This is a genomic window from Spartobacteria bacterium UBA695 (genome assembly GCA_002298145.1).
In the GTDB taxonomy this organism is placed as follows: Bacteria; Verrucomicrobiota; Verrucomicrobiia; order Chthoniobacterales; family Chthoniobacteraceae; genus UBA695.
The window spans coordinates 55,480-286,165 of the sequence record DBMP01000013.1; the positions used below are offsets into that span (position 1 = coordinate 55,480).

The 230,686-nt window shown below is 60.6% G+C and carries 193 protein-coding genes, 5 tRNA genes, 2 pseudogenes and 1 riboswitch (2 of these 201 running past the window's edge); of the genes and pseudogenes, 119 read left to right on the plus strand and 81 right to left on the minus strand.

All coding sequences use genetic code 11. The features are described 5' to 3' along the window. From B2828_RS06475 to B2828_RS06525, 11 genes are all read right to left on the minus strand, one after another. Positions 1-523, minus strand: the 5' portion of a protein-coding gene (locus B2828_RS06475) for an inositol monophosphatase family protein (protein ID WP_479632885.1). It extends 227 nt beyond the left edge of the window; the window shows 523 of its 750 coding nt (coding positions 1-523); it begins with the start codon at positions 521-523; its stop codon lies off the left edge, out of view. 127 nt (positions 524-650) lie between these two features. Beyond that, positions 651-1,496: a signal recognition particle-docking protein FtsY gene (gene ftsY / locus B2828_RS06480; RefSeq protein WP_479632886.1), complete on the minus strand. Its 846-nt coding sequence runs from the start codon at positions 1,494-1,496 to the stop codon at positions 651-653. A 19-nt stretch (positions 1,497-1,515) separates the two neighbouring features. Then, positions 1,516-1,947, minus strand: coding sequence for a transcription antitermination factor NusB (nusB, locus tag B2828_RS06485; RefSeq protein ID WP_479632887.1), 432 nt, complete (start codon positions 1,945-1,947; stop codon positions 1,516-1,518). A 1-nt stretch (position 1,948) separates the two neighbouring features. Further along, complete coding sequence (gene ribH, locus B2828_RS06490) at positions 1,949-2,428, minus strand: 6,7-dimethyl-8-ribityllumazine synthase (RefSeq protein ID WP_479632888.1); 480 nt, start codon at positions 2,426-2,428, stop codon at positions 1,949-1,951. Between the two features lie 56 nt (positions 2,429-2,484). Further along, positions 2,485-3,684 carry a bifunctional 3,4-dihydroxy-2-butanone-4-phosphate synthase/GTP cyclohydrolase II gene (locus B2828_RS06495; RefSeq protein ID WP_479632889.1) on the minus strand — a complete coding sequence of 400 codons (1,200 nt, stop codon included), beginning with the start codon at positions 3,682-3,684 and terminating at the stop codon, positions 2,485-2,487. A 174-nt stretch (positions 3,685-3,858) separates the two neighbouring features. Then, a complete protein-coding gene (locus B2828_RS06500) occupies positions 3,859-4,992 on the minus strand; it encodes an alkaline phosphatase family protein (RefSeq protein WP_479632890.1) in 1,134 nt (377 codons plus the stop codon). Positions 4,993-5,046: 54 nt separating this feature from the next. Next, on the minus strand, positions 5,047-6,453 hold the full coding sequence (gltA, locus tag B2828_RS06505) for an NADPH-dependent glutamate synthase (RefSeq protein WP_479632891.1): 1,407 nt from the start codon (positions 6,451-6,453) through the stop codon (positions 5,047-5,049). 28 nt (positions 6,454-6,481) lie between these two features. After that, a complete protein-coding gene (locus B2828_RS06510) occupies positions 6,482-7,318 on the minus strand; it encodes a sulfide/dihydroorotate dehydrogenase-like FAD/NAD-binding protein (RefSeq protein WP_479632892.1) in 837 nt (278 codons plus the stop codon). Positions 7,319-7,715: 397 nt separating this feature from the next. Next, positions 7,716-9,170 (minus strand): oxidoreductase, encoded by a 1,455-nt coding sequence (locus B2828_RS06515; protein WP_479632893.1) that lies wholly within the window; start codon positions 9,168-9,170, stop codon positions 7,716-7,718. Positions 9,171-9,194: 24 nt separating this feature from the next. After that, the gene (locus B2828_RS06520) at positions 9,195-10,568 is read right to left on the minus strand and encodes a glycosyl hydrolase (protein ID WP_479632894.1); all 1,374 of its coding nucleotides are present in this window, start codon (positions 10,566-10,568) and stop codon (positions 9,195-9,197) included. Between the two features lie 42 nt (positions 10,569-10,610). Further along, positions 10,611-11,390, minus strand: a complete 780-nt coding sequence (locus B2828_RS06525; RefSeq protein ID WP_479632895.1) for a 3-ketoacyl-ACP reductase — start codon at positions 11,388-11,390, stop codon at positions 10,611-10,613. Positions 11,391-11,941: 551 nt separating this feature from the next. On the opposite strand from B2828_RS06525, the gene B2828_RS06530 reads away from it, so the two are divergent. Next, positions 11,942-12,316, plus strand: coding sequence for a hypothetical protein (locus B2828_RS06530; RefSeq protein ID WP_479632896.1), 375 nt, complete (start codon positions 11,942-11,944; stop codon positions 12,314-12,316). On the opposite strand, the gene tadA is transcribed toward B2828_RS06530, so the two are convergent. Further along, entirely contained in the window at positions 12,297-12,806 is a 510-nt protein-coding gene (gene tadA / locus B2828_RS06535) for a tRNA adenosine(34) deaminase TadA (protein ID WP_479632897.1), read from the minus strand. The genes B2828_RS06530 and tadA overlap by 20 nt on opposite strands. A 117-nt stretch (positions 12,807-12,923) precedes the next feature. Here tadA and rplS point away from each other — a divergent pair, with 117 nt between their 5' ends. The 3 genes from rplS to B2828_RS06550 are packed head-to-tail and all read left to right on the plus strand — an operon-like array spanning position 12,924 to position 14,333. Further along, complete coding sequence (gene rplS, locus B2828_RS06540) at positions 12,924-13,277, plus strand: 50S ribosomal protein L19 (protein WP_479632898.1); 354 nt, start codon at positions 12,924-12,926, stop codon at positions 13,275-13,277. A gap of 56 nt (positions 13,278-13,333) precedes the next feature. Beyond that, positions 13,334-13,957 (plus strand): ribonuclease HII, encoded by a 624-nt coding sequence (locus B2828_RS06545; protein ID WP_479632899.1) that lies wholly within the window; start codon positions 13,334-13,336, stop codon positions 13,955-13,957. Further along, a complete protein-coding gene (locus B2828_RS06550; protein ID WP_479632900.1) occupies positions 13,890-14,333 on the plus strand; it encodes a YraN family protein in 444 nt (147 codons plus the stop codon). The genes B2828_RS06545 and B2828_RS06550 overlap by 68 nt, the downstream gene beginning before the upstream one ends. Positions 14,334-14,423: 90 nt before the next feature. Here B2828_RS06550 and B2828_RS06555 read toward each other — a convergent pair whose 3' ends face one another. Beyond that, positions 14,424-15,122: a hypothetical protein gene (locus tag B2828_RS06555; RefSeq protein ID WP_479632901.1), complete on the minus strand. Its 699-nt coding sequence runs from the start codon at positions 15,120-15,122 to the stop codon at positions 14,424-14,426. A gap of 162 nt (positions 15,123-15,284) precedes the next feature. Here B2828_RS06555 and B2828_RS06560 point away from each other — a divergent pair, with 162 nt between their 5' ends. The 3 genes from B2828_RS06560 to B2828_RS06570 are packed head-to-tail and all read left to right on the plus strand — an operon-like array spanning position 15,285 to position 17,858. Further along, positions 15,285-15,521: an FmdB family zinc ribbon protein gene (locus B2828_RS06560; RefSeq protein WP_479632902.1), complete on the plus strand. Its 237-nt coding sequence runs from the start codon at positions 15,285-15,287 to the stop codon at positions 15,519-15,521. A gap of 31 nt (positions 15,522-15,552) precedes the next feature. Next, the gene (locus B2828_RS06565) at positions 15,553-16,374 is read left to right on the plus strand and encodes an MBL fold metallo-hydrolase (RefSeq protein WP_479632903.1); all 822 of its coding nucleotides are present in this window, start codon (positions 15,553-15,555) and stop codon (positions 16,372-16,374) included. Between the two features lie 32 nt (positions 16,375-16,406). Next, positions 16,407-17,858 (plus strand): DUF4139 domain-containing protein, encoded by a 1,452-nt coding sequence (locus tag B2828_RS06570; RefSeq protein WP_479632904.1) that lies wholly within the window; start codon positions 16,407-16,409, stop codon positions 17,856-17,858. A 51-nt stretch (positions 17,859-17,909) separates the two neighbouring features. On the opposite strand, the gene B2828_RS06575 is transcribed toward B2828_RS06570, so the two are convergent. The 5 genes from B2828_RS06575 to cysS all read right to left on the minus strand — a co-directional run bounded on the left by B2828_RS06575 (position 17,910) and on the right by cysS (position 24,660). Next, positions 17,910-19,958, minus strand: coding sequence for a M48 family metallopeptidase (locus tag B2828_RS06575; RefSeq protein ID WP_479632905.1), 2,049 nt, complete (start codon positions 19,956-19,958; stop codon positions 17,910-17,912). A gap of 151 nt (positions 19,959-20,109) precedes the next feature. After that, positions 20,110-21,753: a glycine--tRNA ligase gene (locus tag B2828_RS06580; protein WP_479632906.1), complete on the minus strand. Its 1,644-nt coding sequence runs from the start codon at positions 21,751-21,753 to the stop codon at positions 20,110-20,112. Positions 21,754-21,865: 112 nt separating this feature from the next. Then, positions 21,866-22,471 carry a tetratricopeptide repeat protein gene (locus B2828_RS06585; RefSeq protein ID WP_479632907.1) on the minus strand — a complete coding sequence of 202 codons (606 nt, stop codon included), beginning with the start codon at positions 22,469-22,471 and terminating at the stop codon, positions 21,866-21,868. 81 nt (positions 22,472-22,552) lie between these two features. Further along, the gene (locus tag B2828_RS06590) at positions 22,553-23,236 is read right to left on the minus strand and encodes an acyltransferase (protein ID WP_479632908.1); all 684 of its coding nucleotides are present in this window, start codon (positions 23,234-23,236) and stop codon (positions 22,553-22,555) included. 17 nt (positions 23,237-23,253) lie between these two features. Next, positions 23,254-24,660 (minus strand): cysteine--tRNA ligase, encoded by a 1,407-nt coding sequence (gene cysS, locus B2828_RS06595; protein WP_479632909.1) that lies wholly within the window; start codon positions 24,658-24,660, stop codon positions 23,254-23,256. A 228-nt stretch (positions 24,661-24,888) separates the two neighbouring features. Between cysS and B2828_RS06600 the strand changes: the two genes are divergently transcribed. After that, positions 24,889-25,395: a ferritin gene (locus B2828_RS06600; RefSeq protein WP_479632910.1), complete on the plus strand. Its 507-nt coding sequence runs from the start codon at positions 24,889-24,891 to the stop codon at positions 25,393-25,395. 117 nt (positions 25,396-25,512) lie between these two features. Continuing rightward, a complete protein-coding gene (locus B2828_RS06605) occupies positions 25,513-26,853 on the plus strand; it encodes a hypothetical protein (RefSeq protein WP_479632911.1) in 1,341 nt (446 codons plus the stop codon). Positions 26,854-26,919: 66 nt separating this feature from the next. Here B2828_RS06605 and B2828_RS06610 read toward each other — a convergent pair whose 3' ends face one another. After that, positions 26,920-30,063 (minus strand): autotransporter outer membrane beta-barrel domain-containing protein, encoded by a 3,144-nt coding sequence (locus tag B2828_RS06610; protein ID WP_479632912.1) that lies wholly within the window; start codon positions 30,061-30,063, stop codon positions 26,920-26,922. Positions 30,064-30,317: 254 nt separating this feature from the next. Here B2828_RS06610 and B2828_RS06615 point away from each other — a divergent pair, with 254 nt between their 5' ends. From B2828_RS06615 to B2828_RS06630, 4 genes are all read left to right on the plus strand, one after another. Continuing rightward, positions 30,318-30,941, plus strand: a complete 624-nt coding sequence (locus tag B2828_RS06615; protein ID WP_479632913.1) for a TetR/AcrR family transcriptional regulator — start codon at positions 30,318-30,320, stop codon at positions 30,939-30,941. 12 nt (positions 30,942-30,953) lie between these two features. After that, positions 30,954-32,018, plus strand: a complete 1,065-nt coding sequence (locus B2828_RS06620) for an efflux RND transporter periplasmic adaptor subunit (RefSeq protein WP_479632914.1) — start codon at positions 30,954-30,956, stop codon at positions 32,016-32,018. A gap of 13 nt (positions 32,019-32,031) precedes the next feature. Continuing rightward, positions 32,032-35,067, plus strand: a complete 3,036-nt coding sequence (locus B2828_RS06625) for an efflux RND transporter permease subunit (RefSeq protein ID WP_479632915.1) — start codon at positions 32,032-32,034, stop codon at positions 35,065-35,067. Positions 35,068-35,364: 297 nt separating this feature from the next. Next, positions 35,365-35,892 (plus strand): hypothetical protein, encoded by a 528-nt coding sequence (locus B2828_RS06630; protein WP_479632916.1) that lies wholly within the window; start codon positions 35,365-35,367, stop codon positions 35,890-35,892. Positions 35,893-36,170: 278 nt separating this feature from the next. Here the strand turns inward: B2828_RS06630 and B2828_RS06635 are convergent. Further along, positions 36,171-36,244, minus strand: a tRNA-Pro gene (locus B2828_RS06635). A gap of 204 nt (positions 36,245-36,448) precedes the next feature. Between B2828_RS06635 and B2828_RS06640 the strand changes: the two genes are divergently transcribed. After that, complete coding sequence (locus tag B2828_RS06640; RefSeq protein ID WP_479633367.1) at positions 36,449-37,066, plus strand: bifunctional 4-hydroxy-2-oxoglutarate aldolase/2-dehydro-3-deoxy-phosphogluconate aldolase; 618 nt, start codon at positions 36,449-36,451, stop codon at positions 37,064-37,066. Between the two features lie 120 nt (positions 37,067-37,186). Beyond that, the gene (locus B2828_RS06645; RefSeq protein WP_479632917.1) at positions 37,187-37,789 is read left to right on the plus strand and encodes a hypothetical protein; all 603 of its coding nucleotides are present in this window, start codon (positions 37,187-37,189) and stop codon (positions 37,787-37,789) included. Positions 37,790-38,017: 228 nt separating this feature from the next. On the opposite strand, the gene B2828_RS06650 is transcribed toward B2828_RS06645, so the two are convergent. Both B2828_RS06650 and rpoN read right to left on the minus strand, forming a co-directional pair. Further along, positions 38,018-38,413 carry a hypothetical protein gene (locus tag B2828_RS06650; protein ID WP_479632918.1) on the minus strand — a complete coding sequence of 132 codons (396 nt, stop codon included), beginning with the start codon at positions 38,411-38,413 and terminating at the stop codon, positions 38,018-38,020. 41 nt (positions 38,414-38,454) lie between these two features. Continuing rightward, positions 38,455-39,846, minus strand: a complete 1,392-nt coding sequence (gene rpoN, locus B2828_RS06655; protein WP_479632919.1) for an RNA polymerase factor sigma-54 — start codon at positions 39,844-39,846, stop codon at positions 38,455-38,457. 162 nt (positions 39,847-40,008) lie between these two features. On the opposite strand from rpoN, the gene B2828_RS06660 reads away from it, so the two are divergent. The 6 genes from B2828_RS06660 to leuB all read left to right on the plus strand — a co-directional run bounded on the left by B2828_RS06660 (position 40,009) and on the right by leuB (position 44,841). Next, positions 40,009-40,284: a hypothetical protein gene (locus B2828_RS06660; RefSeq protein WP_479632920.1), complete on the plus strand. Its 276-nt coding sequence runs from the start codon at positions 40,009-40,011 to the stop codon at positions 40,282-40,284. A gap of 4 nt (positions 40,285-40,288) precedes the next feature. Continuing rightward, the gene (locus B2828_RS06665) at positions 40,289-40,531 is read left to right on the plus strand and encodes a hypothetical protein (RefSeq protein WP_479632921.1); all 243 of its coding nucleotides are present in this window, start codon (positions 40,289-40,291) and stop codon (positions 40,529-40,531) included. 96 nt (positions 40,532-40,627) lie between these two features. Further along, entirely contained in the window at positions 40,628-41,089 is a 462-nt protein-coding gene (locus B2828_RS06670; RefSeq protein WP_479632922.1) for a phage holin family protein, read from the plus strand. Further along, entirely contained in the window at positions 41,070-41,732 is a 663-nt protein-coding gene (locus B2828_RS06675) for a phosphoribosylanthranilate isomerase (RefSeq protein ID WP_479632923.1), read from the plus strand. Before B2828_RS06670 ends, B2828_RS06675 begins: the two co-directional genes overlap by 20 nt. Before the next feature lie 156 nt (positions 41,733-41,888). After that, complete coding sequence (locus tag B2828_RS06680; RefSeq protein ID WP_479632924.1) at positions 41,889-43,727, plus strand: type IV pilus secretin PilQ; 1,839 nt, start codon at positions 41,889-41,891, stop codon at positions 43,725-43,727. Positions 43,728-43,746: 19 nt separating this feature from the next. Continuing rightward, positions 43,747-44,841 (plus strand): 3-isopropylmalate dehydrogenase, encoded by a 1,095-nt coding sequence (gene leuB, locus B2828_RS06685; protein WP_479632925.1) that lies wholly within the window; start codon positions 43,747-43,749, stop codon positions 44,839-44,841. Positions 44,842-44,878: 37 nt separating this feature from the next. Here leuB and B2828_RS06690 read toward each other — a convergent pair whose 3' ends face one another. The 4 genes from B2828_RS06690 to B2828_RS06705 all read right to left on the minus strand — a co-directional run bounded on the left by B2828_RS06690 (position 44,879) and on the right by B2828_RS06705 (position 49,198). Next, the gene (locus B2828_RS06690) at positions 44,879-45,475 is read right to left on the minus strand and encodes an LOG family protein (protein WP_479632926.1); all 597 of its coding nucleotides are present in this window, start codon (positions 45,473-45,475) and stop codon (positions 44,879-44,881) included. A gap of 22 nt (positions 45,476-45,497) precedes the next feature. Continuing rightward, complete coding sequence (locus tag B2828_RS06695) at positions 45,498-46,397, minus strand: ABC transporter permease (RefSeq protein WP_479632927.1); 900 nt, start codon at positions 46,395-46,397, stop codon at positions 45,498-45,500. Further along, entirely contained in the window at positions 46,394-47,311 is a 918-nt protein-coding gene (locus B2828_RS06700; protein WP_479632928.1) for an ABC transporter permease, read from the minus strand. Before B2828_RS06700 ends, B2828_RS06695 begins: the two co-directional genes overlap by 4 nt. A gap of 183 nt (positions 47,312-47,494) precedes the next feature. After that, on the minus strand, positions 47,495-49,198 hold the full coding sequence (locus B2828_RS06705) for a cation:proton antiporter (RefSeq protein WP_479632929.1): 1,704 nt from the start codon (positions 49,196-49,198) through the stop codon (positions 47,495-47,497). 380 nt (positions 49,199-49,578) lie between these two features. Between B2828_RS06705 and B2828_RS06710 the strand changes: the two genes are divergently transcribed. From B2828_RS06710 to B2828_RS06745, 8 genes are all read left to right on the plus strand, one after another. After that, the gene (locus B2828_RS06710; protein WP_479632930.1) at positions 49,579-50,625 is read left to right on the plus strand and encodes a rod shape-determining protein; all 1,047 of its coding nucleotides are present in this window, start codon (positions 49,579-49,581) and stop codon (positions 50,623-50,625) included. A 61-nt stretch (positions 50,626-50,686) separates the two neighbouring features. Beyond that, a complete protein-coding gene (mreC, locus tag B2828_RS06715; RefSeq protein WP_479632931.1) occupies positions 50,687-51,490 on the plus strand; it encodes a rod shape-determining protein MreC in 804 nt (267 codons plus the stop codon). Beyond that, a complete protein-coding gene (locus B2828_RS06720) occupies positions 51,487-52,101 on the plus strand; it encodes a hypothetical protein (RefSeq protein WP_479632932.1) in 615 nt (204 codons plus the stop codon). Before mreC ends, B2828_RS06720 begins: the two co-directional genes overlap by 4 nt. A 2-nt stretch (positions 52,102-52,103) precedes the next feature. After that, positions 52,104-54,422 carry a penicillin-binding protein 2 gene (gene mrdA, locus B2828_RS06725; protein ID WP_479632933.1) on the plus strand — a complete coding sequence of 773 codons (2,319 nt, stop codon included), beginning with the start codon at positions 52,104-52,106 and terminating at the stop codon, positions 54,420-54,422. Positions 54,423-54,542: 120 nt separating this feature from the next. Then, positions 54,543-56,111 (plus strand): Rne/Rng family ribonuclease, encoded by a 1,569-nt coding sequence (locus B2828_RS06730; protein WP_479632934.1) that lies wholly within the window; start codon positions 54,543-54,545, stop codon positions 56,109-56,111. Between the two features lie 4 nt (positions 56,112-56,115). Next, positions 56,116-56,913: a hypothetical protein gene (locus B2828_RS06735; protein ID WP_479632935.1), complete on the plus strand. Its 798-nt coding sequence runs from the start codon at positions 56,116-56,118 to the stop codon at positions 56,911-56,913. A gap of 162 nt (positions 56,914-57,075) precedes the next feature. Then, entirely contained in the window at positions 57,076-57,759 is a 684-nt protein-coding gene (locus B2828_RS06740; RefSeq protein ID WP_479632936.1) for a response regulator, read from the plus strand. Between the two features lie 26 nt (positions 57,760-57,785). After that, positions 57,786-59,060, plus strand: coding sequence for a sensor histidine kinase (locus B2828_RS06745; protein WP_479632937.1), 1,275 nt, complete (start codon positions 57,786-57,788; stop codon positions 59,058-59,060). Positions 59,061-59,133: 73 nt separating this feature from the next. On the opposite strand, the gene B2828_RS06750 is transcribed toward B2828_RS06745, so the two are convergent. Together B2828_RS06750 and B2828_RS06755 are read right to left on the minus strand one after the other, a co-directional pair. Beyond that, positions 59,134-59,739: an IS1595 family transposase gene (locus tag B2828_RS06750; protein ID WP_479632938.1), complete on the minus strand. Its 606-nt coding sequence runs from the start codon at positions 59,737-59,739 to the stop codon at positions 59,134-59,136. 74 nt (positions 59,740-59,813) lie between these two features. After that, positions 59,814-60,056 carry a hypothetical protein gene (locus B2828_RS06755; protein ID WP_479632939.1) on the minus strand — a complete coding sequence of 81 codons (243 nt, stop codon included), beginning with the start codon at positions 60,054-60,056 and terminating at the stop codon, positions 59,814-59,816. A gap of 563 nt (positions 60,057-60,619) precedes the next feature. On the opposite strand from B2828_RS06755, the gene argC reads away from it, so the two are divergent. The 6 genes from argC to tmk all read left to right on the plus strand — a co-directional run bounded on the left by argC (position 60,620) and on the right by tmk (position 66,896). After that, a complete protein-coding gene (gene argC, locus B2828_RS06760) occupies positions 60,620-61,657 on the plus strand; it encodes an N-acetyl-gamma-glutamyl-phosphate reductase (protein WP_479632940.1) in 1,038 nt (345 codons plus the stop codon). A 45-nt stretch (positions 61,658-61,702) separates the two neighbouring features. Continuing rightward, a complete protein-coding gene (gene argJ, locus B2828_RS06765) occupies positions 61,703-62,920 on the plus strand; it encodes a bifunctional glutamate N-acetyltransferase/amino-acid acetyltransferase ArgJ (RefSeq protein WP_479632941.1) in 1,218 nt (405 codons plus the stop codon). A gap of 70 nt (positions 62,921-62,990) precedes the next feature. After that, a complete protein-coding gene (gene argB / locus B2828_RS06770; protein WP_479632942.1) occupies positions 62,991-63,869 on the plus strand; it encodes an acetylglutamate kinase in 879 nt (292 codons plus the stop codon). Positions 63,870-63,914: 45 nt separating this feature from the next. Further along, positions 63,915-65,210 carry an aspartate aminotransferase family protein gene (locus B2828_RS06775; RefSeq protein WP_479632943.1) on the plus strand — a complete coding sequence of 432 codons (1,296 nt, stop codon included), beginning with the start codon at positions 63,915-63,917 and terminating at the stop codon, positions 65,208-65,210. Positions 65,211-65,232: 22 nt separating this feature from the next. After that, positions 65,233-66,129, plus strand: coding sequence for an ornithine carbamoyltransferase (argF, locus tag B2828_RS06780; RefSeq protein WP_479632944.1), 897 nt, complete (start codon positions 65,233-65,235; stop codon positions 66,127-66,129). Between the two features lie 95 nt (positions 66,130-66,224). Next, on the plus strand, positions 66,225-66,896 hold the full coding sequence (gene tmk / locus B2828_RS06785) for a dTMP kinase (protein ID WP_479632945.1): 672 nt from the start codon (positions 66,225-66,227) through the stop codon (positions 66,894-66,896). A gap of 297 nt (positions 66,897-67,193) precedes the next feature. Here tmk and B2828_RS06790 read toward each other — a convergent pair whose 3' ends face one another. Then, complete coding sequence (locus B2828_RS06790) at positions 67,194-67,349, minus strand: small basic protein (RefSeq protein WP_479632946.1); 156 nt, start codon at positions 67,347-67,349, stop codon at positions 67,194-67,196. A 321-nt stretch (positions 67,350-67,670) separates the two neighbouring features. Between B2828_RS06790 and B2828_RS06795 the strand changes: the two genes are divergently transcribed. The 7 genes from B2828_RS06795 (at position 67,671) to B2828_RS06825 (ending at position 73,944) form a co-directional block, all read left to right on the plus strand. Next, positions 67,671-68,285 carry a MotA/TolQ/ExbB proton channel family protein gene (locus B2828_RS06795; RefSeq protein WP_479632947.1) on the plus strand — a complete coding sequence of 205 codons (615 nt, stop codon included), beginning with the start codon at positions 67,671-67,673 and terminating at the stop codon, positions 68,283-68,285. Next, positions 68,282-68,737 carry an ExbD/TolR family protein gene (locus B2828_RS06800; RefSeq protein ID WP_479632948.1) on the plus strand — a complete coding sequence of 152 codons (456 nt, stop codon included), beginning with the start codon at positions 68,282-68,284 and terminating at the stop codon, positions 68,735-68,737. The genes B2828_RS06795 and B2828_RS06800 overlap by 4 nt, the downstream gene beginning before the upstream one ends. Continuing rightward, entirely contained in the window at positions 68,737-69,465 is a 729-nt protein-coding gene (locus tag B2828_RS06805; RefSeq protein WP_479632949.1) for an energy transducer TonB, read from the plus strand. The genes B2828_RS06800 and B2828_RS06805 overlap by 1 nt, the downstream gene beginning before the upstream one ends. Before the next feature lie 112 nt (positions 69,466-69,577). Next, entirely contained in the window at positions 69,578-71,611 is a 2,034-nt protein-coding gene (gene ftsH, locus B2828_RS06810) for an ATP-dependent zinc metalloprotease FtsH (RefSeq protein ID WP_479632950.1), read from the plus strand. 118 nt (positions 71,612-71,729) lie between these two features. Beyond that, entirely contained in the window at positions 71,730-72,806 is a 1,077-nt protein-coding gene (locus B2828_RS06815) for a sensor histidine kinase (protein WP_479632951.1), read from the plus strand. Positions 72,807-72,858: 52 nt separating this feature from the next. Then, positions 72,859-73,743: a polyprenyl synthetase family protein gene (locus tag B2828_RS06820; RefSeq protein WP_479632952.1), complete on the plus strand. Its 885-nt coding sequence runs from the start codon at positions 72,859-72,861 to the stop codon at positions 73,741-73,743. Between the two features lie 39 nt (positions 73,744-73,782). Then, on the plus strand, positions 73,783-73,944 hold the full coding sequence (locus B2828_RS06825; protein ID WP_479632953.1) for a hypothetical protein: 162 nt from the start codon (positions 73,783-73,785) through the stop codon (positions 73,942-73,944). 24 nt (positions 73,945-73,968) lie between these two features. Here the strand turns inward: B2828_RS06825 and B2828_RS06830 are convergent, their stop codons facing one another. The 3 genes from B2828_RS06830 to B2828_RS06840 all read right to left on the minus strand — a co-directional run bounded on the left by B2828_RS06830 (position 73,969) and on the right by B2828_RS06840 (position 77,438). Further along, positions 73,969-74,340 carry a hypothetical protein gene (locus B2828_RS06830; RefSeq protein ID WP_479632954.1) on the minus strand — a complete coding sequence of 124 codons (372 nt, stop codon included), beginning with the start codon at positions 74,338-74,340 and terminating at the stop codon, positions 73,969-73,971. 70 nt (positions 74,341-74,410) lie between these two features. Beyond that, positions 74,411-76,762 carry a Tex family protein gene (locus tag B2828_RS06835; protein WP_479632955.1) on the minus strand — a complete coding sequence of 784 codons (2,352 nt, stop codon included), beginning with the start codon at positions 76,760-76,762 and terminating at the stop codon, positions 74,411-74,413. Between the two features lie 142 nt (positions 76,763-76,904). Then, positions 76,905-77,438 carry an REP-associated tyrosine transposase gene (locus B2828_RS06840; RefSeq protein ID WP_479632956.1) on the minus strand — a complete coding sequence of 178 codons (534 nt, stop codon included), beginning with the start codon at positions 77,436-77,438 and terminating at the stop codon, positions 76,905-76,907. 144 nt (positions 77,439-77,582) lie between these two features. Here B2828_RS06840 and B2828_RS06845 point away from each other — a divergent pair, with 144 nt between their 5' ends. From B2828_RS06845 to eutC, 35 genes and pseudogenes are all read left to right on the plus strand, one after another. Beyond that, positions 77,583-78,050 (plus strand): hypothetical protein, encoded by a 468-nt coding sequence (locus B2828_RS06845; protein ID WP_479632957.1) that lies wholly within the window; start codon positions 77,583-77,585, stop codon positions 78,048-78,050. Beyond that, positions 78,047-78,952, plus strand: a complete 906-nt coding sequence (locus tag B2828_RS06850) for a gluzincin family metallopeptidase (protein ID WP_479632958.1) — start codon at positions 78,047-78,049, stop codon at positions 78,950-78,952. Before B2828_RS06845 ends, B2828_RS06850 begins: the two co-directional genes overlap by 4 nt. A 37-nt stretch (positions 78,953-78,989) precedes the next feature. Then, entirely contained in the window at positions 78,990-79,796 is an 807-nt protein-coding gene (locus tag B2828_RS06855) for a type III pantothenate kinase (RefSeq protein ID WP_479632959.1), read from the plus strand. Positions 79,797-79,963: 167 nt separating this feature from the next. Further along, complete coding sequence (gene pduL / locus B2828_RS06860) at positions 79,964-80,644, plus strand: phosphate propanoyltransferase (RefSeq protein ID WP_479632960.1); 681 nt, start codon at positions 79,964-79,966, stop codon at positions 80,642-80,644. A 32-nt stretch (positions 80,645-80,676) separates the two neighbouring features. Further along, positions 80,677-80,946, plus strand: coding sequence for a BMC domain-containing protein (locus B2828_RS06865; protein WP_479632961.1), 270 nt, complete (start codon positions 80,677-80,679; stop codon positions 80,944-80,946). 31 nt (positions 80,947-80,977) lie between these two features. Continuing rightward, a complete protein-coding gene (locus tag B2828_RS06870) occupies positions 80,978-81,280 on the plus strand; it encodes a BMC domain-containing protein (protein ID WP_479632962.1) in 303 nt (100 codons plus the stop codon). A 34-nt stretch (positions 81,281-81,314) separates the two neighbouring features. Then, the gene (locus B2828_RS06875) at positions 81,315-82,502 is read left to right on the plus strand and encodes an acetate/propionate family kinase (protein ID WP_479632963.1); all 1,188 of its coding nucleotides are present in this window, start codon (positions 81,315-81,317) and stop codon (positions 82,500-82,502) included. Between the two features lie 34 nt (positions 82,503-82,536). Further along, positions 82,537-82,818 (plus strand): BMC domain-containing protein, encoded by a 282-nt coding sequence (locus B2828_RS06880; protein ID WP_479632964.1) that lies wholly within the window; start codon positions 82,537-82,539, stop codon positions 82,816-82,818. Further along, positions 82,818-83,126 (plus strand): EutN/CcmL family microcompartment protein, encoded by a 309-nt coding sequence (locus B2828_RS06885; RefSeq protein WP_479632965.1) that lies wholly within the window; start codon positions 82,818-82,820, stop codon positions 83,124-83,126. The genes B2828_RS06880 and B2828_RS06885 overlap by 1 nt, the downstream gene beginning before the upstream one ends. Before the next feature lie 50 nt (positions 83,127-83,176). Then, positions 83,177-84,613 carry an aldehyde dehydrogenase family protein gene (locus tag B2828_RS06890; RefSeq protein WP_479632966.1) on the plus strand — a complete coding sequence of 479 codons (1,437 nt, stop codon included), beginning with the start codon at positions 83,177-83,179 and terminating at the stop codon, positions 84,611-84,613. 37 nt (positions 84,614-84,650) lie between these two features. Continuing rightward, a complete protein-coding gene (locus B2828_RS06895) occupies positions 84,651-84,920 on the plus strand; it encodes a EutN/CcmL family microcompartment protein (RefSeq protein WP_479632967.1) in 270 nt (89 codons plus the stop codon). Next, positions 84,917-85,201 carry a EutN/CcmL family microcompartment protein gene (locus tag B2828_RS06900; protein WP_479632968.1) on the plus strand — a complete coding sequence of 95 codons (285 nt, stop codon included), beginning with the start codon at positions 84,917-84,919 and terminating at the stop codon, positions 85,199-85,201. Before B2828_RS06895 ends, B2828_RS06900 begins: the two co-directional genes overlap by 4 nt. Further along, positions 85,198-86,280 carry a class II aldolase/adducin family protein gene (locus B2828_RS06905; RefSeq protein WP_479632969.1) on the plus strand — a complete coding sequence of 361 codons (1,083 nt, stop codon included), beginning with the start codon at positions 85,198-85,200 and terminating at the stop codon, positions 86,278-86,280. Before B2828_RS06900 ends, B2828_RS06905 begins: the two co-directional genes overlap by 4 nt. Before the next feature lie 7 nt (positions 86,281-86,287). Then, positions 86,288-87,211, plus strand: coding sequence for a lactate/malate dehydrogenase family protein (locus B2828_RS06910; RefSeq protein ID WP_479632970.1), 924 nt, complete (start codon positions 86,288-86,290; stop codon positions 87,209-87,211). 243 nt (positions 87,212-87,454) lie between these two features. Then, positions 87,455-88,951 carry a HAMP domain-containing methyl-accepting chemotaxis protein gene (locus tag B2828_RS06915; RefSeq protein WP_479632971.1) on the plus strand — a complete coding sequence of 499 codons (1,497 nt, stop codon included), beginning with the start codon at positions 87,455-87,457 and terminating at the stop codon, positions 88,949-88,951. A gap of 34 nt (positions 88,952-88,985) precedes the next feature. Beyond that, positions 88,986-89,447 (plus strand): chemotaxis protein CheW, encoded by a 462-nt coding sequence (locus B2828_RS06920; RefSeq protein WP_479632972.1) that lies wholly within the window; start codon positions 88,986-88,988, stop codon positions 89,445-89,447. 6 nt (positions 89,448-89,453) lie between these two features. Continuing rightward, the gene (locus B2828_RS06925; protein WP_479632973.1) at positions 89,454-90,743 is read left to right on the plus strand and encodes a CheR family methyltransferase; all 1,290 of its coding nucleotides are present in this window, start codon (positions 89,454-89,456) and stop codon (positions 90,741-90,743) included. After that, a complete protein-coding gene (locus tag B2828_RS06930) occupies positions 90,743-91,468 on the plus strand; it encodes a chemotaxis protein CheW (RefSeq protein WP_479632974.1) in 726 nt (241 codons plus the stop codon). Before B2828_RS06925 ends, B2828_RS06930 begins: the two co-directional genes overlap by 1 nt. Positions 91,469-91,509: 41 nt before the next feature. Next, positions 91,510-93,834 carry a hybrid sensor histidine kinase/response regulator gene (locus tag B2828_RS06935; protein WP_479632975.1) on the plus strand — a complete coding sequence of 775 codons (2,325 nt, stop codon included), beginning with the start codon at positions 91,510-91,512 and terminating at the stop codon, positions 93,832-93,834. Positions 93,835-93,888: 54 nt separating this feature from the next. After that, on the plus strand, positions 93,889-94,932 hold the full coding sequence (gene cheB, locus B2828_RS06940) for a chemotaxis-specific protein-glutamate methyltransferase CheB (protein ID WP_479632976.1): 1,044 nt from the start codon (positions 93,889-93,891) through the stop codon (positions 94,930-94,932). Continuing rightward, a pseudogene (locus tag B2828_RS06945) lies at positions 94,929-95,432 on the plus strand (response regulator); the annotation flags it as partial. The gene cheB and the pseudogene B2828_RS06945, both read left to right, overlap by 4 nt. A 190-nt stretch (positions 95,433-95,622) precedes the next feature. Then, positions 95,623-96,123 (plus strand): annotated as a pseudogene (locus B2828_RS06950) (response regulator); the annotation flags it as partial. Then, entirely contained in the window at positions 96,103-97,272 is a 1,170-nt protein-coding gene (locus tag B2828_RS06955; protein ID WP_479633368.1) for a hybrid sensor histidine kinase/response regulator, read from the plus strand. The pseudogene B2828_RS06950 and the gene B2828_RS06955, both read left to right, overlap by 21 nt. Positions 97,273-97,317: 45 nt before the next feature. Continuing rightward, the gene (locus tag B2828_RS06960) at positions 97,318-98,244 is read left to right on the plus strand and encodes a substrate-binding domain-containing protein (RefSeq protein ID WP_479632977.1); all 927 of its coding nucleotides are present in this window, start codon (positions 97,318-97,320) and stop codon (positions 98,242-98,244) included. Between the two features lie 65 nt (positions 98,245-98,309). Then, positions 98,310-98,768: a DUF4864 domain-containing protein gene (locus tag B2828_RS06965; RefSeq protein WP_479632978.1), complete on the plus strand. Its 459-nt coding sequence runs from the start codon at positions 98,310-98,312 to the stop codon at positions 98,766-98,768. 29 nt (positions 98,769-98,797) lie between these two features. Further along, a complete protein-coding gene (locus B2828_RS06970) occupies positions 98,798-99,628 on the plus strand; it encodes a 50S ribosomal protein L11 methyltransferase (RefSeq protein WP_479632979.1) in 831 nt (276 codons plus the stop codon). 68 nt (positions 99,629-99,696) lie between these two features. Continuing rightward, the gene (locus B2828_RS06975; protein ID WP_479632980.1) at positions 99,697-101,067 is read left to right on the plus strand and encodes a ClpP family protease; all 1,371 of its coding nucleotides are present in this window, start codon (positions 99,697-99,699) and stop codon (positions 101,065-101,067) included. 265 nt (positions 101,068-101,332) lie between these two features. After that, positions 101,333-102,502, plus strand: a complete 1,170-nt coding sequence (locus B2828_RS06980; protein WP_479632981.1) for a nucleoside-diphosphate kinase — start codon at positions 101,333-101,335, stop codon at positions 102,500-102,502. 25 nt (positions 102,503-102,527) lie between these two features. Continuing rightward, positions 102,528-103,691, plus strand: a complete 1,164-nt coding sequence (locus B2828_RS06985) for a pyridoxal phosphate-dependent aminotransferase (RefSeq protein WP_479632982.1) — start codon at positions 102,528-102,530, stop codon at positions 103,689-103,691. Positions 103,692-103,806: 115 nt separating this feature from the next. Next, positions 103,807-104,241, plus strand: a complete 435-nt coding sequence (locus B2828_RS06990; RefSeq protein ID WP_479632983.1) for a thioredoxin family protein — start codon at positions 103,807-103,809, stop codon at positions 104,239-104,241. 157 nt (positions 104,242-104,398) lie between these two features. Continuing rightward, positions 104,399-104,998, plus strand: coding sequence for an adenylate kinase family protein (locus tag B2828_RS06995; RefSeq protein ID WP_479632984.1), 600 nt, complete (start codon positions 104,399-104,401; stop codon positions 104,996-104,998). A gap of 24 nt (positions 104,999-105,022) precedes the next feature. Then, complete coding sequence (gene fmt / locus B2828_RS07000) at positions 105,023-105,964, plus strand: methionyl-tRNA formyltransferase (protein WP_479632986.1); 942 nt, start codon at positions 105,023-105,025, stop codon at positions 105,962-105,964. 247 nt (positions 105,965-106,211) lie between these two features. Further along, positions 106,212-107,726: an amino acid permease gene (locus B2828_RS07005; RefSeq protein WP_479632987.1), complete on the plus strand. Its 1,515-nt coding sequence runs from the start codon at positions 106,212-106,214 to the stop codon at positions 107,724-107,726. Between the two features lie 13 nt (positions 107,727-107,739). Then, positions 107,740-109,131: an ethanolamine ammonia-lyase subunit EutB gene (locus B2828_RS07010; protein ID WP_479632988.1), complete on the plus strand. Its 1,392-nt coding sequence runs from the start codon at positions 107,740-107,742 to the stop codon at positions 109,129-109,131. Positions 109,132-109,139: 8 nt separating this feature from the next. Continuing rightward, positions 109,140-109,922: an ethanolamine ammonia-lyase subunit EutC gene (gene eutC / locus B2828_RS07015; protein ID WP_479632989.1), complete on the plus strand. Its 783-nt coding sequence runs from the start codon at positions 109,140-109,142 to the stop codon at positions 109,920-109,922. A 188-nt stretch (positions 109,923-110,110) separates the two neighbouring features. Here the strand turns inward: eutC and recJ are convergent, their stop codons facing one another. The 6 genes from recJ to B2828_RS07045 form a co-directional block, all read right to left on the minus strand. Continuing rightward, a complete protein-coding gene (gene recJ, locus B2828_RS07020) occupies positions 110,111-111,811 on the minus strand; it encodes a single-stranded-DNA-specific exonuclease RecJ (RefSeq protein ID WP_479632990.1) in 1,701 nt (566 codons plus the stop codon). Positions 111,812-111,908: 97 nt separating this feature from the next. Then, the gene (gene smpB, locus B2828_RS07025; protein ID WP_479632992.1) at positions 111,909-112,370 is read right to left on the minus strand and encodes an SsrA-binding protein SmpB; all 462 of its coding nucleotides are present in this window, start codon (positions 112,368-112,370) and stop codon (positions 111,909-111,911) included. Between the two features lie 75 nt (positions 112,371-112,445). After that, entirely contained in the window at positions 112,446-112,673 is a 228-nt protein-coding gene (locus B2828_RS07030) for a DNA-directed RNA polymerase subunit omega (protein WP_479632993.1), read from the minus strand. A 124-nt stretch (positions 112,674-112,797) separates the two neighbouring features. Further along, complete coding sequence (locus B2828_RS07035) at positions 112,798-113,352, minus strand: UbiX family flavin prenyltransferase (RefSeq protein ID WP_479632994.1); 555 nt, start codon at positions 113,350-113,352, stop codon at positions 112,798-112,800. A gap of 26 nt (positions 113,353-113,378) precedes the next feature. After that, the gene (thrS, locus tag B2828_RS07040) at positions 113,379-115,214 is read right to left on the minus strand and encodes a threonine--tRNA ligase (RefSeq protein WP_479632995.1); all 1,836 of its coding nucleotides are present in this window, start codon (positions 115,212-115,214) and stop codon (positions 113,379-113,381) included. Between the two features lie 90 nt (positions 115,215-115,304). Continuing rightward, a complete protein-coding gene (locus B2828_RS07045) occupies positions 115,305-115,991 on the minus strand; it encodes a DedA family protein (RefSeq protein WP_479632996.1) in 687 nt (228 codons plus the stop codon). 190 nt (positions 115,992-116,181) lie between these two features. Between B2828_RS07045 and B2828_RS07050 the strand changes: the two genes are divergently transcribed. Then, positions 116,182-116,256: transfer RNA gene (locus tag B2828_RS07050), tRNA-Gly, on the plus strand. A gap of 294 nt (positions 116,257-116,550) precedes the next feature. Here the strand turns inward: B2828_RS07050 and B2828_RS07055 are convergent. Next, the gene (locus B2828_RS07055; RefSeq protein ID WP_479632997.1) at positions 116,551-117,477 is read right to left on the minus strand and encodes an AraC family transcriptional regulator; all 927 of its coding nucleotides are present in this window, start codon (positions 117,475-117,477) and stop codon (positions 116,551-116,553) included. A 100-nt stretch (positions 117,478-117,577) separates the two neighbouring features. Here B2828_RS07055 and B2828_RS07060 point away from each other — a divergent pair, with 100 nt between their 5' ends. Continuing rightward, positions 117,578-118,990 (plus strand): FAD-dependent oxidoreductase, encoded by a 1,413-nt coding sequence (locus B2828_RS07060; RefSeq protein WP_479632998.1) that lies wholly within the window; start codon positions 117,578-117,580, stop codon positions 118,988-118,990. A gap of 22 nt (positions 118,991-119,012) precedes the next feature. Here B2828_RS07060 and B2828_RS07065 read toward each other — a convergent pair whose 3' ends face one another. Genes B2828_RS07065 through B2828_RS07075 form a run of 3 tightly spaced genes read right to left on the minus strand, consistent with a single transcriptional unit; the run spans position 119,013 to position 126,313 of the window. Next, a complete protein-coding gene (locus B2828_RS07065; protein ID WP_479632999.1) occupies positions 119,013-121,856 on the minus strand; it encodes an NAD(P)-dependent oxidoreductase in 2,844 nt (947 codons plus the stop codon). Between the two features lie 28 nt (positions 121,857-121,884). Continuing rightward, positions 121,885-122,196, minus strand: a complete 312-nt coding sequence (gene rhaM / locus B2828_RS07070; protein WP_479633000.1) for an L-rhamnose mutarotase — start codon at positions 122,194-122,196, stop codon at positions 121,885-121,887. 10 nt (positions 122,197-122,206) lie between these two features. Then, the gene (locus B2828_RS07075; protein WP_479633001.1) at positions 122,207-126,313 is read right to left on the minus strand and encodes a beta strand repeat-containing protein; all 4,107 of its coding nucleotides are present in this window, start codon (positions 126,311-126,313) and stop codon (positions 122,207-122,209) included. Positions 126,314-126,488: 175 nt separating this feature from the next. Between B2828_RS07075 and B2828_RS07080 the strand changes: the two genes are divergently transcribed. The 3 genes from B2828_RS07080 to B2828_RS07090 are packed head-to-tail and all read left to right on the plus strand — an operon-like array spanning position 126,489 to position 131,746. Beyond that, a complete protein-coding gene (locus tag B2828_RS07080; RefSeq protein ID WP_479633002.1) occupies positions 126,489-127,961 on the plus strand; it encodes an MFS transporter in 1,473 nt (490 codons plus the stop codon). A 34-nt stretch (positions 127,962-127,995) separates the two neighbouring features. Next, positions 127,996-131,094, plus strand: a complete 3,099-nt coding sequence (locus tag B2828_RS07085) for a hypothetical protein (RefSeq protein WP_479633003.1) — start codon at positions 127,996-127,998, stop codon at positions 131,092-131,094. After that, complete coding sequence (locus B2828_RS07090) at positions 131,030-131,746, plus strand: hypothetical protein (protein WP_479633004.1); 717 nt, start codon at positions 131,030-131,032, stop codon at positions 131,744-131,746. The genes B2828_RS07085 and B2828_RS07090 overlap by 65 nt, the downstream gene beginning before the upstream one ends. A gap of 46 nt (positions 131,747-131,792) precedes the next feature. Here B2828_RS07090 and B2828_RS07095 read toward each other — a convergent pair whose 3' ends face one another. The 8 genes from B2828_RS07095 to B2828_RS07130 form a co-directional block, all read right to left on the minus strand. Next, positions 131,793-134,462 (minus strand): hypothetical protein, encoded by a 2,670-nt coding sequence (locus B2828_RS07095; protein WP_479633005.1) that lies wholly within the window; start codon positions 134,460-134,462, stop codon positions 131,793-131,795. Positions 134,463-134,531: 69 nt separating this feature from the next. Continuing rightward, a complete protein-coding gene (locus tag B2828_RS07100; protein WP_479633006.1) occupies positions 134,532-136,577 on the minus strand; it encodes a sialate O-acetylesterase in 2,046 nt (681 codons plus the stop codon). Positions 136,578-136,631: 54 nt separating this feature from the next. Then, a complete protein-coding gene (locus B2828_RS07105) occupies positions 136,632-137,318 on the minus strand; it encodes a hypothetical protein (protein WP_479633007.1) in 687 nt (228 codons plus the stop codon). 3 nt (positions 137,319-137,321) lie between these two features. After that, entirely contained in the window at positions 137,322-139,754 is a 2,433-nt protein-coding gene (locus tag B2828_RS07110; protein ID WP_479633008.1) for a hypothetical protein, read from the minus strand. 124 nt (positions 139,755-139,878) lie between these two features. Next, on the minus strand, positions 139,879-140,892 hold the full coding sequence (locus B2828_RS07115; protein ID WP_479633009.1) for a LacI family DNA-binding transcriptional regulator: 1,014 nt from the start codon (positions 140,890-140,892) through the stop codon (positions 139,879-139,881). Positions 140,893-140,965: 73 nt separating this feature from the next. Further along, on the minus strand, positions 140,966-141,754 hold the full coding sequence (locus B2828_RS07120) for a prepilin-type N-terminal cleavage/methylation domain-containing protein (RefSeq protein ID WP_479633010.1): 789 nt from the start codon (positions 141,752-141,754) through the stop codon (positions 140,966-140,968). Beyond that, positions 141,751-142,233 carry a type IV pilus modification PilV family protein gene (locus tag B2828_RS07125; RefSeq protein WP_479633011.1) on the minus strand — a complete coding sequence of 161 codons (483 nt, stop codon included), beginning with the start codon at positions 142,231-142,233 and terminating at the stop codon, positions 141,751-141,753. Before B2828_RS07125 ends, B2828_RS07120 begins: the two co-directional genes overlap by 4 nt. Positions 142,234-142,239: 6 nt before the next feature. Further along, positions 142,240-142,887 (minus strand): prepilin-type N-terminal cleavage/methylation domain-containing protein, encoded by a 648-nt coding sequence (locus tag B2828_RS07130; protein ID WP_479633013.1) that lies wholly within the window; start codon positions 142,885-142,887, stop codon positions 142,240-142,242. 176 nt (positions 142,888-143,063) lie between these two features. Here B2828_RS07130 and B2828_RS07135 point away from each other — a divergent pair, with 176 nt between their 5' ends. The 4 genes from B2828_RS07135 (at position 143,064) to B2828_RS07150 (ending at position 150,856) form a co-directional block, all read left to right on the plus strand. Then, the gene (locus tag B2828_RS07135; protein WP_479633014.1) at positions 143,064-144,125 is read left to right on the plus strand and encodes a LacI family DNA-binding transcriptional regulator; all 1,062 of its coding nucleotides are present in this window, start codon (positions 143,064-143,066) and stop codon (positions 144,123-144,125) included. A 100-nt stretch (positions 144,126-144,225) separates the two neighbouring features. Beyond that, positions 144,226-146,643 (plus strand): alpha-L-rhamnosidase-related protein, encoded by a 2,418-nt coding sequence (locus tag B2828_RS07140; RefSeq protein WP_479633015.1) that lies wholly within the window; start codon positions 144,226-144,228, stop codon positions 146,641-146,643. Between the two features lie 860 nt (positions 146,644-147,503). Then, the gene (locus B2828_RS07145) at positions 147,504-150,227 is read left to right on the plus strand and encodes an ATP-binding protein (protein WP_479633016.1); all 2,724 of its coding nucleotides are present in this window, start codon (positions 147,504-147,506) and stop codon (positions 150,225-150,227) included. Next, positions 150,224-150,856, plus strand: a complete 633-nt coding sequence (locus B2828_RS07150; RefSeq protein ID WP_479633017.1) for a response regulator — start codon at positions 150,224-150,226, stop codon at positions 150,854-150,856. Before B2828_RS07145 ends, B2828_RS07150 begins: the two co-directional genes overlap by 4 nt. A 115-nt stretch (positions 150,857-150,971) precedes the next feature. On the opposite strand, the gene B2828_RS07155 is transcribed toward B2828_RS07150, so the two are convergent. Beyond that, a complete protein-coding gene (locus tag B2828_RS07155) occupies positions 150,972-152,966 on the minus strand; it encodes a hypothetical protein (RefSeq protein WP_479633018.1) in 1,995 nt (664 codons plus the stop codon). Positions 152,967-153,022: 56 nt separating this feature from the next. After that, on the minus strand, positions 153,023-153,874 hold the full coding sequence (locus B2828_RS07160; RefSeq protein ID WP_479633019.1) for a DNA-3-methyladenine glycosylase family protein: 852 nt from the start codon (positions 153,872-153,874) through the stop codon (positions 153,023-153,025). Between the two features lie 45 nt (positions 153,875-153,919). Here B2828_RS07160 and rlmN point away from each other — a divergent pair, with 45 nt between their 5' ends. The 4 genes from rlmN (at position 153,920) to B2828_RS07180 (ending at position 158,679) form a co-directional block, all read left to right on the plus strand. Continuing rightward, the gene (gene rlmN, locus B2828_RS07165) at positions 153,920-154,996 is read left to right on the plus strand and encodes a 23S rRNA (adenine(2503)-C(2))-methyltransferase RlmN (protein WP_479633020.1); all 1,077 of its coding nucleotides are present in this window, start codon (positions 153,920-153,922) and stop codon (positions 154,994-154,996) included. Positions 154,997-155,083: 87 nt separating this feature from the next. Beyond that, positions 155,084-157,660: an ATP-dependent chaperone ClpB gene (gene clpB, locus B2828_RS07170; RefSeq protein ID WP_479633021.1), complete on the plus strand. Its 2,577-nt coding sequence runs from the start codon at positions 155,084-155,086 to the stop codon at positions 157,658-157,660. A gap of 159 nt (positions 157,661-157,819) precedes the next feature. Further along, on the plus strand, positions 157,820-157,999 hold the full coding sequence (locus tag B2828_RS07175; protein WP_479633022.1) for a hypothetical protein: 180 nt from the start codon (positions 157,820-157,822) through the stop codon (positions 157,997-157,999). A gap of 233 nt (positions 158,000-158,232) precedes the next feature. After that, a complete protein-coding gene (locus B2828_RS07180; RefSeq protein WP_479633023.1) occupies positions 158,233-158,679 on the plus strand; it encodes a hypothetical protein in 447 nt (148 codons plus the stop codon). A gap of 10 nt (positions 158,680-158,689) precedes the next feature. Here the strand turns inward: B2828_RS07180 and trhA are convergent, their stop codons facing one another. Next, entirely contained in the window at positions 158,690-159,346 is a 657-nt protein-coding gene (gene trhA / locus B2828_RS07185) for a PAQR family membrane homeostasis protein TrhA (protein WP_479633024.1), read from the minus strand. Between the two features lie 134 nt (positions 159,347-159,480). Between trhA and secG the strand changes: the two genes are divergently transcribed. The 4 genes from secG to B2828_RS07205 all read left to right on the plus strand — a co-directional run bounded on the left by secG (position 159,481) and on the right by B2828_RS07205 (position 164,256). Further along, complete coding sequence (secG, locus tag B2828_RS07190) at positions 159,481-159,876, plus strand: preprotein translocase subunit SecG (RefSeq protein WP_479633025.1); 396 nt, start codon at positions 159,481-159,483, stop codon at positions 159,874-159,876. A 43-nt stretch (positions 159,877-159,919) separates the two neighbouring features. After that, complete coding sequence (locus tag B2828_RS07195; protein WP_479633026.1) at positions 159,920-161,500, plus strand: peptide ABC transporter substrate-binding protein; 1,581 nt, start codon at positions 159,920-159,922, stop codon at positions 161,498-161,500. Between the two features lie 186 nt (positions 161,501-161,686). After that, the gene (locus B2828_RS07200) at positions 161,687-162,586 is read left to right on the plus strand and encodes a PhoH family protein (protein WP_479633027.1); all 900 of its coding nucleotides are present in this window, start codon (positions 161,687-161,689) and stop codon (positions 162,584-162,586) included. Between the two features lie 35 nt (positions 162,587-162,621). Next, a complete protein-coding gene (locus B2828_RS07205) occupies positions 162,622-164,256 on the plus strand; it encodes an HD family phosphohydrolase (RefSeq protein ID WP_479633028.1) in 1,635 nt (544 codons plus the stop codon). 138 nt (positions 164,257-164,394) lie between these two features. Here the strand turns inward: B2828_RS07205 and B2828_RS07210 are convergent. After that, positions 164,395-164,466 (minus strand) — tRNA-Cys (locus tag B2828_RS07210). 169 nt (positions 164,467-164,635) lie between these two features. Between B2828_RS07210 and B2828_RS07215 the strand changes: the two genes are divergently transcribed. Continuing rightward, positions 164,636-165,088, plus strand: coding sequence for a L,D-transpeptidase (locus B2828_RS07215; RefSeq protein ID WP_479633029.1), 453 nt, complete (start codon positions 164,636-164,638; stop codon positions 165,086-165,088). Positions 165,089-165,092: 4 nt separating this feature from the next. On the opposite strand, the gene B2828_RS07220 is transcribed toward B2828_RS07215, so the two are convergent. After that, positions 165,093-166,433 carry a class I SAM-dependent methyltransferase gene (locus B2828_RS07220; RefSeq protein WP_479633030.1) on the minus strand — a complete coding sequence of 447 codons (1,341 nt, stop codon included), beginning with the start codon at positions 166,431-166,433 and terminating at the stop codon, positions 165,093-165,095. A 139-nt stretch (positions 166,434-166,572) separates the two neighbouring features. Beyond that, positions 166,573-167,532, minus strand: a complete 960-nt coding sequence (mbfA, locus tag B2828_RS07225; protein WP_479633032.1) for an iron exporter MbfA — start codon at positions 167,530-167,532, stop codon at positions 166,573-166,575. 129 nt (positions 167,533-167,661) lie between these two features. Between mbfA and B2828_RS07230 the strand changes: the two genes are divergently transcribed. Continuing rightward, positions 167,662-168,966, plus strand: a complete 1,305-nt coding sequence (locus B2828_RS07230; protein WP_479633033.1) for a hypothetical protein — start codon at positions 167,662-167,664, stop codon at positions 168,964-168,966. Here B2828_RS07230 and B2828_RS07235 read toward each other — a convergent pair. The 5 genes from B2828_RS07235 to B2828_RS07255 form a co-directional block, all read right to left on the minus strand. Then, the gene (locus tag B2828_RS07235; RefSeq protein WP_479633034.1) at positions 168,857-169,663 is read right to left on the minus strand and encodes an ABC transporter ATP-binding protein; all 807 of its coding nucleotides are present in this window, start codon (positions 169,661-169,663) and stop codon (positions 168,857-168,859) included. The genes B2828_RS07230 and B2828_RS07235 overlap by 110 nt on opposite strands. A 1-nt stretch (position 169,664) precedes the next feature. After that, entirely contained in the window at positions 169,665-170,660 is a 996-nt protein-coding gene (locus B2828_RS07240) for a FecCD family ABC transporter permease (RefSeq protein ID WP_479633035.1), read from the minus strand. Continuing rightward, complete coding sequence (locus B2828_RS07245) at positions 170,657-171,535, minus strand: ABC transporter substrate-binding protein (RefSeq protein ID WP_479633036.1); 879 nt, start codon at positions 171,533-171,535, stop codon at positions 170,657-170,659. Before B2828_RS07245 ends, B2828_RS07240 begins: the two co-directional genes overlap by 4 nt. Before the next feature lie 132 nt (positions 171,536-171,667). Beyond that, on the minus strand, positions 171,668-173,608 hold the full coding sequence (locus B2828_RS07250) for a TonB-dependent receptor plug domain-containing protein (protein WP_479633037.1): 1,941 nt from the start codon (positions 173,606-173,608) through the stop codon (positions 171,668-171,670). Between the two features lie 234 nt (positions 173,609-173,842). Next, positions 173,843-174,052, minus strand: a riboswitch (cobalamin riboswitch). 191 nt (positions 174,053-174,243) lie between these two features. Beyond that, the gene (locus B2828_RS07255) at positions 174,244-175,248 is read right to left on the minus strand and encodes an aspartate-semialdehyde dehydrogenase (RefSeq protein ID WP_479633038.1); all 1,005 of its coding nucleotides are present in this window, start codon (positions 175,246-175,248) and stop codon (positions 174,244-174,246) included. A gap of 59 nt (positions 175,249-175,307) precedes the next feature. On the opposite strand from B2828_RS07255, the gene B2828_RS07260 reads away from it, so the two are divergent. Next, complete coding sequence (locus tag B2828_RS07260; RefSeq protein WP_479633039.1) at positions 175,308-175,790, plus strand: L,D-transpeptidase family protein; 483 nt, start codon at positions 175,308-175,310, stop codon at positions 175,788-175,790. A gap of 126 nt (positions 175,791-175,916) precedes the next feature. Here B2828_RS07260 and B2828_RS07265 read toward each other — a convergent pair whose 3' ends face one another. Further along, on the minus strand, positions 175,917-176,561 hold the full coding sequence (locus B2828_RS07265; RefSeq protein ID WP_479633040.1) for a flavodoxin family protein: 645 nt from the start codon (positions 176,559-176,561) through the stop codon (positions 175,917-175,919). Continuing rightward, positions 176,558-176,854 carry a hypothetical protein gene (locus B2828_RS07270; RefSeq protein ID WP_479633041.1) on the minus strand — a complete coding sequence of 99 codons (297 nt, stop codon included), beginning with the start codon at positions 176,852-176,854 and terminating at the stop codon, positions 176,558-176,560. Before B2828_RS07270 ends, B2828_RS07265 begins: the two co-directional genes overlap by 4 nt. 61 nt (positions 176,855-176,915) lie before the next feature. Between B2828_RS07270 and B2828_RS07275 the strand changes: the two genes are divergently transcribed. The 4 genes from B2828_RS07275 (at position 176,916) to B2828_RS07290 (ending at position 179,712) form a co-directional block, all read left to right on the plus strand. Next, a complete protein-coding gene (locus B2828_RS07275; RefSeq protein ID WP_479633042.1) occupies positions 176,916-178,160 on the plus strand; it encodes a phospholipase D-like domain-containing protein in 1,245 nt (414 codons plus the stop codon). A 71-nt stretch (positions 178,161-178,231) separates the two neighbouring features. Further along, positions 178,232-178,450, plus strand: coding sequence for a translation initiation factor IF-1 (gene infA / locus B2828_RS07280; RefSeq protein WP_479633043.1), 219 nt, complete (start codon positions 178,232-178,234; stop codon positions 178,448-178,450). A 2-nt stretch (positions 178,451-178,452) separates the two neighbouring features. Beyond that, entirely contained in the window at positions 178,453-178,917 is a 465-nt protein-coding gene (locus tag B2828_RS07285; RefSeq protein ID WP_479633045.1) for a NanQ anomerase/TabA/YiaL family protein, read from the plus strand. A gap of 81 nt (positions 178,918-178,998) precedes the next feature. Then, the gene (locus B2828_RS07290; protein WP_479633046.1) at positions 178,999-179,712 is read left to right on the plus strand and encodes a methyltransferase domain-containing protein; all 714 of its coding nucleotides are present in this window, start codon (positions 178,999-179,001) and stop codon (positions 179,710-179,712) included. Positions 179,713-179,852: 140 nt separating this feature from the next. Here the strand turns inward: B2828_RS07290 and B2828_RS07295 are convergent, their stop codons facing one another. The 4 genes from B2828_RS07295 to B2828_RS07310 all read right to left on the minus strand — a co-directional run bounded on the left by B2828_RS07295 (position 179,853) and on the right by B2828_RS07310 (position 187,089). After that, positions 179,853-181,364, minus strand: a complete 1,512-nt coding sequence (locus B2828_RS07295; RefSeq protein ID WP_479633047.1) for a tannase/feruloyl esterase family alpha/beta hydrolase — start codon at positions 181,362-181,364, stop codon at positions 179,853-179,855. Positions 181,365-181,378: 14 nt separating this feature from the next. Next, complete coding sequence (locus B2828_RS07300) at positions 181,379-182,050, minus strand: LolA family protein (RefSeq protein ID WP_479633049.1); 672 nt, start codon at positions 182,048-182,050, stop codon at positions 181,379-181,381. 7 nt (positions 182,051-182,057) lie between these two features. Continuing rightward, positions 182,058-184,529 (minus strand): MMPL family transporter, encoded by a 2,472-nt coding sequence (locus B2828_RS07305; RefSeq protein ID WP_479633050.1) that lies wholly within the window; start codon positions 184,527-184,529, stop codon positions 182,058-182,060. Between the two features lie 85 nt (positions 184,530-184,614). Beyond that, on the minus strand, positions 184,615-187,089 hold the full coding sequence (locus tag B2828_RS07310; protein ID WP_479633051.1) for a hypothetical protein: 2,475 nt from the start codon (positions 187,087-187,089) through the stop codon (positions 184,615-184,617). A gap of 193 nt (positions 187,090-187,282) precedes the next feature. On the opposite strand from B2828_RS07310, the gene fabF reads away from it, so the two are divergent. From fabF to B2828_RS07330, 4 genes are all read left to right on the plus strand, one after another. Next, entirely contained in the window at positions 187,283-188,536 is a 1,254-nt protein-coding gene (gene fabF, locus B2828_RS07315; protein WP_479633052.1) for a beta-ketoacyl-ACP synthase II, read from the plus strand. A 13-nt stretch (positions 188,537-188,549) separates the two neighbouring features. Further along, complete coding sequence (locus tag B2828_RS07320) at positions 188,550-189,305, plus strand: C40 family peptidase (protein WP_479633053.1); 756 nt, start codon at positions 188,550-188,552, stop codon at positions 189,303-189,305. Between the two features lie 256 nt (positions 189,306-189,561). Continuing rightward, entirely contained in the window at positions 189,562-189,984 is a 423-nt protein-coding gene (locus B2828_RS07325; protein ID WP_479633054.1) for a Minf_1886 family protein, read from the plus strand. Between the two features lie 36 nt (positions 189,985-190,020). Beyond that, positions 190,021-192,543, plus strand: coding sequence for a M16 family metallopeptidase (locus tag B2828_RS07330; RefSeq protein ID WP_479633055.1), 2,523 nt, complete (start codon positions 190,021-190,023; stop codon positions 192,541-192,543). A gap of 221 nt (positions 192,544-192,764) precedes the next feature. On the opposite strand, the gene B2828_RS07335 is transcribed toward B2828_RS07330, so the two are convergent. Next, positions 192,765-193,619: a helix-turn-helix transcriptional regulator gene (locus B2828_RS07335; RefSeq protein ID WP_479633057.1), complete on the minus strand. Its 855-nt coding sequence runs from the start codon at positions 193,617-193,619 to the stop codon at positions 192,765-192,767. 103 nt (positions 193,620-193,722) lie between these two features. Here B2828_RS07335 and B2828_RS07340 point away from each other — a divergent pair, with 103 nt between their 5' ends. From B2828_RS07340 to B2828_RS07350, 3 genes are read left to right on the plus strand one after another with little or no spacing between them, the layout of a single operon-like run. Further along, entirely contained in the window at positions 193,723-195,879 is a 2,157-nt protein-coding gene (locus B2828_RS07340; protein WP_479633058.1) for an alpha-amylase family protein, read from the plus strand. A 25-nt stretch (positions 195,880-195,904) separates the two neighbouring features. Then, positions 195,905-197,119 (plus strand): hypothetical protein, encoded by a 1,215-nt coding sequence (locus B2828_RS07345; protein ID WP_479633059.1) that lies wholly within the window; start codon positions 195,905-195,907, stop codon positions 197,117-197,119. Positions 197,120-197,124: 5 nt separating this feature from the next. Further along, entirely contained in the window at positions 197,125-198,267 is a 1,143-nt protein-coding gene (locus B2828_RS07350) for a hypothetical protein (RefSeq protein ID WP_479633060.1), read from the plus strand. Between the two features lie 29 nt (positions 198,268-198,296). Here the strand turns inward: B2828_RS07350 and B2828_RS07355 are convergent, their stop codons facing one another. Further along, positions 198,297-199,709 carry an MFS transporter gene (locus B2828_RS07355; protein WP_479633061.1) on the minus strand — a complete coding sequence of 471 codons (1,413 nt, stop codon included), beginning with the start codon at positions 199,707-199,709 and terminating at the stop codon, positions 198,297-198,299. Between the two features lie 338 nt (positions 199,710-200,047). Here B2828_RS07355 and B2828_RS07360 point away from each other — a divergent pair, with 338 nt between their 5' ends. Together B2828_RS07360 and B2828_RS07365 are read left to right on the plus strand one after the other, a co-directional pair. After that, positions 200,048-204,055: a type 1 glutamine amidotransferase family protein gene (locus tag B2828_RS07360; RefSeq protein WP_479633062.1), complete on the plus strand. Its 4,008-nt coding sequence runs from the start codon at positions 200,048-200,050 to the stop codon at positions 204,053-204,055. A 120-nt stretch (positions 204,056-204,175) separates the two neighbouring features. Next, positions 204,176-206,443: a glycosyl hydrolase family 28-related protein gene (locus B2828_RS07365; RefSeq protein ID WP_479633063.1), complete on the plus strand. Its 2,268-nt coding sequence runs from the start codon at positions 204,176-204,178 to the stop codon at positions 206,441-206,443. A 152-nt stretch (positions 206,444-206,595) separates the two neighbouring features. On the opposite strand, the gene B2828_RS07370 is transcribed toward B2828_RS07365, so the two are convergent. The 7 genes from B2828_RS07370 to B2828_RS07400 form a co-directional block, all read right to left on the minus strand. Next, the gene (locus B2828_RS07370; protein WP_479633064.1) at positions 206,596-207,630 is read right to left on the minus strand and encodes a Gfo/Idh/MocA family protein; all 1,035 of its coding nucleotides are present in this window, start codon (positions 207,628-207,630) and stop codon (positions 206,596-206,598) included. A 99-nt stretch (positions 207,631-207,729) separates the two neighbouring features. Next, on the minus strand, positions 207,730-211,572 hold the full coding sequence (gene vccA / locus B2828_RS07375; protein ID WP_479633065.1) for a Verru_Chthon cassette protein A: 3,843 nt from the start codon (positions 211,570-211,572) through the stop codon (positions 207,730-207,732). After that, positions 211,572-212,207, minus strand: coding sequence for a Verru_Chthon cassette protein D (gene vccD / locus B2828_RS07380; RefSeq protein WP_479633066.1), 636 nt, complete (start codon positions 212,205-212,207; stop codon positions 211,572-211,574). Before vccD ends, vccA begins: the two co-directional genes overlap by 1 nt. Position 212,208: 1 nt before the next feature. Further along, positions 212,209-213,240: a Verru_Chthon cassette protein C gene (gene vccC, locus B2828_RS07385; protein WP_479633067.1), complete on the minus strand. Its 1,032-nt coding sequence runs from the start codon at positions 213,238-213,240 to the stop codon at positions 212,209-212,211. Positions 213,241-213,320: 80 nt separating this feature from the next. Further along, complete coding sequence (locus B2828_RS07390) at positions 213,321-213,809, minus strand: hypothetical protein (protein WP_479633068.1); 489 nt, start codon at positions 213,807-213,809, stop codon at positions 213,321-213,323. A 90-nt stretch (positions 213,810-213,899) separates the two neighbouring features. Beyond that, positions 213,900-216,065, minus strand: a complete 2,166-nt coding sequence (locus tag B2828_RS07395; protein WP_479633069.1) for a hypothetical protein — start codon at positions 216,063-216,065, stop codon at positions 213,900-213,902. 37 nt (positions 216,066-216,102) lie between these two features. Next, complete coding sequence (locus B2828_RS07400; RefSeq protein WP_479633070.1) at positions 216,103-220,359, minus strand: beta strand repeat-containing protein; 4,257 nt, start codon at positions 220,357-220,359, stop codon at positions 216,103-216,105. Here B2828_RS07400 and B2828_RS07405 point away from each other — a divergent pair. Further along, complete coding sequence (locus B2828_RS07405) at positions 220,358-220,621, plus strand: hypothetical protein (RefSeq protein ID WP_479633071.1); 264 nt, start codon at positions 220,358-220,360, stop codon at positions 220,619-220,621. The two genes, B2828_RS07400 and B2828_RS07405, sit on opposite strands and share 2 nt — an antisense overlap. A 106-nt stretch (positions 220,622-220,727) precedes the next feature. On the opposite strand, the gene B2828_RS07410 is transcribed toward B2828_RS07405, so the two are convergent. After that, positions 220,728-222,437 carry an amylo-alpha-1,6-glucosidase gene (locus tag B2828_RS07410; protein WP_479633072.1) on the minus strand — a complete coding sequence of 570 codons (1,710 nt, stop codon included), beginning with the start codon at positions 222,435-222,437 and terminating at the stop codon, positions 220,728-220,730. A gap of 302 nt (positions 222,438-222,739) precedes the next feature. Beyond that, positions 222,740-223,831 (minus strand): GntR family transcriptional regulator, encoded by a 1,092-nt coding sequence (locus B2828_RS07415; RefSeq protein WP_479633073.1) that lies wholly within the window; start codon positions 223,829-223,831, stop codon positions 222,740-222,742. A gap of 457 nt (positions 223,832-224,288) precedes the next feature. On the opposite strand from B2828_RS07415, the gene B2828_RS07420 reads away from it, so the two are divergent. After that, a tRNA-Leu gene (locus B2828_RS07420) sits at positions 224,289-224,370 on the plus strand. A gap of 163 nt (positions 224,371-224,533) precedes the next feature. Here B2828_RS07420 and B2828_RS07425 read toward each other — a convergent pair. Continuing rightward, a tRNA-Lys gene (locus B2828_RS07425) sits at positions 224,534-224,609 on the minus strand. A 144-nt stretch (positions 224,610-224,753) separates the two neighbouring features. Here B2828_RS07425 and B2828_RS07430 point away from each other — a divergent pair. From B2828_RS07430 to B2828_RS07455, 6 genes are all read left to right on the plus strand, one after another. Continuing rightward, entirely contained in the window at positions 224,754-225,689 is a 936-nt protein-coding gene (locus B2828_RS07430) for an alkaline phosphatase family protein (RefSeq protein ID WP_479633074.1), read from the plus strand. Between the two features lie 82 nt (positions 225,690-225,771). After that, the gene (locus tag B2828_RS07435) at positions 225,772-226,227 is read left to right on the plus strand and encodes a Spy/CpxP family protein refolding chaperone (RefSeq protein ID WP_479633075.1); all 456 of its coding nucleotides are present in this window, start codon (positions 225,772-225,774) and stop codon (positions 226,225-226,227) included. 31 nt (positions 226,228-226,258) lie between these two features. Beyond that, entirely contained in the window at positions 226,259-226,846 is a 588-nt protein-coding gene (locus tag B2828_RS07440; RefSeq protein ID WP_479633076.1) for an RNA polymerase sigma factor, read from the plus strand. Beyond that, positions 226,827-227,135, plus strand: coding sequence for a hypothetical protein (locus tag B2828_RS07445; RefSeq protein WP_479633077.1), 309 nt, complete (start codon positions 226,827-226,829; stop codon positions 227,133-227,135). Before B2828_RS07440 ends, B2828_RS07445 begins: the two co-directional genes overlap by 20 nt. After that, positions 227,135-227,608, plus strand: coding sequence for a hypothetical protein (locus B2828_RS07450; RefSeq protein ID WP_479633078.1), 474 nt, complete (start codon positions 227,135-227,137; stop codon positions 227,606-227,608). Before B2828_RS07445 ends, B2828_RS07450 begins: the two co-directional genes overlap by 1 nt. A gap of 47 nt (positions 227,609-227,655) precedes the next feature. Next, positions 227,656-228,105: a hypothetical protein gene (locus B2828_RS07455; protein WP_479633079.1), complete on the plus strand. Its 450-nt coding sequence runs from the start codon at positions 227,656-227,658 to the stop codon at positions 228,103-228,105. A gap of 18 nt (positions 228,106-228,123) precedes the next feature. Here B2828_RS07455 and mnmA read toward each other — a convergent pair whose 3' ends face one another. Then, positions 228,124-229,230, minus strand: coding sequence for a tRNA 2-thiouridine(34) synthase MnmA (gene mnmA, locus B2828_RS07460; protein WP_479633080.1), 1,107 nt, complete (start codon positions 229,228-229,230; stop codon positions 228,124-228,126). Between the two features lie 98 nt (positions 229,231-229,328). Between mnmA and B2828_RS07465 the strand changes: the two genes are divergently transcribed. Beyond that, a complete protein-coding gene (locus B2828_RS07465; RefSeq protein ID WP_479633081.1) occupies positions 229,329-230,507 on the plus strand; it encodes a cysteine desulfurase family protein in 1,179 nt (392 codons plus the stop codon). Here B2828_RS07465 and B2828_RS07470 read toward each other — a convergent pair. Further along, on the minus strand, positions 230,504-230,686 hold the final stretch of the coding sequence (locus B2828_RS07470; RefSeq protein ID WP_479633082.1) for an acetylxylan esterase. 1,170 nt of this gene lie beyond the right edge of the window; 183 of the gene's 1,353 nt are visible here — the last part of the coding sequence; its start codon lies beyond the right edge, outside the window — the gene reads right to left on this strand; the stop codon is at positions 230,504-230,506. The two genes, B2828_RS07465 and B2828_RS07470, sit on opposite strands and share 4 nt — an antisense overlap.

The window sequence follows — 230,686 nt, forward strand, 5'->3', positions numbered from 1 at the left end:
CCCGAACGACCATTTTTTCGAAAACCGGAAGGCCGGTGTTGATGGAGGCCTTGCTCTTGGCGAATCCGACGGAGAGGACGGCGTCCGAGAGCTGGGCGCGCTTGCTGACTTCGATGGGCTGGCCGTTGAGGAGGGCGGGGCCGCCTTCGGAGACCTGCCAAAGCTCGTTGCGCATCGGGTCCAGAATAACGCCGAGGATCATTTTCCCCTCGTGGCGCAGGGCGATGGAGATGCAAAAATGAGGAATTCCGTAAAAATAGTTCACCGTTCCGTCGATGGGATCGACGATCCACTGGTAGGGGCTCTCCTGGTTGCCCGCGATGCCCTCTTCGCCGTAGATGGCGTGGTCCGGAAAGGCTTCGAGAAGGATGCCGGTGATGAGCTGCTGGGAGCGCACGTCGAGGTCGAGCTTGATGTCGTGCGCGTGAAACTCGTTGACGTCCTTGGCCTTGCCGAAGTTGTCTCTAAGGAGAACGCCGGCGGCCCGGGCTGCTTCGATGGCGATTTTGAGGAAAGAAACCATGGGACTAGCGGGTTGATGTCTGAACGCGGCAAAAAAGGGTCGTTTGCGTTGATGAAGGGTGGAAGAGAATGACATTTTTTACAATCAGATAAATGGCTCTGCTTGTAAGCATGTCTTATACCATCCGCTAAACCATCTGTTCCAGGAACTCCCGGCCGTTAAAGGGTTCCAGGGCTTCGAGCTTCTCGCCGGAGCCGATGAAGCGGGTGGGGAGGCCTAGTTCGTTCTGGATGGCGATGACGGCGCCGCCTTTGCCGCTGCCGTCGAGTTTGGTGACGATGACGCCGGTGAGGCCGATGGATTGATGGAATTCCCGTGCCTGCTGGAGGGCGTTGCTGCCGGTGGTGGCGTCGACGACGATCCAGACTTCGTGCGGGGCCTCGGGGTCGTGCTTGGCGAGGGTCGTCTTGATCTTGGTCAGCTCGGCCATGAGGTTGGACTTGGTGTGGAGGCGGCCCGCGGTGTCGCAGATGAGGAACTCGATCTGCTGGCGGTCGGCGGCGCTGTAGGCGTCGTAACAGAGGGCGGCCGGGTCGGCGTTGTACTGGCCTTTGATCATCCCGACGCCGATGCGCTCGGACCAGACGCCGAGCTGCTCGATGGCGGCGGCGCGGAAGGTGTCGGCGGCGGCCAGGAGCACGCTGTGGCGGCGGCTCTTGAGGAAGTAGGCGAGCTTGGCCGTGGTGGTGGTCTTGCCGGTGCCGTTGACGCCGACCATGAGGATGACCTTCGGCTTGGAGGGGAGGGGGCGCAGCGGCGGGTTATCGAAGGGAAGGACTTTGGCGATCTCTGCCCGGGTGACTTCGACGATGTCGTTGGTTGTGACGTTTTCCCGCAGCTGGAGGGCGGCGAGGATTTTCATGGACATCGGCACGCCCAGGTCGGCCCGGATGAGGGTCTCCTCCAGCTCGTCCCAATCGACGGGTTTGCCGGTGAACTTCTGGACGAGGGTCTTAAAAAATCCGATGGCCATGGTGGAAGGAGTTTTTTTCCTATTCCGGCTTGGCCGCGCGGGCCGGGCGGGGGAGTTCGCCCCGGATGCGGTCCAGCACGCCGTTGACGAAGCGGCCTGATTCGTCGGAGCCGAAGCGTTTGGCGATTTCGATGGCTTCGTTGATGGAAACCACCGGCGGGACGTCTGGACAGTAGAGCATCTCGTAGACGGCGATGCGCAGGATGTTCCGGTCCACGGCGGCGATGCGGTGGAGGTCGTAGTTGGCGGCGGCGGCGCGGATGCGCTCGTCGATTTCCTCCTGGTGCTCCATGACGCCCTGGGCGATGGCCAGGCCGAAGTCGCGCACTTTTTTGACGGCGGGGCGCAGGTCCCAGAATTCCTGGAGCGTTTCGGCGCTGACTCCGGCGTTGAGGTCGCGTTGATACAAAAATTGGACGGCGGTTTCCCGGCCTTCTCGACGCGCTCCCATACTACTTGATCTTGATTTCGTCCATGACGGTGGCCACCTGGAGGGCGGCGCGGGCGGCTTCGACGCCGCGGTTGTGGGATTCGCCCAGGGTGCGGGAGCGGGCTTGGGCCTCGTTGTCGACTAAGAGGACTTCGTGGATTACCGGCACGCGGAAGCGCAGGGCGATGGTTTGTAGGGACTGGGTGATGGCGTTGCCGATGAGGTCGGCGTGGGCTGTCTGGCCGCGAATGATGACGCCGAGGGCGATGATGCCGTCGAGGTCTCCCTTGGCGGCGACTTCCTGGACGACGACGGGGATTTCAAACGCTCCGGGGACTTCGTACTGGGTGATGGTGCATTTCGGCGCGAGTGCCTCGAGCTCTTTGCGGGTGGAATCGACGAGGCCCCGCACGTAATCCGGGTTGTATTGGCTGGCGACGATGGCAAAAGCGCGCCGGGCGGCAAAGGTGTGGCGAGGGCGTTGTGGAGCGAGGTTGGACATAGAAAGGTAGGGGCGACTGTAGGCAATCGCCCGCTAAATAGCAAGGAGGGCTGGAATTAGAGCAGGTGCCCCATGCGGAGGCGCTTGGTTTCCAGGTAGCGGGCGTTGTGCGGGTTGGCCGGGATGCGGATCGGCACGATTTTCACGATTTTCAGGCCGTAGGCTTCCAGGCCGATGACTTTTTTCGGGTTGTTGGTCAGGAGGCGCATCTTGTGTACGCCCAGGTCGGCGAGGATTTGCGCGCCGATGCCGTATTCGCGAAGTTCGCCCGGGAAGCCGAGTTTTTCGTTGGCCTCGACGGTGTCGAAGCCCTGTTCCTGGAGTTTGTAGGCGTGGATTTTGGCGGGCAAGCCGATGCCCCGGCCTTCCTGGCGCATGTAGATGACGACGCCTGCGCCTTCGGCCTCGATCTGCTTCATGGCGGTCTGGAGCTGTGGGCCGCAGTCGCACCGCTTGGAGCCAAAGACATCGCCGGTGAGGCATTCGCTGTGGATGCGCACGAGGGTGTCGGCGGTTGGGTCGATGTCGCCTTTGACGAGTGCGAGGTGGTGGGCGTTGTCGACGAGGGAGCGGTACATGTGGAGCTGAAAGTCGCCGTACTCGGTGGGGAGGTTGATGACTTGCTCTTTTTCGATGAGGCGCTCGTTGCGGCGGCGGTAGGAGATGAGGTCCTCGACGGTGGCGATTTTGAGGCCGTGCTTTTGGGCGAATTTCTGGAGGTCGTCCTGGCGGGCCATGGTGCCGTCGTCGTTGATGATTTCGCAGCAGACTCCGGCGGGCTGGAGCCCGGCGAGGCGGGCGAGGTCGACGGTGGCCTCGGTGTGGCCTGAGCGCTGGAGAACGCCGCCGGGCTTGGCCTGGAGGGGGAAGATGTGGCCGGGCTGGACGAGGTCGTCCGGTGTGGCGTTGGGATCGACCAGGACGTGGACGGTGGCGGCGCGGTCGGCGGCGCTGATGCCGGTGGTGACGCCGTGGGCGGCGTCGACGGAGACGGTGAAGGCGGTTTTCTGGCTTTCGCGGTTTTCCAACACCATGCGCTGGAGGCCGAGCTGCTGGGCGCGTTCGTGGGTGATGGGGGCGCAGACGAGCCCACGGGCGTGGGTGATCATGAAGTTGATGTCGGGGGCGGTCACCTTTTCGGCGGCCATGATGAGGTCTCCCTCGTTTTCACGCCCCGGGTCATCGGTGATGATGACCATTTTGCCAGCGCGTACATCGGCCAGCACTTCTTCAATGGTGTTGAACTGCGTCTTCATCGGAACCCTCATTCATACCCCGGCCTGGGGGAAAATGCGAGAAAAGACCAGAGGATTACCTGGGGAATGCCCCAGAGGCGGCGGGGCGCACAGAGAGTACGGAGGGAAAGGCGGGCGGTTTTTTTGGGGCTTTTTTTGGGCGCGCGCCTGCTCTTGGGGCCCGTTACGAGGGGGTTAGCTGCCCCAGGGGCCGCCAAAACCTTTGGGGCGCTGAAAGGTGATGAGCGGTGAGCCGCTGGTGCCTTTGGAGGAGGGGTCCGGGATGCCAAAAAAGGCGGCAAGGGTGGCGGCGACGTCGCGGAAGGTCTCGCGCACGCCGAGCGGGAGGGTGCGGCCGCCGTAGCGCAGGAGCACGGGGACTTCTTCGCGCGGGGCGGTGGGGGCGAGGGCGTCGGCGCGGTTGGTGCCCACGAGGATGAGGAGGCTGTCGGTGTCGACTTCCTCCAGGAAGCCCTGGACCCAGCCGTCGATCTCCTCCAGCTCTGCCGCGCGCTCGGGCGGGGTCGGCGCGGCGAAGGGGGTGAGCTGGGCAAAAAGGAGGCCGTTTTGCGGGATGCGCCAGAGGCGTTCAACGGTTTTGAGGCACTCGGCGGTGGTGGCCGCCGGGAAGGCGCGGGTGATGCCGCTGCGGGCAAAGGCGTCGTTGATCGGGCCGACGGCTTCGACGGCCAGGCCCCGGTCGGCGACGGCGTTGAGCAGGGTTTGCGGCGGTACGGAGGGCAGGACGAGGGTGGGGCTCTCTGGGGGTTCGGACGGGTAGCGGCCTTCGACCCGGGCGATGTGCCACCAGTTGGCCACGCGGCGCACGGCGCGGCAAAGGTAGGAGAGCTGGGTGGCGGAAAAGGCGGCCGGATCGGCCCAGACGCGCAGGGTGGAGGCCGGGCCGGGGCTCAGAATGGGGTGGCCGGTTTCGCGCTGCTGTGCGAAAAGCGCCTCGGGCACGGTTTCGTCCGGGGAGTAGAGGAATTCCGCGCGGCATTCGCGGGAGAGCACGGCCACGGCGTCGGGCGGCAGCGCGCGGGGATCGCCGAAGGGGACGGGGAGGGTCACGCCAGCCAGTTCCCAAAGGCCGCTCAGGGCATCGGCTCCGGCGGAACGCTGGATCATGCGGCCGTAGCTGGCGATGCACTTGCGCGCGGGCGGGTCGAAGACGCGGCCTTTCAAGATTTCGCCCAGGCCGAGGGCGTAAAGGTTGGGCAGCTCCAGTTCGGGGACGTCGTGGAGCAGCTGCGCGAGGGTGTTCGGGCAGGGGTGGTCTAGAAGACGCCCGACACCGAGGGATTCGACGGCTATAAGAAGCGCGCGCATTTGAGCCCCACCGTAATGCGGGGGGCTGGAAAGAGCAAGGGATTGCCCCCTGCTCTACTGATTCAAATACCCGTTGATGGCTGCCGCGGCCCGCTTGCCGTCGCCCATGGCGAGGATGACGGTGGCCGCGCCGCGCACGATGTCGCCGCCTGCGAAGACGCCCGGTAGGCTCGTCATGCCGTTCTCGTCGATCTCGATGTTGCCCCATTTGTTGAGCTTCAGCTCGGGGCAGGTCGCGGTGAGCAGCGGGTTGGCCTTGGTGCCGATGGCCACGACTACGGTGTCGCATTCGAGTACGAATTCCGAGCCGGGGACGACCTGCGGACGGCGGCGGCCGGAGGCGTCGGGCTCGCCGAGCTCCATCCGGTTGCACTTGAGGCCGGTGACCCAGCGTTTTTCGTCGCCGATGACCTCCAGCGGGGCCACGAGGAGCTGAAAATCAACCCCTTCGGCGGCGGCGTGGTGGACTTCCTCGACGCGCGCGGGCATTTCTTCCTTCGTGCGGCGGTAGACGATCATGGCTTGCTCGGCACCGAGGCGCTTGGCGGTGCGCACGGCGTCCATGGCGACATTGCCGCCACCGACGACGGCCACTTTCTTGCCGATCAAGACGGGCGTGGAGCCCTCTTCTTTGCGGTAGGCTTCCATGAGGTTCACGCGGGTAAGGTACTCGTTGGCCGCGTAGACGCCTTTGAAGTTCTCGCCGGGGACGTTCATGAACTGCGGAAGGCCCGCGCCGTTGGCGATGAAGATGGCGTCGAACTGCTCTTGAAGCTCGGGGATGGTGTAGGTGCGCCCGATGACGACGTTGCACTCGATTTTGACGCCCGCCTGGGTGAGGCGCTCGACTTCTGCCGCGACGATGGCTTTCGGCAGGCGGAATTCCGGGATGCCGTAAACGAGCACGCCGCCCGGTTTGTGGAGGGCTTCGTAAAGGGTGACGTCGTGGCCTTTCTTGGCCAGCTCTCCGGCGGCGGTCAGGCCTGCGGGACCCGCGCCCACGATGGCGACTTTCTTGCCGGTTGGAGCAGGGGCTTCATCGGCGGCGACGGCTCCGCAGTTGCGGGCCCAGTCGGCGACGAAGCGTTCCAGGTAGCCGATGGCCACCGGCTGGCCTTTAAGCCCCCGGATGCACGAGCCTTCGCACTGTTCCTCCTGCGGGCAGACACGGCCCGAGATGCAGGGGAGCGCGTTGTCGCCCAGGAGGCTCTTGGCCGCGCCCGCGAAATCCCCTTGAGCCACGAGGCCCACGAATTTCGGAATATCGGTCATGACCGGGCAGCCCTGGATGCACTTGGCCTGTTTACACTGGAGACAGCGCTGGGCTTCGAGCAGCGCGAGCTGTTCGCTGAAGCCGAGGTTGACCTCTTTAAAGTTGCCGCTGCGAACGGTGGCGTCCTGTTCCGGCATGGTTTGCCGGGAAATTTGCATCCGTTCTTTGGGAGAAAGTTGGGTGGCCATAGAGGGAGAAAATTTGGGGGTTGGAGGTTTACTTTCGGATGCGGCAGTCGCCATCGGCGCAGGCGCTGGCGGCGCGTTGTTCGAATTCGCGGTAGGTGCCGAGGCGGTCCCACAGCAGCTCGAAATCGACGAGGTGGCCGTCGAACTCGGGGCCGTCCACGCAGGCAAATTTCGTTTCCCCGCCCACGTCCACGCGGCAGCCGCCGCACATCCCCGTGCCGTCGACCATCACTGGGTTGAGCGAAACGATGGTGTGCACGCCGAAGGGGCGCGTGAGGTTGGCGACGGCGCGCATCATCGGCACCGGGCCCACGGCGTAGACGATATCCACGCCGCCTTTTTCCAGCACTTCCTTGGCCGCGTCGGTCACGAAACCCTTGCGCCCATGGCTGCCGTCGTCGGTGCAGACGATGACTTCGCCGCACTTTTGGAGTTCTTCTTCGAAAATGACCCACTCCTTGGAGCGGCCGCCGATGACGCTGACGACCTGCACGCCGTGCGCGGCCAGAGCCTTGGCGATGGGGTGAACGACGGCTGTGCCAACGCCGCCGCCGATACAGAGCGCTTTGCCCTTTTCGATCAGCTCGGTCGGGTGGCCCAGCGGGCCGGAAACGTCGCGAATTGCTTCGCCGACTTCCAGGGCCACCAGCTCCTTGGTTGATTTGCCGACGGCCTGGATGACCAACGAAATCGTGCCTGCCTGCGGATCGGCGTCGGCGATGGTGAGGGGGATGCGTTCGGCTCCCTCGGCGGCCCGGACAATGACGAACTGCCCCGGTTTCTTGATTTCGGCGATGCGCGTTGCCTGTACGTCGAGGCGGGTGACGTTGGGGCTGAGCTGTTTTTTGGCCAGGATCGGATGCATAGAAGGGTAGGTGAAGGTAGCCTCATCGGGAGAGCGAGGCAATCCAAACGTGCAAACGTGCCGTTTGATCCATTTTCCTCGTTCCCAATCTCCCGATTGGGAACGTCTTCTGTCTGCGAATCTTTGATTCGTTGCGTGAGGTGATGGAATCAGAGATTCCCAGACAAGGGCGTTACGAATCTGGAGATTCGTAACCAGGAGGCTAATGAAAGCCGCAGAAATGGAAAGCGCGCACGGGTCGAGGCGGCGGGCGTAAGCCGACGCTATCGCGCGGTAGCGCGTAATGGGTCCAGCCTCAGGCTGGGGAAACCGGGAGAAGAGGCATATCCCCCGCCTCTTCCCCCGGTCCAACTGACTGAATTGGCTCTAAATGGATTGGCTAAAAGAATTGTCGGCCTTACCGCTTCTTAATCTCCTTGAGCGAAGGGGCTTCCTTCGAGCACTTGTAAAATTGATCCAGCGGGTAGCAGCCGCTTGGCAGGCCGTTGCGCGGAGCCGTCGTGCAGTCGCTGAACGTGCGGCAGACCATGCGCGTTTCGCACGGCTTGCCTTCCACCGCGTCAGCCAACATGCGCGGATAAGAGAGCACCGCTCGGCCAATGCCCACGCTGTCCACATACCCGTGGCGCAGGTAGTACTGAGCCACATGTGGCATGTATTCCTGCAAATAGCTGTAGCCGGTGCCGACCAGGATCAGGTCCGGGAACTTCGCCTTCAGCTCCTTAACGACATTGAGCTGACGGGCCACGCCGACGAGCGGGTCTTCCAGAAGCTGGTAGCCGTCCGAGGGCGGGTAGCCCGCCGGACGCCCGATGTGCGGATTGTAGTACGGGCTGGCCGCCGAGAGATTGACGAGCCGGATGTCCAACTGGCGCAGTAGATCCAGGAACTGGAGCGGTTCGGTGAGATCGTATTCCAGCGGGTTCTCCTGATTGACCCCAAACGCGTAGCGGTACGGCAGACAGTGAGAGAAATCCTCGGGAATGCCGGGGCCGAGCTTGCCGGGTTCGGCCGCCTCGGGGTTCGGCTTGTAGGGGACCACGTCAAACGCGCTCAGGCGCACGCCGATGCCGAGCTTCGGAGCCACCGCGCGGATGGCGGCGACGATCTCGCGCAACGGGCGGGTGCGGTTCTCGAACGAGCCGCCGTATTTGCCGGGGCGTGTGTGGGCGGAGAGGAATTCGTGGAGCAGGTAGCCGTGGCAATGCTTTACATCCACGAAATCCGCGCCGACTTCCCAGGCGATCTTGGCCGCGCGGGCGTAATCCTCCACGAGGCGCTCCACCTCGTCGTCCGTCATGATCTGCGCGTCGCTGGTGACGTTGAATTTTTTGTCGAGGATCGGGTGGCGGTAGGCCACGCGGCTTTCGAGCTTCTTCTTATCGTTCGGGCGGCAGAAGCGGCCGGAGTGGGTGAGCTGGAAGCCGATGATGAGGTCGTCGGTGTTGCCAAAGCCTTTCTGATGGGCCTCCACAGCCGCTTCGCGCAGCTTGGCGATGCCCGCTTTATTTTCCTCGTTGATGATGATCTGGTTCGGATTGGCGCGGCCCTCGGGCTTCACGGCCATGGCCTCGCCACCCCAGATGAGCTTTGCGCCGCTTTCGCCGAAACGTTCCCAGCGGCGGACCATCGGCTCGGTGATGCCGCCGGTCGTCGTGCCGTCCCAGCCTTCCATCGGGTGGATCGTCCAGCTATTGCCGATGGTGCGGCCGTTCCAGGGAATCGGCTTCGCCAGCGGGGAGTCACTTCCCACGGCGATGCTGTCTTCGATCTGGAGGTCGATGCCCAGTTCCGCGACGTATTGGCGGAATTGCTCGACCGTGCGGAGGAGGGGAATGCGGGTGATTTTCATAGAAGGAGAGGAGGTGGGGGAGGCTTAGGCGAAGAAGGTCAGGTAAGGTTCGTTGCTGGCGGCGCGCTGAATGTAGAGGGCCAGTTCGCGCAGGTGGTAATCGCCCCACATGCTCGACTCGCCGTTGGGCACTTTCTGGCCGTCGGGGATGTAGTCCCAGCCGTTCGGGCGGTGATAGACGGAGTGGAGGAGCAGGCCTTGGTGGTTCGGGTCGCGGCTGAGGTAGGGTTCGCCAAAGAGCGTCTCGGCGGTGGTGAGCCCCGCCTGCCAGTAGCGTTCGCCCCGGGCGTCGCCCTTCGCGGTGAGGTAATGGCCCAGGCGCAGGAGGCCTTGCGCGCTGATCGCGGCGGCGGTGCTGTCCACGGGCTCGTAGTCGTTGTACGGCTCGGCCGGGCGGTCGAGGTAGTTGCCCAGTTTATAAAGCAGCGGCGCGCCGGTGTCCCAGTACGGGATGCCGTCGGTGGGCGTTTCGTCGAGGTAGAAATCGGCGGTGGCGAGCGCGGGGCGCAGGAACTCGGCCTCGATCTTGGCGCGGCCTCCGAAGGGCTCCAGCTCGGCGTCGGAGAGCGTGGCCAGGAATTCCAGCTGCTCGGGGTAGCCCAGGAGAATCCAGGAAAGCCCGCGCGTCCAGGTGGTAAAGGGCGAGTAGCCCTGCTGCGAATTCGGGCAACGGAAATTGCCGTCATTCATATTGAAAATGCTCTCGTGCGCCGTGCGGCCCCGCACATCGTAGGCATCGCGCCCCTCGCCGTAGAACACGGCGTATGCGGCCGTGGTCCGGGCGTGGAAGATGAGGCGTTCGAGAAGCGAGATTTTCGCATCGCGTTCGCCCATCAGCACGTGGCCGAGTTTGTGGGAGACCGCCAGCGCACGGAGTGAACGGATGGTGTCTGCAAAGAGGGATTGCGGGCCGTTGAAGGAGTAAATGTAGCCCTCGCCGTTGGCGATTTTGCTCCAGCGCGAGGCCTGCACCGCCCCGCTGCACTTGAGCGCCAATTCGTAGAGCTGCTTTTCGCGTCCCTCGGCGGCGATTTTCCCCTCGTTGACGAGCCTGAGCAGGTTGCCGTAGGTGCTGACGTTGTTGAACCCGTGATCGTGGACGCCCGTGTGGGTGATGTGGTGGGCCATCCTGGTCAGCGTTTTTTCGCGCCCGAGCTCCAGGAACGCCTCGTCCCCCGTGGCGTCGAACTGATAGAGCGCCGAGCCGTAGACGAACCCTTGCGTCCACTCCGTCCAGCCGCGTGCGGTGTACTTGCCCTTCACCGTGAAGACCGGCGTGGCGGCTCCCGGCACGTCGTCCTTATCGATGGAGAGGATCTTGGGAGCCGAGGCTTCCCAGAGGGTCTGGATCTTGCCGCAGAGATCGGCGGGCCGGAGCTGGTTCTTAATTTCGATCATGGGATATTATTTTTTTTGGGGGGAGAAAAAACCTGGAGGTGCCTAGAGCCGCTGAATGTGGAAGCCGCCGTCGACCTTGAACACCTGCCCCGTGGAGTAGGGGAAGAGGCCGCTGGCGATGGCGACGACCGCCTTGCCGATGTCGGCGGGCAGCCCCCAGCGGTTGATCGGCGTAATGCCTTCTGCGAAAAGCCGGTCGTATTTTTCCTTCACCGTCCCGGTCATGTCCGTGGCGATGATGCCGGGCTGGATTTCGTAGACGTTAATGCCGAACTCGGCCAGGCGCGCGGCGTAAAGCTTGGTCATCATCGAGAGCCCGGCTTTCGTAATACAGTAGTCGCCCCGGTTCACCGAAGCCACGAAGCTCGACATGCTGGAAACCGTCACGACGGACTTCAGCGCGCCCTCCAGCGGGGCCGATTCGCGCATGAGCTTGGACGCTAGCTGGGTGAGGAAGTATGGGCCCTTTAAATTAATGGAAACCAGCCGGTCAAAGCTTTCCTCGGAGGCTTCAAGCAAGTCCTCGCGCACCTTCGGGGCAACGCCCGCGTTATTGACGAGCACATCGAGCCGCCCGAAATTGGAGCTCACGAAATCGACGAGCGCCGCGCGGTCCTCGGTCTTGGAAATATCCCCCTGGGCGATTTCCACCCGGATCTGCCCCTTCGCGGCCTCCAAACAGAGCTGCTGGCATTCCTGGGCCGCCGCCTCATTGCCCGCGTAATTGACCACGATATCGTGGGAGCCAGCTTTGGCGAGTTCCAGGGCGATTCCCCGGCCAATGCCGCGAGAGGAACCGGTAATGAGGGAAACGGGTTTCATGATGCCATTAGCTTACGACCTTGGACGAAACCGTGCTAGCACCAGCGGGGATTTTATTAGCACAAAATCACCCAAAGTGGGGGTCGGGGAAGATTTCACCACAAATTCCCATGCCCCGCAGGGGGGGGCCACGCGGCATGAAAAAAGAGGGGGAATATTGATACTCACGCAAAGGCGCAAAGGCGCAAAGAAAGGCAGGACTCTTTGCGCCTTTGCGTCTTTGCGTGAGTCCTCTGCCTTTTTTATAGGACACCTATTTTCGAGTCAGAGGACACAGAGAGCGCGGAGGGAAAGACAGAGGGGGTTGGGAGGAGGAGCTCACGAGAGGGAAAAAGATTGACCCTGTTTTGCCCCTCTGCGACCCTGTCGCCTTACATTTTAACTGCGAAAGCAGGGGCGGACCGCGAAAACCTCAGAAATTTAAGAAGGCCGCACATGCATAGTCGCACCGAAAGATCGGTGCGGCTCCGATGTGTCGTATCCTTCAAGGCCTTCTGAGGGCCCTCGCGAGTACGGCGCGGAAGGGCCGCACCCTATTTTCGGTTGCCACTATGAAACCACGGAAGAATACCTGCACCATCCCTCAGAATCCCCAGAAGCCATTTGCCGTTCACCACAACGACTACGGCATTTTTTCAGAGCTGCGAATTACCAATGTGGGTGGGGAAGCGGTGATCGCCGGGTTAACGATCAATGATGAGTTCCACCCAGCCGTTGAAGTTGGCGGCAAAGAGTGGTTTCGCCCGCTTGAGCTACCGCGAAAACTCTCTTTCGGAGATTCGCTGGCAGTGATGCTCCTCGGCCCTTCCGGTTACGTTCGGCTATCGGACTGCTACGGAGCTAATCCGAAAAAAGTCGAGGTGATTTTGGCCGATGGAACGGCGGTTCTCTTCGAGTGTTGGGAGATCATTCGATGCAAGGCGTAATGCCCCGCCGTTTCGCCGCGAAGAACCCCTTCAGCAAATCCCGGCACTCTTCCAGCCGCACGCCTTGGGTGATTTCGCACCGGTGGTTCAAATTCGGGCTCTGGACGATATTAAAATGCCCACCCGCGCCGCCGCCTTTGGGGTCCGGGCAGCCGAAAATGATCCGCGAGAACCGTACGTGTACGATCGCCCCCGCGCACATCGGGCATGGCTCCTTGGTCACGTAGAGCTCGCATTCGTTGAGCCGCCAGTTGCCCATCACGCTCTCGGCCTGGGTGATGGCCAGCATCTCCGCATGCGCCGTCGCATCGTTGAGGCTCTCCACTTGGTTGAATGCCCGCGCGATGACCCTCCCCTGGTGCGTTACCACGGCCCCGATGGGCACCTCGTCCGCCGCCGCCGCACGGTGCGCCTGCCGCAGCGCCTCGCCCATGAAGTAGGCGTCGCTGTGGAGGTCGATGATCGGTTCGGAGTCGGGAAAAGGTTCCATCCCCCGTATTTAGCATGAATTTTCGCCCTGGGGAGCGATTTATGTTTGCCAAACCCCCAGAATGCGGTAAATAACCCGGCTCTTTTCCGAATTTTTTACGTTAGAGACGCCACGACCATGAGCAACATCATCCAGACCATTGAGAAAGAACAACTGAAACCCGAAGTAACCTCCTTCAAGGTCGGCGACAGCGTCCGCGTTCACACCCGCGTCGTTGAAGGCGACAAGGAACGCATCCAGGTTTTCACCGGCATCGTTATCGCCCGCAAGGGATTCGATCTCAACGCCTCCTTCACCGTCCGCCGCATTTCCTACGGCGAAGGTGTCGAGCGCGTTTTCCCGGTTCACTCGCCCCGTATCGCCAAGATCGAGGTCGAGAAAGCTGGTATCGCTCGCCGCGCCAAGCTCAACTACCTCCGCGACCGCAAGGGCAAGCAAGCCATGGCCGTCCGCGAGAAGTCGGTGAACTAGCCGGTTCTTGTAGGTAATTTGTAGGTTTTTAGGGGATTACTCCCTTTCCAATCGCCATGCGGTGCTCTCTACGCCATGAGCGCCTCCTTCGTAAAGAAGGCATCGAGATCATCGCTGGCATTGACGAAGCAGGCCGCGGTCCGCTGGCTGGTCCAGTGGTCGCGGCCGCTGTCGTTTTACCCGAGGGCTTTAAGCACAAGGTCCTTACCGACTCCAAAAAGCTCAGCCCCGCCGTTCGCGAGGAGCTTTTTGCCGAGTTGACCGCCCCCGGGGCCGTCATCGCCTGGGCGGTTTCGGTGGTCGATCACGAGGAGATCGACAAAATCAACATTCTGCGCGCCACCCACCAGGGGATGCGCCGCGCCGTGACCGCGCTTTCCGTGGTCCCGCAGCACGCGTTGATCGACGGCCTGCCGGTGCGCCCGTTTCCCGTCCCGCAGACGGCGCTGGTCAAAGGTGATGCGCTGAGCTTTTCCATCGCCGCGGCGAGCATCATCGCCAAGGTCACGCGGGACCATATCATGCTGGAGATGGACGCGTGTTACCCCGAGTACCATTTTGCCCAACACAAAGGCTATGGAACTGAGGATCATCTTGCTATGCTTAAAGCCCATGGGCCTTGTCCAATCCATCGCCGCACTTTTCTTCCGGTCAAGCAAGCGCAGCTCGACCTCTTCTGACCCGCGCCACCGGCTGGGCCGCGAGGGGGAGCGGATTGCCGAGCGTTACTTGAAGCGCGCGGGCTACAAGATCCTCTATCGCAACTTCCGCGCGCCGCATGGCGGGGAGGTGGACCTGGTTTGCCGCGAGGGCGATACGCTGGTGTTTGCGGAGGTCAAGACGCGCACCTCCGAGGCCTTTGGCTCTCCGGCTGAAGCGGTGACGCGGGAAAAGGAGCGCCTCATCGCACGCGGCGCTCTGGAGTGGCTGCGCCTGCTGCACCACCCGGACATTTATTACCGCTTCGACATCGTGGAAGTGCGCATGGTCGCAGCCGAGGCAGAGGTGACGTTGATCCGCAACGCCTTCACGCTGCCGGAACCCTATATTGGGTAAAAAAGAAGCCTTGCCGGATCGAAATCGCGGCAAGGCTTGGATAGCTTTTTGATAGCTTAACTAAATCTTAATACTTAAGCGCTCAAGTGCTTAAGCGGCGGCTTCCAGCTTGTACTGAGCCGGGCCGACTTTCTTGATTCCGGAAATCTTCTTTCCGGTGGTCACGAACCAAACATAGAGGTTCTTGTAGTTGGCGTTAATTTTATCGGCGAGATCTTTAATGGAGATTCCTTCCGCGCCTGCTTGCGTCAATTCCTTAAGGATTTGGTCTTTGAGCGCGCCGCGAGCGACTTTGCGTTTGCGGGTCTTAACCGCTTTGACGGGCTTGGCTGCTTTGGCTGCTGTCTTTTGTTTTCCCTTGGCTTTCACGGCAGCCTTGGGGGCGGTTTCCACATTGCCTAAAAGCGCATAGCGAGCTTCGCCAACTTTCTTTAGGGCGTTAATCTTTTTAATATTAGCGCTGAACCAGGAATGAATATTGGCCGTTTTGACGCCGATGCGTTCTGCCAGCTCCTTGACGCTGACGCCCGCGCGGCCAGAGGCCTGGAGCACTTCGAGGATATCGCCGGCGAGTTCGCCGCGGCCTTTGCGTCCGCGCTTAGGCAATTTCTGCAAGGCTTTGCGTTCTTCCTTTACAGCGGCCCGGCGGGCAGCGGCCCCGTATAGTTCATTTTGAATTGTCGAAAGCCGTTGATTGATAGTGGCAATATGGCTTTGCAATGCGGCACGTTTCTCCTCAAGGGCGATTACTTCCTTAAGGCGTGCAATACGGGTGTTCTTAGACTTCATATTGGTTATGATTTTGCAAACTAGTTGATAGCTAGCAAGTTTATTTTTTTCAAATGATGAAAATAAACGTTGTGTTTTTGTTTAAATGTTTAGGAAAGCTAGTTTGCGTGAAGCCTGTTTGCGAGGCTTGATTGGGGCGGTTTGTTGTTCAATAATAGGCGTATGCCTACTTACATTTATGAAACGGTTGATGAGCCGCGCGAGCGGTTTGAAATCAAACAGAGCATGAAAGATAATGCGCTGACGCTTCATCCGGAAACGGGGAAACCGGTGCGCCGGGTTATATCAGGCGGCTATGGAATGATCGTTAAAACGGCCACGGTTATGGCCCCTTGCGGGGAGCCCGCGCCGCGTGGCGGTTGCTGCGGTGGCGGCTGCGCCTGCGGCCACGCTCACTAGCGGATTCGAAGAGATACTAACGGAGGCACCCATGCAACAACCGATGGAAGACAATTTTGCCGATGTCGTGTCGAAGGCACAACGCGGGTTGGGGCTGTCGGATTCCGAACTGGCGACACGCGCCGGAATTTCGCGCGAACAGTTGGCCGATATTAAAGCCGAGGTTTTCGATGCCGGGATTCTCCGCATGGTCGCCCCGGTGTTGCATCTCGACGCGGGGGTGTTGGCGGCGCTACCGGAGTACCGGCCCGCGCCGATCTCCGTTCCCGGGCTGGAGGCTTTTACCACGCGCTACGGCGGGATGCGCGTGAATGCCTATGTGGTATATGACCAGACGAGCGGCAAGGCGGCGGCGTTCGATACCGGCGCGGATGCCACGCCGATCCTTGAGTTTCTGCGCGCGCGGTCGCTGTCGCTCTTTGGCGTGTTTTTGACTCACACCCACGGGGATCATGTGGGCGATGTGGAAAACTTGACGCGCTCCACGGGGGCCACGGCGTGGGTCTCGGACCGGGAGCCGATGCATGGCGCGCGAGGGTTCGAGGACGGGCGGGGGTTCGAATGCGGGCCGCTGCGTATCGAGACGCTCTTAACCTGCGGCCATACGCGCGGCGGTACGAGCTACGCGGTTTACGGTTTGGATCGGCCGGTGGTGGTGGTGGGCGATGCACTTTTTGCCGGGTCCATGGGCGGCGCGATGGTTTCCTACGCCGATGCGCTGCGCACCAACCGGGAGAATCTCTTGACACTGCCCGCAAAGACGGTCATTTGTCCGGGGCACGGCCCGCTGACGACCGTGGCCGAGGAACGGGCGCACAATCCGTTTTTCGCCATGGGGAATGGGCCGGAATAAATTCGGGACTATACAAGTAAGGACTCTCCCCCATGAAAAAGCTCTCCCTTGTCTGCGCCATGGCGTTGGCTGCGGCGAACGGTGCCGTCGCGGAACCGGCGCTTTCGCTCACGATTTATAACCAGAACTTTGCCGTGGTGCGCGACACCGTGCCGCTCGATCTCAAGGCCGGGCTCAACCATGCCCAGTTCGCGGATACCACGGCGCAGGTGGAAACCGATTCGGTAATCCTGCGCGATCCCTCCGGAAAAGTGCCGCTGCAAATCCTGGAGCAAAGCTACCGCAACGACCCCGTTTCGCAGGGGATGCTCCTTTCGCTCAACGAGGGTAAGACCATCGAATTTCAATCCGACACCGGGAATGGCCAAAAGAAAACCGTGCAGGGGAAGGTCATCCGCAGCGGCTACCAGGGCCAGGGCGGCGCGGCGGGCCAGCCGATCATCGAAGTGGACGGCAAGCTGCAATTCAGCCTGCCGGGCGAGCCGGTATTCCCCGCGCTGGCTGACGACACCGTGCTCAAGCCAACGCTCGCCTGGGCAATCAACGTCCCGCAGGCTGCCAAGCTCGACGCCGAGCTGGCGTACATCACCGGCGGGCTGACGTGGAAGGCGGATTACAATATTCTCGGAGCGGAAAAGGGCGACATCGTGGATATTACTGGGTGGGTAACGTTCGAGAACCAGAGCGGCAAGACCTTCAATGATACGCGCGTTCGGCTGATGGCTGGGGATGTCAGTAAAATTCAGCGTCGCGATCGAGCACCCTTGATACTCGGGAAAGCCGAAGTGATGGGCGCGTCGGCGGAGTCTCCGGCGGTTACGGGAAAAGCCTTCGACGAATATCACCTCTACACGCTCGAAAATCGCGTCACGCTGCGCGACCGCGAGACCAAGCAAGTCGAGTTCATTCGCGCGCCGGGCGTGCAGGCCAAAAAGGTCTACATTTACGATGGGCTGGCGCTTTACGGCTTGGCCGTCATGCCGATGGAAAATCGCCGCAACAACGAGGGCCTCGGCACCCAATCCGACACCAAGGTGGCCGTGATGCGTGAGATTAAAAACTCGGAAGCCAATCACCTCGGCCTGCCGTTGCCGAAAGGCCGCGTGCGCTTTTACAAACAGGACGCCGACGGCACGCCGGAGTTCACGGGCGAGAACGAGATCGACCACACGCCCAAGGACGAAACGCTGCGCATCTTTACTGGCAACGCGTTTGACCTGACGGGTGAGCGCCGCCGCACCAATTTTGTGCGCAACGACCGCGAGCATTTTGTGGATGAAACGGTTGAGATCACGCTGCGCAACCACAAGAAAGAGCCGGTGGAAATCAAGGTGATCGAGCACCTCTTCCGCTGGACCACGTGGGAGATCGTGAAGCCGTCGGAGCCGTTCACTAAAACGGCGGCGCAGGTAATCGAGTTCCGCGTACAGGTCAAGCCCGACGAGGAGAAGAAGCTCAGCTACACCGCGCACTATACTTGGTAATATCTGTGGCGGTGCGGAGTTTGGAGACGAGGGCTGTTGTGAAGCTGCCGATTACCGCCGCACGTTTTTGGGGGCGAGTTGGCGCGTCAGATAAGACGCAACGGTTTGAATGATCGCCAGGGAGTCGCCCTCCAAGCGCGAAAGACGAAAGGTGACGGTTTTGCGCGGGATCGGCAGCGAGTATTTCCAGATGGGCTGCTGCGCTTTTTTGAGCCCTAACACCATGATCAGTCCCTGGGCTGCTCTTACGGCGGAGATGGATTCTACGTCCTCAAAAGCGAGGGCTCGTACCCAGGCGGTGTACCGGAGCCCCTGGCTGTCGAGAATCAAAGCGGCGTTTTTGTGATGCTTCCAAACGCTGGCCCCTTTAAGAAGAAAAACAGCTCCCAGGGGCCCGGCGATGTAGATGAAGGGGTTGAAATGCCATTCGATGACTAAATCCCCGAAAGCCCCTGCCAGCGCCAGACCGCCGAGGACCAGCCAGACGACGGCTTCAATCGGATATTTTGCATTCCAGCGCGTTTCGGGAAAATGGGCTTCGAGCAGGGTTCTGCCGGATTCCGTGCGCGCGTCGGCCTTTACGACTTCCGTTTGATGCTGCATTTGACGGACGGCGGCCTGCGCGCTGTTGCTGACTTCGGCGAAAAGCCCATCCGCTTGCCCGAGCCACTGCTCGAATGCGCTTGGCTCGTCGATCAAGGCGATGGACTTGGCCTGTTCAGCGGAGACTTTTTGGTTCAAGGCATCCAGGCGGGCTTGCAGGGAGGGATGGGAATCCAGCGGGTGGGCTTGCCGGGCCTGGAAGAGATTTTTCCAGAAGGCCTTCTCGGGAATCAGCCGGTTTGCCACCACGGCCCGCAGCGGCGCTTCCAGCGGCGAGCATCCCTGGTTGCGAACGGCCTCCTCCAGCGCTATTTCGAAAGCGGCCGAGAATACATCCACCCGGATGAGGGCTCGCGCGACGGTCTCCGCGGAGGTTAATGCCGCGGAGTGCTGATCGGCCAGAAACTCGCGCCGCCGCGAAGCCGCTTGTTCCGTTTCGGCAAAGCAGATCGTAAAGAAACGCAGCAGTTGCAGGCTTGTCCAGCCCGTCCAGCCCGCGCCGTGCAGCGTGGCCATGGTGGCGTTCGCTTTGAACTTCATGGGGTGAAATTCCCGTCCGATGCGGGTGTCCTCGCCGATGAAGTGGCCGAGTTCGTGCCCCACGACCGAGAGCGTTTCGGTTTCGGAAAGGTATTTGATGAGCGGATGCGAGAGGAAGAGCGTGCGCCCGCGCATTTCGCCGCTGGCAAGCTTGACGTTCATTTCCGTCACGTAAAAGTTGAGCTGCATGCCGATGATGATGTGGTCCGGCGGTGCGGTTTGCAGGCGCTGCGCGGCCTCGCGAACGGCGGCCCAAAGCGCGGGGGCTTCGGCGGGAGTGACTTCGCGGGCGAGCGTTTCCTCGAACTCCAGGGGTACGTGTTTGAGGAGGATTTTGATGCTGAACCAGAGGGCATAGCCCCCGGCGGAAATGAGGATAATGAGCAGCTTTACAAAGAACTGCTCCATTAGCAAAACGGAGAATTCAAAGAGCGCGTAGCTCAGGAGGGGCACCAATAGGAGAAGTTCCAAAAGGGCCGTTCCCATGCTGAGACGCCAGCCGAGGCGGAACGAGGAAATCAGGCGGCCGGGGTTTTGCCGGGCACGGCGGTTGAGCCAAAGGACGCTGCCGAGCGAGGCCACCAGGGCGACCAGCAGCGCGCCGGAACCATAGAGCCCCCAGCGCAACCGCCGGAAATTTCCAGCGGTGCCGGAGCGCTCGAACATTTCTTCGAGCCCCGTGTACTGTTGTGGCTTTTCCAGGCAAATCCGGTTGAAATCGAGCTTGGAAAAGAGGGCGATTTGCCGCGCTTGCGCCTGGGGGGTGAGATCCCGGGCTTCCCGAAGATCGTGGGCGATTTCCTGCCGGATTTTCGCGTTCAGCCAATGCGGTGCCACGAGGAAAAAGACCAGGACGCAAACTGGAATCGCGAGGCTGAAAAGGAGAGCCAGCCACCAGGCTTTTCTGATGCTTGGGGTTTGCTGCGTTCCCTGTGCCGTCACTGAATCTTTTTCCATATGATTTTTCATGAGCAGGATAGATGCCAGTGGGCGAGGGGGACAAGGTGAAACCGGCGAGCCATGAAATCGTGACATGCCTGGCAAAAAAAGAACCCTCGTTCCCGAAACTCGGAAACGAGGGTTACTGAATGGGTTTGGCCCCTGGTCGTTATTGAACCTGTGGGAGCAAAAGCGAGAGCAGGTCGCTGATCTTCACGCGCTCTTGCTTCATCGAGTCGCGGTGACGCAGCGTGACGGTGCCTTCCAGCGCGGAGCCGTTCTCGCCGATGGTGTCGAAGTCGATCGTGACGCCAAAGGGTGTCCCGGCTTCGTCCTGACGGCGGTAGCGGCGGCCAATGGCCCCGCCGTCGTCGTAGAAGACGTTCATGTGCGGGCGCAGCAGGTCGCGCACTTCCAGCGCTTTCTCCACTAGCGCCGGTTTGTTGCGCAGCAGCGGGAAGACGCCGACTTTGATCGGGGCGACGCGCGGGTGGAAGCGCATGACCGTGCGCACTTCTGTCTTGCCCTTTTCGTCGGTAACTTCCTCTTCGTCGTAGGCGTTGCAGATGAGCGCCAGCAGCAGGCGGTCGACCCCGGCGGAGGGCTCGATGACGTGCGGGATGTACTTGGCGTTGGCTTCCTGGTCGAAGTATTCCATCGACTTGCCGGAGTGCGTGTGGTGCTGGGTCAGGTCGAAGTTGCCACGGGCGGCGATGCCTTCGAGTTCCTGGGTGCCGAAGGGGAATTTGTAGAGAATATCGACGCAGGCCCGCGCGTAGTGGGCGAGCTCGTCTTTCTTCTGCCAGTATTGCTCCAGGGTGTCGCGGCCCAGGCCGATCGACTCATACCAGCGCATCCGGGCTTCCACCCAGTATTTGTGCCATACTTCCCAGCCCCAGTTGGCCTGGGGCGGGTCGGTCGGCTCGCCCTCGGCGGGCAGGGAGGCGACTGTGCCGCACTGTTTCTCGACGACTTCGTCGGGCTTGATGAAGAATTCCAGCTCCATTTGCTCGAACTCGCGGGAGCGGAAGGTGTAGTTGCGCGGGTTGATTTCGTTGCGGAACGCTTTGCCGATCTGCGCGATGCCGAAGGGGACCTTCTGGCGCGAGGTTTCGAGCACGTTCTTGAACTGGACGAAGATGGCCTGGGCGGTTTCCGGGCGGAGGTAGACGGCGTTTTCCTCGCTCTCCACGGGGCCCGCGTGGCTCTTGAACATCAGGTTGAACATGCGCGGTTCGGTGAGCTGCGCGCCGTTCTCGGGGTTGTATTTGACGGAGTTCTCGACTTTCTCGGTCTGCTCGCCCTGGAGGGCGGGGTTTTCCAGGCCGCGCTGGGCGTAGAACTGGGTGGCGACTTTGCGGGCGCTTTCGGCCGGTTTGCCAGCGGCCAGGAGGACGGAGAAGGGCTCGTTACATACTTTGCCGCTCGTTTCGTCCTTTGCGCCGGAATAGAAGAAGACGATGCCGCTCTGGGGCTCGATCTGGTCGGCCCGGAAGCGCTTTTTGGTCAGCAGGCAGTCGACCATCGGGTCGGCGAAGGTGTCGCAGTGGCCGGAGGCTTTCCAGATGGCCGGGTGCATGATGATGCTGGCGTCCAGGCCGACGACGTCGTCGCGCAGCTTGGTCATGCTCTTCCACCAGAGGTCCTTTACGTTGCGCTTGAGGTCGGCTCCGAGTGGACCGTAGTCCCAGAAGCCGTTGATGCCGCCGTAGATTTCGCTGGATTGAAAGATGAAGCCGCGGCGTTTGCACAGCGACACGATTTTCTCCATCCTGTCGGACGGTTTTGCGGATTGCGGGGCGGGCTGACTCATAAAGTCCTTAAACCCACCATCCCGGCCGACGATTGGCAAGATGGAAATCGACGAAAAAGGCGCAAAGAGAGGTTTCCCTTTGCGCCTTTGAGGAAAGAGAGGGGGCCGGTGGTTACTTCTGGATGAAGTGCAGGGCGCGCATGGCTTCCTGGGCGTAGAGGGTCTGGCCGAAGCGGGCGGTGACGTCGGTGTAGATCCGGCGGGCTTCGTCTTTGTTGCCTTTCTCCAGGTTGAGCCGGGCCTGGGCCATCATGGCCAGCGGGGTGGTGTAGGCGTCGGGGTACTTGGTAATGCCGTCGGCATAGGCGGCGAGGGCTTGGTCGATGTTGCCCTGTTTCTCATAGGTTACGCCCAGGCTGGTCCAGCCGCCCGCGGCGAGGGGGTGCTTGGGGTATTTTTCGACAAACTGGCGCAGCGCGGCGATGGATTCGTCGTATTTGCCCTCGGCGCGGAGTTTTTCGCCCAGGCGCAGCGAGGCGTTGCCCCCGGCGGGGGTTCCGGCGTAGTTTTCGGCGATGGCCCGGAAGTCGGCCACGGTTTCGGCCTTGGCGTAGAGGGCCTCGGAGTTGGCCAGGCGGGTGTAGGAGCGGATCTGCGCGCCCACGATGACGAAGATGAGGGCGAGGATAATGCCGCCGTAGAGGAGAATTTTGGTCTTGTACATGAACCAAATCTCCAAGGGGCTCAAATGGACGGTCTCTGCTGGGTCGGTGGGCATAGCGTGGTTGATGGAAAGAGGGGTTTAACTTTTCAGAGGCGGCTTAAAAACTCAAGTGGTTTGACTCGGACGGGGTAAAGCTTAGCCTCGCCGGGAGACGATTTCAAAAGATTGCCGCGCTTTGACGATGCTTTCGGCGGGAGCGCACCCCCGCCACTGGCTGCCGGGGTAGAGGACGGTGTCGCGCCCGATGATGGAGCCGGGGCTCAGGACGGAGTTGCAGCCGATTTCGGCGCGGTCGCCCAGGATGGCCCCGAATTTCCGCAGGCCGGTGGAGATGACGAGGCCCTCGGGGGTGGTGACGGTGACTTCGCCGTGGTCGAGCTTGACGTTGGAGAGGATGACGCCCGCGCCGAGGTGGGCATGGTGGCCGAGGATGGAGTCGCCGACGTAGTTGAAGTGGGGTACCTGGACGTCGTCGAAGAGGATGGAGTTCTTGAATTCACACGAGTTGCCCAGTACGCAGCCGTTGCCGACGATGACGTTTTCGCGGATGTAAGCGCCGTTGCGGATCTCGCAGTTGGCCCCGATCCAGGCCGGGCCTTTGATCATGGCTCCCTGCTCGATGACGGTGCCGGGCCCGATGTAGACGGCCGTGCTGACAAACGGCTTGCCGATCAGGCGCCCGTGGATGCCGGGCTTGAGGCGGAATTGCAGGTAGGTGGGGATTTGCCTCAGGGCGTCCCAAACGTTGGCAATGTTATCGAAAAGCGGCCGGTGATCGGTGCGCGTCAGGTCCAGGTATTCGGCGGGGGTGAAGGTCATGCGTTACAAAAAAAGTGCTATTTGCGGGTCACGGTTTGCCCATCTTTGGAGTCTTTGACGAACCAACCGGCGGCGTCGATCTTGGCGCGTAGTTCGTCGGAAAGGGCCCAGTTCTTTGCGGCGCGGGCGGCGGCGCGGGCGTCGACGAGCGCCTGGACGTCCTGGGGGACGGCGGCGGCTTCGTCTTTCTGGAACTGAAGGACGGTGTTGATTTTCTCCCACGCGGCCAGGATCGCCTTGGCGTCCGCCGGGGTCAGCTCGCCTTTGTCGAAGGTGCGGTTGGTCTCGCGGATGGTCTCGAAGAGGACGCCGAGGGCGCCGGAAATGTTGAGGTCGTCGTCGAGCGCTTCGGCGAAGCGGCTGGCGGCCTCGCCCAGCGGGTGGGCGGAGGCTTGCGGGGCTCCGGCGGATTCTTTGGCGAGGCGCTCGACCCACGCGTCGATGCGCCCCAGGGCGCTGCGGGCGGCGGCCAGGCTCTCGAAGGTGAAGTTGAGCGGCAGGCGGTAGTTGACGCTGAAGAGGACGTAGCGGATTTCGCGGCCGGTCCAGCCTTTGTCGAGCAGGTCGCGCAGGGTGAAGAAGTTGCCCGCGCTCTTGGACATTTTCTGCCCCTCGACCATCAGGTGGGCGCAGTGGAGCCAGGTGCGCACGAATTTATGGCCCGTGCAGCATTCGGCCTGGGCGATTTCTGCTTCGTGGTGCGGGAAAATGTTGTCGACGCCGCCGCAGTGGATGTCGATCTCATCGCCGAGAAGGGCGGTGGACATGGCGCTGCACTCGATGTGCCAGCCGGGGCGGCCTTGGCCCCAGGGGCTGGGCCATTTGACGTCGCCGTCGGCTTCGTCCCAGGCTTTCCAGAGGGCGAAGTCGCCAACGCTCTCTTTTTCGTACTCGTCGTTGGCGATGCGGCCGGTGGGGCGGAGTTCCTCCAGGTTGAGGTGGGCCAGTTTGCCGTAATCGGCGAATTTATTGAGGCGGAAGTAGATCGATTTGTCCTCGGCCTGGTAGGCGTAGCCGTTGTCGATCAGCTGGGTGATCATGGCGATCATCCGGGCGATGTAGACCGGGTCGGTGGCGGAGGGATAGGTCGTGGCGGGCTTGATCCGCAGGGCTTTAAGGTCCTCGAAGAAGGCGTCTTTGAACTTCTGGGTAAACTGGGTGAGGGGAATTCCAGCCGCCCGGCACCCGCGGATGGTCTTGTCGTCCACGTCGGTGAGGTTCATCACGCGGTTGACCTCGTAGCCACGGGCTTCGAGGTGACGCTGGAGCAGGTCTTCGAAGAGGTAGGCGCGGAAGTTGCCGATATGGGCGTAGTTATAGACCGTGGGGCCGCAGGTGTAGATTTTTACCTGTTTGCCGGCTGCATCCAGGGGCTGGAACTCTTCCAGTGCGCGGGTGTAGGTGTTGAGGAATCGAATGGCCATGACGAGAGCGGGCAACATTAGCTTTTTTTCTTCAAGAGAAAAGAAGGAATTCGCGTGCCGGGTGTCCGATGGGTCTTTACTTTGCGCCCGTAAATCGACTATCTAGGCTCAGCAACAAGGCAGGGATCTCGGTGAATTTCCTCAAATTCGTCTCAAACCACGGGGTCCGGCAACGATGCACCTTTGATCAGGACCGACCAATAACCTTCTTTATAATTCTGTACGCATATGCCGAAGATCGCCATTAAACCCGCTACTCTCGCCGCGTTGAAAGCCCAGTACATCAGCGAACTGAGCAACGTGAACTACTACCTGGCCCTCGCTCTCTGGAGTGAAAAGCAGAACCTCAACGGTTTTGCCGGATGGTTTAAGAAGCAGTCCGGCGAGGAGAGCCTGCACGCTGCGAAGATCGCCGAGCACTTGATCGACCGCGGGGAACTCCCCGAAGTCGGCGCGATTCCGGCGGCCAAGATCGATTTCAACAGCCTCATCGAGGTGGCCAAGTACACCCAGACCATCGAGGGGGGCACGACGGAGAAGATCCACGCGGCCTACCAGACGGCGGTTTCCGAGGGCGACCTTCCCGCGCAGCTTTTCCTCCAATGGTACATCACCGAGCAGGTTGAGGAAGAAGCCTGGACGGACGAACTGGTGGAGCGCGTATCCGGAGCCACCTGCGCTGGCGGCCTTGGCGAACTCGACCGCCATATTGAGCGTTACCTCGGTGGGGAATAGTTCTACACTTTACGTTTACGGCGGAGCTGGGCCAACCCCCGGTTCCGCCCAAAAACGAGGGGGAAAAATGTTCCCGCTCCGCCTCTCTCACGGCGGAAAAGGGACGGTTCTTTGTTTATGGTTCTCGACGTGCGGCGCAGTGGCCTCATTCCGCGCATGGCCCTGGCTTGGCTGATTTTGTCGGCTCTCGTGCTGGCCGCGTGGCCCATTTATCGCTCCGGGCTGAAGGCGGCGATCGATCCCAACGAAGGCTGGAACGCCTATCTGGCCGATGCCGCGCTGGGCAGCGCTCCGCTTTATCCGCCTCCGGATCAGCTGATTACCAACAATTACCCGCCGCTGTCCTTCTACACGGTGGGGCTCGCAGGGAGGCTCCTGGGCGACAATGTGCTGGCCGGGCGCTGGTTTTCGCTCTTGGCCGTGGCGGGGATCGCTTTTGCTGTGGCGCGAATGGTCCTGGCTCTGGGCGGCAACCGCGCAGGGGCGCTGATCGGGGCGGTCTGGTTTGCCGGGACTCTGTGCCGTTATTTCACCGATTACGTCGGCATGGATGATCCGCAACTGCTGGCCCAGGCGTTGATGGCGCTGGCGTTTGCCGGTTTTCTACGCACGGCATGGCGGGGAGGGGATGGGACGGGGTATGTCCTGGCGATGGTCGCGGCCGGGTTTTTCAAGCACAACATTATTGCCATGCCCGCGGCGGCGATGGCCTGGCTGTTGCTCCACCGGTTCGGGCACTTCTGGAAGTGCGCGATCTGGGCGGGGGGAGCCATGTTGATCGGCTTTGTCGTCTGCTATGGCTTGTACGGCGAGGCGTTTATTTTCAATTTTTTCATGACACCCCGCAGCTACAATTGGATCAAAGCGCTTTGCGCGCTCGCGCATCTGCGTTGGGTGGTGGCGGGCCTTCTGGCATGGGTGGCGTTCGGCCGGTTCGGGGGGCGGGAGCGGGGGATTTGCCACCTCTGGGCGGGCATCGCGCTGGCGGTGTTCTTCGTCCAGAAACTCGGCGCGGGTGTGGATGTGAATGCCGAGTTTGACTGGCTGATCGCGCTTTCGGTGATCGTTGGCCTGGCGTTAAGCCGCCTCTTCCAGGTGTTCCCGGGCGAGGGGATGGAACTCGCGCTGGTGAGGAGCGCCGCAGTGCTGTTCCTCTGGGTGGGATGGTGGATGACGCCGAACCTGAAGATTTCCCGGTTGGCGTTTGACCCCTCCTTCCGCGAGGGCATCGCCAAGAGCGAGCGCGAGATGGAGGCGGCCATCGCCCGGGCGCGCGCGGCCTCGGGCAATGTGCGCGCCGAACCGCTGGTCTGCTACCGGGCGGGGAAGCCGCTCGCCGTGGATGAATTTAACGTCCAGGAACGCATTCGCGCAGGGAAACTCCCGGCCGATACCCTCGATCTTCTGCTGAGGAGCCGTAAATTGATCCAGATCGAGCCGCCCGTGGGACTGCCCTGAGCGCAATAAAAAAAGCGCCACGGGTTTTGGGGCCCATGACGCTTTCGGGGTTAATTGCAGGCCGCGCTAGAACTTGAAGCGGGCTTCGAAGACCACGTTGTGGCTCGTGTAGTTTTGCTGGATTTCCGCATCGTACTTCAGCGTGACGCTTACGCCCTGGGTGGCGATGACGCTGAGCGCGGTGCCGAGGCCGAGGCCGTTTTCGCCGAGCTTGATGCCGGGCGTTGTGAAGCTGCCGCCGCCCGCCGCTACGAACTGCGAGGTGAGGTCGTAGGCGGTGTTGCCAAACTCATGGAACCAGAAGGCGTGCAGGTCGGGCTGCATCAGCCAGCCGTTGGGTGTCGCAACCGTGGTGGCGATTTTTGCCCCGAGGCCGGAGCGCAGCGAATTGAGCGTCTGGCTCTCCACGCGGAGATCGGCTCCCGGCGCGCCGTGTTCCTTGTAGGAGTCTTGGTTGAGCTGGTTGTAGGCGAGCGAGGCGATCGGGGTGAGCGTGAAGCGTTGGAAGTCGATCGGGTAGCCTCCGAGGAGCTTGAAGCCGACTTGCTCCGCGCTGAAGCTGCCCCGGGCCGTTTCGCGCACGTTGCCGATATTTACATAGCGCGTGCTATCATACTGATGCACACCGCCCACGACTGCGCCGTCGATGTACCACGGGTTGCCGTCGTAGGTGGCGTAGAGGCTGCCGATGTAGGAATCGACGTCCTGGCCGCTGCCCGCGCGGGTGCCCCGGTCGTTGACGTTGGTGGAGGCATAGGCGAACGATGCGCCGACGCGGGTGGAGTCGGTGGCCTGGGTGTCGGCGCCGATGGCGAGCCCGGCGGTGTTGGCGATAAAGCCGTCCACGCCGCTGACCTCCCCCTGGGCCGCGTTGGTGTAGAACGTCTGCCCCCAGAGGTCGAGCCCGTGCGTTTTGCCCTCGGCCACGGGCGGGAGGCCGCCGTTGGCTCGGATGAAGTCATTGCGCAGGGTGATGGTTTGCAGCGCTTGCGAGACGGATGTGAGCGCCGCGGCCTGGGTGCCGCCGTTGGCCTCGGGCCGTAGCTGTGCGCCCGCTTTGTTGATGGCCGAGGCTGTGGTGAGCGACTGGACGGCCAGGCTCAGGTTGCCCAGGGCGGCGTCGGAGCCGGTGTAGTTCTGCACCGAGAGGGAGGCGTTGTTGGTGGGTACCGGAGTGTAGCCCCGTGTGGCGCTCAGTGGGATGCTCGTGAGGAGGAGCGACCCGGCGCTGTAGCTCTGGTCCTGGCTGTCGAGGCCGCTGCCGCCAGCCTCCACGACGCGGTAGAGGCGGTAGCCGGAAACGACGGTTTCGCCGACGGGAACGGTGCCGGTGTAGTTCTTTACCAGCACGAGGGTCTGGTTGGGCTTGACCTCGCTGCCGGAGTTGATCGAGAGGGTGATTTTGCTCAGGTCGCTGGAAGCGGCGGAGTTAACCAGGTAGCCGTGGTCGCTGCTGCCGATGGTCAGTGCGAGGGTGCCGGTGCCGCTGACGCTGCCCGCGACGGTGAGGACGTTGGTTTGCAGGTTGAGCAGAGCATTGTCCGTCAGCGCGCCGGAGAGGGAGGCCGCGCTGGCCAGGACGACGGAGCCGCCGCTGACGGTTACGTTGCCGCCGAAGCTGCCGCCGCTCAAGGTCCACGTGCCGGTGTCGGTTTTCTCCAGTGTGCCAAAGCCCTGGTACTGGGCCGAGGCGCCCGTGGAGTTGAGGTCAAACGCGCCGGAGCCTGTGCCGGTTAGTTCGAGGGTCCCGTTGGTTCCGCCGTTGATGACGTACCCGGTAATACGGGAGCTTTCTGTCAAAATCAGCCGGTTGCTGCCGGAGCCCAGGGCGATGGCCACCGCGTTGGAGCCCGTGGCCGAAAGGGTGCCGGAGTTGTAGATCAGTGTGTTGCCGTTGCCGGTCAGGACGCCGAGGGTGCCGGTGGTGGTGATGAGGCCGGTGTTGACGATGAGGTTCGAGGTGGCGTCGGCGTAGACGGCGAGGCCAGTGGTGGAGATGGTCCCGGTGTTGCCGATGCCGATGGTACCGGTCGTGGTGGTTTTGTTCGTGGTCCCGTCCACGGTGAGATCGGTGGCGGTGGTGGAGACGAATGAGAGCGAGCCGCCGCCGCTGTAGGCCTCGATGCCGTAGAGCCCGCTGATGGTGCCGTAGTTGAGGATGATCACGTTGCCCTCGGGCGTCATGGCATGGATGCCCGCGCCGTTTACCGCGCTGATCTGCCCCGTGGCGGTGTTGGTGATGGTGATGCTGCCGGAAACGTCAGCGTAGGCCTGGATGCCGTCCCAGCCCATGCCGCTGTTGATCGACGCGTCGGTCTTGCTGCTCGTGGCGAACCCGCTGTTGGTAACGGTGGCGTTGCCGATTTCCGTGCCGACCTCGATCGCGCTGCGGTTGGTGGAAATGGCGGTGCCGGAGTTCGTGACGGAGGCGTCGCCCAAGTTGGACCAGGCGATGAGCGCGTATTTCTGAGTGGAAAAAACGTAGCCCGAGTTGGAGACGGTCGCCAGGCCGTAGTAGTTGATGGCGCGAGCGCCTTCGAGCAGGGCCGTAACGTAGCCGGAATTGGTGATGCTAACCGTTACCGGGGTCCCCAGCGTGGGAAGAGGATTGTAATAGGCAAGGTAGTTGCCGTCGGCGTAGAGGCCACGGTAGTTGGCCGATGAAACGGTGCCGCTGTTGATGACCGTGGCGCTGCCGAGGTTGGTCACCGCGGTGACGCCTTCATTGCCCGAGCCGCTGACGGAGATCGTGGCGGCGGAATCGGCGTACACATTGCCACCGTTGTCGCTCCGCAGCCAGATGCCGCCGAAGCCGCCGGTCGTTGTGATGCGAACGTCAGCTCCCGCGTAGAGCGAGACATTGTTATTGGCATTGTTGGACTGCAAGAAAGCGCCGCTGTAAGTCGAGCTGATCACGGTCGAGCCCGTCAGCGTGATCGTCTGGTTGAAAGTCCCCGTCGTATTCGTATCGGGCTGGAGCCACACGCCGTTGCCGTTGATGGTGTAGTTGTCCAGCGTTATCGAAGAGGCTCCCGTCCCGGAGACGCCGTAAACCTTGGAGTCCGTCGCGGTGAAGCTCAGAATATTGCCTGAGAAAGTGGCCGTGCCCGCAATCGCCTGTGCCGAGAAAAGAAACGGAGCGAAAATCAAAGTGGAAAGGATGGCTGAGCGCCGAAACCGGCCCAGGTGGGATTGTGTGCTGATTGTCATATTCTTATGAGAGTGAAGCGTACTGACGCTTACTTCCTTATACAGTAAAAGCTGTTATGGCAATGAAGGAATCCATTAGAGTTACGAATATGTGCATTGGGGGAAAATGGGGCGCGGGTTGCGCTACCAGGCGGAGGGGATTTCGAGGATTCTGAGCCTGCGCGCAAAGTTCGTTTTTCTTGCGGCGGGCTAGGGTTCGATTTTCGATATGGGATATCACTTGACATTTGGATATTGTGTGAAATCTTAAAGGCATGCCAAGACTCTCCCGCGAAGAAAGCCAGCAGCTGACTCGTCAGAAATTGATCGAGGCGGCGGAGGCGGAAATTCTTCGCTCCGGTATCTACGAAGCGTCGATCCGGCGCATCTGCGACAGCGCGGGGTTTACCCTCGGCGCGTTTTATTCCAACTTCGCCGACAAGGACGAACTCCTGTTGGAAGTCGTCGAAGTGCAGACTCGGCGGGAATTAGAGCATTTGAAATCCCTGGCATCGGCGTCGGTCTCGCTCGACCGGGAATCGGTGCTCAATGAAATCGCCCGATGGCTCAAGGAGCTGCAAAAGAACGAAATTCATTCGAGCTTGTTGCTGGAGTTCGAGGTCTATGGCAGCCACAACCCCGGATTCAAAAAACGCTACGACCAAAATAAAGTGCAGTGGCACTCGATGGTGGCGAATGTGGTGGAGATGCTTTTCAAAGGCCAGAACCTGCAACCCCAGATCCCTCCCATACAAATGGCCGTGGGGCTCTCCGCCTTGTGGAGCGGTTTCGTCATCGAGGGAAAAGTCTCCCCCGGTGGAACGGCCGACAAGCTGATCATGGTCTTCCTTGGTGCGCTGCTCAAGAGCGCGAGCCCGACGCGGAAATCCAAAAACTGACGTGTACTTCGTATGAAAATCTCTCCCACATTTCTCCTCCTCCCGGCGCTTGCCATCGCGTGGACGGGCTGCAAGAAGCCCGCGCCGATCACCGACGCCCGGCCCGTTCGAACCGCCGTGATCGAGGAACGGCCCAACGAAGATCCGGTCACGATGACCGGCCAGCTCGGGGCGCACCAATATTTCAGCGCCTCCTTCCGCATCAGCGGGAAAATGATCGAGCGCCTGGTGACGGTGGGCAGCGTAGTGAAAGCCGGGCAGCCGATCGCGCGGCTCGACCCCACCATCGAGCGGGACACGCTTACCACCGCGGAAGCCGACCTCGCCTCTGCCCGGGCGCTGCTGGAGCAGACGCAACTGACGGAAAAGCGCTTCGCCGCGCTGCTCAAAACCCAGGCCGTTTCGCAAAGCAACTACGACGACGCCCTGCGGCAGATGCGCGGTGCCCTGGCCCAGGTCCAGTCGGCCGAGGCCAAGCTGCACTCCGCCCGGGAACAGCTCGATTTCACCACGATCAAAGCCGAGAGCGATGGCGTGGTAACGGAGAAAAGCGCCGAGCCGGGTGACGTCGTCGCCGCCGGGCAGACCATCGTTAAAATCGCCGCGAACCAGCCCATGGACGCCCTCTTCGACGCCCCCGAGGCGCTCATTCGCAACGGCATCATGCCCGGTAGGAAGATCGAGGTGTGCCTGAACTCTGATTCCCGCGTGCGGGCCGAGGGCGTGGTCTACGAGATCGCCCCGCAGTCGGACTCCGCCACGCGCACCTACCAGGTCAAGGCCGCCATGGAGCGCTACCCCGCGCAGATGCTCCTCGGCGCGACCGTCCTGGGGCATATGAGATTATCCGATAAGACTTCGATCCGGGTCCACGCCGCCTCGCTGACCACCTCTGGCGGTCAGCCGGCGGTGTGGCGGGTCGAGCCAAAATCGCAGACCGTGCAGCTCATCCCCGTGCGGATCGAGTCCTACACCACCGACGCTGCCGTCATCGGCGACGGTCTGCGCCCGGGCGACATCGTCGTGACCGCCGGAGCCCAGGCGCTTCACGAGAACCAGAAGGTCAAGCTGCAATAGTCCCCCCCCAGCCATGAGCAAAGCGAACCTTTCAGAGTGGGCCATCGGGCATCGCCAGTTGGTGGTCTTTTTCATGATCCTGGTGGCGCTGGCCGGTGTGTACGCGTACTTCCACCTCGGTCGCAATGAAGACCCTGCCTTTACCATCAAGACCATGGTCGTGCAGGCCTACCTGCCCGGCGCGACCATTGACGAGACGCTCCACCAGCTTACCGACCGCATCGAAAAGAAGCTCCAGGAAACGCCCTCGCTCGACTATATTAAGAGCTACACCACCGCGGGCCGCACGACGGTGTTCGTCAATCTGCTCGGCAGCGCCGACAAGGCCGCCGTGCCAGACATCTGGTACCAGGTGCGCAAGAAAATCGGCGACATCAAAAGCGAATTCCCCGAGGGCACCTACGGGCCTTATTTCGACGACGAATTTGGCGACACCTACGGTATCATCTACGCCTTTACCGCCGACGGCTTCACCCACCGTGAGCTGAAGGACTACGTCGAATCCGTGCGCGACACCCTGCTGCACGTACCCGACGTGGCCAAGATTGAGACCCTCGGCGTGCAGGACGAGCGCATGTACGTCGAGTTCTCCTCGCCTCAGCTGGCCAAGCTCGGCGTGGACCGCTCCGCGCTGGTCGCCGCGCTGCAATACCAGAACGCCATCACTCCCTCGGGCACCATCGACACCGGCAAAGAAAAAGTGCTGGTCGAGACCACGGGCAAATTCGGCACCGAGGAGGACCTGCGAAACGTCACTTTCTACGTCGGCCATAAAAAGATACGACTCGGTGATATCGCCACCGTCACCCACGGCTACGCCGATCCGCCCCAGCCGCTGTTCCGTTTCAACGGCAAAGACGCCGTCGGCCTGGCCGTCTCGATGCGCACAGGTGGCGACATCCTGGCGCTGGAAACGAACATCCAAAAGCAGATGGACGAACTGCGCCGCGACCTGCCCATCGGCATCGAGCCCCACCTCGTGGCCAACCAGCCCAAGGTAGTCCACGAAGCCGTCAACGACTTCATGGAAGCGTTGATCGAGGCCGTCGCCATCGTGCTCGGCATCAGTTTTCTGAGCCTCGGGATGAGAGCCGGGGCCGTCGTCGCCTTTTCCATTCCGCTCGTGCTCGCCGTGGTTTTCGTCGGGATGCAGCTCTGGGGGATCGACCTCCAGCGCGTCTCCCTGGGTGCGCTGATCATCTCCCTGGGCTTGCTGGTGGACGACGCCATGATTACCGTCGAAAGCATGGTCACCAAGCTGGAGGAAGGCTGGGACGCCGTGCGCTCGGCCACCTTTGCCTACACCTCCACCGCCTTCCCGATGCTCACCGGCACGCTGGTAACCATCATCGGCTTCGTGCCCATCGGGTTTGCCAAAAGCCAGGCGGGCGAATACACCTTTTCACTCTTTGCCGTGGTGGCGCTGGCGCTCTTGATTTCGTGGTTCGTCGCGGTGATCTTCGCGCCCCTGATCGGCGTTGCCGTCCTCAAAACGAAACCCGGCCATGCGGAGAAACCCAAGGGCCGCGTGGCAACGGCCTTCCACGCCTTGCTGCTCTATACCATGCGCCATGCCAAGGTGACCGTGCTAGCCACCGTGGGCATTTTCGTGCTGGCGCTAGTGGCATTGCCGCTGGTGCCCAATCAGTTTTTCCCGTCGTCGGACCGCCCCGAGCTGCTGGTCAACCTGAGCCTCGTGCAAGGCGCCTCCATTACCGCCACCGACGCCGTTTCCAAAAAACTCGACGCCGTGCTCAAGGCCGACCCCGACGTCGAGCGCTGGAGTTCCTACATCGGTCGGGGCGCGATCCGCTTTTATCTGCCGCTTGACGAACAGCTCCAGAACGACTTTTTCAGCCAGTTCGTCGTTGTCGCCAAGAGCGCCGAGGCGCGGGAGCGTGTGCATCGGCGGCTCCAGAAAACCCTCGAAGACAATTTTCCCGAAGTCGTCGTCGGCCTCTTCGCGCTGGAGCTTGGGCCCCCCGTGGGCTGGCCCGTGCAGTACCGCGTGAGCGGCGCCGACCCCGCCAAGGTGCGGCAGATTTCGCAAAAGGTCGCGGAGATCATGGCCACGAGCCACGACCTCGATAAGATCAACTTTGACTGGGGCGAACCGGCCCGCAAATTGCGCATCAAAGTGAAGCAGGAGGAAGCGCGCCAGCTCGGGCTCAACTCGGCCTCCATCGCGCAGACGATCCAGGCCGCCTATTCTGGCGCGACCGCCACGCAGATTCGCGATAGCATTTACCTCGTCGACGTCGTGCTGCGGGCGAAGCAGGAGGAGCGCCTTTCGCTGGAGAGCTTGCAGAACCTCGGCGTCCCGTTGTCGAACGGCTCGTCCGTACCGCTGGGCGTCGTGGCTAGTGTGGAATACGCGCAGGATTTCCCGCTCGTATGGCGGCGCGACCGCACCCCCACGCTTACCGTCCAGGCCAACGTCAAGGAGGGCGCGCTGCCCGCCAACGTCGTCCTCGCCTTGGAGAAGAAAATCAGCGGCCTCCAGCGGGAACTGCCCGCCGGGTATAAAATCAGCGTCGGCGGCAGCCAGGAGGAGAGCGACAAATCGCAAAAATCCGTGGCCGTCATCATGCCGCTGATGCTGCTGCTCATGACCGCGGTGCTGATGGTGCAGCTCCAGAATTTCAAACACCTCGCGCTCGTTTTAAGCGCCGCGCCGCTGGGTTTGATCGGCGTGGTATTTGCACTGCTGCTCACGCGCCAGCCGCTCGGGTTCGTGGCGCTGCTGGGGATCATCGCGCTCATCGGGATGATCGTGCGCAATTCCGTCATCCTGGTTCACCAGATTGAGGTCGAACGCGATCGCGGCCTTGCCGACTGGGACGCCGTCGTCGAGGCGGCCACACTCCGCTTCCGGCCCATCATGCTGACGGCCGTGGCAGCCATCCTCGGCATGGTGCCCATCGCGCCGACGGTCTTCTGGGGCCCAATGGCCACCGCCATCATGGGCGGCCTCGCCGTGGCCACCGTACTGACGCTCATCTTCCTGCCCTCGCTCTACGTCTGCTGGTACCGCGTCCACACGAAGTAGCGCTTCCATCCCGTCGTTGAGCCCCCCTCCGAAAAACAAGGATCAGCTCTCTTCGACCCATCCGCGTCGAAAAGCTGCGCCATGAGCTTCTGTGCCAGGGTTTCTGGTAAAAGGTGAGAATTTCACGGTACATTTTGCCGATTACAATTCTAGAAATGCCCCCTGGAATCGCCCCTCATCAATGGGAGCGACCACAAAACTTGACCTTCCTAGAACTGGAGTCTGGGCCAAAATCAACGAACCGATTGTGCAACAATACCTCTGACAAATGGGCACATGGGGGTGTATACTTTGGGTATGAAATCCTACGCTTGGACAAGCCAGGTAAAGCCGCTGTACGATAAGGCACTCTCTCGTTATCAGGCAGGGCATCGCGATCCACAAACCCTCTTCGATCCCGAAGAAGTGGAAATTTTGAAGGAAATCGGAGCTTCATCGATGGAATTGTACGATTTCGCTGAAGACGCCGATTCCTTGGACTGGGAAACTGCGCTCCTGATCCTTTCCGCAAGGCGGGATTACTTCCTGGTCATGCAAAAAGGGGTTCCCTCGGCGCGCCGTCTGACCATGACCGATTTTCCCGCTAAAACCGCAGAACTGGACGGGATTCCGTGGCTTCCCCGCATTATCCAAAAGGCCGAAGGCAGATTGCGTGGCGAACTCCCCTTTGACCTGATGTATTGCTGCGGTGGCGATCGGACGTTTTTACGTCAGTATGACCTCCATCCTGCTGATTTCCTTCGCGAAGTCTGGGCCGCTGCCGGAGACGAACAAAAGGTGCTGGCCTATGTCAAAAGGAGTGGGAAGCTCGCCGGAATCCACTAATCTGCCCGGCATTCCTAAAATGCCCTAAAACGCCCGTTTTTTAGCCGCCCGCATCTGGGATATGGTCTGGCGGGGGGCAGATTTTGTGGAGAATGAGGCTGTTTGAGAAAAAAGCCGATATTACCGCAGGACCGGCCCAGCAGTGGGCCTGATCCGATTTCGGAGAGGGGCGTAACCCGCTGGTTTTATTGGGCGGTATTCGGGCAGTGGCCACTGCCTTTGCCCGTACGAGATTGTGCAGACGTATAAATTACTCGCTGTGAGCAACTTTAAGAAAATCGGGCCGACTGGATTCGAACCAGCGACCTCTTGAACCCCATTCAAGCGCACTACCAAGCTGTGCTACGGCCCGATTTACATTCTCCACGGAGACTTCCGCGAAGGGGCGATGAGTCTTCAACGGGAGGCCCTAATTGGCAAGCGCAAAATACCATTTTTCTTAAAACCCACCCGTCATTCCAGTTCCACTCAGGGAAAAAATAAAAAATCTTCCCGAGGCCCGCCCCCTTTTGCATCATGGCTGGTAACTATGAGCAAAGCTGCCATTATCGATCGTATCGTCAACCCCGGCATTATTGCCGTCATTCGCGCCAATTCCTCCGAACAACTCCTCGACGTTTCCCAGGCCCTTTTTGAAGGCGGCGTCATCGGGCTGGAAGTGACGATGACCACCCCCAACGCTCTTCAGGTGATCCACGACGTCTCCGCCCGCTTCGGCGATAAGGTGCTCGTCGGTGTTGGAACCGTGCTGGACGCTGAAACCGCCCGCGCTTCCATCCTTGCCGGGGCCGAGTTCGTCGTCTCCCCCATCACCCGCCCGGAGATCATCCAAGTCGGCAACCGCTACGGCAAGCCGGTCGTCTGCGGCGCTTACACCCCCACCGAAGCCGTTACCGCCCAGGAGAACGGCGCGGATTTCGTCAAAATTTTCCCAGCCGACCAGCTCGGGCCGCAATACATCAAGAACCTGCTCGCCCCGCTGCCGCAGCTCCAGATCATCCCCACCGGCGGCGTCAACCTCCAGACCATTGATGCCTTCATCAAGGCCGGATGCGTTGCCGTGGGTGCCGGTTCGAGCCTCGTGAGCAAGGAAGTCCTCAAAAACAAAGACTGGAAGAAGCTCACCGAGACCGCCGCAGCCTTTGTCGAGGCGATCAAGAAGGCCCGCGCCTAAGCTCGCCCAAGGGCGCTTGAACGCGTTTGAATTCCGCTCCGGCGAGTTTGCGAAAAATCGCCGGAGCGGCTTTCGGTTTGCCGTTTGACTTTCCCCGGCTCCCGCCGCTACATAGGAAGCATGAAAACCCCGTGTCTATGGCTGGCTGCCGCGCTCTTCGCGGCGAGCGCTGCCGTTATCCAGGCGGATGCTCCTGGTAAACTGAAGATCAGCCTGGACCCGGTGACGACGGCCACGCCGACTCCAGCGGAGGCCACGCCCACGCCGAAGCCCCCTGCGCCGCCCGTGGTGGCGTTTGAAAAGCTGATTACTTTTTTGCCCAAGACTCCCGAGGGGTGGAGCTCCGAGAAGCCCAGCGGCTCGGTGACCGATATCGAGGTCTTTAACCTCAGCACCGCGACGCAGACCTACCAAAAGGGCGAGGATGAAGACGCCAAGGTGGCTACGGTAACGATCATCGATGCGGGCGGCCACAATGGTTACTTGAAGGCCATCACCAGCCAGTGGAAATCGGCCTCCTCGGTCGAGGGTACCGACAAACAGGTGCAGATTGGCGATATGCCGGGCTTCGAGCACGTTAGCATGCTGCCGAAGGCCGTCTCGCTCGCCGTCATCGTGGGCAACCGCTTTTTTGTGCAGGTTGACCTGACCAACATGGAGCCCAAGGACGCCCGCGAGTGGCTCCAGAAGATGGACCTCAAGGGGTTGGCGGAGCTGAAGTAGGGGTTCTAATTCGTTCACTTTCGCGCCTACCCTCCAGCTAAAAAAGTCTTTTTAGACAGATTCCCATGCCTCGCAGACGGGGCGCCACGCGGCGTGGAAAAGGGAAAATTCTATTCTCACGCAAAGGCGCAAAGGCGCAAAAAAGATAAAGACAAGAGTTTCCCCCCTTTGCGGCTTTGCGGCTTTGCGTGAGCCCTCTGCCTTTTTTTATAAGGCACCTATTTTCGGCTAAGAAAGCCGTTGCTGTTTGCTCCTAAGTTTTCGTTCCCGTGTTGCGTTGAGCACGGCATCGAAGCGATCTTTCAGTTCACCTTGCAGCGGTAGCTTTTTGAGTCGCCTCATTAGCATGGTGCCAATGTACTGCGATCGGAAAAAATACGGGTGCAATTCCAGGTAGAGAATCGCTATTTCGGCCTTGGCTGTATCGCCTGCACCCAGAGATTCCAAGGCATGGCTCAATCCTCCGGGAAACGCCAGAGCGTCAAAGCGATGATGAAATTCGTCGCAGGCTTTTACCCAGTTATCAAAGGCTTCCTTGCTTTCCGAACGATGGATGACGGCGTTATCAATGGCCTCTTTGAGGCGCTGAATCTCGGCGGCATTGTGTTCAATGATCCCTTTCATGAGACCTCCCAGCCTCATCCTTTCCTCAAGTTCCTGATGACCTAATAACTCTTGCGCATGTTGCTGGGGAGGATTCCCGCTTCGGCGCGGTATTTGGCCACGGTGCGCCGCGCGATGGGGATGCCCCGCTCGGTGAGGATGTCCACGATTTCCTTGTCGGAAAGCGGGTGGCGCGTGTCCTCGCCCTTGACCAGTTCCGTGATCGCGTTCTTCACGCTGGTATTACTGAGGGTTTCGCCTCCGGTGGTCTGGTAGCCCGGGGTGAAGAAATATTTCAGCTCAAAAACGCCCCACGGCGTGGCCATGTATTTGCCCGAGATGGCGCGGCTGACCGTGGTTTCATGCACGCCCACGACGTCGGCCACTTGCACCATCGTCAGGGGTTTAAGCGCCGTCGGGCCTTTTTCGAAAAATTCCCTCTGCCGCTCCAGGATCTCGCTGGCGATGTTCGAGATCGTCTGCTGGCGCTGGTGGATGCTCTTAATCAGGAACTTGCCGCTGCGGATTTTCTCCCGGATGTAGTCGCGCACGTCGTTGGCGTTGCCATCGCGCGACATCAGGTCTTTGTAAGTGTTGGAGATGCGTAAATGCGGGATCTGTTCGCCGTTGAGGCTGATCTGCCAGTCGCCGCTGATCTTTTCCACCGTTACGTCCGGGAGGACGTAGTTGGTCATATCCGGTGTGAAAAGCTGGCCCGGCTTCGGGTCAAGCGTGGCGATGAAATCGGCGCACTTTTGCACCTGCTCCGGCGTGGTGTTGAGCCGCCGGGCGATCTCGGGGAACCGGTGCTTGCCCAGGTCTTCGAGGTGTTTGTCGACGATCCGGTACTCCATGCCGTCGCCTTTGCCAAGCCGCCGGAGCTGCACGAGCAGGCACTCGCGGAGGTCCCGGGTGCCGACGCCCACGGGGTGAAAGGTCTGGATGACTTCGAGCACTTCGCGCAGTTCCGTCAAGGCCACGCCCGAGTTCTGGCTCATGTCCTCCACGGCGACCGTCAGAAACCCGAGGTCGTCGATGTTGCCGATGATCAGCTCGGCCACCTTGCGTTGTTCGGGCGAGAGGTCGCTGGTCTGCAGCTGCTCCATCAAGTGCTGCTGGAGGGTCTCGTTGGTGGCGATGGAATCGAAAAAGAACTGGCGGCGTTCCTCGTCCTCCTGGGAGCGGCCTGAGTAGGAGCTGTTTTGCGACATGTAATCGCGCCATTCCTCGTCGAGCTTGGCCAGGTGCTCGAACTCCTCCTGGAATTCGTCGCGTTCGCTCTGGCGGTCCTCCAGGGTCGGTTCGGTCCGTTCCTCCTCCAGCACGGGGTTGATGGCCATCTCCTCCTGGATTAGATTGCGCAGCTCCAGGATGGGAGCCTGCAATATCTGCAGGCTCTGCTGGAGCTGAGGCGCCAGCATTTGCTGCATGGAGAGGTTTTGGACTTGTTGCATACCGGCCATGACGGGAAGGTAGGCTGGAAGCCGGGATGGGCAAGCAGAAATCGCGCCACACCCTGAAAATTTGCATTTCCGGGGCACATTTTAGGGGGGCGGCAACTCTTTTCGCCGATTGCGGTCGAGTTTCGCACGGAATATGCATACACAGGGTCTCGCATGAAAACGCACTCCTTTTACCTCCTGGCCGGTGCGGTGGGGTTGCTCGCGCTCTCGGGACCCATTTCGGGGCAAAACGCCGCCGTGCGCCCCGTGGTCGCGATTGAGGCCGCTCCCCAGGCATCCCCTCAGGTGCTGGCTCTTATCGACCAGCTCTCGGAACAAAACAAACAGCTCACGGCCAACCAGGCCAAGATCGACGAGCAGATCGACGAGCTGACCGAAACGCTCCGGCAGGTGCGCATCTACGCGGGCCGCGCAGGAGGGAGGAAATAACGCCATGAATCGCTCTCTTTGCTCATGGGCCGTGGCTCTGGCCATCGGCGCCGCCTGGATCGGCTCTTCGGGGCTGCTTTGCTCACAGGAGGTCATCACCCCGGCCCCCGTCACGGCAGAGGAACGCCTCGCCGCCCTCAAGGCCGCTAACGCCGCCTTGATCGAGCGGCAGGAGAAAACCCTCAAGAAGCTCGACGACCTCAAGGAACAGGCGCGGATTATTCGCCTTGCAATCAGCCGGGCCTAAAGACGAGACGGGGAGACGCGGGGACACGGAGGCGGGGCAGAGCGGGCTCCGTCTTTGGCTTTTCAGAAGCGCTTTCCGCGGTTATGGTGGTGGATTATGAAACCCTTCCTTTTCCGATGGGCCTCCACGACGTTCGCCGTCCTGGTCGCTGCGGCCTTCGTGCCGGGGATCAGCGCGGACAGCACCGGGGCGCTGATCTGGGCGGGGCTTTTGCTCGGGATCCTTAACGCCGTCATCCGGCCCGTGCTCCTTTTCTTTGCGCTGCCCTTGGTCGTGCTGACTCTGGGCCTCTTCGTGCCGGTGATCAATGCCGTGCTGCTCCACTTCGTCGGCAGCGGCTGGGTTGACGGGTTTCACGTGGCCGGGTTCGGCTCCGCCTTCCTGGGGGCGATCGTGGTGAGCATCGCCTCGTGGATGGTGAACGGTTTTTTCAACGGACCCCGAGCCGTGCGCTTCGAGGTCCATACCCCCCGGCGCTTCGACGAATCCGCCCCCCGGCCTGGCGAAATGAAGCGCGTTGAAGGCCGCGTCATCGACCATGAATCCGACCCCCGATAATCCCCCCCGCCCTTGTTACCCCAGAGTTCGCGTCAAAATTTGCGGCATCACCAACCCCGCCGATGCCGAGGCAGCCATCGAAGCCGGAGCCGATGCCCTTGGCTTCAACGGCTTCCCCGGCTCCAAGCGCTACCTTGACCTCAAGGCCGCCACGCCCTGGATGCTCGGCCTGCCTGCGTTCGTCACCCGCGTAGCCGTCGTCGTCAACCCGGCGAAGCCCGAGGCCGCCGAGATCGTAGCCCTGCCGTCCATTGACCGCATCCAGTTCCACGGCGACGAATCGCCCTCGTTTTGTGCCCGCTTCCCCGGGTTCATCAAAGCGCTGGCCGCGCGGGACCGGGAGGCGCTCACGCGGGCGCGGGAGTACGCCACGCACTCGATCCTGCTCGACGCCTTCGTCCCCGGGGCCTACGGCGGCACCGGCAAGCTCATCGACCTGGAGCTTGCCGCCGCCTTTGTCCGGGATCATCCGGAGATTCGCGTCATCCTTTCGGGCGGGCTTACCCCGGAGAACGTCGGCGAGGCCGTCCGGGTCGTCCGGCCCTTCGCGGTTGACGTGGCCAGCGGGGTGGAGTCTCAGTTTTGCAAAAAAGACCCCGCTAGAATGCGGGACTTTATCTCGGCAGTGAGGGAATCGGAGTAAATCTCTGCAAATTATTGGCATAGCAGATAAAAAGATCGAGCCGCTCGACCTTTTGGTTCACTTTTTGCTAGTCTTTTCCCTTAGGTGGAAAAACACTCCCTGCCCCTTAGGGAGCTTTAGAGCCACCTAACCCTCAACAACCTAAAAACACGAATTATGCGGAAACTGGCACTCCTCTGCTCGGTCATCTCGGTATCAACCGCGGTCCAGGCCCAGAATCCAACCCCTGCCCCCGTTGCCCCTCCTGTTGCTACCGCCGAGGTCTCGCCGATCCCCGGAATCCCACCCGCCGAGGAACCCGCCGCGCAGCCACCCTCAGCGACCACCCCCAGCGTTCCCGCCGTGGCCCCCGCCGCCTCTGTGGCGCCCGTGGTTGCCGTCGCTCCCGCCGCCGCGCCTGAGAGCATCGCCAACCCGACGGCCCGCACCATCCGCGACTTCCAGAACGAAGATATTTCCATGGTGCTGCGGCTCCTCGCCCGCCAGGCGGGGATCAGCGTCGTCGTGAGCGACGCGATTGCCGGAACGATTAACATGCGGGTTGAAAACGTGACCCCCATGGAAGCCATCCGGGTCATCGCCGAAGCCAAGGGGCTCGACCTGACCCAGAGCAACAACGTCTATTTCCTCAAAACGGCCGCCGAAAAAGCCAAGGAGCCGACCGAATCCGGCTGCTACACCTTCAGCTACGCCAAGGTCTCGGAAGTCAAGGACCTCATTGCGACGCAAATCCAGAGCAAGATCGCCCCACAGGTTGACGAGCGTACCAACACCGTCTTTTTCCGCGACTACCGCTCCAACCTAGTCAACCTGCAACTCTTCTTTGAAACCATCGACCGTCCCACCCGGCAGGTCATGATCGAGGCGCGCATGGTCGAGGTCAACGCCAACCCGAAACAGTCCTACGGCATCAACTGGGGTGGGGTGTTTGGCAGTTCCTCAAGTGGGAAGACGATCCGCTACGGCGGCAGCACGCTGGCGAGTTACACCGTCAAAGATGGTGTGCCAGTGCTGTCGAGTCTCCCGGGTGTCAGTGTTTCAGGAACGAACAATAGCTTTGTTTTCAGTGGGCAAGGAAGTAACATTTTCAGCCAACTCGGTAGCCAGATAGCCATCCTGAGTGTGCCGGAGATGAGCCTGACCATGCGGTTGCTCAACGAAGATTCCGACGCCGAGTTCCTGGCCAACCCCCGCGTGGTGACCTCCAGCGCCCGCAAGGCGACCATCAAGATTACCCGCAACCAGCCCGTTCCCAAGCTGAAATACAACGAGCAGACCGCCTCCACAGAGTTTGATAGCTTTGAGGACAAAACCTTTGGCAACACGCTCGAAGTGACCCCCACCATCAATAAGGACGACTTCATTTCCATGCAGGTGAAGCCGGAGATCAGCAACAAAGTCTCCGATGCCACCTTTACCATCTCGAGCACGACCGTTACGAGCCCCATCATCGACACGCGCACGCTCGATTCCAACGTCGTCATCCGCAGCGGTGATACCCTGGCCATCGGCGGTCTGCTCCAGGACGAGGGCACCAAGGCCCGCAGCAAAGTGCCCGTGCTGGGCGACATCCCCGTGCTCGGCTACGCCTTCCAGGAACGCCTCAACGCCCGGACCAAGCGCAACCTGCTCGTCTTTATTACCCCGACGATTATCAAGCAGGGCTACGGCACGGGGCTGGAAGACCAGGTCTCCGGCCTAAAGAACACCGGCGAGGAATACGCCGACCCGAATGGCTGGCGCAACAACGCCCGTGGCAGCGTTCGCCTGGTGCCCACCTCCAACCGCCCGGCGGCCGCCGATTATCCCAAGCCTGGTACCGCCCCGGCCCCCGTCAAAGTTCGCCCCGCCTCCAAGTCGGTTTCCAGCGAAGCCGCCCCCGAGCCGACCGCGAAACCGAAGGCCAAGACGACCTCAAAAACCGTTCCGCAGACCGTCGCGCAGAAGAACAGCGACCCGGAATTCAAAATTACGGTGCCCCAACGCGAAGAGTAGTGTATGCAGTAGGGGACACATGAAGCAGTACAAAGTAGCGGTCCTCCCCGGCGACGGGATCGGGCCGGAAGTGATGGTCCAGGCGCTCCGCGTGCTGGAAAGCGTTGGCAAGAAATTCGGGTTCGAGATCGCGACCACCGAGCGTTACGTCGGCGGCGCGGCCATCGACCACGAAGGCAAAGCCCTCCCCGCCTCCACCATCGAGACGTGCGAAGCCTCCGACGCCATTTTGTTTGGCTCCGTCGGCGGCCCGAAGTGGGAGAAACTCCCGCCCAACGAACAGCCCGAACGCGGCGCGCTGCTCCCGCTGCGCAAGCACTTCGGCCTCTACGCCAACCTGCGCCCGGCCCTCTGTTTCCCGGCGCTCACCCACGCCTCACCCGTTAAAGAAGAGCTCGTGCGGGGCGGCTTCAACGTCCTCTGCGTGCGCGAACTCACCGGCGGCCTCTACTTCGGCCAGCCCAAGTTCCACAAGGAAGAAAACGGCGAACCGATGGCCGTCGACACCATGGTCTACCACAAGAGCGAGATCGTGCGGATCGCGCACGTCGCCTTCAAGGCCGCCATGGGCCGCCGCAAGCAGCTCACCTCCGTCGACAAAGCCAACGTCCTGGAAAACGGCGTCCTCTGGCGCGCGACCGTCAACGAGGTCGCCAAGGAATACCCGGAAGTCACCCTAAACCACCTTTACGTCGACAACGCCGCCATGCAGTTGATCCGCAACCCGCGCGGCTTCGACGTCGTGCTGGCCGAGAACCTCTTTGGCGACATCCTTACCGACGAAATGGCCATGATCGCGGGCTCCCTGGGCATGCTCCCGAGCGCCAGCCTGGGCATCAAGCAGACCGCCTACGGCCAGTTCGGCCTCTTCGAACCGAGCGGCGGCAGCGCCCCCGACATCGCGGGCAAGGGGATCGCCAACCCGATCGCGCAGATCCTTTCCTCGGCCATGCTGCTGCGCTACTCGCTGGGCGAGGCAGCCGCCGCCGACGCCATCGACGAAGCCGTGCGCAAAGTCATCGACCAAGGCTACCGGACCGGCGACATCTACTCCGAGGGGACCAAGAAAGTCGGCACCGCCGAAATGGGCGACGCCATCCTGGCCGCTCTGTAAATCAGCCGGATCGTTTTACGCAAAGGCGCAAAGAGGGTTACTTCTTTGCGCCTTTGGTGTTTTTAAACTCGGGAGCCTTGGAAACCAGAGCGGGCCGGGCGGCGAGCATCTGTTCCAGAAGCGCCTCCGGTTCGCAGCCGACCGTCAGCATGTCGCGGTGCGTGCTGGAGAGGAAGGCCTCGGTGGTCATGTGATCCAGTAGGCGCAGGAGATTGTCGTAAAAGCCGCCGAGGTTGAGCACGCCTACTGGCTTGGCATGCAGCCCCAGTTGCAGCCATGTGAACGCCTCGCAAACCTCCTCCAGCGTGCCGATCCCGCCCGGCAGCGCCACGAAGGCGTCGCCAAGGTGGGCCATGGTCTGCTTGCGCTCGTGCATCGACTCCACCACGATCAGCTTCGAGAGCCCCGCGTGATGCCAGCCCCGCTCCACCATTGCGCGGGGAATCACGCCCGTCACCTCGCCGCCCGCCGCCAGCGCCGCGTCGGCCACCGCGCCCATCAGGCCCACGCCGCCGCCACCGTAGACAATCCCCAGCCCCCGCCGGGCGCAGGCGGTCCCCAGCGCCATGGCGGTTTCCACATAATCCGGAGAGGCTCCAAAGCTGGAACCGGCGTAGATGCAAAGGCAAGTCATGGGAAAAGGGGAGGAGGATTTGTTAGCGTTCCCCGCGCGGGTCGAGCACGTCGCGCAGGGCATCGCCCAGGAAGTTCAAGGCCAGCAGCGTCGCGCTCATCGTCGCTGCCGGGAAGACCAGCAGCCACCAGTAGCTCTTAATCGGGTTGATCGCCTGGGCGCCATCAGCCAGCAGCGAGCCCCAGCTCGCCTGCGGCGCCTGGATGCCCAGGCCCAGGAAGCTTAGGAACGACTCGTCCAGGATCACCGCCGGAACCGTCAAGGTCAGGTAGACAATCACCACCCCCACCAAGTTCGGCAGCAGGTGGCGCGTTAGGATCTTCCAGTGGCTCTGCCCCAGGCTGCGGGCGGCCAGCACGAACGTCTGTGCCTTGAGCGCCAGCACCTGCCCCCGGACGATCCGCGCCATGGTGAGCCATTCGATCAACCCCAGCGAGAGGATCAAGATCACAATGCGCGAATAAGCCACCAGCGCGGGCGCGCCGAACTCCGCGAGCCCCGTCTTGATGCGCGAATCGAACGCATTCACGGCGATCAGCAAAATGATCAGGCGCGGCACCGCGTAGAGAATCTCGACAATGCGCATCATCACCCCGTCCGTGCGGCCCCCGGCGTAGCCCGAGACGAGGCCGTAGGCCGTCCCGATGAAAAATGCGATCAGCGCCCCGGCGATCCCGACCGTCAGCGACACCCGCGCCCCGGAGAGCACGCGGAAAAGCAGGTCCTGCCCGTGCAGATCGGTCCCGAACGGGTGCTCCCACGAGGGCGGGGCGAACTGTGCGGCACTCACCTCGCGGGCCGACTCGGGCATCAGCGCGGGCCCGAAAACCGCCGCCAGCGTCACAATCACCAGGACGATCAACGAAACGCGCACCGCGCCGCCGCGGGCCAGGAGCTTTTGCCATGGAGAGTGCGTTCTCATTTCAGTTTGATGCGGCGGTCGAGCCACGGGTAGGCGAGATCGGCCAGGAGGTTGAGGAAGACGAGCAGCGCGCAGTAGACGATCACGACCCCTTCCAGCAGGAAGCCGTCGCGGTTCTGGATCGAGTTGACAAAAAAGCCGCCCGCGCCGGGAATGTTGAAAATCGTTTCGACCACGATCGAGCCGGTGAGCAAATTCGCCGCCAGCGGTCCCAGGAACGAGACCACAGGCAGGAGCGCCACGCGCGCCACGTGCTTGGAGACCACGCGCCATTCCGCCAGGCCCTTAGCTCGCGCCGTCCGGACGAAATCCTGCCCCAGCACCTCCAGCATGCTCGTGCGCGTGAGCCGCGCGATGTAGGCCACGTAAGGCCCCGCCAGCGTAATAGCTGGTAAGATCAAGTACTCCAGGCCGCCCCAGCCGCCCACCGGCAGCCAACCCAGCCAGAGCGCGAAAACCAGGATCAAGAGCGGGCCCGTCACGAAGGTCGGGATCGAGATCGCCAATAGCGAGGCCAGCATCGCGCCGGTTTCCGCCGCCGTGCCGCGCCGCGTCGCCGCCCAGCCGCCGAGCGTAACGCCCCCCACCGTCGCCAGCGCGAAAGCCACCCCTCCGAGCGTCGCCGAGACCGGGAGCGTCTGCGCGAGGAGTTCATTTACCGTCCGGTTGCGGTAGCGGGTCGAGGGGCCGAGGTCGCCGTGCACCAGCCGCCCGAGGTAGGCCGTGTATTGCTGCCAGGCCGTGCCGTCGTAGTGGAACTTGGTTTCCAGCGCCGCCTTTACCGAAGGGAGCAGCTCCCGCTCGCGGTCAAACGGCCCACCCGGAGCCCCGCGCATGAGAAAAAACGTGATCGAGACGGCGCAAAAAAGCACCAACCCCATCGAAACAAACCGGCGTAAAACGAAGGTGAGCATTTTAGGCTATCAGGCTCCTCCCTTGCTCCTCGTTACGCATCTGGAGATTCGTAACGAGAACGGTTCTTGGTGCCTGTCTGGAGATAGAGCGCGAAAAGTTTTATGGATCATTCCCATACGGCAGGCGGCCAAAATAGCCTAATTTTCGCGGAAAGAAAGGCTCATCCGGCCAAGCCGTTTAGCCTAAAGAGGCGGCCGGGCTTGGATTTCGTTCAGCAGCGCCTGGGTCAGAGCGTCGGCCACCTCGGTTTCCTCGAAGCGGATCTCCTCCACGCCCGCCTGCGCGTAGAGATCCCCTTCATCCACGTAGCGGGCCCGGGCGAAAATCCGCAGCCCCGGGTTAAGCCGCCGCGCCGTATGCACCGTGGCCAGCACCGCCTCGGTCGTGGGCAGCGTCACCACCAGGTAGAGCGCCTTTTCAACCCCCGCCGCCGTCAGAATCTCCGGGTGCGACCCATCGCCAAAGAGCGCGCGGGTGCCCTCTTCGTGCAGCTCCAGCACCGTCTCGATATTGGTCTCCACAACCACAAACCGGATGCCCGCCTTCTTAAGCGCCTCCGCCACATGGCGGCCCACCGGCCCCTGGCCGATCACAATCGCCTGGTAGGGCTTGCGTTTCTGCCGCGACTCCTCCTCCTCCGCTGCCTGCCGGAGGTTGAACGCGTTCCCCCGGCGTTCCTGGGCCCCTTCCAGCCAGCGTTGCAGCGCCGGGAGCCGCCCCAAGCGCGGCTCCAGCTCCTGGAGGCGGTTGAAGATCCACGGATTCAGGCTGATCGACCCGATCGCCGCCGCCACCAGCACATCGGCCCCGGTCTGCGAGATCAGCCCCAGGCCCTTGCCGGTCTCCGCCAGAATGAAGGAAAACTCGCCGATCTGCGCCAGCCCGCCCGCCACCGTTAGCGCCGTTGCCAGCGAGTACCCCCGGGCGATCACAATCACCAGCGCCGCCACCGGCTTGACGACCAGGATCACAATAAACACCCCCAGCGTCAGCCACGGGGCGTCGAGGATCGTGCGAAAATCAAAGAGCATCCCCACCGAAACGAAAAACAGCACCGCGAAGGCATCCCGCAACGGCAGCGCATCGGCCGCCGCCTGCTCGCTCACCTTCGTCTGCCCCACCACCATCCCCGCCAGGAACGCCCCGAGCGCCATCGACGCCCCGAAAACCAGGTACGAGACCGTCGCCACCGAAATCGAGAAAACCAGCACCGTCAGCGTAAAAAGCTCCCGGGAGCGGAACGCCGCCACCCGGACCATCAGCGCCGGAATCAGCCGGATCCCCGCCACGGCAAAAATCCCTCCCAGCGCCGCCAGCTTGAGGAGCGCGATTCCCGCCGTCGCCAGCACATCCGTCCAGCTGTCCCCCTTGGCCGCCATTGAGGGCAGCAGCACCAGGACCAGCACCGTAATCAAGTCCTCCACGATCAGCCAGCCCACCGCCACGTGCCCCTGGGGCGTATCCACCAGCCCCCGGTCCATCAGCACCCGCAGCAGCACCACCGTGCTCGCCACCGAGGTCGCGATGCCCAGCACCAGTCCGTTCTGCCACGTCCAGCCTGCCGCCAGCGCCAGGGCCAGACTACAGAGCGTCGCCATCAAGCTCTGCCCCAGGGCCCCCGGGATCGCGATCGCCCGCACCGAGAGCAGGTCTTTCAAGTGAAAATGCAGGCCCACGCCGAACATCAGCAGAATCACGCCGATTTCTGCCAACTCCCCGGCCAGCTTCGAGTCTCCCACGAAACCGGGCGTATGGGGCCCGATCGCAATTCCCGCCACCAGGTAGCCGACAATGGGCGAAAGCCGCAGCTTCGCCGCGATGAGGCCAAAGACCCAGGCCGCGCTCAGGCCAAAGGCAATCGTGGTCAGTAAATTGAGTTGGTGCATGGGAAGGACTTCCGTTCGGGCCGCACTTTACGGGTAGCGGCCCCCCTGCGTCGAGCCTCCCTCAAGTAGGAGATGATAAATGCGTGAGGATGAGTTATTTTTGTTTGCAAACACGCCCAGCAATGGAATGTATGCTCCCACATATGATTCAACTTTCGTTTAACAGACCGGTAACACTGTGCTGGGTGTCTCCCCCGTGCGGAATGCGAATGCGCTCTTCGATTCCGGGTTTGCCTTGACGCTGGCAGTCTCCTTTCCCTAGAAACACAATAGCTTAAGAGCAGACGGGAAAAGTGCCATGTGCTTGCGGGCGACTTTTGACGGCGATTTCCCTCTATCCAAACCATTTTTTCACAACCACATTTACAGAGGATTTTTTCATGATCAGCGGGCTTTTTGGGTTATTCTCGAATGACATCGGGATCGACCTCGGTACGGCAAACACCCTCGTTTACGTTCGCGACCACGGCATCGTTCTACGCGAGCCGTCGGTGGTGGCCGTACAGTCGGGCACCAATAAAGTGCTTTCCGTCGGCGACGAGGCCAAACGAATGCTGGGGCGCACCCCGGCCAACATCGTGGCGGTGCGGCCCCTCAAGGACGGCGTTATCGCCGACTTTGAAGTGACCGAGGCCATGCTCCGGCACTTCATCCGCAAGGCCCACGGGCGGCGGATGCTCTTCCGGCCGCATCCGCGCGTCGTCATCGCAGTCCCCTCGGGCATCACCGAGGTGGAGAAACGCGCCGTCAAGGAGTCCGCACAGCGCGCGGGCGCTCGCGAGGTCCATCTTATCGAAGAACCGATGGCAGCGGCCATCGGCTGCGGCCTTCCCGTCCAGGAAGCCGCGGGCAACATGATCGTCGACATCGGCGGCGGCACCACCGAGGTGGCCTTGATTTCGCTCGCTGGCATCGTCTTTAGCCGCAGCGTGCGCGTCGCGGGCGACGAACTCGACGAAGCCATCATGCAATACATGAAGCGGGCGTATAACCTCATGATTGGGGAGCGCACCGCCGAGGAGATCAAAATTAAAATCGGCTCGGCCTACCCGATCGAAAAAGAGACCACCATGGAAGTCAAAGGGCGCGACCTCGTCGCAGGCCTGCCCAAGACCCTGACCATCACCTCCCAGGAAGTGCGCGAAGCCTTGCTGGAGCCGGTCTCGACCATCGTGGAAAGCGTCCGGGTGACCCTGGAGCGCTGTCCTCCCGAGCTTTCCGCCGACCTGGTGGACCGGGGCATCGTGCTCGCCGGTGGCGGCGCGCTGCTGCGGGGCTTGGATAAATTGCTTTCGGAAGAAACCGGTCTGCCTGTTCACGTCGCCGAGGATCCCCTCAGCGCCGTGGCGGAAGGAACCGGCCGCGCCCTCCAGGAAATTAAATTCCTGCGTCAGGTGGCGACCGCCGACCGCACTTACCGCGCTTAAAAAAGAGCGGAAGCACCCCCTTTTTCGATACTTCGATTAGGGACTCCCACTTTTTCAAACCATGAGGCGGTTTTCCATATTTGCGCTGATCCTGTTCGTTCTGGCCGTGGGCGGTCTCTTCGCCCTCGGCCCGTCCGGCACCCAGCGCGCCCAAACATCCTTCCTCGGGATCATCTCCCCGTTTCTAACAACGGGGTCGAATCTCGATCGGAAAATCAGCGCCGTTCGCCAAGGTCTCAAAACGCTCCAGGAACTGGAGCTGGAGAACCAGCAACTGGCGGTCAGCAACAAAGAGCTCAAGGCGGTCAACCAAACCTTGCGCGACCTGGAGACCGAGAACAACCGCTTGCGGATGGCCCTCCAGTACCGCGAGCGGGCGGCCTTCCAGCTCGTCCCGGCGCGGGTCATCGCCCGCGACGCCTCCTCCTGGTGGAACACGATCAAAATCGACCGTGGCACCGCCGACGGCCTGGAGAGCGACATGCCGGTATTGACCGAAAGCGGCCTGGTGGGCAAGACCACCTCCGTCGCCGAGCACGCCGCCACGGTGCTCCTGATTTCCGATGAAAACTGTCGCGTCGCCTCCTCCATCGAGGGGACCCGCGAGCAAGGAATTATAAGTGGGGAACGCGGATCGGGCACCAGCCAGCCGGTGCTCTGTATGCGCTTCCTATCCAAAACAGCCAATTTGAAACCCGACCAGAAGGTGTACAGCTCGGGCGTCGGCGGCGTCTACCCCGCCGGAATCTTTATTGGCGCCATCAAAGAGTTCCGCGTGCGTGAACTCGACGGCTTCGCTACCCTTCAGCCTGCCGTGGACCTGACAACACTGGAAGACGTGTTTGTCGTTCTAGGCAAGAAATGATCCGCTTTTTCCTGATCCTTTTGGCCTCGGCGTTTGGAGCGCTGATCCTCCAGCATTTCATCCCGCCGCTTTCGTTCATGGCGGGGGCGCGAGTGATCCTCCTGCCGCTGGTATTCTTCTACGGCGCGCTGGCCTTGCCCTTCCCGGGCATGCTGGCCCTGGCCTTCGCCTGCGGCTTCATGTGGGACGCGCTCACCGTCCAGATCATCGAGGTCGGCACGGGCCCGCTGAACGCCTTTGGCCTCGGCACCGGCAACGCCGAGGTGGTCGAGATCGCCCTCGGCTGGTCGATCGTCCTCTTCGCCGTCCTCGGTTCGCTCATGAGCGGCTTTCGGCCCCTCTTCCAGGCCGGACGCTGGGAGGTCCACTGCTTGATGAGTGGCGTCTGCACCTCCGCCATGGTCCTGGCCGAGTTCCTCATGATCTCCGTGCGGCGGGCGGCGCTCTACAACGTCCCCTTTGAGTTTAACCGCGAGATCTGGTGGCGCATCGGCGGCCCCGGCCTTGTGGCCTTGGTCCTCGCGCCGATCGTCTTTATCTTTTTGAAGTCGCTGGCCGCCTTGGTTGGCTACAACTCCGTGCCCGACGCCCAAGAAGAGGAGGAGGACTAGCTATGGCCCGTATTTCCCGTTCCGACTGGCGGCTCTTCTTCCTGGCCGTGCTGATGTTCGCGGCCCTCGGCACCATCGTCGCCCGGCTCTGGACCTTGCAGGTCATGCGGGGCGATTACTACGCCAGCAAGATCGGCGGCAAATCGCAGGTCACCGTCCGCATCCCCTCCGTGCGCGGCGAAATCCGCGACCGCAACGGCGTGCCGCTCGTCCAGAACCGCGCCAGCTACAACGTCGACTTTTATCTCCAGGACATGGTCGCCGGGTACCGCCGCCGCAACGGCTCCATCCCCACCATGCTCGAACGGCGCACCCAGCGGGATATGCCCAAGGACATCCCCACGCCCGACATCCTGAAAATCGTCAACGCAGGCGTCATCCCGCGCCTCCAGGAGCTCGACCTTGCGCACGATTACAACTCCAAGCACCTCAAAAACCACTACGCCCACGACACCCTGGTGCCGTTTCCGTACATCGAGGATGCCAATTTCGACACCATCGCCAAGTTCTCCGAACACGACGTCGGCCTGCCCGGCGTCGACATCAGCCAGAAGCCCGTGCGCCAGTACCTCTATGGCGCTTTTGCCGCGCACATCCTCGGCTACGTCGGCATGCCCCGGCAGATCGACCAGCTCCCCGACGTTCGCAACTTCACCTACTACCAGCCCGACGTGGAGGGCAAGTCGCAGATCGAGCTCTCCATGGACCAGTATTTGCGCGGCAAGCCCGGCGTGCGCGTCATCCAGAAAGACGCCAAGGGCCGCATGGAGAGCGAGGTTCGCACCGACCAGCCCAAGCCCGGCGCGAACGTCTACCTCACCATCGACGCCCGCATCCAGTACATCGTCGAGCAGGCCCTGCGCCACCCGACCCTCGGCCGCGCCGCCGCCGTCGTCCTCGACCCCAACAACGGCGACATCCTGGCCATCTGCTCCGTCCCCTCCTTCGACCCGAACGTCTTCATCCCCAAAGTCTCCACCAAGGACTGGGACGGCCTCCTCAAAGACCGCGCCGTGCCCTTGGTCAACCGGGCCGTCTCCGGCTTCCCTCCCGGGTCCACCTTCAAGATCGTGACCTCCCTCGCGGGCCTTAGCAAAGGCCTCGCCAACAAAACCTTCAACTGCTCCGGCTCCGTGGAATACGGCGGCCGCTCCTTCCACTGCTGGATCGCCGAAAAAGGCGGCTCGCATGGCACCCTGCGGCTGCCCGACGCCATCAAGGTCTCGTGCAACTCCTTCTTCTACCAATACGGCAACGCGGCGGGCGGCGACACGCTGGAGCGCGTCGGCGGCATCCTCGGCATGGGGCGGCGCTACGAGCTGGGCCTCTCCGACGAAAAAGAAGGCTGCATGCCCGGGCCGAGATGGATGGCCGGGCGCAACACCGGCGAAAAATGGACCCAGGCCCAGACCGCCAACACCTCCATCGGCCAGGGCTACGTGCTGGCGAGCCCCCTGCAAATGGCCGTCGCCTACGCGGCCGTGGCCAACGGCGGCGTCGCCTACGAGCCGCGCCTCGTCAAGAAAGTCCTCGAAACCGACGGCAAACCAGCCCTCAACGACGAAGGCAAAGTCGCCGTGCCTGACGAGCCGAAAGTCCGCGAAGACTTCAGAACCGAAGGCATCCTGCCCGAGCACGTCGAAACCGTTCGCAAAGGCCTCTGGAACGTCGTCAACGAAACGGGCGGCCCCGGCGGCGGCGGCACCGGCCGCTCCGGCCAGGTCAAAGGAACCGTCGTCGCGGGCAAGACCGGCACCGCACAGGCCACCGACCGCGGCCAGAAAGAGCACATCGCCTGGTTCTGCTGCTTCGCCCCCTACGATCATCCCAAGTATGTCGTCGTCGTCATGGTCCAGGGCGGCGAACACGGCGGCAGCGTCTCGGCCCCCATCGCCGCGCATATTTTAGAGCAGATCCTCGCCGTCGACTCCGGCAAGCTCACCGTCAATCTCCAGCCGCTCGCCCCAGCGCATAACTCGCATCCTTTTGAAATGATCAACTCGCTCTCGTCCTACAGCGGCTCCGTTGGCATCGTCGCGGCATCGTCTGACGACGAGGACGACAACGACCACGACGCCCCGGCGCAGAACGTTCAAATGTCCCACAGCGCGGCCAGCCCCGACATCAAGTCCGATGCGGATGACCAGGGCCGGGTTCCCAAAAAACCCGTCCGCAAAGCCAGCCCCACGCCTTCAGGCTCGGAGCGTCCGAGTCAAACCCCGAAAACCACCCTCCGCCGCACCCGGCAAGCTCCCCAGGAGCAGTCGACCGACGCGGAACAACCCCGTAGAAACCTCTTCCAGAGACTCTTCAGCCATTAAAACAACCTCAGGGATTGCCATCGATTTCGCTGACGACTCCCCAACCCAACGACCCGCAGCCTCCCAGGCGGGCCATAAACCTCCGTGTCAGTAAAAAACCTTCTCCAAATAACCAGATTCATGATCGAAAAAATCAAGAAGATGCTCGGTCTCCGGCGTGAGACCGGAAACAAACTCATTATCAATTGCGAACGGCTGGAACGCCGCGTGGCCCTGCTCGAAAACGGGCAACTCGAAGAATACTCCATCGAGCGAACCACCGAACGCAATATCGTGGGCAGCATCTTCAAAGGCCGCGTGAAAAACATCGAGCACGGCCTCAAGGCCATGTTCGTCGATATCGGCTTCGAAAAAAACGCCTTCCTCCACTTCTGGGACGCCATTCCCGCCGCCCTGGATAGCGGCATCGAAGAGGTCGAACGCAAGAGCGGCCGCAAGCAACAGAAAAAGATCACCTCCGCGGACATCCCCAAGATCTACCCCGTCGGCAGCGAAGTGCTCGTGCAAGTGACCAAGGGCCCCATCTCCAACAAAGGCCCCCGCATCACCACCAACATCTCGCTCGCGGGCCGCTACTTGGTACTCATGCCCTTTAGCGACCAGTGCGGCATCTCCCGTAAGATCGAAGACCCCAAGGAGCGCGAGCGCCTGCGTAAGATCCTCAAGAAGCTCGAAATCCCCGAAAACATGGGCGTCATCGTCCGGACCGTCGGCGAGGGCCAGCGCGAGCGCTACTTCATCCGCGACTTAAGCTTGCTGGTCGACCAGTGGGCCAAGATCGAGGAAGGCGTCAAATCCAAGGGCGCGCCCAACTGCGTCTTCCAGGAGCCGGACTTGATCGAGCGCACCGTGCGCGACTTCCTCACCGACGAAATCGACGAAGTCGTCTGCGACAGCGAAGAAGCCGTCCAGCGCATGGGCGACCTGGTCGGGCAGATCTCCCGCCGCTCCAAGAACCGCGTCCAGCTCTACACCGAGCCGACGCCGATCTTCGACAAATTCGGCATCCAGAAGCAGATCGACGACGCCTTCCACCGCCAGGTGTGGCTGCCGTGCGGCGGCTACATCGTCATTGACGAAACCGAGGCCCTCATCGCCATCGACGTCAACACCGGCCGTAACAAAGGGGCCAAGGACGTCGAAAAGACCATCCTCCAGACCAACCTCGAAGCGGCCGACGAAATCGCCCGCCAGCTCCGGCTGCGCAACATCGGCGGCCTGGTCATCGGCGACTTCATCGACATGAAGAGCCGCAAAGACCAGCAGGCCGTCTTTAACCGGATGAAAGACCGGCTCCGGCGCGACAAGGCCAAAACCCACGTCCTGCCGCTCTCCAACCTGGGCCTCATGGAAATGACCCGCCAGCGCGCGGCCGAGAGCCTCAGCGGCTCCATCTACGAGAACTGCCCGTACTGCCACGGACGCGGCACGGTCAAGAGCTCCATGACCATGAGCGTCGAGCTCCAGCGCTCCCTGCACCAGGTACTGCGCAAACACAGCGACCTTCACGAATTCAAGGTCACCGTGAGCCCGCACCTCCTGGCCCGCCTGCGGAGCGACGACGAGGAGCTCCTCGTCGAAATCGAGCGCCGCTACGCCTGCCGCCTCTCCTTCCGCGCCGACCCGGCGATGCACCACGAGCAATTCGTGATCGTCGACGTGGCCAGCGGCTCGGAAATGAAGCCGTAGGCATTTGGGAAATCTCACTTCAAGGCGCAAAGGAAGCCATTCCTTTGCGCCTTTTGTTGTGGATATTCGCAGAAGGCGAAACTACAATTTAGAAGGCGAAACTACAATTTGTGCGCACCCGCCTGGTATGAGAATCGCAACCTTCATCGCTACGTTTTCTGTTCTGCTTTTGGGAGTGGCGCTGGGAAGCAATTCTAAAAAACGGGAGGAAGCCAGCTCCACTCCTCCTCTGCGCCTTATCGAGAGAACGGTTGATCATCTCATTGCGAGGCTTCGTCCCGAGGATCGGAAGCAAATTTGCGCGATGAAAGGCGAGGACGAAATGATGATGTTCGATAGCGGCTACTATACCCTGAACGATCTTCGTTCCAGGGAGTTGTGGAATAACCCAAAGCTGGACCCTGCATTCAAAAAAATAGGGATCTGGCATCCCGAGGACAGGGGTGCCATTCTGGGAACGTGCATCTGGCGGCGGTTGCACCGCCAGGACCTGAACATCCCGCAGCAAGTCGCCTTCTACCTGGCCTATTGGAAGGAAAACAAGGAGTTGATCAACGAACCGTGCCCCCTATGCGCAAAGGTGCTTCATTGGAGGATGTCCTTTCCGCTGATTTACGTTTCAAAACCGGAAATGGCGGAAGCGCCGCCGTCACAGAATCCAAAGGAAATTCAAAAAATGATCCACTGGTATCGCTGCCCGGAGGGGCACGAATTCATTTGGACGAGCGCCACCGGATTGCGCACGCCGGATGCCGCTCAAATCGAAGCTCGCCCAAAGGTAAACTCCCGTTTGCGGCTTTAGTTTCAGGGCCGACTACTGGACCAGAGGGGTGGGTTGTCTGCGAATTGCAGATGTCTCCAACTTCGTTTCCGGGCCGGAAATGCAAAAAAGCCTGTAATTCAACCAATTTCCGCGCTTCCTAAATGCCCCCGGGGGCGGTAGGATTTTCCCCATTCCGCCTTTATGAAACCCAAGATCCTTGTCGCCGATGACGAGCCCGATGTCCTGCACCTCGTGGCGGCAAACTTCCGCGCCGCCGGGTGGGAAGTCCTTACCGCCGAGGATGGCCCCGGCGCTCTGGCCGAAATGCGCGAAAAGGGAGCCGATCTCATCGTCCTCGACCTGATGCTGCCCGGCCTCTCCGGCCTGGAGGTCTGCCGCATGTTAAAGGGAGACCCTGCCACCGCCGCGATCCCGATTGTCATGCTCACCGCCAAGGCCGAAGAAGTGGATCGCATCGTCGGGCTGGAGCTGGGCGCGGACGATTACCTGACCAAACCGTTCAGTCCGCGCGAACTCGTCTTGCGGGTCAAGAACGTCCTGCGGCGCGCCTCGAAACCGGAGCCCACCGTGACCGCGGTGCTGACGCTGGGCCCCATCGTCCTCGACCGGGAGCGTTTCCACGTCACCGTCGGCGGCAAGCCGGTCGAATTCACCGCCACGGAACTCAAACTGCTCACCCTCCTGATGGAACGCCGGGGCCGGGTGCAATCCCGCGAAGTGCTCCTCAACGACGTCTGGGGCTACGAAAGCGTCATCGACACCCGCACCGTCGATACCCACGTGCGCCGCCTGCGCGAAAAGCTCGGGGAAGCCGCTGACTACCTGGAGACCGTCCGGGGATTCGGCTACCGGTTCTCAGACTAGGATCCAGCGTTTGTTCCTCCCGAGAGATGCTTAATTTCCTCCTCGCTGTCGGTTTCCTTGCGATCGCCGTCTTTTACCTCAAACATCGCCACCGCACGCGGCGCCACTGGCGGCAGATCCGCGACATGATCGGCGCCATCGCCGACGGCCACCGCCCCCCCTCCTTCATCCAGCACGATGAGCGCGAGTGGCAGCAGATCGCCCTCGGCCTGGAAAAGCTGGCCCTCCAGCGTGAACGGCTTGAAAGCCAGATTTCGCGCGAGGGCTTCAATCTCCAGGCGATCCTCTCCAGCATGAGCGAAGGCGTCATGGTCGTGGACGTCGACCGCGTCATCCGGCTGGCCAACCGCTCGTTGCTGGAGCTTTTCAACCTGAAAACCGCGCCCGTCAACCGCGGCGCGCTCCACACGCTGCGCAACGCCGAGATCGACGCCGTGCTGCGCGAGGCCATCGCCCGGGGCGAACCGCAATCGCGGGAGATCGACCTTGCCGCCCCATCGCGCCGCCTCGCCATCAACGCCGCGCCCGTGCGCGACAGCGGCGGGGCCATTCTCGGCGTCGCGGCCACCTTCCACGACATGACGCGCATCCAGCAGCTCGAACAAGTGCGCCAGGACTTCGTGGCCAACGTCTCCCACGAACTGCGCACCCCGCTTTCCATCTTCCAGGGCTACGTCGAGATGCTGCGCGATTACCCCGACCAGCCCAAGGAAGAGATCGCCGCCGCCCTCGACGTCCTTTTCAAACACTCCAAGCGCCTCAACCTCCTGGTGGAGGACCTGCTCACGCTCGCCCGACTGGAATCCCACGAGCACGAGCAGAAAGTCGAGCCGATCGCGCCTGCCGCGTTCCTCGAAAGCGTCAAGCGGGATTGGACGCTCAAATTCCAGGCCGCCGGGATTCATTTCGGCCTCGAAGTGGGCGAGCAGCTTCCCGGCATTTGTGGCGACGGCTTCCAGCTCGAACAGGTGTTCAATAACCTGCTCGAAAACGCGCTCAAATACACGCCCACCGGCGGGCACGTCACCATCCAGGCCGAGCGCGCCTTGATGTCCGACGGCGGCGTTGAGCTGGAAATCCGCGTCGCCGATACCGGCAGCGGCATTCCCTCGGCCGATCTGCCACACATCTTCGAGCGCTTTTACCGCGCCGACAAAGCCCGCAGCCGTGCGCTCGGCGGCACCGGCCTGGGGCTCTCCATCGTCAAGCACATCATCCACAGCCACAACGGCACCGTCCGGGCCGAGAGCCGCCTGGGCGCGGGCTCAACGTTCATTCTGCGGCTGCCGGAGGTAGCGTAGGCTGAAATTAAAGGACCTCGTTTCCAGATCTGGAAATTCGTAACGAGGGGCGAGGAAAACCAGCATCAACCGTTCACGGCATCCGCAGAGTCGAGTCGGTGAAGATGTCGTGGTAGGGCTGGAAATCCTTCCCAAATTCGCGGATGACCTGCGTATAGAGGGAGATGATTCCCTCCGCATAAAAGGCATCGATCGTTGAGAGGCAGAAAGGGCCAATGATTTCATTATTGGCATTCACATAACCGCTCTTGACCAAGCCAGCATAAGCGCTCCATGTGTCGGTGTAGACGTCGCTTTGAGAAAGGACTCGCCCCTCTACAACCGGCATCAATTCTCGCATGGAGCAGTTTTTGACGATGCTGACATAGACCCGATCTCCTCGCTTGTGGAGCCCCAAAACGGGGACCTTTGCCGTGCCGCGCCCGAATCTGCCTTGAGCGCGCCTCGGGGCAAAATAACTCTCGTCGATTTCGACTTCACCGGCAAAGGGTCTGAATTCCTCGATGCTCAGAACCAGCAAACGCTGGCGCAAAAGGCCGTAGATGCGGCTCACGCTCTGGCGGCGAATCCCCAGCAAGGCCGACGCTTTGATTACGCAAATGTCGTGAGCGAAATGATGCAAAATCGCCCTAAATTTCCTCTCGGAAATGTGCGCATGCTCGATATATCTGTTTTTCATTGTCCGCTAGCACTTTACGTATATGGATTTGTGCTAAAGCGGACATTACCCTCAGAGATTCCCAGACAAGGGCGTTACGAATCTTGAGATTCGTACCGAGGAGGCACGGGGGTGCTAGGAGGCACGGGGATGGAGATGTCCTTGTCCTGAGCATCCCGGAGTTGCTGCGTGCTGGCCGCCGCAACCTCTTGGATTGGTTCCTGCCTCTGCCGCCGTTTGCTGCGGTATTCCTGCCACATCGCTTTCCACTTCTTGATGCGAAACAACGACGGCAAGAGCAGGACGAGGAGAAAAAGGCCGCAGTCGGTGTGTGGCATATCTTGCTTTGGAGTGGATCACAGAGAAGCAGAAAAGCCCGATAGTGACCACACAAAGTCAACGTTTCGGCGAAGTAGGGTTCAGGTAACAATTTTTGACAGGCAAGAGAGACAAGACGTCTAACCCCATTGCCGCGCGGTTTGAATCGTGTTTGACGAAACCACTTTTTGGATTTCCAATGCGACCGAGGAATATTTGAACCTAGTGAAAACCGGTGATCGGATAGGGCAATTCTTGTTCGGATGCATCCTGATATCTTTGGGATATGCAGGACTGCATAGTGGCAGAATCGAGCAACTCCGGCACGGTGGACCTCCGCTGGAGGGGCCCGAGGCGATAGTTGGTTCTCTGATATTGTTAGGTTTCGGCCTATTTCTTGCCTTCGTTGCCATTATCAGAAAGAACAAAAAGTTGAACTGACAAGGGAGGGCAAGAATAGGGGAGGGGGCATTTTCCTCCATTTCCCCGGCATCCTAGCCTCTGATTCCCCCGCCACGGACCCCTGGCGCATTTTCCTATTTTCAAAGGGGGCAGGGGAGGCGTATCCTCGACCCCTTTCCTCATGAATTTAGTCAAAGTAGCCGTAGTTGGAGCGTCGGGATATTCCGGCCAGGAGTTGATCCGCATTCTGATGGGGCACCCGGGGGTTGACCTCGTGTGCGTCACCTCGCGTCAACTCGCCGGGAAATCCATCGGCGAGGTCTACCCTCGCTTCCAGCACCAGCGGTTCGCCGACGTCAAATTCACCGCCTCAGACGCCGCTGCCGTCGTCGCGTCCGGCGCGAAAGTGGCCTTCCTCGCCCTGCCCCACGGCCTCGCGCACGAATACGCCAAGCCCCTCATCGAAGGCGGCCTCAAAGTCATCGACCTGAGCGCCGACTTCCGTTTGAAGAGCGCCGCCGTCTTCGAAGAATTCTACGGCACCCCGCACCCCGCGCCTGACCTCCTGCCACAGAGCGTCTACGGCCTGCCCGAGATCTACCGCGACCAGATCCGCGCCTCGAATTTGATCGCCTCCGCCGGATGCTACCCCACCAGCATCCTCCTGCCGCTCATCCCGCTCTTGAAAGCCGGTCTCCTGGACCCCGCCTCCATCACCGTCTCCAGTATGAGCGGCGTCAGCGGCGCGGGAAAAAAAGTGGCGCTCGATTACCTCTACTGCGAGTGCAACGAAAGCGCCCGCGCCTACGGCGTGCCCAAGCACCGGCACCTTTCCGAGATCGAGCAGGAGCTTTCCAACGCCGCCGGAACCCCGGTCGTCATCAGCTTCACCCCGCACTTGATCCCCGTAAACCGCGGCATCGTCTCGACCACCTACGCCAGCCTTAAGCCCGGCGTTGGCATTGAGGCCGTTACCGCAGCGCTCAAAGCCGCCTACCAGAGCGAACCCTTCGTCCGGCTCCAGGGCCCCACCGGCGGCGCGGACATCAAGAACGTCGTATTCACCAACTTCATCGACATCGCCTGGCGGCACGATCCGCGTACGGGCCGGGTGGTGCTCATGAGTGCCGAAGACAACCTCGTCAAAGGGGCCTCCGGCCAGGCCGTCCAGAGCTTCAACCTTCTCTGCGGCTGGCCCGAAACCGAAGGGTTGCTATAGAAGAAACAGAAGAACGCAGTTCGCATTCGCCCATTGATTTAGATTATGTCAGGAGATCGTTTTACTGAAATTTCCGGCGGCGTCACCGCGCCCCGTTCCTTCGCAGCAGGCAGTATTTTTGCTGGAATCAAAGCCACCAACACCAGCAAACCGGATATCGCGTTCGTCGTTTCCGAGGCCCCCGCCGTCTCCGGCGGCACCTTTACGACCAACAAAGTCAAAGCCGCCCCCGTGCGCGTCTCCCAGGCCCACGTGCGCGGTGCCGAAACGCGCGCCATCGTCGCCAACAGCGGCAACGCCAACGCCTGCACCGGCGTCATCGGCATCGAGCACGCCAAGCGCATGGCCAAAGCCCTGGCCCGGGCCCTCAAGCTCAAGGAACGCCAGGTTCTCGTCTGCTCCACCGGCCGCATCGGCGTGCCGCTGCCCATCGAGACCATGGAAGCCGCCATCGCCAAGGCCCCGCAGGTCCTGAGCGCCGACGGCAGCCTCGCCGCCGCCCAGGCCATCATGACCAGCGACACCAAGGTCAAGGAAATCGCCGTCGAATTCCAGCTCGGGGATAAAACCGTGCGCATCGGCGGCATCGCCAAAGGCGCGGGCATGATCGACCCGAACATGGCCACCATGCTTTCCTTCGTCACCACCGACGCCGCCATTAGCAAAAAGCTTCTCCAACAGGCCATCTCCGACGCCGTTGAGCAGTCCTTTAACCGCATCACCGTCGACGGCGACATGAGCACCAACGACACCGTGCTCGTCCTGGCCAACGGCACCGCAGGCAACGAACCGCTCTCCGACGGCACCGCCGATTTCGACCTCTTCCAGAACGCCCTGAACCACGTCTGCTGCGCCCTGGCGCGCATGATCGTCGAGGACGGCGAGGGGGTCAGCAAATTCGTCACCGTACAGGTGCGTGGGGGCAAGAGCCGCCAGGACGCCCGCAAAGCCGCCGAAGCCGTCGCCAACTCCACCCTGACCAAGTGCTGCTGGTTCGGCGGCGACCCCAACTGGGGCCGCGTCATGGACGCCATCGGGTACTCCGGCGCGAAAATTCGCGAAGAAACCGTCGATATTTACTACGACGGCCTCATCGCCGTGCAGAACGGCATGGCCGCCAGCACGCCGTTTTCGAAATTGAAGGAAGTCGTGGCAAACAAGCGTTTTACAATCACCGTCGATCTGCACGTCGGCGAGGCCGATTACACCGTGTTTACCACCGACCTCACCACGGCCTACGTCGAGTTCAACATGGGGGAATGATTTTTGGATTGCGAAAACGGCCTTTGGGCATTCCAATCGCCGCTTTTCGCGAACTCCAATTTATAGCAAGATGCCCAATGTTTCTTACCTAGCCCGGACGGAAGCGCTCATCGAAGCCCTCCCGTTCATCCAGAAGTACCGTGGCCAGCTTTTCGTCATCAAATATGGCGGCAGCGCCATGGAAGATGAGCACACCGTCGAGCGCCTCCTGCGCGACGTCGTGTTCCTGGAGGCCGTGGGCATCAACCCCGTCCTCATCCACGGTGGCGGCAAAGCCATCACCTCCCGGATGCGCGAGGCGGGCATCAAGGCCCGGTTTGTCAACGGCCTGCGCCAGACCAGCAAAGAAGCCATCGCCATCGTCGAGGAAGTCTTAAGCGGTACGCTCAACCCCAAGATCGTCGAGACCATCAACGAATTTGGCGGCAAAGCCGTCGGCATTCCTGGCAAAAACGTCTTTGAAGTCACCAAGCTCCCGCTCCAGGACGACGAAGAGGGCAAGCCCGTCGATCTCGGGTACGTCGGCGAAGTCACCGGCGTGGACCTCCCGGCCATCCAGCGGGCCGTCGAGAACGAAGTTGTCCCGGTCATCTCGCCCATCGGGCGCGACGCCGAGGGGGCCATCTACAACATCAACGCCGACACCGCCGCCGGAGCCGCGGCCGCCGCCCTGGGGGCCGCCAAGATGATCTACCTGAGCGACGTCCCCGGCATCATGCGCGACCCCAAAGAAGCCGATTCGCTCATCTCCACCCTCTCGATCAAGGACGTCCACAGCCTCATCGACGAAGGCATCATCGCGGGCGGCATGATCCCCAAGGTCGTCTCCGCCATGAGCGCCATCGAGCAGGGCGTCAAGAAAGTCCATTTCATCGATGGCCGCATCCAGCATTCGCTTTTGCTGGAAGTGTTCACCAACACGGGCGTCGGCACGGAAATCGTCGCCTAAGAGCCCGTTTTTTTAAGCCCGGCAGATTTTTTTCAGGAGAAAATAATGGAAAGCACACAAGAGTTGTTTGAAGCGAACGTCGTTCCGTCGTATGCCCGGTTCCCGCTCGCTTTGGAGCGCGGCGAAGGCACGCGCATCTGGGACGAAGCGGGCAAGGAATACCTCGATTTCGGAGCCGGCATCGCCGTCTGCTCCGTCGGGCATTGCCACCCGCGCGTGGCCGACACCATCGCCCGCCAGGCCCGCACGCTCATCCATACCTCCAACCTCTACTACACCCGCCCGCAGGGCGAGCTAGCCGCGCGCTTGAACCGCTACGTCGGCCACCCCGGCAAAGTCTTTTTCTGCAACTCCGGCGCGGAAGCCAACGAAGGCCTCTACAAACTCGCCCGCAAGTTCGGCAACGAAGCCCGCTCCCCCCACTCGCGCCACGCCGCCGGGGAGGAGCTGGAATACTCGCCCAACCGGTTCGAAGTCCTCACCTTCGACGGCTCCTTCCACGGCCGCACGCTGGCGGGCATCGCCGCCACCGGCCAGGAGAAAGTGCGCAAGGGCTTTGACCCGATCACGCCCGGCTTCCGCCACGTCCCCTTCAACGACGCGCCGGAGCTTTCGCGCGCCATCGGCCCCGACACCATCGCCGTTTTGATGGAGCCCATCCAGGGCGAAATCGGCGTCCTGCCCGCCACGCTCTCCTTCCTCAAGGCCGTTCGCAAGATTTGCGACGACCACGGCCTGCTCCTCATGTTCGACGAAATCCAGTGCGGCCTCGGGCGCACCGGCGACTGGTGTGCCTGGCAGACCCTCACCCAGGGCGAAGTCGTCCCCGACGCCATCAGCTGGGCCAAAGGCATCGCCGACGGCTACCCGATGGGGGCCTTCTGGATTCGCGACCGCAAAATCACCCTCAAAGACGGCAAAGAAAGCAGCCTCGCCGACCTCCTCGGAGCCGGATCGCACGGCACCACCTTCGGCGGCACCCCCATGGGCTGCACCGTTGCCAACGAAGTCCTCTCCATCGTCGAAGAAGAGAACCTGCTGGCCAACGCCCGCGAGCTGGGCAACTACGCCAAGGAAGCCATCCTCGGCCTCAAGAGCCCGCTCATCAAAGACGTGCGCGGCGTGGGCCTCATGATCGCCTTCCAACTTGTGCCCGACTTTTCCCAGCGCATCGGCGACGACCGGGCCGCGAGCCTCGCCCTCATCTCCCGCCTGCACGCGGGTGGCCTCCTGTGCGTCCCCTCCGGCGTGCAGAGCATCCGCTGGCTGCCGCCGCTTAACGTCACCAAGGCCGAGATCGACCAAGCCGTCCAGATCCTCGGCGCGGCCCTCAATTCGTAAAAATTCACCTCTCCTTAGCTTTATGAAGCACCTGCTTTCCCTCGAAGCGCTCCCCGCGAGCGACATGGTTGAAATTTTGGCGATGACCCAAAAAATCAAAGCCGAGCGCGGCCACCACGCCGAGCTGCCCCTCAAGGGCCAGTGTTGGGGGCTCATATTCAGCAAATCCTCCACGCGTACCCGCGTCAGCTTCGAAGTCGGCATCCGCGAACTCGGCGGCGACGCCCTCTTCCTCTCCGCCCACGACATCCAGCTCGGGCGCGGCGAGCCGATCAAAGACACCGCCCGCGTCATGGGCCGCATGATCCACGGCGCGGTCATCCGCACCTTTGCCCAGCAGGACGTCGAGGACTTTGCCGCCTACGGCAACATCCCCACCATCAACGCCCTCACCGACGCCGAGCACCCGTGCCAGATCCTGGCCGACCTCTTCACCATCCAGGAAAAGCTCGGCACCTACGAAGGCAAAACCGTCACCTTCATCGGCGACGGCGCGTGCAACGTCCCCGTCTCGTGGATCTGGGCCGCCTCCAAGCTTAATTTCAAGCTGCGCATCGCCGCCCCCGTGCCCTTCCAGCCCTCCAAGGAAATCCTCGCCAAAGCGGGCCCCAACATCACCGTCACCGACGACATCGCCGCCGCAGCCGACGGAGCCGACGTCCTCTACACCGACGTCTGGGTTAGCATGGGCATGGAGAAAGAGACCGAGTACCGCCTTGCGCAGCTCGCGGGCTACCAGATCAACACCGAGCTCCTCAAAAAAGCCGCCCCCGGCGCGCTCGCCATGCACTGCCTGCCCGCCTACCGCGGCAAGGAGATTACCGACGAAGTCCTGGAAGCCCACGCGGAGACCATCTTCACCGAAGCCGAAAACCGCCTCCACGCGCAAAAGGCAATCCTTGCCTGGCTGGTGAAATAGAGATTTTACAAAGAGGACACGGAGGAAAAGACCGGGGGCACTATTTTTCAGCTTCCGTTCGACGTCTCCTCCGTATTCTCTGTGGTGAGATGCTTATGAAAACACCCATCCCTGGCGGATTACTGGTGGCCATCGAAGGCATCGACGGGACGGGGAAATCGACCGTCGCCGCCACGCTGGCCCAATGGTGTGGCGAACGGGGCTTGGGCTGCGTCTTTTCCCGCGAACCGACCAACCTCGGCCCCGGTTACAAACTGCGCCAGTCCATGGAGACCGGGCGGCTTTCCATGAAAGAGGAACTGGAACTCTTCCGCCTGGACCGCAAAGAGCACGTCGAGCGGAGCGTCGGCCCGGCGCTCAAGGAGAACCAGATCGTTATCCTCGACCGCTACTACTGGAGCAACGCCGCCTACCAGGGGGCTCGTGGAGCCGATGTCGCAAAGATCATCGCCTCCAACGAAGCTATCGCCCCCGTGCCCGACCTGATTTTGTTCATGGACATCGACGTGAGCGAAAGCCTGGCGCGCATTCATGGCCGTGGCGACATCCCCAACGGCTTCGAAGAGCGCGACTCGCTGGAAAAAACCCGCGCCATCTTCACCCAGCTCCACGAGAAAGGCGACCGCCCATCGGTCCGGGTTGACGCGAGCCGCGATTTGCGAACCGTCACCGCCGACGCCCTGCGGATCTTCAAAGAAACCGCCCTGCGCAAAATCATCAGCGCCGCGCCGGTCATGCCGCGCGAGTCCGACGGCTGGTTCGCATAGAGCTGGCGCGAGATCGCCGCTCCTCGTTCGCTGTGCTCCCAAGCCGAAAATAGGGGTCCTATAATAAAACAGAGGCCTCACGCAAAGCCGCAAAAAAGGCAAAGACAAGAGTTTCCCCTCTTTGCGCCTTTGCGTGAGAATAGAATTCTCCCTTTTTCCTGGCGCGCAGGGCCCCGCACCGCGGGGTATTGGGATTGGGGGCGTTTGTTTTGAAAAGAACCGCTGCTTCCGCGCACACAAAAAAGGCCCTCCCTTGCAGGAGAGCCTTCTTTGAAAAATGAACAGGAAGCCTGGGGCTTATTCCTCGGGCTTGGTTTTCGGGAGGCCGATCACGCGTTGATCGTCTTTCCAGACGCCGCGTTTCTTGAGGAGTTCAACGCGTTCGAAGCGCTTGAGAACGTTGCGTTTCACCGTGATGGTGCTGGCACCTTTGAGACTGCGATGTTGTGACATGGAATGGAAAAGGTTAAAAATTTCCCCGGTGGAACGGGAGCGAAAAAACTAGTCGCCCAGAAGCCGGAAGGCAATGGAAATATGCGCCTAGGACCAAAAAAATCCTCGCCAACCCCCTGGGGCGGGCCGAAAAATACCCATCCATTTGGAACCGGCGATTAAATATCCAAGGGCCATCTGCGGGCGATTTTTGCGTCTGTCGTTACCTCTCGCAACGTCAAGATCTTTACAGATATTGACGCTGCTCCCGGCGTCGACAACCATCAAAACTTGCCTCGCATCTGCCCTCATGGCTATTTATTCGGCGATTCCTTTCCGCTCATGATCCAGATTTTTCTCAAGGGAGGCCCGGTGATGTGGCCGCTCCTCGTCACCTCGCTCCTCGCGCTCACCGTCGTTTTCGAACGGCTCTTCTTCACCGTGCGCGAGGCGCTCCGGCGCGATCCCGAGGCCGTCGCCGGGATCTTCGCCCAGGTCCAGCAGGGGCACCCCGAAGAAGCCCGCGCCATCGGCAAACGCTCCCGGGATTACGTCGCCCGCGTCCTTACCTACGCCCTGGAGCACAGCGAGGTCTCCTTCAGCAACGCGCTCCTACAATCGGCCAATCAGGAATTGCAGCGCTTCAACCGGGGCATCTCCATCCTCGATACCATCGTCACCCTGGCCCCGCTCTTGGGCCTTTTTGGCACGGTCACGGGGATGATCCACGCCTTTGGGCTCCTGGGAGCGGCGGAACTCGGCGCGCCCACCGCCATCACCGGCGGCATCGCCGAGGCCCTCATCGCCACCGCGTTTGGCCTCTTGATCGCCATGGTCTCACTGCTCCCCTTCAACTTCCTTAACACCCAACTGGAGCGGGCCCGGGCGGAGATCGAGACCTCCGCCGCCAAGCTCGAGCTTCTCCTTCTGCGCTCCGGGGTGGATTCGAAGCCATGACGACCATCCCTTCCCCTCGCAGCAAGCGCCGGGCGCGTATCGAGATCATCCCCCTGATTGACATCGTTTTTTTCCTCCTGGCGACCTTCGTCATGGTGTCGCTCTCGATGATCAAGAACCAGGGCATCTCGCTCAACCTGCCCACGGCCTCCACCGCAGCGCCCCAGGCCCAGGAGGAGGAAGCCAGCGCCATCTCGATCCAGGCCGACGGCCAGATTTACTTCGACAAAACGCCGCTGCCCCTCGGGGAACTGGACGCGCGGCTGGCGACGCTCAAAGCCCAGCGGGCCGATCCGCGCGTGGTGATCCACGGTGACGTAAAGAGCGAATTCGGGGCCGCCATTGCCGTCCTCGACGCCGTGCGCAAAGCGGGCATCGCCAAAGTAGCCATCCAGACCCAGCCCGCGCCTCAGACTCCCCAAGCCCCCTCAGCCCCGGCCCCCAAACCCTGATGAAACGCGTGCTGACACTGAGCTTCCTGGGAGCGGCGGGGTGCCACGCGCTGCTGCTTTTCGGCTTTCAGGCGAGCGGCCCAGTGCTGCACCCGATAGGGGACACGGGAACGACGGATGTGGCGCTGATCGGCGAAGAAGAGGGGGCTCCCGAGGCCTGGGGAAGCCCCGAAAGCGCAACGCCCCCGCCCGAACAGCCTCAACCGGAACCGTCCCCAGTAGCCGATCCCACCCCGGCTCCCGAACCCGAGCCTTCCGTGCCCCCCGTTTCCGAAGCCAAGCCCGCCCCGCAGATCCAGCCCGAGCCCCTTCACAAGCCGCAGCCCGCCGCCCGGCCCAAGGCCCCGGTCCATCACGGCAACCCGGCTTCGGCGGTGTCCACGAAACCCGGCGCAGGCACGGGAAGCGGCAGCGGCCTCTCCGGAGCGGGCAGCGCCGCCACGGGTGCTGGCGGTGGCGGCCAGCCGCGCTACCGCAGCCATCCCCTGCCCGAATACCCGCCCCAGGCCCGCCGGGAGCGACAGGAAGGCGTCCCATTCGTCAAAATCCAGGTCCTACCGGACGGAAAGCCCGGCGAAGTCACCCTTGCGCGCTCCTGCGGCTACCCCCTGCTGGACGAAGCGGCAGTCAAAGGCGTCCGGCGCTGGACCTTCGACCCGGCCACCGCCGCCGGGGTCCCCGTATCCTCTCAGGTGGAGGTGCCCGTGCGCTTTAACCTCGTTCGCTAAACGCCTCCTTCTACAATCTCCCCTTAAGCGGTTCTTGACCATTGCGGGAGTTCGCCTAAGTTTGCCCCACGCACCTTGCGGGGCAATGGCGTTCCGACACGGTGGGACCTATATGGCTCAGTTTGACTCAAGAAATCCTAAAGAGCGGCCTCCGCGCGACCCCAACGGCAATAACTCCGAACCCAGTTTCAACTGGAAGGGCTTGCTCCTCATCATTGCGGCCATCGCCATGGTCGGCTTCGTCGTCCTCGGGCGGACCCCCGGCGGCGCGCCCGATACCATCACCTGGGACAAGTTCGAGGCCCTCAAGACCGAGAACCAGGTCAAGAAATCGACCGCGCTCCAGATCCTGGACGAAGGCGACAAGCCCACCCAGTGGCTCATCGGCGAGTATGCCGACCCGGCCAAGCACAAGGGCGTGTCCCAGTTCCGCACCGAAATTTCCGCCAAGTTCCAGTCCAACCTGATGCAGGACCTCAACGACGCCGGCTACAAAGTCGACATCAAGGGCGGCAACAGCTTCATGAGCTCGCCCGTGGCGGCCTTCCTGCCCGTGCTCCTCATCATGGTCGTGCTCTACTTCCTCTTCCGCCAGCAGATCCGCATGGCGGGCAAGGGGGCCATGAGCTTCGGCAAGAGCAAGGCCCGGATGCTTTCGCGCGACAAGAACCGCATCACCTTTAAAGACGTCGCCGGGGTCGAGGAAGCCAAGGACGAAGTCGAGGAACTCGTCGAATTCCTCAAAGACCCGAAGAAATTCCAGAAACTCGGCGGCCGCATTCCCAAGGGCGTCCTGCTGGTGGGCCCTCCCGGCACCGGTAAAACGCTGCTGGCGCGCGCCATTGCAGGCGAGGCCGACGTCCCCTTCTTCTCGATCTCCGGTTCAGACTTCGTCGAAATGTTCGTCGGCGTCGGCGCCAGCCGCGTGCGCGACATGTTCGAGCAGGGCAAGAAAAACGCCCCCTGCATCATCTTCATCGACGAAATCGACGCCGTGGGCCGCCATCGTGGCACCGGCCTGGGCGGCGGTCACGACGAGCGCGAGCAGACCTTGAACGCCTTGCTCGTCGAAATGGACGGCTTCGACACCCAGGAGGGCGTCATCATCATCGCCGCCACCAACCGGCCCGACGTGCTCGACCCCGCGCTGCTGCGCCCGGGCCGTTTCGACCGGCAGATCACCGTCAACCTCCCCGACGTCAAAGGTCGCGAGCAGATCCTCAAGGTCCACGCCAAGCGGGTTAAAATCGCCGACGGCGTTGATCTCGGAGTCGTCGCCCGCGGCACGCCCGGCTACTCTGGTGCGGAACTGGCCAACGTCATCAACGAAGCGGCGCTGATGGCCGCCCGCCGGGGGCTCAAAGCGATCACACTCAGCGAACTGGAAGAAGCGCGCGACAAAGTGCGCTGGGGCCGCGAACGCCGCAGCCTCGCCATGAGTGCCAAGGAGAAGGAAAACACCGCCTTCCACGAAGCGGGCCATGCGCTGCTCTGCGAGCTGGTCGACAACATGGACCCGCTCCACAAAGTCACCATCATCCCGCGCGGCCCGGCCCTCGGCCTTACCATGTACCTGCCCGAGGCCGACCAGTACACCAACCGCAAAAAAGAACTGCTCGACCGCCTGGTAGTCATCATGGGTGGCCGCGTGGCGGAGGAGCTCGTCTTCGGTGACGTCACCAACGGCGCCAGCAACGACATCAAGCACGCCACCAACATCGCCCGCAAGATGGTCTGCGAATGGGGCATGAGCGAGCGCATGGGCATGGTCGAGTACGGCGGCCACGAGGAGCACGTCTTCCTCGGCCGGGACATCGGCAAAGGCCGCGACTACTCCGAGTCCACCGCCCAGGAGATCGACCGCGAAGTGCGCCACCTCTGCGACAGCGCTTACGAGCGCGCCCGCGACCTGCTCTCCTCCCACCGCGATAAACTCGACGCCATCGCCAAGGCGCTTCTGGAATTCGAAACCCTTGGCGGCGAACAGATCCGCGACATTATCCAATACGGTGAAATGAAGAACCCGCCGCCGCCTCCGGGCGTCGTCGAGAAGCCCCGCACGGAGCCGCCGCCCCACCCGCAGGAGGGAACGACCCTCTCGCCGGACTACCCGGGCGGCATTTCCGCGGCAACCGCGCCTCAATAGCCTGAGAGGAACCCTCCGGCGTTCGTGAAAGCGACGGCACCGGAAGGGGCCGTGAAATTTGGGGGATTCCCCTACGTTCGCGGTCTTTCGGGTTCCAGGCTTTGAGCGATATTTGCCCATGGAGGAGCAGCACACTAGAGCGGAGAAACCGAAACGGCGGAATCAAAACCTTTCCGTATTGAGAGGCATTCCGGATCCGGTCTTTGTGTGTGGCAGGAGGGGAAAATTCAAGCTCGCCAACCCCGCATTCGCTGCGCTCGCGGGCAAGGCCGGTGAGGACCTTGACGGGGCCCCTGCAGCGCTCCTGGAACTGCCCGAACTGGCCGCCGCCGTGCTGGAGCAAAACGAGGACATCCTGACGGACGGCGAGCCCCGGAAGTTCGAATTCGTCCTGCCCTCGCCCCAAGGCGTGCGCTTTTTCAGCGTGACCAAGGGCCTCTGCCAGGGAGGCAAACGTTCCGGCGATGCCGTCTTTGGCATCGTGCGCGAGCTGACCCGCGCCCGCGACGAGGAGCGGGAAATCATTGACACCAGCGACCACGAAAAAGAGCGCCTGGGCCACGAGCTGCGGGAGAATTTCTGCCAGCACCTCGTAGGCATCTCGCTCCTAGGCAACGTCCTTTACGAAGAACTGGCCAAGGCGGGGCTGGAACAGGCCCGGTTTGCCAAGCAGATTACGCGCCTGGTCAAAGAGGTCGTCAGCGAAGTTCGGACCCTGGAGAAAAGCCTTTCCGTTGCCCATCTGGAGCAGGGCGCGGGGCTCGTCGAGGCCTTGCGCGACCTGGCCGAGCTCGTCGGGCTTCAGCGCAAGGTTTCCTGCGCCGTGCAAGCTCCTCCCGACCGGCTGGAAGTCCCCGCGCGGACGGCCATGTACCTTTTCCGCATCGTCCAGGAGGCCGTCCACAGTGCCGTGCGGCGCGTCGGGGTCCGGCGGCTGCTGATCCGCATCGCCGCGCTGCCCGAGGGCGTGGCGCTTTGCGTTCGGGATGATGGCGAGGCGTTTCCCGCGCACGTAAACCTGGAGGAGTGGGCCCGGGGGGAATTCCCCGTGATGCACCACCGCAGCCGGGTGATCGGAGCCGGGCTGGAGTTCCGGCGGCTGGAGGCCGGCGGCATCGAAATGATTTGCAAAGCCCCCTGTTACCGGGGGCGGAGGGAGCTTCCCGTGCGGAAAAAACGCCGGAAGTTGAAGTGACCCCGGAGTTCCTTGTTGCCAAGCGGCCCGGGGTTCTTTCAAATGAAGCCCCATGATCGAATTGAAGGAATACCTCGCCGGGCGGAGCGCCGTTGTGGACCGGGCGCTTGACCGGTTTCTCCCCAAAGCCAACGTCAAACCGGCCACGATTCACAAGGCCATGCGCTACTCCCTCTTTGCTGGGGGCAAGCGGCTGCGGCCCGTGCTCTGCCTCGCGGCGGCTGAAGCCTGCGGCGGCGAACTGGAGGCGGCCCTGCCCGCGGCGTGCGCCGTGGAGTGTCTGCACACCTATTCGCTGATCCACGACGACCTCCCCTGCATGGACAACGACGATTTCCGCCGGGGCCGCCCGACGAGCCACAAGGTGTACGGCGAGGGGATCGCCGTGCTGGCGGGCGACGCGCTCTTGACGCAGGCCTTTGAAGTGCTGACCGCCTCGGCGGGCTCCGCGCGCTACCCCACCGCCGCCCTCGTGCGCGAACTGGCCGAGGCCGCCGGGAGCCGCCAGCTCATCGCGGGCCAGGTGGCCGACCTCGAAGGCGAGGGGAAGAAAGCCACGCTGCGCGACCTGAAATTTATCCACGAAGCCAAGACCGCCGCGCTGCTCACGGCCTCCATCCGCCTCGGCGGCATGAGCGCCAATGCCACGCCCAAGAAGCTGGAGGCCCTCACCGGGTTTGGCAAAAACTTGGGCCTAGCCTTCCAGGTGATCGACGACATCCTGGACGTCACCCAGACGAGCGAGAAGCTCGGCAAAAGCGCGGGCAAGGACGTTGCCGCGCAGAAAACCACCTACCCGGCGCTCCTCGGCCTGGAAAAATCCCGCAAGGAAGCCCGCCGCCTCACGGACGCCTCGCTCTCCGCGCTCAAGCCGCTGGGCAAAACGGCGGACACGCTCCGGGCCATCGGCGCTTACCTGCTGGAGCGGGAGTACTGATCGGCTTTTCGCGCCGCATCCCCCTAAATCGCGCCCCCCATGCCTAGGTTTCACGTCTTTATCGCCCTGAATGTGGGCGGAGGTGTCGGCTGGTGGGCAGGGGATTACGTGGGCATCTGGACGGCGCTCTTCGGCAGCGCCGCCGGGGCGCTCCTGTGTATCTGGCTTGTGTGGCGCTTCCGGGAATACCTGGGCGGATAAGCTAATCCGCAGGCCGCCGCCCGCTTACCGCATCACTTCCTGCACCCACATCGCGTAGCTGAGGTTCACCCACAGCTCCGCGCTTCCCGGGACCGGCATGAGGGCCCCTTGCGGGCTGCGCGCGATGGGCCGCACGCGGTACCAGTTCTGATCCGCCGCGCCGAGCACCTTATAGAGCGCCACGCCTTTGGTTGCGGGAGTGTTCGGATTCTGGGCGGATGCGCCGTTGCCATTGCCCGAGGGACCGCCGCCACCGTTACCATTTCCGTTGTCGGGAAAGGCGATGGCGTAATTCCAGCCCGGCTTGAGTTGCAGCCCCTGGGCCTGCCCCGCCGCCACGAGCCCAAGCCAAAGCCCGGCCCCCAGCGCACTTGCGAGAAATACGTTCTGTTGCATAGCCTCTCCTCCTCTGTCCGTTCAGAACAGGGATCGGAGGCAGGTCATGCCGCGAGTGGGATGAAAATGCCTAGTGCTTTGTGCCCTTCGAGACCGCCGCGCTAAACCAGTCGAATCCGCCGCCGCCACCGCCGGAGTTGCGTCCCTGCGGAGGCCGCGAACCGGGGCGCTGTCCGCCGCCGTTGCCGCGCTGTCCGCCGGAGCCGCCGTTGCCCCCGGAGGAGCGTCCGCCTGTGAGGTCGGGCTTGCTCTTCATGGAAAGGGCGATGCGCTTGCGTTCGAGATCCACCTCCACCACCGTCACGGTGACGCGCTGCTGCACTTTCACCACATCCGCTGGGTCTTTTACAAAGTTATCCGAAAGCTGGCTGACGTGGACGAGCCCATCCTGGTGCACGCCGACGTCCACGAAAGCCCCGAACGCCGCCACGTTGGTGACGATGCCCGGCAGCTTCATGCCCGGCTTGAGGTCGGTGATTTTCTCCACGCCTTCGGTGAACGAAAATGCCTCGAACTTCTGGCGCGGGTCGCGGCCCGGCTTGGCCAGTTCGCCCAGGATGTCGTTCAAGGTCGGCAGACCGACTTTGTCCGTCACGTAGTTCTTGAGCGCGATTTTTTTGCGGAAAAGCTCGTTCTTGATCAGGTCGCGCACCGAGCAGCCGAGGTCGCGCGCCATGGCATCCACGATGGGGTAGCTCTCCGGGTGCACCGCGCTTTCGTCGAGCGGATTCTCGGCATTGCGAATGCGGAGGAAGCCCGCCGCTTGCTCGAACGCCTTGGGCCCCAGGCGGGGCACCTTGAGCAGCTCCTGGCGGGATTTGAAGGCCCCGTTGGCGTTGCGGAAGGCGACGATGGCCTCCGCCGTCGAAGGCCCGATGCCGGAGACGTAGGCCAGCAGTTGCTTGGAGGCTGTGTTGAGTTCCACGCCCACCTTGTTCACGCTGCTTTCCACCACGTCATCGAGGCTTTTCTTGAGCGCGGTTTGATCGACATCGTGCTGATATTGACCGACGCCGATGGACTTTGGATCGATTTTGACCAATTCCGCCAGCGGGTCCATGAGGCGGCGGCCAATGGAGACCGCGCCGCGCACGGTGATGTCCTGGTCGGGGAATTCCTCGCGGGCCACATCGCTGGCGGAGTAGATGGAAGCGCCGCTTTCGTTGACCATCAAAATGGGGATGGAGGGCGGCAGGCCGAGCTTGCGCAGGAAGCCTTCCGTTTCGCGGCCCGCCGTGCCGTTGCCGATGGCCACCGCTTCGAGTTTGAAATGCTTGATGAAAGCGAGCAGCTTCTCGCCTGCGTCCGCCGCCGCGCGCGCCCCCTGCTCGGGGAAAACCACGTCGTGGTGGAGCAGCTTGCCCTGGGCGTCGAGGACGACCACCTTGCAGCCGGTGCGGAAGCCGGGGTCGATGGCGAGTACGCTTTTTTGGCCGAGCGGCGAGGCGAGCAGCAGTTCGCGCAGGTTATCGGCGAAAACGCGGATCGCCTCTTCGTCGGCGGCGCGCTTGAGTTCCATGCGGATTTCCGTCTCCATCGCGGGCCCGAGCAGGCGCTTGTAGCTCTCCTGAACGGCCAGGCGCACCTGGTCGCCCGCCGGGTTGCGCGCTTTGACAAAAAGCGGCTCCAGCGTGCCGACCGCCGAGGGTTCCGGCGGGTAAATGCGCATCATCAGGAACCCCTCCTTCTCGCCGCGTCGGATGGCCAGGATGCGGTGCGAGGGGGCCTTCTGGGCCGGTTCGTTCCAGTCAAAGTAGTCTTTGAACTTCGCCCCCTCGGTCTCCTTGCCGGGGAAGACCTTGGAGTAAAGTGTCGATTCGCTCTGGTAGACGGCGCGGAGCTTGGCGCGGGCGTCCTTGTCGTCGTTGATGCGCTCGGCCAGGATGTCGCGGGCTCCGGCCAGGACGGCGTCCACGGTGGCGAGCGGCGGTTCGGCGGTCTTGGCTTTTTCCAGGAAGGGCTCGGCGGCGGCGCGGGGATCGGTGGCGGCTTCCTGGGCGAAGAGGAGATCGGCCAGCGGTTCCAGGCCCTGCTCCTTGGCGATGGTGCCGCGCGTGCGCTTCTTCGGGCGGAAGGGGAGGTAGATATCCTCCAGGGCGGTGATGGTCTCGGCCTTGTCGATGGAGGCTTTCAGCTCGGTGGTGAGGAGCTTGCGCTCGTCGAGGGATTTCAGGATCGCCTCGCGCCGGGAGTCGAGTTCCGAGAGCTTCTCCATGCGGTCGCGAATGGCCGCGATGGCCACTTCGTCGAGCGTGCCGGTGAGTTCCTTGCGGTAGCGGGCGATGAAGGGAACCGTTGCGCCCTCTTTAAGGAGCAGCGCAGTGGCCATGACCTGGCGCGGTTGCAGGGAGAGCTCGCGGGTGATGGTTTCGAGATGCCGGGGAGGGATCGGGGAGGTCGGTGCGGAAGAGATAGGGTCCATGAAGTGGTTTGCGAGAGCCCGAAAGTGTTACATGATCGCGGGCGGCGGTTCAAGCGGGAGGTTTGTTTTACGAGGAAGCTTTCTTCTCGTGCCCAAACTCCATTTGGGCACCCCCTTGCCGTGGCAACTCCATTGCCACTTTTTATCTCCACGGATCGCAACGCATCACGGGAACCGCCCCGGTAGCCCACTCGTGGGCCGAGGAATACCGCCAGGACTCCGGAGCCGAGACCATGCCTCGTTTCACGGGGTTGTTATGGAGATATTCCAGTTTCTGGAGCATCATCTCATCGGAGAGAATAGCCTCTGGGTGGGCTCCCTCCTGCCAGACTTGATGGACGCTGTGGTCTTTATATTTGGCCCGGTAGAAGGCCAGTTGGTTCAGGAGCCAGTCCCGTCCTTCGTCGCGGATTTTGTCGATCAGGCTTCGCGAGGTGAACCGTTTGAGATCCCGAAGAGTCTCCGCAAGGCGTGGCCCGGACAAGATTGCGTGAAAGTGGCTGTCCAGGATGACCCAACCGTGAATTTGAAGGCGCTTTTGGTCACGGCAGAATTCGAACGACTGAACGAGTAGATCGCAGCAGGCGGATGAGGTGAAAATGGGCAGCCATTCAACAACGGTGCCGGTTACAAAGTGGGCGTGGTCCAATTCCTGGATGCGATACCTCGAACGCATAAGCCTCGGAGATTGCCGCAATGGAGTTGCGGGTTCAAGTGTGTTCCCAAATGGAGTTTGGGAACAAGAAAGATTGAAGCGGCGGCGGTCCCCGCGGGGTATTTCGCTTGCCGGAAAATCGGGACGAGGCGAAACTGGCCCGCGATGTCCAACCTCTTGAGTGAACGCGAAGAAGTCGAGGCGCTCCTCTCCTACCATCCCGGGCCGACCGGCATGGCCGGGGCGCTGAACGTGCTGGCCAATCAGTTCAACGTCCTCCAGGGGCGTTCCCAGCTTCTGCTGAGCCTTTCCACCTTGGTGCTGACGATCACCGGCTTCTCGGGCCCGAAGATCGCCGCGACCAATGCGCTCGCCCGCTGGATGCTGGCCGGGGGGATTTTCATCGTGCTGCTCTCGACCGCCTTTACGCTCATCCAGACGCTTTCGGTTCGCTGGACCACGCAATTCAAGGGAGCCACGGACGCCGATACGCTGGAAGGGATCGTTCGCAACCGCAATCGCAAGACGCGCTTTTTTGCCCTTTCGATTTGCCTGCTGGTCATCGGCCTGGCGTGCTACGTCGGTAGCATCATCGTCTTTCTGCTCTGCTACCAGGAGGGCGTCTCCCGGTGATCTCCCGGAGGGCCATCGCGGCCATGCTGGGAGTGGTGCTGGCTTTGGCCGGGTGCGGCGCCCGGGCCGAGGAGTTTGCCCCCGTGCCATTCGAGCAGCTCTCGGATAAGAACATCACCGTTGACGGCCGCCGCGCGTTGGAGATCCGGCCCGGTGAATGGCGGCATTACGAGACGCCCCATTTCGTGCTGCATTTTTTTAATACGTTTATCGCCGCTCCGGTTTCGGTAGAGGCGGAGTTCTATTTCCGCTTCATCCTTTCGGACCTGGGGGTGGACGAACAGAGCGTGGGCACGGCGACAGGCAAGGGGAAGGTCCATGTTTATCTGTTCGAGAATCAGGAGGATTGGAGCCAGTTTCGGCAGAACGCCTATCTCGAACCGTGGACGGGGGCGGTGCACATCGACGGGGCGCTCTTCGTGCCGCGCTACCCGGAATACAAGTGGAAGGGCAACGCGCTGGGGCACGAAATCGCCCACCTGCTGGTGTTCCGCTATGTGGGGACGCGGCTGCCGCTCTGGATCAACGAGGGGTACGCCGAAGAGGTCTCCAACCGGGGCTACGCCACCTTTTACCGTGCGCGGGGCTACGTGGCTCCCCTGCGGGTTCCGCTGCCCGCCTCCTGGCTGCCGCTGGACCGCCTGACGACGTTGACGGCTTACCCGCCCGAAGCGGAGGTGACGTCCTTTTACCAAGAGTCCCATGCATTGTGCGCCTTTTTCCGCCGCGAGGGCGGGCGAGAGCCGTTTGTGAAGCTGCTGACCGAAATGGCGCGAGGCATGCCGTTTTCTTCGGCTCTAAGCACGGCCTTTGGCTCCCGGTGGAGTTCACCTGACGCGTTGGAGACGGCCTTCAAAAGGCATATCGAGAGCGCGGCGCGGACTTCGGCCCCGCAGGGATAAGATTGACGCCCCCCGCCCCCCAAGGCATACCCAAGCGATGCCCTCCTCTGTGTTCGACTATCTCTTAATCGACATCAGCAACTCGTTTACCAAACTGGCCGTCTCCTCCCGCGACGCCCTGAGCGGTGAACCGGCCCGCATCCCCACCGCCAAGCTGACCGCTGCCGCCCTGCGCCATGCGCTTGGCAAACGCGAGGTGCTCAAAGGCGTCGTGCTCTCCAGCGTGGTGCCCGATGCCGAGGCGGCCGTCGTCGAGTTCTTTGAGGAAATCCGCGCGCTCGCCTGGACGCGGCGGCTCATCAAACCGCGCTTGATCAAGATCAGTCATAAAACCAAGCTCGGCGTGGCCGTGGACTACCCCAAGCCCGCCAGCATCGGCGCGGACCGCCTGGCCAACGCCGCGGGGGCTGCCGCACTCTACGGCGCTCCGGCCATTGTGATCGACTTCGGCACCGCCGTCACCTTCGACATCATCTCCGCGCCCAAGCGTGTGCCGACCTATGTTGGTGGCGTCATCGCCCCAGGGCTGGAGTCGATGACCGACTACCTCTACCAGCGCACCGCCCTCCTGCCGCGCATCGACCTGACCGAGCCCGTGCGGGCCATCGGGCGCTCCACCGTCGAGGCCATGCTTGCCGGGGCTGTCTACGGCTATCGCGGCCTGGTGCGGCAAATCCTGGAGGAGATCCGGCGCGAAATGAAGATCGGCCGTCTGCTCCATGTCATTGCCACTGGGGGATACGCCGACCTGATCGCCGAACGGCTGCCCGAAGTCCAGCAGGTCCACCCGTCATTGACCTTGGAAGGCCTGCGCATCATCGGGAACCTGAACCTAAAAGACTAATCAGGGCCGACTTACGGGCTTTTCCCTTCGCGCGAACGCTCCATTAATGCGCGAGCCCGATCAAAAAACTCGAAAAATGCGTTGACGAAAAACGCGATTTTGATATGACTGAACTCAATCATATAACGCGTTCGCATTTCCCCCTCCGCAACTTTAACCGCTAGAACATGACAGCAGAATCTCCCTCAGCCCCCTGTCGCGCTTCCATTGAAGCCCTTGTGCGCGAGGCCCTCTCCAGCCAGCTCGGCAGCCGCGCCCCCAAGGGTCCTGCTCCCGTGCTCGTGGTGAACAGCTCGGCCCGCCATATGCACATTTCCCCGGAGAATCTCGAAACTCTCTTTGGAAAAGGAGCCCAGCTCACCGTGCATAAGTGGCTCTACCAGGAGGGCCAGTTCGCCTCGCAGCAGACCGTCACCTTGATCGGGCCGCGCAAGCGCATCATCCCGAATCTCCGCATCCTTGGCCCCTGCCGCAACCTCACGCAGGTTGAACTTTCGCTGACGGATTCCATTTCGCTGGGCATCGACATCCCGGTCCGCGCCTCCGGCGACATCAAAGACACCCCCGGCTGCTACATCATGGGCCCCAAGGGGATGATTGAAATGAAAAACGGCGTCATCCGCGCCTGGCGCCACGCGCACATGTCCCCGGCCGATGCCGCCTTCTACGGCGTCAAGCACCTGGACAAAATCACGCTGAAAGTCACCGCCAGGGACTGCACCACCCGCTTCGACGACGTGCTCGTGCGCGTTGACCCGAGCTTCAAGCTCGAAGTCCACATCGACACCGACGAAGCCAATGCCTGTAACCTCGACCGGGCCGACAAAGTCGAACTCTTTAAGAACTGATTTTTTAACTCCAACCCAAACGCAATAACAACATGAGCGAAGCAATCGGACTAATTGAAACTCGCGGCTACGTGGGCCTGGTGGAAGCCAGTGACGCCATGGTCAAAGCGGCGAACGTCGAACTCGTCAAATCCATCCAAATCGGCGGCGGTCTCATCACCACCATCGTGAAGGGTGATGTCGGCAGCGTCAAAGCCGCCGTGGACGCCGGAAAACAAGCCGCCACCCGCGCGGGCAACCTCGTGGCCGCCCACGTCATCGCGCGCCCCGCGCCCGAACTCCTCGGGTTCTTCACCGCCTAAACCGAAACGTTTTTTAACCCTTCATTTTACTATGGCTGGACAAGCACTCGGAACCATCGAAACCAAAGGCCTCGTCGCGCAGTTCGAAGCAACTGACGCCGCGCTCAAGGCCGCCAATGTTGAACTCGTCGGCTGGGAAAAAGTCGGCTCGGGCCACGTCAGCGTCTTCTTCCGTGGCGACGTCGCCGCCGTCAAGGCCGCCGTCGAAGCCGGAGCCCTCGCGGCCGCCTCGCTCGGCGAAGTGATCGCCGTTCACGTCATCCCCCGTCCGCACGACGACCTCTACAAGCTCGGCAAATTCATCGCCGGGAAAGCCGCTCCCGCGGGCAAATAGTTACCACCTACCGCCGAACCTTCTTAACATCCCCGTGAGCGCCAACCAGATTCTCGTAGCCAACATCGGAAGCACCTCGTTTAAGTTTCGCTTAATCGAGATGCCCTCCGAGCGCGTCCTCGCCGTGGGCGGCATGGACCGCATCGGCAGCACGGAATCGACCTTCAAATACCGGCTGGGCAGCGAGCCGGAGCAGAAAGGCACCGCAGCGTTCCCGGATTATTCGGCGGCCATTGCGTTTGTGGAAAAAATCCTCGGCGGGTTCGGGCAACTCGCCGCGGTCGGCTTCAAGCCGGTGATGGCGCGCGGCATCTCGGGCACCCAGGTGCTCGATGAGACGGTGCTGCGCGCCATGGAAGAGGTCAATACCTTGCTTCCCGCGCACAACCCGCCCTACATCGCCGCCGTTCGGAGCTTCCACGCCTGCCACCCGGAGCTCCCTTGCGTCGGCACTTTTGAGACGGCCTTCTACGACCATCTCCCGGCCCACAACCGCCGCTACCCCATCCCGCTGGAATGGGAGGAAAAGTACGGCGTTCGCCGCTACGGCTTCCATGGCGCCAGCCACCGCTACGTCACCCAGCGCGCGGCGGAACTGCGCGGCTCCACCGGCCGGTTTATCTCCTGCCACCTCGGCGGCAGCTCGTCGATCGCCTGCGTTCGCGACGGCGTGGCCATCAATTCCAGCTGGGGTATGACCCCGCAAAGCGGCCTGCCGCAAAACAACCGGGTCGGCGACATCGACGTTTTCGCGTTGATCTACCTGGCCCGCGACCTCGGCCTCGGCATTGACGCGGTCGAAAAAGTCCTCACCAAAGAATCGGGCCTGAAAGGGCTCTCCGGCTTGGATTCAGGCGACATCCGCGACATCGTAGCCGCCGCCAACGCGGGCAACGAAAACGCCGCCATCGCCCTCGACGTCCTGGCCGCCAGCGTTCGCAAATACATCGGCTCCTTCCTCGTCGAAATGAACGGCGCGGACTGCCTGATCTTCACCGCAGGCATCGGCGAAAACGAAACCCCGCTGCGCGAGAAAATCTGCGCCGACCTGAGCTTCTGCGGCCTGGAACTCGACCTGGAGGCCAACCGCGCCACGTTCCACGGCAAGGAAGCCGTCATCTCCACGCCCGGCTCGAAGATCGAAGTGCGGGTCATCCCCACCAATGAAGAAATCATCATCGCCCGCAACGCCTGGCAAAAACTCTCCAAAACCCAAGCTTAACGCTCAAAACGCTCAACCTACATTACCCAGTATTATGGCACAACAAGCAGTCGGAATGATTGAAACCCGCGGATTGACCGCCCTCGTCGAAGCGACGGACGCGATGCTCAAATCCGCCAACGTTGAACTCGTCGGCCCCATGGTCCAGGTCGGCAACGCCCTCGTGACCGTGGCCGTCACCGGCGACGTCGCCGCCGTCAAGGCTGCCGTCGAATCCGGCAAAGCCGCCGCCCAGTCCCTCGGCGAAATCGTCAGCGCCAACGTCATCGCCCGTCCTCACAGCGACCTCGTGGCGATCCTTCCCAAGGCTAAATAATGATCCTAGCCCGCGTAGAAGGCAGCCTGGTTGCCACCAAGAAGAATGAAAAGATGACGGGGAGCAAATTCCTCGTCGTCCGGCCCCTCGTGGTCGATTCTCCGGCGGCGCGGGAATTTCGTCCCGGCTCGAGCACGCTCGTAGCCGTGGATACGCTCGGCGCGGGCGAGGGTGAGGTCGTGCTTGTCGTTCAGGGCAGCTCAGCCCGTCTGGCTGCCGATGACAAGAATTCTCCCGTGGACGCGGTGGTGGTCGGGATCGTCGATACCGTCGATCTTGGCAAAAATATTCTCTATCGAGCCCAATAAGGCGGGGCTTGCTTCCCCAAGCCGCCGCTTTTTTCTCCCTATTTTAGACAATGATTGACGAACAACTCGTTTCGAAACTGGTGAGCGAAGTACTCCTGCGCCTGCAGACGCAGAACGGAGCCGCTCCCAAGGTGAGCGCACCCAGTGCCACCCAGTATGGCGTCTACGAAAAGATGGAGGATGCCATCGAAGCCGCCCAGCGTTCCTACCTGCAGCTTCACAAATTGAGCGTCGCCGGGCGGAAAAAAGCCATCGACGAAATCCGCCGTCTGTGCGTTGAAAAGGCCGAGGAATGGGGCACCATCGAGTTTAACGAAACGAAGATCGGTCGGCTCGAACACAAGATCGCCAAGCTGCAAAGCTGCGGCCCGCTGGTTCCCGGCGTGGAATTCCTGGAGCACCAGGCTTACAGCGGCGGCGATGGCCTCACCATCATCGACTGTGCGCCGTGGGGCGTCATCGGGGCCATCACCCCCTCTACCCACAGCGTGCCGACCCTCACGGGCAACGCGATCAACATGATCGCAGCGGGCAACGCAGTGGTCTACAACACCCACCCGAACGCCGCCAAGTGCGCCGCCGTGGCCATCCGGGCCTATAACGAAGCCATCTTCAAGGCCATCGGCATCTCCGATCTGCTCACCACCGTCATCAAGCCGACGCTGGAAAGCTTCGACATCATGACCAAGCATCCGCTGGTGCGGCTCCTGTGCGTCACCGGCGGCCCCGCCGTCGTCAAGGCCGCCATGGCCAGCGGCAAGCGCGCCATCTGCGCCGGTCCCGGCAATCCGCCGGTGGTCGTTGACGAAACCGCCGACCTCAACAACGCCGCCAAGTCGATCATCGCGGGCGCCTCCTTCGACAACAACCTCCTCTGCTGCGGCGAGAAACAGGTGTTCGTCGTCGAGTCCGTCGCCGACAAATTCATCGAAGCCCTGCGCAAAGCCGGAGCCTGGCAGCTCAAGCCCGCGCAGATCGAAGCCCTTACGGCGGTCGCCTTCACCACCATCCCCGCCAAAGCGGGCGGCTGTGCGCACCAAGTCGTTAACAAAGATTTCATCGGCAAAGACGCAGCGGTGCTCGCCAAGGCCATCGGCCTCGAAGTGCCTGCCTGCACGCAGCTCCTCTTCGGCGAGACCGACGAGGCCCACCTATTCGTCCAGGAAGAGCAGATGATGCCGTTTTTGCCCATCGTTCGCGTCGCCAACGTGGACGCGGGCATCGACGCCGCCATCCGCACCGAGCATAACTACCGCCACACGGCGATCATGCACTCCAAGGACATCGCCAACCTCACCAAAATGGCGCAGGAAGTGAACACGACCCTCTTCGTCAAGAACGGCCCGTGCACCTGCGGCCTGGGCCTGGGCGGCGAAGGCTTCCTGAGCTTCTCCATCGCCACGCCGACCGGCGAGGGCATCACCACCCCGATGACGTTCACCCGTTCGCGGCGCTGCGTGATGGTCAACAACCTCAACATGTTCTAGGCAAAAGCGCTCGCAAGCCCTCCTCTCTCTCTCCAAAATGAAAACCGCCATCATCCACGGGAACGCTACGGCGACCGTGAAGCATCCGAGCTTCACGGGCCAGACGCTCCTGATTGCGGTTCCGGAGGGGGGCGGCGCGCCGCAGATCGTCGTCGATCCGCTCGGCGCGGGCCTCGGGGCCCGGGTGCTCATGACCAGCGACGGCAGCGAAGCCCGCACGCTGTTGCACGACCCCTCCAGCCCCGCGCGCTGGTCCGTCTGCGCCATTCTCGACCCCGCCCCCAACGCAAAGGAGGCCCAGCCATGAGAATGGGAACCGTCGTCGGCCGCGTCACGCTCTCTGTCAAAAACCCGAAGTACGTGGGCGAGCGCCTGCTCCTCACGCTCCCGTGGAACCAGGCCACCTTTGAGGGAAAGGACTCGTTCGATCCCTCTATCGTCGTCTTCGACCAACTCGGCGCGGGCGTCGGGATGCACATCGCCATTAGCGAAGGCGCCGAAGCCACCTGCCCCTTTTCCAAACCCACTCCCATCGATGCGTACTGCGCTGCGCTGATCGACCAAATCTCCTACACTGAAAATCCATGAAACTATTCGCCCAAAAAGAAGCTCAGGCGTTCGTAGCCACCGGGGCCAAAGAATTCCGGTTTAACCGCGACATCCGGCTGACGCCGGGCGCGAAAGACATTTTTACCGAAGCCGGGGTCAAGCTTGTTTTTGACGAAGGCGCAGCCGCTCCCGCCGTGGCCGGAGCCCCCGCCGCCGCTCCCACAGTCTCCGCTCCCGCCCCGGTCGCTGCTGCCGGAACCCCCGACGACGACCAACTTTGGAACTCGCCCGAAGCCGACAAAATCCGCAAAGAAATCTGCGAAATGGGCCGCCGTATCTGGATGCGCGAATACTGCGATGGCAACGGCGGCAACATCTCCGCCCGCCTTGGCGCGGATCGCTACATCTGCACGCCCACCGGCGTCAGCAAAGGCTTCATGACCCCCGACATGCTCTGCATGGTCGACGGCAACGGCAAGCAACTCGCCGGAACATGGAAGCGCACCAGCGAATTCATGAGCCACGCGGCCATCTACAAGGCCACGCCCGAGGCCAAGTCCGTCTGCCACGCTCACCCGTGCAACGCCGGAGCGTTCGCCATCAAGGGCCTCACGCCTCCTCCGCGCCTCATCCCCGAGCTGGAAGTCTTCGTCGGCACCATCGCTTACGCACCGTACATGACCCCCGGCAGCCCGGAAATGGCCGACGTCATCTTCCAGCGCGCCCCGCAGCACCAGTCCATCATCATGGGCAACCACGGCGTCATCACCTGGGGCAAGAGCGTCGAGGACGCTTACTTCAAGATGGAGATTACCGACGCCTACTGCCGGACGATCATCCTCGCCCAGTCGCTGCCTGGCGGAGCCTGCATCCCCGGCGAGGGAATGAGCGAACTCTTGAAGCTCAAGAAAGGCATCGGCCTGCCCGACGACCGCTACGACCTCAAGCCCGCGCAGCTCGCCGAGATCGACCCGTGGGCGGAAGTTTGCGGCCAGCACGGCTGCTCCTCGCCCGTCACCCCGTGGAACAAGCAGTCCAACGAGCAACCGGCCCCGGCCGAACTCGAGGCGCTTATCCAGAAAGTGACCGAAGAAATCGTCAAATCCCTCTCTAAATAAACCTCCCATGAAAGTCGTGATTATCGGTGGCGGCGGACGCGTCGGTTCCTGCGCCGCCTTTGCTCTTCAGCAATCGGGTGTGGTCAAGGAAATCGTCATGCTCGACGCCAACCAGGCGGCGGCGGAAGGCGAGGCCCTCGACCTCCTCCATGGCGCGGCCTTTAGCGCCGACCAGGACATCTACGCGGGCACCTACGCCGACTGCGCCAATGCGGACTTGATCTGCATCACCGCCGGTCTGCGCCGCAAGCCCGACGAATCCCGGCTCGACCTGATCAACCGGAACGTCTCGCTCTTTAACTCGATCCTCGCCAGCGTTAAGCAGGGCGGCCTCAAGCAGAGCGCCATCGTGCTGGTCGTCTCCAACCCGGTCGACATCCTTACCGAACTCGCCGTTGAACAGCTCGGGCTGCCGGTCAGCCAGGTCATCGGCCTCGGCACCGCGCTCGACACCGCCCGGTTCTGCTCGCTTATCGCCGCGGAGCTCAAGCTCGCCCCCTCCCAGGTGCGCGCCCTGATCCTCGGCGAACATGGCGACTCCATGGTGCCCATCTGGTCCTCGGCCACGGTCGACGGCCTGCCGCTCTTGAAGTTCCCGGGCGTTACCCCGCAGTTTGCCAACAAGATTTTCGAGCGCACGCAGAAGAGCGGCGCCGAAGTGATTTCCCGTAAGGGAGGCGCGGGCTACGCCGTCGGCGTGGCTATTCGCGAAGTCATCGACACCATCGCCCTCGACGGCCGCCGGATCCTCCCGGTATCGAGCAAAGTCAACGGAGCCTACGGCATCCGCGACGTCTGCCTGAGCGTGCCAACGGTCCTGGGCCGGGGCGGCGTGGTCAGCCACGTCGAAGTCGACCTCTGGCCGAAGGAATTGCAAGGCCTGCAATCCTCCGCGAAGGCGCTTAAGGATACCCGGGCGAAGATCCAATAACAGAATTCGCGACGGGCTTATGTGGGGATGGTTCCGATGGGGGAGCCATCCCCCTTTTTTTTGCGGATAGGGTGGGGTTTTTGTAACTCGCTGGCCCTCAAGCGGCCCGGCGGGCATAGAGCGTATTTGTGCGTAGCCTCGAAATCAGCGCGTGACATCGGCGGGAAGCTCGCCTAAGGATCAGAAAACTCCGGAGCCCCCCAATCTGACGGCCTCGGTGGTGTCACCTGCTCATTTCCATCTATGAAACACTGGACAGCCCAAAAAGTTGTAAGCTTCGGGTTTGCGTTCGTAATCCTGGTCTCGGCGATCATCTGCCTTTTCACCTTTTTCCGGCTGGGGAAGATCCAGGAACAGGCGACGGAAGTGGACCGCGACCATGTTCCCAGCCTCTATATCACCGGGCAGATCCTCCTCCACACGCTGGAGAATGACAACGAAGTCCTGGGCTACGTTTACGCCAGCGACCCCGCCGTGAAGGCGCGCTTTAAGGCGTTGATGGACGAAAGCTCCAAGGAAAACTCCGCCCTCGTCGAGCAACGGCGGGCGCTGGTCGCCAGGGGAACCACGGAGGAGAATACATTCAGCAAAGCCATCGAACGGCGGGAGGCTTACCTCGCGGCGCGCAACGAAATGGTACGCATGGATGAGCAGGGGCGCTCCAAAGAGATTCTCGGCTTTTATCAGGATAAAGTCTCTCCCGCGCTCAAGGCGTACATCGACGAGCTCGACCGGCTGCAGGAGGCCGACCACGTTGACGCGAAAAAGAACCTTGCTGAAATTCCCAAGGCGGTGAACGAAACCAAGTGGGTCGTCTTTGGCGGCAGCGCCTTGAGCTTTTTGCTGGGCGTTGGGGCCGCCTGGATGGTCATCCGGATGCTCGGCGCGACCCTCAGGAACCTCATGATGTCCCTCATCCAGGTCAACAGCAGCGCCACCGAAATGGCCGCCACGCTGAAAGAGCAGCAGGCCAGCGCCAACGAAGTTGCCTCCACCTCGGTGGAGATCGGCTCGACGGCGAAGGAAATCTCCGCCACCACGAAGGATTTGGGCAGGACCATGAGCGACGTCGCCTCGGTATCCGAGCAGGCTGCGGAACTGGCCAGCGGCGGCCAGGCCGGGCTCTCGCGCCTGGAGGCGACCATGAAGCAAATCATGGGAGCCACGGCCAGCATCTCTGGCAAGCTCGCGATCCTCAACGAAAAGACCGCCAACATCAACTCCATGGTCACCACCATTAACAAAGTGGCCGACCAGACCAACCTCCTCTCGCTCAACGCCGCCATCGAGGCCGAAAAAGCGGGTGAGTACGGGCAGGGCTTCGCCGTCGTCGCCACCGAGATCCGCCGCCTGGCCGACCAAACGGCCGTGGCCACCTACGACATCGAGCAGATGGTCAAAGAAATGCAGTCGGCCGTATCCGCCGGGGTCATGGGCATGGACAAATTCGCCGAAGAGGTTCGGCGCGGCAACGACGAGGTTTGTGGCGTCACGGTACAGCTGGTGCAGATCATCCAACAGGTGCAGACGCTTACGCCGCGCTTCGAGTCCGTCAACGAGGGGATGCAGATGCAGTCCACCGCCGCCGGGCAGATCAGCGACGCCCTGGCGCAGCTCGGCGACACCGCGCAGCAATCCGCCCAGGCGCTGCGCCAGAACAGCGAGGCCATCGAGCAGCTCATGAAAGCCGCCCACGGCTTGCAAGCCGCCGCCTCCCAGCTTAAATCCAAGGATTCCTAAACGCCCTGGGGCCGGTTGCCCGGGCCGCATCGCCATGCTCTACCTCCTTTTCGAGATCGGTGCCGACCGTTACGCCTTGCCCGCTCCGAGGATCGTCTCGGTGGAACCGGCGGTCCAGCTCAAGCGGATTCCCCAGGCCGCCCAAGGCATCGCCGGGGTGTTTAATTACCATGGCCAGGCCGTGCCCGTCGTCGATCTTTGCGCCATGGCCCTCGGGCGGCCCACGCGAGAGGATAACCTTAGCACGCGCCTCCTGGTGGTGAGCGATCCCGCCAGCCCGGAGCGCCTCCTGGGCCTCCTGGCCGAGCGGGCTACCGAGACGGCCCGCTTTCATCGCCGCGACTTCCAGGAACCGGGAGTGAGGAGCGATGATGCGCCCTACCTGGGGCCTGTGGTGAGCGATCGCCGGGGGCTTATCCAGCTCATCGAGACGGCGCGCCTCCTGACCCCGGAAATCCGGGCCGTGCTCTGGAAGGAGGCGGCCGAAGCGCTGTAAATGGCCATGGTTCGCAGCGAAGCCATCCGCCAGATCGAAACGCTCCTCTTAAGGGGCATCGGGCTCAATATCCGTTCCGTCGGCGTCTCCATGCTGGGGATGGCCGTCCAGGCGCGCTGCCGCAAGCGGGGCTTGGCCAGCGAGGAGGATTACCTGCGCTTGGTCTCCACCTCCCCCAAAGAATTTCAGGCGCTGGTGGAGGAAGTGGTCGTGCCGGAGACCTGGTTTTTCCGCGACCACGAGTCCTACGAACTGCTGGCGCAATGGGCCCGCGAATGGTTCGACGCGCATTCGTTTGGCGCGATGCGCATTTTAAGCGCTCCGTGCGCCAGCGGCGAGGAACCTTATTCCATCGCCATGACGCTTCTGGAAAATGGCGTGGCCGCCGAGCGCTTTTCCGTGGAGGCCTTCGACATCAGCGACGTGGCCCTGGAAAAGGCGCGGCTGGCGCTCTATGGGCGCAACTCGTTCCGCAGCCAGCCTCTCGATTTTCGCGAGAAATATTTCGAAAAAGAGGCCCAGGGCTCCTGGCGGCTGAGCCCGGAGATCATCCGGCAGGTTCATTTCCGCCAGGCAAACATCATCGAGCCCAACCTCAAGCGCAAGGGAGGGGAGATCCAAGTCATTTTCTGCCGCAACCTCCTGATTTACCTCGACGGGGAATCGCGCCGCCGCGTGCTGACCCAGATCAACCACCTTCTTGCTCCGGACGGGGTGGTTTTCCTAGGCCATGCCGAGGGCAGCCTGGCGCGGGACTTCGGTTTCGAACCGGTGCCCATGCCGATGGCCTTTGCCTTTCGGAAGGCCACCAAGGTCAAAAAAGAAAAACGCCCGAAGTCCACCCTCGTCCCGCCGCAGCTCCGCAGGACATTCGCCGCGCAGGTGACCGTGGCCGTCCCGCCCAAGCCCGCGCTGCTCGCGCCTAAAAAGGCGGCCCCGGCGGCGGCCCCGAAACCGGAACCGCTCCTCCAGGCGCAACAACTGGCCGACCAGGGGCAGTTTGAGAAAGCCCGCGCCGCCAGCCTCGCCGCGCTGGAGGCAGGGGGCCCCTCGGCACGTGCCTATTATTTGCTCGCATTGATCGAGGAAGGGGCGGGTAATGAAGCGCAGGCCGAGGAGTACTACCGGAAAACGCTTTATATTGAGCCCGATCACGAGGAAGCTTTGGTTCAGCTCGCCTTGCTTGAAAAGCAGAGGGGCATGATCAAGGCCGCCCGGCTGCTTGAGGAGCGCGCCCTCCGGGTGCGGGCCCGTAAAGCGCCGCCGCAGTCACCCACTCCCTTGGAATTCTTTTGATGAACCCGTCCCATCCTAACCCAGAGCCCGTTGCAGAGCCCGATCGCCTGGTCGTGGACGATTGCTGGAACCGCATCGGCGTGTTTGGCGACAAGAGCTGCAAGGAGTTGCCCACCCACATTCGCTGCCTCAACTGCGAGGTATTCCACGGCGCCGCCGCCCGGCTGCTGGACCGCCGCGCACCGGAGGGCTACCGCGAATCCTGGACCGAGCGGGTCGCCCGCGCGCGCATTCCCAAGCTCGCCGGGACGCGTTCTATCGTGATCTTCCGCGTCGGCACCGAGTGGCTGGCGCTGCCGACGGCCTGTTTCCTGGAGGTGGCGCAACTGCGGCCCATCCATTCGCTGCCCCACCGCTCCGGCGCGCTGGTGCGCGGGCTCACGGTCATCCGGGGCGAGCTGGTCACCTGCATCTCGCTGGCGCATCTGCTGGGCGTCGAGGACTCCAAGGCCCCCGAGGGGGGTGGGCCTGCCAAGGCCGCCAAGGGCCGCAACGCCTACGAGCGGCTGCTGGTCGTGGGCCGCGAGGGCGAACGCGTTGTCTTTGCCGTCGACGAGGTCCACGCGGGCGTGCGCTACCACCCCAATGACTTGAAGCCGATCCCCTCCACCGTCTCGCAGTCCACCTATTCCTACACGCAGGGGCTCCTGGAGTGGGAGGGCCATTCCGTGGGCGTCCTGGATGACTCGCTCCTGTTTTATACGTTGGGCCGCCAGCTTGCGTGATCTCCCTTTTTTCCCTTTCCACAAGGTAAACGTAATTTTCGATGAGCTCCGATAACTTTGGCAATTTTTCGCTGATCGACCTTTTCCACCAGGAGGCCGAAAACCAGACGGCGGTGTTGACCCGGGATTTGCTGGCCCTTGAGCACGACCCGGCCGATCCCGCGCGCCTGGAGGAGCTCATGCGGGCGGCGCATTCCCTTAAGGGCGCGGCGCGGATCGTCGGCCTGGCTGCCGCCGTGAAGGTGGCCCACGCCATGGAGGACTGCTTCGTAGCCGCGCAAAACGGCAGGACGCGCCTTGGCGAGGAGGCCGTGGACGTGCTGCTCAAAAGCGTCGATCTCCTGACCCGCATCGCCCAGACGCCCGAGAAGAAATTTACCTCCTGGAGCAAAGAAAACGCGGGCGAAGTCGAGCAGGCCGTCTTGCAGATCAACGCAATCGCCGCCGCCGAGCCGGTGGTCGCGCAAGAGCCTGCGCCCGCCCCCGTTTTGCCGGAGCCCGCAGCCCCTGTCCTCATTCCCGCCCCCGCCGCGCCACCCAAGCGCAAAGCGAAACCAGCTCGCAAAGAAGAGAAGCCCGTTGCCGGAACGCCCCCGCCCCCGGCCCCCGCCGCACCGGCCGCAGCGAAGGCCGACGAGCGCGTGCTGCGTGTCGGCGCGGCCAACCTGAACCGGTTGCTGGGGCTCGCCGGGGAGGCCCTGGTGGAGTCGCGCTGGCTCTCGCCCTACGCCGAGTCGCTCCTGCGGCTCAAGCGCCAGCAATCGAAACTCTCCGAGACCCTGGAGGGCCTGCGCGAGGCGCTCGTGGGGCAGAACGAGGAAATTCTCGCGCGGTTCGGCTCGGTGCAGCAGCAGGCCGCCGCGTGCGTGCGGGCCCTGGGCGACCGCCACGGCGAACTCGAACTCTACACCCGCCGCTCGGCCAGCCTTTCGCACCGGCTCTACCGCGAAGTACTTTCCAGCCGGATGCGCCCGTTCGCCGACGGCGTGCAGGGCTTCCGCCGGATGGTGCGCGACTTGGCCCGGCAGCTCAGCAAAGAAGTGGACCTGGAGATCGAGGGCGAGGCCACCCAGATCGACCGCGACGTTCTAGAGCGCCTCGAGGCACCCCTGGGCCACCTGCTTCGCAACGCCGTCGACCACGGTATCGAGCGGCCCGCCTTGCGCGTGCTGGCTGGCAAGCACCGCAAGGGCCACATCCGCCTCCAGGCCCACCACGTGGCCGGGCTCCTTTCCATTTCCATTGAGGACGACGGCGCGGGCATCGCCATGGACGAAGTCCGCCGCCAGGTGGTGGCCCGCAGGCACACCACGGCCGACGTCGCCGCCAGCATGAGCGACGAGGAACTGCTCGATTTCCTCTTCCTGCCCGGCTTCTCGCTGCGCGATGAAGTCACCGACATTTCCGGGCGCGGCGTGGGGCTCGATGTCGTGCAGAACATGGTCAAGGAAGTCGGCGGCAGCATCCGGCTTCACAACAGCGAGGGTGGGGGGACGCGCTTCCAGCTCCAGTTGCCGCTGACCCTCTCGGTGATGCGCTTTCTGCTCGTGGAGATCGCGGGCGAACCGTACGCCATCGCCCTGGCCCGCCTGGCCCGGACGCTCCAGGTGCCCCGGGAGCGGATCGAGGTTCTGGAGGGTCGCGAGCACGTCCCCTTCGATGGGCAGCGCGTGGGGCTCGTCTCTGCCGCGCAGATTTTTGGCAAACCGCGCCCGGCCGCCGGGGAGGAAATCTCCGTCGTTATCCTGGGCGACCGTTCCCTGCGCTACGGCCTCGTCGTTGATCGCTTTTTGGGCGAACGCGAGCTGGTCGTGCAGCGGCTCGACGAGCGCCTGGGCAAAATCAAAGACATCACCGCGGGCGCGCTCATGCCCGACGGATCCGCTGCGCTGATCCTGGACGTCGACGACGTCATGCGCTCCATCGAGCTGCTGGTTTCCGAAGGCCGCCTGGAGCAAATGCAGGTGGGCGGGGCCGCGCCGACCGGCCGCCGCCGCAAGCGGGTGCTCGTCGTGGACGATTCGCTCACCGTGCGCGAACTGGAGCGCAAGCTCGTCGGCAACGCCGGGTACGACGTGGAGGTCTCCATCGACGGCATGGACGGCTGGAACGCCGTGCGCACCCAGGGCTTCGACCTCGTCATTACCGACATCGATATGCCGCGCCTGGACGGCATCGAGCTCGTCCGGCTCATCAAGAGCGACGCCCGGCTCAAGACCCTCCCGGTGATGATCGTATCCTACAAAGACCGCCCCGAGGACCGCAACCGGGGCCTGGAGGCCGGGGCCGATTACTACCTGACCAAAGGGAGCTTCCACGACGAAACCTTGCTTAACGGAATCCTCGACTTAATCGGGGAACCGTAGAAAAATGCCGCTGTAAGGGATTCGGGATAATGCTCTAAAATATCATTTTTTACCATGCGCATCGCCATCGTCAACGACGTGCCAATCGCCGCGGAAGCTCTCCGCCGGGCTGTCCTGTCGCGTGGGGAGTACGAGATCGCGTGGGTTGCCCATGATGGCGTGGAGGCGGTGGCCGAGTGCCTCACCGATACGCCCGACCTGATCCTGATGGATCTGATCATGCCCAGGATGAACGGCGTGCAGGCCACCCGGGAAATCATGACCCGCTGCCCGTGTGCCATTCTGGTCGTCACCTGTAGCGTCAACGAAAACGCCCGCATGGTTTTTGAAGCCATGGGCGTGGGTGCCCTGGATGCCGTGGATACGCCGTCGCCGGGCGAGGGGAATCTCGAAAAGGTAAGCGAACCGCTGCTCCAGAAGCTCGACTCGATGCAGGGGCTCCTCGGCCTCAAGGAGCGCCGCAAGCCGTGTGCCCCGCCCGAGCCGCCTTCGGGTAAACGGGAGACCCAGCCGCCGCTGGTCGTCATCGGCGCGTCCGCCGGGGGGCCTTCCGCCCTGGCCGAGGTGCTCGGCAAACTGCCGCCGCAGTTCCCGTCGCCCATCGTCATCGTTCAGCATGTCGACGAGCAGTTCGCCGCCTCGCTCGCCTCCTGGCTCAAGGGCCAGACCGCGCTCAAAGTGCGCGTGGCCGTGGAGGGCGATGTCCCGACCCCCGGCGAAGTCCTGCTGGCGGGTCGCAGCGAGCATCTGGTCCTGACCGGTTCCCGGCGGCTCGGCTACTGCTGCGAGCCGAAGGACGCGTTTTACCTCCCCTCGGTGGATGTTTTCTTCGAAAGCGTGGCCTGCCGCTGGCGCGGGCCGGTCATTGGCGTGATTTTGACGGGCATGGGGCGCGACGGGGCCAAGGGGCTCAAGCGCCTGCGCAACGCGGGCTTCCACACCATCGCCCAGAACCGCGAGACGTGCGCCGTTTACGGAATGCCCAAGGCGGCCTTCGAGGAAGGGGCCGCGATCGAAGTCCTCCCGCTTTCCGATATTTCCGCCGCCCTCTGCAAACGCTGCTCGGCGGCGTCCAAGCCCGCAACCCATTCCCTATGAAGCCCAAACCTGATCACGAATTGCCGGAGTCCTACTACGCCCTGGTGCTGCTGGTGGACGACCAAACCTTTGTCGGCGACGCCGTGGCGCGCGCCCTGGCGGGTCAGGAAGACATTGATCTGCACTACTGCCCGGACCCCAGGGAAGCCCTCGCGCTGGCCAACCAGATCAAGCCGACCGTGATCTTGCTCGATCTCGTCATGCCGCAGATCGACGGCCTCACCCTCCTGAGGCGCTTTCGCGAAAACCCGGCCACGGCCGAGACCCCCATCGTCGTCCTTTCCGCCGAGGAGGAGGCGCAGACCAAGAGCGACGCCTTTGCGCGGGGGGCGAACGATTATCTGGTCAAGCTACCCGATGTGATCGAGTTGCGGGCGCGTATCCGCTACCATTCGCGCGCCTACCTCAATCTGCTCCAGCGCGAGGACGCCTACAAGGCCCTGCGCAAAAGCCAGCAGGAGCTGGTGCGTAAAAATACCGAACTTTCGTTGATGAACGACGAGCTGAAAAAAGCCTTCGCCGAGGTCAAGGAACTGCGTGGACTCCTGCCGATCTGTTGTTCGTGCAAGAAGATTCGCGACGACAAAAACTACTGGCACCAGATCGACAGCTACCTCTCCGAGCACACCGATGTGACCTTCAGCCACAGCCTGTGCCCCGACTGCTATGCCAAAGTCATGCAAGAATGGAATGACAGCCGAAACGAAATCTGACTACTGGGCGGCTCAGCCCGACGATTGCCCCGCGCTCGTGCTACTGGTGGACGACCAGGCCTTGGTCGCCGCCGCCCTCCAGCGCGCCGTGGCCGACGAACCGGGTATCGACCTGCATTACTGCTCCAACCCCATCGAGGCGCTTTCCGTAGCCCGCGATCTTAAGCCGACCGTCATTCTGCTCGACCTCGTCATGCCCGGCGTGGACGGCCTGACGCTGCTGCGGAAGTTCCGGGCCAACCCGGAAACCATGTACACGCCCATCGTGGTCCTCTCCACCAAGGAGGAGCCCGAGACCAAGAGCGCCCTCTTTAGCGCGGGGGCCAACGATTACATGGTCAAGCTGCCTGACCGCCTCGAGCTGCTCGCCCGCATCCGGTATCACTCCACCTCGGCCTGGCACCGCATCCAGCGCAACGAAGCCTTTGAGGCGCTGCGGCGCAGCCAGCAGGCCCTGGTGGCCAGCAACACCGCCCTCGTCGCTGCCAACGAACAGCTCGGCAAGGCCACCCAGGCCAAGAGCGATTTCCTTTCCTCCCTCACCAAGGCGCTCAACACGCCCATCCAGAGCATCGTGCAAAAGGCCGAGCGCCTCCTGCAAGGGACCGCCACTGAGGTCGAAGAGCGCCGCGGGATCAAGTCGATCCGGCACACCGCCGAGAACCTCGAACGCCTCGTGGGCGATGTCCGGGACTTCTCCCGCATGGAGGCCCACAAGGTAAAGCTGGAAGCGGTTAACTTCGACCTGGCTGACCTATTCGAGGAACTCCTGGGCGCGATGGAGGGGGCGGCCGCCGCCAAGGGCCTTTACCTGGCGGCCATGATCCCCCCCAGGACCCCAACATGCCTCAAGGGCGACCCGGAGCGCCTGCGCCAGGTGCTGGCCAACCTCGTCGTCAACGGCCTGGAGTTTACCACCCAGGGAGCCGTCGCCCTGCGCGTCACCCAGCTCAGCGAGACGGAGCTTCAAGCCATCCTCTGCTTCGAGGTGCAGGACACCGGATGCGGCATCCCCGTCGAGGCGCAGACCCGCATCTTCCTGCCCTTTAGCAAGGGGGGCGAACTGCCGCCGCACGACGGTCGGGGCGCCGGGCTGGGCCTGGCCATCTGCCGCGAACTCGTCGAGCTGATGGGCGGCCACATCGGCCTGGAGAGCGCGCCGGGGAAAGGCTCCATTTTCCGCTTCACCATGGCGTTCCTGAAACAGAAGAACGGGGTCGCGCAGCCCGAGCTCGCGGACACTCCCGAGCCCGAGGCGCAGCGCGTGCTCATCGTCGATGGCCGGGAGAGCGTTCGCCGCCTCATCGAGAACCAGCTGCACTACTTCGGCTTCCCCGTTTGCGGCGCGGCCGATGCCGAGGAAACCCTCCGGATGCTGCGTGCTCCCGGCGGCTTACCCTTCGAGCTCGTCTTCCTCAACGTTCCCGAGGAGGACGCCCTGCCGCTCGCCTCGAAAATCCGCTCCGAGCCCTCGCTCGCCTCCGTGCGGCTGGTGCTTTTATCCCACGAAGGGGCGATCGACTCCGCCCCCTGGGGCATCGACGCCATCCTGCCCATCCCGCTGCGCAAGCCCGCCGTCCTCCAGTGCATCCGCGAACTGGGCAAGAAATCGCCGCGCCCAAAGTAACCCGGGCTCTTGCACTTTCCCTGGAGATCGCTCATCCTTTAACCCATGCCTTCGATTTGCCAAATCGCCGCTCTCGCCCGCAACCTGACGCTGGGCTTGATGCTCTGGTGCGGCGTGCAGGCGCAGCTTGCCCGGGCGCAACTGGCCCAGCCCGGCCAGGACATCGTGCGCGCCTGCGGCTCCATCGCCGTCGCCCTGCCGCTCTCGGACGCCGTCCCGGTGTTCCGCTCCGAGCGGAATATCGAGCTGGTTTTGCGCTCGGCGGGCGGGACGAGCAACGGCCTGGATGCCCTCTCCGAGCGCAGCGTTAACATGGCGCTTTCCAGCCGCGAACTGACCCCCGTGGACCGGGCCAACAACCCGGAAATGCAGCTCGTCGAAACGCCCCTCGGCATCCAGGTGCTGCTGCTCACCGTATCGCAGGACGTCTGGAACGCCGGCGTCCACTCGCTGAGCGCCGGGCAAATGCGCGGCATTTACGAAGGGGACATCACCTCCTGGAAGCAGCTCGGCGGGCCGGATACCAAGATCCGCCTCTTCGTCCAGGAAGAAGGGCGCGGCAACTGGGAAATGCTCGTCCAGTGGCTCTACGGGGAGATTCGCAAAGCGCCGGTCTGGAAAGGCGGCCGCGTCAAGTCGATGCAGGAAACGCGCAACATGCTCGAATTTACCCCGGGAGCCGTCTCGCTCCTGCCCCCAGCCTTTGTCGATAACCAGAACGTCTACGCCGTCTCCCTCAAGAACGACGCGAACAAAGTCATCGACCCGACCTACGAGAACATTTTCAACAAAACCTATCCGCTCTTCCGGCCCCTTGGCTTCGTCACCAACGACCGGCCCACCGGTGCCGTGAAGGTCATCATCGACTTCATGACCGGCGAGCGCGGCCAAGCCATCCTCAAGCAGTACGGCTACCTCACGGTCCAGGAAATCGAGGCCGCCCGCAAGAAAACCAGCGGCAGCAGCCACTGACCCCAGGCCCGCGCTAAAATCCGCTCGCAGACGGCGCGAAAAGCTGGAATAATCCCCCCTCCTTCATGTTCCCGCGCGGCAAAATCACGCTCGTCCTCTTCTTTTTCGCCATATGCGCCGTGGCGGCCCTGGGCCGCTTTGGAGGCCCGGGAGAGGATCAGCTCAAACCGGCCGATCTCTTCGAAGCCGTCCGCGGCCAGATGGAAGCCTGCCGCAGCGGCGATTACCCCTCCGCCTACCGGCAGACCTCGGCCACGGTGCGGGAGAAATGCCCGCCGGAGCGCTTTGCCGACCAGGTGCGCAACGAGAGCGCCCGCATGGGCCAGGCCGTGCGGGTCGAGTTTGGCCCCTGGCAGCGCCGGGGCCGCCGGGCCGTGGTGGAAGTCTTTTTTATCGGCCGCGACGGCACCGTTACCCCCTGCGTCTACTCCCTGGTTAGCGAGGCGCAGAAGTGGAAAATCGAAGGCACCCGCTGGCTGGCCCCCTCGCGCCAGGCCCTGCGAATGGGCGGCCTAAGAAGCTAGCCGCCCCCTGACCTTTTCTTAACCCCAATATGCTTACCTGGAGAAAACTGACCTCTGCCAAGTGGGAGGATGCCTGGCTCGAACGCCTGCAAATCGTCGGCCCCACGCGGCTGGCCGTCGTCCGCCTGGCCAACCACAAATCCCTGCGCATCGAAGCCTACGGCCTGACCAAGAAAGAAGGCGAAGGGCTTGTTCGGCAGTTTGGCGGCCAGCTTCGCGAAATCAAAGACAAGCCGATCAGCGAACCGCCCGCCCGCAAGCCGCTTGCCATCCGCAACCGCCTCTGGGTCGTTGATTCCGAGAAAACCGCACGGCAGCTCACCGACTCCCGCCCCGTCGTCATCATCCCCGCCGCCATGGCCTTCGGCACCGGCGACCACGCCACCACCGCCTCCTGCCTTAGGCTCCTGTGCGACCTTTCCGCCGAACCGACCGGCCCCTGGGACTTCCTCGACCTTGGCAGCGGCAGCGGCATCCTGGCCATCGCCGCCGCCAAGCTCGGCGCGCGCAAAGTCGAGGGGTGCGACTTCGACCCCCACGCCGTCCGCACCGCCAAGGAGAATATCGAGCTCAACCAAGCCGGGTCCGTCGCCATGCTCAAGCGGGACGTCCTCGCCTGGGCCCCCAAGCGCCAGTGGGCCGTCGTGGCCGCCAACCTCTTTAGCCAGGTCCTCATCCAAGCCGCCGACGCCATCACCGCCGCCGTCCGGCCCGGCGGAGCGCTCATCCTCTCGGGTATCCTCGTCATCCAGGAAAAAGAAGTCCTCGCCGCCTTTGGCAAACGCGGATTCACCTTCGAGCAAGCCATCCACAAAGGCAAATGGGTCAGCCTGCTCGGGCGGAAAAAGGGAGCGAAATAAGCGCTCCCGGGACGCGGTTGGCCGTTGCACTTCGCCTTCATGCGCGCTAAAAACGCCCAAAACCCTCTATGAAACCGTACCTCGCCACGGCAGGCTTGTGCTGCTTCCTACTCCTCGGGAGCCCGCTTGGGGCTCAGACCCCGTCGTCCCCATCGCCCACCCCCGCTGCGAGCCCCTCGGCCGCCCCCTCCGCCACGCCGGGCCCGTTCGCAGAGCTTAAAACCAAGCAGGAAAAGCTGACCCTCGAAAATGGCATCGCCGAGCAGGAGCTCAAAAAATCCCTCGCCGCCCTCACCGCCGAAAAACAGCGCCTGGAACTCGAAAACGGCGTCGCCCAGGCCAAACTACAGGGCGAACTAGCCGCCACCCAGGCCCAGATCGACAAGCTTGCCAAGCAAACCGACTTGATCCAGAAGCGCCTCGCCCGCGAAGAAGCCGAGCGGAAGAACAAAACCGACGCCGAACTGGCCGAACTGCGCGGCAAACTGGAGAAAACCCGCCTCCAAGCCGACGTCGCCGCCGCCGAGGCCGCCAACAAGACCCGCGAAATCCAGGCCCGCGACCTGGAGGTCCAGCTCAAGACCAAGGAACTCATGCTCGCCCGCTCCGAGTTCGAGATGCAAGTCGCCAAGCTCAACTCCGAGATCGACCTGCGAGAGAAGCGCGACCAGTGGAAAAACCGCGTCGACCGCGACATCGCCTACACCAAGGAACCGTTCAAAAACGGCGTGCTCACCATCAGCGACCGCCGCATCGCCTTGAACGATATCATCCTCATGGACACCGCCGACTACGTTGCCGAGCGGATCGACTACTTTAACAACCAGAGCCAGGAATACCCCATTTTCATCGTCATCGACCGCTCCCCGGGCGGCTCCGTCATGGCCGGGTATAAAATCCTCAAAGCCATGGAGGGGAGCCCCGCCCCGGTCTACGTCGTCGTCAAGTCCTTCGCCGCGAGCATGGCCGCGGGCATCACCACGCTCGCCCGGCACTCCTACGCCTACCCCAACGCCATCATCCTCCACCACCAGATGATGTCCGGCATCTTCGGCAACGTTACCGAACAGAAGGAGAGCATGAAGGAAATCGAGGAATGGTGGCGCCGCCTCGCCTCCCCCGTGGCCAAAAAGATGGGCATCAGCCTGGAAGAGTTCATCAAAGAGATGTACAAAAACCGCATCACCGGCGACTGGCGGGAATTCGGCGACAACGCTCGGAAGCTCAAGTGGGTCGACGACGTCGCCGAGACCATCCGCGAGGAATCGCTCGTCAAAAACCCCGACCTCAACGCCACCCCCCGGCCACCCACCCGCTTCCCCCTTGCCAAGGAGGATGTCGACGGCAACGGCAAGCACTTCATCCTGTTGCCCAAGCCCGGCCCCCTGGATTGCTACTACCTCTACAATCCGGATAACTACTACCGGGTGGCCCAGTAACCCGGGCCTCGGCGTTGCAGGAGAGGTTTTTGGGGACGAATCCTCCTGAGCCTGTTAAACTTGTCCTAGAAAGCGAGGGGGCCGCCCCCCTGCGGAGGAGAGTTTTGCCGCCAACCGAAAAAGACGTTGACGCCCGCCTTACCGCCCCGTTAGCTTTTCCTTTCGAAATTACCGAAAAAAAACCACTCTGCCTACGCTGGTTTGGCCCGGAAAACGCCCTGAAAAGCCGCTTTTCGGCCGCTCGGCGCAGGCAATTTTCATCTTTATGGCCGAAGAACTGTCCTACGTTTTGGTGACGCCGTACTCGATCCGCAAGTCGCGGACCGGGGGCATCATCTCGCGTCTCATCTCCCGAACCGGGCTCGATCTCATCCGTGCGCGGATGTACAGCCCGAGCAACGAGCTTGTTGAAACCTATGCTTCAACCCTCGTCACCGACGCCGAACCCCGTCACCACGCCGCCCAGGAGCTTATCCGCGACTACGTCCTGCATCATTTCCTGCCGAACGAGGCCGATGCCAAGCCCCGCGTACTGCTCCTCCTCTTCCGCGGCGAAAACGCCGTAGCCAAGCTTCGCGCCGCCGTCGGCTCCATCACCACGGGAGCCCCCGCCGGTGAAACCATCCGCGATACCTACGGCGACTACATCACCGACGCCGCCGGAAAAGTCGTCTACTTCGAGCCCGCCGTCCTCTGTCCTCCCGACGCCGTGGCCGCCGAGCGCAACCTCAAGCTCTGGGCCCGCCTCTCCGATAGCGACGGCGGCATCCTGGAAGGGACCGCGCTTTCCGCTGAGAGCGGCGAAGTCCAGCGCACCTTGGTCCTCATCAAGCCGGATAACTTCCGCTTCCCCAACTTCCGCCCCGGCGCCGTTATCGACGTCTTCTCCCGCACGGGCCTCACCATCATCGGCACCAAGGTCCACTTCATGAGCGTCGCCCAGGCCTGCGAATTCTACGGCCCCGTCCTCGACGTCCTGAGGAAAATCTTCCGCGAACGCACCGGCCCTATCGCCCGGCTCGCCATCGAGCAGGAGCTGGGCATCATGCTCAACGACGACGTCCAGAAGCAGCTCGGCGACATCCTCGGCCCCGTTAACGGCCAGGCCAACTGGGAGGAAATCGTCAAGTTCATGTCCGGCTGTCGCCCCAGCGAGTGTCCGGAGGAAAAACGGGCCGAACCCGGCTCTGAAAAGACCATCGCCCTCGTCTACGAAGGCGTAGACGCCGTTCGCAAGATCCGCGAAGTCCTCGGGCCGACCGACCCCTCCAAAGCGCCTCCCGGATCGATTCGCCGCGAATTTGGCCAGACCATCATGGTCAACGCCGCCCACGCCTCCGATTCCCCCGACAATGCGCGGCGGGAAATGGGCATCATCAACATCGGCGAAAATAACTTTAAGAGTTTCGTCGAAAGCTTCTACGGAAGTCTCTAAACTCCAATTCCAACCAAATCAGCTTATGGATCTCGCCTCACGCGCCACCATTCTCACCCCGTCGCTCACCCTGGCCATTGACAGCAAGGCCAAGGCGCTCAAAGCCGACGGCATTGACATCTGCAGCTTCGGGGCCGGGGAGCCGGACTTCGACACACCCGAGCACATCAAGGCCGCGGCCATGGCCGCCCTCGACAGCGGGTTTACGAAATACACCCCCAGCTCGGGGATGCCGAAACTGCGCGAGGCAATCAGCGAAAAATTCCTCAAGGACAACGGCATCGACTACAAGCCGCACCAGGTGATCGTCTCCAACGGCGCCAAGCACTCCTGCTTCAACGCCATCCTCGCCACGGTCGAGCCCGGCGATGAAGTCATCATCCCGGCTCCCTACTGGGTCAGCTACCCGGAAATGGTCCGCCTGGCCGGTGGCGAGCCCGTATTCGTCCAGACCACCGAAGAGAACGGCTGGAAGATGACCGCCGAGCAGTTCGAGGAAGCGATGACCCCGCGCACCAAGATGGTGATCATCAACACCCCGGGCAACCCGACCGGCGCCGTCTACACCCGCGAGGAACTCGAAGCCATCGTCAACGTAGCCGACGAGGAAGGCATCTTGATCCTGGCCGACGAAATCTACGAGAAGCTCACCTACGACGACGTCAAGCACGTCTCCATCGCCTCCCTTTCCCCGGAAGCCTACGACCTCACCATCACCGTCAACGGCTTCTCCAAAGCCTACGCGATGACCGGCTGGCGCTTGGGCTACCTCGGAGCGCCTGAGTCCGTGGCCCGCGCCATCGACTCCCTCCAGAGCCACAGCACCTCGAACCCGTGCTCGTTTGCCCAGCAGGGCGGCATCGCCGCGCTCAAGGGCGACCAGCAGCCGGTGATCGACATGCGCGAGGAATTCCAGATGCGCCGCGACTACATGTACGGCCGCCTCTCGGGCATCAAGGGCCTCTCGGTCGTCAAGCCGCAGGGCGCCTTCTACATCCTGGCGAACATCTCCCGGCTCTCCCTGACCTCGCAGAATTTCGCCGACCGCCTGCTGAGCAAAGCCAACGTGGCCGTGGTCCCCGGCATCGCCTTTGGCGACGACCGCACCATCCGCTTTAGCTACGCGACCAGCATGGACCTCCTCAAGAAGGGCCTCGACCGGTTTGAGGAATTCTGCCGCACGCTGTAGACTCAGCCTTGCTGATATTTTAGCCAATTCCAACACCCTCGTGGGAGTACCCACGGGGGTGTTTTTTTTGCATCGGGCGGGGTGGTTTTTTGCGGGAATTGGACGAGCGTACCCCATGAAACGTCTACTTTTATCCATGGGCGCCCTGCTGGCGATGAGCGTCTTTGTTTCCGCCGCGCCATGGCTGAACGATTACAGCCAGGCGCTTAAAACCGCCAAAGCGCAGAACAAATCGGTCTTGGCCGACTTCACCGGGTCCGACTGGTGCAGCTGGTGTATGAAACTCGATAGGGAGGTCTTCTCCACCTCCGAGTTCAAGACCTTCGCCGACAAGAACCTCGTGCTCTTGAAGGTCGACTTTCCCCGCGGCCACCGCTTACCCGCCTCGGTGAGCGCGCAGAACGAAAAACTGGCCTCCCGCTACGGCGTAAGGTCCTTCCCGACGGTACTGGTACTCAATAGCGACGGCTCCGTGGCCGGCAAACTCGGCTACCAGCCGGGCGGTCCGCGCCCCTACATCGCCTCGGTTGAAAAAGCGGCCAAGCGGTAGAACGTTTGCCGCATGAGAAGGGGGATCCCACGGGATGGATTGAACCTCCCGTGGGGGGAATGACGGAAAAGCATTGCCGCGCTTGGCTTTTGAGTTGTAGGGTTTAATTGCTCGCAAAATCGCACTTTTGCGTTACCGCGAGGCACCCCATCCAATCATGGCACGATACAAAACTTACCTCATTTTCGGCCCTCCCGGCAGCGGCAAGGGAACCCAAGGCGTTACTTTGGGAACGCTCCCCCAGTTTTTCCACTGTGCGTGCGGTGACGTGTTTCGCTCCCTGGATACCCGGACGGAATTGGGCCAGTCGTTTCTTTACTTTTCCGGCCGTGGCGAGCTCGTGCCCGACGAATTGACCATCAAGCTCTGGAAAGTCCGGATCGCCGACTGCGTGCGGTCGCACCACTTCCGGCCCGAGGTCGACGCCCTGGTGCTCGACGGCATCCCGCGCAACGTCAACCAGGCCCAGATCATGGAGGAAATGATCGATGTGCGGAAAATCTTCCACCTTTGCTGCCCCGATCGCGAGGCCCTCGTCAAGCGCCTCCAGCGCCGGGCGTTGAAAGACAACCGCCTCGATGACGCCAACGAAGAAGTCATCCGCGAGCGCCTGAACATCTACGACGCCCTCTCGCAGCCCGTTCTTAAGTACTACGCAGAGCAGTGCGGCGAGCAGATCATCAAGACCATCGACGCCACCCAGACGCCCGTGCAGGTGCTGGGCGAGATCATCGCGACCATCAACAGCCTCGGCTAAAAAAAGCGGGGGAAAAGGGAATTCATGCGCGTCGTCTATATTGGAACCGGCGATATCGGCCTACCCGCCCTCGCGTGGCTTATTCGGGAACACGAAGTAGCCGCCGTTGTGGCTCAGCCGGATAAGCCGGTCGGACGCAAGCAGATCCTCACCCCGCCGCCCACCAAGGCGCTCGCGTTGGAACACGGCATCCCCGTCCTCCAGCCCCGGCGCATTCGGGACGCCGCGAGCGTCGCCGAGCTGGCCGCCTTCGCTCCTGATCTCATCGTCGTCATGGCCTACGGGCAGATTCTTTCCAAAGCCATCCTCGACCTTCCCCGCCTCGGCTGCCTGAACCTCCACGCCTCCCTCCTGCCCGCCCACCGGGGGGCCGCACCCATCCAGGCTGCCATCCTGGCCGGAGACCGCGAAACCGGCACCACCATCATGTGGATGGACGAGGGGCTCGACACCGGCGACATGCTGCTGGCCCACAAGCTGCCCATCCGCCGCCGCGAAACCGGCGGCTCGCTCCACGACCGGCTGGCCGCCCTTTCGCCCGCCGTCCTGGCCGAGGCCCTCCCACTCATCGAGGCCGGGACTGCCCCGCGCATCCCCCAGGAGACCGCTCGGGCCACCTACGCCGCCAAGCTTTCGCGCGAAACGGGCCTCATCGACTGGCGGGCACCGAGCGCCGTTATCGAGCGGCAGGTCCGGGCGCTCAACCCCTGGCCCGCCTCCTCCACGCGCATCCCCGACGCCGCGGGCGGGCCCTCCCGGCAGCTCAAAGTTTTCTCCGTCATCCGGTGCCGCAAATCGAGCGGCGAGCCGGGCATCGTCCTGCGGGCCGACAAACGCGGCATCCTCGTCGGCACAGGCGAGGGGGCCCTCCTCCTGCGCGAGATCCAGATGGAAGGCAAACGGCGCATGGCCGTGCGCGATTTCCTCTCCGGCCACCCGCTGGCTCCCGGCGTGAAGCTGGGGTAAGCGCGAGAAGCCCATCCATGCCCCGCAATGCCTGATCGGTATCGGGGTTTCCCTTATTAAAAATCACCAATCGGTGGGCGAATTTTGGTGATTTGGCGTTTTTTGCACAAATCAGCATCTAGGCGAAAAACGGTTTGGTAGGACAATCGTCAAGTGTAAGTGACCTTTTTGTAACATCTTATGTGCCTGATAATTTTATCTGGCATTGCGTATGCTGATGGGGGCGGGTGCGACAACATCCGCTCAAATGAAAACAGAACCAACCGACATCGACATATCCTCGGACATTAAGCAGTTGGAGAAAATGGGGTACTCCCAGGAACTCAAACGGCGAATGACCGGGTTTTCCAACTTCGCCATCTCCTTCTCTATCATCTGTATCCTTGCTGGCGGCATCACCTCCTTTCAGTTGGGGTTGAGCGCCGTTGGCGGTGCAGCGGCCGGCATCGTCTGGCCGGTGGGCGTTATCTTCGCCCTCCTCGTGGCCCTGGGCATGGCGCAGGTGGCCTCGGCCTACCCCACGGCGGGCGGCCTCTACCACTGGAGCTCCATTCTCGGCGGCAAAGGCTGGGGCTGGGGGGCCGCATGGTTTAACCTCCTGGGCCTCATCTTCGTTACGGCGTCCGTCGACGTCGGAGCGTACACCCTTTTCGCCAATATCGTCCTGCCGCTCTTCGGCGTCGATCCCACGAAGCTTACTTTGGTCCATCAGTTCGCGGGCGTATCGATCATCCTCTTCGTTCAGGCCTTCCTGAACCACAAGGCGGTGGGCCTTACCACCAAGCTGACCGACTTCAGCGGCTACCTCATTTTCGCCGTCTCCATCATCCTGATGCTCGCGATGTTGGCCTTTGCGCCCACGCACGATTTTTCCCGCCTCTTCCAGTTCACCAATTTCAGCGGTGAAGCTGGCGGCAACGTCTGGCCCTCCAGCGGCAACGGCTCTTTCCTGATCCTCCTGGCCATGCTGTGGCCGATCTACACCATCACCGGGTTTGACGCTTCGGCCCATACTTCCGAAGAAACCGTCAACGCCGCGACCAACGTGCCGAAGGGCATTCTCCGGTCCGTTTATCTTTCGGGCATCTTCGGCTTCATCATGGTTGCCGGGTTCGTCATCGCCCTCCCGAGCATCGCGGAAGGCGCCAAGCAAGGCGGCAACGTTTTCTTCTGGCTCATGGATCAGGTGATCCCGGCCTGGCTCAAGCTCCCGCTGGAGCTCGGCATCGTGGTGGCCAACCTCCTCTGCGGCCTCGCCTGCGTGACCTCCACCTCGCGCATGACCTACGCCTTTGCCCGTGACGGCGGTATGCCGTCCTTCCTCAAGACGGTTTCCAAGGCCCACAGCGTGCCCGTCGCGGCCGTCTGGACCACTGCGATCCTGGCGCTTGCCTCCACCATCTACGCTCCCGCTTACACCACGCTGACCACCGCTTGCGTCATCTTCCTCTACATCTCCTACGTCATGCCGACCGCCGCGGGCATCTTTGTCTACGGCAAGAGCTGGAAGAAAATGGGCCCCTTTGATTTGGGTCCCGTGCTCTACCGCGTCATCGGCGTCATCTCCGTCATCGGCGTGGTCGCTCTGATCTACGCAGGCATCCAGCCGCCGAACGACGCCGCGCTGCCGGTGACCGCCGGGCTCGCCGTAATCCTCGTCGTGGCTTGGTTCCTCGGAGTCAAGCGGGTGTTCAAAGGCCCGCCCACGCTCGCCCAGGAAGCTGCTGAGGCGCAGGGCGAACTCGTCGGAGAAGAAGCCTAGGAGCTAGAGCACCATGGCTTACCATCTGGCACTCGGGGGGACTCACTACGAGTTCCGCGATCTTAAAACACTCCTGGCCAAGGCCAGCCCGCTGCGCTCCGGCGATCAACTCGCCGGGGTGGCCGCTGAGAACGCTCAGGAACGGGTTGCCGCGCAACTCTGCCTGGCCGAAGTGCCGCTCACCCGTTTCCTTGAGGAGCCGGTGATTCCCTACGAACAGGATGAGGTCACGCGCCTCATCCTGGATACCCACGACAAGGCCGCCTTCGCTCCGGTGAGCGGCCTGAGCGTGGGCGAATTTCGCGATTACCTGCTGCGCTACGAGACTGATACCCTGACGCTATCGGCGCTGGCCCCCGGGATCACACCGGAAATGGCCGCCGCCGTCAGCAAGCTGATGGGCAACCAGGATTTAATCCTCGTGGCGAGCAAGATTCGCGTTGTTACCAAATTCCGCAACACCCTGGGGCTGCCCGGCACGCTGGCCGTGCGGCTCCAGCCCAACCACCCTACCGATAACCCGCGCGGCATCGCGGCCTCGACCATCGACGGCCTCATGTACGGCTGCGGCGACGCGGTCATCGGCATCAACCCGGCGACCGACAGCCCCGCGGCGACCACCGTGCTCCTGCGGCTCCTGGATCAGCTGATCCGCGACTACGAAATCCCGACGCAATCGTGCGTCCTGGCCCACGTCACCACCTCCATGCGCTGTATGGAAGCGGGCGCGCCGCTCGATCTCGTTTTTCAATCCATCGCCGGAACCGAAGCGGCGAATAAAAGCTTTGGCATCAACCTCGCGCTCCTCGGGGAGGCTCGCGAGATGGCGCTTTCACTCAAACGGGGCACCGTGGGCGATAACGTCATGTACTTTGAAACCGGCCAGGGCTCGTGCCTTTCGGCCGGGGCGCATCACGGCGTCGATCAGCAGACGCTGGAAGCTCGGGCCTACGCCGTTGCGCGCGAATTCTCGCCCCTGCTCGTCAATACGGTCGTCGGCTTCATCGGGCCTGAATACCTCTACGACGGCAAGCAGATCATCCGCGCCGGTCTGGAGGACCACTTCTGCGGCAAGCTCCTCGGCCTGCCGATGGGGTGCGATGTCTGCTACACCAACCACTGCGAGGCCGACCAGGACGACATGGATACGCTCCTTACGCTTCTGGGCGTCGCGGGCGTCAACTACATCATGGGCGTCCCGGGCGCGGACGACATCATGCTCAATTACCAATCCACGAGCTTCCACGACAGCCACTACCTGCGCCAGGCGCTGCGGCTCAAGCCCGCGCCGGAGTTCGATGCGTGGCTCGGGAAGATGAAACTCATGCGCGATGGTCGCCGCCTGGAGCCGGTGACCGCGCGCCATGCTTTGCTGGCTCCGCAACTCGACGCGCTCGCCTCATGATTCTCGCCATGCCGAACGAAATTACCACCTTCGATCCCTGGACTGAACTGCGCCGCTTCACCACCGCCCGCATCGCGCTGGGGCGCAGCGGGGGCAGCCTGCCGGTCCGGGAACGGCTCGACTTTCAGCTGGCCCATGCCCGCGCTCGCGACGCCGTCTTGACGCCCTTTGACCCCGACGCGCTGGCCGAGAAAATTGCCGCGCTCGGCCTCCCGGTGGAGACCATCGAGAGCGCCGCCAGCGACCGCGCGGAGTACCTGCAACGGCCCGACCTTGGCCGCAAGCTCTCCTTCCACTCCCGCTCCGCACTGGTGGAGCTGGCTGCGAAAACGGGCCCGTCCGATCTGCTGATCCTCGTCTCCGACGGCCTCTCGACGCTGGCGGCCAACAGCCAGGTCGAGCCGGTGCTCGCCGCGCTGCTTCCGCTGCTCAACGAGAGCGGCTGGAAGGTCGCCCCGATCCTGGTGGCCCGGCACGGGCGCGTGGCGCTTCAGGACGAGGCGGGCGAGATTCTGCGGGCGAAAATGAGCCTCATGCTCCTGGGGGAACGGCCCGGCCTCGGCTCTGCAGACAGCCTCGGCGCCTACCTGACCTTTGGCCCCAAAGTGGGCCGCACGGACGCCGACCGCAACTGCATTTCCAACATCCGCCCCGGCGGAATATCCCCGGCTGATGCCGCGAAAAAGCTCCTATTCCTGCTGACCGAATCGGTCAAGCTGGGGCTGAGCGGCGTCAATCTGAAGGACACCGCGGGGGAGCTGGAAGGCGGCGCGATGGCGGAGTTGGAGTAGGAGGACGGGAATAGGCTTAGCCGCAAAAAGGCGCAAGAGGCGCAAAAACAGAGCATTACGAGCCACAAAATGTCTGTTTGGAAGTTCACCCCATGGGTGAGTCTAACGCTCTCTACAAAATCGCTGCATCGCCTTTATTTTGCGCTTTTTGCGCCTTTTTGCGGCTATCTCCATCGCCGCTTTTAGGTTCACGCAACCGCCGGGCGCAGGCGCTGGATTTGGATCTGTACGCTGACCCGGCCGCGCCATTCGTTGCGCTCGATCCGGAAGGCCACGTCCCATGGCGGGCGGGGGAGCGCATCTTCGGCACCGCCAAAGAAGATCGCCTCCCGGCTCGTCCCATTCTGGCCGAGCATCAGGCGGAGGTGCTTCTGTTTCAGGATGACCGGCGCGCCCACGGGCTGTACCCCCCGGGCCAGGAAAAGCGGCTGGGGATTGGCGGCTCCGAAGGGCTGTAGCCGCTCGTGAATTGCCAGGAAAGCAAGGTCGATATCGCCGAGGGCCACTTCGGCATCGAGCCGTACCTGGGGCAGGAGATCCGTTTCCGTCAGGCGCTCGCGGGCGAAGGTCTGGAAGGCGTTCCGGAAGGCTTCGAACTGATCGTGCCGGAGCGAGAGGCCCGCGGCCATTTCGTGACCGCCGAACTTCTCCAGCAGGCCGCAGCAGCTTTCCAGCGCCTCGACCAGGGAGAACCCGGCGATGCTGCGCCCGCTGCCTTTGCCGTTCCCGTTTTCATCAAAGCCGATGACGAACGTCGGCCGGTGGTGCTTGCGGCAGATGCGCGAGGCGACGATGCCGACGACGCCCGGGTGCCACCCCTCCGCACCGACCACGATGGCGGCGTCGCGGGCTGGGTCGAAACTCAACTGTTCATGGGCCTGGTCCAGGGTCGTTTTTTCCACCTGCTGGCGGTCGCGGTTCTGGACGTCGAGCTCCTGGGCGAGCGCCCGGGCCCGGCCGGGATCGTCGGTTAACAGCAGCTCCAGCGAAGCCGCCGCTGCGCCAAGCCGCCCGGAGGCGTTGAGCCGGGGGCCGAGCTTGAAGCCGACATCGGCGGGGGTGAATGGTTCGGTGGCCCCGGCGACTTCCATCAGGGCTCGCAGGCCCGGCCAGCGCGTCTTGGCCATTGCTTCCAGGCCCTTGTGGACGAGCACGCGGTTCTCGCCCGTCAGCGGCACGATGTCGGCTACGGTGCCGAGCGCCACGAGGTCGAGCGATTCCCGGAGGTCAAAATCAGGCAGCGGGCGCGACTTAAGCAGCGCATGGCAAAATTTAAACACCAACCCGGCGCTGCACAGGTAATGGAAATCGCCCCCGGGGGTGCGTTTCGGGTTCACCAGGGCCGTGCAGCGGGGCAGTTCCGCCTGGCATTCATGGTGATCGATGACCACTACGTCGGTCCCCTGCGCCAGGAGGTCGGCGATTTGCTTCGGAGCGGAGGTGCCGCAATCGACCGAGATGAGCAGCCGGGGCTGGAAGGCTGCCACGCACCGGGCCACGGCGTCGTCGGTCATCCCGTAGCCCTCCTCCATGCGGGAGGGGAGAAAGGTGTTGGGCTGGGCACCGTAGGCTCGCAGGACGCGGGCCAGGATGGCGAGCGAGGTCACGCCGTCCACGTCGTAGTCGCCATAAAGGGCGATCGACTCGCCGGAGTCGATGGCGGCCAGGGTGCGGTCCACGGCGGCCTGCATTTCCGGCAGCAGGAAGGGGTCGGTGAGGCGTTTGAGCCGGGGGGAGAGGAAATCGGACGCACCGCCGGGGTGGCTCAGGCTGCGCCGGGCGAGGATGTCCGCGATGGCTCGGGGGCATCCGTATTCCTGCGCAAGCGTGGCTCCCAGGTCCGATTCTTCAGTCGATAGTGGGGGGGGGAGAATCCAACGAGCGTTCATCGGGGGGGAGGGAAGGGGATAGCCCCAGACTATGCCCCGCGCCCGTCGGGAACCAAGCTTTTTTACGCAAACACGCTACAATGAATTTACACTGTATTTACGCATGTTTGCGGTTGAAAGTCGCTTTTTCGCGGTCCATTTCGCGCTTTACGGCCCGGTTTTTGAGGTCTTCTCGCTTGTCTCGGGCTTCTTTTCCCTTGCCCACGCCGATTTCCACCTTCACCCGGCCGTTCTTCCAGTACATTCGCAGCGCCACGAGGGTGTGCCCGGCGATCAGCGTGGCTTCGTGGAGCTTGGCGATCTCGACCTTGTGGAGCAGGAGCCGCCGGGGCCGCTTGGCTACGTGCTGCTCGAAGCTGGCCCGGACGTAAGGCTGGATGTCCGAGTCATATAAAAATACCTGGCCCTTCTCGACCCGGGCAAATGCCTGGTTCAAGTTTGCGTAGCCGCCTCGGATCGATTTGACCTCGGTGCCCTTGAGCTGGACGCCCGCCTCGTAGCGTTCGAGGATATGGTAATCGTGAAGCGCCCGGCGGTTGACTGAAATTTCGTCCGACATGCGTTAAATATACCCCCCGGCCCGTCCCATCGCTCTCCTAAAAAAAAGGAGGTGTGCTGCCTCGGCAGGGCTTTCCTACTGATGCATCTGCTGCTGCTCTTCTTCCTCGGTAGCCAGTTCGAAGCTGATTTTGCCTTCGATGACTTCGCGCAGCGCGATATCGGCGTAATCAAGGCGAGCGCCGACCTCCACCATCGGACGATGTCCCTGGGTGAGTTGACGCACCCGCTTCGAGACAACGTTGATCAGAACCTGTTGGTTCGGAATCACTTTGATGGCTTCGTCTAGAAGAGATGTGGTCATAGTTGAAGAAAAAGGATTAAAAGAATTCACAGGATGCCCCAAGTTTGTAAACCCGGATCAACCGGACTTACCAGTAACTCAGAACTCTGCCCAAAAGGCAAGCAAAGGTGTGAATCAGTTGCGTTTACTTCGCCGATTCTCCCCAGCGGTAGGCACCGGGGTTTTCGATGCCGAGCTGGTCCAAGAGGCGCGAAACCACGGTATCGGCCACGGCTTCGACGGTCTGGGGCTTGCTGTAGAAGCTCGGGTTGGCCGGGAGGAGGACGGCTCCGGCTTCTATCAGGGTGGCGGCGTTGCGCACGTGGATGAGGTTCCAGGGCGTTTCGCGCGGCACGAGGATTAGCTTGCGGCGCTCTTTGAGGAAAACGTCGGCGGCCCGGAGGATGACGGAATCGCTCGTCCCGGCGGCGATCCGGCCCATTGTTCCCATGGAGCAGGGGACGATGACCATGGCGTCGAACCGGGCTGATCCGCTGACGAAGGGGACGTTCATATCCCGGTCGTCGTGCTGGTGGACCCCGGCAGGGACCTCCAGCGTGCCGATTTCCTCGGCGATGACCTGCCGCGCCGGGGCGCTGAAGATGAGATGCACCTCGTGCGCAGCCGGGTCGATGGCGCGCAGGAGGCGCTGGAGGTAGATCGCCCCGCTGGCTCCGGTCGTGGCGATGACGAGTTTCATTTTCCTTGGGTTAAGGAACTGGGGCGTTAGGGCCGCCGTTCGCGGGCGGACTGGATCAAATCCGCAATGACTTCGGCGCGCGGTTTGGCTCCCACGTTCCCCTTGCCGTGGAGACGTACGCTGACGTTCCCTGCTTCGAGGTCGCGGTTGCCGACGACCAGCATGGTGTGCACCTTCATCTGTTCGGCTTGGAGTACCTTGCCCTTGATGTTGTTGCTGGAGGCGTCCACTTCGGCGCGGATGCCTGCGGCGCGCAGTTCGGCGCGGATGCTGTTGGCGTAGTCGATCAGCGGTTCTTCGTCGCCGATGGGGAGGATGCGCACTTGCTCGGGGGCGAGCCAGAAGGGGAAGTTCCCCGCGTAGTGCTCGATCAGGAAGCCGATGAAGCGTTCGTGCGTGCCCAGCGGGGCGCGGTGGATGCAAAGCGGGGTCTTCTCGGTGTTGTCCTTGTCTTTGTAGACTAGCCCGAAGCGCTTCGGCACGGCAAAGTCGACCTGGTTGGTGGCGATGGTGAATTCGCGCCCGATGGCGCTCCAGACCTGGACGTCGATCTTCGGCCCGTAGAAGGCGGCCTCGTTGGGGACTTCGACGTAGTTGATGCCGCTCTTAATCAGGACGTTGCGTACCATGTCCTCGGTCTTTTTCCAAAGCTCGGGCTCGTTGACGAACTTCTGGCCGAGCTTGGCCGGATCGTGCGTGGAGAAGCGCATGAGGTATTTTTCAAATCCGAAGATTTTGAAATACTTCAAATACATCTCGTTGACGGCGTTGAACTCGGCTTCGAACTGATCCTCAGTGAGATACATGTGGGCGTCGTTCATCTGCATGGCGCGGACGCGCATGAGGCCGAAGAGTTCGCCCGACTGTTCGTAGCGGTAGCAGGTGCCGTATTCCGCGAGGCGCAACGGCAGGTCGCGGTAGCTGCGCGGTACCGAGGCGAAAATCTTGTGGTGATGAGGGCAGTTCATCGCCTTGAGGTAGTACTTCTCAACCTTGCCGCCTTCTTCCTCCAAGATCATCGGCGGGAACATGCTCTCGGCGTAATACGGCAGGTGGCCGCTGGTGAGGTACATGTTCTCGCGGGCCAGGTGAGGGGTGCGCACGCGGACGTAACCGGCGGCGAACTCGGTTTCCTTGGCGAGCTTTTCGAGTTCTTCGATCAGCACGGTGCCGTTGGGCATCCAGAGGGGCAGGCCGGGGCCCACGTCTTCGTCAAAGCAGAAAAGCTCCAGCTCTTTGCCGAGCTTGCGGTGGTCGCGCTTCTTGGCCTCCTCCAGCATCGTGAAGTAGGCCTCCATCTCGGTCTTGTTCTTAAACGCGGTGCCGTAGATGCGCTGTAATTGCGGGTTCTTTTCGTCGCCCTTGTAGTAGGCGCTGGCGACGTGGGTGAGCTTGTAGGCGCCGATGTTGCCGGTGCGCATGACGTGCGGCCCGGCGCAGAGGTCGATGAAGTCGCCATTCTGGTAGAGGCTGATTTCCTCCCCCTCGGGGATCTCTTCCAGGTTGCCGATCTTGAAAATGGAGGGCTTATCGCGCTCGGAAAGTGCGCCGAGGCGGCCCGCCTGCGCGAGCTTGAGGGCTTCGTCGCGGGTGACTCCCTTGCGCTCGAAAGTGTGGTTGGCCTTGATCTCCTTTTTCATTTCGGCCTCGATGGCCGGGAAGTCCTCGGGCGTGATGCGGTGGTCGAGGTCGATGTCGTAATAGAACCCGTTCTCAACGGCGGGGCCCGCGGCGAACTGGGCGTTGGGCCAGAGGCGCAGGATGGCCGTGGCCAGAACGTGCGCCGCGGAATGCCGCAGCCGCTCGGTGTCGGTTGCCTGATGTCGTTGTTCCAGGGATTTACGTTCGTGTGCTTCGGCCATTGTCTCTAAAAAGTAATAAAGTTAAGGAATGTTAATTTTGAGCGCTCCCGGCTCCGGGGTCAAGGAATCGCTTAACAGCCTGCTAAAGGGCTATTCGGCGGCTTCCCCGCAGCAGCTTGCTTTTTCGGCCTTGGAGGTCAGCTTGAGCACCAGGAAATAAAGCGCGGCCAGTACCGCGATGCCGCCTACGATCCAGTGCGACTGGCTTTTGATGAATTGCACGAGGCCCTCGGGATCGTTGATGAGGCCGGGCTGCACGTGCTGGGCTTCCTGGCCGAGCCAGGCGAGCACCACGCACCAGACAAAGGAGCCGATAACGGTCATGAGGCTGAATATCCCGAAGCGCATCCGGACGATGCCCGCGGGAATGGAGATCAAATGGCGGATGACCGGCAGCAACCGGGCAAAGAAAATACCGCCCGCCTCGTAGCGGTGCATCCAGTGTTCGGCCAGGACGAGTTTCTTTTCGCTGATGAAGAAATATTTCCCCCAGCGCACGATGACGGTGCGGCCCAGCCCCCGGGCTACCCAGTAGGTGATGGCGCTTCCGAGGTAGGAGCCAATGGTCCCCGCAAGAATGATGCCCCAGAAGCCGACAGCGGGCGAATTGCCGCCCCAGAGCGTCATTGACCCCTCGGCGACAAGAAACGCGGCGGGAGGAATGACGACTTCGCTGGGCACGGGGAAAATCGAGCTTTCCATTGCCATGAGGAGAATGACTCCAAGGCAGCCCCATTGATGAACCCAGCCGAACCAGAGGACCAGAAATTGATGCATCCGCCCATGTCACCTTAGCGGTGGAAAAAGGCAAGTCTTGGTTTGGATGTGCAGCAAATGTTGCACAAAAAGAGGGCGCGGAGAGCGAATTTACAGAGGCGGAAACATTTTTTGTAAAAAATCGCTTGAAACACCGGCCCATTGCCCCTAATTTCCGTCCCTGCCTCCCCCCGGGGAGAGCAAGCAGAACGCGGGTGTAGCTCAGTGGTAGAGCACTTCCTTGCCAAGGAAGACGTCGTGAGTTCGAGTCTCATCACCCGCTCCATAAACCATTCGGTTTGTGGATCTTAGACATAATGCATCATGAGATGCTCTCTGCGTGACTATTTGTATCCATTTACTCTGTTGGGGGGTAGTCAACGGGGTAGCATGAAAGCGGGGCAAAAGTCGGGTCTCCACCAAAGAATGGGGAGGAGGTCAGTTCTAGGGCAATGCCGTATCAAAATTAGGAAGCGCCATTGCGCCTTCCTCCGAGTTTCTCTGGAACGCTAGAGATACCCGGAAATAGAGCTTTCCTTGAGTATTCTAAAAACTATGGCGAACAAAGCCATTTCCAACGTCACCGTCCCTGGTGACTTGAAAGAGCAGGCCGAATCCTGGTGACGTGTTTACTGATCCTTGCCCGGTAGCCGGATGGGCCGCAGTGATGATGGCGCCGGAACCAGACGGTGAAATGAGAGGCATGGCGGAAGCCGAGCCGAGCTGCGATTTCTTTAATACTGAGCGAGGAGTAAGCGATCAAGTTGCCCGCCGCTTGTTGGCGGCGGCATTCGAAGTAGGCGCGCGGGCTCATTCCCATTGCGGTATGGAATAGCGCGTTGAATTGAGAGCGCCCGAGCCCCGCTTTTTGAATTAAATCCGCTTCGGAATAACGGTGGTCGAGCGGAAGGCGGTCCAGTTCCCCGATTCCTTGCAGGATTCGCTCATCGATTTCGCCGGGCCGCCGGACGGGGTTTCCTAATGCCGCTTGGGTTTCAATGTACGCCATCAACCAGGAGGGGAGAAGGTTTTGGATGGAAAGATAGCCTTTCAGGCTGCATTTTTGTTCGGGCAGAAACGGGTAGGATGCCTCTGGAAATGCGTGTCTGACTTTGCGCGTGATGGCGGTGCCGATCCTCTCGAGCTGAGGAAATTCCGCGGAATCAAACACAACGTTTGTGGGTTGATTGAGAACTGGGAGACCGGTGGGCCAACTGAGCCGGAAATGTAGCGAAAGAATTTCGGCATCGGCGCTGAAATGTTGGTGCCGTTGGGGGATGGCAACAAAAACCCACTGGCTTTTCTTTGCGGTAACGGTGGCCTCGTTGGTTGTGAGCCGGACCTGGCCTTTGCGGATCAGCCAGCATGATGCCTCGGCACTGGTGTAGGTACCTATATGGGCTTGCGGAAGAATTTTTCCCTCGTAGGCCCATAAAAGGGAATAGCGCAAATCCGCCCAGTCCCGATATTTCAGGCCGTTATCCAGGAGCGGATTGGTAGGATGCATCGGCTGTTTATATAAGCAGAAACGCCAGATGTCTAAGCCATTTCGTTTGAACGGATATCGCGACAGAGACTACTCTGGAGCAGAGAAACATCCGCCCTGTATGTCATCCGACGATCATCCAAAAGTTGAAATAGTAACCCGCAGAGGGTTCCTCGGGGTATGTTCATTATCCGCCATGGCTTTAACGATGTTGACCCCAGGAGTTTCCACCGCAGTTAGCCGTCCAAACCCCATTGGCGCAAACATCTACGATGTGATGGTTGTGGGGGGCGGACCGGCGGGGATTGTCGCCGCAATCCAGTCCGCGAGAGCCGGAGCGCGAACACTCCTCGTGGAGAAAAGCGGAATTTTGGGCGGAGCCACTACGCTGAACGAGGTCAATTTTCCCGGGTTGTTCCATGCCTGGGGACGGCAGGTTATCGCTGGGATTGGTTGGGAATTGGTGCTGGCCGCAGTCAACGAAACGGGGGATCGCCTGCCTGATTTTTCAACGTATCGGCAGGGATCTCACGCCCGGCTTCAAATTCGGGTGAACCGCGCTGCATATGCCGCCCTTGCGGATCAAAAAGTGATCCAGTCGGGAGCCGAATTGCTGTTCCATACGCTGGTCGCGGAGGTGAAGCCGGAGCCTAATAAAGGATGGAATGTGATTTTATGCACAAAGCAAGGGTTGCGCCCGTGCAGCACCCGCGTGTTGATTGATTGTACCGGCGATGCCAACGCGGTGCGGCAAGCCGGTTGCCCGCTGCGCAGAAATTCGTCACGGCAGCCGGGTACGCTGATGATGAGGGTATCGGGGTATGATATTGCCGGGCTGGATATCCATTCCTTGGAGAATGCCTTTGCTGCGGCGGTGGCCAAAGGGGAGATGATGCGGTCCGATTTTCAATCCGCCAATACTCCTGTTCGGTCCTTTTTGCTTTCCAAGGGAGACAACGCGATGCACGTGCCTGACATTGACGGCGAAACCAGCGAGGGCAAAAGCGTTGCTGAAATTCGTGCGAGGGAGGCGATGCTGCGAATTTACCGATTTCTTCGAAAGCAGCCGGGTTTGGATCAATTGACGATTGATGGATTTGCGACGGAATGTGGCATTCGAGAAACGGTTTCAATTGAGGGGGAAGCCTATATTACCCATGGTGACTATGTCAGTGGGCGTCTCTGGCCTGATGCTCTATGTTACAGCTTTTACCCGATTGATGTTCATGGTGCTCGAGGAATCGGGATCGATACCCGGCCGCTTCGCGAAGGTACGATTCCAACGATTCCATTGGGCGCGTTATTGCCCAAGGGCAGCAGGAATCTGGTCGTGGCCGGGCGTTCGGCATCCGGTGACGGGGAAGCTCAATCGGCTTATCGCGTCCAGGCTTCGGCAATGGCGATGGGGCAGGCGGCGGGCGCGGTTGCGGCGCTGGCGGCGTTGTGCGGGAAAGAAGTGCGGGAGGTTGCGATTGATGCCGTCCGGGATCTCCTTCGAAAGCACGGAGCCATTGTTCCGCCGGATATCGCGTAGGAGGTCCGTTACGACCTGCCTGTTACGCCATGTTTTTTAGCCTTTCTTTGGTGACGGCATAACGAAGCGGCTCTCCTTGTTCCCAGCGCAGGAATTCTTCGATCATATAGTCGGCCATCCGTACTACTTCGTCCCCTTGCGATCCCGCGATATGATTGCTGATCCGTACGTTGGGCAAGGCAAATAGCGGCGCGTTGGCTTCGTGATTTTCTTCATCCGTCACAACGTCCAACAAAGCGGTGAGGTCAGGGCGCGTTTTTAGAACGTCGATCATCTCATTTTCCGCCACGGTCAAACCCCGCCCTGTGTTGATGAAGGTTGCATTGGGCGGCATGGACCGAAAGTGGCAGCCCTGGATCATGTGAACGGTGGCCGGAAGGTTGGCCAGGTGATTGGAGACGACATTCCCTTTTTGGAAAGCCTCCTCCAGCGATACCTTCTCCACGCCGAGTTCTTTCGCCGATTCGGCCGTCAAAAATGGGTCAAAAACAACGGTTTGAATATTGAAGAGGCGGAGCAACCTGATGACGTTCCGCCCGATCTGTCCAGCCCCGAGAAGCGCAACCGTTGCGCCGAAATTGCCAACGCCCGTAAACGCGTCTTCACTCGGGTGTCTTCGGTGTTCCTCAACATTTCGAAAATAGCCTTTATTGGAGAGCAATATTTGCGCGACGGTGAATTCCGCCACGGGAATGGCATTGGCTTGCCATGCACTGAACACCTGGATGCCTCGATCAAGTGTTGTTCCAATGAGCGGTCGAACGGTTCCAGCGGCATAAAATACGGCTCGGAGCTTTGGCATGTGATCCAGCATTTCATCGGTCAGGCATGGCATGCCCCAGGTGCCAAAGATGACTTCGATATCGCGCAAATGAGGCGCATGCTGAGCAAAATTTTCACGGGTGACGATTTCGGGAAAACACGAAGTTAGGGCTTCGATTTTTTGCCGACGGCCATGTCCATAAACGAGGGTTATTTTTTCCTCTTGGTTTCCGAAAAAGGCCGCCTTCTTTGGTGTGCTCAACGCGATGGATAGTCCCAGACGGGTTTGCGAGGCGAGCGCATCGGGGATCAGCACCAGACGATGGATTTGCGCGGGAGAGCCATCATGGTCCCGGTAGGAATGGGCGTCAACGCGGGCGAAATGGGTGCCAGGCAGGGCATCGAGTCCGAGTGTGAGGTGGTCTGCTTTGATGATGGCCCGATTCCCTTGCAAGGTGATGGGGTGGATGCTGATAATGCCGCTTTCCAATGAATCTGCGCGCTTTAGCTTGAACTGGTCTTCCACGATCAAGCGGCCTTGCTTCTTTTCAAAGTGAAACGTGCGGACGTGCTTTTTGCATCCGGCTTCTTGGGGATAACAGGCGGTGACATCGATGACTAGAGACGCCGCGTCCCCGCTGAGCGTGTGCGCGATTACTTTAGATGCGCGCTCGGCACCGTCGGCTTGTTCGCATCCGTTGATGATCGGGAGTGAATGGCCCAAAGTGCGCGCCGCCAGAAATTCGTAGCGTTTTGGTGAAAAGAAATCGGCCACGTACTCCGGGGCTCCGATTTCGGTGATGAGCTGAATCCCATCAATGTTGAGGATGAAGTTTCCGCAGTCGTTGTGGTTATGGTGCTCCCCATTATGTCCTGCTTTGGCTGCGAAATCCCAGCAATGCCCACTTGCGTCTGCTCCGTGCGCGACGATGACGCCAAGGTCCGGAAAAAAATGATCTTTTTTGGGGGGAACCTCGCTGGCCAGATTGTCCGGACAGCAAAGGAACAGGCGGATGAAGTGAAAGAGATCTGCACGTTCTTGGTCCAGCTTAATCCCAGCAGCAGCAACACGGCGGTATTCCTGAAGAGCGGAGGTTGTGCAATCCGGCTCATCCAGGCGATTTCCCAAATAGGCCAGCAGCCATGGATCGAGTCCTCCGGTTCTGTTGGTGTCGGCGAAGTTGACGATATTGCTGCCGGATAAAAGCACGCGCGGTCCGAAGCGCGCAATTTCGAGCACATGGCTGTTATCTTCAAATAGCGAAAGCTCGCCGCCCGTGCGGATTTCAAGCTGTTGATTGAGCGTGGCAAACCAGCCAAAACCATATTCCCAATAACCCGGGCCTTCCGTGCTGCCGCCATCGGGGCCATAGCCGCTGAGAAATGAGGGCAGGAATTCCCGGCAAGCCATCAGCATCTGCGTGAGTAATTCAACATCGTCCAGTTGAGATAACGCGGCGCCGATGACGCCCTGATGACAAACCGCATTCCAGTTGTCTGTGGTCTTCTTCCACGGATAGGGCTTGTCTAAATAGTCTCTAAAAATAGATGAGAGCCTGTTGTGAATGCGTTCTGTTAAAGAAACGGGCAGAAGGGCGCCAACGAGATCGAGCATTTCTGCCATCAGGTTTGCCGTCTCCGCGCAAAAGAGATCGATTTGGTGAGAGTCCTTTCCCGTGGCGTCTGCACTTACATGGGCCGGCAATGCCCAAGAGGCTTCGTCAAGGATGGAAGTCAGTTTGGAAATTACTGAGCTGACGAGGCGGTCTTTGGCGCTGTCCTCTTGCTCGCAGAATAACAATGAGATCGCAGCGCGCGCCAGGCGTCTCCTTCTTTCAAAATACACGGACTCGAACGGCAGGCGCCTTCCGGTCAGGGCAAAGTCGGCATAAAGAGCATCTGTCAACTCGGGGAGAGGTGTGTGGCATTCCTCTCCTGCCTTGGATCGGAGGGTTTCAATCCAGCGGGCTGCCGCCGGTTTTTTTTTCACATTTTCCCACCGCTTATCCCCCAAGGGAGGGAGCAAGGGCGTGCGTGGATGGCGGGACAAAATCGCTTTGATGGTGACATTGTCCAGCGTGGAAGAGAGAAGATTTAGAGGCATTTCAAATGCGGAATAGACTACGGTATGGTTAATCGAGATGAAACACTTCGGCCAGCGAATCTGATACTGGGCTGCTGTTGGGGTTTGTTGCCATCAGGTCGGCCATGTAGCGCCACCATCGTTGGCAGATCTCCGTTTGCGCAATGGCATCCCAGCGGGCTTCGTTTTCGATCTCAACATAGCCAAAAAGCTGGTGACGCAAGCGGTCGACGTAAATGGAATAGTTTGAAGCGCCGTGCTCTTTCAAGACATTCTCCAACTCCCTCCAAATCGGGGAATGGCGGCGCTGATATTCTTCCAATGCGTTCGCGTTAAGATGCATTAAGAAGGCTTTTCGCATGGTCGGGGCGTTATTTTATTGGCTGAGCCGATGACCTCCGGCGCTGCATCCCCAGCAACAGGCTCATTCCTCCAAGAATCATGGCCCACGTGCTGGGCTCGGGAATAGCGCTCAGGGTCACATCATTGTAGATCCCGTCGCCGTCTGCGTTGGATGCATAGTTTAACACGTATTCCGTGCCGTTGAGGGAAAAGATATATGAACTGCCGGAATCGGTGATGGTGTAAGTCGAGCCGCTTGTAAGGATGGAGGCGAAATAACCCTGGGTGATGCTTGAGGTCCCGATGTTATCAATGAGCGTTATGGAACTGCCCACGGTCAGACCGCTCAAGCTGGTAAGATCAAGTGCGCCTGCCAGAATCACATTGCCGCTGACTTTGATTGTGTCGAACGAACCTGCGGTCGATCCCGATACTTCCATCACCAGTTTGGCGCTGGAATCCATGGTGAGATTGCCGTTGATCGTGGTGCCTCCGATGCCGCTGCCCGGTGCCAAGGTGCCGCTCAAAGAGATGTTTCCGTTGATGATGCCCGCGCCTTGCAACAAGCCCGAGACATGAGTTTCGGCATTGACGACACCGCTGTTGCTTAACACGGCTCCGGCGGAAACGGTCAGCGAGGTTGCCGTGGTTGTGCCCGTCAAGGAGGTCGAACCGTTCTGGACCGTGACGGTGCTTGCATTATTGATGCCGCTGAGTTGGCTCGCGCCGGTGAGGGTGGTTGCGCCGAGATTCAAGCCGCTGCCGTTGATGGTGGCGCTGTTTACGGTGACATTGGCGGATACTGCGCCGCTGCCGCTCAAGACCTTGCCTTGCTGCACTGTTACGGCACTGGTGATGGTGCCGTTGTTCACGATGTTTCCATTAAAGGCGCTGGCGGAAGCCGTTGCCCCGGCATTGATGGTGACGTTGTTTCTAAAGATAAGGCTGCCGGAGATTGTTCCACTGTTCACCACGGTGCCGTTGACAGTGCCGTTGCCATTCAATACCGCAGCGCTGGAGATGTTCACGGCGCTATTGCCGAGTGATCCGTTGACGCCGAGGGTGCCGCCGGTGACGGACGTGGCGCCGGTGTAATAGTTGCTGCCGCTCAAGATGAGGTTCCCGCCCGAAACCACGAGGCTTGTGGCGCTTGACCCATCCTTGATGGTGCCGGAGAATGTTCCGCCGTTGGTTACCGTCAAAGCCGCCGTGTTGGTTCCGTTGTTGGTTACGATGTTGGCTCCGGTGCCAGTGCTGGAGAGGCCCGCAATCGTCTGGCTGTTCCCATTGAGGTTGAAGGTGCCGGTGCTGTTGTCCGCTCCGCCCAAGGTCAGCACGGTGTCCGTTGGCAGTGCGCCGTTGGCGTTTCCGTTGACCAAAATGCCGCCGCCGTAAACCCAGGTGGGGCCGCTGTAGGTATTAGTGGCCGCGAGGGTTGTGGTTCCGCCGGTGATATAGAGATCGGAGTTCGCACTGGAACCGCTGATTGTTCCCGTGACGGTGATGCCTTTGGAGCCGCCGTCCAACACCAGGATGGTCCCGTCTTTGATGAGCGATCCCGCTAATGTCAGCAAACCGCTGCCGCTGTTTCTGATGGTGTTGAGGCCGGTGCCCAGGGCGTAGATGTTTTTGTCGAGCGTGCCTGCTACGCCGTTGTATTGCAGGGTTCCGGAGCTGGTTGCCGCAACGCCGAGCGTTACCGTGTTGCCGGAGCCTAGGGATTGAGCCGCGGTCCCGCTGGCGACGGTTTGGAAGCCCAGCGTGCCATTTTGAACGCTGGTTGTTCCGCTATAGGTGTTAGCGCCGGACAGTAACCAATATCCGATGCCGCTTTTGACGATGGTTGTCGTTTTGGCGGCGGCCGGATCGGCGATCTGCAACCCGATGGTGTTATTCGCGGTGTTGGTGCCGGTGAGGGTGATGGTTCGATTAGCCGTTCCGGAACCGCTGATATTGTTTCCAATGGTGCCGCCGGTGTTTGAAAATATCAAAGCTCCGGTGCCTTCGTTGTCGATGGTGCCGGCGGTGTCGATGTACATTTGCCGGTTGGTTGTGGACCCAGTGCCTGTATAGACAAGAGAAGCAGTTTTTAGCTGCAAGGCCCAGCCATCGGTTGCTGCCATGCCGGTACTGCTGGCCACTCCTCCGTTATTGAGTGAATTGACCGCCACGGTGCCTCCCGTGATGACTAATGCTCCCGTGAACGTGTTGCTGCCGGTGAGGATCAGTGTGCCAGCACCGGTTTTGGTGAGGTTATAGGCACTCGCCGCGCCGATGATGCCGTCGATCACAAGGTTGCCGCTGATGACGTTCAAGTAACGGTTGGCGGTAAGCGTAATTCCGCCGGTTCCGAGATCCAACGTCCCTCCACCGTAGTAAAAATCACCAGCCCAAATTTGGGCGTTATTGGTGGCTAATGTAATGGAGGTTCCCGATGCGGTTGCCAGAGCGCCTCCGTTGATGGTCAGGGTGCCGGTTCCCAGTGCGTAGGCGTTACCGATGGTCAACTGCCCGACGTTGACGGTGACGCCGCCGGAGAAATTGTTGGCCCCGGAAAGGGTCCATGTTCCTGATCCATTTTTAACCAGCGATGTAGCCCCTCCGTTGTCCTGAATCTGTGCCGCCAGGCTGTTGGCGGTGGAGGTGCCTGTGAGTGTCAAGGTGCGGGTCCCGGTGCCAGACATCACCAAGGCCCCGGTGTTGGTGAAGGAGATGCCGCTGCCGGAGCCGTCGATGCCGCCGCCGTTGGTCGTCACGGTAAACAGGCGGTCGGTGGAAACGGCTGCACCGGTATATTGCAGGGTGCCGCCCGCAAGGACGAGGTTTGATGCTGCGGAAGTTGACGCGCCGATGCCGCTATTGACGCCACCGTTGGCTATCGACTGGGTGCTCAGCACGCCGGCGTTAATCGTTGTGGTTCCGGTATAGCTGTTGTTGCTATTCGTGAAAGCCCAGAAACCAGTTCCGTTCTTGACGATGCTCGTCGTTTTGCCAGTAGTGGGATCTCCAATTTTGAGGGCTACTGTGTTGGCTGCGGCATTGGTTCCGGTAAAAGTCAGCGTTTTATTTGCGGTTCCGGATGTGTCACCATTGTTGTCAATGACTCCCGAAGCATTGGAGAAAACCAAGGCGCCGGTGCCTTCATTGTCAATGATGCCTGCCGTATCAATATGAAGGCTGCGGTCGGTGGTGGATCCCGTTCCCGTGTAAACCAAGGCAGCTCCGTTTTTCAACTGAAGAGCCCAGCTTGCACCGCTTGAACTACCAATGCTGCTGGCCACGCCGCCGTTGGCGAGAGTGTTCACCACCAAGGTGCCCCCCGTGACAATCGTGGCAAATCCGTAGGTGTTCAGACCTGTCAATGTCAGCGTGCCGTTACCAGTTTTGCTGATGCCGTAGGTATTCGTCCCGCTGATGACGCCCCCGATCACCAGGTTCCCATTGGTTGTTGTGATGGTGACGGAGGTATTTGCCCCGCCTCCCGTGGCGATGGACACCGCGCCGGTTCCCAAATTGAGCGTTCCGGTTCCCGAGTAGGAAAAGCTGCCAGTCCATTTCTGGGCGTTGTTGGTGGCTAGGGTTACGGCACTCCCCGAAGTGTTGTTCAAGGTTCCGTTTGAGATCACCAAGGTCCCGGCTCCCAATGCGTAGGCGCTGTTGACAGCAAGTATGCCTTGAGAGAACGTTGTGGTTCCGCTGTAGCTATTGGAACCGGAAAGTACGAGCATGCCTGTGCCGCTCTTGGTCAGGGAGCTGGCTCCCAAACTATTATTGGAAATGTTTGCGCTGATCGTTGCTGCATCCGTATTGACGGTGATCGTGCTCGCTAGGTCGTTGGCCAGCTTCAGTGCGCCCGCAACGGTGTAACCGGTTGTCGAAAAAGTGATGTCATTGACCACGATGTCGGTCGAGGACGTCACCGTAATTCCGGTCGTCGATCCGAATACTGCGTTGTTGTTGTTGGTCCATACCGAGCTATTCCAGTTTGCATCCGCCAAGGTCCACGATCCGCTGGCTGCCGCATTATTCCATGTTTGCGCCGTTTGCGCTTGAAGACCGGCGGAGAGCAGCAAAGACCAAGATGCAGACAACGCCACAAGGGGAAGAATGTGTTTTTTTGGGGTAGGGGTATTCATGGGGTTTTCCGAATTTCCTTTTTCTGTAACTGGAACGTTCCAATTTGTCAATGGGTTCTTTTCGCGATTTGGTGCAGGTAAGGTTGAACGGATTTGAATATTGACAACTGGAACGTTCCATAAGATATTGGGTTTGCACGCTCGTGCATCCCCCTTTCTTTCCCCTCGTTCACTTATGCCGATCCCTTCCTCCGCGTCCGTTTCCCGTCAGCCTAAAGTTTACCATTGCGGAACGCTTACCTATACAAGCAGACACCTTTTTATCCTCTTTTTCTGGCTGCTGTGGGGGGACTTTTGCTACATGCTGATGGAGACGGTGACGCCCAGCATCATGCCGTTGAAATTTCGTTCCCTTGGCGCGTCGAACATGGAAATCGGACTGATTCTCGGGACGATTCCCGCGGTTGTTTACTCTATCCTAAACCCGATCATCAGTTTCAAGAGCGACCGCTATCGCAGCCCCCTCGGGCGGCGAATTCCGTTCATTCTTTATACTCTTCCGTTTCTGGTATGTTGCTTGATCTGTCTGGGTTTTGGTGACCGGATTGGGTACTGGCTTCACGCACATTTGCCGGGGGTGAACCGCCTTTCGCCCAACACATTAGCGATCTGGACCATCGGGGGGCTGATGGTGATGTTCACCTTTTTCAATACCTTTGTCACCTCGATCTTTTGGTATCTATTTAACGACGTTGTGCCGGACCACCTGCTAGCGCGTTTTATGTCGTGGTTTCGCATGATTTCCATGCTCTCGACGACGCTCTATAATTTTTGCATATTCCGTTTTGCCAACACGCATACAACGGAAATTCTCGTGGGAGCCGCTGTGCTTTATTTCGTTGGATTTGGGCTGATGTGCCGCAATATTCGCGAGGGGGAGTACCCGCCGCCGCCCCCGTATGTTGACGGTGAAACGGGGCCGTTCTCAGCGATGAAAACGTATGCAAAGGAGTGCCTGACGATACGGCATTACTGGTATCAATGGATCGCGTCGTTCTTATATGCCTTGGCGACGGGAATTGGAACCTTCGGCCTGTTCTTTAATCTCGCGATCGGTCTCGATTTGGAGAAAATCGGTTACATCAACGGTTGCAATAATCTGCTGACCGCCGTTCTTGTTTTGGGAACCGGCTGGCTGGCCGATCGATACCATCCATTCCGGGTGGTCATCGGGGGCCTCTGCTTTGATCTGTTTCTGGCGCTTCCGATAACAATGATCTGGATTTTTTGGCATCCCTCGGGGCAGGTGGCGTTTTGGGTGGCATTGGCCATCAGCCTCGGGCTTTCCGCGCCGTACCAGGCCATGTGGGCCATGTCGGACCCACCTCTTTTGATGCGCCTTTTCCCTCGGGAGCGGTATGGTCAATTCTGCTCGACCAACGCGATTTGGCGCTCCATGGGCAATGTGATTGGCGGGGGATTGGCGGGCGGTTTCCTCGACTTGGTGGGGCATTGGGTCGGCAAAGAACAGTCTTACTTTTACATTCCCGTGTGGCTTCTTTTATTTAAAATTCCTACGTTGTTTTGCTTTCTTAAACTATTCAAAAGCTGGAAGCACCTCGGGGGCGATGATGCTTATAAACCGCCGATGATTGCTTCAAAAGAAACCTCCGGTAGCGCTGCTGAAACCGTACCTGGAAGATGTTGATGAAGGAGCATTTTAAAACTAAAATTCCTTTGCCATGAAGCCCCCAAATTTTGCCTCGGAACCAATGGGTCACGACCATCGGGGGTCGGCCCTGGTCATTATCCTTTCCGCGCTCATACTCGTTTCGGCACTCGTGGTTGCCTATATCTCGCAAAGCACGCTCAGCCGCAGCGTTTCGTTTTCAAGTGCTGGTCAATACAGTGCCGAATGTGTGGCGCAGACCGGGCTCGATACGATTGTGGGCGATCTCAAGGACGAGATCATCGCGGGCTCTACGGCATCCTCCACCAATTCGGTGGTCATTTACCTGCCCAACAGTAATTTCACGGCGACGCCCTGCCGCGTTGCGGATGACGGGTTCGCCAACGTCGTCAAACGCAGCGCCAGCGGCGAAGCGTTTTGGAAGGGCTCGTCTTTTGGTGCTTTGCCATCGGCTCCATTACGGGCCTTTGAAGGAAGCAGCACGGGAAGCGCCTCAGCCAATGGCCGCTTTATTGCCGCGGATCGATGGAATGCACCCTACCTGCTTTCCGGATCGACCGCGCCGAGCGGTTTCGTCTCGCCCGATTGGATCGTGGTGACGCGCGGAGGTGTCGTCAGCGGGAGCCTTCCGGTCATGACTGAACTTTCGAATAAGGACGTTTCCAATAACAAATTTGCGGTGGGGCGCTTCGCCTACATGATTTACGACGAAGGGGGGCTGTTGGACGTGAACGTGGCGGGTTATCCCGCCGGTTCCAGCAGCGATTTTACGTCCCGCCGGGGCGTGTTGCCGCAAGTTGGATTGGAGAACCTCACGGGCATGAGCGCTGCGGGGGCCTCCGCCCTTGTGAACTGGCGCAACCAAGGCAGCGTGGGCAATTATGCCAATTATGTGCTTTCCGATACCACTGGATTCGCATTGGTGGCCAGTGGAGATCAGCTCTTTGTCAGCCGCCAGGATCTCATTACCTACACAAAGAAGAACCCTGGCCAGATGTCGACGGATGCCTTGCCATATTTGGGAACTTTTACCCGGGAGCTCAACGCGCCGACCTTCATCCCGGTTTACTCATCTACAGTTCAGTCGGGCTATCCCGCTTATGGCCAAGATGCCAATATTAATCCGAACCTGATCAACACGCGGATTACCAAGACGTTCACCCGGGATAGTGATGGTACGACCGCGAATATTGGGGAGCCGTTCCTAAAATACCGTTTCCCATTAAGCCGCCTTGCGTTGATTACCGACAGTGCTACGGCAACTGGAACGAGCACGGATATCTATAAATATTTCGGCTTGGAGCGGTCCTCCGCAACCCAGCCTTGGATTTACCGCTCCGGAGCCAGTCAAATTATGACGCTTGCGCAGATCGCCGCTTCGGGGCGCGAACCGGATTTCTTCGAATTGCTGCAAGCGGGTATCAAGCTCGGATCGCTGGGGCAGGGGGCCAGAACCTCCATTTCGCGTGGGAGCAGTTCAGGCTCCAAATCCCCGCTGGATACGAGCGCGTATTATCAAATCATTCAAATCGGCGCCAATCTCATCGACCAATACGATACCGATTCCTACCCCACGTGGATCCGCTTTAATGGCACCAATTTCTATGGTATTGAAAATCTGCCCTATATCGAACGGGTATGGGAAACCTCCTACACCATTTCTACCAGCGGTTCCACCACCACCTATGGCCTGTGGTATCAACCGCAGGTGTGGAATCCGCATAACCAGTCCATCGGAACTGGTGGAACAAAGCCTACCCAGTTTGCCTTTTGCAGTAGCGGAACGGCCTCCGCTGCCCTCCAGATCGTTGCCACCACCTCAACGACAACGACCGTCAGTTCCGCACCCCGGGATCTCCAAACCTCCGGAACCATTACCTTTAACGACAGCTCGTCATTCACCTCTCCGACGTATCTGGACAGTTCCAATGCCAGCGGCGGCGAATCGGTTTACAACAATCACATCGGCATCCGCGTCAATACCATAACGATCTCCAACCCCGTCCCCTCCGGTTCCTATCGGATGTACGCTATACCGACATCTGTTACCCACCAACTGCTGTACCAAAAAGCTGGGGCGTGGTACCCCTATTGTGAAATCAAGAACTTGCACGCGGGCGGTGTGACCAGAGACCCCAGGAACTCCTATCTCAACAGTGTTTTTGAATTACGGCCTGACCCCCGCACCGACCGCTTCGGGGTATTCGAAACCTTCCTCGGCAGCGGTGAAACGATGACGCAGACCATCCGGCCTAATGCCGGTAATGGCAAATCCATTCCACAAAGCGGAGGCGGCTTATATTCCGGCAGTTCCGATGGCTGGTACAATTCCGCATCGGACGGGAATCCCTACATGGGGTGCCTTAGCGACAACAAAGGCGTTCTCAAATATGCCGATCCGGACGGAGTTATTCGCCTGGCAGACGGGGCCTATACTAATGGAGCCACCAGTTCCGGCGGCTACCCCCTTTCCAAAGACACGAGTTCGCTGCCAATCATCCTCAACCGGCCTTTTCGATCCGTGGCAGAGATGGGTTACGCTTTTCGCGATCAACCGTGGAAACACATCGACTTTTGCACCGCCAATAGCGGCGATGCCGCATTGCTCGATCTATTTTGCCTCAACGAATCCCCGCGCCCTGCGAACACCGCAGTCTCCACCGATCCGGTGCCGATCGCGGGGAGGCTGAACCTCAATACGCAACAACGCGCCGTTCTCAAAGCCGTAATCAAGGGCGTAATCAAAACCGAGGAAACGAACGACACCGTTGCCGACACTGATGCGGACACACTCGCGGGAACGTTGGTCGCGTTGACTAGTTCCAGCAACACGCTGAAAGGCCCTTTGCTTAACCGCGCAGAGCTTGTTACAAAATGGATCGGCGACACTGCGGCGATTCCCGCTACTTCGCAGGATTCCATTATCAAGCGCCGCAGGGAAGCGGCCATCCGAGCTTTGGCTGATGTCGGCAACACCCGCACATGGAATCTCCTCATCGACATGATTGCACAAAGCGGCCGCTATCCATCCAACGCGGCCTCGATTGATCAATTCAATGTCGCCGGAGAAAAGCGGTACTGGTTGCATGTTGCCATCGACCGCTATACCGGCAAAGTCATCGCCAAGTATCTCGAACCCGTTTATGAGTAAGCTTCCCGTATTCCCCTGCCTTCTCATGGTATGGAGTGCAACGTTTCATGCAGAAGCCCAGCAAACGCCGGAACCCGCCCCGCCTTATGTCAGAAACGCGCCGGGCATGGCGTCGTGGAAGATCACGGTTTCCCGATGCAAATCGGCTTCGCCAGAGGCTGAAAGCGGAGAGATCGCAGCGAGGGAAATTGATGTCATAAAAACAGCCACCATTCGTCACGAACTCGTTTTCTCCGGTTCGGGACAAACCTCCGAGCGTTGGTTTTGCTCTGGAATCGTTCTATTGACTGGCAGCGGGAGCTCCATTCTTGTGGCCGATAGCCGGGATGAGAACGTGAAGCAAATGGTTCCCAACTATGCGGCGTCCGATTTTCCCGAACTTCTCTGGATTGTCCGATCGTGCTATGCCGGGGTGCAAAAATTTGGTGCCGCGGTTTGCTATTACTACGCGGAACCCTCGGGAGTGCGGCAAGCGTGGATCGATCGCACGACCGGGATGCCGGTTGCTTATTGCGCCGGAGGTATTCTCCAAAACTATCTATTCCAGGAACCGCCGGCACGGCTCCTTGAGCTTCCCATTCCCGTTCAAAAAGCGCTCAAGGATTTTAACGCGGCCCGGGACCTCTCCCATCACGAGGCGAAATATAATTAGGCTGCCGCAACCTATCCATTCTGCTCAATCGGGAGACCGGGCGTGCCTATGGCGCCTCGGTTTTCCCCGCCGCAACATCTTTTAAGAAATCCGATCGGCCCTGGAGTTTCCAATCCGGAAGTTCGCTTGAAAAGACGGCAATCGGAGCATCTCCAACCTTAAATCCAGGCTTGCTCTGTTCGTATGCGATGGCGTTCAGGCGCCAGTCGTTTGCTGCGGTGACTTTCTTGAAACCGGTGACGGTCACCGGCTCAATGGCCGCGTTTGCTTGCAGATTTTCCACTTCCCGGCGGTGGTTCCATAAAACAATGGAATAGCGCTTTTCCTTCGCCGCATTGGGCCGAATATCCTCCAGCACATAAGCTTCGACATTTTGCGCGGGTTCACAAAGGCCGACGAGCTTTCGTCCCTTCATGGCGTCCACGGAAAACACATAGGAAAGCAGCCGTAGCTTTGGATTCCAATCAATGTCGAACAGGCCCCACGCCTTGGTGTACCCATTCTCGCAAAAATCTTTCGCGATAAAGAAATCGACCCGTCTCATATCATAGAGAAAGAAACAACGGGCAAAGGCTTTGATGTTGTCATACGGGTAGGGGCCCTCGCCCCATTGCTCGGAGTCCAGCAGCGGCTTGGTGCTGTTGACCTTAGCCATTTCCCGGCGCATGAAAGCGGGAAAGTCCTTCGAGGCAAGATGCGAGGTATGGTGAATCGAATACGCGTCCGTATATTGATCGATTCCAAGTTCCATGCACTTGTCCACAAAGCGCCGTCCCCCGGTCGGGCCTCCCTTTTCATCGTCGCGGGAATAAGTTGCGGCAAATGCCACGGTCTTTATTTCCGGGGCCGCTTCGTCGACAACTTTTCTCAAAATCTGCATTTCGTCGACATACATTTCGGGCGTGCTTTTGCGCCACCAAGTGTCGGGCGCATCCACTTCGTTGCCAAGTTCCACATAATGCACCCCCTTGCCTTTATAGCGTTCAATCAACTCGCGAAGATAGGCTTCATATTGTGGTTTGAATTCCGGTTTGACGGCGGACACAATATGGTTGCCCACGGTGTATTTCGACGGGGGATAGCCCACCGTGAGGAGATGGGTTTGGCCATACTTTAGCGCAGAGGCTATTTGATAATCCAAGTCGGCAAAATCAAGCTTGGCAGGATCTCCGGAGGGAGCGAGCCGGTGCCAGCACGATTCGGCTGTGCGGAAACTGTCTACCCCGGCCCGGGCCAGCAAATTGTAGGCAAATTCGTATTTTTCCTTTTCCGCACCCCGCGCTACAACAACAAAAGGGCGCTCCATCCCATGCAGTCCGAATTCGGTGATTTCAGGAAAGTGGGAGTCGGCGGTCGGTAGCGGCCGGGTTTTGATTTTCCTCAACACTTCTTCGGCAGCCCGAGGCCCCACTTCTTCGTAGGTTGACGCGATCACTTTTTCGTAAAATGCGCGGTCCAGTTTCTTTCGGTATTCTTCCGGCGTCATTTGTTTCATCAACTCCGCCCAAGTTGGCTGAGGAGAGCCGGTGGGATGATTGCCCGTGGGGATGGCCGTTAAATCATCCGTCAGCAAAATTGCATCCAAATAAGCGACATATCGACCATCTTTGGCTCGGGGGGCCTTGACGAGAAGCCGCAGCGTATGATCTTTGCTATCCAACGTCAGGGGCCCTGCGGGGATCCAGCCGAATACATTGAACGGCGGATTGCCATACCCGCTGCCCATCGAAGCGATGCCCTTCAGCGATACCGGGGCCCCTCCGTCGATGGAATAACAAAAGGGGCTGGTACCGTCTCCCGTTTGTGACGACGCGGCGATCCAAAGGTTGTATTTTCCCGCGCGAGGCACGCGCAATTTGTAGTCGGCGAAATAGGGAGGCTTCGCTACGAACTGGGCATCGCGCTTTATTTCCAGGCGCATCAGCATGGCCCCTGAAACTCCATTGCTGCCGCTGCTGACGCAAATGGCGTTGGGAAAATTCGTTGCCGTGAAGTCCTCCGCTTCCATCCATGCTGTCGCCGCGGGAGAGGTCTCTTCTGGCCCGACCACGAGATCATCAAACTCCGCCTGCCCATTGGTTTGCAGGAGGACATAATGTGTTTTGGCTTCGTATGAGAACGGTTTTCCGTCAATGACCGGAACCCCGTTGATCGAGAGCGTCAAGCTTCTACCGCTGGTCTCATTGACGTCGAAAACCATGCGGTATTTTTCGGAAGCGGATACCTTCCCGCTTCCGATGATTTGCTTGGGTTGATTGACGTTGTTCCATGCCGTCCATGTTCCGTTTGGTTGAATAATGATCGAAAGCCCGGCGGCGGAATCCGGCCATTCACCACGCTGGAAAGGAGCCCACTGAACGGCGGCCCAGTTGCTAAGCGGGCGGACTGTAACGGCCGCATGATAGTGCCGCCCCAGATTGTCAAAGTTCCGGTCCAGGCAAAGCGAAGCGGGGCCTTTATTGGAGCCCGCGTTGGTTATGGCCAGCGCATTATTTTCAATCCTAAACCGGTCTGAGGCCGTTCCGCCTGGCGCGACAACCGTTGTCATGCGGTAGGACGCCGACCCCGTCGCTCCGCTTTGGCGCTGAGCTGGCTGGCTATTGAAATCGGCGGTATCCGGGACATTGAAATTGTCGAAGAACGCGGGTTCGCCGAAGGCGCCAAGCGAAAGTGAGCAGGCAATAGCAAATGTGAAAGGAAGGAGGCGGGGAGTCATATGCGGAAGGTTGGTGTTTTTGTCGCCCGGCGGAAATTCGGCCAGCGATCCTACGGTTTTGAGAAATGGCTATTTGTATTTTTCGTCGCGGGTAACGGCAGGAAAGTTGTCGGTGCGGAAGGGCGACGCCGGAAGGCCCGCGCTGCTGTAAAGATTGAGGGTGGGATTATCGGCCCATCCGTAGCGTACGGCGGTGGGCGAGGGGATGGTGTCGGACCACACGATGACGCTGTCGCCGTCGATTTTCGCATCAGCCCAGCTCCATTTCTCATCGGTGCCGAAAATGGCGAAACCCTCCAGGTCGCTCGCGGGGCTATTCCGCACATTTGGCGCCGTTTTGTTATCCTTGCTTGTGACCATGTAGGTGGCGGGAACGGGTGGCGCGGCCAGCCCTCCATCAGCATTTTTGAAAGTGATGCGGATTTTGCTTCCCTCAATTTTGTAGGCGTCAAAGACAGGACCGGAGCAAGGAACTTTTTTCCCGTAATCGTTGGCGAGGGCAATCGCGGCAAGGCGCTTACCGACGGCCTCTTTGTTTCGGGGGTGGATGTCGTCGGAATCTCCCAGATCAATGAGAACCGCTTCGCCTGTGCGGGGCAGTTTGAGCGCCTGGGATTGAGCCTCGCGAAGTTCTGCCCACGCGCTTTGGCCGGGAGCCGGTTTTTTAGGCTGGTGATTGGCAAGTTGGCAAAAATAAAAGGGGAAATTGCCCTGTCCCCAGTGGTTGCGCCAGTCGGTAATCATCAGCGGGAAGGCCGTGCGGTATTGCCAGGCGCGTCCGGCATTGGATTCGCCCTGGTACCAAATCACACCGCTTATGGCGTAGGGAATGATCGGGGCGATCATTCCGTTGAAGAGATGTGACGCGATGCGATGGGGTTGGGGCGGGGCTGGCGGTGGCTGGGGTATGGCACTGAGTTGTGTGGAATCGAGAGATGGTAAAGCGAATTCTTGTTTGGCAAGCCATTCACCGGTGACCGGTTTTTCGTCGACCTTGACGACGCTGGGAAACCGGGCCGCGCCTCCGGGAGCAAAGACCCGGATGGCGAGGATGTTTTTGCCCATTTTCACTTTCGTAACCGGCACTCCGTATTTGTGGATGAACCCACTGCCTGGATAAGTATAGTAATCCAGCGATGCGAGGAGTTCTCCGTTCCAATAGACGCTCTCGAATCCTTCGATGCTCCCGAGATCTAACCCCAGCGGACCGATGCTGGGTTGAGAGCGTTCTATTTCCGTGCGAAGCCAGACGGCCCCGTCTCCGGTGAAATTCGCTCCGGTGATGTTCCCCGGGATTTTCACTTTTTGCCAATCCTGGGCGCCTGTTTCCGAGGTGGCAAAGTCGCCGGGCATGAAGGGGTGATCTTCGCGTCTTGTCTCTTTTAACCAAACGCCAAAGGCATCCACCCATTTCTTGTGCATGGAGGGATAGCTTCTAATTTGCGCGAAAACCTTCTCTTTGGCATCTTTGAGGTCTGGCACCGAATCCATTGCGGCTTCGCTGGTCCAGGCTTCGGAATGGGTGCCGCCCCAGCAGGAGAGAATGAGACCGACGGGCACCTTGAGCTCTGTTTGCAAGGTCTTGCCAAAGTAATAACCGACGGCAGTGAAGTTGCGGGAGGTTTCAGGTGATGCCGTTATCCAGCGGCCTTCGCAATCCTCCAATGGCGTGATGGACGTCGACTTTTTAACATAGAATTGTCGCAAGAGAGGGTTCGCGGAATTGGCAATTTCCCTATCCCCTCCGAGGGTGTTGACCAGGATCCATTCCATGTTCGATTGGCCGGAGGCAATCCACACCTCGCCGACCACGACATCGGCAATTCGAATTTGGTTTTTGCCGGTGACGGTCATCTCAAAAGGACCCTGAGGCGACTGGGCCAGGTTGAGCGTCGCTTTCCATTTTCCATCCATCCCCGCAATCGCCCGGACGGTCTGTTCGCCCAATTGTACGGAAACTTCCTCTCCGGAAGCAGCCTTGCCCCAGATGGGAACCTTGGCATCCCTTTTTAAGACCATGTGGTTGGAGATGATCGCGGGAAGCGTAACGTCGGCCCGGCAGAGCGGCAGCGGCAGGAAGGCGGCTATCGCGGAGATGAGCGTTGTATTTTTCATCGAAAGGACGATCTTGGCAAAGAACCGGCGTGCGCCAAACGGATGAAGTTTTGCTTAATCCACTGGCTCGACTAGAAGATCGTCAAATTCAGTTTGGCCTACGGACTGAAGCATCACAAAACGCTTTGCTGAATCGTACGAAAATGCTTTTCGATCGACGACTTTGGTCCCGTTGATCGTAACGGTTACGAACCGCCCCGCGGTCTCGTCTACATCGAACTCCACTCGGTATTGCTCTGCTCCCGCGGCTTTCCCAGATCCGATCAATTGCTTGGGCTTATCGGTATTATTCCATAAGTTCCAAGCGCCGTTTGGCGAGATGATCAGCGAGAGTCCGGAGGAAGTATCGGGCCAGTCGCCTTTCTGGACCGGCGTTAATTGGATTCCAGCCCAAGAAGTCAGAGGGTGGGCAGTTACTGCTACGCGGTAGCGTTTCCCAAGATTGTCAAAATTGCGGTCCGGGCAAACCGAAACGGGCGCCTTTTTCCCACCGGCATTGGTAAGCGAAAGCACATTCTTTTCGATCTTGATCTGGTCGTCTTGAATTCCGCTCGGAACCATCAGCGTGACGATGCGGTAAGGTACGGGGCTCTCGGAGCCGCTCTGGCGCAGGTCGCGCTGGGTATTGATGTCCGCTGAATCCGGGGAATTAAAGTTGTCCGAAAACGCGGGGCCACCGAGGGCATTGAGGGAAAGGGCTAAGGCAAGGCCAAAGGCGCAGGGGATGATACGAGTTTTCATAGGTTAGTTTCCGATGAGGTAAAAGTCCGATACTTCCAGTTGGTTTTGATTTTCCCGGCTATTAAAGCCAATGGAGATCTTTTTCACTTGCCGCCCCAGTGAAGCCGCATCCACAGCCATTTCCCCTGAGGGCACTACGACAAAGCTGTCCAGCGGTGCATAGGCCACGTGCCACTTTCCGTCGGCGGGGAATAGCTGATAGTTGAAGGTCGACTGCTTTTCCTGGCTGTTCCAGGTGATGACTCTTGGAGTTCCCTGCTTCATCATGCGGGCTCGGATCAACACGCCGGTGACCCGTTCCAGCTTTGCTTCCTGCGGGATGGTGAACTGGGGGTAGGCCCAGCGGTCGCCGCCCGCGAATTGGGCGCTGAACCCCCATTGTGCTTCGGGAGAGTGTTCGAAATGCAGGGTAGCGTTTGGCGTGGCGTTTTTCCTCCAGCGATGCTCTTCGCCCAACGGCAGCGCAAACTGATAGCTATATTTTTTGAGGTAGTCATCCAAACCCTGGACAAACATGAAGCGCATCACCGAAGGCGGGATTTTGCCGCTCACATCGGGGGATGACGGGACGACCTCCAGCAACCGGGTTTCCTCACCGGCAGGGAAACGTGAGAAATCGACTTCAGCTTGCAATTCCAGGCTGCCATTGGCGGGGATTTTGGCGGAAACCGTGCCCAGCAGACCGCCCGGGGAACGGTCCCCTTCCTTGCGATATTCGAGCTTTACGTTGTGTTCCACTGAGTCGAGATTGGCCGCCAGCACGGGGACGCTTAGCTTGCCCGGAGCGCTCTCTACACGGTAGCCACGTGTGTCGGGCGAAACCGCAGCGTTTTTCATCTGCGGCTTCAAGACGATCGGGCTTGGCTTTGCCGCGCGCGGCGCTTCCTTATGGCTGATTTTGGCGAGTTTAAAGGTAATGGAGTCGGTGCTAATCAGCGGGCGCACGGTATCGATCTGTGCTGTGGCAAATCCAAGACCGTCTGGTACCGGCACGGCGGCATCCGGTTTCAATGAGCGTCCGTCGGCTCCGTAGACCGCCCTGGGCACAAACGGCAAGGGCACCGTCGCGCTCGGGTCAACATTTGTTCCCAGAAAGACCAGGACCGCATCTCCCTTTTTGGGTGCGAAAACTTGCGCGCAAATTTTCCCGTCGGCACCGGTGATGTCGCCGATATAGGTTTTGTTTGAGAGAAGGCTGACCGTGGCGGCATAGGCTGCCATGCTGCGGGTCGGCGTTTCTAGTGAGTCCATCATGCCGAAGTTGTTCAATTCGCGTTCGGTGTAGTCGACATAGACAAAGGGAAAGACGCGCTCTATGCCGCAGGCCTTGGCCTGAATGGCATTGCCGGCGATTTTCATGGCGGAGGTCTGAATTTGCTTCAGCTTCGGACGGCTTTGCTTTGGCCCGCTCCAGTAGGCGCCGGACTCCGTCAGCCAGAGCGGCATGGCCTCGCGGTTGTTTGCTTTTAACCAGTGGCGGAATACCGATATATGCCGCGGCAAATCCTGCGGTTCGCCGTAGTAATGGAAAGAGATGAAGTCTGATGCTTCGAGGAGGCCGTTCTTTGCGGCGAGATCGAGATATAGCTGCGCCATATAGGCGAAGACGCCTCCGCCGAGCGGTGTTTGCACCCCGGAATTGCGAAGCGCGTAGCGCATTGTCCATGCCCAGTAGGCATATTGATCGGCGGGGGCATTTTGCAAATCCGGTTCATTCCAGGCTTCGATGGCTCCCCATGTGGAGGCCCATTTTTGTGAGATAACTTTCCAGTCCTGAACCGAACGCACCACATCATCCGGCGCGGGGCCTTTTCCTACGCCGTTCCACAAATATGCCGCCGGAGATTCATGGGCCAATTCCAGGAGCGGCAGATCGTACTTTGCGTAAAGGCGGCGGGTTTCTCCAAACGCACGATCCTTTTCCCAGTCCCATGTTTCATCTTCCTGCTTTAGCTTGGGCCAGGCCATACGTTCCCGCACCATGGCGATTCCGCTTCGTTTTAGAATGCGAATCAGCGGTTCCCGTTGCGGTACGGGAGCAAGCCATGAAAGAGCGGCGTCCATTCCAAAGAAAGGATCCGGCTTGCCTTCGTATTTCGAGATAGCTAATAGGCCGAAATGCCGCTTCGCGTCTGGAAAATCGAGATCGTAATAGCCTGCCTTCAGCTTCACGGGCACGAACCATTCGCCCAACCGCGCTTCGGCCTGCCCTTTCGCGACCTCTTTGCCTTGGTAATCGGTCAGCACATAAGCCCCACCGGGCTGATAATTGGCTGGAACGTGAATTTCGGCTTCTTGGTCCGGCTGAATAAAGAATTGCTCTATCTCAGGAAACATCTCGCCATGGCTCGATGCGCAAAGGAACGCTGAAAACAGGAATGCAAAAAACGCTTGGCTTGATCGGCGGACAAAAGCGCTGTGGGTATAAGGATTCATAGAGGGGAAGGCAAAGAGGGGGAAGATGAATAGAAATTACTGGAACGTTCCCATAAATGCAACTTTTTTTTGGCCTTTGGAGAATATAGGGCACCCCCGGTTTCCAGAGGTGACCTATACAAGACTATTTTGCGGGGCCGGTGCTGGCGCGGACGATAAACTCTGCAGTTAAGCTGATCCGTCTTGCTGCACGCTTTTTTTCGATCCCCTCAAGCACGAGGTCGGACAGTGCATGGGCATAACCGGCAATGGGCTGGCTAATCGTCGAAAGCGCGGGCCGGGTGTAGGACGCGATTTCCACATTGTCCACCCCGGTTACCGACAGGTCCCGGGGGACGCGCAGACCCAGGTCGGTGGCTGCGGCCACGGTGCCCACCGCGAGCAGGTCATTCAAAGCAAAGATGGCTGTTGGCCGGCTTTTCTCCTGCAATAGAGCCCGTGCGGCGGTGTATCCATCCTGCATTCGGAAGCCGCAATGGACGATCCAGCCTTTCGGTATGGAAAACCCTTGTGAACGCATCATGGCTTGGAATGTATCGAAGCGGGCACCGATTTCCTGGAATGCGGGCGCGCCCCACAGGAATGCGATTTTGCGGTGGCCAAGCTTGAAGAGATGCTCCATGGCGGCGTGGGTTGCGTCGGCCATATCGACCGTGGCGCAGTCAAAGGGAATGCTCCGTTCCGGCGGTCCGGCCACCACGCAGTGGATTCCGATTTCCTCATAGGAATGGAGCAGCTTGGAAATCTTTTGGTAATCCATCGCCGAAACGATCAACCCATCGACCTGCTGATCGAACATTCGTTCCAGCGCGAGTTTTTCCAGCTTCAAATCAGTATTGCTGCTGGTTACAAAAAGGTCGAATCCCTTTTCACGAAGATGCCGCTCCACGTGATGGACAATTTCCCCATAGAATGGATTGAGGTGATCCTGAATCAGCATTCCCACCGTCCGGGAACGGCGTGTCCGCAAACCGCGTGCGAAGCGGTTCCTGCGGTAGCCGATCTTTTTGATGGCCTCATGCACCGCGGCGGCGGTTTCGGGCGGAATTTCGGGGCTGCCCTGTAAAACAAGAGAAACCGTGCTTTTGGAAAATCCGCATTCTCTGGCAACGTCGATGATGGTTGGCTGTTTCTCCATTCTGGAAGGTTCTTTCAGCCAACGAATGTACTCAACCTGGTTTTGGAAATCCAGCTTTCAGAAGCGCCCCCTTTTACCTGACCTGAAACGTGCGTTGAAAAAAGCGAACCGCTCGCGCGGCCTGCAGGGGAATTCCCGGGGCAAAATCCTGTTTTTTGACCTCCGTTTGCCATTGCGATATGGGCTGGCTGCCTTCGTTGGGATCGGGCAACGCTTCGGCAAGTTGTTTCAGTTGCGCCGGGCTCAAGGTTTTTCGGTTTGATGCGTCCAACGCCGCCACCGCTACGATAAACCCTGCGACGTCGCTCAAATCTGCGCTTGCGGAATTGCTGGTCTTTCCATCGGTTTTCAAGAAACAGATTTCCAGCCGCAAAATACCGGGCCCCAGGACGTCGTAATCAGTGTCGGAAACCGTCGGCAGCGTGGAGGTAGACGAAAAATTCAAGGCTGATGTCCCAGCCCAGTTCGTCGCTACCACGGCCCGTTCCAACTGGTAGGTCGAGGCGTTGATCCGGTAGCTTACGAGCGAGATCCTCCGGGTGCCGTCATAGCTATCCACCTCGCTGAAAAACGCCAGGCTGTCGTTCGTGCTGGCCTTGGAGAAAGCCGACGGCACATCGGTGCGGCGCAAGCGGGCCGAGAGATCCACTCCAATGCGGTCCAATACCGTCCGCATCTCGGCAATACTCCCGAGCTTGCGCGTACTTGCATTGATCGACCGGCTGGTCACGGTGATGATTTGACTGACCAGTGCCACCAACACCACCAGGACCGCGCAGGCCACCATCATTTCCAATAGCGAAAATGCCCGATGTTTTCCGGCTGTCCACGGTCCGGATTGGCACGATAGAGAATGCCTCATGGCTGAGGGAACGTCACCACCGTTTCGAAGGATGAAGCATTTTTCGGTGCCAGTGCCGGCCAGGTAATTTTAAACCAGGCCGTCCACGGGCCGCTGTGACCGGAGGCCGGAGGTGTTAGCGAATAAATCACGCGGTAGCGGGCATTCGTCAAATCGGCGGCGGTATACTCGCCGTTCTCTTTGGCTCCGAAGGTTCCCGAAAGTGTCGCCGTAGCTAATGACGGCATCGCGGGCAGGTTATAGATAGAGGACGCCGCCGTGGAGGATGTCACCAGCCGGTCCGAGACCACTGCGCTGGTCAAGTTCACGGCTCCGCTTTCATCTCCCGTTTCGCCCGCCATGCCCAGCCCCAATGGCAATAGCCCCACCACCGACACCAATGCAAAGGCGGCAATGCCCAGTGCCAACACCACCTCGACAATGGAGAATCCCGAGGCTTGGGGGGATGGATGGAAGCTCATGGCGCTATAACTTTTCACAGCCTGTTAAGGACGATACACCCGCACTTGTCCAGTCAAACCACCCACTTGCACTGCCGCGATATTGGCGGTGTCCGCCTTTGTCCCGTGCAGGGGTTGCAAACCGAGCTCAAGCCATCGCGAAACCGAACCTCCTGGAATTCGGACATCTCCCGCGGGGCCAAACTGGATTAAATTTCCAAAGCTCACCGTTCCATTGGCTGCGTTGCGTCGGAAGGTTGTCCCCGAGCCCGTCGCCCCAATAAGATCCACCGCCGTTTCCCGGGAAAGCGCCGTCGCATTAATCGAGCAAAGCTCCACATTTTCAAACACCTGCGGTTTGCTGATGGCTCGCAGCGAAGCGGCCGCGTTGATATCCGAGGAGGCGCCGCTTACCCCCGCCATGGCCGCCACCGTCACCGTGTTTTTAACGGTGTCCGTGGAAAAGCCGACCCACACATAGGTATTGTTGGCCATGGCGTAAGTCCGGGCCTGTTCCAGCAGTAGCGACAGATTCGACACCGACCGGTCCATCACCGCCACGCCGCTGCGCGGGTTCAACATCGAAGGCGCCCCCATTGCCGCCAGCACCACAATCAACGCAATGGCCGCCATCAGCTCGATTAGCGAAAACCCAGCGCGGAGGTCTCGCTGGCCTATTTTGCGGATTGACACCGCCGGAAGAAAACTTAACTTTGCCTGAACTGGGGAATTCATAGTGGCGATGCGTTTTAATCTATGGTTGGAACGTTCCAGCGTCAACAAGAATATCCCTTTTTTTCGGTCGCGATGAAAGCCTGCGTTTCACCCCAACTCTGATTTTTGCCTTTTTCCATCCACTGATTTTCATTGTGAAAACCGTTCGTCAACCGACCATCATCGATGTAGCCAAGCAGTGCGGCTACTCCAAAAGCACCGTTTCGCTGGTATTGCGCGGAAGCCCGGAAATCCCGCTATCCACCCAGGAGGAAGTCATGGAGGTCGTCCGGCAGCTCGGCTATCGCCAGAACCGTTTTGCTCGCGGCCTGCGCACCAGCCGCTCCCAAACGGTCGGCATGGTCATTCAGGACCACCTCAATCCGTTCTATTGCGAACTCGTACAAAACGTGGAAATCCTGCTCCGCAAACGCGGCTTTGATCTCATCATTTCCAGCAGCAATTCCGACCGCGAACTGGAACGCAAAGCCATCGAGCAACTCATTGATCACCACGTGGACGGCATGATCGTTTCCGCCATGGAATACAAGCCCGTGGAAAGCCTTTTGAAGTCCATTGAGAAACGCGGCATCTCGTGCATTGTAGCCGGTCCGCCGCCCTATTCGATTCCCTTCAAAAGTGCAACGATCAACAATGCGAAAGCCACGCACGAAATGATGGAGCACTTGGTTGCGCTGGGGCATCGCAAGATTGCATTTATATGGGGAGCGCCTCCTTACCAAGGCATCGGATCCCGGTTCGAAATCTTCTGCAAAGAACTGGCGGACCACGGCCTCTCAACGAGGGAAGACTGGATCGTCCACTGCGGCGTCCGGATGCGCGATGGCTATAGCGCCGCCCAATCGCTTCTCGGCGGCAGCGAGCGGCCCACCGCCATTTTCGCGCTCAACGACATCCTGGCCACCGGGGTTCTGCGAGCTGCCAAAGATCTCGGCATCGCCGTCCCAGGGGAACTTTCGGTGGTGGGCGTTGACGACGTGGAGCTCTCGTCGTTTCTCTGCCCATCGCTGACGACCATTAGCCTTGAGGGCTGTGACTATGCTGAAGCGCTCACCTCACTAGTATTGGAGGCTATTGAAGGAACCGACCGCAAACCGCGGCGTATCGAGTTATCCGCAAAGCTGGTCATCAGAGAAAGCACCGGCCCCGCCCCAAAGCCCGGCAGTCCCGGAAGACGAAAGGGTAATTCCTTTTAAAATTGACAAATTTAATGGAACGTTCCAGCTTTAGGGTCAGAATTTGATCCCGTTCCGTAGTCTGGCTTTCCCCTGGCGAGAGCGGGTCGATTCCGCTCTCATGCTCAAAAACACGCTCTCCGAAGATATTAGCGCCAAGATTCCCGAAGCCCTCAAACAGGCAAAATGGATCTGGCCCGAAAGCGATTGGTGGAATCTCTACCACTGTTTCGCCCTTTTCCGGAAAACATTCTCCCTCCCCTCGAAACCCACTGCGAAAACGTGGTTTTACATCACCGCAGACCAGTCCTATCGCCTATACATCAACGGCAAATACGTCACTAGTGGCCCCGCCCGGGGCTTTCAGTCCCACTGGCCTTACGACGCCGTGGAGGTCTCGGATTATTTGAAAAAGGGCCGAAATCTCATAGCCATTCGTGCCTATAATCCGGGCACCAGCAATTTCCAATACCTTTTCCAGGGAGAGGCCGGTTTACTTGCAGCTCTGGAAATCAAAGAGCACCTGGTGCTCACCGATGAAACCTGGCAAACGCGCCGCCAAAGCGGCATTCGAAAGGATGCCATTCCCGCGAGCGCCCAGCTTGGCTTTCCCCAGGAGCATATTGATTTACGGGAGGAAGATCCGGCGTGGTATCTGCCCGGCGAACCCGAGGGAACCTGGAAATCCCCGGCCTGCCGCCCCGTGTGGAACGTCATGCCATGGACCACGCTGGAAGAGCGCGGCCTGCCGCAGATGAACGAACGCTTTTGGGAAAATGCGCGCGTTATCGGCTTCCAGAAGGGGACTAACGCGTCGGGATTCGAAGCCGTAAACGATGTCACTCAACTTCGATTGAAAGAAGGGTTTTGCTTTTCAGCTCACAAAGAAAGCGCCAAGCGCATCGCCGTGCCGCCCGCCAAACCGGGCCAATTTTCGAGCTACCTTATCGACTTTGGAAAAACCGTTTTTGGCTGCCCGTTTCTTTCATTGGCCGGGACGAGCGACGGGGAAATCGTGGATACCCTTTTTGCCGAAACCATTCAGCACGATCTCCGTCCGGACTTCCTGGCCAACTCCTACAGCCACATCGCCTTTGGCGGAAGGATGATCTGCCGCGAAGGAACTAGCGAGCACCTCTTTTATCATCCCTACGGTTTCCGGTATATGGTCGTCACAGTCCGTGGTGCAAAACAGCCGCTGACGCTCAACGCCGGACTCCAATGGAAAGGCTACCCCATGGAGCGCAAGGGGAAATTCCACTGCTCAGACCGAGTCCTGAATAAAATTTGGGAGACCTGCGCCTGGACCCAACAATGCTGCTCCCTCGATGCCTATGTGGACACCCCGTGGCGCGAACAAGCGCAGTGGTGGGGCGATGCGCGGGTGCAAGGGTGGAACACCTTTTTCCTGAGCGGCGACGACCGTCTCTTCAAACGCGGCATCCGCAGCATCGCTTCACAAACGCTGCCCAACGGCCTCACCTACGGACACGCGCCAACATGTGGCCACGGATGCATCCTTCCCGATTTTACATTGATCTGGATTCTCACGCTGTGGGATCACTATTGGCAAACCGGCTCGCTGGAAATGTTCCAAAGTCATCGGCATCAAGTCGCCGCCGCACTCTCCTACTTCGAAAAACAGATCCACCCTGAGTGCGGTTTGGCCGGGCACGACCGCCGCTATTGGCTATTTCTCGATTGGACCGGACTATGTAAGGAAAATTACCCAACATTACTGAGTCTGTGGTTGTTTGAGACGTTGCAAAAGCTGGAAATCCTCCATCGGCTTTCCGGAGACGAGGCGCAGGCCATACGAATGCGCAAGTGGCACACGCAGTTGGGACGGGACATCTCCGCCCTTCTCATGCCCGGGGGATTGCTGTCCGACGGCCTGAGCGCTTCGATGGAGAAACTGCCGGAGTGCTCAATCCACACCCAGACGCTCGCCCTCCTCGCGCAACTTCCCGGCATCAATGCACAGACGTTGCTTCAAAAGAGCCTGCTCCCATTCATTCGTGAAGAAACCGTTCCGGCAATCCACCCCTCCGCCTACTGGATCACCTATGTCTTTCAAGCCCTGGCAGAGCGGGGGTACGGTGCGGAAGTCGTAGCCTATATTCGCCGGCATTGGAGCGAAATGGCAAAACATGGCACGACGTGGGAGAACTTCGCCCCCGTGCGCGGCGAAGAAAGCTTCTCGCACGCATGGTCCGCGCATCCTCTCTACCACCTGATGCAGACTCTCGGGGGCATCCGGCAAACTTCACCCTCTTGGAAAACCGTTCAGTGGTCGCCGGTATTCTCGGCACAGCATGCGGAAGTTTGCATACCCACACCCCTGGGAACCATAGAGACCTATTGGAAAAAGACCGGGAAATATGTGGAAACCGGCATCGCCCTTCCTAAAGGAATGACCGCCGAGGTCCTGCTCCCCGGCCTCAAGACCCGCTCAATCAAAGGCAAATGGCAGATCTCGCTTAACCTGCCGCAAGCCCAAAGTTCGGCTCCACGGAAATGCGGCGCGGGCTTACTGTAGTTGCTTGCGAGCTTCAACGTCTTGATCTCAATGTGAGTGTAGCGTTCATGAACGTTACTGGTAGGTCCCAGGATCTTTTCCCGAAGCTCTTGGCTGACCCCGCGATTTGCCATCAGTGAGACAAAAGTATGACGAAGAGAATGGAAGGTGAGGGGATTGAAATTCCGGCCTTTGCCGCCCTTGGTTGCCCGGATCACTGTTTTTTTGTTTGATGCCAGCCTGCTTGACCACCCCAAGGAACGTTTCAGCCCCGTATCACCGCGAATGCAGGTTTTGCTCAACTTGGGAAAAACGGGTTTGTCTGGGACCGGCGTTTTCCCATCCAGCAGCTCGTCGAGGTATTGGACTTTATCGGCGCCCCGCTGCCAGCGTTCGGCACAGGAAATGGCTTTTGTCTTGTTCGTAGTCTTAGTGCTGCGGTGACGCTGTTTACCGTTTTCATCCGTGAAAAACGGTAATCCAGTAGGGGGCTTCCCTTGGGAGTGTCGATAGACGCTGGCCATGGGATTCTTTTACTCCCAAAATCAAAAAGGCCTAATAACGCCGATTTCACAAGATGTCGTATATGCTGAATATCAACGACTTACCAATGTCGTCAGGGAGCATATTTGAATTGTGAGTTCGAGTCTCATCACCCCGCTCCATAAACCATTCGGTTTGTGGAGCTTCTTAAAGCGGTCTATAAGGGTTTTTGCTCACGCGCGTACTTAATTTCCCTTACCCTGGGACCGTTGACCGTTGGCATGAAATGCGCTTCACTTCTCTACGGGCGCACCGACAGATGACCGGCTCTGGGCAGACGCTTCTTATCTGCCCCCTTCCCCTCCCTCCCGGCGCTTTGCCCGCAATCCACACGTTTCATGAAACTCGACGGTTTTTTTCGCCAGGGCATCCGCGCCCGCTTCCTCCGCTGGACGGTCTCTCTGACGTTGGCTATCAGCCTTCTGGCGGGGCTCTCGTTTTACCTCACGCTGCGCTGGGTGACTCGCCGCATCGGGGCCGATTTCGCCGTTCAGTACACGTTGCGCGAGAAGGGGCGCATCCTGGCGCCGCTGGAGCGCGAGGTGGCGCTTTGCCAGACGCTGGCCAGCCTGCCCGCGGTGCGGAACTGGGTGCGCGATGAGGGCAACCCGGCGCTCAAAGCCGCCGCGTTCCAGGAGATGGATGCCTTTGCGCGCCAGTTCCAGGCCCAGGCGTTTTTCATCGGGCTGCGCGATTCCGGGCATTACTATAGCTACAACCTCGCCACGGGCCTGACGTCCCAGAATCCCGAGTACCAGGTCAGCCGCGATGTCCCCAAGGACGGCTGGTTCTACTCGACGCTCGAAAATGCCGACAGCTTCCGGCTCAATGTGGACCGCGACAACGTCGATCACCAGGTCAAGGTCTGGATCAACACGGTGGTTCGCGACGGCAAGGAGCGCGTGGCTCTCGCGGGCACGGGGATGCGGCTCGATGCGTTTATTGAACGGCTTATCCATACGCAGAATAAGGCCGTCACGCCGATTCTGCTCGACCCGTCCGGGGCCATCCAGGCCCATGCCAATACCGCGCTGATCGACCAGAATACGGTGACCAAAAAGGCCGAGGAGCGGAGCACCATTTTCCGCCTGATGCCCGCCGAGCGGGACCGTGCCGAGCTGCGCAAGGCGCTGGAAACGCTCAAGGCCACCCCGGAGGCGACCGCCACGCTACCCCTCTTGATTGACGGCCAGCGGCGGCTGGTCTCCGTGGCCTATCTGCCCGCCATCGACTGGTATCTCGTCTCGATGATTGATCTTTCGCAGGCGATCGGGATGAGTGAGTTCGCGGGCCTGCCCGCCGTCGCCCTGCTGGCCCTTGCCGTGCTGGTGGGGGCCATCACGCTGCTGATTAACCGGACCATCCTGACACCGCTGGGCGCGTTGGCCGCCTCCGCCAGCCGCGTGGCCGCCGGGGATTATACTGTGCGCAATACGGCGCTTCGCAACGATGAGATTGGCAGCCTTACCGGGACCTTCAACGCCATGCTCGATACCATCGAGAGCAATACCCGCGAACTCGAACAGCGGGGCGAGGAACTCGAACGGCGTGTTTGTGAGCGAACCGCCGAGCTGAGCCAGGAGGTTAAGGACCGCCAGCGGGCCGAGAGCGAGGCGCGCCAGGCCAACCAGGCTAAGAGCGAATTCCTGGCCAACATGTCGCACGAGATCCGCACGCCGATGAACGCCATTCTGGGCTTCTCGGAAATCCTCTCCGCCAAGGTCCAGGACCCGCGGCTGCGCCAGTACATCCACGCCATTTACTCCAGCGGCAAGTCGCTCCTGGGCCTCATCAACGACATCCTCGATCTGAGCAAAGTGGAGGCAGGAAAGCTGCGCCTGGAGTATTCCGCCATTAACCCGAGGACGCTTCTAAAAGAGCTGGAACTGATCTTTTCCGGCAAGGTGGAGGAAAAGGGGCTCGCCTATATTACAGAGATCGACGCCGCTTTCCCCAATGCCGTGGTGCTCGACGAAGCGCGGCTGCGGCAGGTGCTCCTCAATTTGATCGGCAACGCCATCAAGTTCACCGAACGGGGCTCCATCCGCTGCGTGGCCCGGACGGGGCAGGGGAGCGACTTGGGGAGTCTCATTTTTGAGGTGCACGATAGCGGTGTTGGCATCCCGGCCTCGCAGTTTGAGACGATCTTCGGCGCATTTGAGCAGCAGGCGGGCCAGAGCCATGCCAAGTACGGCGGCACCGGCCTGGGCTTGGCGATCAGCAAGCGGCTTGTTGAGCTGATGGGCGGGAAGATCACCGTCGAGAGCACCGTGGGGAGCGGGTCCGTGTTCCGGATCACCCTCAAGGACGTTGAGGAAGCCGCCACGGCGGAACCATCTGAGGCGCTCCAGGGCAATGCGGAAATCTCCTTTGAACCGGCCACGATCCTTCTGGCTGAGGACATCGACCTCAACCGCGAGCTCATCCGGGGCTACCTGGAGGAGTTCCCGCTCGAAATTCTCGAAGCCTCCAATGGCCGCAAAGCCGTCGAACTGGCCCGCGCGGAAAAACCGGCACTGATCCTGATGGACATCAAAATGCCCGAACTCGACGGCATCGAGGCGAGCCGCCTCCTCAAGGACGACCCGGCCACGGAGCCGATCCCGATCGTGGCGGTCACGGCCTCGACGATGAAGTCCGAGGAGGAGAAAATCGCCCTCATCTGCAACGGCTTTTTGCGCAAGCCGATCGCCCGCCGGGATCTGCTCAACACGCTGGCGAAGTACCTCCCGCATACCGTCAACCAACCCGACGGGGTGCCCCAGCGAGAGGAGCCGTTCTGCGCCCCCACCGAGCAGGAAATCTTTGATCCCGCGGGGTTATACCAGCGGCTCAAAGAGGAGCTGGAGCCGCTTTGGAGCGAGCTGCGGGAGACGCTGATCATCAACCAGGTGCTGGATTTCGCTGAGAAGGTCATCGCGCTCGCCAATGCCCACAAAGCAGCGGGCCTCTCCGCCTGGGGCGATACGCTGCGCAACCAGGCGATGCTTTTCGACACCGCCGGGATCGAGGAGACCCTGGAGCAATTCCCGATATTCCTGAACCGTATTTCCACGCCATGAGCAAGAACCCGTTTTCCCAAAATCCCGCCACCGTCCTGATCGTTGACGACAATGCCAAGAACGTCCAGGTGCTGGGGACCATTTTGATGGATGCCCAGTACCGCGTGGCCGTGGCCCATCGCGGCCAGGTGGTCTTCGACATGCTGCCGAAGGTGAAGCCCGACCTGATCCTGCTCGACATCATGATGCCCGAGATGGACGGCTACGAAGTCTGTCGCAGGCTCAAGGGCGACCCTGCCTATGCCGAAATCCCCGTCATCTTCCTGACCGCCAAGACCGAGACCGACGACATCGTGCTCGGGTTCGACCTCGGGGCGGCCGACTTCGTGACGAAGCCCTTCCGATCGCGGGAGCTGCTCTCGCGCGTGCAGACCCACATTAGCCTGATCCGGCTCCAGAAAAGCCTGAAAAAGAAAAACCAGGAGCTGGAAGCGGCGCTCGCCAGCGTGAAGACCCTCTCGGGCCTGCTCCCGATCTGCTCGCACTGCAAGAAGATCCGGAACGATAAGAACGAATGGCAGAGCATCGAGACCTACGTCAGCGAGCACACGGAGGCGGATTTTAGCCACAGCATCTGCCCCGACTGCGCCCGGCTGCATTTCCCGGAGTACGGCGACCAGCTGAGCTAAAGGCGTTATACGATTTAAGGGCATTAAGGCTCACGCAAAGACGCAAAGACGCAAAGAAGAGACGCACCTGCCTTTTTTGCGCCTTTGCGTCTTTGCGTGAGAAATTTTATTCGTATTACTCCCCGGGATCGAGCCGCACGGCGCTCAGGCAAAGCCACGGCTTGCTCGTAGGATGGCGCATGGGCGGCCTGCGGAACTGCACCACGATCTGTCCATTCCCGTCCGGCGCAAGCTCCGAGGGAATGCCAACGGTAAAGGTTTCGGGCTGGTTCCCTGAAAAACGGAGGGTGCCGAAATCGCGGCCGTTGATGAAGAGAAGGGCCACGGGTTGCCTGCACCGGGCTTCAAAGGTGAGCTTAAGCGGGCTCGGTGCCCCGGCGGGGAGGTTCCGGGTCTGGAGCCTCAGCTCGGCCACGGAGCCGATGGCCCAGGTGCCGCGATCCCCGGGGTCATCCCAGCCCCGCCACGGCATGGGGGGCTCGGTTTTGGTAAAACGCATCGGCTGGCCCGGCTCGATGGGGCGAGGGACGTCGATGAGCGGGTGATCCCAGACCAGCACGGTGGCGTCCTCGTGGTGGAGGGTCTGCGCCGGGGGGCCGAACTGCCGGGTAAGCCCCCGGATGCAGAGGGGGATGTCCGCGCATTGTTCGCCGTCGGCTCGGAGCAGGACGAAGAAGGTTTTCTGTCCCGCCGGGACGTCGCTGGAGCGGTACCAAAAGGCGTTGGATTGCAAACGCCGTGCGGTGATCATGCCGCCTGTTTCGGGAGAGAAATTCACTGGCCGGATGACGATGCGCTCCCCGGTGGCCCAGGTAACGGCGTTCGACAAGCACCCCCAGTAGGGGCCGTAGCCGTAGTTCAGGCCGTTGGCCTCCAGGAACTTTTCCAGCGCCACGCGTCCGGCGTTGCCGTCGTTGGCGTTGCCCACGCGCCAATACGGGGCGGTGGAGGCGACCCCTGCGGCGGCAAAGGCCAGCGCACAGGCCACTGCAAAGGCGCGCAGCCCCACGGGGACCCGCCGCCAGCCACCCTCCAGCGCCACGGCAACGAAGACCGGCGCGAGGTAGAGCCAGCTCACCAGGAAGCGGCCGCTGGTTTCCCCGGCGGAAACCCGCGAAAGCACCAGCGCCGCCGAGATCCCCCCGAGCGAAACGGGGATGAGCCAGGCCGGAGAGCCCCCGGCGCGCTCTTTCCATAGAATCCAGGCCGCGCCCGAGCCGAGCAGCCCGAGGGCGGCCAATGCGACGGCGGCGGCCGCCGGGTTCACCGGGAACGGGCCGTCAAATAGCCCCCCGAGGCATTGCCAAAAGGCGTCGGCATTGGCGCGGATGCCGTCCCAGTCACCCAGGCGAAAGTCGAACACCGGCAGGAAATCGAGCAGGCCAAAGGCGCGCGTTTTCACGGCGGCTGTCACCGCAGCCATTGCCAGGAAGAGCGCCCCATACGCACGGCGGTTTTCGCGTGCGCCGAAGACCCCGGCCGCCAGCGCCCCCAGGGCTAGCGGGAAGACATAGGGAGCCAGCAGCCATGGGTCGGAGATCCCCCCGAGGAGGCCGCAGAGCGTCAGCGCCGCCAGCGCGGAGGCCCGGCGACGGCGCACCCATCCGATCGCCCAGAGTACCATCAGAAGCCCGAAAAGATTTGTAATACTATGTGACATCGGGTAAGACAAAAGCCCGGCCCGGTGAGCGTAGGACCCGGCGAAGAGCAGCAGTCCGGGGAGGATGAGCGCCGCTCTCCGGGCCCCCAGGGCATGGGCGAGGCCCCCGGCGGCCAGAGCATTGCCCACAAAGACCAGCCAGCCGGAAAAAAGGACGCAGCGCGGATCGGGGCCGAGCAGCCGGAAGAGGGCGAAGTGCAGCAGATTCCAGGAAAAAAGCCAGTCGTCAGCGGTATAGCGCCACTGGGTGATAAACGCCCAGCCTTCCTTTTGCACGCCGAACCAGAGCATGGCCGACTGCGAGAGATCCGAGTCGAGCCGATACACCGCGAAGGTTGTGCGCAGGCTTAGGATGAGCCCGGCGGCGAACAGCGCCAGCAGGCCGATTTGGGCGACGAGGGAACGCCGCGAGCGGTTGTGAACTTCCCGTTCACGAGAGGTAACTTCCATGTTGGAGGCCACTAGTAGCCAGCTCCCTCCGGCCGGTCAAAGCAAAAAGGGGCCGCCTACTTCCGCTCTTGTTTCTTTTCCGTCCGGGCGTGGTGAAAGAGGTACTGCTGCGCGTAGCCGCCGTAGGGGCCGAAGGCGCGGGCGGCGAAGTCGCGCAACTGGGCCGGGGTGGGGCGGCGTTTGCGCTGGAAGTAGTGCCGCAGCAGCACGCGGTGAATCCAGACGTCGATGGGGAAGGAGGCCAGCCGCTCGTAGCCGAAAAGCAGCGCGCAGTTGGCGATTTTCGGCCCCACTCCGGGCAGCCCGCAGAGCGCCGCCAGGGCCGCGTCGTCCTCCAGGGCGCAGAGCGCGGCGAGGTCCACCTTTCCCGAGGCAATTTGGCGCGCCGTGGCCAGCAGATTCGCCGCGCGGAAACCGAGGCCACAGGCGCGCAGCTCCGCCTCCGTGGCTCGGGCGAGCTGCCGGGGCGTCGGGTAGGTGTAGAGCGGGCTCCAGCCGGGAACGGGGCTTCCGAAGCGTTCGCGCAGCGCCAGCGACATCTGCCGGATATGGGCCACCTGCTTCATGGCCGAGGTGATGAAGGTCGCCAGGCACTCCCAGAGCGGCTGGCGGATGATCCGGAGGCCGTGGCAAGCCCCGAGGGCGGCTTGCATCGCCGGGTCGCCGGGAAAGCTGGCATAGATTGCGGCCAGATCGTGATCGAGCGCAAAGTAGCGGGCCACGAGCGCCTCGGTGCCGGGCGTCACCCAGAGCCGCCCGCCCTCCTGCCGGACGCGCGTGGGCGTCTCGCCGATGAGCCCCCGGAAACCGCCCTCCTCCTCCTCGGTCCAATGAAAGACCTGGCCGGAATGGAGCGTTTTCCGGAGGTCGAAGAGCGGCGCGGGGATGGGCGAGAGCGCTTTTTTCACGGAGCTTATTATACCCGTTTCTGAGGTTTCTGTTATTAATTTGGAATGATTTTGCCGCCCGCGACTCTCCACGACCTAACGCTTCCCGCCCTCGAACGGGAACTGGAGGCGGCGGACGTGCGTCCGGTTCACGCCAAGGCGCTCTGGCGCGTGCTTCACCGCGAGGCGGCGGCGCGGCTCGATCTGGACCGGCCCGAATTCCTCCCGCCGCTCCGGCGCTGGATCGCGGAAACCGTAGGCGAGGGAAAGCGCTGGGGCTTCGACCTCCCGGAGCCCGTGGCCGACCTGAAAAGCACCGACGGCCAGACGCGCAAATTCCTCCTGCGCCTGGGCGACGGCGAAACCGTGGAAACCGTCATCATGGGCTACCCGGGCCGCTCCACCGCGTGCGTCAGCACCCAGGCGGGGTGTGCCATGGGGTGCACCTTTTGCGCCACCGGGCGGGGCGGCTTCCGGCGGCACCTGCGCCCCGGCGAGATCGTCGCCCAGGTGCTCCATTGCCAGCGGGCGCTGCGGGCCGGGGGCGAACCGGGCTTGCGCAACTTGGTCCTGATGGGCATGGGCGAGCCGCTCCAGAATGCCGACGCCGTGCTCGCCGCCCTGGAGATCGTGAGCAGCCGCGCGGGCGTCAACCTCGGCCCCGGGCATATCACGCTGAGCACCGTCGGCGTTGTCCCGGGCATCCTGCGCATGGCGCGGGAAAACTGGCCCTATTCCCTGGCCGTCAGCCTCCACTCCGTGCGCGAGGAGGAACGCCGGGCGCTCATCCCGGCCACCCGCCGCTGGCCCGTGGCCGAACTGCTGGCCGCCTGCCGCACCTACGGCGAGCTGACCGGGCGGCGGATTTTCGTCGAATGGACCCTGATCGCCGGGGTGAACGACACGCCCGAGGAGGCCCGCGAGCTGGCCCAGGCGCTCGCCGGGATCAACGCCCACGTCAACTTGATCCCGCTCAACCCCGTGGCGGGCTACGAAGGAGAAGTGCCGGGGCACGCCGCCGCCCAGGCCTTCAAGGTAGCATTGCAGCAGGCCGGCTTCCCCGCCACGCTGCGCCAGCGCCGGGGCATCGACATCGCCGCCGGTTGCGGGCAGTTGAAGGGGAAGGTGGAGGGAGGCTGCTGAGCCGGGAATGGGCTCCGATTTGCTTTTTTACGAAATTCCTGATAAAATCAGGCCCGTAGAACGAACCTTTCATCGAACCTTATATTTATGAGATTGGACAAACTGACGGCCAAAATGCAGGAAGCTCTCGCCTCGGCCCAGGAGTCGGCGGCGTCGCTCGGAATTGCCGAACTCGACCCCGAGCAGGTGCTCCTATCGCTCATTGAACAACCCGAGGGCGTCACCCGCCCGCTGCTCGATAAACTCGGCGTCGGCACGGCTCCGCTGGTTGAAAAGCTGAAAGCCGAGATCGCCCGCCGCCCCCGCGTGCAAGGGGGTGTCCAGGTCTTCATCGGCAACGAGCTCCGCGCCACCATCGAAGCCGCCGAGAAGGAAATGGCGCGCATGAAGGACGAATTCCTCAGCGCCGAACACTTTCTCCTCGCCGCCCTGGAGGGCAAAACGACCGCAGGCCGTTTCCTCAAGGAAGCCGGGGTCACCAAGGACAAGCTCATGCAGGCGCTCCAGCAGGTGCGCGGCTCCCAGCGCGTTACCGACCAGAACCCGGAGGCCAAGTACCAGTCCCTGGAAAAATACGGCCGCGACCTCACCGAAGCCGCCCGCCGGGGCAAGATCGACCCCGTCATCGGCCGCGATAACGAGATCCGCCGCGTCATGCAGGTCCTCTCCCGGCGCACCAAGAACAACCCGGTTCTTATCGGCGAGCCCGGCGTCGGCAAAACGGCCATCGTCGAGGGCCTCGCCCGCCGGATCGTCTCGGGCGACGTCCCCGAATCGCTCAAAAACAAGCGCATCATCGCCATGGACATCGGGTCCATGCTGGCCGGGGCTAAGTACCGGGGCGAATTCGAGGACCGCCTCAAAGCGTTCTTGAAGGAAGTCACCGACTCCCAGGGCGAAGTCATCCTTTTCATCGACGAACTCCACACCATCGTCGGCGCGGGGGCCTCCGAGGGAGCCGTCGACGCCTCCAACATGCTCAAGCCCCAGCTCGCGCGCGGCGAACTGCGGACCATCGGCGCGACGACCTTGGACGAGTACCGCAAATACATCGAGAAAGACGCCGCCCTTGAACGGCGCTTCCAGCCCGTGCAGGTCGGCGAGCCGAGCGTGGAGGACACCATCGCCATTTTGCGTGGCCTCAAAGAGCGCTACGAAGTTCACCACAAAGTGCGCATCCAGGACGCCGCCCTCGTCGCCGCCGCCGTCCTTTCGCACCGCTACATCAGCGACCGCTTCCTGCCCGACAAGGCTGTCGACCTCGTGGACGAAGCCGCCTCGCGCCTCAAAATCGAGCTCGACTCCATGCCGACCGAGATTGACCAGATCGAGCGGCAAATCATGCAGCTCGAAATGGAGCGCCAGGCCCTTAAAAAAGAAAAAGACGACGCGAGCCGCGAGCGCCTCTCCAAGATCGAGAAAGAGCTGGCCGACCTCCGCGAGCAAAGCAGCCGCATGAAGGCCCAGTGGCAGAGCGAGAAATCCGAGATCGACGAATCGAGCAAGCTGCAAGCGGAGCTCGACCGCCTGCGCACCGAGCAGGAGCAGGCCCAGCGCCGGGGCGACCTCTCCAAAGCCAGCGAAATCCAATACGGCCGCATCCCGGAAGTCACCCGCCGCATCCAGGAGCGCGATGCCAAGCTGGGCAAAATGCAGGAGGGGGGCCGCCAGATGTTGAAAGAGGAAGTCACCGAGGAGGACATTGCCGAGGTCGTTTCGAGCTGGACGGGCATCCCCGTCTCCCGCCTCCAGGAAGGCGAGCGCGAGAAGCTCGTCCACATGGAAAAACGCCTGGGAGCGCGCGTCATCGGCCAGAAAAAAGCCATCGCCGCCGTCTCTAACGCCGTCCGCCGCGCCCGCAGCGGCCTCTCCGACCCCAACCGGCCCATCGGCTCCTTCATTTTCCTCGGCCCCACCGGCGTCGGCAAAACCGAGCTCGCCCGGGCCCTGGCAGAGTTCCTTTTCGACGACGAGAACAACCTCATCCGCATCGACATGAGCGAGTACATGGAGAAGCACACCGTGGCCCGCCTGATCGGAGCGCCTCCCGGCTACGTTGGTTACGAGGAGGGCGGCCAGCTCTCCGAAGCCGTCCGGCGCAAGCCCTACTCCGTCGTCCTCTTTGACGAAATCGAAAAGGCGCACGGCGACGTCTTCAACGTGCTCCTCCAGGTGCTCGACGACGGCCGCATCACCGACGGCCAGGGGCGCACCGTCGATTTCAAGAACACCGTCATCATCATGACCTCCAACATCGGCAGCCAGGCCCTGCTGGAGGACGGCAACGCCGAACAGCGCGAAGCCGCCGTCATGGAAGCCCTGCGGGCCCACTTCCGGCCCGAGTTCCTGAACCGCGTGGACGAAATCGTCATGTTCGACCGCCTTAGCGACGCAGAACTGAGCCAGATCGTCGGCATCCAGATCCAGCGTGTCGCCGCCCGGCTCGAAGAGCGCAACATCAAGCTGGAAGTCAGCAAAAAAGCCGAGACTCTGCTGGCCCAGGAGGGCTACGACCCGGTCTACGGCGCGCGTCCACTGAAGCGGGCCATCCAGCGCTCGTTACTCGACCCGCTCAGCCTGGAGCTGCTCGACGGCCATTTCAAAGACGGCGACGTCATCAAAGTGGACGTCTCGGGCGGCGCGCTAGTGTTTAAAAAAGGATAGTTAGCCGGTCTGCCTGGTATGGTGTCTAAAATCCGACACTGTGTATTGAAATGATTCACTAAAAACGTGAACGGAGTGGGCGGCATCGGTGTCCAATCCACTGAAGCCTGCGATGGCACGGCTCGTGCTAGAGATGGAAAACTGAAAACCAAACCAGCCATGAAAAAGGTCCCTAACAAAATCCAACCCGCGGTCCACAATCTGGGTGAGCTCATCGCGCTCGTGGGCCGGTACAGCCGCAACCAAGGCGAGACCATCGCCACCGTGGCCGATCTCCTCGACCGGGGCCGCGTCCGGCTCCAAAGCCGGGGGCATAAAGTCCGCGTGCGGATTTCCTAAGCACCCGCTTTTCCTCGTGCCCAAACTCCATTTGGGCACGCACTTGGGCCCGCAACTCCATTGCGGCCTTACAATGTCGGCAATAGAGTTGCCGGAGCATTGGCGTTCCCAAATAGAGTTTGGGAACGAGGGCAAAGAGCCCGACGGCCCAGGGGAAAGATGCGGATTCCCGGCTTGCCTAAACACCGCGCCGCTGGCTTACTACGGCGCGAGCAAGCAAGCTATTCCTTCCCATGAAAAGAATCCTCTTTTTTCTCCTCCTGGCCGGGTCTTTCGTTTCGGCCGATCCCGCGGCTCCGAGTTCCTCCTGGGGCGTATCTGATAGCGCCAAGGCGCTGCATCGCATCTCGATCCGGGGAAAATTTGATTCTGATATCATCAAGATTCAAAACGGCGCCCTTTGGATCGAACATCAGTCGTTTGAAAAGCCGGTGGACATCTCCATCAACGGTTCCCGGTGGAAGCCGGATTGGCAGGGCCAGAAAAGCAGCCACTACCAGTTCAGCGTGCCCTTGGAAGGCTTCGAAAACGGCTCGGTGCAGGTAAAAAAAGCCTCGGGCCGCAGCGCTCTTGCCTTAGTGGATCTCCCCACGGCGCAAAACAAGCAAACCTTGAGCATCAAGGTCGTCGATGAGCCCGTCGGCGTGGACACCTACGAAATCCACATCTCCTGGAAATAGGCGGAGCGCGCTACATCGCGTACCAGAGAATCGCGAAATAGTGGCAGGCCGTCCCGGTCATCACAAAGAGGTGCCAGACGAAATGCCCAAAGCGCAGCTGCCGGTGGGCATAAAAGTAGCACCCCACCGTGTAGGCGATGCCCCCGCCTGCCATCCAGGCCAGGCCCGGCGCGGCCATATTGGTCACCAGCGGCTTAATGGCGATTAAGACCAGCCACCCCATACCGATGTAGATGGCCAGGGAAAGCTTGGGATAGCGCACCCCGTGGATCGATTTCAAGATCACCCCCGCGAGCGCGAGCGCCCAGACAATCCCGAAGAGCGTCCAGCCCATCGCCCCGCGCAGCACCCCCAGCGTAAAGGGTGTGTAAGTGCCTGCAATTAAGAGAAAAATCGCCGCATGGTCGGTCACCTCGCAGATTTCCTTCGCCCGGCTGCCCTCGGGCATGGCGTGGTAAATCGTCGAGGCCAGGTAGAGCAGCGCGGCGGTGAAGGCAAAAACGCAGACCCCCACGATCCCCGCCGTCCCGCCCCGGTGCAGCGCTTCGATCACCAGAAAAGGCGCGCCCGCCAGAACCGCGAGAAAGCCGACGCCGTGACTTGCGTAATGGGCAATTTCCTCAGCACGGGAGTAAACGCGGTCAATTTGAGAGCTGGTTTGGTTCACGACCGCATACTATAACTTACTTTTCCCAAAAGCCAACCCGGGGGGGGCCTTGGCGTTATTTGTTCACCGGATGTTTTCCTTCCCCTTGAAGAGACTTTACAAACCGCCGCTCCTTCGCCATATTCCGGGCCCTCATGCTTCAGGTTTCCATTTACATCATTCTGACGATCGACGTCATCGTCTGCTTTTTGCTCATCCTCTTGACGTTGATGCAACGGCCCAAGAACGAAGGTCTAGGGGCCACGTTCGGCGGCGGCATGACAGAGAACCTTTTCGGCGCGGACACCACGAACGTCCTAGTGAAGGCGACCCGCATCCTGGGGGCCCTCCTGATGGTCCTCACGCTGCTGCTTTCCATCCTCGTGACCAAACAGGCCAACTCGACGAGCTCCATCCAGGCTCGGCTGGCCGCCAAACCGGCGGTTTCGGCCACCCCGGCTCCGGAAGCCTCAGCGGCTCCCTCGGCCTCCGCCAGCGCGACTCCGTCCGCCACGGCCAGCCCGGCGGCTTCCGCCTCGCCCGCGAAATAGCGCTCGAAAAGCCGCCCAAATCGTGCGAATACCCGGGGTGACGTTGAAAGCGATCCCTGGAATAGCCGTTGTTCTGCTCAGTGTACTCCTCGCGGGGTGCGATGTCGCGCCGCGCCGCGCCGACCTGGTTTTCATCAACGGCGCGGAACCGGAGACCCTCGACCCCGCCCTCATCACCGGCCAGCCCGAGGAGCGCGTCGTCAACGCCCTTTTCGAAGGCCTCACCACCTTTGACGCCGCCGGAAAACCAGTCCCCGGCGTGGCCGAAAGCTGGGAAATCTCCCCGGACCGCAAGGTCTACACCTTCCACCTCCGCAAAGACGCCCGCTGGAGCAACGGCGACCCCGTCACCGCCGAGGACTTCCTCCGCTCCTGGCGCCGGGCCCTGGCCCCCGAGACCGGCTCCGAATACGCCTCGCAGCTCTACACCCTGCGCAACGGCAAGGCCTTTAACGACGGGAAATTAAAGGATTTCGCCCAAGTCGGCGTGCGCGTCGTCGATCCCGTCACCCTGGAAGTCACCCTCGAAAACCCCACCCCCTACTTCCTCGACCTCTGCGCCTTTGCCACCCTGCGCCCCGTCCACCTCCCGAGCGTCGAGCGCTACCCGGATGACTGGACCAAGCCCGGCAAACTCGTCTGCAACGGCGCCTACACTCTGGAGGCCTGGCGCGTCAACGACCGCATCCGCCTCCATCGCAACCCCTTCTACTGGGACCGCGCCCACGTCGCCATGGAGCGCGTCGACGTGCTGCCCATCAGCAAAGCCAACACCGCCTTTAACGTCTACGCCTCCGGCCAGGCCGACCTCGTCATGGACAAAGGCCTCGTGCCCAACCAGCTCCTCGACGAGCTGAAAAAGCGCCCCGACTTCCACTCCGCCCCGTTCTTAGGCAACTACTTCCTGCGCTTCAACTGCACCCGCCCCCCCTTCAACGACGCCCGGGTGCGCCGCGCCTTCGCCCTCGTCGTCGACAAACCCCTCCTCACCGAAAAAATCACCCGCGCGGGCGAGCCCCCGGCCTACAGCCTCACCCCGCCCGGCACCGCCGGTTACCAGCCCCCCGCCGGGCTCAAGCGCGACCCGGCGCAAGCCCGCCGCCTCCTCGCCGAGGCAGGCTACCCCGGGGGGCGCGGCTTCCCGAGGGTCAGCTACCTCTACAGCGAGGGAGAGCTTAACGAAGGCCTCGCCATCGAGATCCAGGCCATGGTCCGGCGCGAACTGGGCATCGAGATCGACCTCCAGCGCCAGGAGTGGAAAGTCTACCTCCGCTCCATGGCCAGCCTCGACTACGACCTCTGCCGGGCCTCCTGGGTGGGCGACTACAACGACCCCAACACCTTCCTTGGCTGCTTCGTCACCGGCGACGGCAACAACCGCACCGGCTGGAGCAACGCCGATTACGACGGCCTCATCGCCGCCGCCGCCCGCGAGCCCGATGCCGTCCGGCGCCTGGAGCTTTTCTCCCAGGCCGAGCGCATCCTGATCAGCCGCGACGCCCCCATCTGCCCGCTCTACTACTACATCGGCATCCAGTTCTACGACAGCTCGCGCCTGGGGGGCATCGAGGCCAACCTCCTGGACGAACATCCGCTCAAAACGATGTTTTGGAAAAGGCGCTAGAGGCGCAAGTGCCTGGCCCCGAGGAGGAAATGTGCACCGGGGTACCCCCTGCGGCAGAGTTTGACACGCGACGCCAATCTTGTAAGCTTTAGAAACGGTTCTGTACCGATTTCAATGCCAGAAAGTCAGACGCTGCAGTTTGAAAATGCCCGAGCACTCCAGGCTTTATACGCCGGAGATTTAAAGTTGCTTAAAAACCTGGAGGAAGAGCTCTCCGTCCGCCTCACCACGCGGGAAGGCTGGGTGCGTATCGAAGGACCGGCCGAAAATATCGACCGGGCCCGGCAAGTCTTCGAACAGCTCGAAGCAGCCCGCCAGAAAGGCATGCCCATCCGGCGTCACGAATTTGGCTACGCCCTGCGCGGCGTCACCGAACCGGAACCCGGCGGCAAACTGGGCGAACTGGCCGACACCAAGCTCATCACCTCCAGCCGCCGCCCCCACATCACCCCCAAGACCGGCACCCAGCGCAAATACGTGCAGGAAATTTCCCGCAGCGACCTGGTTTTCGGCATCGGCCCCGCCGGTACCGGCAAAACCTACCTCGCCATGGCCATGGCGCTCGTGGCCCTGAAAAAAGAGCAGGTCAACCGGATCATCTTAACGCGTCCCGCCGTCGAAGCAGGCGAAGCCCTCGGCTTCCTACCTGGCGACCTGAAGGAAAAAATCGCCCCCTACCTGCGCCCCCTCTACGACGCCCTTCAGGACATGCTGGAGGACGAAGAGCGGGAACGCTACATCGAGCGAGGCATCATCGAGATCGCGCCGCTGGCCTTCATGCGGGGGCGCACCCTCAACCACGCATTCATCATTCTGGACGAAGCGCAGAATACCACCACCGAGCAGATGCTCATGTTCCTGACCCGGCTCGGAGTGGATTCCAAGTGTGTCATCACCGGCGACACCACGCAGATCGACCTCCCCGGCAACAAACGCTCGGGGCTCATCGAAGCGTTGCAAGCCCTCAAGGACGTCGAGGGCATCTCGTTTTGCACGTTCGGCGAACGCGACGTCGTGCGCCACGAGCTGGTCAAACAAATCGTTCGGGCCTATAAACGCCACCGCAACGGCGACGTCCGAGCCTAAAACCTTCTTCACCCCACCTGCCCAAGGAAACCACGATGATCAAGTTTTTTGAACGCCAGCGGCTCGTCAAGAAAGGGCTCGCGACCCCCAAAAAACGGCGCCGCCGCTCGACCAACGAAATCGTGCAACTCCTGGAAGAGGGCTTCCTGCCCAAATTCCTGATATTCGTCGCCTTTGCAGGCGGCCTCGCCGTCATCTTTTTGACCGGCAACCAGCCCCAGGGCATGGAGAAATTCCTGACCAGCCTCCTCCTGACCCTCACCGCGCTCGGGAACCTCTGGATGAGCCATCCGCGCATTTTCGGTCGCAATAGTCGGCTCGTCCTCATCTTCGGCATCTTCTTCGCCCACCTGACCATCATCAAAACGCTCCTTACGCTGACCCGCAGCGGCGTGCCCGATGTCTACTTTGGGCCCCTCCTGATCCCCTTTGCCTTCGCCCCGCTGGTCCTCGCGGTCCTGCTCGGGCGCAACATTGGCATCTTCGCCACCCTCTTTGTCAGCTTGTGGGGCGGCATCCTCGTCAACGGCCTCGCCCCCAAGAGCCTGACCCCCGCCATCTTCACCGTCATCAGCCTGATCAGCGGCTTTGTCGCCGTCTTTATCACCCGGGAAGTCCGCAAGCGCAGCCGCCTCATCCGGGCGGGCCTCGGCGTCGGCGTGGTCACATGGGCCCTGGCTCTGGTCTACGGGCTCATTGGGCCCATTCTTCCTGAGCTTTGGGGCAACACCGACAAGCTCATGCTCGTCTACGAAAGCCTGGTCGTCGTCGGCTGCGGCCTCCTGACCTCCATCTTGGTGAGCGGCACCCTGCCGATCCTGGAAAACGCCTTTGGCATCACCACCGACATCTCGTGGCTCGAAGCCGCCGACCTCAACCACCCGCTCCTCAAGCGGATGACCATCGAGGCCCCCGGCACCTACCACCACAGCCTCGTTGTCGCCGCCCTGGCCGAAGCCGCCGCCGAAGCCATTGGCGTCAACCCGACCCGAGCCCGCGTCTGCGCCTACTTTCACGACATCGGCAAACTCGTGAAGCCGGATTATTTTTCCGAAAACACCACCTCCGAGAGCAACCCGCACAACGAGCTCACCCCGACCATGAGCGCGCTCATCATCCTGGCGCACGTCAAAGAGGGCGTCGACCTCGGCCTCAAGCATAACCTCAAGAAGGAAATCATCGACACCATCGCCCAGCACCACGGCACCACGCTCGTATGGTACTTCTACAAGCGGGCTCTCCAGCAGCAAGAAGACGCGCGGGCGGGCGGCAAGATCATGAACATCCGCGAGGACGACATCCCCGAAGTGCGCGAAGAGAGCTTCCGCTACTCCGGCCCGCTGCCGCAATCGAAAGAATGCGCCATCATCTCGCTGGCCGACTCCGTCGAGAGCGCCTCGCGCAGCCTGGAGAAAGTAACCCCGCAGAAGATAGAGCAAATGATTCGCGACATCATGGAGCAGCGCATCCGCGACGGCCAGCTCGGCGACTGCGACCTGAACCTGCGCGAACTAAAGACCATCGTCGGCAGCTTCAAGTCCACCTTACTGAGCATGTTACACAGCCGCGTAGCATATCCCAAAGAAACGCCGAAGCCCGCGGCCATGCCCGAGATGCGCACCTCGGAACAGCGTAGCAGCGCACAGCTCCCACCAGTTTCCGCCGCATAGGCGCGAAAACAGCAGAGCAAATCGGCTCCTCTGTCTTTAAGGGGGGAGTCCGAAGGACGAGCCCCGTGCAATCACTCGGGGCATTTCCGTTTTTGGAGTCAGAAACGGCTGCAACAGATCCTCAGAGAGAATAAGATAAGGCGGGAACGGGAATCGAACCCGTGAATAGAGGTTTTGCAGACCTCTGCCTTACCACTTGGCTATCCCGCCGTATTCCGAGGCGTTGGCGTCGGAAATGGAGTGAAAATGTGCCGGACCTGCCCGCAAGTTGCAATGGTTTTGTTCAAAAAGTTGTCCCTCCATGCCGGGATGCGCACATTTTGCCCCCCGCTTGCGTAGACTTGGGTAGAAACTTCTTCCCCCATGGAGGACCTTGTTTATGCGTGGTTTGATTCGTTTGCTTGCCGTTGGTGTGGCGCTTTATGGCGGGGTGGCTTTTGGCCGCTCTTCTTTTTCCGGTCTCTTTGAACGCCGGGAGCCAAAGGTGGTGGTGGTGGATAAGTCGACTCAGACGCTCCGGGCGATGGAGGGGAATCAGGTGGTGATGTCCAGCCGGGTGAGTACGGGCCGCCGAGGCCGCGAGACGCCGGATGGTCGCTTCCGGGTGCAATCGAAGTCGGCGATGCACTACTCGAAGCTCTACAACAATGCGCCGATGCCCTACAGCGTTCAGTTTGCCGGGAATTACTTCATTCACGGCTTCTCTTCGGTGCCCAGTTACCCGGCCTCCCATGGCTGCATCCGGGTGCCGCTCAATGGGGAGGCCCAGGCGTTCTATAACTGGGTGAGCGTGGGGACGCCGGTGGTGGTGACGGGTCAGTGGGGGCGCTGATGCTCTAGCCCCGCGTGTTGTTGCGGGAATTGTCGCGGGGGCGCGGGTACCAGGTGGCGCGGTCCAGCGGGACGCGTGCCTGGGCCCCATCGGCCTGGAGCTTGGCGAGCAGGGTCTGGTAGATGGCCAGTTCGCCGCTGGCGAAGCGGTAGGCTGACCCGGCCATGTAGACTCGCCAGGTGCGGTAGACCGGTTCGCTGATGTAGCGGAGCGCCTCGGCGTGGTGGGCCTCCAGCCGCCGCACCCAGTGGCGCAGGGTCAGGGTGTAGTGTTCGCGGAGGTTCTCGACGTCGCGGATTTCGAAGCCCGCCGGTTCCGCGGAACGGTTCATTTCGGTAAGCGGGAAGAGGTCGCCGTCGGGAAAGACGTAGCGTTCGATGAAGGAGTCGCTGTGCTGTTCGCCGGGGACGGCTCCGGTGCCGATGCCGTGGTTGAGGAAGAGGCCGCCGGGCTTGAGGAGGCGGTGGGCGCTCTGGAAGTAGAGGGGGAGGTTTTTGCGGCCGACGTGCTCTACCATGCCGACGCTGACGACGGCGTCGAATTCGCCCCGCTCGGGGGCTTGGCGGTAATCCTGGAGGCGCACTTCCACCTGGTCATCGAGGCCCTGGGCGCGGATTTGCTCGCGGGCGTACTCGGCCTGGCATTCGCTAAGCGTGATGCCCGTGGCGCGGACTCCGTAGTGGCGCGCGGCGTGTAGGATGAGGCCGCCCCAGCCGCAGCCGATGTCCATGAGGCGGTCGCCGGGTTTGAGGCCGAGTTTGCGGCAGATGGTGTCGAGTTTGTGGCGCTGGGCGAGGTCGAGGTCGTCGCCGGGGCGCTGGAAGTAGGCGCAGGAGTAGACGCGGGCGGCGTCGAGCCAGAGGCCGTAGAAGTCGTTGGAGAGGTCGTAGTGGAACTGGACGGCATGCCGGTCGCGCTCCAGGGTGTGTTCGGCGTCCTGGAGGTCCGCGCGGCGCGGGTCCTTCGCGCCTGGCTGGCGGGCGGGGAGCTGCCAGAGCTGACCGGCGATGGCTAGTTTTTTGGACCAGCCTTGCGTCTGGGCGCGGACGATTTCGGCGAGTTCAAAGGCCGCCTCGATGTCGCCTTCGATGTCGAAGTCGTTCCTGAGGTACGCTTCGCCCAGGGCTGCCTCGGAGTTGGCCAGGAACATTTCGCGCAGGGCGCCGGGGTGTTGGAGCACCACGGTGGCGGCGGCGGCGGTGTTTCCCGAAGCGTTTGGGGGCCAGGGGCTCCCGTCCCAGAGCCGGATGCTGACTTGCCGGAGCGGGGTGACTCCAAACAGTTTTTCCAATATCCCGAGGGTGAGCTCCCGGGGATCCGTTTCCTCTTTGCCAAATATTTTCATGCTGAGATATCTCCTAAATCGCAGCAGGGACGTATGCAGAGCAGTGCGATGCGGGCCTGCGCTGAAAACGGTTTGACCGATCCGGGGATTCTACGCCGGATCGGTCTGGCAAAAAAGCAACTTTTTCCCGGAGCGCGCCTTAGGCGACGCCGATCAGGATGCCTGATAGGAACACCAGGAGCCCGCCGATGACCACCTGGAAGGCGGCCTGGAGGAAGGGGGTGTCCATGTAGCGGTTGCGGATGTAGCTGATGGCGAAGAGCTCGGCGACGACGACGGCCATGGCCACGGTGGTGGCGAGCTGGAAGTTCGGGATCAAGTACGGCAGGGTGTGGCCGATGCCGCCTAGGGTGGTCATGAGGCCGCAGACGAGGCCGCGCAGGAAGGGTTTGCCGCGCCCGGTCAGCGAGCCGTCGTCGGAGAGTGCCTCGGCGAAGCCCATCGAGATGCCCGCGCCGACGCTGGCGGCGAGGCCGACGATGAAGGCATCGTGCGGGTTCTTGGTGGCAAAGGCGGCGGCGAACAGCGGGGCCAAGGTGGAGACGGACCCGTCCATGAGGCCCGCCAGGCCGGGCTGGATGATCTGGAGGACGAAGAGGCGGTGGCCCGCGCGCTCTTCTTCTGCTTTGACGTCTTCGGTGAGCTGTTCCTTCTGGATGCGCGCGGCGCTGGCTTCGTGGCGGCGCTCGGCCTCGGCGAGGTCGATGAGCATTTTGCGCGTTCCGGCGTCGGTCACGTTCTTGGCGGCGCTTTCATAGAAACGGTAGGTTTCCATTTCCATGATTTCCGCCTGTTTGCGCACGGTGGCGATGCCCAGCGGGCGGGAGAGCCAGACGGGTTTGCGGCTGACGAACCCGCGGACGTCCTCGCGGCGGATGAGCGGGATGTGGTCGCCGAAGCGGCGGCGGTATTCCTCGGTGAGCGTCCGGCGGTGGCCGCTCTCTTCGGCGGCCATTAGCTCGAAGGTTTTGGCCGTGGCGGGGTAGGTTTCCTTAAGGCCCTGGGCGAAGTCGGCGTAGATGCGGCCATCGGTTTCCTCAAGGGAAATGGCGAGGGCCAATATTTCCTGTTCGGTGAGTTCTTTAAAGTTCTTGGCCATGGATCGGAAGTGGATACGGAGTTTTCCTGATTGTGACGCGGAATAAACCCTGCTGCAACTCTCAAGTCTAGTTTTACAGAGGGAGCGGGCTTGCAAAGGGGCGGCCTCCGGTGAAGCATGGGCGGATTCATGAAGCTGGTTTTATTTGGCCTGGTTTTGGCCCTTGCGGGAGGTGCTTGGCCTGCTTGGTCGGCCGAGGAGGGGCTTTTTGGCGTCTTGCAGCTCCGGCCGGAGCATGCGGCGGAGGGGCGTGCGATGGGGCTGAATGTCGCGGTGCTGGCGGTGGCGTGGGATCGTTTTGAACCGCGCGCGGGGGAGTTTGACGCGGGCTATATTGCGCAGCTCGCGGCCCAGAAAAGCGCTTTCAGGCGGGCGGGGTACCGGCTCCAGCTGGACCCCGGCATCCAATACGCCCCGGTATGGGTGGCGGCGCTGCCCCAGGGGCGGTACCGGAACCAGTATGGGGAGGAGTTTGCCGGGGGCGGCCCCGGGGAACGGCTGCCGAATGTGGTGTTTAACGCTCAAGTGCGCGCGCGGATCGCCGTCTATTTTCACGAGCTTTTCCGGCAGCTTGGCTCGGACTGGGATTTTGTGCGGCTCGGAGGGGGGAAGTTTGGGGAGCTCAACTACCCTCGGCCCCGCCAGGGCAGCCATGGCAATTGCTATTGGGCCTTTGACGACCTGGCCCAGGGCAAAGCGCCCGGGCTGCCGGAGGCGATCCCGCCGTGCCCCGTGCCGGGCTGGGTGCCGGGGACGCCGTCTGAAAATCACCAATCCGCCGCCCGGTTCGCCGAGTGGTATCTCAACGCATTGAATGCGTATCAGGACTGGCAGATTGCCACTGTGCGCCGGGACTTTTCTGGCGAGGTCTGCCTGCTTTATGGGTCGTGGGGGATTCGCCCCGGGGAGCTCCCGGCGGCCATCGCGGGCGACCTCGGGGGCGCAACGCCGCCGGAGCACAATGGCGAGATCCAGCAAGGCTATGACTGGGCGCGCATGATCGGCGGCATTACCGACTCGCGCGCCATCGTTTATTGCACCTGGATTGACGGAACGCTGCAAAATCGCGAACTAGGGGACGACACGGTCTCCGATCCCCTTCGCTGGAGCCCCGTTCACTGGCAGGCCAGCCTGGCGCGCCAGAACCCGCTCCACCCAAGGGTCTGGGGCGAAAACACCGGCCAGAATGACCTCAAGACGCTGCGCCTGGTGTTCGAGCAGATCCGGCGCTACGACCTGATGGGGGTGCTATGGGCTTTTGATAGCGATTTGCGGGCGGACCCCAACCCCCGGGGCTGGGCGACCTGGGCCGACCTCGCAGCGGCTATCGCGGAGCGGCAGCAACTGGTGGAACGGGCTGCGCCTGGGGTGTCCCAATCCGCCCCCACGGGACGAGCACCGGCGACTGGCGGCAGCGGGAGCGGAATGCGGTGATGCCGTGCGCCTGAGCCAGCAGGGAGTCTGTTAGCACGTCATCCGGCGTGCCCGCGGCGATGATCTCCCCCTCGTGCATCACGAGCACCCGGCCGCAGAAACGCGCGGCCATACCGAGATCGTGCAGCACGACCAGCACGCCCCGGCTTTCGGAGGCGAGCTGCCGGAGCATCTCCATGAGCTGGAGCTGGTGGTAGGGATCGAGCCCGGCGGCCGGTTCGTCGATCAAGAGCAGCGCGGGGTCGCCCGCCAGGGCCCGGGCCAGCATGACGCGCGCCCGTTCGCCGCCGGAGAGCTCGGTGACCACGCGGTCGCGCAAATGGAGGGCGTCCACGGCGTCGAGGGCTTTGGAGATCTGCGCGCGGTCCAGCTCCCGAGAGCCGCCCCGGAAGGGGAGCCGCCCCAGGGCCACGACGCGGTCGGCGGTCAGCGGCCACTGGCATTCCGCCGCCTGGGGCAGGTAGGCCATGGTCTGGGCTATCTGGCGCGGAGTGTGGGCGTCGAGGGGCTTGCCGGAGAGGAGCAGGCGGCCCGACTCCAGCGGGATCAGCCCCGCCAGCGCGCGCAGCAGCGTCGATTTGCCCGAACCATTCGCGCCAATCAGGCCGACGACTTCGCCCCGGCCCAGGGTAAGCGTGGCCTCGTGGACGATGCGCCGGTGGGCGAGCGAGACGTTGAGTTGTTGGGCTTGGAGCATTTTAGAAAAGGCTGCGACGGGTGCGGATCAAGAGCAAGATGAAAACGGGTGCGCCGACGAGCGCCGTTACCACGCCCACTTTAAGCTCCTGACCCGTGGGCACGAGGCGCACGATCAGGTCGGCCCAGAGGAGCAGGAGCGCCCCGCCGAGCGTGCTCACGGGGAGTAGGTGCCCGGGGTCGCCTTTGACAAACTGACGCAGCAAGTGCGGCACCATCAGGCCCACGAAGCCGATGCAGCCAGTGACCGAAACTGCCGCGCCCACCGCCAGCGAGGCCCCTGCGATGACGCGCAGGCGCACCCGCTCGGTGCGGAAGCCGAGGCTGCGGGCGGTGTCCTCGCCAAGGCTCAGGGCCCGCAGGGCGTTGCCGCAGCCGAGCATCATGGCGGAGCCGACGACGATGAGCGGAAAGGCCAGGCCCACGTGGGTCAGGCTGCGGTTGGCCAGCGACCCAAGGAGCCAGAATACGATCTCCATGCCCGCGTAGGGGTTTGGGGAGAAATTAAGCACCAGCGAGGTAAAGGCCCCGCAGACGGAGGTGACGGCCACGCCCGCGAGGATCAGGTTCTGGATCGAGCCATTACGCCCCGCCAGCGTGCAGACCAGCAGCACGGCGGCGAACGCCCCGACGATTCCCCCGAGCGGCATGGCGTAGGAGATCACCCCGCCGAGCCCGCAATAAAACGCGGCTACGGCCCCGAGGCCCGCTCCTGCCGAAACGCCGAGCAGGCCCGGCTCGACGAGCGGATTGCGCAAGAGCCCCTGCATCGTCGCCCCGGCCAGGCCCAGGCTGCCGCCCACCAGCAGCGCCAGGAGCAGGCGCGGTAGGCGGATTTCCCAGAGCACCATGCGGATGAGCGGATCGCCCTGGCCGAGCGCCGCTTCCCAGAGCTGGCGCGGGGGGATCGCCGCGTTGCCTACGCAGAGCGAGTAAAAGGAGGAGATGAGAAGGAGCAGGCCCAATACGGTCGTCAGCCCCAGGCGGGATCGGTTCATTGCGGTAAATATTGCTGGAGCTTCTCGGCCAATTCAAGGTTGGCCGGGTCGGGCGAGGCGAGGTGGACAAACGAGACGGAGGTGACCTGGGCGCCCAGCTTGGTAAAGAGGAGTTGCACGGGGAAGTTCTGCGTCTGCGCGGGCCGGGCCTCGCGGTAGCGGGTGAGGATCAGGAGCTGGGGCCGGGCCATGAGGACGGCTTCGAGCGGGGCCGAGGCGCCCACGCCGGGGCTAAAGCGGCTCCCGAGGTTGCGAAAGCCCGCCGCTTCGAGCAGCGCGTTGGAGAAGGTCTTGGCCCCGGGGGTGAAGCCGTCCTGGAAATAGAACATCGCCGCCGGGCGCTTCTCGGGCGGGGGCCGCCGGGCCAGGAGGCGCTCCAGCCGGGCGTCCATCTGGGCGATGAGCGCCTCCGCACGGGCTTGCGCGCCGAGGTCTGCGCCGGTCTGGCGGATGAGGGCGCGCAGTTCGTCAAAATCATTGGGAATGCCCAGCTCGATGACGCGCACGCCGCGTTCTTTAAGAGCAAGGGCCGCCGCTTTCATGCTGTAGGCGGCCATGAGGACGACGTCGGGGCGCAGCATGGCAAGCTCTTCAGCTCCGCCGCTGGTGAGCGGGATGCCCCGGGCCTGTTCGGCGTGGACGGAGATGTCCGGATCGGTGGCGAGGTGGCTCAAGGCCACGATTTGCTCACGGGGAACGAGCTCCAGCAGCAACTGATCGCCCTGGACGCAGAGGGAGGCGAATTTCAGCGGTTTCTGTGCGGCTGATTGGGAGGCTGCTTCATCGGCTCCGAGCGAGCCAAACGCGAAAACGAGCCCAAGCGCCGCCACGACCGCCAGCAAGGGCGGGTGGAAAGAGCGGCGCGGTAAATTCATGGGAACCTGTAATAGTTTTGTGAAAAGAGCCGTTTGTAAAGCCTCGTTCCCAGCCGGTTAAATCCGGGAACGAGGCGTTTTTAAAAGGACGGCTTGGGCTCCACCCCAAAACCGCCTTCCATGAAGAACCGGCTAGAAGGTCACTTGCAGGCCTCCGTAGTAGGTGCGCCCGAGGGCCGGGTAGCCGAGCACCGGCTGGTAATCCTGGTTGGCCAGGTTTTCAACGCGCGCCGTGAAGGCGAGGTGATCGTTGAACTGGTATTTGGCGTAGGCCCGAAGAACGGTGTAGTCGGGCGCATGGACGACTTTGCTGTAGGTTGGCGAGGCGAAGTTCCAGTCGCTGTCCTGCCGGTCGGCGTAGATCTGCGCGCCGCCGCCGAGGGTTAGTTTTCCCTTCGGCAGCGCGAACGTGTAGTTCGTATCCAGTGTGATCATGTGGCGCGGAATGCGCGGGCTGCGCGTGATGCCGGCGTCAGAGGTTTGTGTGCTATCGGTGTAGGTGTAGGCCGCCATGGCGTTCCATCCTTCGGCTAGCTTGACCTTGGCGGAAACCTCGACACCTTGGGTTTCGCGCGAATTGTGGTTGATGTAATACCAGGTGTAGCTGGTCGGGTAGACGGCATCGATGACGTTGTGCGTGTTGGTGTGGAAGAAGGTCGCCCCGAGGGTCAGGTAGTCATGGAAAAGGTACTGATCCGCCCCGACGTTCCAGTTGCGCGAGCGCTCGGGGGCGAGACTGGCGACATTCATGGTTCGGTTGGTAAGGATGTTGTAGAAGCCCGGTTCCTTGAACGAGGTGCCGTAGCTGGCGCGCAGCTTGGTGTGGGTCGGCTCGAAGAAGTAGGCTAGGCCGCTCCGGTAGGTCCAGGCGTCGCCAGCCAGTTCAAAGTGGTCGTAGCGGCCACCGGCGGTGAGCGTCAGATTTTTGACGATCTCCCACTGGTCCTGGAGGTAAACGGCCTCCCGGGTTTCGGACTCGTAGGAGGCAGAGTAAGCCTCCTCGTGCCCGGTCTCGTCATTCGCTGTGAACCCCGCGACTAGTTTGTTGGCGTCGGTGATTTGGAAGGTGTTTTGCCAATCGAGGCTGTAGAGGGCGGATTCGTAGGAGTTCCGGTACGCCCAGAGAGGGTCATCGTAAACGTAACGCTCCTGGTAGGTGCCGAGGGTCAGTTTGGATTCCCAGAAGTCGGTCGCCTTCAAGTCGATGTAGCTCGAAACCACCGTGGTGTTGACCTCGACTCGGGCGGTCGGGTCGTTGGTGTAGATGTCGCCCGGTTCGTGGTATTCGCCGGACTGGGTGCGCACGGTAGCGCCGATGGTCAGCTTGTCGGAAACGGTGTAATCGAGCCGCGCGGAGGCGTGGTCAACGTGCAGGTCGTTGTTGACCCGCTCGTTCTGCGAGTCTTCGTGGCCATAGTTGAAGGAGTAATCGAGGCGGCCGAGGCTGCCCGCGCTGGTGATGCCTTCGCGGAAGGAGTCGTGGCTGCCTCCTTCGAAGTAAACCATGCTTGTGGGGGTGCCGCTGCCGCGCCGGGTCTGGAGGGAGACGACGCCGCCGATAGCCTCCGAACCGTAGAGCGCGCTGCCCGCACCGCGAAGGATTTCGATGTCGTCGAGATTGACGCTGGAGGAGAGGTCAAGGAAGGGGGAGCCGCCATGGTCCAGCATTGCGGTGGAGGCCTTGACGCCGTCTACCAGGAGCAGCGTATCCACGGGGCGACTGCCCCAGATGGAGACCGAGGACATGCCGCCGGGAACGCCGCTGGAGTAGGCATCGACGCCGGGCGAAAGCGCGACGGCTTGCACGGCGGTGGTGATCTGCGAGGTCTGAATTTCCTCGCCGGTGATCTTGGTGTAAGGGCTGGTGACGTGCGCCGCGGTTTCGTCGGTGCGCGTGGCGGTGACGACGACTTCGTCGAGCAGCGTGGAGCGGCTGGTGCCGGAGGTGGCGGCGGTGCCGGATGCGGCGGGAGCTGCGGTCTGGGCCAGCGCCGGGGAGGCGAGGCATACGGCGGCCAGCCACGGCAGAAGCGACGTGGAGAGGACCGTTTTACGGGCGGTTTTGCGGGTCATGTTGTTGGTTGTTTTTAGGTTTTCCTTGCGTGCTGAGGGAACCCTCCGGGTGGCGTGAAAAAGGCCTAAAAAAACCCCCACGCCCCGAAGAGGGCGCAGAGGCAAAACGTCCAACAGTGAACCTGCCGGGAAATGCTTCCTTTTCCCTCATCCTGTCTACGGCGAGACAGAAGCCGCGCACGGGAGAGGGCTGATTCATTTTTTTGTTGATGAAAAAACCTTCCCCTGAAGCGGCCTGATGAGCACGAAAAAGCAGGTCTTCTGGCTCCGGGATCGTCCTACTTTGCTTCTCCTTTCCGTTAAGCTTTCGCTTGGACAGTGGATTCGCCTCCTTTTTTAGAAGGCGTGAAGCTTTCGTCACCCGTTACAGCGGCGCTACCGCATGGGCATTTCACCCATTTCCCTATTCTCCCCTTTCGGGGCACTTTTTCGCGTTAATCAAGACTTCTGGACCAGAGGACCGTTGCCTCCCGCGTCAAAACGCAAGAGACGGCCCACGGCTTTCAAAGAACTGCCCTCATGGTTTCCCGGATGGGGCTCTTGTGTCAAGCCGAAGAAAAAACGGCCTGGATCACCCATAGGCAACCCAGGCCGAAAATCCTTTGCGCTTTTTGCGCCTTTTTGCGGCTAAATCTTTAGCAGATGAGCTTTTCGGCGATCTGCACCGCGTTGAGCGCCGCCCCCTTGAGGAGCTGGTCGCCCGCGACCCAGAAGGCGAGGCCGTTCTCCAGGGCACAGTCGAGCCGGATGCGGCCCACCTGGCAGTCGTCCGTCTCGGCGCAGTTGAGCGGCAGCGGGTACTCGTTCTTGGCCGGGTCGTCCACGAGCTTGAGCCCCGGGACCCCCGTGAGGACCTTACGGGCCTCTTCCACGGAGACGGGCCGCTCGAACTCGGCGTTGACCGAGATGGAGTGCGCCCGGAAGACCGGCACGCGCACGCAGGTGACCGACGCAGTGAACGCGGGCAGGTGCATGATGCGCCGGGCCTCGTTCTGCATCTTCATCTCCTCCTTCGTGTAGCCGGAATCGAGGAACACGTCCACGTGCGGCAGCACATTGAAGGCGATCTGGTGCGGGTAAACGTTCTTTTCCACCGGGCGGCCGGTGACGATGGCTTCCACCTGGGCCTTCAGCTCGGCGAGGGCCTGGGCGCCCGTGCCGGAGACGGCTTGGTAGCTGGAGGCGATCACGCGCTTGACGCCGAAGGCCTTGTGCAGCGGGTAGAGGGCCATCAGCGTAATGGCCGTGGTGCAGTTTGGGTTGGCCAGGATGCCTTTGTGCAGCTTGACGTCGTCGCCGTTGATCTCGGGCACGACGAGGGGCACATCCGGGTTCATGCGGAATTCGGAGGAGTTATCCACCACTACCGCACCTGCCTTTACGGCGAAGGGAGCGAACTTGCGGGAAATCCCCGCGCCCGCGCTGAAGAGGGCGATATCCACCCCCTTGAACGAGTCTTCCGTCAGCTCCTCCACCGTCACGGTAGTCCCATTGAACGGAAGCGTTTTGCCCGCGGAACGGGCAGAGGCTAAGAGGACCAGCTTCCCAACGGGAAATTGGCGGCGTTCGAGGACTTTGATCATTTCCACGCCGACAGCGCCAGTGGCGCCGACGATCGCGACGGTGTAGTTACGGTTCATGTTTGGTGTGTTGGACTTTAACTGAAAAGTCCCCCATGCTATCTTACAACTCACCCAAGATGCAATCTTTCCCACGCAAAATCCGGGTTGATGTGGCCAATCAACAGTTGGAGGTCGCTGAATTAGCCGATGGCGGCGAGGTCATCCTGGCTCGTTTTCCGGTTTCGACCTCCCGTTTTGGCCTTGGTTCCGAGCCGGGCAGCAACCGTACGCCTCTGGGGCGTTTCGTGGTGGATGAAAAGTTCGGCGACGGCGCGGCGCTGGGGACGGTTTTCGAAAGCCGCCAACCGACGGGCGAGGTCGCCGCCTTTGAATCGCCGGAGGACCCGCGCGACCGCATCACCACGCGCATTCTCTGGCTCTCGGGCCAGGAACCGCACAACGCCAACACCAAAGAGCGCTACGTTTACATCCACGGGACCAACCACGAGGAGTCGATCGGCGAGCCGCAAAGCCATGGCTGCGTGCGGATGCGCAATGCCGACGTGGCGCGGCTCTACGAGTTGGTGGAGCGCGGCGCGGAAGTGGTCATCGAGGCGTGAAAAAATAGCCGCAAAAAGGCGCAAGGGGGCTCAAAAACAGAACCACGGTGAAGCCTTTCTCCCAGGGCTCGGCAGTCCCGTGTCTTTTATTTTGCGCTTTTTGCGCCTTTTTGCGGCTAACTTTTTTCAGCTCTGGGCCAGACGCGCCCCAAGCTCGAAGGCCCGTTCGCAGTCCCGGGGAAAGACCGTTTCGCGCCGGTGGGCCTTGGCCGAAACGTCGAACATCGGGGCCACGTATTTCGCGTAGTCGTCGAACTGGGTCATGTCGTTGGCCGTGATGAATTCCGATTTCCCAAACACCCGCTCCAGGAACATCTGGTTGATGCCGAAAATCTGCCCGTAATCCATCAGCTTCATCCGCTCCTCGTCGACCCCCATCGTGTAAATGAAGGCGGTGGAGATGGTCTTGGGGAAAAGGGTGGGGCGCTCCTTGTCGTAGACGTAGTAGGGAAAGATCAGGCGCTCAAAAAACGAGTGCGTTTCGCCGTTGATGGACCCCAGGTAGATCGGGGAGCCGATGAGAAGCACGTCGGCGTTTTTTACTTTTTCCAGCACCGGCGTCAGCTCGTCTTTCAGGCCGCATTGGCCGTAGCTGCGGCCGCCGTCGCGTTTGCACTGGAAGCAGCTCGCGCAGCCTTTGTAGGTGTAGTCGTAAAGGTGGATGATCTCCGTCTCAGCGCCCTGCGAGGCCGCCCCTTCGAGCGCTTTATTGAGCAGCGTGGCGGTGTTCCAGTTCTTCCGGGGGCTCCCGTTGAAGGCGAGGGCTTTCATGGTTGGTTCTCCCAGCGCTGGGCGATGTCGAGGGCGTCTTCGAGCGTTTTCTCGATTTTTTTCAGATCCCGGCGGCGGCCCTTCTGGGGGTTGACGTCGAGCATCCGCAGCAGGCCCGTGATGTCGCGCAGGTCGCGGGTCTGGGCCTCCCCGGCGGCACCGAGGCGGGCTTCGAGTTGCTCCAAATCCGTCTCGACCGCGGCGGCGTAGCGGTCTAGGGTGGTCTTGAAAAGACGGCGCAAGGCGTCCACTTCTTCGAGCGCCGATTTGATGGGAGAGGCTGGCCTTTTCATATATAATCCGTGCCGTCAAAACGGCGTGGGTTAAGTGAAAGGCCACAATGCCTTTGATGCAATGTTGAAATTGAACCCCAAGAGCCAGAGTGTCGAACCGGAAGCCACGGCTTTCCGCTGGTTGCCCACGGGCGCGCAGGGCCTGGAGGCGATGCTGGCGCTCATTGCCGGGGCAGCCCGGACGGTGGCTTTGGAGATGTATATTTTCTCGCCCGGGGCGCTGGCGGAACGTTTCCGCGATGCGCTCATCGCCGCCCGGCAGCGGGGGGTGCGGGTGCAGATTTTGCTCGATGCCTTTGGCTCGCTCTCGCTGCCCGCCCATTTCTGGCGGCCGCTCATCCGGCTCGGAGGCGAAGTGCGCTGGTTTAATCCTTTCCGCGCAGCGCAGCGCTACGGGCGGCGCAACCACCGGAAGCTGCTCGTGGCCGATGGGCAACGGGCGATCATCGGCGGCTTCAACATCGGTAAGGAATACGACGGCGACGGTGTTACCAAAGGCTGGCGCGACCTCGGGGTGCACCTCGATGGGCCGCTCGCCGCCGCCCTGGAGAGCAGCTTCACCGAAATGTACGCCCGGGCCGATGAGCCGACCTTCCGCCGCCGCCTGCGCCAGCTGCGCCGCCTCCACCTGGGCCCGGAGAGGTCGGTTTCCGCCGGGGTCTGGACGCTCCTTTTAAGCGAGCCGGGCCGCGGGCACCGGGCCTTCAAGCGCTCGCTTTTGGACGACCTGGCCCAGGCCCGCGACGTGGTCATTATCTGCGCCTACTTTGTCCCCACCTTGCGCTTGCGGCGGGCGCTGATGCGGGTGGCCCGGCGCGGGGGGCGCGTGCGGCTGATCCTGGCCGGGCACAGCGATGTGGAGGCCGCCCGGCTGGCCAGCCGCAGCCTTTACGCCCGGCTGATGAAGGCCGGGGTGGAGATTTACGAGTACCAGCCGCAGATCCTCCACGCCAAGCTGGTTGTCATCGACGGCGTGGTCTATGCCGGGAGCGCCAATCTCGACGCCCGCAGCCTCAACATCAACCACGAGCTCATGATTCGCGTGGCCGATCCCGCCTTTGCCGCCGGGGCGCGGAACCTCTTCCTGGGGGATCTGGGCCACTCGCGTAAGATCGACCCGGAAACGTGGAAAAGCTCGCGCGGCCTGCTCACCCGGCTCATCGAAAAGGCGGCCTACTTCCTGGTCGTGCGCATCGACCCTCACTTCACCAGCCTCTTCTGGCGGGCCCGCGCCTGGGAGGTGTGGGGGCGGGGGAAGAACAGACGCGGAGACGGGGAGACGCGGAGACATAAAGACATGCCTTGAGTGGGGCGTGCGCGTGACGGGCCTGTTTTCAGTGTTGAACTCTGGCGCGCCCCGGGGCATCATCCGGCTCCATGCCAAAAGAAGAGGGTATCCAAACCGAAGGCACGGTCGTCGATGTTTTGCCCGGAACGATGTTTCGTGTCAAACTCCCCAACGGTGCCGAGGTGCTGGCGCACATTTCAGGCAAGATGCGCAAAAACTTCATCCGCATTGTCCCCGGCGACAAAGTGACCGTCGAGCTCTCGCCCTATGACCTCTCCAAGGCACGGATCACTTTCCGTGAAAGATAGCCATGATTATTGATTCCCTCGCCAACGCCGCCGATTACGCCACCTTAAGCCCGCTTTTCGCCAAGGGCTTTGCATACCTCCGCAACTTTGATCCCTCCACGCCCGATGGCAAATACGAGATCGACGGTACCCAAGTCTACGCCGCCGTACAGCGCTACACGACCGCGCCGGAGGCCCAGAAGGCTTGGGAAGCCCACCGGGTTTACGCCGATATCCAGTACATCGTCTCGGGCCGCGAAAAGATCCTCTACGCGCCGGTGACGGAGCTGCAATCCGCAGTCTCGGTACCCTACAACGACGCGAAGGACGTTGAAAAATATGCGGATTGCGTGAAAAACGCAGTTTCGACAGTCATCCCTGCCGGGTCATTCGGCATCTACCTGCCGCAGGACGGCCACAAGCCGGGCTGTTTCGTGGACGCGCCGGAGCCGGTGGTGAAGGTCGTCGTCAAAGTGCGGGTGCGCTAGAAAAGCTCAAGGCTGCCAGCCCGCCGTTCCCGGCATTCACACGCACCGGCCGCCCCCGGCCCGAAAACAAAACGGGGGGGTATGCGCCGCGTTGTCAGATCTGAATTGCTCGACCATCTCCCGGCTTCCAATCCGCAGGCGGCTCGGGCGAGGGTGGATTTGCGGCGCATCAACCGGATTTTGCGTCACCCCGGGATCATCAACCGGGCCTACGCCAGCCACTTCGACATGGCCGCCGCACGCCTGCGACCGCTGCGCCTCTGCGACCTGGGTGCGGGCGACGGCTGGCTAATGCTGCAACTGGCCCGGCTCTGGGCGGACCGGGGCGTGAGGGCGGACGCCGAGCTCATCGACCTGCACTACCTCCTCTCCGAGGCGACCCGGCGCGAACTCGTCTCGCTTAACTGGACGGTGACGCTGGTGGCCATGGACGTCTGGATGTGGCTCAACCACCGCATGGCGGAGCGGGCTGACCTGACGATTTCCAACCTCTTTTTGCACCATTTTTCGGATTCGGACTTGCGGACGATGTTCCGGAAAATCGCGCCCCGCACGGAGTGCTTCATCGCGTGCGAGCCGCGCCGGAACCCGGCGGCGTTGGCCGTGGCCCAGGCCTTGTGGCTTACCGGCTGCAACCCCGTGACCCGGCACGACGCCCCGCTGAGCGTCCAGGGCGGGTTCGAGGGGACGGAGCTCTCCGAGCTTTGGCCCGAGCGCCAGCGCTGGCTCATCACCGAGGGCCCGGCGGGCTGGTTTACCCACTGCTTCGTGGCCCGGCGGGTGCGGGAGCCGTGAAGGCGTTGGAATTTTTTATTCTCACGCAAAGCCGCATAGGCGCAAAGATGGGAACGGCTTGCCTTTGTCTTTTTTTGCGCCTTTGCGGCTTTGCGTGAGCCTACTGCCTTTTTTAATTCCTGCGGCCAACTCTTATCCTATTACTGCGCCGCCGCGGGCCGGAATGCTGCGTCAATCCGCTCCACGCCGCCGCGAGGGCCCGGGATCGGCTGGGCCTCGGCGGTTTCCACTCCGGGCTGGGCCGGGTAGGGGAAGAGGGGCAGTTCCAGGACGACTTTCCCGTCCACCACGCGCCGCCCGCTCATCCGCTCAGGCGCGGTGTCTTTCTCTCGCCAGGAGATCACGCGGGAGAGCAGCTCGGGGTGCTGATTGACCCCTGGGCCGTCCCCGCCGTGGGCCATCCCGGGAACGAGGTAGAGGCGGCAGAACGCCTGCGTTTTCTCCAGGCTCCCGAAGTGCTCGGCGACCCGCTCGTAGTAGTCGAGGATCGCATGGTAGGGGACGCACGAATCCGCCGCGCCCGCTTGCAGGATGAGCTTGCCGCCGCGTTTTTCAAAGGCGCTCAAGTCGGGGTTCTCCGCGTTGAGGTAAGGCCCGAGCTGGGCGGTGTAGGTGTCGATATCCTCGCCGAAGTTGATCGTCATGAGGTCCTTTTTCGCGCCGAAGACCCAGTGGAAAAGGTAGAGATTCCCGCGTGCCGGGTCGAACGTGCTGCCCAGGGGGATGCCGTTGAAAATGCGCTTGCCCGTGACGGCGTGCCGGGGGCCCTCGAAGAGCTTCCGGAGCGCTTCGGCGTGGGCGTCGGTTAGCGTCGGGTCCTTTTGCCTGGCCAGCGCGATGGCGGCCTCGGTTTCGCGGGTTGTGCACCGGGGATCGGAAATGAAAAGCCCGGCGATGGCCTTGGGCTCCCGGCTGGCCAGGACCTCGTTGCCCGCCGCGATGACGGCCTTTTCCTGGCTCTCCGAGAAGGGGCAGCGGGTGAGGATCTGGTGGTTCCACAGGAAATAGGCGTGGAGCGGTGTGCGGGAGAGCGCGGGGACGTCGGCGGCGATGCCGTCGTAATCCTCCGGGTAGCGCTGGGCCTCCTGTACCCCCTGCTGGCCGCCGGTGGAGCCGCCTGAAAAATAGGAGTAATCTGGCGCTCTGCCGTAAAATGCCTGGATGGCCTGCTTGGCGGCGAGCGTCATCAAGTGCGTGGCGCGGAAGCCGAAATCCTTCCACACCTCCGGGTTCCCGTTACCGGAATCGGGGGCGGGCGCGGTGCCCATGTCGGTCGTCGCCACGGCGAAACCTTTGACGATGGAGCCGCCGAAGAACGGGTTGATGTGGCCCGCCGCACCGCCATTGCCCAGGCCCAGGAAGCGGCCATTCCATTGCCCGGCGTCTGGCAGCCAGAGCTCGACGTTGATCTTCGAACCGTTCGCCGGGGTGAGGACCATCTTGACGACCGTGCGCGGCGGAAGGTGCTCCAAGGTTTTGCCGTCCGAGGCGGTGAGGGTCGGGTTGGTTTCCCGTTCGCAAAAGGTGATCTGGCCGTTGTCGATATTCATTTTTCCGAGGGTTGAGGAGCCGGGCTCTGGCGCTGCCGCGAAAGCCGCCGCTGTCAGGGCTGCAAAGAGGGTTCCCGTAATGAAACTGTGGGGGGATGGCATAGACTAAAGGAGGGCTATTTCCCGAGAGGCCGGGTGACGTTTGCGCCTTCCGGCGGCGCAAATTCGAAGGTCGAGGCGGGGAGCGGGTCGCGCTTGGTGGCGGTGTAGTTGGTCACGACGAGGTCGCCCTTGGGGAGCGTCAATTCTGTGCGGCGCACGTCGAGGTCCTTCCCCAGGACCACCGTGAGCTGGGCCACGATGCGCTTTAAGTTGCCCCGCTTGGGCGTGAGCAGGATGCTGTAGCCGCCGTCCTCGGCAGGGGTGATCTCCAGCTGGTAAAACTCCTCCACGCGGGAGAAATTGAGCCCGGCGGTGAGCGCGGCCAGGGCGTCGTCGAAGATTGCTTTTTTGCCCAGCGTGTACTGCTCGGCTTCCTTGAAGTTCGGGTAATAGAGCCAGAGCTCCCGGCCGTTGCTGATGGTCAGGCTCGGGTTGGAGCCGGTCAGCTCGCGGCGGAATTTATTGGGGATCTGGAAGGCGATGTGGCCCGAGCTGGAGAGTGGCTTTTTCAGCAGGCGCGAGTTGCGCTCTTCGGAGAAATTCGCCTGGAAGGAGGGGTATTTTTCGTGGAGGGCCTGAAGGCGGCCGAGGAGCGCGGCGCGTTCGGGAGGGGTGAGGGGAGCTGCGGCGCGAACGGGCAACCCCAGGGCCAGGGCGGCGAGGACGAGACAGAGGAATTGTTTCATGAAAGCACTATCGGTAGCCTTTCCAGAGGTAGGCGGGAAGAACAAAGAAAAGGGTGGAAAAAAGGGAACAGGCCACCCCCAGGGCGCAGACGAGCCCCAGGCTGGAGAGAGCGGGATGGTTCGCCCAGGCCAGCGAGCCGAACCCGGCGATGGTGGTCAGGCCGCTCAAGAGCACCGGCTTGATGATGGCGGCCAGCGCATGGCGGGCTTTCTGGCGCACGGCCACCACGACGTAGATCCCGTAATCGACCCCCACCCCGAGCACCAGCGGGAAGGCGAGCACGTTGAAGAGGTTCAGGGAAAGCCCGGCGAGCTTCATTCCGGCGATCATGGCCCCCATGCTCAGGCCGAGGCTGACCATGAGGACTGCCAGCGGGGCCAGGCGGCGGTACATGAAGACGAGCAGGACGACATTGAAGGCCACCATGGCCACGCTCAGGACGACGAGCTTGGTCTTCGCCCACGGCACGAGGTCGCCCATGACGTAGCTCCACCCGGTGAGCCACGGGCGGGCTTCGGGCGTGTCGAGCACGGCGTGGATGGCTTGCTGCTCGGCGGCGTTGCCGATGGTTTTATTCGGCGTGATGTAGGCCGCGCCGACGGTCGGCGTCTGGCCCAGGAAGCGGTCGAGCACGAAGCGCCAGGGGCTCGATTCCGGGAGCGTGGCGCGCCAGTCGAGCGGCGAGCCGTCGCCTGAGCGGATTTTCGCAAAGGCTTCGAGCAAGGCCGAGGCTCCCTGGAGGGCTTCCAGGTCGAAGCCGTTCTCCTCCAGCGCCTTTTGCAGCGCTGCACGGCTGGGAGCCGGGTCGAAGGCGGCGAGCTGGGCGTAGTTATCCGCCAAGCGCGCGGGGGAAAACGCAAACGCGGCTGGCGTGGAGAACCCGGCGATGAGCCCCTGATCCTTGGCGGTCTGCCAGTGGCTTTGCGCGGCGGCCCATTGGTTGTGGAAATCGGCGGCGTCGCGTCCCCGCACGATGGCCAGCACGGGCTCGGCCTTGCCCTGGGTGAGCTTCTCTTTGATGGTGCGCAGCGCAAGACCCGCCCGGCTGCCCGGGGGCTCCAGGGATTGCGGGTTGGCGTCGAAGCGGATGGGCTTTACCGGGAGCGCGGCGAAAACGCTCAGCGCCACCAGGAAGGCCAGCGCGGAAAGCGTCACCGTCCGGGCCGAGGTGAAAAGGCGGTTGATATAGCCCTGCGTGGCGGTGAGGAGGAAATCCTCGCCCCCGGGCTGGTGCTCTCGGCCCACGAACACGAAGAAAAACCCGATCATGAATACCGCCGCGATCAGGATGCCGATGCCGATCAGCACCCCGAGCTGTGCGAAGCCCATCGATTCGCTCAACAGCAGCGAGAGAAACGCGGCGGCGGTGGTCGAGGCCCCGTAGAGGATGCCGCGCCCGATCTTTCCGGAAGAGTCGAGCGAGGACTCCACGTGATCCAGGCCGCAGCGGCGGTTGGCCTGGTAGGTGCCATAGAGGAGCATCCCGAAATCGACCCCCAGGCCGATCAGGATCGAGCAAAGGCCCATCGTCACGACGTTGAGCTTGGTGAAAATCAGCACCCCGGCGGCCACCGCTCCGAGGCAGCAAAGCAGGAGCACCAGCAGGATGGCCCCCAGGGGGCGCACCCGGCGGAACCCGGCGTAAAACACCCCCGAAACCAGCGCCACGGAGCCGAGGATCGTGGCAAACACATCGTACTTCATCCCCGTGTAAAGCTCGCCGACGTAGGCCGTGCGCCCGGTGACGAGGATTTGCGGAGCCGCGCCGCCGGTCCACGCCGCGCGCGCTTTTTGGTTAAAGGCCTCCACCTGGTCCATCAGCGTCCGGCAGCTCTCGGCATCCAGGCTCCCCTGGCGGGTCATGGCGACGACGACCCGCAGCGTGCCGTCGGCCGAGGCCAGCGGGCGGGAGTTATCGAGCGAGGCGGAGAAGGGCTTGAGCGCCGGGGCCACGACCCCAAGCGGGTCCAAGTTCAGCTCCAACTCGGCCTTGGGCGAACCGGCTTCGATCTCCGCCCGCTTGAGGGCGAAGCGGCGCGTGATGGCCTCGGGCGAAAGGGCCTTGAGTGTTTCGGCAAAGGCGGGCGCTTCCTGGTCGAAGAGGAGCGGCACGGCCAGGGTCTGGATTTCGCGCGAGGCCCCGGGGAGGTCCATCGGCGAGCGGTCGAGCACGCGCAGCACCCAGGGCTCCTTGCGCAGGGCATCGCCGAAGTACTCCGCGAAGCCGTCCAGGTCGGCCTCCCCCTTTTCATCATAGAGGCCGAAGGTGATCTCTCGGGCCTGGCTGAATTCGCGGTCGTAGACCTTGAGGGCTTTGACGGAATCGAACCGCTGCGGCAGCAGGTTCAACACATCGGAATCGGCCCGCCCCCGCAGGACGATGATGGCGGTGCAGACCAGTACAAAAACGGTGACCGCCGCGAGGGTCAGGCGCGGGCGCTCTACGAAACATCGGGTAAAACGGCTCTCCGGGCTCATGAAAATAGGAGCCCAACAGTGAGCCTCAAAACGGGCCGGTTGTCACGGGGGAATGGAGGTTCCAGGGGAATTCTCAAGCGAAAGCTCAGGGCCAGTTGCGGAAATCCGTGCCGAATTCCCGGTCGGAAACCTTGCTTTTGACCAGTGTATAGGATCCCTTGCGGAAAACGATCAGCTTCATTTTTGGGGAATCGGATAGCGTATTGACGAATTTGTACTGCGGAAGCGTCTGCACGCGCCTGCCATCGAGAGCGACGATGATGTCCCCCTGCTCCAGTCCGCATTGAAGCAGGCGCGGGTTCTCCTCGGTGATGAGCACGCCTTTTTGGGGCGCGGAGGTGAAGTTTTCCAAACCGACGGATTCGATGCCATCCGGGAAAATGGAGGCGAGGTTTGTTTTGAACTTGGCTGCGTAACCCGGGTTGCTGTCCGCATGCCGCATGTAAAACGACAGCAGCGGCAGCTTGTCTTCGTAGCATTCGTCAATCCTCTGGAAATACGGTTCGGCCTCGCTGGGGTTGCCCATCCGCTCCTGGAGCTTGCCCATCGTGCTCAGACCGCGATAGGAGGGGACCTCGGTGGCGAGCTTGGCAACCTGGAGCGCGCGCTCCTTCTGGCCGTGTTCGAAATAGTAATCCACCAGCCAGCCGCTCTCCGCGGAGATCCAGACGATGTTGGCTTTGTGGTCGATCCCGGCCTGGAAAGCTTCCACGGCCTTTTTCTCCATAGCGTGGAGGCGGTAATACTCCGACAGGGTGAGGTATTGATCCGGATCGAACTGGGCCATGCGCTCAAAGATGCCCGCGCATTCCGGCACATTCTCTTTACAATAATGGGTGTACATCTCCATCGCGCGGAGATGGAAATCCAGGAACGGCCCCAGAATGGAGCGGGCCTGCTCTGGTGTTGCTGTTTTGCCATAGAGCGCTTTCAGATAGGCTTGCGCTACGGGAAATTGCCACGGGGCAATTTCGTAAATTCTCTTTAAATCGCTGGTATCGAGGCGCTGTAAGGCTGGCACAATTTCGCGGCGAACGCTGAAGCGGTAGGCCGTTCCCAGGGGCAGCCCGGGGGAAAACCATTCCGCTTGGGCGGCGAGCGCCCCGGGAATCTTGGCCCACAGCGTTTCGGCAATCCACTCCGGGTGCTGGTGAATGAGTAACTTGGCCTGGGCATCGCCCGTTCGGTCGGGGTGGTGCTTCGTGCTCCAAAAAACATGCAACAAGGGGGAAAGGGTCAGCCTTGAGAAAAGATGGCTTATGGAAACCTCGTACTTTACCGCCTCGTCCGGCTGCATCTTGGATTCGCGCAGGAAAAAGTCGGTCCGTGCGGCGGTGTGGACGAGGTGGCGCTGGAAGAACTGGGCCCACGCGCCGTCATCGATGGGGACAAGCTTCCATTCCCCTTTTTCATCCTTCTGCACCGGGCCGCCGGGGTCTTTGTTGAGCACTTTGGCGAGGTTATCGGCGTTGAGCTGCATCGTCTTGCTCTCCGGGAAAACCGCTTCCGTCTCGGTCAGCAGCAGTTTGAGGGACGGGGCGGTGTACCGGTGGCCGGAGCTGACGCTGAAGTCAAACTGGAGCAGGATGTTACACCAGTCCGAGACCTGCTCGGGGGAAGTTTTCCAAAGCTCCTCTCCGGCGATATCCGGGGAGACGGCCTCGCACTTGGCGCGGAAATACTCGATACGCTCTAGCAAGCTTGCACTGCCCCGCTTTTCCAGCACCCGCCAATCCCTCCGGTTGCGCATCAGCGCGGCGTTGATCCACGGGGCGAGCTCCGGGTTATTGCGCTCGCGCAGCCGGGCGATGCGCTCCTCGCTATCCACTTTGGTATCTGCTTCCAGGCTGGTGAGCAACTGGGCGATTTCCCCGGCCTCGGAGAGCGCCTCGGCTCCGCGCAGCGCCCGGGCCAGGGCGAGATGGGCCGTGGTGCGGTTGCAGAAGCCCTCGGGGTTCCATAATGCGCCGGAGTTTTCCCGCAGCCCCAGCACCCCCACGACGAGCGCCGCCTGTTCGTGGGCTTCCGGAGAAAGCGGGTGGGCGCTCAGCATGGCCGAAACGCGCTGGTTTTCCCGCTGGATGTTGGAGGGCAGCGGTGCCACGAGGGTGCGTACCGCGCTTTCGTGAACTGTGATCCCGTCAGCGTTCCCGGCCAGGCCCAGCTGATCCAGCAGCGCTCGGGCGGCGGGTTGATAGGCTACCGGGTCCCAGATGGACCCCGTAATATCCACCGGCACGCTGGCTGCCTCCGCGATGCCCGGGAGATGCACGCGTGCCACGTAGTGATACCCACCCGCGTCCGCCGGGAGGCTTTGCAGCTCCAGGGCGTTGGCCGCCAGGGGGGTGTGGGCCTTGGCGAAAACGGCCATTTCAGCGATGTCATGGAGGATCGACTGGACGATCCATGCCGGTTCATTTTGGGCCGTCGAGGTGGGTTCGGGCCGCGTTTGCGGGGTGGGTTCAGCCTGGGGCGATTGGGGAGCGGGGGTGCGGTCGCAGGCGGCGAGCATCGCGGCGGCAAAAAAGGCCAGGGCGGCGCGGGGAATCAATAAATCCATGAAAAAATCCGTTGTTGGTGTTAAACAAGCGTTCCAATTGGCCTGATCCTAGGAGCCGGATGCCTGTTTTTAAAGGAATTTTGCTAGGATTTTCCCCGGGGGCGCCCCTTGAATTGCCTCAAGGGCTTCCAGAGGGGATGAAATTTTCCGGTTGCATCTTGGCCAAACCCCGTCAAGGATAACGGACCTTTTTATGTCCACTGATCGCAAAGTCGTCATTACCGGAATCGGAGTTCTTACCCCGATTGGCAAAGATCTCGCGTCCTTCTGGGATTCCCTGAAGAACGGACGCAGCGGCATCGACCTTATCAGCGCGTTCGACACAACTGACTTCGATACCAAAATCGCGGGCGAAGTGAAGGACTTCAATGCCACGCCGTTCTTCAACAACCCGAAGGACGCGCGCCGCACCGACCGCTTCTCCCAGTTCGCCATGGCCGCGGCCAAGATGGCGATTGCTGACAGCGGCATCGACCTTGGCAAAGTGGATCTCACCCGCTTCGGCACCATCGTCGGTAGCGGTATCGGCGGCCTCCAGACTCTCTGCGACCAGCACACCATCTTGATGAACAAGGGCCCGAAGCGGATTAGCCCCTTCATGATCCCCATGATGATCAGCAACATGGCCAGCGGCCTGGTCTCCATGGAATTCGGCCTCGCGGGCCCCAACTTCTCCACCACCTCGGCCTGTGCCACTGCCTGCCACGCCGTGGGCGAAGCCTGGCGCATGATCCAGCACGGGGAAGCCGATATTTTCGTTTGCGGCGGTGCGGAAGCCACGGTCGTCCCGATCGGGATGGCGGGCTTCTCTGCCATGAAAGCCCTCTCCACCCGTAACGACGAGCCCCAGCGCGCCTCCCGTCCGTTCGACAAAGACCGCGACGGCTTCGTCATGGGCGAAGGCTCAGGCATCCTCGTCATCGAGGAGCTCGAACACGCCAAGAAGCGCGGCGCCCGCATTTACTGCGAACTCGCCGGTTACGGCCTGAGCGCCGACGCCTACCACATGACCTCTCCGCTCCCCGAAGGCGAGGGCGCGGCCCGGTGTATGCGCATGGCCCTCGAAAAGAGCGGCATCACCCCCGAGGAAGTCGACTACGTCAACGCGCACGGCACCTCCACGGGCATGGGCGATATTTGCGAAACCAAGGCGATCAAAGCCGTCTTTGGCAACCACGCCAAGAACGGCCTCATGGTCTCCTCCACCAAATCCATGACCGGCCACCTTCTGGGCGCCGCCGGTTCCGTGGAAATGGCCGCCTGCATCCTGGCTCTCACTCAGGGCATCGTGCCGCCGACCATCAACCTCGACGAGGCCGACCCCGAGTGCGATCTCGACTACGTCCCGAAGGTCGCCCGCGAGCACAAAGTGCGCGTGGCTGTGAACAACTCCTTCGGCTTCGGCGGGCACAACGCCACGCTGGTCGCCAAGACCTTCGAGGGCTAACCCCTCCCGCGCCTTGAAACGCGCCACACGGGCTGCCTGGTTCACCCGTAGAACGGCCATTCTCCTATGGGTGGCCGGTTGGTTCTGGCTGGCGGCGGCCATCCTCGTCCCCGTCAGCCTTTCCGTGACCCGCGCCGGGAGCGTCGCCTTGATCGGCCTGCTCTACGCCGGGACGCTCGCCCTCTGGTGGCGCGTTCGCTGGCTGCGCTGGAGCGTGTTGGCCGTGGGTGCGCTCTGCGCTGCGTTTTTCTTTCTCCCGGGGCGCGAGGATTACAACCGCTTCGAGCTTCGCGAGGAAGTCGCCCGCTCGGTGGCCCGGTACGAAGGAGTGCGCTACGTCTGGGGCGGCGAGAATTGGCTCGGCGTGGACTGCTCCGGGCTCATTCGCCGGGGAGCCGTCGAAGGCCTGGCCTGGCAGGGGCTCGCGACGCTCAACCCGCACCTCCTCCGGCTCTCCGTGGCCCTCTGGTGGCGAGATCTCTCCGCCAGCGAGATGGCGAGCGGCAACGTCAAGACCATCCGCAAAGTTTGCGAAGCCCCGACGCTCGACGCCCTCAAGGACAAAAACCTCCACATGGGGGATTTCGCCGTCACGCGCGACGGAGCCCATGTAATGGCCTACGTGGGCGGCCACGTTTGGATGGAGGCCGACCCCGAGCCGAGCAAATGGAAAGTCGTCCGGCTACGGATGGGGAAGGACAAAAGCGCCTGGTTTCAGACCCCCGTAACCGTACTCCGCTGGCGCTGCCTGGAGCTGCCGCGCCGGTAAAAAATCAGCAACGCAGAAAAAGAAGCTCTGTGTTTTTCCTGAGTTCCTGATGAATTCTTTCCCAGAACCGCCCCCGCGCCGTCATTGACGCCGCTGTTTTCCCCCTCTAGAATCCCCGTTTTTGCCGATCTGATGATCCTAACGCCGAGCGAGAAAAAGCTGGTGGCCTTCCTGTTGCTTTTGACCATGGTCGGGAGCATGGTATGGCTTTATCGCCACCGGCGGCGGGCGGAGCATCCGGCGGCGGTCCAAATTTATGCAGAAAACTGGTTTTATAGAAGCGCTTGAGCAGGCCATCGCGGCTGATCCGCGCTATGACAAGGAAGCTTATCTCTTTTTGCAGGATGCCCTCGATTTCACGATGAAATCCCGCAAAAAGCAGAAAACCGAGCTTTCCCGCCACGTCACCGGGCAGGAACTCCTGGAAGGCATCCGGCAGCACGCGCTTAAGGAATACGGCCCCATGGTACTGACCGTCTTCGAGGCCTGGGGTATCCACCGCTGCGACGATTTTGGCGAAATGGTCTTCAACCTGATCCGCGTCGGCATTTTCGGCAAAACCGACAGCGACACCATCGACGACTTCCGCAACGGGTACGACTTCCGCGAGGCCTTCGTCGTCCCCTTCTTGCCGGAAAACCGGACCACACCGCCCAAGGAAACCGTTCAGCAATCCTGACCCGGGGACCGCGTCCCGCTCCACCTCCCCCCCCGCATGCTAGAGTTTCCCGTTTCCACCGTTCGCCAATGGACCCTCCCCAACGGGCTGGTCATCCTGGTCGAAGAAGATCACTCGACCCCCGTCGCCAGCGTCCAGGCTTGGTGCGAAACCGGCTCCATCCATGAGGGCGAATGGCTCGGCGCGGGCCTCTCCCACATCCTGGAGCACATGCTCTTTAAGGGAACCGCCACGCGCGGCCCCGGCGAGATCGCCCAGAGCGTGCAGAACGCTGGCGGCTACATCAACGCCTACACCTCCTTCGACCGCACCGTCTACTGGATCGACATCCCGAGCCGGGGCGTCCCCACCGCCATCGACATCCTCGCCGATGCGATGATGAACTCCACCCTGCCCGAGGCCGAGTACGTCAAAGAGCAGGAAGTGATCCGGCGCGAATTCGCCATGAGCCAGGACGACCCCGACCGCGTCAGCTCCAAGAACCTCTTCGCCACCGCCTACCGCCGCCACCCCTACCGGCACCCGGTCATTGGCCACCTCGACATCTACAACCGGCTCACGCGCGAAGATGTGCTGCGGTATTACAAAGCCCGCTACGTCCCCAATAACCTTTTCTTCGTCATCACCGGCGATGTCGATGCCCAGACCGTTCGCGACCAGCTCGCGGCGCTTTTCGAGGCCTATCCGCGCCAGCCGTTGCCGCCCGTCTACATCCCGCAGGAGCCGCCGCAGCTGGGTCGCCGCGAAGAACACGCCGAGTTCCCCACGGAGCTCTCGCGGCTCGAAATCGCCTGGCACATCCCCGAACTGACCCACCCCGACGTTCCCGCGCTCGACCTCCTTTCCCTCATCCTGGGCGACGGCCGCTCCAGCCGCCTCCACCGCCGCGTGCGCGAGGAGCTGAGCCTCGTCCACGGCCTCCAAGCCTGGTGCTACACGCCCGGCCAGCCGGGGCTCTTCGGCGTCGAGGCCATGATGGACCCCGACCGCCGCGACGCCGCGATCCAGGAGATCCTGGCTGTCATCGAACGCTTCAAAGAAGACGGCGCCGGATCGGGCGAACTGGCCAAGGCCGCCCGCCAGGCCCTCTCCGGGCAGATCAACAACCTCGTTACCACGCGCGGCCGCGCCGCCGACCTCGGCTCGAACTGGCAACTCACCCGCAGCTGCGACTTCACCCGCGACTACCTTGCCGCCATCCAGCGCGTTACCCCGAACGACCTCGTGCGCGTGGCGCGGACCTATTTTACCGAAGCCAACCTTACCCTTACCTCCCTGGAGCCCCCCGCCGCGCTCCGAAAAGAGGCTCGGCAAGCCGCCCCGGCGCCCGTCCCGACCGTGCAGAAATTCGAGCTCTCCAACGGCTTGCGCCTGCTCGTTCGCGAAGACCCACGGCTGCCGATCGTCTCCGCCGTCGCCTGCTTCAAAGCGGGTCTCCTGGCCGAAACGCCCGAGCGCAACGGCATCTCGCGCCTTTATTCCCACGTCCTGCCGAAAGGCACCGAAACCCGTTCGGCCGACGAAATCGCCGAGGAGATCGAGTCCCTTGGCGGCGGCATCGGCGCGGAGGCCGGGAACAACTCCTTCTGCGTCTCCGTCAAAATCATGCAGCCCGACCTGGAAGCCGGGCTCGGTCTGCTGGCCGACGTCCTGCTCCATCCCACCTTCCCCGAGAAGGAAATCGCCCGGGAAAAAGAAGCCCAGGCCGCCTCGCTCAAGGCCGAGGACGAAGAGCCGACCGTCGTAGCCCGCAATCTGATGCGGCGCACCCTCTACCCGGGCCACCCCTACGGAATGCGCTCCGGCGGATCGCCCGAAACCGTCGCCTCCCTGGAGCGCAGCCAACTGCTTGCCTTTCACCGCCAATACGCCGTCGCGCGCAACGGCGTCCTGGCCGTCTTCGGCGCCGTCAAAGCCGGGGAAGTCCTCGCGCTGGCAGAACGCTATTTCGCCGGGCTCCCGGAAGGGGAACTGGCCCTGAAAGCCCCGCTGCAACCGCCCGCGCTGTCCGGCGTGCAAGCCGTCGAGGAGTTCAAACCGAAAGAACAAGCCATCGTCATGGCCGGGTTCCGTGGGCTGGACTTGTTTGACCCGCGCCGCCATGCCCTAGAACTGATCGAGGAAGCGTGCAGCGACTTGGGCTCGCGGTTTTTCAACCGGATTCGCGAGAAGCTCGGCCTCGCCTACTTTGTCGGGGCAAGCCAGGCCACGGGACTCGTTCCCGGCCCGTTTGTCTTTTACCTCGGCACCGATCCCGCGAAAGTCGAGCTGGTCAAAACCGAGTTCCTGGACGAAATCCGCTCCCTGGCCACCGACGGCTTGAGCGCGGAAGAACTATCCCGGGCCAAAGCCAAACTGCTCGGCCAGGAAGCGCTGCGTAGCCAGAGCAACGACTCCCTGGCGCACGAATGCGCGCTCGACGAACTCTACGGCCTAGGCTTTGACGAATTCACCCACCTGGCCGAGCGGATCGAAGCCGTGAGCTTGGAGGACGTGCGCGAGCTGGCGCAGAGCCTCTTTGGGACGCCGAACTACGTCCTGGCCGTCGTCCGTCCGTGAGATAGGGCGGACGGGGGAGGGGGACGCTATTTGCCTTATCCCAAAACGCCGCATTGGCCGAGCCCCCGTATTGGCTTGCGAAGGCAACAAGATCATTGAACGATCATCAAGAATGGGGGAGCGGACCGAGATTCTTGCTGGGCTACTACATTGTTCACCATCTTTGCGGCAACAGGGAGCACTTTGGTCCGCCTTTGTCAAAAATCGCACCTTACAAGCATCTATTGGCGAAACTGTTTGGGACTGATTCCGTTCTGTTGCCGGAATTTTCTGGCAAAATAGCCCGCATCGAGAAATCCCGCTTTGTAGGCCACTTCGGCAATGGATAGCCGCGGATCGCGAAGCAGTTCTTTGGCTCGTTCTAATTTTCGGGCAGTAAGGTATTCTCCCGGAGTCAGATTAAAATGCTGGTGAAAGAGTCGGCAAATGTGTGAGTAGCTGCCTCCCAAACTCGTCAGTAATTGCTGAATGCTCCCGGTATTTTCAGTTTGGCGATCCAATAAGTCTTTGGCTGCATAGGCCCACTGGGCGCCGTGGTCGCCGGTCTTTGTTTTTTGAGTTTTTTTCCAAAGCAGGTGGATTAACAGTTCCAGGAATATTCCTCGGCATCTTGCCTGCTGAAAATCGTCACCAGTCTGCCATTGCAAGAAGAGTGTCTCCAGCATGGCCGGAGTGGCACCGTCCATTGGAACCCGTCCTTTAAAGCAGGATTGAGGAACATACTTTGGTGTGGGGACAATTAAGTTTAGTTTCGGCCGTTTGGGGTGATAGGAACAAAACGGATGAGCGGGCATGGTCTTTTCCGTGACCCAATCGAAATGGATGCACGAGCGGAAAACTTTACGGCTGATCGGCATGCTCACATGGAGTTTTGCCGGCGGAATGATGATGAACATTCCTTCGCTGAGGTCTTCTGTGCATTCTTCAAACTGCACTCGACACGTCCCCTTGGACACCCAAACGAGTTCGTGGTCGTAGAGGTAGCGGGCGGGTTCCACAAACCCGGTTCGCCATTCGCCTCGCCATAGTGTGTTGAGCCTCGGGGAGATGCGTTCAAGCCATTTCAACGTTGGCATTAGCTATGACTTACCACACCGGAGGTCTCTTTGTCACTGATCAGTTTTGTTACATTAAAAGCATTTTTGTCCTATTGCGGGTTCATTTTGAAGGAGGGATTTTATGATCACAACACTCTCCCATTCTCATTTTCATACCACAATGGCAGCTCTCCCTATTAATTCTTGGTATCAGCGATGCTTTCGCCGTCTGCTGGTCGACATGCACATTCCGGACTGGGATGAACGCTTTTTGAGCCAGCTTAATTCCGATGACTATGCGCGGACGATCCAGAGCGGAAAGATCACTAGTACGATGCTCTATTGCAATTCGCACGTGGGCCTCGCGCTGTATCCGTCAAAGGTAGGGCCGATTCATGCCGCGCTCAGAAAAGGGGGCTTTGTCGGGGAGGTGCTAAATCATTGCCATCAAAATGGCGTTGCGGTGGTGGCTTATTATAGCGCCATATATAACAACGCGCTTTTTTTGGAAAATCCAGACTGGCGCATTCAGCCCAAGGGCGGCGAGACGATTTATGATGCGAGCCGTTACGGGGTTTGTTGCCCCAATTCACCTTACCGTAATTTCGCCGTGGCCCAAACGGAGGAAATCTGCCGCGAATACCCGTTTGACGGCATTTTCTTCGATATGCTTTTCTGGCCGTACATTTGCTACTGCCCTCATTGCCGTAAGCGATTCAAAGAAGAGGAAGGCAAGGATCTCCCCACGACGATTGATTGGAATAACCCCACGTGGATGGCGTTCCAGCATGCCCGCGAGCGCTGGATGAGTGAAATGGCGGCGCTTCTAACAGACGCGGTGCGCCGCACGCGCCCTTCGATGACGGTGACGCATCAGATGAGCCCCGTATTGCATGACTGGCGTTTCGGAATGCCGTTTTCGCTGACGGATCATTGCGACTATACAAGCGGCGACTTTTACGGGCCGGCTATTCAGCAAAGCCTTGTTTGCAAACTCTTCGAAAGCATTAGCGTTCGCAAACCATTTGAGTTCCACACCTCGCGCTGCATGGATTTGCGTGATCACGTGACCATGAAAAGCGTCGTGCGGCTCGAAACGCAGGCGTCCCTGGCTCCGGCACACGCCAGCGCCTTTATGTTTATCGACGGCATTGATCCCGTGGGTACGCTCAACCAAGGAGTCTACCAGCGCATCGCCGATATTTTCTCCAGGATGGCCCGGTATGAAAAGACGCTCGGCGGCGATCTGGTGGCCGACGTGGCTATTTACATGAGTTCTGAGTCGCGGTTCGACTTTCGCGAAAACGGGCATGATGTGAGTGTCTATACGCGGCAGGCCGATAATATGGCGGCCCTCTTTTCCGTTCCCCACTTGGATGCAGTGAAGGGAGCGGCTCAATCATTGCAAGAGGCTCACATTCCCTATGCGGTAGTAACAAAGCGAAATCTTGATCGCTTGAGCGATTACAAGGTGATCATCTTACCTAATGTTCTCGTGATGACAGACGAGGAGATCGCGGCGCTACGTGAGTATGTCCTCCAAGGTGGCGCTATCTATGCCAGCGGCTATTCCAGCCTTGTGGATATCACGGGAATCGAGCGGCCCGACTTTGGGTTGGCTGACGTTCTTGGCGTTTCCAAACAGGCGGCTATGCATTACGATCTCGCCTTTATTTCCCCCTGCGATCCTTGTTTGGCTGCACTAGCCAACCCCCAGGAACATCTTTCGCACGAAGGAGGCTATCTTTCCATTCGGGCAAATTCTGCCAAGCCGCTGGCCACCATGACCTTGCCATGGTATCCCAAACACGAAGGCACGGTATTCAATCCATCTTTTGCGAGCATTCACAGCACGCCTCCCGGGCCGACCGGCACGATGCCTGGCATTACCTGGAACCGCTACGGGGAAGGGTACGCCTGCTATGCCGCTGGAGCTATCGAGGCCGAGACTCATGAAATCAACAGGGTTCTCTTCGGCCATCTGGTGCGCCGCCTTCTGGACGGCACTCAACAGGTGGAGGCCGATGCGGCTCGCTTTGTCGAGATCACTGTCTTTGAGAAGTCTTTGGAAAATCGCATCAACATTAGCCTTGTCTCGCTCAACGACCGGGAGGAGGTGCTGCCCAGCGATGGAAAAATCCGAATTCGCTTAACCGGCGGACGCCGCCCCGTGGCGGTGCGCATGTTGCCGGAAGGGACGCCCGTTCAGTGGCAAGTGAACCACACCGGAACGGTTGAGTTCGCCTTTCACGATTTTCGCATCTTCAGCCAATACGAACTGGAATACGCCACTCTTTAGATCACTCCAAACAACTATCCTCCCTATGAATACCAAAACACTTGCAGAACTAGCATTGGAACAAGGCAAAGGCATTGTGCACCTTGCCCCGACATGGGTTCCTCGTTTTTATTGCGTTCCGGGACGTCGCATCAAGCTGCATCCCGATGACTATTATGCTCTCGGCAGCGCCCGCGGCGGCATTGATGAACGCTGGCTCTCCTCCACTACCCCTGCGGATAACGGCCCGCTCACGGCGCCGAATGAGGGCATGAGTTTCATCGTGTTTGAAGACCAGGGCCGGACCAAAACAATTCTGCTTCGAGACGCGGTTGAGGAGCTGAAAGGGGCTCTTGTAGGCGAAAGAATCTGGAATGAGCACCACTCCTGGCCCATGTTCTCGAAGTTCTACGATAACATGGGGGCGTTGCCTCACCATGTGCATCATCGGGATCAACACGCCAAACTCGTCGGCCAGCATGGTAAACCTGAGGCGTACTATTTTTCGCCTCAGATGAACAATCATGGCGGCGATTTTCCGTATACATTTTTCGGGCTGGAGCCGGGAACCACCAAAGCACAGGTGCGGGAGGCTCTGGTCAACTTCACTAAGGGCGACAACAAGCTCACGAATCTTTCCAAAGCTTACCGGCTGGAACCTGGAACCGGCTGGGATGTGCCTCCCGGTATTCTCCATGCTCCTGGCAGCCTTTGCACTTACGAGCCGCAGCGTAATTCGGATGTCTATGCGATGTACCAGTCGCTCGTGGGGAATCAACTGATTCAGGAAGAACTGCTCTGGAAGGATACGCCTCCGGAACGCAAAGGCGACTTTGATTATCTTGTTGAAGTTATTGACTGGGAGGCCAACGTCGATCCCGATTTTGCTGCCCACCACTTCATGCTTCCCAGGCTCGTCAAGCCGCTAGAGGAGATGAAAGGCTACGTGGAGAAGTGGGTCTGTTACCGTTCTCACGCTATTAGCGCCAAGGAACTCACCGTGCTTCCCGGTCAGACGGTGACCATCACAGACCAGGCCGCCTACGGGATCATCCTTGTCCAGGGGCATGGTTCGCTGGGTGCGTGGCAGGTCGATACCCCAACGCTGATTCGATATGGCCAACTGACATCGGATGAATTTTTCGTTAGCGAGAAAGCGGCGAGGGAGGGGGTCGTCATTACCAATCCGTCGCCCACCGATCCCTTGGTCATGTTGAAACACTTTGGTCCCGAGAATCCCGAACTGAACGTCGAGGCCTAACTACAATGGAGCCCACCGTTTGCCTGGGACAGAATTCCTGGAAAGTCACGAGCAATCGCGTCGAGGTCTTTGTTACCCGGCAAGGTGGGCACATGGCCCCTGTGCGGTTTCAACTTCCGCACAAGGTGGTGGAGCCGTACGCCGTGGCTCCCTGGGCTGAAGAATGCCCGGATGCCACGGGGGTTCCGCTGCTTCAGTCACTGCGAGGCGACTTCTTCTGTCTTCCATTCGGGGGAAATGAAAAGCCGTATCGTGGGAAAAGTTTTCCACCACACGGAGAAACCGCGAACGGGCCGTGGCACTTCGAGTCGCTTCAAACCGACGAGAACCGTGCTACCTTGCATTTGTCTCTCTCGTCGAAAGTTCAACCGGGCCGTGTGGATAAGTTCATTCAGGTTCGCAACGACCAGACCGTTCTTTACTGCCGCGATGTCATTTCCGGCATGAGCGGACGGTTTCCGCTGGGCCACCACGCCCTGCTTAAAATGCCAGTGAAAGCGGAATCCGCCATTGTAAGCGCTAGTAACATTCGATATGCTCAAGTGTTGCCGACGCCTTTTGAAAATCCGGCGCAGGGCGGCTACAGCCGATTGAAACCAGGGGCCGTGTTTTCGCGATTGGACCAGGTTCCATCCCTCTACGAAAACACCGTGGATATCAGCCGCCAGCCCACCGGCAAAGGCTTTGACGATCTGGTTATGCTTGTCCACGACGCGCATCCAGATTTCGCATGGACGGCGGTCACGTTTCCACAACAACGCTACGTCTGGTTCGCCCTGAAAGATCCCCGGGTGCTGCGTTCAACGGTATTGTGGATGTCCAATGGAGGCCGCTATTATACGCCGTGGAATGGCAGACATGAACGCGTGCTCGGGGTGGAAGATGTCACGGCCTATTTCCATTATGGGGCGGCGGAATCGGTCCGCTCCAATCCGATCAGCCAACAGGGCTTTGCAACGTCCGTACCGTTGCGCCCGAATTGCCCATTTGCCGTCAACTACATCATGGCTGTGGCCGAAATCCCGGCGGGATTTCGGAAAGTTCGCAGCATCGTTCCCTGCAAGAATCATGTCTCATTGGTTTCGACCGACAATCACCGCATTTCGGTTCCTGTCGATATCACGGTCCTCTTCAACGGGGCTCACTAGTGTCATTATGAGATGAGTCGGCTCGCGTTTCAGTGCCGCTCTTGTTTCCGCCAATGAAAATAGATCTTGAGGAAAAACAGAGCGGCAATGATCTCGAATACTGCGGACCACAGGAACACGTATCGGTAGTTCTTGATCAAATCGAAAAAAGTTCCAACGGCCATGGAAAAAAAGAAACAGGTCACGCTGGAGGTGATTTGATTGGCCGAGCAAAACTGCCCTAACTTTTCGCGCGGAAAAACTTCGACGGTTATCGCAGAAAGGCAGATTCCGAAAGGGAAACTGATGAGTGTTGTAAAAGCGATGCACAACAGCAGCGAGAGTTGGTCTTTTAGAAAAAAAAACGAAACGATGTTGGAAATACCCCAGATCAGCAGGACCGGCGCGATCATTCGGATCGGGTTTAGATAGTCGATCAGTTTTCCCAGGGGATACGCGAGAGGAACCACGAGCAGTGCGGGCCACGACCTCATTTTGCCGACGGTGTCCAAGCTAAGCCCCAAATCGTGTTGAAAGTAAAAGATCTGGTACATATTGCTCAAATTCCCAATTTGAAACAAAGCATTGGCTCCGAAAAACCAGAGAAAATAGGAGCTACTGAAACACTCGATAAAGTAGAGTCGAATAGGAGCAAAGATGTTGCCTTTTTTGCGAGGCTGGGGAGCGGGATAACTGCCTTCCTTAACTTTCCAGAGAGTCACTAGGTACACCGTAGCAAAGCAGAGCGCGCAGCCCACGAAAATAGACTTCATGTGGGTCTCCGCAAGCCCGAAGAAATAGTAGTTCCACACAAAGTTCACCACCGTTGAGACCACTTTGGTCAACGCAGTGAAGCGGCCCAGCATCGCGACGGGAACCACATCCCAAAAATAATAGGAGAAGAGCGCTTGGAGAACGCTATTGAAAACGGCGTACACAAAATAGCAAAGTCCGACAAACAGGATCACCCCATTCACATGCCCCGCTCCTGCAAAGGCCGTTAGAATAGGTATCTTTGCCAGATAGTGAAAAAAATCGGGCATGAAGGGAATGCCTGCTAAAAAAAGAGCGCAAAACGGGGTGGCAACCAGCAGAAAGGGCCGCCGACGCCCGAGGGGGTGGCGAAAGCGATCCGAATAGGTGCTGATTACGGGATTGATCCATATGGTTCCAATCCCCACTAAAGTCGAAAGATAGAGGGCAATTTCTTTATTGCTGGCTCCGCAGGATTTGAGGATCAATGGCGTCAGATTCGGAGCAACCTGCTCCATTAGCATAAAACAGGCATCGTTCCAGAAGAGCCAAAAGAACAGCATGAAGAGGCCCGCTTTGGTGTACTGTAACGTGCCGACCTTAAGTGAATCGTCTGCCTTAATCGCCGAGGGCGAATCGGGCTCGGCCGCTGTGGAAACAGTGCTAGCCGAAGATGGACGGGCATTTTTTATTTCTGGAGCTTGGCTCATACGAGAGGGAGAGAACTCAATCGATGGAGGGATCTTTGGATTTATTGACGCATTGCACAAGTTATTTCTTGTCATTATTCCCCTAGTGGTGTTAAAGAAACAAAAAGCTGATCCGGCTGGCAACTTGAGGCACTCAACTGCTTGCACTACAGACCCAACCGGCGCGCTGAATATCCCCCGTTTCTCCCGTCATTTCGTCCATCAATCTGTTCATGTTTACGCTTCGAACATTTCCCCTCGATCTCAACGGAACGTCGAAACGTGTCGCAGATCCCCTGTGGCATTTTCGTCAACCGCGATGGTGGAAAACCTCAAGGAAAACCAACTGCTCCACTCCGATGGACGTTGCAAGCAGCCCCGTCTTCACCATATCTTTGACGTGTGCCGTGGATACAGGCATGAAGATCATGCGGACGAAGACGATGCATAGCTTTCGGTGGCTCATTGTGGCCGCTCTGCTGCTCGCTACAGTTATTCCCGGAATCTCCAATCCGCCCACGGCAGAGGAACCGATGCAAATCGTGGAATTGCGCGAGATCGGCCTCCTAAAGATCACCCCACGCTTCTATGGTCATGAACGGAACCGGTCCGCATGGGTCACCATGGAGGCAAGAGATGCGCGGAAGGCGATGACCTGTGCGTCGAAGTATCTGGCGGACACCCTTGGGTTCGGAGAGATAAAGCAGGTCAGAGATCAGCCTAGCCCGGCTACCGTCCTTTCCTTGGAGGGAACGGGCTGGTGGGTGCTTGGGGTCGAAGGTCAAAAATTTCATATTCTTTTTGCCCACAGCAAAGAAGACCTGACCGGGCTCTGCAAACGTGCGCAGGCCGCTGCTTGGCATCCGGTAGAGCGGGACAGCTATCCCAAATGGCTGGACTGTTTTGATAACTCATCGCTCACATTCTGGTTCTCCGGATTCGGCATGCGGCCCACGGATTACCCCAGTGACTTCGAATGGTGCGCCAACCAGCAATTTGGATTTTGCACCCCGATCGGCAATTCGGAGCGGCGGCTGATCGCTCCTGGCGTCGTGGATACATCGGTGATGGATTGGTATGCTGCCATGGCGCGCAAATACCGCATTCCCTACAAAATGATGGCGGCAATGGCTGAGCCGATTCGCTCCGAAAGCCTTTGGAACTATGCGCCATTGCCGCACCTGACTTCAGCGGAAGGGCACATCGCCGCTTTTCCGTTTTATTATGAGAGGTCGGCCATGTCTTCCTCATTCCAACCCACCGCTGCGACGGATGCCTATACCTTGGATTTTCGTCGAAGAGTAAGCGAACAGTTTAAATCTGAATCCTATTTGATGGGCCACCATGTCATGCAGGAGATGCCCTCAGGACCTTTCGACATCCTGGGTCTTGCTGCGGTGGCTGGTACGCCGGAGATTCAAGAATTATGGCGGCAATACGTTCGCAACATCCTGAAGCTCGACCTCAAAGGCGCGGGCCTTCGGTATCAGGGTGACGCCGCCGCCTATTCTTCGTGGGCGGATTTGCAGATTCCCTCTCTCAAAGAATTGGCCGGATGGGATCCGTCTGTTACGGACCTAAAAGGCACCTGGGAAGGCCGTGCGGACCGCCAGAAACAAGCCGTCACCGAGAGATGGTTTGATGACGGAACGCCATCCGAACGATGGAAGCCGGTGGATAGCCAAGATCTGGGGATCATGTTCTACGGGAGCAGTCGCAAAGAGGACTCCTGTGACTATTGGTTGCGTCGGAAATTCACAACGAGCGCAAACAGCACCGGTCCAAAATTCCTGCATATGGCATGCACGCCAAACGCCCCGATACCCGAAATATGGATCAACGGGAAGCAACTCAAGCTGCTCACGCTCATTAATCCCGCAGTTCCAGATTGGGATCTTTGCTTCGATGCTGACGAGGCCATCCAGCCTGGGGAAAACCTGATTGCTGTAAATACCAAGGGAGCCCCCATCGCGTCTTACGTCTTCATCGGAGCCAGAGGCAAATGGAGCTATCCCGGCGCATCGGAGATTGTCAATCGCCGCTATTACGATTCCATAAAATTCGAAGAATGGTTGGTTATGCGCGAGTTGGAAAACCGGATGATCGCTATCCGGTCCGGCGATCCCAATCGTCCGATGAAAATCATGGCCCCGCACAATTACATGGATCTGGTGATGGACCTGTGCGCCCGGTATGGAGCCTATCCGCACGATACGGGAAGCGCCGGTTCCTGGTTTGCGCCGTTCAACTATTCGCGTTATGCCCGCACCCGCGGCCTTCCCAATAGCGCCGAGCAAGGCAGCGTGCCCGACCATGCATCCAGCCTGCAGGCTTGTATGACTCGGTATTTAATGACCGGTGTGGATATGGTTGATAACGTTGGCCATATCGCAAGATATAGCAACGATCCCAAAAAGGGGCCATGGATCGCGCAAAACAGGGAGCTCCTCCGTTGTATTGGCAAGCTGGATTATCTGCCGCCGTCCATTGGGATCTTACGCTCGGGGCGCGAACTGCGACTGGGGATGAGCGATATCTTTCAATGGGATCTCGGTCGTGGAGCGCTCCCAAGCTCAGGCAGGCCATTTACTTATGCAGAGCTTGGCGACGTGAAAAATGGCCACATCAATCAGTACAAAATTCTCATCGATTGTGCCACCACGGTTCTTGCCGACGAGGAAGTGACCGCCCTGGAAAACTACGTGCGCCAAGGCGGGATCTTTATCGCTTTTCACAACACCGGAATGCATACGCCAGAAAAAGCCTATGCGTGGCCCATTTCCCGACTCACGGGCCTGAAGGTCACGGGGCCTGTTCCGGAGAGTGCGGGAAAGACAATCCGGTTTAACACGCAGCAAAACGTTTGGCCTGCTCTACGGGGTCGGGAAGTGGATGGAATGGGAGTCTCTCTCGACTGGAAAAAGCAGGACCGGACGGGCACCCCGATTGCCATGGAGGCATTGACCCCGGAAATCCAGGTCGTCGCCGAATGGAAGTCTGAGGAAGCGCCTCACAATATTGCCATTGCGTGCAGGACAATCGGGAAAGGAAAGGTCATCACTCTCGGCTCGACATTCTGGCGTCATGCCAAAGATGAAGGAGGCCGCTTCGATGAAGCGGGCACGGTGCCGTACCTGGATGAACTCCTGACCACGCTGGGCGTTCCACGCGAAACGAATGCGGGTGAATTGTGGGCTGAACAATGGCGCAGCAAAAATGGATTGTACGACGTCTATTCGGTGGCCCAAATGAACTCAAAAGCCGCGCCAGCCTCTACGGACGTCAAGCTTCGGCGTGTCGCCCCGATCACCCGTCTTTGGGAAATCTCGGCCCTGCAACACCCCGAGCATCCCGTGCGGCAGGAGGATGGAGGCATAACCATTCCCAAGGTGGAAATGGAAGCGATGCAATGCCGCGTTTACGCTTCACCTCGCACGGATATCGAAAATGCGCCCCTAGACTGGATTAAAGTCCAAACCCGCCAATGGGGAAAGCTGGCCAAAATCGATAAGGAAGATCAGCGCCACGTTACCGTCGAGCCAGCCAAGGATGTTTTTCCGCTCATTGACAACTGGTTATGCGCAACGGGTAAACGCGACACATCGTGGGCTAATCCCGATACCCAACTCTCTTCGGAATGGAAGCCGGTGAAGCTCGGTTCCTTTGCCGCGATGGGCCTGGAGGAGGAAACGATCGCTCAGTTTCGTAAAAAAGTGATCCTTCCGGCGAACTGGGCCGGGCAGACGGTTGCCTTGCATTTCAACGCGGAAAATGTCTCGTGGGGAATTGGCCCAAAGGGCTATCTTTGGATTAATGGTCAACTGGCAGCGATTAAGCAACCGCTGAAACTCGAAGCAGACAATTCCTTTGTCATCGAACTCACGCCAGAACAAACCAAGAACCAGGTCCTGGTCATTGGCCTCGAAGTCGATGGCCGCCCGACGGACCAGAATCAGTCCAAAGCCCGTCCCGCAGGTGTCACGGGCAGTTTCTTTTTGCAAATGACGGCACCACCGGCGCAGACCACAGCCCTCACAGAATGGACCCAGGCATCCGACTTAAATGTACTGACTCCGGCAAATATAGGCCAAAAAGTGGACTGCATGTATTTGGAAACGAGCTTTGTATTGCCCGCTCAGTGGCCAGGACGAAAGCTGTACCTCAAATCACCGGTTCTCCTCGGCAGCCTGTTTATCAATAATCATTACGTTGCCGCGCCCAAATGGATGCATGAAATTGATATCAGCCACTTGGTTCATCGCGAGGGCAACAACGTCTTGCGCTGGGTTCCCGAAAAATCCGAGCCAAAATGGAATGTTCCTTATCAAGGCACAGTTCCCCAGATGAGTCTCGTCTGGTTGCCCTAATCAGGCCAGCGAACGTCATCGCCTCCAATTCCTCAACACTCTCTCAGCGCGTATGGCGGTGAGGGAGCAACCAAGCAACACATACCGGAAAACCGCCTAAAGATTCTATTGATTACCTTTATGAAACGAACCCTTATCATCTCGCTTTTTTCCGCCCTGGCGATCGTCGTAGGGCTTCCGGCGCCGCTGTATGCGGCACCCATGATCCCGGATCTGCAATGGACCCAGCGTTCCGATTGGATCAATGTCAAAACCGATGTGACTCCCGCCGCAGTTGGAGACGGCGTCGCGGATGACACCGCTGCCTTGCAGGCCGGCCTCAATCGCATTGGATCTGGCTCGACGCTTTACCTTCCGCCAGGCACCTACCGCATTACAAAGACGCTCGATTTCGACCAAAAGCGTCCTCACGGGATGGCCATCATCGGCCATGGTCGTTCCACAATCATCCGCTGGGATGGAGAGCCGGAATCCCGGATGTTCTGGGCGCATGGCGGCGCTGTGTCGTCACGCTATATGGGAATCACCTGGGATGGCAACAATGTGGCAGCGGTCGGGATTGATCATGCATCAAAGACGTTTGAGACAGAATTGCAGCACCATCACGAGGCTTTTCGGAATTTTACGGACGCGGGAATCCGAATCGGTTATCGGGACAAAAGCATTCCATCTACGGAGAAGCGCATGGAATCAGCGGAAATCCAATACACCAACTGCTTGTTTGAAAACAGTCGAAGAGGTGTGGCTTTCGTAGAATTCAATGACTACGATAATACATTTGATGGATGTGAATTCCGTCGCTGTGCGATAGGCATCCAGGATATCCACGGCAACACCTTTGCACGGAATTGCCATTTTGAAGAGAGCACCGAATCGGACCTTTCCCTTGCCAGCGAACACTCCAGTTCCGTTCGCCGCTGTACATCCACCAATTCCAACCGCTTCATCGACCTTGCCAGTGCGGTGGCGGCGCTTACCATTCAGGATTGCCATGTCGCGGGGTGGAAATCCAGTGACGGCGCAGTGCAGTTGAGGGGGGGGCCAGTGACCATCCTCGATTGCTCCTTTTCAAATCCCGTTCAGAGCAGTGCGCCCATCAAGCTTGCAAATGGCGATCAACGGTTAATCCTATCTAATAATACCATTAAAGGAGCACCCGAATTGCTGCAGGCCAACAACTCCACACACATCGTGGCATTGCCTGCGGGACAAAGGAAGGGCGTTATCACATCCGCATCCCAGCATTTCCTGAAAGAGATGCAAAAAGTCCCCCAAAAGATCTTTGATGCAAAGGTCGACTTTGGCGCCAAAGGCGATGGCGTTACGGATGACACCAAATCCGTTCAGCAAGCCATCGACGCAGCGCGCCAGCTTGGGGAAGGCGCCATGGCCTATCTGCCCTCCGGAGCGTATCTATTGAGCGACACCCTCAAGGTGACCGGAGGAAACTACATTGTGGCAGGCAGCGGGTTGTGGACGCAGCTGAAGTGGAAAGGTTCCCCGGACGCAACCATGATGGAGATCACCGACCCGGACCACATCACGTTGCAAGATATCAGTGTCGGAGGGCACGATACTGGTGAACAGAAGAACAAAATCGACATTCACCAGATCGGTTCTCCAAAAGCAACGTACATGACTTATGACAACGTTGCTGTCTATGGCAAGTACTACAAGAAGCCTGATGAAGGAGGGCTTCGGTTCACCGGTTTGTCACCTCAATCCACGGTGCATCTCCGCAGTCTTCAAGGCAACATCCGGTTCACAGATTCAGCTCGGGCAACGGTTTTGGCTGACTCGTCCTACGAGGGTGCGGTCACTGTCGAAGGCAAAGACAAACGGCGCGATGGGTTTCTCGGTTTCCAAGTACGGCTAGGAACCATTAACAAGCATGTGCTCTACGTCCGAGATAATCAAAGCATCACTATAAGTGATTTTTATATAGAACAAGCCGACGACGGGTTTGTATTTCAAGGCAATGACGGAGACCCGGAAGGGCGCATTGTAATCCAGGGGAGCAAGCTGGGCACCAAAGAAGGCCCCATTACCATCGACAACTATGGCGGAATGATCCTGCTCGGGCACAACCAGTTTTATGGAACGCCCAACCCGACCGTCTTCTCCCAAAAGGGAACGAGGCCTCTTGAGCTACTTCTCGTCTCGACCATGTTCTATAACACCGCGCCTGAAATCCGCCACGACGAGAATACGAAAGTATCCCTGATCGCCAACCAACAAAAAGGCAAGGCGAATGGGGACACGGAACTCAAAGACAGCTTTTCCCCAGCGACGGCTGCCAGCATGCTGGATGAGCTACGTCGGTTGGGAGCCCTGGATATTCAGCTCAATTATCCAGAGATCGCTAATGGTAGCCCTCTTGCCAAGTAAAGCATTACGCAAAAGGGATTGATCAAGAGAATAGAAAACCCGGCGGCCAATAACCGCCGGGCTTTTATATTTTAAGGAGCGCTAAAGAAATGCTGAATCCATCGAAGGGATGCGGGTTTCTGCGTGTCCCTCAAGAGTTGCAGGTGTTCCGACTACAGGTCCTCTCTTGTGCCTGATTTTTCAGCCCTTGCGATGGCGGCAATCACCCGCAATGCAGTCGCCAATTCACCAACTGGAGGTTCAAGCTTCTCTCCATGGATTGCCCGATAGAACGCCTCCCATTGATAGTGACCGCTCCGATTTTCGAAACGCACCTGCTCGGAATAGGGATGATTATCCCGCCTCGTTAGCAACCGAAGCGTGGTCGTTCCCTCCGGACCTCCTCCAAACACCAACGGCCCCACGTTTCGGTAGATGGTGCCATGCTCGAAATTTAGCGTCATCGAATCCGACCATCGCTGCCCGTCGTCGATGCATAGTGACGCGAAAACATTGGCAAGTGTCCCGTTGGAAAACAGAATGCCCACTTGGGCATTATCCGCCGTGGGCCTGCCGGTGCGAATGCGCGAGGAGAGAACCTGAACGGCTTCAGGTTTCCCAAACAAGTGCACCAAATCATTGATGAGGTAAATTCCGATACGAAAAACTGGAGCGACGGGGCAGCGTTCCGGATCGTCGTACCAACTTCCATCGGCTTGTTCTTGATAAGGCGAATACGTCTCGGCCCGGCAACCAATAGCTCGTCCGAGTGAATATTGATCCCGCCATTGCTGAATCTGCGCCAAATCCGGTGGCAGAAGCGGTGCGGGGGAATTGAGATGCAACACACGTCCCTGAGCCTTTGCTTCTTCAAAGACTTTCGTCGCCTCGCATGCGTCCAGCTCAAAGGGTTTGGTCGTCATGATGTCCTTCCCCGCAGCCATGATCTTGCGAATAAGCTGTGCGCGACCGGCTGGGCCGGTGAAAAGGCCAAGCGCAGGGATGGCGGGATTGGCAAGCAACTCGTCCAGCGTAGCGATTGGCGCATCAGCCTTTTTCGACATTTCCTGTGCACGGGAGGGATCCAAATCACAAACGGCGGCAATTTCAAAAAACTGCCCGGCTCCCTTGGCATCAAGTAACGCCTCTATAATCCATCGGCCATAATTAAGGCCAACAATTCCGATCGGTATTTTTTTAATAGACATAGGCATAAATCAGGAGTCCCTCGGGAATTCCTAGAACCCCAAAGAGAATACCCCGGGCGAATGGCACCCAGTATTTTGCCAACGAGAGATTGGCGAGCTTTACGGACTAAATTCCTTAGTGCTCAGAACGTGATACCGGTAAATACTTTCCAGTGACGGCGTATCATTAGCCGCCGGATCCTTTGCGCTCACTCTGGGATCATTGGGATCGAGATAACGCTCAAACGTCGTGGAACCACGGAAGGATGCGATGACCTCGCCGCCTTTTGCGGTATCAAAGACTGTTGGTTCAATCGCCACCTTGGCTTTCGGGGAACGGAGAACTTCGGCCCGGTAATGAACCGTGAAGGTGTTGGATTTTGTCGTTAAGCGAGGGTAAACATTCGCATAGGGTCGTTCGCGAGTGTTGTCGCCCACGAGGGCAAAATCGTCCCCATACCATTCATTCTGCGCTACCTCATCAGAGCCCCAATGCTTACCTTGAGGGACGAAGTAAATGTCGCAGATTTCTGAAGCGGATCGAAAAATCTCGCCGTCCTGATTGAAGCGTTTCACGACTTGGCGCAGCGTGCCATCGGCATCGCTCAAATTTAACGGAAGCCTCGAGGTGTAGGTCAACGTGGAGCCGATATTCCTCTTGTAGGTGCCGGCATTGAGCTTTGGCTGGATGGCAACATTCTCCGCAGCCAGCGCTGCCCGCAATCCGGCCGTGCGGTTGATATAAGTAAATGGCACGATTTGCTGGTTCAGGTTGATCTTGCCCGCCGTCGAGAAGGGTTCGCTTAAGGCATAAGGCTCCACGACAGGCATCCAAAATAGATCCAACATCAAATGATCAGGAGGCATCGTGAACGGAGGGCCACCAGCCGGCAAACCGCGTCCTGGATGATTGGAGGGCCCGGGCCGGAACAGCAGGGTCTGCCATGGCAATCCGCGACGAACTCCGGTCGAAAGCGAGCCAAACATTCCCGCAGAGGGCACTTGGCGGTTGGGCGAAAAATAGGTCGGCCCCACGTCGCCAACGGAGTTCGAAAAATACGGTATCGTGTAGTTGCCGGAACCGGGATCAATGCCAGTTGCACCTTCGTCGGGAGCATTCACATAAGGACCATCATTGATCAACGAGGTGCCATTATCCCAGTCGCCGAGTGCTCCATTGGACGTCCTTGCGCCAAGCGTATTTCCGGCAGAAATGTAGGGCTGTTTGGCCGGGTCATAAACAGCGCCTTCAATCAATCCCGACCGGGTTCCGGCGGCAGCAAATCCGCAGGCGTACCCAAAGCTATGCCCGTGAGCCATCCTGGTGCCAGGGTCGAGGTAATTGGGATGTGGTCTAAAAAGCGTGTTGGAAGAATTGGGACGAAATAGTAAACGCAGGTCGCCGGAATTGATCACCACGCTTTTGATCGTATCGGCTGGGTCCAGGAGCCCATTCTCGGCGCCTTTATCCAAATCAAATCGATCTTCCGAACCGGTCAAATTGGGTGGATTGGCTGGCACCTGAGCACCGGGGGTGCCCAGACGGCGTACCACTCCGAGATTCGGCACCGGAAAGCTTTGTACGGACATTACACCGCCCGTGCTCATGTTTACGGCATCGGGGAATGAGATCTTTAGAGTTTGAGAAAGATTTCCAGGAGCTTTGCCTGGATTCGTTAAGGAATCCGCATAGAGCTTCACCGTAATCTCGCCGCCCTGAAACTGCATGGTAGGCACCGTGCAAGGTGCAACCAGGGTTTTATTATCAACCGCGAGGATATTGCTATAAAACGGAAATTGGTTCGCCGGGTCCGCCTGGCCCAAAACTTTGCCGCTATTCCCCGTGCGCAACATGCCACGAATATCAAGATAGCTCAGAAGCCCACCGATTCCTCCCATATGGGACCCCATCCAATTGAGGTTCATGTAGGCTTTGGCTGCCGAGGGAAAACCGAGCGGGGTAAAGGCGCTATCGGAAGGGTTAAGTTTGATCCCAAATTGTTCGAGTCCACTGATCTCCACCCATGTGCCCGGGCACCAGGAGGTGACCCCCTGCCCGGGGGTCAAAAAGCTGAGCAGCAGGTAGGCTTGTACGGCAGTTTTGCCGGACGGCGGTGTATTGTTTGTGGGATCGGCGGCTGTGTCCATTCCCAAGCGGGTCCCGATTTGTTCGGTAAAAATCGGGATCGCATTGGCGGGCGGTGTTACAGAGTAATCTTTCCCTTTGCCTAAACCGACAAACCATATGGAAGCCTCCGCAACTTGCATGAAATGCCCACCGAACCCACCGGTTCCCCAGTCCCCTTTGTAGGCAGGAACGGCGACGGAGAGGTTCCCGCCAGAGATATGATTCCGAGATCCCGGCGTACTCGCTAAATTCGGGCTGAGCGCATAGGCATAAGGGAAACGCATATTGGCCCCTGTGCCGACGGACGGAGTGGTGGTATCAAAGAGGTTAGTGCAACGAATATAGTCAAAAATTTCCGTGAGAATCTGACGCGTTTCTCCCTGGGTATATTTTGCGGAAAAGGAGCCTCCGAATCCAGGAATCGCCATTCCAGTCAAGGTGTCCAGGTAATCGAGAAGCGCCGTATTTCGAGGCAGGGATATATCGTCCCCCACAAGCATCGAACTTCTTCGTGTGAAATAGAATGGGCGAGCCGAGGGTCCGGATCCAACGGTTGAGCAGAATGCGATGAGACGGTCGATGGCCGTGCGGTAGTTTTTGTCGGCCGTTTCATATTCGGGCCAGATGCACACGCGCGGTTTGCCATAAAGGTTCAACTCGGGAGCGCGGCTGGCCGCCGTTAAGAAAAATGAGGCGTTCTGGATTTGGTCTTTCGAAAGTCCAATGTTAGCCACCCGATCACTGGAACTCGAGAGTTGCTGAGAGAAAAGGATCTCGTCCACGGAAGAATAGAGACGATCCTTATCAGGAACCAACGCCGCCGTGATATCCTTAACCCCAACGGTTGCGCCCATGGAGCCCCCATAGGAAAGGCGCGGCACAAGACTAAAAATCTGCTGCGAGGTGAGGTTTGGAAACAGACTCTTCAGGCACACCATCGCAGGATGGCCCGGATAGCGCTGGTATTCCCCTCGAGCCGGTTGATAACCCGCGAATTTTTGTTCGGCGTTGGTATTGAAGCGCGGTGTATCCCAAAACGTGCCGTCTGAAGCCGTATTAATATTCACTTTGCACGAATCGTCATCGGCCCAAAACGCAATCCGGCCAACGATCGGGTTGGCCGCCGTCGCACCACTCACCACTGCGTGGGTTCCATTCCCCGTGGCGGTTTGCATTTTCCCATCTTGCAGCACATACAGCCATTTGACGGGCATTGGAACGGTGTTAGGCCCATGATCCACCGGCGCACCGGATACTGTAAACTGGTCGATAGCCGATACTGGAGACACCTGCCCCTCCATTGGATTGGTGTCAATGGCGGAAGGATTGACGATCGGGAATACCGATTGGAGGGTGCCATCTGGTAGTGTCGTTGAGACCGGTGCATTGAGATCGGTCCATATACACGGATCATTGGACCAGGTCGACGAAACCGGGTCATCCGAGTTCGACTGCGATGAATTAAAAGCGCCCGTTCCGACCATCTTGTCCGCGCTGTAAAGTTTGCGATAACCATGCGGACTGCCGGTATTATCATAAAGGCGAATCATCCCGGGCTGCGAAGCCCATGCGTAAGAGTTTTCCGCCGCTTCCATCGTCGCCGCCTTAACTTGTGAAATAGCGAGGTTAATACAAGTCTGGGCCAGCAATCGCCCGCCATCCGCATCGTAGCTTGACTTTGATACGGAGACCTCCGTCTTCATACTCATGAGGAACGCAACGACGAGTAGCGTTATGAAAACTAGTGATGACAATACGAGAACAAGCGCAAACCCACCATGCCGCTTTCCCTGCCCCTTCAGGAGCCATGCTTGTTGTTTAATAAAGTGAGTCATTAGGGGCGGAAGGTTTGGATTCGACCGGTCTGGAGATCCAGCCGAATCGTTGCGAAATTTGCGGGCAAAGCTTCTCCTTTTTCGTCAGCCCGCAGGAACAAGGTTAGTGTCGGCGAATCCGAACCGGTGAGGTTCGTTGTTCCATTAGGTAGAAACCGGAAAGATTGCGATTTGATGGTGTCCCCGGGCTTGGCGACTGCGGTACCGCACAGGGGAAACAATGAAGAGAATTTTGTGCTCCGACTGATTTTTACCGTCTCCGGAAGCAGCGAACGTTTCTGAACCGCACGTGCTGAGCCATCCGACTGGATCGCAAAAAGCGCCACAGAATCAGGTGCCGACGAACCCGCCGTGTCATCGCAATAAAACCGCACCTCGACGGGCAGATTACGGGTGCAAGCGGTTTGGTGCGCGATGGTCAGCTCATCCAGCACCCGCGAAACCCCGGACCGCAAATCCATGGCACGCTTGGCACTCCCGATCGCCGGAAGCGATAGTCCCGCCACCATGAACATGATCCCCACCACCACAATCAATTCCAATAGCGAAAACCCATCGGTGCGATGGGGTCCTGTGTGGCGCGCACGGAGTTGAACCACCCACTGGAGGGGCTGTTTGAAGTGGATCGTGTGCATCTTAATTGCTTTCACTCCAGCGCCCCGTTCGTAACATTACTGTTGAGCGAAGCACCACATATCGAATCCGTCTTTCATCAAGAGCCACCTGCAAGCGGCTCAAGTCATCCGACAGTTGCGCCGGGTCTTGAAACAACGCTGGATCTACCAGCGCGGGCGGCGTATCGCTTGTGCAGAGCCGTTCTGCCGAACGCTCATCAATGGCCACCATGATCAAATCTACTTCGGGAGGCAACTGGTGTTTCTGCTTTTGTTCCAGGGAACCGGAGGAGGTGACGTCATTGCGGGAATTGTAGACAAATCCGGCTCCCGTAAGAGCTTCCGATAGGCCGAAATTCGTATCGCTCTGCTTTCTGGGCGACACAATCAAGGCGATGACATTTTCCGCCAATGTATGGGGCTTCGGTTTCGTGAGGTTAATCCATCCCATACTGGCATCGCCCAAATACTCGGCCCCGGAAATCGCTTGATACAACGCAAATTTCTCCGATGGGACTTTCCATTCCTTGAGTCTGAAGCGATACCGTTTCGCCACTTTATTTGGAATTTCGTCCAAAAAACTAGGCCGTTCAGAAGCTTCATCCCCATATTCCACAAAATAGCCATAGGCATTCAGCAGATTCGGGAGATTCCCAAAGCCAGATTTATCGTAAACCATCCCCGTCGGTGCTTGGAAAAATAGAGCATGCGTGGGATAGCTGGCGGCAGCGTAAGTTCCAGTTGAAAGGCTGGCCATCGGCAAGCTCAGAAACTGGAGTTCGGATTGGCGCTTATAATACGTTGGGGCATCAACCCGATCGTAGTCCCAATACGTGTTTAGGATCGCTTGGCTGAGATTACTCGTGAGCTGAGAATATGCGGCGCGGGCATCGGAGAACGCCTTCATCTTTTCGGTCGAATCCGTCCACGCGCGGGAAGTCAGGCTGGTTGTTTTTAGCAACAACATCATCAATAAGCTCAAGATCGAGGTCGCCACCAACACCTCAATCAACGTAAAGGCCTGGCAAAGGATGTGGGGTTTAGCGGCGTACATGTCTACTACCGGCCCGAAGGTGGAAATTTGCCTTAATGGTAACGACCAAATACGACATTGTTGCTTCCCAATAAAGGATGCTAATACCCGGTATCGGCGATCGTGATGGCCACACTTTTAGGGCCCCGTCCTCCACGCACACCTATATTAATGGCAACGCGGTAAATATGGGATGATGGAGCATTCGCCCCCGGAATCGAGAGATCATCCAAATTCGTCACCACTGTAAAATAGGCATCCCCAGCAGTCTTAACCTCCACCCCATCGTAGTTAAACCGCCGCTCTCCTAATTGCGTGGACAATTGAGCAAACGGCGTTTGTAGGAGTTCATTGGCGACGCGTTGAATAATCTTGGCGGTCTGCGTTATTTCTGTCGCTTCCTTGGCCGAGTTGAGCGCCATCGGCAGCAAACCCACAACGGGAAGCACAGTGAAAACACAAACCCCAAGCGCCACAACTACCTCCACCAATGAAAACGCACCCCAGCGACCGCTTAAGAGTGCCCTATTGAAAAGAGCCACGCGATCCGATGAACGAGCTGTCACAGTTTTGGGGAGAGATGACGACATCTGGGGCTCCTGTTCACTAAAACAATGATAAGATTTGAACTGCAGGGCAAGAACATTCCCTTACCTCCAGTTATGGAACAATGCCAATAATCAAGAGTTTAAAAGCCGGGCTGCGGGACGCAGAGTAAGCGGCGTATCGGGCCAGTTCACTCGCTTCCGCTTGGACTGCCGTTGCAACCAGCTAAAATGATCCAGGCCGGAAACATCATCAAGCAGCCAGGGAAGATGCCGTGGATCGAGCCCTGAGCATTTGAATTTCGGCGTGGGATATTCGCGTCCATTCAGGCTGCGATACATCAAATTGTCCGCCCAAACATCCCAGCGGAGCCCCAAATCGAGCCCTTCGCGGTGGTAGCGGACATGCCGCATAAACCAATCTTGTTCGTCCACCACATTCCCAGCTCGAAACCATGCCTTGAAGTCGTCCAGCGTGGCAAAGTCCTCGCGCGTTGCGACTTCACACAGGAACCCGCCGCCGATCCGGCATAAATCCACTTCTGCCAGATCCAATGCCGGACCGCGATAGCTATAAAAATCAATGACGCCCCATGGTCCCTCGCGCCGCGCCTTAACCCGAATATCGGCGGGCAAATCGACGGGCATCAGCGGCCGGATACCGATATAGAGAGGGCCGTCTTGAACAAACACATCGCAGAGTTGATCAGACTGCCCCGAAAAGTCATCAATCGCATGGTCCCCGAGTTCCACCCGCTCCACCTGGTTTCCAAAACATAGCGGGAACAGGAGCGTGGTGGACAAAGCATGAACCTCATGTTGTTCATGCGTCCGGGGCCGATACAAAAGGATCGACGTGCGCTCATGCTGGATGCCGGCGTACCTTCCGTTATCGAACCAAAGCGTCGCCGCTTCGTGGTTCACGGCTTCCGGGTCCAGCGGGTCCATGGCAAAGTCGCGATCCTGGGTGCAGTCCTTTTCGTTGATGGTAAAAGAGCAAAACACCAGTCCTTGATCTGCGGTGCGAGCCAGCGGAGCGTTCTTGCGATAGTAGATTCCCCAGTTGTTGTTGGGGCAGATACCGATCATTCGCTGACTGGCCGTTCCCATGGCCCAATCGGCTTCCTGATATTGATAAGTAAAAATCTCCCGGGCAGAGAACGGCATAGCCTCTTCTGAAATGTCGCTTTTCTGCAAGGCTGGGCGATGAATCATCTCCGAAAAATGGCCGACCTCATGCGTTCCGCAAATCACATGCGGATAGGCACGCTCATACATCAACTCCGCAACCTCCTGTGGAATATGATAATGATGGGAAGCTATCCAGGGGATGAACCCAAGATTCCATGCATAGTCGTTGATGGTTCCCTCAAAGTCGATGGAGCGAGCCGCAGGAAGACATTCGGAAAAGCTGTCTGAAGGCGGAAACACAGGTTGCCCAAACGCATCTCCAAAAATAGACCAAAGGGCGGTATTGGTAGATAAAGGATTGAGCCGGCCCCCGGTATAATCCCGAGCGCTCGGACCCGGTTTGCGAGCCAGGTTAATGTGCCAATGGCCAATCCAATCGGCCCACAGCCGGGCTTCGCAATTTCGCGCAAGTTCCCGGATTTCCTCGTCATTCGACCATTCGCCTAGGGCTGCCAATGGGTAAATTGAGTGGGGAATGTAGCAGTCATTGGTTTCGTGCATAAACCCTCGGCGCATGAGGGTGTCTCGAAAATTCAGGAGATTGGCCCGGCCTTCTTCCACGGCGTTCCGATTGCCCGCCTCTTCGCCGCCAAGGATCAGCGTGGCGGTTGCCAGAGTGACATGGTTGTCATTGAAACCGTGATGGCGCAGATCGCGGCAGATATAATAATCGAGATTCGTTCCCACCCGTTCGACGAGAAGGTTTCGCAAATCCCGAGGCACCAAATCTCCGGCAATTTTCAATAAGGTTACGATATACTCCGGCGTGAAAGCACAGCGCTTTGCACGGGTTGCGGCATCGGTCACCGACTCTGATAGGAGAAGATTTGCGGCGAGCGCCTTGTCCTGCTCGGAGCCAAACCAATAGGGAACGGCTACTTGCACCAACACGCGAGGATCCGGATCGCGATTGGGCGCAGGCGGGCTCAGCCATCGTCCATTGTCATCGACAAATGGGCGAAAACACCGGCGCACTTCGCTGAAAATCCAGTCACGCCGGGGCCGCATTGCTTCCGCAGACCATGGGAAGGGCGCGGCTGCCGTGAGAAAAGGCGGTAACCCATTTGTGCCGCTTTTTGCTGCCGGAAGAAAATCAACAGAATGAGTCATAAATCAATTGGAGGAAACAAAGTGATCCGAAGGGCCTTCACTCAACTGTCGCCTCAGAGGCTCTGCGGCGGCGGGCATAGAAAGCCAGCGCGGCCGCCCCGACGAGAACCATGTACGATGTCCTGGCTTCAGGAACCGCGGCGATCTCCAAGACGAAATCGTTGCCTCCAGTGAGCGCGGTTTCAGTGCCATAGTAGGATAGCCGACCGGCATACTCGTTCGAGCCGTAGGTGAAGTTGAAGGTGTTATCAGAGCCCAGGCTGAGCTGAATCCCATTCACAAAAATCGAGCTGAAGGTTCCCGTGATATTATCAATCCCGGTCGTTTCAATCAGATCAAAGAGCATCTTTCCGCCGCCAGGGATCAGCGTTAAGGTCAAATCCAATTCAGCCCCGCTGCCCAGGTTCACGCTCCCGGCAGCCACCAATTGATCGTAGCTGCCCGCCGTGGCTCCAGTGAGCGTCAGGGCAACGACGGCACCCGCATCCAGAGAAACGCTTCCCACCGTCAACGCGCCGGTCGTATGCTGCCCTAAAGCATCGACGGAACCAGGAGACACCTTGCCTCCCTCTTCAACGCGAAGAGCTGCGGCAGAGTTAATGACCCCTGTGCCTCCGAGAGTCGCTCCTTTGTGAACTTCCACAAGCGAAGTTGCCGAAAGGCTGCCGCTCACAATCAAACTACCGGCGGCGACATACGTCGCTCCTTTGTACGTGTTGTTACCGTCCAAAATAAGCCGACCAGCCCCGTCCTTGGCGATGCCGTTGTTATCCGAAATACTGGAGATACCGCCCGTAAACCGTACCTGATCAGTGGATGAATTCGGGTTATCATACACATAGATGACCCGCGAGAAGTTGGCCGTATTGCCGCCCAGGTCCAGCGGATTCATCATGTTCACCTCACTGTCCGCCGTGGACGAACCGAAGATGAACGATTGGTTATCTTGAAGGAAACTTGCACTGGTTTGATTCCCATTTCTCGTCTCACCGTTATTCCAAACGAGTGTTGCGGGAGTGCTCGAACCGCCCAGGTTCACGTTCAAGGCCCCGCCGCGGGCCGCAAAGCCGCCGCCCGCCGAGGAAACGCTGCCCACAAAGGTGACACCGCTGCTCCCCAAGGCACGGGTGAAGCTTCCATTGCTTTGGTAAACACCGCCAGCGAGCGTCAATGCCCCACTGAATGAGGAAGACGTCGATTCAAAAGTGGATCCGTAATTAACGATTACCGAGTTTGAAAACAGCGCCCCTGAATAGGTCAAAACGCCAGGCCCCTCCACAAAGACGCGATTGGCTCCTCCCGATAATTTCAGCGCGCTTGAGATGGTGGCATTATCCGCACTTGTGTAAATGTTGGCCGCACCCAAGGCAAAACTGGATAGTTCCAAAGTGCCGCCCTTGATCACACCTCCGTTCATGATCAGCCCGGCGGACGCCACGGTGGAGCTGTCTCCGACGGTTAGCGTATTGCTAGTGCCGAGGTCGATCGTCTTTCCATCGTTCCGTAGAGCAAACACTGCGGTGGAACCCGTCAAAGCCGTGTCCTGTGTCACCTTCTCCACCTTGCCGATCGTGGGGGCGAGGAAATTGGTATCGCCGGTGGCGCTGCTATAGTCAAATGCCTTGAAGCCAACATCACCCGCGACTCCCGTGCCGACGTAAGTCAAGAAATCGCCTTTAAGCGAGGAGCCCGCGCTAGCATCCTGGCCAAGGATCCTGGGGCTCACAATGCCGTTCACCAGCGTCGGTTTCATCGAGGTCAGCGTGCTGAACTTTTCCGTAACGCCGAGTTCCGTCAAACCATGCGCGGCAGCAATAATGAGACCGCCAGCTCCCGAAATCGTCCCCAGCGTTCCCGCGGTGGCCCCCCCGATGGTGTAGGTCACACTCCGGTTGCCCCCTTTATCCAAAAGAATCCGGCCGCCTTCTGTTCTGAAATCCATGGCGGAAGCCCCGGCAACCCCTGCTGAAGTCAAGCCACTCACCGTAACATCCGTCTGGGCGCTTACGGTGTCTGGAGCGATCCAGAGCGTGCCTCCCGAGAGCGTATTCCCGAAGCTGGCCCCCCCGTTGGAATATCCCAGGCCAGTGACCACGCCCGTTGTGCCGGTAATTTTCGCCGTCCCTCCATAAACAGACAAGGTGCCCGTGCCGCTCACCGCAGGCGTTTGCAGCGTTCCCCACGAGTTCAAAATCTGCCCCGTTATCCCGGAGATATCGCCCTGCAAACTCACCGTACCCGTTCCGAACTTGAGGAAATACCCCACACTTCTATTGGTCGTGATGGATCCCTTGAAAACATCCACCGCAGACCCGTTATAGTTGAGGCCGAAAGCACGATTGAAAATGGATATCGAGCCGCTCCCTGAAAGCCCGCCCGCGCCAAACTGGCCGACTTGCAAGCTGAGCGACCCGGCGCTTGCGATCGAAAGCGTGCCGGTGGTAATCCATGCGGTATAGGTACTCGGTGTATTCCCAATGCCGGAGTTCACAAACACCGATCCTTGGTTGATATCGATATTGCCGGAGTACCGATTGCCGGCGTAATAAGCCCCGGAGGAACCCGCTCCACTGCTTAGATAGAGAATTCCCGCGCCTGTTTTGACCAAACCGCCCGATCCACTGATCGTGCCGTTATAAGAGGAACCCACCCCATCACTACCCACCGTCACTGAGACTCCATCCTTCAACGTCAAATTAACATTCGCGTTGTTGTTCGTGGTCGTGGAGAGGTGTCCCAAAGTCCCCGAGCTTGCAATGGTCACATTCACCGTACCCGCTCCGGTGCTCCCGAGATTCAGGCCGGCGCTGCTGCCCGTCAGGAGGAGGTTGTTGACATTGAGGGTCGCTCCTGACGCCGCGTTGAAGTTGCCCTCCATTCCCAGCGTCACAGCGGTTCCCAGCGTTCCCGACGCCGCCGCGAAGATCGCTCCGCTCGAAACGGCAAGAGTGCCCGACCCCACGGCATTTCCCCCGTTCAACGTCACCGAGTTGACCACCGTGGGCGCACTGCCGCCCGACAACGTGAGGTTGCTGCCCGCATTCAGCTTTAGGTTGGAATTGCTGGTATCACCCGAGGCAACGGTGGTGACATATTCATTGTCATTCAGCGCCCGCAGCCCATAGGTCGTGTCATAAGTTGCCAAGCTCGAGCCCATGCCCGTCGCTGAGGTATTATCGATTACCACCCATGGGATAATTCCGACCGTAGGCGTCCCCGCAGCCCCGCCGCCTCCCACCAAAGTCGGAGCCGTCGTGAAGGTCACATTGGTGCTATTGGCCGCGTTCGAGTTCAGCGCGTATTTTCCAAGAGAAGTGCCGCGGAAGAGAGCCACACCGGGAGCCATCGTTGCATTACGAACCAGACTGCCTGCCGCGATGGTTTCGTTATATCCCGTGCCAGGCGTGAGCGATACCACTCCCAGACCCGCGGAAAAAGTTAACGCACCAGAGATCTTTTCGGTCGAGTTGGCGGAGCCGTTACCAATCGCAGTCAACACCGAAGCCCCTGCGCTCATCGCGGTGGCACCGAACGTCACGGCCCTGGCGCGGTTGCTCGTATTGATGCCGGTGGAGCTATCCAGAGTGAGCGTCCCTGTGGTATTGACCGTCACCGAACTACTGCTGGCGACACCACCGGCAGTCCCAGAAATGACCAATGAGCCCGCGTTGATCGTCGTTCCTCCCGTGTAGTTGTTTGAGCCAGTCAAACACCACTTTCCCACGCCCGCTTTGATCAGAACCATGCCGCCAGCGGCCCCATTGGATATGACCCCGCTGATGGTATTCAGACCGGCGTTGGAGCCGCTCAACGTTAATGCAACATACCCTCCGCTAGGATTGGAATTGCCGTTGGCGATCGAACCGCCAAAGTTCAGGACATTGGTGGCAGACGCATTATTATTGCTGATCGTGGCGCTGCCTGCGCTTGTCCCGTTTCCAGCAAACAGAAGAGGAGCATTGATGCTCAACGTCTTTCCTGTTCCAGCCAAGGTGGACAGGATTTGAATCGTGCCTCCATTTCCCAGCGTCAATGTGCCACCAGTCACGGAGCCGATGGTCAGCGTGCTATTGGCCGATCCTGCATTGGTATCGAAAGAGAGATTGGCGATTGTTGCATTACCCGCCAGTCCAATGGCACCCGTCGTTCCCACAGACGTCTTGAAAAGGGCCGTGTCCGCGGCAAGAGGAGGCGTATTTAACCCCGTCCATGAGGCGGAATTACTCCAGTCGTTTCCATCAGCCGAACTATTCCACGTTATTGTAGACGCGGCGTGCAGAGAAGGTTCAGCCATGACGGCCAATGCAGAGAGGATCCGCAGCAGAGGCCGGCTCGTACGGACAGGGATGGTCGGAAATACTGATTTCGAAACAGGGGTGGCGATGACTTCAGATTTCATGGGCTTTCAAGGGGGTGAAGAGCTTTTTACGTCGGAAAAGGCATTCTTTGAGACGCCTTTTCCTGGTGGTTGGTGGAATAATGCCAATATTGAAGAAACGCGCAAGCAAAATTGTTATTATTCCCATATAGGTTATTTCCCCATTAGGATTTCCTGACGGATCGATTTACCGCCAGGAATTTTGTAAATTGCTCTAGCTGTGGGGCTACATTGAGATCCCCGCCAAGGACAGGCGGCATCCCTTCTATAGATTCAGCGCGTCCTTAACTTTGGTGATAGTGATGCGCGAGGACCATGAAGGTGCTTGCGGTCCAGGTAAACGCCTTATCTCGGAGCGGCTCACCCGTTATCGCATCGTAGTTTTCGGCAAATCCACTTTTGGCGCAGAGTCGGCAAAAGCGCGTGGCGATATCGCGCGCAAGATCGTGTTCTCCCAGCCGCGCGAGGCCATCCACAATGATAAGCGTGGAAGGGCCCCAAATGGGGCCGCGCCAATATCCATCCGATTGATAAAGCGGGGAGGCCGGATTCTCCGTGGCAGGTCCCCACTGGGTAAGATGGCGTCGAACCTCCGCCACAACGATCGGCCGCAGCGTCTCCGGCAAGTGCTCCCCGAGCACGACAGGCAAACAGCCAAAGAGGCTATCGGAACGTTCCGCCACACTTCCGTCCGTTGCGCGGCGGGCGAGAAATTTCCTCCCGTCCCAAAGACGTTCGAGCAAACGCGACATCAGCGCTTCAGCCTGGGTGGTCCACCGTGCCGCCTCCGCCGTCCGCCCCAGCCTTGTAGCACACGCCGCCACTGTCTTGAGTTGGAGATACAAAAAGGCCGCGAGATCCGCACTTTCAATAGGGAATCCAATATCGAACACCGTTGCGTTATCCCATCCGGAGTCGTTCCCGTGATAATACCTTGGGAGGCCTTCCGCACCGCCGCGCATTTCCAGCCACCACCGGGAATGAAGCGAGAGCTTTTCGTAAACTTGCTCCAAGCGATCTCCCTGGATCATTTCCGGGTTCGCCTGCATCATGCGTTGCAGGATCCAGCCATGCACGGGCGGTTTTACAAAGCCAAAGCAAACGGTGGTATCATCAATCAAGTCCGGCAATTGGCCTCGCTCCGTCTGAAAATCAAACAAGAGCATGAAAGTGTCCCAAGCCAAATCCGGATGCGCGAAACTGAGCCCATAGGCATTAAACGCATGGTCCCAGCTCCACACGTGCGTCATCCAGTTCTTGCTCATGAACATAGCCGGGCGCTTCAAAAAACCTGATGCGCCCACGCAGGCCGACCAGTTGATGTAGGCAGCAAGCCGTGCCGCCTCGCAAAACTCCGCCGATACCTTCATGTACGGAGCCGCGAAAGCAGCAAACTCCGCATAGACCTTTGCCACAGCATCCTCAAACTTCGCGCCATGGGATCTCGCCGGGCATTCCGAGACGAAATCTTCAAGGGCCAGTTCGCCGATTCCATCCGCGCCCGGCAAGATATCCGCATGCATCCGAGGGCAATTTTCGATGCCCCAGGCCGCATCCACCTCAAGCCTGCCGCGCAACGGAACGATTCGGTAAAGGCGTCTTGCGCTATAAACGTTAAAAATCCAAGACCCCGCTGGCTCAACGATGGCACAGTTAAATCGGCCCGTTTGAACCTCCAGCCGCAGCCCGACGCCCTCCATGCGAATCAGCATTTCGTCCGGCTCCGAAATGCAAATCCGCACGATCCCGGCCCCCGTGATCATCCGCAGCTCAGCGGGCCGCGTTTCATAGGAACAAGGCACAGGCTCTCCATCCTTGAGGACCGACAAACGCATCACACACGGCTCGGCATCGCCGTGCACACAGCGGAGCCACAATCCCTCTTGGCTTTCTCCCGTGGATGATGCGCCATGCGCGAGGATCGAAAATGCGTGGTAGGACCCAAACCGGCTAAAGGGTAGGGCATCAAGCGGTGAGGGAATAGGACGGTGCATTGAAGAAAAAAGAGAGTTCTCAACTACACTGCGGGCCAATCCGGTTCCATTGCGGCTCACGAAAATAGCTCGCTGTAGTTTCTTTTATGGAATAATGCCAATATTAACCCGAAGGCAAGCCAAAGTTATCTTTTCCTGCACGCACGTTTTTCTGGCGTGATCGGTTTAAAGCAATCCAGAGCAGCCGGAATGAAGCTCCCTGCAGCTATGACACGAAGAACGATTGCTTTGGGTAATCTGCCTGTTGTGGCAATTCCGGGAACCCTGGATCGGATTCCCCGCCAACACTCACCTGCCAGGCTCTAACCTTCCGACCCCTTTTCGGGAGCGATTTTAAACTTCAGCTCCTCATACTTGGTCTCTTTGCCTTGATAGACCATCGATACCTGTTTTAACAGCGCATTGGCCACTTCTTTGACGCTCGATACGGCATACGTAACGTGAAGGGGGCAAAAGAGCTTCACCTCGTCATTTTTGTGCAAAACAACACGCAAGTCTTCCGGGACGCGCACTTGGTGAGCCATCATAGCCATGATTACCCCTCGCGCGAGGCTGTCAGGATAGACAAACAGTCCTTCGGGCTTCTTTTTTCCAGCCCAAAGCTTGTTAAACCCCTCGTAACCAAAGCTTTCAAAACAAGACTCGCCAAATCCGTCATCGTCAATCGCCGGATTAATGATCCAGTTCGGCGCGGTTTTTAAGCCCAGCGCTTCACATTGCCCATAGAAGCTGTCAAAAAACACCGTCGCATTCGGTTTCATGGAGACAATGAGCCCTACGCTGCGGGCTCCTCCTTTACGAATGCTCCCAAGAGCAGTCTCCATGAGGCTGGCATAATCCCATGCAACACTGGTCGGGGTACGGGCACCCAAAAAAGCCACAGGCACAGGAAACTTCCGCAGCCACGCTAAATGCATTGGGTCGGCGAGAGTACTGATGATTCCCTCAATCTCCCGATCTTTTGCCGCCTTTTCCATTTCAGGCAGACAGGAAGTTTGCAAATGGGGGGGGCGATGGTCCACCCAGATCCGTGTCGCAATCCCCTGCGCGGCGGCTTGCTTCTGAAGCTTATCATGCAGCGCCTGCAAATAGTGCGCACGAGGATCCAAGTGAATATTGGAAGAATGATAAATGCCGATCTTAGACAACGTCGGCTTGCGCTCCGACACATAGGTGCCGACCTTGCGCGTGCGGGTAATCAATCCCTCCCGAACCAATTCCGTGAGGGCATGGTGAATCGTTTTGACATCTGCTCCCGACTGAGCGGCCAACTCGGCGGTAGACGGCAATTTGGTCCCCGGAGGCCAGTCATTTTTAGTGATCTTTTTCCGGATCTGTTCCGCAACCTGCTTCCAGATAACCTTCGGTCGCTGAACATCTAAGTCAAAATTCATATATCTCCCGAAGGAATAAACCCACTTTATACCCTAGTGTCAATAAAATCACTAAAGGGTGGAGATTTTCGCTTGGGACCACCCCTTTTGTGGTCGAATTCCTGAATTTCTCTGCTCACTCGGGCTCAATCTTTTCAATCGGCTTCCCAACTCCCTCCGCTTTGCTTCCATCGGTTCGGTCGCCAAAAAATCCAGCCTAAGACGGCGTGCAATGAATGAGAGCGCTAGTTTGGCACCGAGCTTTTTCCTTCAATGGCACTCGAAAGGGTGCACAGAAGCCCTCTTACCACACGCGGTTGGGAGCAGTTTTCGCAACCGGCGTACAAAATGCACCTGATTGCCAAGCAGGCACCCGGGAGGCAGACCTGGAGGTAGAACTTTTTGCCCCGTTGCCAAAGTCCCTATATTCGCTTGCGAAGCGCGGTGCAAACTGCTTTGAATGGCGGCGTCCGCTCACGCCGGGGTGGCGAAATTGGCAGACGCGCCAGACTTAGGATCTGGTGGAGCAATCCTTAGGGGTTCGAGTCCCCTCCCCGGCACTTTTCTCCAAAAATCCTTACAGCTTCCTGATATCCTGACAGTAGGGAGGAACTATTCTTGCTTGGGGGAGACCTGCGGATTCACAGACCCGCGAGCCCAGCATGCGAAGGTGTATATTTGAGGGATGCCTTCTATCGAAACCCGCTCGAGATGAGCGGGTTATGGTGCACCCCCTGGGACTCGAACCCAGAACCTAGTGATTAAGAGTCACGTGCTCTACCGATTGAGCTAGGGATGCCTTTCCGTTTGGGGGTGGGCAAGATGTCGTTTGACGGCCAATTTGTCAATGCCACAAATCACTTTTTTCGAAAAACTCCGCAAAAACTGGATTTCATAGGCAAAAATGGCCAAGTTGGAGCCTCGTTGCTGCTTTCTTATCCCCATGAAATCGATCTTCCTTTTCCTCCAGGTCTTCCTTCTCTGCGCTGCCGCCGCCTTTGGCGCTCTGAAACGCGCCGATCACGTTTTCATCATCAGCTTTGATCAGGGGGCGCCCGCCGGGATCCAAAAAGCCGAGATGCCTGTTTTTAAGGCCATGGCCGCCGAGGGAAGCCATACATGGCAGGCCTACACGATCGTCCCGAGCATCACGCTGCCCTCCCATACGTCCATGCTCACCGGGGTCGGTATCCAGAAGCACCAGGTGCTTTGGAACGATTACCAGCCGGACAAGGGGCCGGTGGGTGTGCCGACGGTCTTCAGTATTGCCAAGGAGCACGGGTTTACCACGGCCCTTTTTGCCACGAAGGAGAAATTCAAGACGCTGGTGCGGCCGGGCAGCGTGGATACGTTTGTCGTGCCGGAGCCGCCCGTGGCCCAGGGGGTGGCCGATGCCTGTGCCGCCGAGGTGCTCAAGAGTAAGCCGAATCTTTGCTTCATCCATTTTGGCGATCCCGACGTGGCCGGGCATAAGTTTGGCATGAATTCGCCGGAGAAAATGAAGGCGTTTGCCGAGTGTGACGCGGCCTTGAAGACGATCCGCGAGGCGGTCAAGGCGGCGGGGATTGAGGCCTCGAGCGTTTTTATTCTAACGGCTGACCATGGCGGGCACGACGTTCCCGAGGTGAAGGACGGCCAGCCAACGGGGAAAATCTACGGCTCCCACGGCTCGCCCGCCAAGGAGGATGTGGAGATCCCCTGGGTGGCCTGGGGCAAGGAGGTGAAGCCGGGATTCGAGATCGCGGCCCCGGTGGTGATCTACGACACGGCGGCCACCGCGCTTTGGCTGCTCGGGATCGATCCGCCGGAGAGTTTCTGGGGGCGGCCGGTCGCTTCGGCTTTCGCGCCTGTTCCGGTGGCGGCGGCTCAAAAGCCGTGAGTTTTTTGTAACCAGAGGAGGGGGGATGGCGTTCTTTCTCGTGAAGCGGCAGGTCCGCTTTTCGAAAAAAATAAGCATTTCTATGAAAACTGTTTTTGCCACCATTACCCCGGTTCTAGTCTGCGCGGTCGCGATGATCGCCGCCGTTCCCTTGGCGAGCGCGAAGGACGCCTCCCAGGCTGGGGCGGGCCATCGGCTGGAGAAAATCTTTGGCGACACGCCGCTTTCCCCGGAGCAAAAGGAAAAAGTGCGCGCAATCTTTAAAGCCCACCGCGCGGAGCTTCGCACCGTTCGGGAAAAGACGGAGGCGGCTCACCTCGCGCTGACCGAGGCCACCAAGGGGGCTGATTCCGCCGCTGTTGCCAGCGCGGCCGCCCGGGTGGGCGACGCCGCCCGCGACCGGGCGCTGCTTCACGCGCGGATCGCGAGTGAAATCCGCCCGCTCCTGACGCCCGAGCAGATTAAGAGCCTGGACGCCTTCCGGGCCGAGCCCCGGCACCGGGCCCGCGCGGCGGCTGCCTTCGGCTCGAATTCGTGATCGCCTTGCCACATAGGTCTCCCTTTTGCCCATGCCGTTGCCGCCTGAACCGCCGCCCCTTGCCGCCGACGATGATCTGCCCTGGGTGCGGCGCGCGCAGGCGGGGGATCTGGAGGCCTTCGATACGCTGGTCGCCCGGCATCAATCCGCCATGAGCGCGCTCCTTTACCGCTTTGCCCCGAACCGGTCTGACCTGGAGGACCTGGTGCAGGAGACCTTCTTGCGCGCGTGGCGGGCGCTCGCGGGTTGGCGGGCGGAGAAGCCTTTCCTCCACTGGCTCAAGCGGATCGCCGTGCGCGTGGGGCTGGACTATTGCCGCGCCCGCCGCCGGTCCCCGTTTTCGCAGTTGGTGGAGGCGCGCGATGGCGACCCGTTTGAGGGGATGGCCGCTGCCGAATCCGCCTCCGCGCCGTGCGAGGCCGGGGAGGTCCAGGCCATTCTCGCGCAGTTGCCGCCAGACGACCGGGCTCTGATGACCTTGCTTTACCTCAACGAAATGCCGTTGGCCGAGGTGGCCGGGCATTTCGGCTGGAGCCTCGCCAATGCCAAAATCCGGGCCTTCCGCGCCCGGCATCGCCTCAAAACCCTGCTTAAACGCCATGGATACACCCTTGAATAATCCGACGAAATCGTGGGCCCGCCTGACGGCGCAAGCCCGCCTTGCCCGCCCGCCCGGGGACCTCGATGTGCGCCACTTGGTCCGTAATGCGCTGGAGGTTCAGCAGCGGCTCCCCCGCGCCCGGGAACGGAGCCTCTGGGAGGAGTTGGCTGCGATGGGGCAGGTCCGAGCCGTCCGGGCGGCGCTGGCGTTTGGCGGCGTGGCGGCGGCCCTGGCGCTATGGAATGGGCTCGACGCCGTCGCGGGCCTTGGCGTAGCTATGGACATCCTTTACTCCCTGCTCCCGTGATGAACCCGAACCCACCCGGCGACACGCCCCTCTCTCCCGCCTTGAAGATCCGCTGGAAGGCTCTACTCCTGCTCGTGGTTGTCTTTGGGCTCGGGGCCGGTATCGGCGTTGGCGCGACGCTCTATTACGTCCGCTCGCAGGTCCGTTACGCGATGTTACATCCGTTCGCCGACCGGGGGCGTCTCGACCGCCTGGCCGCGCGGGTGGAGGCGAACCTTTCCCGCTCGCTCGACCTCGACGCCGCCGAGCGCCAAGCCGTGCACGAGGAGCTGGCCGTGAGCGTGAAACAGGCCCGGCAACTGCGTCGGCGGAATTCCGTGGAATCGAGGATGCTCGTTCGCGACGCGCTCGCACGGATCGAAAAGCGCCTCCCTGCCGACAAGCAGGCGAAGCTCAGGCAGAAAGCCGAGGACCGCCTGGGCCGCTGGGGGCTGCGCGCTGGCGGGCCGGATGAGCCTGCGGAAAAAGAATAAGATTTTAGCTGTGCTCGCGTTTCTTTGTCGCACAAGAATGGTGCCTTATGGATTTCAACGACCTGATTCCCGAAATGCGGGAGTGGAATGACGGGAAGGGGATTGGTATTGAGGCATGGGTTGGATGCACAGGCAATTTTCAGCTGGCCGTTGGATACAGCGTAGTTTTTTGGCCGCAGTTTGTTGAGTTTGAGGGCTACGTCTTGAGGAAAGGCTTTTCATTGGATTCGCTTCGTGGGTTTGAAAGCCAAAACCATGGAGAGCGGCGCCCCGTTGAGGCGGTGATGAACCATCTGCATATTGCCGATATCCAGCGATATGGCTGCGAGGATCTCACGCGGGAGCGCGTAGTTTATCTTGGGGGAGTTCTTAAAGAAATCTACCAGGTAAAGCTTGCGTGGCAGTTTCCATCCAAACGCTTCGAAGTCGTATTCCAGGACGATGATTCCGAGGATCTTTTGGATTACCAGATTACGTTTTTCCAAACGGAGCCCTGAAGACTCTTTTCCCGCCCTTTACGCCCCCTCGTGGCGGGCGATCCAGCCGCCGCCGAGGACGCGCTCCCCATCGTAGCAAACGGCGGCCTGGCCGGGCGTCACGGCGCGCTGTGGGGTGTGCAGGCAAATTTCGGCGCGGTCCGGGCCCTGTGGCGTGACGGTCGCCGGGGTGCCGGGGTGGCCGTAGCGGATTTTTACCACGGCTTCAAACGGTTCGGTGGGCGCTTCGCTCTGGTGCCAGCGGCAGCGGGCGATCTCGAAGCGCTCCGTGAGCAGGTCGGCGGCGGCCCCGACGATGACGCGGCGGGAAGCCGGGTCGATATCGATGACGTAACGCGGTTCCTTGGATCCCCCCGGAAGCCCCTTGCGCTGGCCGATGGTGAAGAGCTCAATGCCGTCGTGATCGGCCAGGCGGCGCCCCGTGGTGTCATAGATGCCGCCTTTGTGGAAACGCGCTTGGCCCTCTCCGGCGCGTTGGCGCAGGAAGGCCTTGTAGTCGTTGCCGGGGACGAAGCAGATTTCCTGGCTGTCGGCTTTTTCGGCCACTTTCAGGCCGATGCGGCGGGCGATCTCGCGAATTTCCGGTTTCGACATATCGCCGAGCGGGAAGAGGGTGCGCCCGAGCTGCTCCTGGGTGAGGCTGAAGAGGAAATAGCTCTGGTCCTTGTGCGTGTCGGTCCCCTTGCTCAGCACGGAGCGGCCGTTTTCCAGGTGCTCGACGCGGGCGTAGTGGCCGGTGGCGATGAAGCTGGCCCCGAGCGCGGCGGCTTTGGTCCAGAGCGCGCCGAATTTCACCTTTTCGTTGCAGATGACGCACGGGTTCGGCGTGCGCCCGGCCCGGTATTCGTCGGCGAAGTAGTCGATCACGGTTTTCTCGAAATCGAGCGATTCGTCGATGACGTAATGTGGGATGCCGATCTTGTGGGCCACGGCTCGGGCGTCGGAAATGGCCGAGGGGCCGCAACAGGCGTCCTCGGCCTGGGAGATGCAGTCGTTGAGCCACACTTTCATCGTCATTCCGACGACATCGTAGCCCTGTTCTTTAAGCAGGTAGGCGGCGACCGAGGAATCGACGCCGCCGCTCATGCCAATAACAACGCGGATGGGTGTGGGCTGCTGCTGCATAAAAGGTCATCCAACATACGATAGAGGAGGCCGTCGTCCAGTCCGGAACGTTTCGCGTTTCCCCCGGGGGGGATTGGCGTTATGTTGGAGGCCGCTCGATGAACCGTCTTTACCTCGACCACAATGCCACGACGCCGCTTGCCCCGGCGGCGCTCGAAGCCATGCTGCCGCTCCTCTCCGGAGGGGAGGGGGCCTGCTTTGGCAACCCCTCCAGCGTCCACGCGGCGGGGCGCGATGCTCGGGCGGTGCTGGACGATGTGCGCGATACGCTGGCGCGGCTGCTCGGCGCACGGTCCAACGAAATTATTTTCACTGGCGGCGGCTCGGAGGCGGATAACCTTGCCTTGATCGGCCTGGCCCGGCGGCGCGTGGCCCGGGGGGCGGCGCGGCAGATCGTTATTTCGCAAGTGGAGCACCATGCCGTGCTGCATGCCGCCGATTTTCTGGAGCGCCACGAGGGGTTTCGTGTGACGCGGCTGCCGGTGGACGGCGGCGGGCGGATCGACCCGGAGGCGCTGCGGGCGGCCCTGGCCCTTGCGCCGGAGACGGCGGCGGTTTCGCTCATGGCGGCCAATAACGAGACAGGGACGGTCCAGCCGGTGGAGCGGTTCGCGGCGATCTGCCGGGAGGCGGGGGTGCCGTTTCACACCGACCTGGTGCAGGGCTTTGCCAAGCTGCCCGTGCGGGTGGACGGCCCGGATGCCCCGGACGCCCTGAGCCTGGCCGCGCATAAATTTTACGGCCCCAAGGGCGTCGGTGCGCTCTGGCTGCGCAGCGGCGTGTCCATCGAGGCCGTGGCCTTTGGCGGCGCGCAGGAGAACGAGCGGCGGCCCGGTACGGAGAACGTGGCGGGCATTGTGGGGATGGTCGCGGCGGCGGAATTGGCGGTCCGCGAGCGGGAGGCGGAAAACGCGCGCCTTGCGCCGTTGCGGGACCGGCTTTGGGAGGGCCTCGTGGCGTTGTTCCCGGCGGCGGTGCGCAACGGAAGTTGGGACGCCCCGGAACGGCAGCTCTCCAACACGCTCAACGTCTCCTTTCCCGGCCTTGATGGCGAGACGCTGCTGATTAATTGCGATCTGGAGGGCGTCTGCGTCTCCAGCGGCTCGGCCTGCATGGCGGGCTCGCCGCAGCCTTCGCACGTGCTCCTGGCTATGGGGGTGCCGGTGGAGGTAGCCCGGGCGAGTTTGCGGTTTTCGCTGGGGCGCTCGACCACGCCCGAGGTGATCGAAGCGACCTTGGAACGCCTCGGGCGGGTGCTGAAGCGGGCGGCGGCTTAGAACTTCGGCGGCGGGATCGGCAGCGGCTGGCCTTTGAGCAGCGCCTGTTTCCACTTGAGCGCTTCCTGGAAATAGGCGTTCTGGCTGCCGCCGGAGCCGTGGTGATCGGCCAGGGGCATGACGATCAGCTCCTTTGGCTGCGGGATGGCGTTGTACGCCGCGATGACGCCCCAGGGGCA

Excerpts from the sequence above, each read along its gene's own strand:
- tadA (WP_479632897.1), bottom strand. The coding sequence starts at position 12,806 with ATGGAACCTTTTCCCGACTCCGAACCGATCATCGACCTCCACAGCGAC.
- B2828_RS06515 (WP_479632893.1), bottom strand. The coding sequence starts at position 9,170 with ATGAAAATCACCCGCATTCCCCTCCTCCGCACGGTCGAGCAATTCCGC.
- B2828_RS07175 (WP_479633022.1), top strand. The coding sequence starts at position 157,820 with ATGAAAAAGGTCCCTAACAAAATCCAACCCGCGGTCCACAATCTGGGT.
- B2828_RS06680 (WP_479632924.1), top strand. The coding sequence starts at position 41,889 with ATGCGGAAACTGGCACTCCTCTGCTCGGTCATCTCGGTATCAACCGCG.
- nusB (WP_479632887.1), bottom strand. The coding sequence starts at position 1,947 with ATGGGAGCGCGTCGAGAAGGCCGGGAAACCGCCGTCCAATTTTTGTAT.
- B2828_RS07205 (WP_479633028.1), top strand. The coding sequence starts at position 162,622 with ATGATCAAGTTTTTTGAACGCCAGCGGCTCGTCAAGAAAGGGCTCGCG.
- B2828_RS07120 (WP_479633010.1), bottom strand. The coding sequence starts at position 141,754 with ATGAGGCATTCTCTATCGTGCCAATCCGGACCGTGGACAGCCGGAAAA.
- B2828_RS07370 (WP_479633064.1), bottom strand. The coding sequence starts at position 207,630 with ATGTCTATTAAAAAAATACCGATCGGAATTGTTGGCCTTAATTATGGC.
- B2828_RS06665 (WP_479632921.1), top strand. The coding sequence starts at position 40,289 with ATGAATCGCTCTCTTTGCTCATGGGCCGTGGCTCTGGCCATCGGCGCC.
- B2828_RS06995 (WP_479632984.1), top strand. The coding sequence starts at position 104,399 with ATGGCACGATACAAAACTTACCTCATTTTCGGCCCTCCCGGCAGCGGC.
- vccA (WP_479633065.1), bottom strand. The coding sequence starts at position 211,572 with ATGACTCACTTTATTAAACAACAAGCATGGCTCCTGAAGGGGCAGGGA.
- B2828_RS07010 (WP_479632988.1), top strand. The coding sequence starts at position 107,740 with ATGGCTTACCATCTGGCACTCGGGGGGACTCACTACGAGTTCCGCGAT.
- B2828_RS07080 (WP_479633002.1), top strand. The coding sequence starts at position 126,489 with ATGCCGATCCCTTCCTCCGCGTCCGTTTCCCGTCAGCCTAAAGTTTAC.
- B2828_RS06570 (WP_479632904.1), top strand. The coding sequence starts at position 16,407 with ATGAAAAAGCTCTCCCTTGTCTGCGCCATGGCGTTGGCTGCGGCGAAC.
- B2828_RS06550 (WP_479632900.1), top strand. The coding sequence starts at position 13,890 with ATGGGCCTTGTCCAATCCATCGCCGCACTTTTCTTCCGGTCAAGCAAG.
- B2828_RS06790 (WP_479632946.1), bottom strand. The coding sequence starts at position 67,349 with ATGTCACAACATCGCAGTCTCAAAGGTGCCAGCACCATCACGGTGAAA.
- B2828_RS06840 (WP_479632956.1), bottom strand. The coding sequence starts at position 77,438 with ATGCGTTCGAGGTATCGCATCCAGGAATTGGACCACGCCCACTTTGTA.
- argC (WP_479632940.1), top strand. The coding sequence starts at position 60,620 with ATGAATTTAGTCAAAGTAGCCGTAGTTGGAGCGTCGGGATATTCCGGC.
- vccC (WP_479633067.1), bottom strand. The coding sequence starts at position 213,240 with ATGTACGCCGCTAAACCCCACATCCTTTGCCAGGCCTTTACGTTGATT.
- B2828_RS06825 (WP_479632953.1), top strand. The coding sequence starts at position 73,783 with ATGCCTAGGTTTCACGTCTTTATCGCCCTGAATGTGGGCGGAGGTGTC.
- mreC (WP_479632931.1), top strand. The coding sequence starts at position 50,687 with ATGAGGCGGTTTTCCATATTTGCGCTGATCCTGTTCGTTCTGGCCGTG.
- B2828_RS07065 (WP_479632999.1), bottom strand. The coding sequence starts at position 121,856 with ATGCCTCTAAATCTTCTCTCTTCCACGCTGGACAATGTCACCATCAAA.
- B2828_RS07415 (WP_479633073.1), bottom strand. The coding sequence starts at position 223,831 with ATGAATTTTGACTTAGATGTTCAGCGACCGAAGGTTATCTGGAAGCAG.
- B2828_RS07250 (WP_479633037.1), bottom strand. The coding sequence starts at position 173,608 with ATGACCCGCAAAACCGCCCGTAAAACGGTCCTCTCCACGTCGCTTCTG.
- B2828_RS07265 (WP_479633040.1), bottom strand. The coding sequence starts at position 176,561 with ATGAAAGCCCTCGCCTTCAACGGGAGCCCCCGGAAGAACTGGAACACC.
- B2828_RS07405 (WP_479633071.1), top strand. The coding sequence starts at position 220,358 with ATGACGGCCAATGCAGAGAGGATCCGCAGCAGAGGCCGGCTCGTACGG.
- B2828_RS07435 (WP_479633075.1), top strand. The coding sequence starts at position 225,772 with ATGAAAACTGTTTTTGCCACCATTACCCCGGTTCTAGTCTGCGCGGTC.
- B2828_RS07270 (WP_479633041.1), bottom strand. The coding sequence starts at position 176,854 with ATGAAAAGGCCAGCCTCTCCCATCAAATCGGCGCTCGAAGAAGTGGAC.
- B2828_RS06750 (WP_479632938.1), bottom strand. The coding sequence starts at position 59,739 with ATGAAAAACAGATATATCGAGCATGCGCACATTTCCGAGAGGAAATTT.
- B2828_RS06625 (WP_479632915.1), top strand. The coding sequence starts at position 32,032 with ATGAGCAAAGCGAACCTTTCAGAGTGGGCCATCGGGCATCGCCAGTTG.
- B2828_RS06610 (WP_479632912.1), bottom strand. The coding sequence starts at position 30,063 with ATGACAATCAGCACACAATCCCACCTGGGCCGGTTTCGGCGCTCAGCC.
- B2828_RS07300 (WP_479633049.1), bottom strand. The coding sequence starts at position 182,050 with ATGAAACAATTCCTCTGTCTCGTCCTCGCCGCCCTGGCCCTGGGGTTG.
- B2828_RS06555 (WP_479632901.1), bottom strand. The coding sequence starts at position 15,122 with ATGAAGTCTAAGAACACCCGTATTGCACGCCTTAAGGAAGTAATCGCC.
- B2828_RS06775 (WP_479632943.1), top strand. The coding sequence starts at position 63,915 with ATGGAAAGCACACAAGAGTTGTTTGAAGCGAACGTCGTTCCGTCGTAT.
- B2828_RS07035 (WP_479632994.1), bottom strand. The coding sequence starts at position 113,352 with ATGAAACTCGTCATCGCCACGACCGGAGCCAGCGGGGCGATCTACCTC.
- B2828_RS07305 (WP_479633050.1), bottom strand. The coding sequence starts at position 184,529 with ATGAGCCCGGAGAGCCGTTTTACCCGATGTTTCGTAGAGCGCCCGCGC.
- ftsH (WP_479632950.1), top strand. The coding sequence starts at position 69,578 with ATGGCTCAGTTTGACTCAAGAAATCCTAAAGAGCGGCCTCCGCGCGAC.
- B2828_RS07230 (WP_479633033.1), top strand. The coding sequence starts at position 167,662 with ATGAAGCTGGTTTTATTTGGCCTGGTTTTGGCCCTTGCGGGAGGTGCT.
- B2828_RS06975 (WP_479632980.1), top strand. The coding sequence starts at position 99,697 with ATGAAACCGTACCTCGCCACGGCAGGCTTGTGCTGCTTCCTACTCCTC.
- B2828_RS07100 (WP_479633006.1), bottom strand. The coding sequence starts at position 136,577 with ATGAAAAATACAACGCTCATCTCCGCGATAGCCGCCTTCCTGCCGCTG.
- B2828_RS07440 (WP_479633076.1), top strand. The coding sequence starts at position 226,259 with ATGCCGTTGCCGCCTGAACCGCCGCCCCTTGCCGCCGACGATGATCTG.
- B2828_RS06795 (WP_479632947.1), top strand. The coding sequence starts at position 67,671 with ATGATCCAGATTTTTCTCAAGGGAGGCCCGGTGATGTGGCCGCTCCTC.
- B2828_RS06600 (WP_479632910.1), top strand. The coding sequence starts at position 24,889 with ATGCCGAAGATCGCCATTAAACCCGCTACTCTCGCCGCGTTGAAAGCC.
- clpB (WP_479633021.1), top strand. The coding sequence starts at position 155,084 with ATGAGATTGGACAAACTGACGGCCAAAATGCAGGAAGCTCTCGCCTCG.
- B2828_RS07325 (WP_479633054.1), top strand. The coding sequence starts at position 189,562 with ATGCAGAAAACTGGTTTTATAGAAGCGCTTGAGCAGGCCATCGCGGCT.
- B2828_RS07075 (WP_479633001.1), bottom strand. The coding sequence starts at position 126,313 with ATGAATACCCCTACCCCAAAAAAACACATTCTTCCCCTTGTGGCGTTG.
- B2828_RS07390 (WP_479633068.1), bottom strand. The coding sequence starts at position 213,809 with ATGTCGTCATCTCTCCCCAAAACTGTGACAGCTCGTTCATCGGATCGC.
- B2828_RS06580 (WP_479632906.1), bottom strand. The coding sequence starts at position 21,753 with ATGAGTCAGCCCGCCCCGCAATCCGCAAAACCGTCCGACAGGATGGAG.
- cysS (WP_479632909.1), bottom strand. The coding sequence starts at position 24,660 with ATGGCCATTCGATTCCTCAACACCTACACCCGCGCACTGGAAGAGTTC.
- B2828_RS07335 (WP_479633057.1), bottom strand. The coding sequence starts at position 193,619 with ATGCCAACGTTGAAATGGCTTGAACGCATCTCCCCGAGGCTCAACACA.
- argB (WP_479632942.1), top strand. The coding sequence starts at position 62,991 with ATGCCCAATGTTTCTTACCTAGCCCGGACGGAAGCGCTCATCGAAGCC.
- B2828_RS06920 (WP_479632972.1), top strand. The coding sequence starts at position 88,986 with ATGCTCTACCTCCTTTTCGAGATCGGTGCCGACCGTTACGCCTTGCCC.
- B2828_RS07055 (WP_479632997.1), bottom strand. The coding sequence starts at position 117,477 with ATGCATCCTACCAATCCGCTCCTGGATAACGGCCTGAAATATCGGGAC.
- eutC (WP_479632989.1), top strand. The coding sequence starts at position 109,140 with ATGCCGAACGAAATTACCACCTTCGATCCCTGGACTGAACTGCGCCGC.
- B2828_RS07285 (WP_479633045.1), top strand. The coding sequence starts at position 178,453 with ATGATTATTGATTCCCTCGCCAACGCCGCCGATTACGCCACCTTAAGC.
- B2828_RS06830 (WP_479632954.1), bottom strand. The coding sequence starts at position 74,340 with ATGCAACAGAACGTATTTCTCGCAAGTGCGCTGGGGGCCGGGCTTTGG.
- B2828_RS07115 (WP_479633009.1), bottom strand. The coding sequence starts at position 140,892 with ATGGAGAAACAGCCAACCATCATCGACGTTGCCAGAGAATGCGGATTT.
- B2828_RS06870 (WP_479632962.1), top strand. The coding sequence starts at position 80,978 with ATGGCTGGACAAGCACTCGGAACCATCGAAACCAAAGGCCTCGTCGCG.
- rhaM (WP_479633000.1), bottom strand. The coding sequence starts at position 122,196 with ATGCGAAAAGCCTTCTTAATGCATCTTAACGCGAACGCATTGGAAGAA.
- recJ (WP_479632990.1), bottom strand. The coding sequence starts at position 111,811 with ATGAACGCTCGTTGGATTCTCCCCCCCCCACTATCGACTGAAGAATCG.
- gltA (WP_479632891.1), bottom strand. The coding sequence starts at position 6,453 with ATGGCCACCCAACTTTCTCCCAAAGAACGGATGCAAATTTCCCGGCAA.
- B2828_RS06855 (WP_479632959.1), top strand. The coding sequence starts at position 78,990 with ATGCCCTCCTCTGTGTTCGACTATCTCTTAATCGACATCAGCAACTCG.
- B2828_RS06645 (WP_479632917.1), top strand. The coding sequence starts at position 37,187 with ATGAAAACCCCGTGTCTATGGCTGGCTGCCGCGCTCTTCGCGGCGAGC.
- B2828_RS06745 (WP_479632937.1), top strand. The coding sequence starts at position 57,786 with ATGCTTAATTTCCTCCTCGCTGTCGGTTTCCTTGCGATCGCCGTCTTT.
- B2828_RS07105 (WP_479633007.1), bottom strand. The coding sequence starts at position 137,318 with ATGAAAACTCGTATCATCCCCTGCGCCTTTGGCCTTGCCTTAGCCCTT.
- B2828_RS07215 (WP_479633029.1), top strand. The coding sequence starts at position 164,636 with ATGCGTGGTTTGATTCGTTTGCTTGCCGTTGGTGTGGCGCTTTATGGC.
- B2828_RS07310 (WP_479633051.1), bottom strand. The coding sequence starts at position 187,089 with ATGGATTTATTGATTCCCCGCGCCGCCCTGGCCTTTTTTGCCGCCGCG.
- fmt (WP_479632986.1), top strand. The coding sequence starts at position 105,023 with ATGCGCGTCGTCTATATTGGAACCGGCGATATCGGCCTACCCGCCCTC.
- mnmA (WP_479633080.1), bottom strand. The coding sequence starts at position 229,230 with ATGCAGCAGCAGCCCACACCCATCCGCGTTGTTATTGGCATGAGCGGC.
- B2828_RS07235 (WP_479633034.1), bottom strand. The coding sequence starts at position 169,663 with ATGCTCCAAGCCCAACAACTCAACGTCTCGCTCGCCCACCGGCGCATC.
- B2828_RS07445 (WP_479633077.1), top strand. The coding sequence starts at position 226,827 with ATGGATACACCCTTGAATAATCCGACGAAATCGTGGGCCCGCCTGACG.
- smpB (WP_479632992.1), bottom strand. The coding sequence starts at position 112,370 with ATGTCGGACGAAATTTCAGTCAACCGCCGGGCGCTTCACGATTACCAT.
- B2828_RS06935 (WP_479632975.1), top strand. The coding sequence starts at position 91,510 with ATGAGCTCCGATAACTTTGGCAATTTTTCGCTGATCGACCTTTTCCAC.
- B2828_RS07360 (WP_479633062.1), top strand. The coding sequence starts at position 200,048 with ATGGACGTTGCAAGCAGCCCCGTCTTCACCATATCTTTGACGTGTGCC.
- B2828_RS07260 (WP_479633039.1), top strand. The coding sequence starts at position 175,308 with ATGCAATCTTTCCCACGCAAAATCCGGGTTGATGTGGCCAATCAACAG.
- B2828_RS06675 (WP_479632923.1), top strand. The coding sequence starts at position 41,070 with ATGAATCCGACCCCCGATAATCCCCCCCGCCCTTGTTACCCCAGAGTT.
- B2828_RS07110 (WP_479633008.1), bottom strand. The coding sequence starts at position 139,754 with ATGAATCCTTATACCCACAGCGCTTTTGTCCGCCGATCAAGCCAAGCG.
- B2828_RS07095 (WP_479633005.1), bottom strand. The coding sequence starts at position 134,462 with ATGACTCCCCGCCTCCTTCCTTTCACATTTGCTATTGCCTGCTCACTT.
- B2828_RS07365 (WP_479633063.1), top strand. The coding sequence starts at position 204,176 with ATGAAACGAACCCTTATCATCTCGCTTTTTTCCGCCCTGGCGATCGTC.
- mbfA (WP_479633032.1), bottom strand. The coding sequence starts at position 167,532 with ATGGCCAAGAACTTTAAAGAACTCACCGAACAGGAAATATTGGCCCTC.
- leuB (WP_479632925.1), top strand. The coding sequence starts at position 43,747 with ATGAAGCAGTACAAAGTAGCGGTCCTCCCCGGCGACGGGATCGGGCCG.
- B2828_RS07085 (WP_479633003.1), top strand. The coding sequence starts at position 127,996 with ATGAAGCCCCCAAATTTTGCCTCGGAACCAATGGGTCACGACCATCGG.
- pduL (WP_479632960.1), top strand. The coding sequence starts at position 79,964 with ATGACAGCAGAATCTCCCTCAGCCCCCTGTCGCGCTTCCATTGAAGCC.
- B2828_RS06530 (WP_479632896.1), top strand. The coding sequence starts at position 11,942 with ATGAAACCACGGAAGAATACCTGCACCATCCCTCAGAATCCCCAGAAG.
- tmk (WP_479632945.1), top strand. The coding sequence starts at position 66,225 with ATGAAAACACCCATCCCTGGCGGATTACTGGTGGCCATCGAAGGCATC.
- cheB (WP_479632976.1), top strand. The coding sequence starts at position 93,889 with ATGCGCATCGCCATCGTCAACGACGTGCCAATCGCCGCGGAAGCTCTC.
- mrdA (WP_479632933.1), top strand. The coding sequence starts at position 52,104 with ATGGCCCGTATTTCCCGTTCCGACTGGCGGCTCTTCTTCCTGGCCGTG.
- B2828_RS06510 (WP_479632892.1), bottom strand. The coding sequence starts at position 7,318 with ATGCATCCGATCCTGGCCAAAAAACAGCTCAGCCCCAACGTCACCCGC.
- B2828_RS06815 (WP_479632951.1), top strand. The coding sequence starts at position 71,730 with ATGGAGGAGCAGCACACTAGAGCGGAGAAACCGAAACGGCGGAATCAA.
- B2828_RS07465 (WP_479633081.1), top strand. The coding sequence starts at position 229,329 with ATGAACCGTCTTTACCTCGACCACAATGCCACGACGCCGCTTGCCCCG.
- B2828_RS06990 (WP_479632983.1), top strand. The coding sequence starts at position 103,807 with ATGAAACGTCTACTTTTATCCATGGGCGCCCTGCTGGCGATGAGCGTC.
- B2828_RS06885 (WP_479632965.1), top strand. The coding sequence starts at position 82,818 with ATGATCCTAGCCCGCGTAGAAGGCAGCCTGGTTGCCACCAAGAAGAAT.
- B2828_RS06590 (WP_479632908.1), bottom strand. The coding sequence starts at position 23,236 with ATGACCTTCACCCCCGCCGAATACCTGGACCTGACGCGCACCGATCAC.
- B2828_RS06695 (WP_479632927.1), bottom strand. The coding sequence starts at position 46,397 with ATGAGAACGCACTCTCCATGGCAAAAGCTCCTGGCCCGCGGCGGCGCG.
- B2828_RS07345 (WP_479633059.1), top strand. The coding sequence starts at position 195,905 with ATGAATACCAAAACACTTGCAGAACTAGCATTGGAACAAGGCAAAGGC.
- B2828_RS06900 (WP_479632968.1), top strand. The coding sequence starts at position 84,917 with ATGAGAATGGGAACCGTCGTCGGCCGCGTCACGCTCTCTGTCAAAAAC.
- B2828_RS06565 (WP_479632903.1), top strand. The coding sequence starts at position 15,553 with ATGCAACAACCGATGGAAGACAATTTTGCCGATGTCGTGTCGAAGGCA.
- B2828_RS06985 (WP_479632982.1), top strand. The coding sequence starts at position 102,528 with ATGGATCTCGCCTCACGCGCCACCATTCTCACCCCGTCGCTCACCCTG.
- B2828_RS06690 (WP_479632926.1), bottom strand. The coding sequence starts at position 45,475 with ATGACTTGCCTTTGCATCTACGCCGGTTCCAGCTTTGGAGCCTCTCCG.
- B2828_RS07275 (WP_479633042.1), top strand. The coding sequence starts at position 176,916 with ATGTTGAAATTGAACCCCAAGAGCCAGAGTGTCGAACCGGAAGCCACG.
- B2828_RS07295 (WP_479633047.1), bottom strand. The coding sequence starts at position 181,364 with ATGCCATCCCCCCACAGTTTCATTACGGGAACCCTCTTTGCAGCCCTG.
- infA (WP_479633043.1), top strand. The coding sequence starts at position 178,232 with ATGCCAAAAGAAGAGGGTATCCAAACCGAAGGCACGGTCGTCGATGTT.
- B2828_RS07355 (WP_479633061.1), bottom strand. The coding sequence starts at position 199,709 with ATGAGCCAAGCTCCAGAAATAAAAAATGCCCGTCCATCTTCGGCTAGC.
- B2828_RS06720 (WP_479632932.1), top strand. The coding sequence starts at position 51,487 with ATGATCCGCTTTTTCCTGATCCTTTTGGCCTCGGCGTTTGGAGCGCTG.
- secG (WP_479633025.1), top strand. The coding sequence starts at position 159,481 with ATGCTTCAGGTTTCCATTTACATCATTCTGACGATCGACGTCATCGTC.
- B2828_RS06670 (WP_479632922.1), top strand. The coding sequence starts at position 40,628 with ATGAAACCCTTCCTTTTCCGATGGGCCTCCACGACGTTCGCCGTCCTG.
- B2828_RS07255 (WP_479633038.1), bottom strand. The coding sequence starts at position 175,248 with ATGAACCGTAACTACACCGTCGCGATCGTCGGCGCCACTGGCGCTGTC.
- B2828_RS06495 (WP_479632889.1), bottom strand. The coding sequence starts at position 3,684 with ATGAAGACGCAGTTCAACACCATTGAAGAAGTGCTGGCCGATGTACGC.
- B2828_RS06845 (WP_479632957.1), top strand. The coding sequence starts at position 77,583 with ATGTCCAACCTCTTGAGTGAACGCGAAGAAGTCGAGGCGCTCCTCTCC.
- B2828_RS07045 (WP_479632996.1), bottom strand. The coding sequence starts at position 115,991 with ATGCATCAATTTCTGGTCCTCTGGTTCGGCTGGGTTCATCAATGGGGC.
- B2828_RS07455 (WP_479633079.1), top strand. The coding sequence starts at position 227,656 with ATGGATTTCAACGACCTGATTCCCGAAATGCGGGAGTGGAATGACGGG.
- B2828_RS06805 (WP_479632949.1), top strand. The coding sequence starts at position 68,737 with ATGAAACGCGTGCTGACACTGAGCTTCCTGGGAGCGGCGGGGTGCCAC.
- B2828_RS06575 (WP_479632905.1), bottom strand. The coding sequence starts at position 19,958 with ATGGAAAAAGATTCAGTGACGGCACAGGGAACGCAGCAAACCCCAAGC.
- ribH (WP_479632888.1), bottom strand. The coding sequence starts at position 2,428 with ATGTCCAACCTCGCTCCACAACGCCCTCGCCACACCTTTGCCGCCCGG.
- B2828_RS07430 (WP_479633074.1), top strand. The coding sequence starts at position 224,754 with ATGAAATCGATCTTCCTTTTCCTCCAGGTCTTCCTTCTCTGCGCTGCC.
- B2828_RS06740 (WP_479632936.1), top strand. The coding sequence starts at position 57,076 with ATGAAACCCAAGATCCTTGTCGCCGATGACGAGCCCGATGTCCTGCAC.
- B2828_RS06800 (WP_479632948.1), top strand. The coding sequence starts at position 68,282 with ATGACGACCATCCCTTCCCCTCGCAGCAAGCGCCGGGCGCGTATCGAG.
- B2828_RS07240 (WP_479633035.1), bottom strand. The coding sequence starts at position 170,660 with ATGAACCGATCCCGCCTGGGGCTGACGACCGTATTGGGCCTGCTCCTT.
- B2828_RS07140 (WP_479633015.1), top strand. The coding sequence starts at position 144,226 with ATGCTCAAAAACACGCTCTCCGAAGATATTAGCGCCAAGATTCCCGAA.
- B2828_RS06960 (WP_479632977.1), top strand. The coding sequence starts at position 97,318 with ATGCCTTCGATTTGCCAAATCGCCGCTCTCGCCCGCAACCTGACGCTG.
- B2828_RS06585 (WP_479632907.1), bottom strand. The coding sequence starts at position 22,471 with ATGCCCACCGACCCAGCAGAGACCGTCCATTTGAGCCCCTTGGAGATT.
- B2828_RS06820 (WP_479632952.1), top strand. The coding sequence starts at position 72,859 with ATGATCGAATTGAAGGAATACCTCGCCGGGCGGAGCGCCGTTGTGGAC.
- B2828_RS06520 (WP_479632894.1), bottom strand. The coding sequence starts at position 10,568 with ATGATCGAAATTAAGAACCAGCTCCGGCCCGCCGATCTCTGCGGCAAG.
- B2828_RS06545 (WP_479632899.1), top strand. The coding sequence starts at position 13,334 with ATGCGGTGCTCTCTACGCCATGAGCGCCTCCTTCGTAAAGAAGGCATC.
- B2828_RS07290 (WP_479633046.1), top strand. The coding sequence starts at position 178,999 with ATGCGCCGCGTTGTCAGATCTGAATTGCTCGACCATCTCCCGGCTTCC.
- B2828_RS06630 (WP_479632916.1), top strand. The coding sequence starts at position 35,365 with ATGAAATCCTACGCTTGGACAAGCCAGGTAAAGCCGCTGTACGATAAG.
- B2828_RS06705 (WP_479632929.1), bottom strand. The coding sequence starts at position 49,198 with ATGCACCAACTCAATTTACTGACCACGATTGCCTTTGGCCTGAGCGCG.
- argJ (WP_479632941.1), top strand. The coding sequence starts at position 61,703 with ATGTCAGGAGATCGTTTTACTGAAATTTCCGGCGGCGTCACCGCGCCC.
- rpoN (WP_479632919.1), bottom strand. The coding sequence starts at position 39,846 with ATGCAACAAGTCCAAAACCTCTCCATGCAGCAAATGCTGGCGCCTCAG.
- B2828_RS06915 (WP_479632971.1), top strand. The coding sequence starts at position 87,455 with ATGAAACACTGGACAGCCCAAAAAGTTGTAAGCTTCGGGTTTGCGTTC.
- argF (WP_479632944.1), top strand. The coding sequence starts at position 65,233 with ATGAAGCACCTGCTTTCCCTCGAAGCGCTCCCCGCGAGCGACATGGTT.
- B2828_RS06930 (WP_479632974.1), top strand. The coding sequence starts at position 90,743 with ATGAACCCGTCCCATCCTAACCCAGAGCCCGTTGCAGAGCCCGATCGC.
- B2828_RS06865 (WP_479632961.1), top strand. The coding sequence starts at position 80,677 with ATGAGCGAAGCAATCGGACTAATTGAAACTCGCGGCTACGTGGGCCTG.
- B2828_RS06755 (WP_479632939.1), bottom strand. The coding sequence starts at position 60,056 with ATGCCACACACCGACTGCGGCCTTTTTCTCCTCGTCCTGCTCTTGCCG.
- B2828_RS06605 (WP_479632911.1), top strand. The coding sequence starts at position 25,513 with ATGGTTCTCGACGTGCGGCGCAGTGGCCTCATTCCGCGCATGGCCCTG.
- B2828_RS06560 (WP_479632902.1), top strand. The coding sequence starts at position 15,285 with ATGCCTACTTACATTTATGAAACGGTTGATGAGCCGCGCGAGCGGTTT.
- B2828_RS06525 (WP_479632895.1), bottom strand. The coding sequence starts at position 11,390 with ATGAAACCCGTTTCCCTCATTACCGGTTCCTCTCGCGGCATTGGCCGG.
- B2828_RS07145 (WP_479633016.1), top strand. The coding sequence starts at position 147,504 with ATGAAACTCGACGGTTTTTTTCGCCAGGGCATCCGCGCCCGCTTCCTC.
- B2828_RS06620 (WP_479632914.1), top strand. The coding sequence starts at position 30,954 with ATGAAAATCTCTCCCACATTTCTCCTCCTCCCGGCGCTTGCCATCGCG.
- B2828_RS07150 (WP_479633017.1), top strand. The coding sequence starts at position 150,224 with ATGAGCAAGAACCCGTTTTCCCAAAATCCCGCCACCGTCCTGATCGTT.
- B2828_RS07155 (WP_479633018.1), bottom strand. The coding sequence starts at position 152,966 with ATGGAAGTTACCTCTCGTGAACGGGAAGTTCACAACCGCTCGCGGCGT.
- B2828_RS07340 (WP_479633058.1), top strand. The coding sequence starts at position 193,723 with ATGATCACAACACTCTCCCATTCTCATTTTCATACCACAATGGCAGCT.
- B2828_RS06660 (WP_479632920.1), top strand. The coding sequence starts at position 40,009 with ATGAAAACGCACTCCTTTTACCTCCTGGCCGGTGCGGTGGGGTTGCTC.
- B2828_RS07350 (WP_479633060.1), top strand. The coding sequence starts at position 197,125 with ATGGAGCCCACCGTTTGCCTGGGACAGAATTCCTGGAAAGTCACGAGC.
- B2828_RS06700 (WP_479632928.1), bottom strand. The coding sequence starts at position 47,311 with ATGCTCACCTTCGTTTTACGCCGGTTTGTTTCGATGGGGTTGGTGCTT.
- B2828_RS07395 (WP_479633069.1), bottom strand. The coding sequence starts at position 216,065 with ATGACTCATTCTGTTGATTTTCTTCCGGCAGCAAAAAGCGGCACAAAT.
- B2828_RS07060 (WP_479632998.1), top strand. The coding sequence starts at position 117,578 with ATGTCATCCGACGATCATCCAAAAGTTGAAATAGTAACCCGCAGAGGG.
- B2828_RS06925 (WP_479632973.1), top strand. The coding sequence starts at position 89,454 with ATGGTTCGCAGCGAAGCCATCCGCCAGATCGAAACGCTCCTCTTAAGG.
- B2828_RS06980 (WP_479632981.1), top strand. The coding sequence starts at position 101,333 with ATGGCCGAAGAACTGTCCTACGTTTTGGTGACGCCGTACTCGATCCGC.
- B2828_RS06895 (WP_479632967.1), top strand. The coding sequence starts at position 84,651 with ATGAAAACCGCCATCATCCACGGGAACGCTACGGCGACCGTGAAGCAT.
- vccD (WP_479633066.1), bottom strand. The coding sequence starts at position 212,207 with ATGCACACGATCCACTTCAAACAGCCCCTCCAGTGGGTGGTTCAACTC.
- B2828_RS07220 (WP_479633030.1), bottom strand. The coding sequence starts at position 166,433 with ATGAAAATATTTGGCAAAGAGGAAACGGATCCCCGGGAGCTCACCCTC.
- ftsY (WP_479632886.1), bottom strand. The coding sequence starts at position 1,496 with ATGGCCATCGGATTTTTTAAGACCCTCGTCCAGAAGTTCACCGGCAAA.
- rplS (WP_479632898.1), top strand. The coding sequence starts at position 12,924 with ATGAGCAACATCATCCAGACCATTGAGAAAGAACAACTGAAACCCGAA.
- B2828_RS06905 (WP_479632969.1), top strand. The coding sequence starts at position 85,198 with ATGAAACTATTCGCCCAAAAAGAAGCTCAGGCGTTCGTAGCCACCGGG.
- B2828_RS07330 (WP_479633055.1), top strand. The coding sequence starts at position 190,021 with ATGCTAGAGTTTCCCGTTTCCACCGTTCGCCAATGGACCCTCCCCAAC.
- B2828_RS07005 (WP_479632987.1), top strand. The coding sequence starts at position 106,212 with ATGAAAACAGAACCAACCGACATCGACATATCCTCGGACATTAAGCAG.
- B2828_RS07030 (WP_479632993.1), bottom strand. The coding sequence starts at position 112,673 with ATGACCACATCTCTTCTAGACGAAGCCATCAAAGTGATTCCGAACCAA.
- B2828_RS07245 (WP_479633036.1), bottom strand. The coding sequence starts at position 171,535 with ATGAATTTACCGCGCCGCTCTTTCCACCCGCCCTTGCTGGCGGTCGTG.
- rlmN (WP_479633020.1), top strand. The coding sequence starts at position 153,920 with ATGATTTTGCCGCCCGCGACTCTCCACGACCTAACGCTTCCCGCCCTC.
- B2828_RS06965 (WP_479632978.1), top strand. The coding sequence starts at position 98,310 with ATGTTCCCGCGCGGCAAAATCACGCTCGTCCTCTTCTTTTTCGCCATA.
- B2828_RS06910 (WP_479632970.1), top strand. The coding sequence starts at position 86,288 with ATGAAAGTCGTGATTATCGGTGGCGGCGGACGCGTCGGTTCCTGCGCC.
- B2828_RS06970 (WP_479632979.1), top strand. The coding sequence starts at position 98,798 with ATGCTTACCTGGAGAAAACTGACCTCTGCCAAGTGGGAGGATGCCTGG.
- B2828_RS06730 (WP_479632934.1), top strand. The coding sequence starts at position 54,543 with ATGATCGAAAAAATCAAGAAGATGCTCGGTCTCCGGCGTGAGACCGGA.
- B2828_RS06880 (WP_479632964.1), top strand. The coding sequence starts at position 82,537 with ATGGCACAACAAGCAGTCGGAATGATTGAAACCCGCGGATTGACCGCC.
- B2828_RS07450 (WP_479633078.1), top strand. The coding sequence starts at position 227,135 with ATGAACCCGAACCCACCCGGCGACACGCCCCTCTCTCCCGCCTTGAAG.
- B2828_RS07180 (WP_479633023.1), top strand. The coding sequence starts at position 158,233 with ATGAAAAGAATCCTCTTTTTTCTCCTCCTGGCCGGGTCTTTCGTTTCG.
- thrS (WP_479632995.1), bottom strand. The coding sequence starts at position 115,214 with ATGGCCGAAGCACACGAACGTAAATCCCTGGAACAACGACATCAGGCA.
- B2828_RS06835 (WP_479632955.1), bottom strand. The coding sequence starts at position 76,762 with ATGGACCCTATCTCTTCCGCACCGACCTCCCCGATCCCTCCCCGGCAT.
- B2828_RS07090 (WP_479633004.1), top strand. The coding sequence starts at position 131,030 with ATGTTGCCATCGACCGCTATACCGGCAAAGTCATCGCCAAGTATCTCG.
- B2828_RS06710 (WP_479632930.1), top strand. The coding sequence starts at position 49,579 with ATGATCAGCGGGCTTTTTGGGTTATTCTCGAATGACATCGGGATCGAC.
- fabF (WP_479633052.1), top strand. The coding sequence starts at position 187,283 with ATGTCCACTGATCGCAAAGTCGTCATTACCGGAATCGGAGTTCTTACC.
- B2828_RS07410 (WP_479633072.1), bottom strand. The coding sequence starts at position 222,437 with ATGCACCGTCCTATTCCCTCACCGCTTGATGCCCTACCCTTTAGCCGG.
- B2828_RS06650 (WP_479632918.1), bottom strand. The coding sequence starts at position 38,413 with ATGAAAGGGATCATTGAACACAATGCCGCCGAGATTCAGCGCCTCAAA.
- B2828_RS06615 (WP_479632913.1), top strand. The coding sequence starts at position 30,318 with ATGCCAAGACTCTCCCGCGAAGAAAGCCAGCAGCTGACTCGTCAGAAA.
- B2828_RS06500 (WP_479632890.1), bottom strand. The coding sequence starts at position 4,992 with ATGCGCGCGCTTCTTATAGCCGTCGAATCCCTCGGTGTCGGGCGTCTT.
- B2828_RS07400 (WP_479633070.1), bottom strand. The coding sequence starts at position 220,359 with ATGGCTGAACCTTCTCTGCACGCCGCGTCTACAATAACGTGGAATAGT.
- B2828_RS06890 (WP_479632966.1), top strand. The coding sequence starts at position 83,177 with ATGATTGACGAACAACTCGTTTCGAAACTGGTGAGCGAAGTACTCCTG.